At 67.0% G+C, this 205,143-nt stretch carries 208 protein-coding genes and 11 tRNA genes; 113 read left to right on the top strand and 106 right to left on the bottom strand.

What is annotated here, in order from left to right:
* The 8 genes from VXD91_RS09210 to VXD91_RS09175 form a co-directional block, all read left to right on the top strand.
* The coding region (locus VXD91_RS09210; protein WP_346415223.1) for a site-specific integrase at positions 1-1,030 on the top strand (1,030 nt) is incomplete at its 5' end.
* Positions 1,031-1,068: 38 nt separating this feature from the next.
* The gene (locus VXD91_RS09205) at positions 1,069-2,007 is read left to right on the top strand and encodes a hypothetical protein (protein WP_346415222.1); all 939 of its coding nucleotides are present in this window, start codon (positions 1,069-1,071) and stop codon (positions 2,005-2,007) included.
* A gap of 488 nt (positions 2,008-2,495) precedes the next feature.
* Entirely contained in the window at positions 2,496-3,311 is an 816-nt protein-coding gene (locus VXD91_RS09200) for a mycofactocin-coupled SDR family oxidoreductase (RefSeq protein WP_346415221.1), read from the top strand.
* Between the two features lie 66 nt (positions 3,312-3,377).
* Positions 3,378-3,791: a hypothetical protein gene (locus VXD91_RS09195; RefSeq protein ID WP_346415220.1), complete on the top strand. Its 414-nt coding sequence runs from the start codon at positions 3,378-3,380 to the stop codon at positions 3,789-3,791.
* A 52-nt stretch (positions 3,792-3,843) separates the two neighbouring features.
* Complete coding sequence (locus tag VXD91_RS09190) at positions 3,844-4,470, top strand: cutinase family protein (protein WP_346415219.1); 627 nt, start codon at positions 3,844-3,846, stop codon at positions 4,468-4,470.
* A gap of 15 nt (positions 4,471-4,485) precedes the next feature.
* On the top strand, positions 4,486-5,634 hold the full coding sequence (locus VXD91_RS09185; protein WP_346415218.1) for a zinc-binding dehydrogenase: 1,149 nt from the start codon (positions 4,486-4,488) through the stop codon (positions 5,632-5,634).
* Between the two features lie 68 nt (positions 5,635-5,702).
* Positions 5,703-6,542 carry a glycosyltransferase gene (locus VXD91_RS09180; RefSeq protein WP_346415217.1) on the top strand — a complete coding sequence of 280 codons (840 nt, stop codon included), beginning with the start codon at positions 5,703-5,705 and terminating at the stop codon, positions 6,540-6,542.
* Between the two features lie 238 nt (positions 6,543-6,780).
* Entirely contained in the window at positions 6,781-8,046 is a 1,266-nt protein-coding gene (locus VXD91_RS09175; protein ID WP_346415216.1) for an MCE family protein, read from the top strand.
* A gap of 149 nt (positions 8,047-8,195) precedes the next feature.
* Here the strand turns inward: VXD91_RS09175 and VXD91_RS09170 are convergent, their stop codons facing one another.
* Both VXD91_RS09170 and VXD91_RS09165 read right to left on the bottom strand, forming a co-directional pair.
* Positions 8,196-8,948, bottom strand: a complete 753-nt coding sequence (locus VXD91_RS09170) for an STAS domain-containing protein (protein ID WP_138248134.1) — start codon at positions 8,946-8,948, stop codon at positions 8,196-8,198.
* 95 nt (positions 8,949-9,043) lie between these two features.
* The gene (locus VXD91_RS09165; protein ID WP_138248169.1) at positions 9,044-9,514 is read right to left on the bottom strand and encodes a hypothetical protein; all 471 of its coding nucleotides are present in this window, start codon (positions 9,512-9,514) and stop codon (positions 9,044-9,046) included.
* A gap of 100 nt (positions 9,515-9,614) precedes the next feature.
* On the opposite strand from VXD91_RS09165, the gene VXD91_RS09160 reads away from it, so the two are divergent.
* A complete protein-coding gene (locus VXD91_RS09160) occupies positions 9,615-11,825 on the top strand; it encodes an AAA family ATPase (RefSeq protein WP_234789794.1) in 2,211 nt (736 codons plus the stop codon).
* A 4-nt stretch (positions 11,826-11,829) separates the two neighbouring features.
* Here the strand turns inward: VXD91_RS09160 and VXD91_RS09155 are convergent, their stop codons facing one another.
* The 7 genes from VXD91_RS09155 to VXD91_RS09125 all read right to left on the bottom strand — a co-directional run bounded on the left by VXD91_RS09155 (position 11,830) and on the right by VXD91_RS09125 (position 18,660).
* On the bottom strand, positions 11,830-12,672 hold the full coding sequence (locus VXD91_RS09155; protein WP_064861016.1) for a bile acid:sodium symporter: 843 nt from the start codon (positions 12,670-12,672) through the stop codon (positions 11,830-11,832).
* Positions 12,669-13,673, bottom strand: a complete 1,005-nt coding sequence (locus tag VXD91_RS09150; protein ID WP_064861017.1) for a hypothetical protein — start codon at positions 13,671-13,673, stop codon at positions 12,669-12,671. Before VXD91_RS09150 ends, VXD91_RS09155 begins: the two co-directional genes overlap by 4 nt.
* A complete protein-coding gene (locus VXD91_RS09145; RefSeq protein ID WP_346415234.1) occupies positions 13,670-14,971 on the bottom strand; it encodes a peroxidase in 1,302 nt (433 codons plus the stop codon). Before VXD91_RS09145 ends, VXD91_RS09150 begins: the two co-directional genes overlap by 4 nt.
* A 32-nt stretch (positions 14,972-15,003) precedes the next feature.
* Positions 15,004-15,573 (bottom strand): hypothetical protein, encoded by a 570-nt coding sequence (locus tag VXD91_RS09140; RefSeq protein WP_346415215.1) that lies wholly within the window; start codon positions 15,571-15,573, stop codon positions 15,004-15,006.
* An 81-nt stretch (positions 15,574-15,654) separates the two neighbouring features.
* Positions 15,655-16,380, bottom strand: coding sequence for a DUF3060 domain-containing protein (locus VXD91_RS09135; protein WP_346415214.1), 726 nt, complete (start codon positions 16,378-16,380; stop codon positions 15,655-15,657).
* A 31-nt stretch (positions 16,381-16,411) separates the two neighbouring features.
* Positions 16,412-17,101 carry a response regulator gene (locus tag VXD91_RS09130; RefSeq protein ID WP_226520802.1) on the bottom strand — a complete coding sequence of 230 codons (690 nt, stop codon included), beginning with the start codon at positions 17,099-17,101 and terminating at the stop codon, positions 16,412-16,414.
* Entirely contained in the window at positions 17,098-18,660 is a 1,563-nt protein-coding gene (locus VXD91_RS09125) for an ATP-binding protein (RefSeq protein WP_226520803.1), read from the bottom strand. The genes VXD91_RS09130 and VXD91_RS09125 overlap by 4 nt, the downstream gene beginning before the upstream one ends.
* A 144-nt stretch (positions 18,661-18,804) precedes the next feature.
* Between VXD91_RS09125 and VXD91_RS09120 the strand changes: the two genes are divergently transcribed.
* Together VXD91_RS09120 and VXD91_RS09115 are read left to right on the top strand one after the other, a co-directional pair.
* On the top strand, positions 18,805-20,154 hold the full coding sequence (locus VXD91_RS09120) for a cation:dicarboxylase symporter family transporter (RefSeq protein WP_212812784.1): 1,350 nt from the start codon (positions 18,805-18,807) through the stop codon (positions 20,152-20,154).
* Positions 20,155-20,691: 537 nt separating this feature from the next.
* Complete coding sequence (locus VXD91_RS09115) at positions 20,692-21,663, top strand: hypothetical protein (protein WP_205848780.1); 972 nt, start codon at positions 20,692-20,694, stop codon at positions 21,661-21,663.
* 56 nt (positions 21,664-21,719) lie between these two features.
* Here the strand turns inward: VXD91_RS09115 and VXD91_RS09110 are convergent, their stop codons facing one another.
* Positions 21,720-22,037, bottom strand: a complete 318-nt coding sequence (locus VXD91_RS09110) for a hypothetical protein (protein WP_166427956.1) — start codon at positions 22,035-22,037, stop codon at positions 21,720-21,722.
* Positions 22,038-22,137: 100 nt separating this feature from the next.
* Here VXD91_RS09110 and VXD91_RS09105 point away from each other — a divergent pair, with 100 nt between their 5' ends.
* Positions 22,138-23,766 (top strand): fatty acid--CoA ligase, encoded by a 1,629-nt coding sequence (locus tag VXD91_RS09105; RefSeq protein ID WP_346415213.1) that lies wholly within the window; start codon positions 22,138-22,140, stop codon positions 23,764-23,766.
* A 12-nt stretch (positions 23,767-23,778) separates the two neighbouring features.
* On the opposite strand, the gene VXD91_RS09100 is transcribed toward VXD91_RS09105, so the two are convergent.
* On the bottom strand, positions 23,779-24,609 hold the full coding sequence (locus tag VXD91_RS09100; RefSeq protein ID WP_346415212.1) for an alpha/beta hydrolase: 831 nt from the start codon (positions 24,607-24,609) through the stop codon (positions 23,779-23,781).
* Positions 24,610-24,671: 62 nt separating this feature from the next.
* Here VXD91_RS09100 and VXD91_RS09095 point away from each other — a divergent pair, with 62 nt between their 5' ends.
* Complete coding sequence (locus VXD91_RS09095) at positions 24,672-25,277, top strand: TetR/AcrR family transcriptional regulator (protein WP_133425493.1); 606 nt, start codon at positions 24,672-24,674, stop codon at positions 25,275-25,277.
* A 125-nt stretch (positions 25,278-25,402) separates the two neighbouring features.
* On the opposite strand, the gene VXD91_RS09090 is transcribed toward VXD91_RS09095, so the two are convergent.
* On the bottom strand, positions 25,403-26,596 hold the full coding sequence (locus VXD91_RS09090; RefSeq protein ID WP_212812779.1) for a lipid-transfer protein: 1,194 nt from the start codon (positions 26,594-26,596) through the stop codon (positions 25,403-25,405).
* Positions 26,597-26,735: 139 nt separating this feature from the next.
* On the opposite strand from VXD91_RS09090, the gene VXD91_RS09085 reads away from it, so the two are divergent.
* Entirely contained in the window at positions 26,736-27,785 is a 1,050-nt protein-coding gene (locus VXD91_RS09085; protein ID WP_133425496.1) for a dihydrodipicolinate reductase, read from the top strand.
* A gap of 62 nt (positions 27,786-27,847) precedes the next feature.
* Here the strand turns inward: VXD91_RS09085 and VXD91_RS09080 are convergent, their stop codons facing one another.
* Positions 27,848-28,891 carry a zinc-binding dehydrogenase gene (locus VXD91_RS09080; protein WP_346415233.1) on the bottom strand — a complete coding sequence of 348 codons (1,044 nt, stop codon included), beginning with the start codon at positions 28,889-28,891 and terminating at the stop codon, positions 27,848-27,850.
* Positions 28,892-28,931: 40 nt separating this feature from the next.
* On the opposite strand from VXD91_RS09080, the gene VXD91_RS09075 reads away from it, so the two are divergent.
* Together VXD91_RS09075 and VXD91_RS09070 are read left to right on the top strand one after the other, a co-directional pair.
* The gene (locus tag VXD91_RS09075; RefSeq protein WP_133425497.1) at positions 28,932-29,417 is read left to right on the top strand and encodes an SRPBCC family protein; all 486 of its coding nucleotides are present in this window, start codon (positions 28,932-28,934) and stop codon (positions 29,415-29,417) included.
* A 39-nt stretch (positions 29,418-29,456) separates the two neighbouring features.
* Positions 29,457-30,308 (top strand): patatin-like phospholipase family protein, encoded by an 852-nt coding sequence (locus VXD91_RS09070; RefSeq protein ID WP_346415211.1) that lies wholly within the window; start codon positions 29,457-29,459, stop codon positions 30,306-30,308.
* On the opposite strand, the gene VXD91_RS09065 is transcribed toward VXD91_RS09070, so the two are convergent.
* The 4 genes from VXD91_RS09065 to lpqV form a co-directional block, all read right to left on the bottom strand.
* On the bottom strand, positions 30,305-31,273 hold the full coding sequence (locus VXD91_RS09065) for a patatin-like phospholipase family protein (protein ID WP_133425499.1): 969 nt from the start codon (positions 31,271-31,273) through the stop codon (positions 30,305-30,307). The genes VXD91_RS09070 and VXD91_RS09065 overlap by 4 nt on opposite strands.
* A 47-nt stretch (positions 31,274-31,320) precedes the next feature.
* Positions 31,321-31,527 (bottom strand): hypothetical protein, encoded by a 207-nt coding sequence (locus tag VXD91_RS09060; protein WP_237162747.1) that lies wholly within the window; start codon positions 31,525-31,527, stop codon positions 31,321-31,323.
* A gap of 359 nt (positions 31,528-31,886) precedes the next feature.
* Positions 31,887-33,413, bottom strand: coding sequence for an LCP family protein (locus VXD91_RS09055; RefSeq protein WP_346415232.1), 1,527 nt, complete (start codon positions 33,411-33,413; stop codon positions 31,887-31,889).
* 295 nt (positions 33,414-33,708) lie between these two features.
* Positions 33,709-34,131, bottom strand: a complete 423-nt coding sequence (gene lpqV / locus VXD91_RS09050) for a lipoprotein LpqV (RefSeq protein ID WP_133425501.1) — start codon at positions 34,129-34,131, stop codon at positions 33,709-33,711.
* A gap of 188 nt (positions 34,132-34,319) precedes the next feature.
* On the opposite strand from lpqV, the gene VXD91_RS09045 reads away from it, so the two are divergent.
* Positions 34,320-34,874 (top strand): cysteine dioxygenase family protein, encoded by a 555-nt coding sequence (locus VXD91_RS09045; protein WP_133425502.1) that lies wholly within the window; start codon positions 34,320-34,322, stop codon positions 34,872-34,874.
* Positions 34,874-35,320 (top strand): rhodanese-like domain-containing protein, encoded by a 447-nt coding sequence (locus VXD91_RS09040; protein ID WP_133425503.1) that lies wholly within the window; start codon positions 34,874-34,876, stop codon positions 35,318-35,320. The genes VXD91_RS09045 and VXD91_RS09040 overlap by 1 nt, the downstream gene beginning before the upstream one ends.
* On the opposite strand, the gene VXD91_RS09035 is transcribed toward VXD91_RS09040, so the two are convergent.
* The 3 genes from VXD91_RS09035 to VXD91_RS09025 all read right to left on the bottom strand — a co-directional run bounded on the left by VXD91_RS09035 (position 35,297) and on the right by VXD91_RS09025 (position 38,871).
* Positions 35,297-36,991, bottom strand: coding sequence for an alpha/beta-hydrolase family protein (locus tag VXD91_RS09035; protein ID WP_237162756.1), 1,695 nt, complete (start codon positions 36,989-36,991; stop codon positions 35,297-35,299). The two genes, VXD91_RS09040 and VXD91_RS09035, sit on opposite strands and share 24 nt — an antisense overlap.
* A gap of 63 nt (positions 36,992-37,054) precedes the next feature.
* Complete coding sequence (locus VXD91_RS09030; RefSeq protein WP_135355226.1) at positions 37,055-37,828, bottom strand: enoyl-CoA hydratase; 774 nt, start codon at positions 37,826-37,828, stop codon at positions 37,055-37,057.
* 8 nt (positions 37,829-37,836) lie between these two features.
* Positions 37,837-38,871 (bottom strand): enoyl-CoA hydratase/isomerase family protein, encoded by a 1,035-nt coding sequence (locus VXD91_RS09025; protein WP_135355225.1) that lies wholly within the window; start codon positions 38,869-38,871, stop codon positions 37,837-37,839.
* A 162-nt stretch (positions 38,872-39,033) separates the two neighbouring features.
* Here VXD91_RS09025 and VXD91_RS09020 point away from each other — a divergent pair, with 162 nt between their 5' ends.
* Complete coding sequence (locus VXD91_RS09020) at positions 39,034-39,876, top strand: Bax inhibitor-1/YccA family protein (protein ID WP_135355224.1); 843 nt, start codon at positions 39,034-39,036, stop codon at positions 39,874-39,876.
* A gap of 67 nt (positions 39,877-39,943) precedes the next feature.
* Here VXD91_RS09020 and purT read toward each other — a convergent pair whose 3' ends face one another.
* Positions 39,944-41,146 carry a formate-dependent phosphoribosylglycinamide formyltransferase gene (gene purT, locus VXD91_RS09015; RefSeq protein ID WP_135355223.1) on the bottom strand — a complete coding sequence of 401 codons (1,203 nt, stop codon included), beginning with the start codon at positions 41,144-41,146 and terminating at the stop codon, positions 39,944-39,946.
* 272 nt (positions 41,147-41,418) lie between these two features.
* On the opposite strand from purT, the gene VXD91_RS09010 reads away from it, so the two are divergent.
* Entirely contained in the window at positions 41,419-42,312 is an 894-nt protein-coding gene (locus VXD91_RS09010) for a DUF559 domain-containing protein (RefSeq protein ID WP_135355222.1), read from the top strand.
* A 144-nt stretch (positions 42,313-42,456) separates the two neighbouring features.
* Here VXD91_RS09010 and VXD91_RS09005 read toward each other — a convergent pair whose 3' ends face one another.
* Positions 42,457-43,674 (bottom strand): acetyl-CoA C-acetyltransferase, encoded by a 1,218-nt coding sequence (locus VXD91_RS09005; RefSeq protein ID WP_135355221.1) that lies wholly within the window; start codon positions 43,672-43,674, stop codon positions 42,457-42,459.
* Between the two features lie 40 nt (positions 43,675-43,714).
* Entirely contained in the window at positions 43,715-44,683 is a 969-nt protein-coding gene (locus VXD91_RS09000) for an SGNH/GDSL hydrolase family protein (protein ID WP_135355220.1), read from the bottom strand.
* Between the two features lie 206 nt (positions 44,684-44,889).
* On the opposite strand from VXD91_RS09000, the gene VXD91_RS08995 reads away from it, so the two are divergent.
* The gene (locus tag VXD91_RS08995; RefSeq protein WP_135355219.1) at positions 44,890-45,942 is read left to right on the top strand and encodes an alpha/beta hydrolase; all 1,053 of its coding nucleotides are present in this window, start codon (positions 44,890-44,892) and stop codon (positions 45,940-45,942) included.
* A gap of 42 nt (positions 45,943-45,984) precedes the next feature.
* Positions 45,985-47,379: a cystathionine beta-synthase gene (locus VXD91_RS08990; protein WP_135355218.1), complete on the top strand. Its 1,395-nt coding sequence runs from the start codon at positions 45,985-45,987 to the stop codon at positions 47,377-47,379.
* A 37-nt stretch (positions 47,380-47,416) separates the two neighbouring features.
* On the opposite strand, the gene VXD91_RS08985 is transcribed toward VXD91_RS08990, so the two are convergent.
* Positions 47,417-48,484: an EspA/EspE family type VII secretion system effector gene (locus tag VXD91_RS08985; protein WP_167837875.1), complete on the bottom strand. Its 1,068-nt coding sequence runs from the start codon at positions 48,482-48,484 to the stop codon at positions 47,417-47,419.
* A 383-nt stretch (positions 48,485-48,867) separates the two neighbouring features.
* Here VXD91_RS08985 and VXD91_RS08980 point away from each other — a divergent pair, with 383 nt between their 5' ends.
* From VXD91_RS08980 to VXD91_RS08970, 3 genes are all read left to right on the top strand, one after another.
* A complete protein-coding gene (locus VXD91_RS08980; protein WP_346415210.1) occupies positions 48,868-49,953 on the top strand; it encodes a hypothetical protein in 1,086 nt (361 codons plus the stop codon).
* A 69-nt stretch (positions 49,954-50,022) separates the two neighbouring features.
* Positions 50,023-50,508: an RDD family protein gene (locus VXD91_RS08975; protein WP_318986900.1), complete on the top strand. Its 486-nt coding sequence runs from the start codon at positions 50,023-50,025 to the stop codon at positions 50,506-50,508.
* Positions 50,508-51,002, top strand: a complete 495-nt coding sequence (locus tag VXD91_RS08970) for an RDD family protein (RefSeq protein ID WP_346415209.1) — start codon at positions 50,508-50,510, stop codon at positions 51,000-51,002. The genes VXD91_RS08975 and VXD91_RS08970 overlap by 1 nt, the downstream gene beginning before the upstream one ends.
* On the opposite strand, the gene VXD91_RS08965 is transcribed toward VXD91_RS08970, so the two are convergent.
* Positions 50,986-52,152: an acyl-CoA dehydrogenase family protein gene (locus VXD91_RS08965; protein ID WP_318986898.1), complete on the bottom strand. Its 1,167-nt coding sequence runs from the start codon at positions 52,150-52,152 to the stop codon at positions 50,986-50,988. The two genes, VXD91_RS08970 and VXD91_RS08965, sit on opposite strands and share 17 nt — an antisense overlap.
* Positions 52,153-52,236: 84 nt before the next feature.
* Here VXD91_RS08965 and VXD91_RS08960 point away from each other — a divergent pair, with 84 nt between their 5' ends.
* Genes VXD91_RS08960 through VXD91_RS08950 form a run of 3 tightly spaced genes read left to right on the top strand, consistent with a single transcriptional unit; the run spans position 52,237 to position 54,457 of the window.
* Entirely contained in the window at positions 52,237-52,755 is a 519-nt protein-coding gene (locus VXD91_RS08960; RefSeq protein ID WP_346415208.1) for a DUF4190 domain-containing protein, read from the top strand.
* Positions 52,756-52,770: 15 nt separating this feature from the next.
* Complete coding sequence (locus VXD91_RS08955; RefSeq protein WP_346415207.1) at positions 52,771-53,274, top strand: TM2 domain-containing protein; 504 nt, start codon at positions 52,771-52,773, stop codon at positions 53,272-53,274.
* Between the two features lie 10 nt (positions 53,275-53,284).
* A complete protein-coding gene (locus VXD91_RS08950; protein WP_061001766.1) occupies positions 53,285-54,457 on the top strand; it encodes a cystathionine gamma-synthase in 1,173 nt (390 codons plus the stop codon).
* Here VXD91_RS08950 and VXD91_RS08945 read toward each other — a convergent pair.
* The 3 genes from VXD91_RS08945 to VXD91_RS08935 form a co-directional block, all read right to left on the bottom strand.
* Complete coding sequence (locus tag VXD91_RS08945) at positions 54,454-55,116, bottom strand: GPP34 family phosphoprotein (RefSeq protein WP_346415206.1); 663 nt, start codon at positions 55,114-55,116, stop codon at positions 54,454-54,456. The genes VXD91_RS08950 and VXD91_RS08945 overlap by 4 nt on opposite strands.
* A 45-nt stretch (positions 55,117-55,161) precedes the next feature.
* Positions 55,162-55,656, bottom strand: a complete 495-nt coding sequence (gene greA / locus VXD91_RS08940) for a transcription elongation factor GreA (protein ID WP_061001764.1) — start codon at positions 55,654-55,656, stop codon at positions 55,162-55,164.
* Positions 55,657-55,920: 264 nt separating this feature from the next.
* Positions 55,921-56,343, bottom strand: a complete 423-nt coding sequence (locus tag VXD91_RS08935; RefSeq protein WP_020099199.1) for a DUF4307 domain-containing protein — start codon at positions 56,341-56,343, stop codon at positions 55,921-55,923.
* A gap of 120 nt (positions 56,344-56,463) precedes the next feature.
* Between VXD91_RS08935 and mca the strand changes: the two genes are divergently transcribed.
* Genes mca through VXD91_RS08915 form a run of 4 tightly spaced genes read left to right on the top strand, consistent with a single transcriptional unit; the run spans position 56,464 to position 59,980 of the window.
* On the top strand, positions 56,464-57,330 hold the full coding sequence (gene mca / locus VXD91_RS08930) for a mycothiol conjugate amidase Mca (protein WP_061001763.1): 867 nt from the start codon (positions 56,464-56,466) through the stop codon (positions 57,328-57,330).
* Positions 57,327-57,617 carry a hypothetical protein gene (locus VXD91_RS08925; RefSeq protein ID WP_318986891.1) on the top strand — a complete coding sequence of 97 codons (291 nt, stop codon included), beginning with the start codon at positions 57,327-57,329 and terminating at the stop codon, positions 57,615-57,617. The genes mca and VXD91_RS08925 overlap by 4 nt, the downstream gene beginning before the upstream one ends.
* A 10-nt stretch (positions 57,618-57,627) precedes the next feature.
* Positions 57,628-59,607, top strand: coding sequence for a thioredoxin domain-containing protein (locus tag VXD91_RS08920; RefSeq protein ID WP_346415205.1), 1,980 nt, complete (start codon positions 57,628-57,630; stop codon positions 59,605-59,607).
* 10 nt (positions 59,608-59,617) lie between these two features.
* Entirely contained in the window at positions 59,618-59,980 is a 363-nt protein-coding gene (locus tag VXD91_RS08915) for a nuclear transport factor 2 family protein (protein ID WP_133425511.1), read from the top strand.
* Positions 59,981-60,032: 52 nt separating this feature from the next.
* On the opposite strand, the gene VXD91_RS08910 is transcribed toward VXD91_RS08915, so the two are convergent.
* The gene (locus tag VXD91_RS08910; protein WP_020099204.1) at positions 60,033-60,755 is read right to left on the bottom strand and encodes a hemolysin III family protein; all 723 of its coding nucleotides are present in this window, start codon (positions 60,753-60,755) and stop codon (positions 60,033-60,035) included.
* A 116-nt stretch (positions 60,756-60,871) separates the two neighbouring features.
* Here VXD91_RS08910 and VXD91_RS08905 point away from each other — a divergent pair, with 116 nt between their 5' ends.
* From VXD91_RS08905 to VXD91_RS08890, 4 genes are all read left to right on the top strand, one after another.
* A complete protein-coding gene (locus VXD91_RS08905) occupies positions 60,872-61,669 on the top strand; it encodes a (2Z,6E)-farnesyl diphosphate synthase (RefSeq protein WP_346415204.1) in 798 nt (265 codons plus the stop codon).
* 21 nt (positions 61,670-61,690) lie between these two features.
* Positions 61,691-63,055, top strand: coding sequence for a hypothetical protein (locus VXD91_RS08900; protein ID WP_346415203.1), 1,365 nt, complete (start codon positions 61,691-61,693; stop codon positions 63,053-63,055).
* A 128-nt stretch (positions 63,056-63,183) separates the two neighbouring features.
* The gene (locus tag VXD91_RS08895; protein ID WP_020099207.1) at positions 63,184-63,603 is read left to right on the top strand and encodes a hypothetical protein; all 420 of its coding nucleotides are present in this window, start codon (positions 63,184-63,186) and stop codon (positions 63,601-63,603) included.
* Positions 63,604-63,694: 91 nt separating this feature from the next.
* Positions 63,695-64,096, top strand: coding sequence for a hypothetical protein (locus VXD91_RS08890; protein ID WP_346415202.1), 402 nt, complete (start codon positions 63,695-63,697; stop codon positions 64,094-64,096).
* A 62-nt stretch (positions 64,097-64,158) separates the two neighbouring features.
* Here the strand turns inward: VXD91_RS08890 and coaA are convergent, their stop codons facing one another.
* Entirely contained in the window at positions 64,159-65,097 is a 939-nt protein-coding gene (gene coaA / locus VXD91_RS08885) for a type I pantothenate kinase (RefSeq protein WP_133425516.1), read from the bottom strand.
* Between the two features lie 63 nt (positions 65,098-65,160).
* Between coaA and VXD91_RS08880 the strand changes: the two genes are divergently transcribed.
* The 8 genes from VXD91_RS08880 to VXD91_RS08845 all read left to right on the top strand — a co-directional run bounded on the left by VXD91_RS08880 (position 65,161) and on the right by VXD91_RS08845 (position 75,778).
* Positions 65,161-66,393 (top strand): DUF885 domain-containing protein, encoded by a 1,233-nt coding sequence (locus VXD91_RS08880; RefSeq protein ID WP_346415201.1) that lies wholly within the window; start codon positions 65,161-65,163, stop codon positions 66,391-66,393.
* Between the two features lie 9 nt (positions 66,394-66,402).
* Complete coding sequence (locus tag VXD91_RS08875) at positions 66,403-66,903, top strand: hypothetical protein (RefSeq protein WP_346415200.1); 501 nt, start codon at positions 66,403-66,405, stop codon at positions 66,901-66,903.
* A gap of 9 nt (positions 66,904-66,912) precedes the next feature.
* Positions 66,913-68,397, top strand: coding sequence for a glycine hydroxymethyltransferase (locus tag VXD91_RS08870; RefSeq protein WP_346415199.1), 1,485 nt, complete (start codon positions 66,913-66,915; stop codon positions 68,395-68,397).
* Positions 68,398-68,541: 144 nt separating this feature from the next.
* Positions 68,542-69,750: a helix-turn-helix domain-containing protein gene (locus VXD91_RS08865; protein WP_346415198.1), complete on the top strand. Its 1,209-nt coding sequence runs from the start codon at positions 68,542-68,544 to the stop codon at positions 69,748-69,750.
* A gap of 191 nt (positions 69,751-69,941) precedes the next feature.
* Positions 69,942-72,404, top strand: a complete 2,463-nt coding sequence (locus tag VXD91_RS08860) for a hypothetical protein (protein ID WP_346415197.1) — start codon at positions 69,942-69,944, stop codon at positions 72,402-72,404.
* 93 nt (positions 72,405-72,497) lie between these two features.
* Positions 72,498-73,319 carry an acyl-ACP desaturase gene (locus VXD91_RS08855; RefSeq protein WP_346415196.1) on the top strand — a complete coding sequence of 274 codons (822 nt, stop codon included), beginning with the start codon at positions 72,498-72,500 and terminating at the stop codon, positions 73,317-73,319.
* 189 nt (positions 73,320-73,508) lie between these two features.
* A complete protein-coding gene (locus tag VXD91_RS08850; RefSeq protein WP_346415195.1) occupies positions 73,509-74,822 on the top strand; it encodes a PhoH family protein in 1,314 nt (437 codons plus the stop codon).
* Between the two features lie 86 nt (positions 74,823-74,908).
* Entirely contained in the window at positions 74,909-75,778 is an 870-nt protein-coding gene (locus tag VXD91_RS08845; RefSeq protein WP_293013364.1) for a polysaccharide deacetylase family protein, read from the top strand.
* Between the two features lie 225 nt (positions 75,779-76,003).
* Here VXD91_RS08845 and VXD91_RS08840 read toward each other — a convergent pair whose 3' ends face one another.
* From VXD91_RS08840 to glpX, 3 genes are all read right to left on the bottom strand, one after another.
* Complete coding sequence (locus VXD91_RS08840; RefSeq protein WP_346415194.1) at positions 76,004-76,363, bottom strand: hypothetical protein; 360 nt, start codon at positions 76,361-76,363, stop codon at positions 76,004-76,006.
* A gap of 164 nt (positions 76,364-76,527) precedes the next feature.
* Positions 76,528-77,934, bottom strand: a complete 1,407-nt coding sequence (locus VXD91_RS08835; RefSeq protein WP_346415193.1) for a class II fumarate hydratase — start codon at positions 77,932-77,934, stop codon at positions 76,528-76,530.
* A 28-nt stretch (positions 77,935-77,962) separates the two neighbouring features.
* The gene (gene glpX, locus VXD91_RS08830; RefSeq protein WP_061001746.1) at positions 77,963-78,991 is read right to left on the bottom strand and encodes a class II fructose-bisphosphatase; all 1,029 of its coding nucleotides are present in this window, start codon (positions 78,989-78,991) and stop codon (positions 77,963-77,965) included.
* 127 nt (positions 78,992-79,118) lie between these two features.
* Between glpX and VXD91_RS08825 the strand changes: the two genes are divergently transcribed.
* Positions 79,119-79,775, top strand: coding sequence for a DUF4245 domain-containing protein (locus VXD91_RS08825; protein WP_293013400.1), 657 nt, complete (start codon positions 79,119-79,121; stop codon positions 79,773-79,775).
* Here the strand turns inward: VXD91_RS08825 and VXD91_RS08820 are convergent.
* The 5 genes from VXD91_RS08820 to VXD91_RS08800 all read right to left on the bottom strand — a co-directional run bounded on the left by VXD91_RS08820 (position 79,702) and on the right by VXD91_RS08800 (position 84,306).
* The gene (locus tag VXD91_RS08820; protein WP_073696240.1) at positions 79,702-80,919 is read right to left on the bottom strand and encodes an AI-2E family transporter; all 1,218 of its coding nucleotides are present in this window, start codon (positions 80,917-80,919) and stop codon (positions 79,702-79,704) included. The genes VXD91_RS08825 and VXD91_RS08820 overlap by 74 nt on opposite strands.
* Before the next feature lie 32 nt (positions 80,920-80,951).
* A complete protein-coding gene (locus VXD91_RS08815) occupies positions 80,952-81,716 on the bottom strand; it encodes an SDR family NAD(P)-dependent oxidoreductase (RefSeq protein WP_212812748.1) in 765 nt (254 codons plus the stop codon).
* A gap of 112 nt (positions 81,717-81,828) precedes the next feature.
* Complete coding sequence (locus tag VXD91_RS08810) at positions 81,829-82,605, bottom strand: haloacid dehalogenase type II (RefSeq protein ID WP_073696238.1); 777 nt, start codon at positions 82,603-82,605, stop codon at positions 81,829-81,831.
* The gene (locus tag VXD91_RS08805) at positions 82,602-83,630 is read right to left on the bottom strand and encodes a HAMP domain-containing sensor histidine kinase (RefSeq protein WP_073696237.1); all 1,029 of its coding nucleotides are present in this window, start codon (positions 83,628-83,630) and stop codon (positions 82,602-82,604) included. Before VXD91_RS08805 ends, VXD91_RS08810 begins: the two co-directional genes overlap by 4 nt.
* The gene (locus tag VXD91_RS08800; protein ID WP_073696236.1) at positions 83,617-84,306 is read right to left on the bottom strand and encodes a response regulator transcription factor; all 690 of its coding nucleotides are present in this window, start codon (positions 84,304-84,306) and stop codon (positions 83,617-83,619) included. The genes VXD91_RS08805 and VXD91_RS08800 overlap by 14 nt, the downstream gene beginning before the upstream one ends.
* A 116-nt stretch (positions 84,307-84,422) precedes the next feature.
* Here VXD91_RS08800 and VXD91_RS08795 point away from each other — a divergent pair, with 116 nt between their 5' ends.
* From VXD91_RS08795 to VXD91_RS08775, 5 genes are read left to right on the top strand one after another with little or no spacing between them, the layout of a single operon-like run.
* A complete protein-coding gene (locus tag VXD91_RS08795) occupies positions 84,423-85,079 on the top strand; it encodes a glycosyltransferase family 2 protein (RefSeq protein WP_083612319.1) in 657 nt (218 codons plus the stop codon).
* Entirely contained in the window at positions 85,076-85,738 is a 663-nt protein-coding gene (locus VXD91_RS08790; protein ID WP_073696234.1) for a DUF2064 domain-containing protein, read from the top strand. Before VXD91_RS08795 ends, VXD91_RS08790 begins: the two co-directional genes overlap by 4 nt.
* A 1-nt stretch (position 85,739) precedes the next feature.
* A complete protein-coding gene (locus tag VXD91_RS08785; RefSeq protein WP_133425525.1) occupies positions 85,740-86,369 on the top strand; it encodes a methyltransferase domain-containing protein in 630 nt (209 codons plus the stop codon).
* Positions 86,366-87,472: a molybdopterin-dependent oxidoreductase gene (locus VXD91_RS08780; protein ID WP_133425526.1), complete on the top strand. Its 1,107-nt coding sequence runs from the start codon at positions 86,366-86,368 to the stop codon at positions 87,470-87,472. The genes VXD91_RS08785 and VXD91_RS08780 overlap by 4 nt, the downstream gene beginning before the upstream one ends.
* Positions 87,469-87,936 (top strand): hypothetical protein, encoded by a 468-nt coding sequence (locus VXD91_RS08775; protein WP_133425527.1) that lies wholly within the window; start codon positions 87,469-87,471, stop codon positions 87,934-87,936. Before VXD91_RS08780 ends, VXD91_RS08775 begins: the two co-directional genes overlap by 4 nt.
* Here the strand turns inward: VXD91_RS08775 and VXD91_RS08770 are convergent.
* Positions 87,862-89,211, bottom strand: a complete 1,350-nt coding sequence (locus VXD91_RS08770) for a hypothetical protein (RefSeq protein ID WP_133425528.1) — start codon at positions 89,209-89,211, stop codon at positions 87,862-87,864. The genes VXD91_RS08775 and VXD91_RS08770 overlap by 75 nt on opposite strands.
* Before the next feature lie 232 nt (positions 89,212-89,443).
* Between VXD91_RS08770 and VXD91_RS08765 the strand changes: the two genes are divergently transcribed.
* Together VXD91_RS08765 and VXD91_RS08760 are read left to right on the top strand one after the other, a co-directional pair.
* Positions 89,444-89,938, top strand: coding sequence for a DUF417 family protein (locus VXD91_RS08765; RefSeq protein WP_286150207.1), 495 nt, complete (start codon positions 89,444-89,446; stop codon positions 89,936-89,938).
* 173 nt (positions 89,939-90,111) lie between these two features.
* Positions 90,112-91,359: a GNAT family N-acetyltransferase gene (locus VXD91_RS08760; RefSeq protein ID WP_336470597.1), complete on the top strand. Its 1,248-nt coding sequence runs from the start codon at positions 90,112-90,114 to the stop codon at positions 91,357-91,359.
* Positions 91,360-91,399: 40 nt separating this feature from the next.
* Here VXD91_RS08760 and VXD91_RS08755 read toward each other — a convergent pair whose 3' ends face one another.
* Entirely contained in the window at positions 91,400-91,744 is a 345-nt protein-coding gene (locus VXD91_RS08755) for a hypothetical protein (protein WP_073696230.1), read from the bottom strand.
* A gap of 284 nt (positions 91,745-92,028) precedes the next feature.
* Between VXD91_RS08755 and VXD91_RS08750 the strand changes: the two genes are divergently transcribed.
* From VXD91_RS08750 to VXD91_RS08735, 4 genes are read left to right on the top strand one after another with little or no spacing between them, the layout of a single operon-like run.
* The gene (locus VXD91_RS08750) at positions 92,029-92,532 is read left to right on the top strand and encodes a DUF417 family protein (RefSeq protein ID WP_133425529.1); all 504 of its coding nucleotides are present in this window, start codon (positions 92,029-92,031) and stop codon (positions 92,530-92,532) included.
* The gene (locus VXD91_RS08745) at positions 92,525-93,241 is read left to right on the top strand and encodes a flavodoxin family protein (protein WP_234790325.1); all 717 of its coding nucleotides are present in this window, start codon (positions 92,525-92,527) and stop codon (positions 93,239-93,241) included. Before VXD91_RS08750 ends, VXD91_RS08745 begins: the two co-directional genes overlap by 8 nt.
* Before the next feature lie 21 nt (positions 93,242-93,262).
* On the top strand, positions 93,263-93,898 hold the full coding sequence (locus tag VXD91_RS08740; protein WP_237162749.1) for a sigma-70 family RNA polymerase sigma factor: 636 nt from the start codon (positions 93,263-93,265) through the stop codon (positions 93,896-93,898).
* Positions 93,895-94,134, top strand: coding sequence for a zf-HC2 domain-containing protein (locus tag VXD91_RS08735; protein WP_346415192.1), 240 nt, complete (start codon positions 93,895-93,897; stop codon positions 94,132-94,134). Before VXD91_RS08740 ends, VXD91_RS08735 begins: the two co-directional genes overlap by 4 nt.
* A gap of 16 nt (positions 94,135-94,150) precedes the next feature.
* On the opposite strand, the gene VXD91_RS08730 is transcribed toward VXD91_RS08735, so the two are convergent.
* On the bottom strand, positions 94,151-94,777 hold the full coding sequence (locus tag VXD91_RS08730; protein ID WP_346415191.1) for a TetR/AcrR family transcriptional regulator: 627 nt from the start codon (positions 94,775-94,777) through the stop codon (positions 94,151-94,153).
* Between the two features lie 55 nt (positions 94,778-94,832).
* Between VXD91_RS08730 and VXD91_RS08725 the strand changes: the two genes are divergently transcribed.
* From VXD91_RS08725 to VXD91_RS08715, 3 genes are all read left to right on the top strand, one after another.
* Positions 94,833-95,429: a redoxin domain-containing protein gene (locus VXD91_RS08725; RefSeq protein WP_234785598.1), complete on the top strand. Its 597-nt coding sequence runs from the start codon at positions 94,833-94,835 to the stop codon at positions 95,427-95,429.
* A 176-nt stretch (positions 95,430-95,605) separates the two neighbouring features.
* A complete protein-coding gene (locus tag VXD91_RS08720) occupies positions 95,606-95,854 on the top strand; it encodes a hypothetical protein (protein ID WP_346415190.1) in 249 nt (82 codons plus the stop codon).
* Between the two features lie 7 nt (positions 95,855-95,861).
* Positions 95,862-96,893 carry an NAD-dependent epimerase/dehydratase family protein gene (locus tag VXD91_RS08715; RefSeq protein WP_135355670.1) on the top strand — a complete coding sequence of 344 codons (1,032 nt, stop codon included), beginning with the start codon at positions 95,862-95,864 and terminating at the stop codon, positions 96,891-96,893.
* 108 nt (positions 96,894-97,001) lie between these two features.
* On the opposite strand, the gene VXD91_RS08710 is transcribed toward VXD91_RS08715, so the two are convergent.
* Positions 97,002-97,592: an ABATE domain-containing protein gene (locus VXD91_RS08710; RefSeq protein WP_082762317.1), complete on the bottom strand. Its 591-nt coding sequence runs from the start codon at positions 97,590-97,592 to the stop codon at positions 97,002-97,004.
* A gap of 93 nt (positions 97,593-97,685) precedes the next feature.
* Here VXD91_RS08710 and VXD91_RS08705 point away from each other — a divergent pair, with 93 nt between their 5' ends.
* Positions 97,686-98,255, top strand: a complete 570-nt coding sequence (locus VXD91_RS08705) for a TIGR03086 family metal-binding protein (RefSeq protein ID WP_061003291.1) — start codon at positions 97,686-97,688, stop codon at positions 98,253-98,255.
* Positions 98,256-98,265: 10 nt separating this feature from the next.
* Here the strand turns inward: VXD91_RS08705 and VXD91_RS08700 are convergent, their stop codons facing one another.
* From VXD91_RS08700 to VXD91_RS08690, 3 genes are all read right to left on the bottom strand, one after another.
* The gene (locus VXD91_RS08700; RefSeq protein WP_346415189.1) at positions 98,266-99,141 is read right to left on the bottom strand and encodes a formylglycine-generating enzyme family protein; all 876 of its coding nucleotides are present in this window, start codon (positions 99,139-99,141) and stop codon (positions 98,266-98,268) included.
* Between the two features lie 151 nt (positions 99,142-99,292).
* Positions 99,293-100,186 carry an HAD family hydrolase gene (locus VXD91_RS08695; RefSeq protein ID WP_073696225.1) on the bottom strand — a complete coding sequence of 298 codons (894 nt, stop codon included), beginning with the start codon at positions 100,184-100,186 and terminating at the stop codon, positions 99,293-99,295.
* Positions 100,187-101,737 (bottom strand): arylsulfatase, encoded by a 1,551-nt coding sequence (locus VXD91_RS08690; protein ID WP_073696224.1) that lies wholly within the window; start codon positions 101,735-101,737, stop codon positions 100,187-100,189.
* A 151-nt stretch (positions 101,738-101,888) separates the two neighbouring features.
* Between VXD91_RS08690 and VXD91_RS08685 the strand changes: the two genes are divergently transcribed.
* Complete coding sequence (locus tag VXD91_RS08685) at positions 101,889-102,164, top strand: dsRBD fold-containing protein (RefSeq protein ID WP_029104721.1); 276 nt, start codon at positions 101,889-101,891, stop codon at positions 102,162-102,164.
* 27 nt (positions 102,165-102,191) lie between these two features.
* Here the strand turns inward: VXD91_RS08685 and VXD91_RS08680 are convergent, their stop codons facing one another.
* From VXD91_RS08680 to VXD91_RS08665, 4 genes are all read right to left on the bottom strand, one after another.
* Positions 102,192-103,268 carry an NAD-dependent epimerase/dehydratase family protein gene (locus VXD91_RS08680; RefSeq protein ID WP_346415188.1) on the bottom strand — a complete coding sequence of 359 codons (1,077 nt, stop codon included), beginning with the start codon at positions 103,266-103,268 and terminating at the stop codon, positions 102,192-102,194.
* A 63-nt stretch (positions 103,269-103,331) separates the two neighbouring features.
* On the bottom strand, positions 103,332-103,544 hold the full coding sequence (locus VXD91_RS08675) for an exodeoxyribonuclease VII small subunit (protein WP_061003281.1): 213 nt from the start codon (positions 103,542-103,544) through the stop codon (positions 103,332-103,334).
* Entirely contained in the window at positions 103,531-104,775 is a 1,245-nt protein-coding gene (gene xseA / locus VXD91_RS08670; protein ID WP_346415187.1) for an exodeoxyribonuclease VII large subunit, read from the bottom strand. The genes VXD91_RS08675 and xseA overlap by 14 nt, the downstream gene beginning before the upstream one ends.
* 4 nt (positions 104,776-104,779) lie before the next feature.
* Positions 104,780-105,364 carry a lipid droplet-associated protein gene (locus tag VXD91_RS08665; RefSeq protein WP_138248188.1) on the bottom strand — a complete coding sequence of 195 codons (585 nt, stop codon included), beginning with the start codon at positions 105,362-105,364 and terminating at the stop codon, positions 104,780-104,782.
* Positions 105,365-105,417: 53 nt separating this feature from the next.
* Between VXD91_RS08665 and VXD91_RS08660 the strand changes: the two genes are divergently transcribed.
* Positions 105,418-106,428, top strand: coding sequence for a 4-hydroxy-3-methylbut-2-enyl diphosphate reductase (locus VXD91_RS08660; RefSeq protein ID WP_135355663.1), 1,011 nt, complete (start codon positions 105,418-105,420; stop codon positions 106,426-106,428).
* Positions 106,429-106,453: 25 nt separating this feature from the next.
* Here VXD91_RS08660 and VXD91_RS08655 read toward each other — a convergent pair whose 3' ends face one another.
* Positions 106,454-107,572 carry a DUF6542 domain-containing protein gene (locus VXD91_RS08655; protein ID WP_135355662.1) on the bottom strand — a complete coding sequence of 373 codons (1,119 nt, stop codon included), beginning with the start codon at positions 107,570-107,572 and terminating at the stop codon, positions 106,454-106,456.
* Positions 107,573-107,655: 83 nt separating this feature from the next.
* On the opposite strand from VXD91_RS08655, the gene ychF reads away from it, so the two are divergent.
* Positions 107,656-108,747 carry a redox-regulated ATPase YchF gene (ychF, locus tag VXD91_RS08650; protein ID WP_346415186.1) on the top strand — a complete coding sequence of 364 codons (1,092 nt, stop codon included), beginning with the start codon at positions 107,656-107,658 and terminating at the stop codon, positions 108,745-108,747.
* Positions 108,748-108,759: 12 nt separating this feature from the next.
* Here ychF and VXD91_RS08645 read toward each other — a convergent pair whose 3' ends face one another.
* The 5 genes from VXD91_RS08645 to VXD91_RS08625 all read right to left on the bottom strand — a co-directional run bounded on the left by VXD91_RS08645 (position 108,760) and on the right by VXD91_RS08625 (position 115,320).
* Complete coding sequence (locus VXD91_RS08645) at positions 108,760-111,585, bottom strand: DNA methyltransferase (protein WP_064860383.1); 2,826 nt, start codon at positions 111,583-111,585, stop codon at positions 108,760-108,762.
* Between the two features lie 112 nt (positions 111,586-111,697).
* Positions 111,698-112,819 (bottom strand): XRE family transcriptional regulator, encoded by a 1,122-nt coding sequence (locus tag VXD91_RS08640; protein ID WP_073697082.1) that lies wholly within the window; start codon positions 112,817-112,819, stop codon positions 111,698-111,700.
* Positions 112,812-113,375 carry a hypothetical protein gene (locus VXD91_RS08635; RefSeq protein WP_346415185.1) on the bottom strand — a complete coding sequence of 188 codons (564 nt, stop codon included), beginning with the start codon at positions 113,373-113,375 and terminating at the stop codon, positions 112,812-112,814. Before VXD91_RS08635 ends, VXD91_RS08640 begins: the two co-directional genes overlap by 8 nt.
* 293 nt (positions 113,376-113,668) lie before the next feature.
* Positions 113,669-113,806, bottom strand: a complete 138-nt coding sequence (locus VXD91_RS08630) for a hypothetical protein (protein WP_163692738.1) — start codon at positions 113,804-113,806, stop codon at positions 113,669-113,671.
* A gap of 254 nt (positions 113,807-114,060) precedes the next feature.
* Positions 114,061-115,320, bottom strand: coding sequence for a transposase (locus VXD91_RS08625; RefSeq protein ID WP_346415184.1), 1,260 nt, complete (start codon positions 115,318-115,320; stop codon positions 114,061-114,063).
* A 227-nt stretch (positions 115,321-115,547) separates the two neighbouring features.
* Here VXD91_RS08625 and VXD91_RS08620 point away from each other — a divergent pair, with 227 nt between their 5' ends.
* Together VXD91_RS08620 and VXD91_RS08615 are read left to right on the top strand one after the other, a co-directional pair.
* Positions 115,548-115,979 carry a VOC family protein gene (locus tag VXD91_RS08620; protein ID WP_346415231.1) on the top strand — a complete coding sequence of 144 codons (432 nt, stop codon included), beginning with the start codon at positions 115,548-115,550 and terminating at the stop codon, positions 115,977-115,979.
* The gene (locus VXD91_RS08615; protein ID WP_064858224.1) at positions 115,976-116,722 is read left to right on the top strand and encodes a class I SAM-dependent methyltransferase; all 747 of its coding nucleotides are present in this window, start codon (positions 115,976-115,978) and stop codon (positions 116,720-116,722) included. The genes VXD91_RS08620 and VXD91_RS08615 overlap by 4 nt, the downstream gene beginning before the upstream one ends.
* 5 nt (positions 116,723-116,727) lie before the next feature.
* Here VXD91_RS08615 and VXD91_RS08610 read toward each other — a convergent pair whose 3' ends face one another.
* Positions 116,728-117,306 carry a TetR/AcrR family transcriptional regulator gene (locus tag VXD91_RS08610; RefSeq protein ID WP_346415183.1) on the bottom strand — a complete coding sequence of 193 codons (579 nt, stop codon included), beginning with the start codon at positions 117,304-117,306 and terminating at the stop codon, positions 116,728-116,730.
* Between the two features lie 48 nt (positions 117,307-117,354).
* Between VXD91_RS08610 and VXD91_RS08605 the strand changes: the two genes are divergently transcribed.
* Positions 117,355-118,260 (top strand): phytanoyl-CoA dioxygenase family protein, encoded by a 906-nt coding sequence (locus tag VXD91_RS08605; protein ID WP_346415182.1) that lies wholly within the window; start codon positions 117,355-117,357, stop codon positions 118,258-118,260.
* On the opposite strand, the gene VXD91_RS08600 is transcribed toward VXD91_RS08605, so the two are convergent.
* Positions 118,212-118,439: a hypothetical protein gene (locus tag VXD91_RS08600; RefSeq protein WP_346415181.1), complete on the bottom strand. Its 228-nt coding sequence runs from the start codon at positions 118,437-118,439 to the stop codon at positions 118,212-118,214. The genes VXD91_RS08605 and VXD91_RS08600 overlap by 49 nt on opposite strands.
* Positions 118,440-118,547: 108 nt before the next feature.
* Positions 118,548-119,240: a guanylate cyclase gene (locus VXD91_RS08595; protein WP_318986265.1), complete on the bottom strand. Its 693-nt coding sequence runs from the start codon at positions 119,238-119,240 to the stop codon at positions 118,548-118,550.
* 49 nt (positions 119,241-119,289) lie between these two features.
* Here VXD91_RS08595 and VXD91_RS08590 point away from each other — a divergent pair, with 49 nt between their 5' ends.
* Positions 119,290-119,460 carry a hypothetical protein gene (locus tag VXD91_RS08590; protein ID WP_090562611.1) on the top strand — a complete coding sequence of 57 codons (171 nt, stop codon included), beginning with the start codon at positions 119,290-119,292 and terminating at the stop codon, positions 119,458-119,460.
* Here VXD91_RS08590 and VXD91_RS08585 read toward each other — a convergent pair.
* Together VXD91_RS08585 and VXD91_RS08580 are read right to left on the bottom strand one after the other, a co-directional pair.
* Complete coding sequence (locus tag VXD91_RS08585; protein WP_318986264.1) at positions 119,418-120,248, bottom strand: adenylate/guanylate cyclase domain-containing protein; 831 nt, start codon at positions 120,246-120,248, stop codon at positions 119,418-119,420. The genes VXD91_RS08590 and VXD91_RS08585 overlap by 43 nt on opposite strands.
* 34 nt (positions 120,249-120,282) lie before the next feature.
* Complete coding sequence (locus tag VXD91_RS08580; RefSeq protein ID WP_346415180.1) at positions 120,283-121,170, bottom strand: alpha/beta hydrolase; 888 nt, start codon at positions 121,168-121,170, stop codon at positions 120,283-120,285.
* 136 nt (positions 121,171-121,306) lie between these two features.
* On the opposite strand from VXD91_RS08580, the gene VXD91_RS08575 reads away from it, so the two are divergent.
* From VXD91_RS08575 to VXD91_RS08555, 5 genes are all read left to right on the top strand, one after another.
* Complete coding sequence (locus VXD91_RS08575; protein WP_346415179.1) at positions 121,307-121,939, top strand: Mce protein; 633 nt, start codon at positions 121,307-121,309, stop codon at positions 121,937-121,939.
* Entirely contained in the window at positions 121,936-122,562 is a 627-nt protein-coding gene (locus tag VXD91_RS08570) for a hypothetical protein (protein WP_346415178.1), read from the top strand. The genes VXD91_RS08575 and VXD91_RS08570 overlap by 4 nt, the downstream gene beginning before the upstream one ends.
* Positions 122,563-122,626: 64 nt before the next feature.
* Positions 122,627-123,880, top strand: a complete 1,254-nt coding sequence (locus VXD91_RS08565) for a WS/DGAT domain-containing protein (protein ID WP_346415230.1) — start codon at positions 122,627-122,629, stop codon at positions 123,878-123,880.
* 9 nt (positions 123,881-123,889) lie between these two features.
* The gene (locus VXD91_RS08560) at positions 123,890-124,405 is read left to right on the top strand and encodes a DoxX family protein (protein ID WP_346415177.1); all 516 of its coding nucleotides are present in this window, start codon (positions 123,890-123,892) and stop codon (positions 124,403-124,405) included.
* A 108-nt stretch (positions 124,406-124,513) separates the two neighbouring features.
* Positions 124,514-126,241 carry a DUF3556 domain-containing protein gene (locus tag VXD91_RS08555; protein ID WP_346415176.1) on the top strand — a complete coding sequence of 576 codons (1,728 nt, stop codon included), beginning with the start codon at positions 124,514-124,516 and terminating at the stop codon, positions 126,239-126,241.
* On the opposite strand, the gene VXD91_RS08550 is transcribed toward VXD91_RS08555, so the two are convergent.
* Complete coding sequence (locus VXD91_RS08550) at positions 126,231-127,028, bottom strand: GntR family transcriptional regulator (protein WP_346415175.1); 798 nt, start codon at positions 127,026-127,028, stop codon at positions 126,231-126,233. The genes VXD91_RS08555 and VXD91_RS08550 overlap by 11 nt on opposite strands.
* A gap of 219 nt (positions 127,029-127,247) precedes the next feature.
* On the opposite strand from VXD91_RS08550, the gene VXD91_RS08545 reads away from it, so the two are divergent.
* From VXD91_RS08545 to VXD91_RS08535, 3 genes are read left to right on the top strand one after another with little or no spacing between them, the layout of a single operon-like run.
* The gene (locus VXD91_RS08545; RefSeq protein WP_346415174.1) at positions 127,248-128,396 is read left to right on the top strand and encodes an acetyl-CoA C-acyltransferase; all 1,149 of its coding nucleotides are present in this window, start codon (positions 127,248-127,250) and stop codon (positions 128,394-128,396) included.
* Positions 128,393-129,193 carry a crotonase/enoyl-CoA hydratase family protein gene (locus tag VXD91_RS08540; RefSeq protein ID WP_346415173.1) on the top strand — a complete coding sequence of 267 codons (801 nt, stop codon included), beginning with the start codon at positions 128,393-128,395 and terminating at the stop codon, positions 129,191-129,193. Before VXD91_RS08545 ends, VXD91_RS08540 begins: the two co-directional genes overlap by 4 nt.
* Before the next feature lie 13 nt (positions 129,194-129,206).
* On the top strand, positions 129,207-130,349 hold the full coding sequence (locus tag VXD91_RS08535) for an acyl-CoA dehydrogenase family protein (RefSeq protein ID WP_346415172.1): 1,143 nt from the start codon (positions 129,207-129,209) through the stop codon (positions 130,347-130,349).
* A 95-nt stretch (positions 130,350-130,444) separates the two neighbouring features.
* On the opposite strand, the gene VXD91_RS08530 is transcribed toward VXD91_RS08535, so the two are convergent.
* The gene (locus tag VXD91_RS08530) at positions 130,445-131,188 is read right to left on the bottom strand and encodes a fasciclin domain-containing protein (RefSeq protein WP_346415171.1); all 744 of its coding nucleotides are present in this window, start codon (positions 131,186-131,188) and stop codon (positions 130,445-130,447) included.
* 133 nt (positions 131,189-131,321) lie between these two features.
* Positions 131,322-132,542, bottom strand: a complete 1,221-nt coding sequence (locus tag VXD91_RS08525) for an MFS transporter (RefSeq protein WP_346415229.1) — start codon at positions 132,540-132,542, stop codon at positions 131,322-131,324.
* A 111-nt stretch (positions 132,543-132,653) separates the two neighbouring features.
* Between VXD91_RS08525 and VXD91_RS08520 the strand changes: the two genes are divergently transcribed.
* Positions 132,654-133,169: a gamma carbonic anhydrase family protein gene (locus tag VXD91_RS08520; protein ID WP_155902415.1), complete on the top strand. Its 516-nt coding sequence runs from the start codon at positions 132,654-132,656 to the stop codon at positions 133,167-133,169.
* Between the two features lie 57 nt (positions 133,170-133,226).
* On the opposite strand, the gene tet(V) is transcribed toward VXD91_RS08520, so the two are convergent.
* The gene (tet(V), locus tag VXD91_RS08515; protein ID WP_346415170.1) at positions 133,227-134,510 is read right to left on the bottom strand and encodes a tetracycline efflux MFS transporter Tet(V); all 1,284 of its coding nucleotides are present in this window, start codon (positions 134,508-134,510) and stop codon (positions 133,227-133,229) included.
* 216 nt (positions 134,511-134,726) lie between these two features.
* Positions 134,727-135,518, bottom strand: a complete 792-nt coding sequence (locus VXD91_RS08510) for an enoyl-CoA hydratase (RefSeq protein ID WP_346415169.1) — start codon at positions 135,516-135,518, stop codon at positions 134,727-134,729.
* A gap of 122 nt (positions 135,519-135,640) precedes the next feature.
* On the opposite strand from VXD91_RS08510, the gene VXD91_RS08505 reads away from it, so the two are divergent.
* From VXD91_RS08505 to VXD91_RS08490, 4 genes are all read left to right on the top strand, one after another.
* Complete coding sequence (locus VXD91_RS08505) at positions 135,641-136,735, top strand: CaiB/BaiF CoA-transferase family protein (RefSeq protein ID WP_346415168.1); 1,095 nt, start codon at positions 135,641-135,643, stop codon at positions 136,733-136,735.
* Between the two features lie 41 nt (positions 136,736-136,776).
* On the top strand, positions 136,777-137,529 hold the full coding sequence (locus VXD91_RS08500; protein ID WP_346415167.1) for a 3-hydroxyacyl-CoA dehydrogenase: 753 nt from the start codon (positions 136,777-136,779) through the stop codon (positions 137,527-137,529).
* Positions 137,529-138,530, top strand: coding sequence for a nitronate monooxygenase family protein (locus VXD91_RS08495; protein ID WP_346415166.1), 1,002 nt, complete (start codon positions 137,529-137,531; stop codon positions 138,528-138,530). The genes VXD91_RS08500 and VXD91_RS08495 overlap by 1 nt, the downstream gene beginning before the upstream one ends.
* A 115-nt stretch (positions 138,531-138,645) precedes the next feature.
* On the top strand, positions 138,646-139,791 hold the full coding sequence (locus VXD91_RS08490) for an acyl-CoA dehydrogenase family protein (RefSeq protein WP_346415165.1): 1,146 nt from the start codon (positions 138,646-138,648) through the stop codon (positions 139,789-139,791).
* A 173-nt stretch (positions 139,792-139,964) separates the two neighbouring features.
* Here VXD91_RS08490 and VXD91_RS08485 read toward each other — a convergent pair whose 3' ends face one another.
* Positions 139,965-140,087, bottom strand: coding sequence for a hypothetical protein (locus VXD91_RS08485; RefSeq protein WP_020099274.1), 123 nt, complete (start codon positions 140,085-140,087; stop codon positions 139,965-139,967).
* Between the two features lie 337 nt (positions 140,088-140,424).
* Between VXD91_RS08485 and VXD91_RS08480 the strand changes: the two genes are divergently transcribed.
* The 3 genes from VXD91_RS08480 to VXD91_RS08470 are packed head-to-tail and all read left to right on the top strand — an operon-like array spanning position 140,425 to position 143,938.
* Complete coding sequence (locus VXD91_RS08480; protein ID WP_346415164.1) at positions 140,425-142,641, top strand: MMPL family transporter; 2,217 nt, start codon at positions 140,425-140,427, stop codon at positions 142,639-142,641.
* On the top strand, positions 142,638-143,306 hold the full coding sequence (locus VXD91_RS08475) for a TetR/AcrR family transcriptional regulator (protein WP_346415163.1): 669 nt from the start codon (positions 142,638-142,640) through the stop codon (positions 143,304-143,306). The genes VXD91_RS08480 and VXD91_RS08475 overlap by 4 nt, the downstream gene beginning before the upstream one ends.
* A gap of 2 nt (positions 143,307-143,308) precedes the next feature.
* Positions 143,309-143,938: a class I SAM-dependent methyltransferase gene (locus VXD91_RS08470; RefSeq protein ID WP_346415162.1), complete on the top strand. Its 630-nt coding sequence runs from the start codon at positions 143,309-143,311 to the stop codon at positions 143,936-143,938.
* On the opposite strand, the gene VXD91_RS08465 is transcribed toward VXD91_RS08470, so the two are convergent.
* The gene (locus VXD91_RS08465; protein WP_346415161.1) at positions 143,925-144,653 is read right to left on the bottom strand and encodes an NAD-dependent deacylase; all 729 of its coding nucleotides are present in this window, start codon (positions 144,651-144,653) and stop codon (positions 143,925-143,927) included. The genes VXD91_RS08470 and VXD91_RS08465 overlap by 14 nt on opposite strands.
* 61 nt (positions 144,654-144,714) lie before the next feature.
* On the opposite strand from VXD91_RS08465, the gene VXD91_RS08460 reads away from it, so the two are divergent.
* Positions 144,715-145,077, top strand: a complete 363-nt coding sequence (locus VXD91_RS08460; protein ID WP_029104729.1) for a GntR family transcriptional regulator — start codon at positions 144,715-144,717, stop codon at positions 145,075-145,077.
* Between the two features lie 128 nt (positions 145,078-145,205).
* Here the strand turns inward: VXD91_RS08460 and VXD91_RS08455 are convergent.
* The 14 genes from VXD91_RS08455 to VXD91_RS08390 form a co-directional block, all read right to left on the bottom strand.
* A tRNA-Arg gene (locus tag VXD91_RS08455) sits at positions 145,206-145,277 on the bottom strand.
* Positions 145,278-145,280: 3 nt separating this feature from the next.
* A tRNA-Ser gene (locus VXD91_RS08450) sits at positions 145,281-145,368 on the bottom strand.
* Position 145,369: 1 nt separating this feature from the next.
* Positions 145,370-145,456: transfer RNA gene (locus VXD91_RS08445), tRNA-Ile, on the bottom strand.
* Positions 145,457-145,516: 60 nt separating this feature from the next.
* Positions 145,517-145,593, bottom strand: a tRNA-His gene (locus VXD91_RS08440).
* A 2-nt stretch (positions 145,594-145,595) separates the two neighbouring features.
* Positions 145,596-145,679: transfer RNA gene (locus VXD91_RS08435), tRNA-Ser, on the bottom strand.
* Positions 145,680-145,684: 5 nt separating this feature from the next.
* Positions 145,685-145,756 (bottom strand) — tRNA-Gln (locus VXD91_RS08430).
* Between the two features lie 4 nt (positions 145,757-145,760).
* A tRNA-Tyr gene (locus VXD91_RS08425) sits at positions 145,761-145,844 on the bottom strand.
* A 1-nt stretch (position 145,845) separates the two neighbouring features.
* Positions 145,846-145,921 (bottom strand) — tRNA-Asn (locus VXD91_RS08420).
* Positions 145,922-145,979: 58 nt separating this feature from the next.
* Complete coding sequence (locus VXD91_RS08415) at positions 145,980-146,474, bottom strand: HNH endonuclease (RefSeq protein ID WP_346415160.1); 495 nt, start codon at positions 146,472-146,474, stop codon at positions 145,980-145,982.
* 55 nt (positions 146,475-146,529) lie between these two features.
* A tRNA-Lys gene (locus VXD91_RS08410) sits at positions 146,530-146,601 on the bottom strand.
* A 3-nt stretch (positions 146,602-146,604) separates the two neighbouring features.
* Positions 146,605-146,678, bottom strand: a tRNA-Leu gene (locus VXD91_RS08405).
* 5 nt (positions 146,679-146,683) lie between these two features.
* Positions 146,684-146,773, bottom strand: a tRNA-Leu gene (locus tag VXD91_RS08400).
* Between the two features lie 182 nt (positions 146,774-146,955).
* On the bottom strand, positions 146,956-147,219 hold the full coding sequence (locus tag VXD91_RS08395) for a hypothetical protein (RefSeq protein ID WP_346415159.1): 264 nt from the start codon (positions 147,217-147,219) through the stop codon (positions 146,956-146,958).
* A gap of 59 nt (positions 147,220-147,278) precedes the next feature.
* Positions 147,279-148,475: a PucR family transcriptional regulator gene (locus VXD91_RS08390; protein WP_346415158.1), complete on the bottom strand. Its 1,197-nt coding sequence runs from the start codon at positions 148,473-148,475 to the stop codon at positions 147,279-147,281.
* Between the two features lie 132 nt (positions 148,476-148,607).
* Between VXD91_RS08390 and VXD91_RS08385 the strand changes: the two genes are divergently transcribed.
* Positions 148,608-150,113: an NAD(P)/FAD-dependent oxidoreductase gene (locus tag VXD91_RS08385; RefSeq protein ID WP_346415157.1), complete on the top strand. Its 1,506-nt coding sequence runs from the start codon at positions 148,608-148,610 to the stop codon at positions 150,111-150,113.
* Between the two features lie 34 nt (positions 150,114-150,147).
* Positions 150,148-153,291 (top strand): cytochrome P450, encoded by a 3,144-nt coding sequence (locus tag VXD91_RS08380; protein ID WP_346415156.1) that lies wholly within the window; start codon positions 150,148-150,150, stop codon positions 153,289-153,291.
* Here the strand turns inward: VXD91_RS08380 and VXD91_RS08375 are convergent.
* Together VXD91_RS08375 and VXD91_RS08370 are read right to left on the bottom strand one after the other, a co-directional pair.
* Positions 153,264-154,535, bottom strand: a complete 1,272-nt coding sequence (locus VXD91_RS08375) for a solute carrier family 23 protein (RefSeq protein ID WP_318986247.1) — start codon at positions 154,533-154,535, stop codon at positions 153,264-153,266. The two genes, VXD91_RS08380 and VXD91_RS08375, sit on opposite strands and share 28 nt — an antisense overlap.
* Positions 154,536-154,597: 62 nt before the next feature.
* Positions 154,598-155,122, bottom strand: coding sequence for a DUF1697 domain-containing protein (locus VXD91_RS08370; RefSeq protein WP_318986246.1), 525 nt, complete (start codon positions 155,120-155,122; stop codon positions 154,598-154,600).
* 54 nt (positions 155,123-155,176) lie between these two features.
* Here VXD91_RS08370 and VXD91_RS08365 point away from each other — a divergent pair, with 54 nt between their 5' ends.
* Together VXD91_RS08365 and VXD91_RS08360 are read left to right on the top strand one after the other, a co-directional pair.
* Positions 155,177-155,620 carry a PPOX class F420-dependent oxidoreductase gene (locus VXD91_RS08365; protein ID WP_318986245.1) on the top strand — a complete coding sequence of 148 codons (444 nt, stop codon included), beginning with the start codon at positions 155,177-155,179 and terminating at the stop codon, positions 155,618-155,620.
* 18 nt (positions 155,621-155,638) lie between these two features.
* Positions 155,639-155,827, top strand: coding sequence for a DUF5302 domain-containing protein (locus VXD91_RS08360; protein WP_226520921.1), 189 nt, complete (start codon positions 155,639-155,641; stop codon positions 155,825-155,827).
* On the opposite strand, the gene VXD91_RS08355 is transcribed toward VXD91_RS08360, so the two are convergent.
* The 3 genes from VXD91_RS08355 to VXD91_RS08345 form a co-directional block, all read right to left on the bottom strand.
* Positions 155,824-157,107, bottom strand: a complete 1,284-nt coding sequence (locus VXD91_RS08355; RefSeq protein WP_346415155.1) for an acyltransferase — start codon at positions 157,105-157,107, stop codon at positions 155,824-155,826. The genes VXD91_RS08360 and VXD91_RS08355 overlap by 4 nt on opposite strands.
* A 44-nt stretch (positions 157,108-157,151) precedes the next feature.
* Positions 157,152-158,270: an MFS transporter gene (locus tag VXD91_RS08350; protein WP_318986281.1), complete on the bottom strand. Its 1,119-nt coding sequence runs from the start codon at positions 158,268-158,270 to the stop codon at positions 157,152-157,154.
* A gap of 112 nt (positions 158,271-158,382) precedes the next feature.
* Positions 158,383-158,913, bottom strand: a complete 531-nt coding sequence (locus VXD91_RS08345) for an XRE family transcriptional regulator (protein WP_318986243.1) — start codon at positions 158,911-158,913, stop codon at positions 158,383-158,385.
* Positions 158,914-159,013: 100 nt separating this feature from the next.
* Here VXD91_RS08345 and VXD91_RS08340 point away from each other — a divergent pair, with 100 nt between their 5' ends.
* On the top strand, positions 159,014-159,799 hold the full coding sequence (locus VXD91_RS08340) for an aldolase (RefSeq protein WP_346415154.1): 786 nt from the start codon (positions 159,014-159,016) through the stop codon (positions 159,797-159,799).
* A 24-nt stretch (positions 159,800-159,823) separates the two neighbouring features.
* Positions 159,824-160,711, top strand: coding sequence for a dihydrodipicolinate synthase family protein (locus tag VXD91_RS08335; protein ID WP_346415153.1), 888 nt, complete (start codon positions 159,824-159,826; stop codon positions 160,709-160,711).
* A 6-nt stretch (positions 160,712-160,717) separates the two neighbouring features.
* Here VXD91_RS08335 and VXD91_RS08330 read toward each other — a convergent pair whose 3' ends face one another.
* Positions 160,718-161,014 (bottom strand): DUF732 domain-containing protein, encoded by a 297-nt coding sequence (locus VXD91_RS08330; RefSeq protein ID WP_346415152.1) that lies wholly within the window; start codon positions 161,012-161,014, stop codon positions 160,718-160,720.
* Positions 161,015-161,133: 119 nt separating this feature from the next.
* Between VXD91_RS08330 and VXD91_RS08325 the strand changes: the two genes are divergently transcribed.
* A complete protein-coding gene (locus VXD91_RS08325; RefSeq protein WP_346415151.1) occupies positions 161,134-161,712 on the top strand; it encodes an HhH-GPD-type base excision DNA repair protein in 579 nt (192 codons plus the stop codon).
* 73 nt (positions 161,713-161,785) lie between these two features.
* Here VXD91_RS08325 and VXD91_RS08320 read toward each other — a convergent pair whose 3' ends face one another.
* Entirely contained in the window at positions 161,786-162,448 is a 663-nt protein-coding gene (locus tag VXD91_RS08320; RefSeq protein WP_318986238.1) for a nitroreductase family protein, read from the bottom strand.
* Positions 162,449-162,481: 33 nt separating this feature from the next.
* Between VXD91_RS08320 and VXD91_RS08315 the strand changes: the two genes are divergently transcribed.
* The 5 genes from VXD91_RS08315 (at position 162,482) to VXD91_RS08295 (ending at position 165,940) form a co-directional block, all read left to right on the top strand.
* A complete protein-coding gene (locus tag VXD91_RS08315; RefSeq protein WP_064859942.1) occupies positions 162,482-162,631 on the top strand; it encodes a DUF1059 domain-containing protein in 150 nt (49 codons plus the stop codon).
* A gap of 190 nt (positions 162,632-162,821) precedes the next feature.
* Entirely contained in the window at positions 162,822-163,232 is a 411-nt protein-coding gene (locus VXD91_RS08310) for a MarR family winged helix-turn-helix transcriptional regulator (RefSeq protein WP_346415228.1), read from the top strand.
* A 32-nt stretch (positions 163,233-163,264) separates the two neighbouring features.
* Entirely contained in the window at positions 163,265-163,627 is a 363-nt protein-coding gene (locus VXD91_RS08305) for a nuclear transport factor 2 family protein (protein WP_346415150.1), read from the top strand.
* Positions 163,628-163,685: 58 nt separating this feature from the next.
* Positions 163,686-164,426 carry an SDR family oxidoreductase gene (locus VXD91_RS08300; protein WP_346415149.1) on the top strand — a complete coding sequence of 247 codons (741 nt, stop codon included), beginning with the start codon at positions 163,686-163,688 and terminating at the stop codon, positions 164,424-164,426.
* A gap of 98 nt (positions 164,427-164,524) precedes the next feature.
* Complete coding sequence (locus VXD91_RS08295) at positions 164,525-165,940, top strand: CYTH and CHAD domain-containing protein (protein ID WP_346415148.1); 1,416 nt, start codon at positions 164,525-164,527, stop codon at positions 165,938-165,940.
* Here the strand turns inward: VXD91_RS08295 and VXD91_RS08290 are convergent, their stop codons facing one another.
* Both VXD91_RS08290 and VXD91_RS08285 read right to left on the bottom strand, forming a co-directional pair.
* Complete coding sequence (locus VXD91_RS08290; protein ID WP_318986234.1) at positions 165,941-166,987, bottom strand: hypothetical protein; 1,047 nt, start codon at positions 166,985-166,987, stop codon at positions 165,941-165,943.
* 45 nt (positions 166,988-167,032) lie between these two features.
* Positions 167,033-167,806 (bottom strand): hypothetical protein, encoded by a 774-nt coding sequence (locus VXD91_RS08285; RefSeq protein WP_346415147.1) that lies wholly within the window; start codon positions 167,804-167,806, stop codon positions 167,033-167,035.
* Between the two features lie 183 nt (positions 167,807-167,989).
* On the opposite strand from VXD91_RS08285, the gene VXD91_RS08280 reads away from it, so the two are divergent.
* Positions 167,990-169,168 (top strand): mannosyltransferase, encoded by a 1,179-nt coding sequence (locus VXD91_RS08280; RefSeq protein ID WP_346415146.1) that lies wholly within the window; start codon positions 167,990-167,992, stop codon positions 169,166-169,168.
* Here VXD91_RS08280 and VXD91_RS08275 read toward each other — a convergent pair.
* Positions 169,149-169,424 carry a 4a-hydroxytetrahydrobiopterin dehydratase gene (locus VXD91_RS08275; RefSeq protein WP_064979105.1) on the bottom strand — a complete coding sequence of 92 codons (276 nt, stop codon included), beginning with the start codon at positions 169,422-169,424 and terminating at the stop codon, positions 169,149-169,151. The two genes, VXD91_RS08280 and VXD91_RS08275, sit on opposite strands and share 20 nt — an antisense overlap.
* On the opposite strand from VXD91_RS08275, the gene VXD91_RS08270 reads away from it, so the two are divergent.
* Entirely contained in the window at positions 169,401-170,423 is a 1,023-nt protein-coding gene (locus tag VXD91_RS08270) for a DUF559 domain-containing protein (protein WP_346415145.1), read from the top strand. The genes VXD91_RS08275 and VXD91_RS08270 overlap by 24 nt on opposite strands.
* 74 nt (positions 170,424-170,497) lie before the next feature.
* Positions 170,498-170,884: a (deoxy)nucleoside triphosphate pyrophosphohydrolase gene (locus VXD91_RS08265; protein WP_346415227.1), complete on the top strand. Its 387-nt coding sequence runs from the start codon at positions 170,498-170,500 to the stop codon at positions 170,882-170,884.
* Here VXD91_RS08265 and VXD91_RS08260 read toward each other — a convergent pair.
* On the bottom strand, positions 170,878-171,150 hold the full coding sequence (locus tag VXD91_RS08260; RefSeq protein WP_061001917.1) for a hypothetical protein: 273 nt from the start codon (positions 171,148-171,150) through the stop codon (positions 170,878-170,880). The genes VXD91_RS08265 and VXD91_RS08260 overlap by 7 nt on opposite strands.
* Before the next feature lie 93 nt (positions 171,151-171,243).
* Positions 171,244-171,411: a hypothetical protein gene (locus VXD91_RS08255; protein ID WP_110767632.1), complete on the bottom strand. Its 168-nt coding sequence runs from the start codon at positions 171,409-171,411 to the stop codon at positions 171,244-171,246.
* 68 nt (positions 171,412-171,479) lie between these two features.
* Between VXD91_RS08255 and typA the strand changes: the two genes are divergently transcribed.
* Positions 171,480-173,384, top strand: coding sequence for a translational GTPase TypA (typA, locus tag VXD91_RS08250; protein ID WP_061001920.1), 1,905 nt, complete (start codon positions 171,480-171,482; stop codon positions 173,382-173,384).
* Positions 173,385-173,432: 48 nt separating this feature from the next.
* Here typA and VXD91_RS08245 read toward each other — a convergent pair whose 3' ends face one another.
* Positions 173,433-174,305, bottom strand: a complete 873-nt coding sequence (locus VXD91_RS08245; protein WP_346415144.1) for a hypothetical protein — start codon at positions 174,303-174,305, stop codon at positions 173,433-173,435.
* Between the two features lie 64 nt (positions 174,306-174,369).
* On the opposite strand from VXD91_RS08245, the gene VXD91_RS08240 reads away from it, so the two are divergent.
* Positions 174,370-176,280: an ABC transporter family substrate-binding protein gene (locus tag VXD91_RS08240; protein WP_346415143.1), complete on the top strand. Its 1,911-nt coding sequence runs from the start codon at positions 174,370-174,372 to the stop codon at positions 176,278-176,280.
* A 49-nt stretch (positions 176,281-176,329) separates the two neighbouring features.
* Positions 176,330-177,982: a hypothetical protein gene (locus VXD91_RS08235; RefSeq protein ID WP_318986227.1), complete on the top strand. Its 1,653-nt coding sequence runs from the start codon at positions 176,330-176,332 to the stop codon at positions 177,980-177,982.
* A 15-nt stretch (positions 177,983-177,997) separates the two neighbouring features.
* On the opposite strand, the gene VXD91_RS08230 is transcribed toward VXD91_RS08235, so the two are convergent.
* Positions 177,998-179,293, bottom strand: coding sequence for a chloride channel protein (locus tag VXD91_RS08230; RefSeq protein WP_318986226.1), 1,296 nt, complete (start codon positions 179,291-179,293; stop codon positions 177,998-178,000).
* 28 nt (positions 179,294-179,321) lie between these two features.
* Between VXD91_RS08230 and mshB the strand changes: the two genes are divergently transcribed.
* Both mshB and VXD91_RS08220 read left to right on the top strand, forming a co-directional pair.
* Positions 179,322-180,200 (top strand): N-acetyl-1-D-myo-inositol-2-amino-2-deoxy-alpha-D-glucopyranoside deacetylase, encoded by an 879-nt coding sequence (gene mshB / locus VXD91_RS08225; protein ID WP_133425568.1) that lies wholly within the window; start codon positions 179,322-179,324, stop codon positions 180,198-180,200.
* A 183-nt stretch (positions 180,201-180,383) separates the two neighbouring features.
* Positions 180,384-180,743: a hypothetical protein gene (locus tag VXD91_RS08220; protein ID WP_346415226.1), complete on the top strand. Its 360-nt coding sequence runs from the start codon at positions 180,384-180,386 to the stop codon at positions 180,741-180,743.
* Positions 180,744-180,981: 238 nt separating this feature from the next.
* Here VXD91_RS08220 and VXD91_RS08215 read toward each other — a convergent pair whose 3' ends face one another.
* The gene (locus VXD91_RS08215) at positions 180,982-182,328 is read right to left on the bottom strand and encodes a hypothetical protein (protein WP_346415142.1); all 1,347 of its coding nucleotides are present in this window, start codon (positions 182,326-182,328) and stop codon (positions 180,982-180,984) included.
* Positions 182,329-182,541: 213 nt separating this feature from the next.
* Between VXD91_RS08215 and VXD91_RS08210 the strand changes: the two genes are divergently transcribed.
* A complete protein-coding gene (locus tag VXD91_RS08210) occupies positions 182,542-185,121 on the top strand; it encodes a bifunctional FO biosynthesis protein CofGH (protein ID WP_346415141.1) in 2,580 nt (859 codons plus the stop codon).
* Between the two features lie 152 nt (positions 185,122-185,273).
* Positions 185,274-185,735, top strand: a complete 462-nt coding sequence (locus tag VXD91_RS08205; protein ID WP_346415140.1) for a DUF2231 domain-containing protein — start codon at positions 185,274-185,276, stop codon at positions 185,733-185,735.
* Positions 185,736-185,854: 119 nt separating this feature from the next.
* Here the strand turns inward: VXD91_RS08205 and VXD91_RS08200 are convergent, their stop codons facing one another.
* Together VXD91_RS08200 and VXD91_RS08195 are read right to left on the bottom strand one after the other, a co-directional pair.
* Positions 185,855-187,870: an NADPH-dependent 2,4-dienoyl-CoA reductase gene (locus tag VXD91_RS08200; protein ID WP_346415139.1), complete on the bottom strand. Its 2,016-nt coding sequence runs from the start codon at positions 187,868-187,870 to the stop codon at positions 185,855-185,857.
* Positions 187,867-188,433 carry a PadR family transcriptional regulator gene (locus VXD91_RS08195; protein WP_346415138.1) on the bottom strand — a complete coding sequence of 189 codons (567 nt, stop codon included), beginning with the start codon at positions 188,431-188,433 and terminating at the stop codon, positions 187,867-187,869. Before VXD91_RS08195 ends, VXD91_RS08200 begins: the two co-directional genes overlap by 4 nt.
* A 257-nt stretch (positions 188,434-188,690) precedes the next feature.
* On the opposite strand from VXD91_RS08195, the gene fdxA reads away from it, so the two are divergent.
* Together fdxA and dapC are read left to right on the top strand one after the other, a co-directional pair.
* Positions 188,691-189,011 carry a ferredoxin gene (gene fdxA / locus VXD91_RS08190; RefSeq protein WP_029121628.1) on the top strand — a complete coding sequence of 107 codons (321 nt, stop codon included), beginning with the start codon at positions 188,691-188,693 and terminating at the stop codon, positions 189,009-189,011.
* A complete protein-coding gene (dapC, locus tag VXD91_RS08185; RefSeq protein ID WP_346415137.1) occupies positions 189,008-190,117 on the top strand; it encodes a succinyldiaminopimelate transaminase in 1,110 nt (369 codons plus the stop codon). The genes fdxA and dapC overlap by 4 nt, the downstream gene beginning before the upstream one ends.
* 70 nt (positions 190,118-190,187) lie before the next feature.
* Here the strand turns inward: dapC and VXD91_RS08180 are convergent, their stop codons facing one another.
* Positions 190,188-191,480 (bottom strand): DUF1214 domain-containing protein, encoded by a 1,293-nt coding sequence (locus VXD91_RS08180; RefSeq protein WP_346415136.1) that lies wholly within the window; start codon positions 191,478-191,480, stop codon positions 190,188-190,190.
* Positions 191,470-192,594, bottom strand: coding sequence for a sulfotransferase (locus tag VXD91_RS08175; RefSeq protein WP_346415225.1), 1,125 nt, complete (start codon positions 192,592-192,594; stop codon positions 191,470-191,472). The genes VXD91_RS08180 and VXD91_RS08175 overlap by 11 nt, the downstream gene beginning before the upstream one ends.
* A gap of 150 nt (positions 192,595-192,744) precedes the next feature.
* On the opposite strand from VXD91_RS08175, the gene VXD91_RS08170 reads away from it, so the two are divergent.
* Entirely contained in the window at positions 192,745-193,785 is a 1,041-nt protein-coding gene (locus tag VXD91_RS08170; protein ID WP_346415135.1) for a TIGR03617 family F420-dependent LLM class oxidoreductase, read from the top strand.
* Entirely contained in the window at positions 193,772-194,245 is a 474-nt protein-coding gene (locus VXD91_RS08165) for a MarR family winged helix-turn-helix transcriptional regulator (protein WP_346415134.1), read from the top strand. Before VXD91_RS08170 ends, VXD91_RS08165 begins: the two co-directional genes overlap by 14 nt.
* A 5-nt stretch (positions 194,246-194,250) precedes the next feature.
* On the opposite strand, the gene VXD91_RS08160 is transcribed toward VXD91_RS08165, so the two are convergent.
* A complete protein-coding gene (locus tag VXD91_RS08160; protein ID WP_346415133.1) occupies positions 194,251-195,177 on the bottom strand; it encodes a LysR family transcriptional regulator in 927 nt (308 codons plus the stop codon).
* Between the two features lie 69 nt (positions 195,178-195,246).
* On the opposite strand from VXD91_RS08160, the gene VXD91_RS08155 reads away from it, so the two are divergent.
* A complete protein-coding gene (locus tag VXD91_RS08155) occupies positions 195,247-198,702 on the top strand; it encodes a bifunctional proline dehydrogenase/L-glutamate gamma-semialdehyde dehydrogenase (protein WP_346415132.1) in 3,456 nt (1,151 codons plus the stop codon).
* Here the strand turns inward: VXD91_RS08155 and VXD91_RS08150 are convergent.
* From VXD91_RS08150 to VXD91_RS08135, 4 genes are all read right to left on the bottom strand, one after another.
* Entirely contained in the window at positions 198,690-199,709 is a 1,020-nt protein-coding gene (locus VXD91_RS08150) for a 2OG-Fe(II) oxygenase family protein (RefSeq protein WP_346415131.1), read from the bottom strand. The two genes, VXD91_RS08155 and VXD91_RS08150, sit on opposite strands and share 13 nt — an antisense overlap.
* An 83-nt stretch (positions 199,710-199,792) precedes the next feature.
* The gene (locus VXD91_RS08145; protein ID WP_318986215.1) at positions 199,793-200,029 is read right to left on the bottom strand and encodes a hypothetical protein; all 237 of its coding nucleotides are present in this window, start codon (positions 200,027-200,029) and stop codon (positions 199,793-199,795) included.
* Positions 200,030-200,143: 114 nt separating this feature from the next.
* Positions 200,144-200,641 carry an NUDIX hydrolase gene (locus tag VXD91_RS08140; RefSeq protein ID WP_346415224.1) on the bottom strand — a complete coding sequence of 166 codons (498 nt, stop codon included), beginning with the start codon at positions 200,639-200,641 and terminating at the stop codon, positions 200,144-200,146.
* Between the two features lie 68 nt (positions 200,642-200,709).
* The gene (locus VXD91_RS08135) at positions 200,710-201,693 is read right to left on the bottom strand and encodes an NAD(P)-dependent oxidoreductase (protein WP_346415130.1); all 984 of its coding nucleotides are present in this window, start codon (positions 201,691-201,693) and stop codon (positions 200,710-200,712) included.
* A 141-nt stretch (positions 201,694-201,834) separates the two neighbouring features.
* Here VXD91_RS08135 and VXD91_RS08130 point away from each other — a divergent pair, with 141 nt between their 5' ends.
* Positions 201,835-203,232, top strand: a complete 1,398-nt coding sequence (locus tag VXD91_RS08130) for an acyl-CoA synthetase (protein ID WP_346415129.1) — start codon at positions 201,835-201,837, stop codon at positions 203,230-203,232.
* Here the strand turns inward: VXD91_RS08130 and VXD91_RS08125 are convergent.
* On the bottom strand, positions 203,229-204,554 hold the full coding sequence (locus tag VXD91_RS08125; protein WP_346415128.1) for a hypothetical protein: 1,326 nt from the start codon (positions 204,552-204,554) through the stop codon (positions 203,229-203,231). The two genes, VXD91_RS08130 and VXD91_RS08125, sit on opposite strands and share 4 nt — an antisense overlap.
* Before the next feature lie 143 nt (positions 204,555-204,697).
* On the opposite strand from VXD91_RS08125, the gene VXD91_RS08120 reads away from it, so the two are divergent.
* Complete coding sequence (locus tag VXD91_RS08120) at positions 204,698-205,111, top strand: PPOX class F420-dependent oxidoreductase (RefSeq protein ID WP_318986211.1); 414 nt, start codon at positions 204,698-204,700, stop codon at positions 205,109-205,111.
* Positions 205,112-205,143 lie beyond the last annotated feature (32 nt).

The following is a 205,143-nucleotide window of genomic DNA, read 5'->3' as shown; positions in this document are numbered from 1 at the left end:
CGGCAAGCCGATGCACGCCAAGACGGTTAAGCACGCCTGGCACGTGCTCTCCCGAGTGTTTGAGTACGCAGCGCGCAAGGATGCGCTAGAGGTCAATCCCATACTGAAAACCGACTACGCCGACAACCACAAGCGCGGCAAGAAATCGGCGACGGCGACCAAGCGTTTCGATCACCACCCGCTGAGCATTGACCAGCTCGGAGACGTCAGCGCTGCATTGCGTGGGGAACTGCCCGCCAGCGCAGCGCAGGGCCAGGGCGACACCGACAGCCAGCCATTGCCCGAGTACCCGATATACGCGCTCATGGTCGAATTCCTGGCCAGCACCGGCCTGCGCTCTGCCGAGAACGCCGGCCTAGAAGTGCGAGACATTCTCTTCCGCCCGGCCCTGGCGGGTCACGGTGTCAAAGGCAGCGTTCGCGTGGAGCGCGTGAAGAACCGGACCACGGGAGGGATTGACCCCGAGACCAAGAAACGGCGGCCAGGCATTTGGGTATCCGAACCGCCCAAGAGTGAGCGCAGTACCCGAACGGTGCCGTTGCCTGACTGGCTCGCTGCCAAGATGGCTGACTACCTGGCCAACGATCACCCACGGGCCAATGAGCCGACTGCCCCGCTGTGGCCGTCACGCAAAAACGGGGGAGGGTACCGCGCCAAGGGTGTGCGCTATTCGGTACCGCTCGACTGGTCGGCACCGGTCTACATGGAGACGTTCGCCGAGACGATTTTCAAACCGGCGCTGCGGGCCGCAGGTCTGCCGGTTTCCGAGACGGTAATCACCGACGGCCACCGAACCGAGGTAGAGGGTGTTCGCATCCACGATTTGCGGCACACGGCGGCACACACGTGGCTGTCTGCCCCGAACGCCGATATCCGCGTGGTGTCGGAATGGTTGGGCCACGCTGATTACACGGTGACGCTGACCGTGTATTCGGACCTAATCAGGGGCGAATCGTCGGCAGTGGAGAACACCGCACCGGAACCGAAATCGGTCCCGAAAGTGGTGCCCATCGCGGGCCGCACCGGGTAGGCAATCGCGACAGGGCAAGTGTCTGGCACCATGTCGGCATGACATGGTTTTTCCGGAACCGGATTGCGCTTAACGACAAATTGCTGCAATCAGAAACCGATGACGCACGTGTCTTGGAATCTGGCGATGTAACAGTGAAGCTTGAGATTGCGGGCCGGGGCGAGCACGGCAATGTGAACGTATTTACCTTGCAGGGTGGCGAGTACGCGACGCCGGAGGACGCTTTGAACGCGGGCCGCTCATGGCGTCAGCGGCTTTCGGTAACGTTTGCACGCAAGGGCGTTGCGGCTGAGTTTGATAGCAATCCGCTCCCGCAGCGCGATAGCGAGGATTTTCCAGTCGATCCCCATATGCCGGGATTGCTAGTGAGGTCAACGAAGCCGGTAGCGCGTGCGGAGGGCCACTTTGGCCTATCTGCGTTGAGGCCGTTGGACCTAGTGCTGGGAACTGATCTTTCGGAGTCAACCGAACTAGTGGGGGATGGGATCGATCGTCAGCTCGAATTGGCATTTGACCTTGTGCACCTTGCCCTTTCGGCGAAAAACGCAGACGTTCAATTCATTCTGTGGGTATCTGCGATAGAGGCGCTGATACCAAACGATTTGCCCCTGATCGAAAACGAAGACGCGATTGCCTATTTTGATGAACTTAAACTTCTGGTCAAAGATGGCGGAAAATACAACAGCAGCATTCGGAAAAAAGCTATCAATGCCCTAGAGCGGGGAAAATTTCAAACCATCACGGATGTGGGTGCGTCGCTGACGCTACTTCTGGAAAATGAATACGATGGGCTCTCGCCTGAGAAGTTCTTTCGCGAGAATTACGCGGTGCGCAGTACGCTCGTTCACGGTAATGCCGACGAAGGTAAACGGATTGGCCGAGAGGAAGTTCAGCGCCGATCCTTTATTCTCCGCGTGTTCGTGAGGGACTTGCTCGATGCCGTCCTCAAAGAACGGCAGGCTATTACTGAGGCGTAGGTCGGGTTTCTGTGGCCAAATCGCCAGCTAATCCGGTCTGATTTCGTTTGCCGACTTACCCCAGCGTTTGCCATATTTGCTGGGAATTGCGCCCGATGTGCGTCTACCTGCGGTGTTCGCTGTGGCCAGGGTTGCCACCCCAGCGCTACCCCAGCGACCAGCGCATTTACGGGCCAGATCACTACCGATGAGCAAGCGCACGACGCAGCTCGCAACCGCGCGTAGTCACTCGAATAGCACAGGGCCACATGGTGATTCGAGATATACGCAACGTTGCCACCTGCGGATACGGGGTTTGCTGAAATCTCGCCGCCAGCGGGTCGGCAAAACTTAAAATCCGCCAAGTGTCGGTTCGAGTCCGACTGGGGGCACTCACCTATGGCGCTGCGGCTGCAGGACCGCCCCGTTGCTCTAGCAAATCCCCACCACCGCGCGTTTACTGATCCCACGGGTGTTTCGGTGGCATCAGCAAGAACCGGAGGGTTGCCATGGGCCTTCTCGACGGCAGGGTCGCATTCGTGACCGGAACTGCGCGCGGCATGGGGCGTAATCACGCGGTGCGGCTCGCTCGCGAAGGGGCGTCGGTCATCGGGATCGACATCGCTGCCGATGTCACGCCGCACAGCGGATGTCCGGGCCCCAGCGAGGAGGACCTGCACGAGACGGTGCGCCTCGTCGAGGCCGCGGGCGGCAAGTGTTTGATGGCAGTCACCGACGTCCGTGACTCCGCGGCGATGGACGCAGTACTCCAAGACGGCGTCGACAGATTCGGCGGACGACTCGACGTCGTCGTCGCCAACGCGGGCATCAGCACGTGGGCGCGCTTCTGGGAGATGCCGGACGACGAGTGGCAGACGATACTCGACGTCAACCTGACCGGCGTCTGGCGCACGATGAAAGCGGCGGTCCCGCACATGATTTCGGCGGGTAACGGTGGTTCGATCATCAACATCAGCTCAGTGGCCGATATCAAGTCGTTGCCGGGCCAGGCGCACTACAGCGCCGCCAAGCACGGTGTCGTCGGACTCACGAAGTCGGCAGCCATCGAACTCGCCGAGTACAAGATCCGCGTCAATTCCATCCATCCGTGGGGTGTCGATACGGTGCTCGCCGCGGACCCCACCGTCGGCACCCTGCTCACCGGTCACCCGAGCTACCTGATGTCATTCGGCTGCATGCTCAGCGACCCGTTTCCGGCAAGCGTCGACGACATCTCCGACGCCGTGATCTACCTGGCGTCGGATCTATCGCGAGCCGTCACGGCCACCCAGTTGACGGTCGATATGGGTGCCACGAAGGTCTGACCACCCCGCTTTGGCGCAGGTCCGTCAGCCCCCGATCCATTCGGGCACAAAATTTGCTGTTCTGCCATGGTGCTGCGCAATCAGGCGGACGATCGTACAAAGCGTCGACCCATCACATTCTCAGCCGGCGAAGGCCGAGGCAGTGCCGCCCTGACGGCACGGAGAGAAGGCATCATCATGATGTACGCCGAGTACGAAATGGCGGCGGTGTTGGTGCTATTCGTTGGCGCCGGGTGCGAGGTGATGGCGACCCGTCTGCGCCGCGCCCACCCCGCTCGGATGCCGGATCGACAAGCGGCGCCGCCGCTGTCGAAAACTCATGGAACCCGTTCGGCACCAACGGATTATCGGACCGGCAGCTCGGCCCCGCCTAAGGGACTGCGACTGACCATGGCACGCTCGCATGCCCGACGGATGGAACGACGCCGTGTAAAGAAGGAATTCCAAGCCTGGCTGGAGATCACCTCGCAACCACTGTGATGACGGGCCAAACGCATTGCGCAGCCGTGTGACCGCCCTACGATCGGTGGGTATGACCCGCAACTTCGCGTTGATCTTCGCCTGCGCCGCCCTGGCCCCCGTCGTCCCGTCCATGGCACCAGCCGCAACCGCTGCACCGTGCCCCGATGTCCAGGTGGTGTTCGCCCGCGGCACCACCGAGGCGCCGGGCCTGGGCAGCGTCGGTCGGCCCTTCGTCGAGGATCTGCGAGCCCGGGTGGCGCCGCGGACTGTCGAGGCCACGCCGGTTGACTATCCGGCGAGCAACGACTTCGCCGTCAGCACCCCCGCTGGCATCGACGCCGCGCGCTCGGTCATCGAGTCCACCGCGGCCAACTGCCCGAAGACCAAGATGGTGCTCGGCGGTTACTCGCAGGGGGCGGCGGTCATCGAAGGGGCAACCAACGCGGCACCGCAGCTCGCCAGTCGTGTGGCCGCCACCGCACTCTTTGGTGCGCCGCGCACCGGGTTCTCGGCGATGCTCGCCGGAGGACCGCTGCCCGAGCTGGCGCCACAGTACGTTGCCAATTCCATCGATCAATGCGCCGAGGGCGACCCGATCTGCTGGGTGGGTGGCGGCTTCGACGTCGGTGCGCACGGTTCCTATGTGCAGTCCGGAAAGGTCACACAGGCAGCCGATTTCGCGGCGAGCAAGATCTAGAGCGGAGACACCCAGATGACCGAACAAGTACCCGAAACCGCTCTCGAACTACGCTCCCTCGTGACACCCGACGGCATGCTCGAACTCTCGCTGCAGGACGTCGACATTCCCACCCCGGCGGCAGACGAAGTCGTCGTCCGCGTGGAGGCGTCGCCGGTCAACCCGTCGGATCTGGGCCTGCTGATTCCGGCCGCCGCCGACATGTCGGCCGCGACGGTCACGGGCACCCCGGAACGTCCCGTCGTCACCGCGCCCCTGCCGCCCGCAGCGTTGGGACCTCTGTCCGTCCGCATCGGTCAATCACTTCCCGTCGGCAATGAAGGTGCGGGGACGGTCGTGGCGGCGGGGGAGTCGGATGCGGCGCAGGCGCTCCTCGGCAAGGTGGTGGGTATCGCCGGCGGCGCCATGTATTCGCAGTACCGCGTCGTCAAAGCCGTGGCCTGCCTCGTGCTACCCGACGGCGCGACGGCGAGGGACGGCGCCTCGTCGTTCGTGAACCCGCTGACGGCGCTCGGCATGGTGGAAACTATGCGCCGCGAAGGACATTCGGGCTTGGTGCACACGGCGGCGGCGTCGAACCTGGGCCAGATGCTGGTCAAGATCTGCCTTGCCGACGGCGTGCCGCTGGTCAACATCGTCCGCAAGGCCGAGCAGGAGGAGATCCTGCGCGGACTGGGTGCGACGTACGTATGCAATTCCGCCGCACCGACATTCGAGCAGGATCTGGTCGACGCGCTCATCGCCACCTCGGCGACGCTGGCCTTTGACGCCACCGGTGGCGGGACGCTTGCCAGCCAAATCCTGAACGGCATGGAGCAGGCGGCCAACGCGACCGCGACGCAGTACTCCCGCTACGGCTCGGCCGTCCACAAGCAGGTCTACATCTACGGCTCCTTGGACACGACCCCGACGGTCCTCACCCGAAACTTCGGGATGGCCTGGGGTATCGGTGGCTGGCTGCTCACGCCGTTCCTCGCCAGTGCGGGACCGGAGGTCATCGGGAGACTGCGGGCGCGCGTCGCCGCGGAACTGACCACGACCTTCGCGAGCACCTACACCCAAGAAGTGTCACTGGCCGGCCTGCTCACGCCGCAGGCGTTCAACAGCTACCTCAAGAAGGCGACGGGCGAGAAGTTCCTCGTCACTCCGCAAGCGGTCGCTTAGCTGCCAAATTCCTGTCAGCCACGGTGCAGGACAGGCGTACCAATTGAATCTCAGCTACCTTTCGGCTCATGATCTCCGTCGTCATCCCGTGCCGTGATGGTGCCGGCGTACTCGCGAAACAACTGGATGCCGTATTGGGACAGGAAACCAGTACCGAATTCGAGATCGTCGTAGCCGACAACGGGTCAACGGACGGCACCGCCGACCTGGTGCGCTCCTATCGCGATCCCCGGGTGCGCCTCGTGGATGCCGGTCGCGCGCCCGGCGCGAATGTCGCTCGCAACGTCGGCATCGCCGCGTCCAAGGGCGACTTCATTCTGCTCACCGACGCGGACGATGTTGTCCACAACGGGTGGATCGAGGCATACCACCGGGCTTTCATGGGGGGAGCCCAAGCCGTCGGCGGTGGACTCGACCGCATCCTCGGCGACGGCACCCTCTTGGCTCGGGAACGCCGGCTTTACCCGGCGCTGGCCCGCAAGGATGTCTTCGCGAACGGTACGAACTGCGGCTTCACGCGCGAGCTGTTCTCTCGCGTGCACGGCTTCGATGAATCGTTCAAGGGTGGTGCCGATAAGGTCGACTTCTTTTGGCGCGCAGCCGAAGCCGGGTTCATGTTGGAGTTCGTGCCCGATGCTGTGGTGAGCAAGGTGCAGCGTACGGATCTGAAGGCGGCGTTCAGGCAGTATCGGAATTTCGGCCGCGGTGAAGCACGCATGCTGGACAAGTTCCGTCCGTGGTGGCTGGGACTCGCCGCGGTGGGGGCCGCGTTTCAGTCGATCGTGTGGGGTCTTGCGTGGTTGTCCGGGGTGGCCCGGCGAAAGACGACGTGTGCCCTGGGGTGGAACCTGGGCGCGCTGCAGGAAGCGGTGCAGCTGCTGCGCATCCGTGCCGTCGGTCGCGTGTAGATCGGGGTCGGCTACCCAGCTGTCTGCGAATTTGCTGACGGTCGTCATCACATTGATGGCACCGACGTTGTGATGGGGCGCGACGGTGCCTTCCGGTAGCCGCCGCGTCAATTTACGCTTTGCTAGAGGTTTGTCATTTGCGTGCCGCCAGGTTGGTGGCAGTCGTACCCTGCATTTCAGTCTCGATCAAGGCCGGACAACGGCGCCCGGCCACACCTCGATCTGACGCTGGAGTGCCATGACGAAACCACGGCCGCCACTGCAGCCGTTGCCGCCCGTCGCTGCGGGCCAGGTCCATGCGCCGCTCAACCGGGATCGCACCCCGCCCTACAAGATCGCCGGCTTGATCGTGGCTCTTGTCACGATCGCGGGGATGACGCTCACCTGGCTCCAGTTCCGCGGCGCCTTCGAGACCAAGGCCCAGCTGTACGTGCTGGCCAGTCGTGCCGGGCTGTCGATGGACAACGGCTCGAAGGTCACCTACAACGGCGTGCCGATCGGGCGGCTCACGGGCAGCGAGGTCGTGGCCGCCCCTGGCGAGAAGGCCGAAGCCAAACTGATCCTCGCCGTCGACCCGCGATACCTCGACGTGCTGCCCCACAACGTGGACGTCAAGCTGCTCGCCACAACGGTATTCGGCAACAAGTACATCTCCATGACCTCGCCGCCGAACCCGACGCCGCAGCGCCTCAAGGCCGGCGACACCGTGAACGCCGTCAGCGTCACCACCGAATTCAACACGCTGTTCGAAACCATCACCGCGATCTCCGAGCAGGTCGACCCGATCAAGCTGAACGCGACGCTGTCGGCCGCGGCTCAGGCCCTCGACGGGTTGGGCGACAAGTTCGGTCAGTCGCTGGTCAACGGCAACGTCATCCTCGCCGATCTCAACCAGCGGATGCCGACCATCCGGCATGACAACCGCGCGCTGGCCGATTTCGCCGAGGTCTATGCCAACGCGTCCCCGGATCTGTGGGACGGCCTCAAGAACGCGGTGACCACCGAGCGCACCCTGAACGACCAGCGCGACAACATCGATCAGGCGTTGATGGCATCGGTCGGGTTCGGCAACACCGGCGGCGACATCTTCGAGCGCGGCGGGCCGTATCTGGTTCGTGGCGCTCAGGATCTGCTCCCGACGTCCCAGGTGCTCGACAAGTACAGCCCCGAAATCGATTGCGGCATAAGAGCCCTCCCGCGCGCGGTGCAGGCCACGTCCTTCGCTGTCGGCGGCAACGGCTACTCGCTGATATCGCACACCTCGCTCGTCGGCTCGGCGAACCAGTACGTCTACCCCGACAACCTGCCGCGGATCAACGCCAGGGGAGGGCCGATGGGCCGGCCCGGCTGCTGGACCGTCACCCGCGACATCTGGCCCATGCCGTACATGGTGATGGACACCGGGGCGTCGATCGCGCCGTACAACCATTTCGGTCTCGGTTCGCCGTTCGCGTCCGAGTACGTCTGGGGTCGTCAGGACGGGGAGAACACCATCAATCCGTGAGCGCCGGTGGGGATCGCTGCGGAGTACGCTGGGCGACGCCGATCCGCTCGGGCTGTCCCTCCGCCTGTTCATCACGGCACGGTGGGCTGTCCCAATGAGTGATCGACAAGGCCACGCAACTCTGATCGACCACCTCGCTGGGGGTATGGCTACAGGACATTCTCGGGACCCACGGCCGCCCAAACGATCTTGCCGGTCGGCGTCGGGAGGTTTCCCCATCCGCGGGTCAGCGCGGTCACCATGGCCAGCCCTGATAGCTGGCTGGTGCCGGAGCGCGCTTCTTCCCGGCGCTGCGCCAGTGCGGTACTGGCATCCTCGACAGCTACCGCGACCACGTGGCCGTCGTACTCAACCCGAAGCGTGGGCGCGGAGTCGGTGTGCCGCAGCACATTTTCGACGAAGGCCGTGGCGACCGTTGCCGCGATCGGGATCAGAGGGGTGCACGACCATCCGGACAACCAGCCGCCGACCAACCGCTGTGCGTCGACGATGCTGCTGACGTGCGGAGGAAGATCGGCACGTGCCCGGCGTTTCGGTTGGGGCCACTCGTCGCCCACCGCCTGCAGCGCGTCCTGCGTTGTGGCGAATGCAGGCACGTAACGCGTGATGCCGCATTGCCGGATGAGCCGGCGGGCGGCCTCGTCGGCGCACACCAGCACGATCGGCACGTCAGGCCAGACTCGAACGTGCCAACGGGCACTTGAGAACACCGACCACGCCGACGCGTCAGGGACGCGCAACTCATTGACATCGACGATCACCACGCGGGGTTCGTCCACCGCGGCTCTGACCACGCTGTCGCGCAACATGCGATATGAGACACCATCGAGTTCGCCGGTGCAGCGCAACGTGTATTCGCCGCACCTCCCGAAGACAGGTGCGCTGACTCGCAGCTGTGCCATGACTTTTCGGCCGTTCCGAGCTAGGGACTTTCCCCGCCCCAGAACTTCCTACCCAGTCGCGCTGGGGTGAAACGGTGAGCCGTGGTTTCTCGGAGTCAGCGTTTGCGGCTGCAGTTGGGCTGGGCCGGCTTGGCCGGCCAGGTGCACACGTTGAGGTACGTCTCGGCGCCGAACCCGCCGCCGTCGAACACGCCGTAGCTGTCGCCATGAGTGCCGGTATAGGTGGCGCCCCCGCCACCGCTCGGTCCGCCATCGGACGACACGATGGTGGTGACGGCCCAGCCCTTGCCTTCTAGTGCGGTCTTGTAGGCGGTCACGACGTCGGTCGGGGAGCCGGTGACCTTGAAGCTGAGGTGAATCCCGTTGTCCGCGATCGGGTCTGGGCCCCAGGTCTGGGCAGTGCCGGTGGGCGTCGGCACCAGCGCCTGCAACTGCGCGGGGGTTGCCGCTGCGGCCGGGGCGGTGCTCGACGATGCTGTGGTGCCGGAGTCGTTCTTACCGGCGCAGCCCGCCACGAGGCCGATCACGGCTGCGGCGACTGCCACCGAACGGATTGCGTTGCCCATGGTCGCTCCCATCGTCATGGGCACGGTATCAACGTATTCGACGGGGTGGTCAGAAATGGCGCGGTTGGGCGGCCACGGGAAACCCACCTACGATGCCAGGGTGGCAGGGGACGGCTGGGTAGCGCACATCCCGGCGGCCACCTACGGCCCGCCCCGGCTGGGCGGTGCCGTCATCGCGCGGCCGGCGGTCACCGGATTGTTGTCGGATTTGGATGCCGAGCTGGTGATGGTCGTCGCGCCCGCCGGCTACGGCAAGACGACGGCGGTGGCGCTCTGGGACGATGCCGACGCCCGGCTATTCGCCTGGGTGCGGCTCGACCATCTCGACAACGATCCCGCCCACCTGTTGCTGCACCTGGTGACGGCGGTGGACCAGGTCGCCCCGGTCGATCCCGCGACGCTTCAGTACCTCCGCGGCGCCGGCCGGGCCGTGGAAACCCAATTGGTTCCCGCGGCCATCGCGGCGCTGGAGTCGGCCGGGCCGATTGTCTTGGTGCTGGACGATATTCATGAGCTGACGCACGAAGCGGCGCTGTCGACCTTGCGTGCCCTGGTCCAATTGGCGCCGCGGTCCACGACGCTGACGCTGATCGGCCGCACCGCACCGCCACTCGATCTGGCGCGCCGCCGGCTGCAGGGCGGCGTGCTCGAGATCGGCACCGACGAGCTGAAACTTTCTGCGGCAGAGGCAGAATCGGCGCTCGACGCGGTCGGCGGACCGGTCGGCCCGACGGCGGCGCTGGTGGTCGACCGGTGCGAGGGCTGGGCTGCCGGTGTGGTGATGGCGGCCATGGCGTTGCGTGACGGTTCATCGGTGGAGGCGATCACCGGACGTCACCGCCTGGTGGCGGACTATCTGGTCGAAGAGGTACTGGGCCGGCTGGACCCGTCCGTCGAGGCATTCCTCGTGGAATCCGCGGTGCTCGACCACTTCACCGCCGACGATCTGAACAGCGTTCTGCAGCGGGATGATTCGGCGCACATGCTGAGCACGATCAGCGCCTCCGGTAACCTGTTCCTGGTCTCGCTCGACGCGCAGGGCATCGAATACCGGTACCACCGGCTGTTCGCCGACCTGCTCCGTGCGCGGCTGCGCAATCGCGATCCGGAACGGTTCCGCGCCCTCGCGTCCCGGGCGGCTGAGCATCTCGAGCGGACCGGCGACATCGATGGGGCCCTTGTGCAGGCGCTGGCGGCCGCTGACCCGGCACATGCCGCGGCGCTCGTGGAACGCGATGCCGTGCGTCTCGGATTCGACGGCCGCGCAGGCATCTTGGAGCGCCGCCTGAGCCTGCTCGACGAGCGCGTGTTCGCGGATCACCCGGACGCCGCGATCGCCCGGGCCTGGTTTGGGCTGACGCTGGGGGACGCCGACCTGGTCCAGCGCTCCCTGTTGCTGGCCGCTGCCGCGGACCGGGGTGCGGGCCTGGCGGACGGTGCTCCGTCGGTGAAAGTTGCGGCCGCTCTGGTCGGTTCGCTCGTCGGCATCGGCGGGGTGCTGGAGGTGGTCCGGCATGCCGACACGGTCTGCGCCGCCGGCGACCACCTCGTCAACCCGTGGTGGGGCGCGGCCGCCTCCGTCAAAGGCGGAGCGCTGTCGATGGCCGGCGACCCCGAAAATGCCAGGGCGACAATGGAATCGTCGCTCCCGGTCCTCGACGATCTGCCCGGGTTCCGGGCTGTGGCGCTGGCACATCTGGCCCTGCTGGACCTCGACGACGGCGCCGTTGCATCCGCGGCGCAGCGCAGCGCGCAGGCGCGCGGCATTGTGGACGCCCGCGACCTGTGCGATCTGGTGCCCGTGGTGTTGGTCTACGCGGTGGACGGATTGGTGCGCGGCCACCGTGGGGATGTGGCGGGGGCGCGAGAGGCAGTGCGGGGCGCTGAACGGCTGCTGGACCGGCTGGGGGACCTGGCGGCGCGCACCGCGGCGCTGGGACATGCGCTGGCCGCGGCCACCGCCCTCGAGATCGACGACCCGGAACTGTGCCGGCGCCACCTCGAAGCGGGTCTGCTGGCCGCGCGGCGGGAACCTGACGCGGCTGCGGTGCACCAGCGGCTGGCGCGAGTTCGGCAATTGCTTGCGGCACATGCGCAGCACGGGCCGCGGTCAGCACTGACCGCGGCCGAGCTGCGTCTGCTCCCGCATCTGGCGACGCACCTGTCCCTGCAGAAGATCGCCGCTGAACTGCACCTCGGGCGGGAGACCGTGAAGAGCCAAGCCAAGGCGATCTACCGCAAGTTGTCGGTGTCGTCGCGCGCCGAAGCTGTGGCCGAGGCGACGCGCCTCGGCCTGCTGGATCAGTCCTGACCCGTCAGGCCTTGCGGGCCAGGAACCGCGAGAACGGGATCAACATCGAGAACTCCGCGATGAGCACGACGGTGATCATCACCGTGACGCGCGGGTCGCTGAAGTTCTGGCCGGCCACCACGAAGGCGGCTGCCGCGTTGCGCTGCGCGGTGCCCAGCGCCAGGACAGGCCGGGCCACGGTACTGAAAAATACCAAACCCCAACCGATTCCGGCGCAGATGGCGGTGTAGACGACGGCGGCCAGCAGTCCCCGGGTGCCGTAGATCGACAGCACCTCCCGGAAGTTCGCGACGATGGTCAGCACGACCACCAGGACCATGCCGATGGTGCTTATCAGCCCGACCGCGGGCCGGATGCGCGCGGCTGTGTCCGCGGACCGCTGTCGCCAGAACAGCCCGATCGCCAAGGGGATCAGCATGAGGATCACAAGCGAAGACGCGATAGCGAGCGGATCGACCGACGATCCCTTGAGGAAGATCGGCAGGACGATCGGCACGTACACCACGGTGGTGATCATCAGCAGGACCATCAGGCCCACCGTCAAAGCCGTGTCGGCCTTGGCGAATTCGGCGAGCTTGATCAGGAACGGGGCGCCCGCGGCCAGCCCGCACAGCAGCAGACCCACTCCCAGGGCCTCGTCGAGATCGAAGAGGTGCCAGAGCCCGAGTGCAACCAACGGCGCGGCAACGAAATTGGCCACCAGGGTCAGGCTCACCACCCGAACGTCCTTGAGCGGAGCCAGGATCTGGGCCGGAGTCAGACTCAGTCCGACGCCCAGAGTGCTGGCCACCACGAAGATGACGACCGCGATGTTGGAACCGCGAACCGCCAGCTCGGTTACCGTCACATCGTCACCAGGTTGCGCCAGAACGACTTCAAGCTCTCGCTGGCGCCGAACAGCGTCGTGAAATGTGTCGAGTCGACCAGCACGATGTCGCCGGCACGGTCCCCGGTCGGCGGCATGTGGATCAGCGCGTTGAACTCGGTGTTGCCTGCCAGCGTGAAGGGGTGTGGCCGGGTCTGGTCGATCAGCTGCCGGCCCAGCACCCGCAACTCCGGGCTCTCGGGGGCGGTCAACTGGTAGTGCGGCAGGTGCGGGTGCAGGGCCAGCGTCGTGACGTCACGCAGCAGGCCGGCAGAGTCCAGGTCGCGGAAAGCGGTAAGGGGCACAATCTGTTTGGTGCCCTCGACCGTCGCGGGTCGCAGACCCCACGTGTTGTGCACCGGGATGTTCAGCCCCGTCAGCAGCGACCGCGCGAATCCGCTGAAGTTCTGTACGCGCGGCGTCAGCGGGTCGCCGTGGTGCAGGTACTCCATCTGCTGCTGCTCTTTGTCGTCGGTGAAGCCGACGTCGTGGTGCGGGGCCAGCATCAGGCAGGTGCCCTCGCGCTTCAGCCACTGCTGGATAGCGGCGACCTCCTCCGGCGTGGCTTCCTCGTCGCCGAGCAGGTGGTCCAACCCGAAGATCATCAGGGTATCGGTGTCGTTCAGGATGCGTTCGTCGATCGGCAGCCGGTAACCGGCCTGATCGACCCGCTGGAACACCGCCACCGGGTGCCCTGTCGCTTCACCGGCGACGTCCTGGAAGGACAACGAGGAGCGGTGGAACAGCTCCAGCGTGCCGTCGACGCCCTGCAGGAACTCCCGCGCGCTGTATTCGACACCTTCGTACGCCGGCCACGTCGCCGCGCGCACCTCGGTCATGGTGGAGAACCGGTTGTACAGCAGCGCCGGGTCGCGCTGGGCCTCCCACGGGTAGCTCCACGACCAGTAGATGCTGACACGCCGGTTGCCGTTGTGGGGACGGGTGATGTGGGCCTGGTTGTAGGTGCGGGCGTACGAACTCATGATGCTCCTTGGTGTCCGAGTGTGGAGAGGTAGCGCAGTGCGGTCAGGCCGGGTAGGAAGAAGTATGCCCCGCCGCGCAGCGTGGTGAATGCCGGTAACCCCTTGTGCACCTGGCGGATCGGCCGTTTGGGGATCGTGAAGTCCAGCGTGCCGTCCTGGGTGCCGCAGATGGGGTCGTGTTCGTTGCCGAGCTCCTGGAACGCGGTGTCGTTGATCCAGACGTTCTGGGCGAACTCGAACTGCCGCACCAGGCTGGCGCAGATCAGGAACATCCCGACGCCCCGTTCGACACCGTCGTCGCGGGCGCCCTCGGGAAGCGCCGGCCCGTAGGTGCCGCTGCGCCGGATCATCCTGCGCCGATTGGGATTCGGCTCGGTATCGCGCGGGTTGAGCCGACGTGCGTGCGAGCCGACCGGACACCTGTAGCCGTGCGGATCCATCGTGGCGTAGTCGAAGTCGTTGTTGCGCATCGGATCCGCGCCGAGCTCGGGATCGTCGTGTTCGGGCGCCAGCACCAAGGGTGCGCCGCTGCGCCACCGGCCCATGAACTTGGCAGCCAGCAGCTCCTCGCCCTCGGCGCCGTCGGCGTGCTGCTTCAGGTAGTCGCGGAAAGTTCCGACATGCTCCTCCAGCCTGCGGTACGCCATGAAGCTGCCATTGCGTGAAAGCACCTCGAGTGCAGGCTGATTCGAGAGCAGACCCTCCTCGTCCGGATAGCCGAGGAGGAATTCCCCCGGAGCCAGCGCCCCGCCGGCGCCGGGGATCAGCGTCTCGCCGGAACCGGCCATCTGCGGCTGCGACACCGGATCGCGGTATCCGAAGTGGTCGTGGTCGTACTCGAACGGTGCGGTTGCCGCCAGATCGAGATGCGACAGCGACCGCACGCCGGGGCAGCGGGCCAACAGTGCGTCGTGCTCGCCGACGCAGCGCACCCGTTCGTCGTCGTCCCTCGCGAACAGGATGACGATGGCATGTAGGTCGGCACCAGCGAGCCCACCTACCCAGTGCTCCGGTGCGGCCGCGCCCGTATCACCCAGGATGTCGGCGCGGGCCGCCATGCCTTCACGGAACTCGGCGGGGAAGGTGGCCAGCGCCTGCTCGTCAAGTCCCAACGCGCGCAAGCCGTTCCAGGTGAACGCCAAATTCACCCAGCGCTTGAAGATGTTGACGGTCTTGCGCACATCGGTCGCCGACTGCACGAGCGGGACCATCTCGGCCAACCAGGCCTGCCCCGCTTCGGGGCGGTCGAACGACAGGAACTCGTACCGACCGGTGAGGTGGGGCGTCCCGGTCAGCATGATGTGCTGGATATCGTCGAACTCGAGTGCTGTCACTGCATCTGGTCCAACATGTCGGAGAACGCGGCCTTGAGCCGCAGGGCCTTCTTGATCTCCGTAGCCGTCACATACGGGTACTCGCCGTACTCCAGGAAGCTCGGCACCTGGTGTTCACGGACGAACTCGATGAAGGCGTTCGGATTCGTCTTCCAGTCGTCCGGGAAGCCCTCGAGATGCGTGAATGCCGTCGTGATGCCCGACGAGCTGAAGATTTTGACGGCGTCCTCGGTGTACTTGTCGAAGTCGGTGTCGAAGATGCCCTGGTACTGGAAGTGCAAGCCGGATCCGACGTCGAACAGGTTCCACCGCAGGTAGTGCAGCTGGAGCGGGGCCAGGACATCGGGCTGCGCGGCGACGGCCGCCTCGATGATCTTTCCGTGTTCACGGATGGCCTGTTCGTGCTCCGGGCCTTCCTTCACCTTGGCGATGATGTTGAAGCCGTAGCACGCCGGGGTGCGCGGGAAGACCGGGCCGTACCGGCCTCGGGTCAGCTCGAAGTAGCCCTCCTTCGGGATGGCGAGAGCTGCGGGTTGGGTCCAATCGTCATTTCCGTTGTGCGCCATGGCAACGAGATTATGGACGCCGCGCACTCCCGTCGTCCCCCGATTCGGGGGAAATTGACGCGCGGACGGTCGCGTGGCCGTTCAGGCGCGGCTGACGGTGTTCGACCGGCCCGGATCGGGAATCTCCGGCGTTCCCGAGTGGTAGGTGATGTGGTTGTCCATGCCCGACGTGACGATCTTGTCGGCGGCGTCGACGGTCACGGTGTTCTCGATCCCGGAGACCTCGACGGTCGAGCAGTGCCCGGTGATGGTGACGCTGTTGGACACCCCGCTGATGTTGACCGGGCGGTCGTTGCACGCCAGGGTCCGGTGGCCGCGCACGCCGGCGATCCGGATGGGCGCGTTCGGATCGCCGGACTGCGGCGGCAATTCGACCAGGCCGGGACCGGACTGCACCGTGGTGCCGTTGACGACCACCGACGATTCGTCACCGGGCGCGGTCGGGACGGCGACCGAGACGCTGGGCCGGCCGTCAGGGGCGGGTGGGAGAAAAGTCACGTGCTTTTTCCCGGTCAAGTTGGTGACGAAGATGATCGCGGCGACCACCGGGCCGACGATGACGGCGAGGACAACAACTCCCAGGATCATTCGGCGGGCCGCGGTCGTCGGCACCCCGGGTGGCCACGGTTGTTGCGGCGTCGGACTCTGCCGTGGCCGGCTGTACTGGGCGGCGTACGGCCGACCGGCTGCTGGCGCGGGCGGGTGCCACTGCTGGCCGGGCTCCGTCAGCTCCGAGGCCCGGGCCTGATCGTTCATCGCGCGTTCGAGCTCGCGGATGCGGGCTTCTGGATCGTCGTCGCGACTCATGATCCGATGCTGTCACACCTGAAGTGCCGGCTCAACGCCAGAGATAGCGGGTCTTGGGCCGGCCGGTCCCGCCGTATTCGCTTCGGCGCGTGACGGTTCCGTCGTCGGCCAGGCGCTCCAGATAGCGCCACGCGGTCACCCGGGCGACCCCGACCGCCTTGGCGGCCTCGTCGGCGGTCAGCCCGTCGGGACTGTCCCGCACCGCACGAGCGATGTCGTCGTTGGTCAGCGTTGCCGCGCCTTTCGGAGCCGCGGATTTGTCTGCGCTGGTGCGTAATTCGGCGAGCGCACGGTCCACCTCGGCCTGGCTGGCCGCGTCCACCCCGGCCGGCAGCGCCGTCCGGTACCGCTGATAGCGGTCCAACCGGTCCCGGAAGGCCGCGAAGGTGAAAGGCTTCAACAGATACGCGAGCGCGCCGTGCGCGACGGCGGCGCGCACCATCTCCAGATCGCGCTCGGAGGTGATGGCGATGATGTCAGGCGCGGGCCGAAGCCCCGACAGCACCGATGCCAGACTGATGCCGCTGGCGTCGGGCAGCCCGAGGTCCAGCAGGACCAGGTCGATGGGCCGGTCAGTGGTGGTCGCCCGGGTCGCGGCCTGGATGGCCTCGCGCGCGGTGTGGACCACTGCCGCGACGGAAAAGCCTTCCAGCCGTTCGACGTACGTGCGGTGGGCCTCGGCGATCAGTGGATCGTCGTCGACGATCAGCACGGTGGTCATGCGGCTGCCGCCGGAATCGTCACCGACACCACCGAACCGTAACTCACATCGGACGACAGCGTGCCACCGTGCCGCTTGGCCACCTGCGCCACCAGGGCGAGGCCCAGCCCGTGCCCCGGCGCCGATTTCGTCGAATAGCCACGGCGCATGGCATTTTCGAACGTTTCCGGATCCATGCCGGTGCCGCTGTCGGCCACCCGCATCAGCAGTTCGCCGCCCGGCTCGCAGTGCACCGTGACCTCGATCCACGGCTCGTCGCGGTCGCACGCGTCCATGGCGTTGTCGATCAGGTTGCCCAGCACCGTCACCATCTCCGGCCCGCTCAGCGGTAGATGCGAAGTGTCCGAGGGCAATTGCGAGTCGACGGTGACGGTGAAGTCGATGCCACGTTCGTGGGCCTGGGCGCTCTTGCCCAGCAGCAACGCCACCAGGGCGGGTTCGCGGACCTCGCTGGACAGCCGGTCGACGAGCCGCTGGGACAGCTCCAGCTCGTCGGTGGCGAAGGCGACGGCGTCCGACGGGCGGCCCATCTCGACCATGGTGATCACCGTGTGCAACTTGTTCGCCGCTTCGTGCGCCTGCGCCCGCAACGAGTCGGTGAGGACCTTCAACGAGCTGAGTTCGCCCAGGGTGCTTTGCAATTCGGTACGGTCCCGGATCGTCACGACCTCTGACCCGGCGGCGCCCGAAACAGGTGACCGGCTGACCACCAGCACGCGGTCGTCGGTGACGTGAACCTCGTCGCGCACGCCGGGATCGGCCGCCCGCAGGAACTCCGGCAGATCGGACAGGGCCACCGTGCCGGGCGGCAGGGCCAGCAGGCGTCGCGCCTCGTCGTTGGCCAGCGCCACGCGCCCCTTCTCGAGCACCAGCAGGCCTTCGGACACCGAATGCAGGACGGCGTCGTGGTGCTCGTACATCACGCGCAGTTCCTCCGGCCGCAGCCCGTGCGTCTGGCGGAGCAGCCGGCGCCGGATGAGCCAGGTGCCGGCCAGTGAAAGGGCAAGGGCCGCAAGGCTGATCGCCGCGATCACCGGGATCTGGTGGCGCCACTGCGCCGTCAGCGTGGTCTCGGTGATGCCCGCGGCGACCAGGCCCACAACCCGTCCGGCACCATCCCGCACCGGGGCGATGGTGCGCACCGAGCGGCCCAGCGTCCCGGTGTAGAACTCGGTGTGCGTCTGGCCTGTCAAGGCCTGCGCCGTGGTGCCCAGGTAGTGGCCGCCGATCTGACGTGGGTCGGTGTGGGTGAACCGGGTGCCGTCGGGCGCCATGACGGTGATGAAGGCGATGCCGGTCTGGGCCCGAACGGTTTCGGTCACCGGCTGCAGAACTTCCGTGGCGCTGCCCGCCTGGATGGCGGCCGCCGTCGACGGCGCGTCGGCGAGTGCCGTGACGATGCCGGTGAGCAGCTGTTTGGCCGCGGCGTCGTTGGTGCGGCGGGACTGCACCACCGCCAGCGCGCTGCCGGCCGCCACCACGACGATGATGATCGCGATCTGCAGGGCGACGATCTGGCCGGCCAGGGACCAGCGCGGCGCGGCCGGCCAACTGCGCATCACTGCGTCCTTCTCTAATCCGCCTGCTCGTGGCGTGCGCGGTGAACTTCCGTGAACGAAATGAACATATGCGTGACGTGCCTCACGTTCTGGACAAACATCCTTGCAGAAGTTTTCGACAACGAGGCCGGAGGACTGCCCGACATGACTGATCAAGCGCCCCGTCGCGACCGCACCCATTGGCTGTACATCGCCGTGCTCGTCGCCGTCGTCGGCGGTGTGGCCGTCGGCCTGATCGCACCCGGGGTGGGCAAGGACATCGCGGTCCTCGGCACCCTGTTCGTCAACCTGATCAAGATGATGATCACCCCGGTCATCTTCTGCACGATCGTGCTGGGCATCGGGTCGGTGCGCAAAGCCGCGACGGTCGGCAAGATCGGCGGCCTCTCGCTCGGCTACTTCCTCGCCATGTCGACGGTGGCGCTGGCGATCGGCCTGGTCGTCGGCAACCTGCTGAGCCCGGGATCGGGCCTGCACCTGTCGGCACAGGCGACCGGTCAGGGCGCGAAACTGGCCCAGAAGGCGCACGAGGCCGGCGGTCTCATGGACTTCGTCTCGCACATCATCCCGGAGACCCTGCTGTCGGCACTGACCAGCGGAAACGTGTTGCAGGCCCTGTTCATCGCCCTGCTCGTCGGCTTCGCGGTCCAGGCCATGGGTACGGCCGGCGAACCCATCCTGCGGGGCGTCCAGCACCTGCAGAAGCTGGTGTTCCGCGTGCTGATCATGATCCTGTGGCTGGCGCCGATCGGCGCGTTCGGTGCCATGGCCGGCGTCGTGGGCCAGACCGGGTGGCGCGCCGTCACCCAGCTGCTGACCCTGATGCTCGGGTTCTACGTGACCTGCGTCGTCTTCGTCTTCGGTGTGCTCGGGGTGCTGCTGTGGTCGGTGACCCGGATGTCGATCTTCCGGCTGGTCCGCTACCTGGCCCGCGAGTACCTGCTGATCTTCTCGACCTCGTCGTCGGAGTCGGCGCTGCCTCGGCTGATCGCCAAGATGGAGCACCTGGGCGTGGATCGCAGCACCGTCGGCGTCGTGGTGCCGACCGGCTACTCGTTCAATCTCGACGGGACCGCGATCTACCTGACCATGGCGGCGCTGTTCATCGCCGACGCCATGGGGCGGCCGATGGCGATCGGGGAGCAGTTGGCGCTGCTGGCCTTCATGATCGTCGCCTCCAAGGGTGCTGCCGGCGTCACGGGCGCGGGTCTGGCGACGCTGGCGGGCGGCCTGCAGAGCCACCGGCCGGACCTGCTGGACGGTGTCGGGCTGATCGTCGGCATCGACCGGTTCATGTCGGAGGCGCGGGCCGTCACCAACTTCTCGGGTAACGCCGTCGCCACGGTGCTGATCGGATCGTGGACCGGGACACTCGACCGGGCAAAGGCCGCGGCCGTGTTGCACGGCGCCGATCCGTTCGACGAACTGACGATGCTCGACTCGAGTGTCGAGCACCCGTCCGGCAACGCGGGTGTGACCGCCCTCACATCATGAACAAAATGTGAATTCGTCGATAACAGCGAATCTCGAGGCCCGCTCAGGCGGGCCTCGACGCTGTTGCGATCTCGATGAACAGAAGTGGAACCTGGGTTCTATCGTGCGGGTGAGGCGGATGAGATTCTATGCGTTCGTGTCGCGGTGTGATGTTTCGCTCACTTTGCCAGGGAATGCCGGGAAACCCTGCTTGGAAACCCTCAGGAATGAGGCGGACCTATGTTTGCTCAATTTGAATTCAGGCGTTGTTTACGCAGGTCGGAGCATCGATCGCCATTGATAACAAGTGCATAACAATTCACAACATAAGTAACTCCTAAGAGCTTCTGATCAATTCGTGACGAGGCGTCGCTGAAGCCGTCCGGAATGTCGGTGGGGATCACTACACTTCTTGACAGCAGCGCTCATCCGGGCGCACCCGGACGGGCAATCGACTACCGGCGCGTTGCCGCGCTGGCGGAGGTACCGAAGATCGTGGCAAATAATAACGCTCGTGCAAAAGCGAAGCGGGCTGGCGCTCAGGCGCTGCGCGGAACCATGGACATCGCGCAGGTTGGCCGCGGCACCATCGCCGACATCGCCGAGAGCGCGGGGCAGTTGGTCGCTACCAGCTACGCCGACAACATGGTGTCGCTGATCGAGCCGCGCACCCGCAGCATCCGCGACATCGCCGTCGACGGTGAGCCGTTCGCGGTCGTCGCCACCGCTGACCGGGCGTACGTCGCCGTGTCCGGTGCCGAGTTCGACGGCGTCGCCGTCATCGACGTCGCCACCGGCGCCGAGCTGGCCGCCTACCCGCTGGCCTCGGGCGTGAGCGCCCTCGCCGTCAGCCCCGACGGCAAGCGCGTGTTCGCGGGCCGCGCCGGCGACACCTACATCGACGTCGCCGTCATCGACATCACCGCCGACCGCGTCGGCACCATCGAGATCGCCACCGGCGCCGCCATCAGCATCGACGCCCTCGCGGTCGACCACACCGGTCGCCGGCTGTACGTCGCCACCACCGACGAGATGGGCAGCCAGCTGGTCGTCGTCGACACCGAGACCGCGCGCATCCGGAACACCATCGTCATCGGTGCCCCGATCCGCAGCCTGGCGCTCGGCCCCGACAACACCGCCTACGTGCTGACCTCGGACCTGACCGCGCGCGGTGAGGTGCACGTAGTCGACCTGGCCGCCGGCCGCGTGACCGGTCGCTTCCCCGTCGGCGACGCCCCGACCCAGCTGGTGCTCGGCGCCGACGGCACCCGCGCTTACGTCGTCGACTACGATCGCGTCTCGGTGTTCTGCACCCAGACCAACGCGGTGGTCGACACCATCGCGGCCGATGTCCAGCCGTCCTGCGTCACCGTCAGCCGTGACGGCTCGCGCCTGTACGTGGCGGATGTCGTCGGTGACGTCACCGCGGTCGCCGTCGAGGCCCCCAAGCCGCTGCTCTACTCGCAGTTCATGGCGACCAAGTCCGTCACGATGAACGAGGTGCGCGCGCTGGAGCCCGCGACCGTCTAGTCAGTCCAAAGAAAACGCCCCCGCCGGCCGGCGGGGGCGTTTTGGCATCCGGGGACCTAGTGCGTACCCGTGCAGTCGAGCGATACCGAAATGGTCCGGCTGGTTTGTGGCAGCAGGATGGAATTGCTGTTGCGGCCCAGGCCGGGGCCGACCCACGGCACCAACTGCGTCGTCTGCTGCGGGTTGCGCACACTGGTCACCGTGCACTCGGACACCGGCGCCGTCCCGAGCTTGTCGATCGTCACCACATAGCCCTCGGATTGCAGCCGGTTGATCGTGTCTTGCGCCGATTCGGCCGCGGCCAATCCGGCCGGCGCCAGCATCGTGGCCACCCCGCCGACTGTCGCCGCGGCGAGCGTCCAATTCCTGCGCATGATTTTCTCCTGTCGTACCAACGCTAATCATCCTCCTACCTCGCAGGGTCGGCTAGCATCTCGACATCCCAGCGGCAGCAACCCAGAGGCGAAATTCACGATGCTCAGTACGATGCAGGACGCCCCGCTCACCATCGCCACGATCATGCGGCACGCGACTGGCCAGAATTATCGCCGAACCGTCACCACGGCGCTCGGCGGCGGCCAGTACCGCACCATGACCTATGGCGAAGTCGGCCGGCAATCCGCGCAGCTGGCCAATGCGCTGCGCGGGCTCGGCATCACCGGAGACCAGCGGGTGGCCACGTTCATGTGGAACAACGCCGAACACACGGTGGCCTACCTGGCCATTCCGTCCATGGGCGCGGTGCTGCACACCCTCAACATCCGGTTGTCCCCGGAGCAGATCGCCTACATCGCCAATGAGGCCGAGGACTCCGTCGTCATCGCGGATCTCTCGTTGACCGCACAATTGGCTCCGGTGCTGCCGCAGATGAAGACGGTGCACACGGTGATCGCAATCGGTGCAGGCGATTTGGCGCCGCTGGAGGGCGCCGGCAAAACCGTACTGCGGTACGACGAGCTGCTGGCCGCCCAGCCCGACGCCTTCGACTGGCCGGAGATCGATGAGCGGTCCGCGGCCGCGATGTGTTACACGAGCGGCACCACCGGAAATCCGAAAGGTGTTGTCTACAGCCACCGTTCGAGCTTCCTGCACGCCATGGCGACGTGCACCAGCAATGCGCTGGACGTCGGCAGCGAGGACGTGACGCTGCCCATCGTGCCGATGTTCCACGCCAACGCCTGGGGGCTGCCGTACGCCGCGCTGATGGCCGGTGCCGACCTGGTGATGCCGGACCGGTTCCTCGATGGTGCATCGCTGATCGACCTCATCGAGACGCATCGCCCGACCATCGCAGGCGCGGTTCCGACCATCTGGAACGACGTGATGAACTGCCTGGAAAAGAATCCGGGACACGACATTTCGTCGTTGCGGATCGTGGGCTGCGGCGGCTCGGCCGTGCCGTTGTCGATGATGCGCATCTTCCAGGAGCGGTACGGCGTCCACATCCGCCAGGCCTGGGGGATGACCGAAACCTCGCCGCTGGCCACGACCGCCAAGCCATTCCCGGGCGCGTCCGAGGATGAGTACTGGAAGAGTCGGGCGACCGCCGGGCGGGCGTTGTGCGGTGTCGAGATCCGGATCGTCGACGACGCCGGCGCCCCGCTGCCTCACGACGGGGAAGCGGTGGGGGAGATCGAGATTCGCGGACCGTGGATCACCGGCAGCTACTACCTGGGCTATGACTCAAGCAAGTTCGACAGCGGCTGGCTGCGCACGGGCGACGTCGGGCGCATCGACGACTGCGGGTTCGTCACCCTCACCGACCGGGCCAAGGACGTCATCAAGTCCGGTGGTGAATGGATTTCGTCGGTCGAGTTGGAGAACCACCTGATCGCGCACCCCGCGGTGCTGGAAGCCGCCGTCGTCGCGGTGCCCGACGAGCGCTGGCAGGAACGCCCGCTGGTCGCCGTCGTGCTGCACGAGGGCGCTTCGGCGACACCTGATGAACTTCGAGAGTTCCTGTCGGACAAGGTGGTTCGCTGGTGGCTGCCGGAGCGGTGGACGTTCGTCGACCAGGTGCCCCGCACCAGCGTCGGCAAGTACGACAAGAAGACCATCCGCGCCCGGTACGCCGACGGCGCCTACGACGTCGTCACCATCTAGTTCTCTCGCGAGCTAGGCGCGCACCGCGACGGTCGACATCAGGTCGGCGAGGCGGTCCGGGCGGTCGAGCATCGAGAATGTCTTTGCACCGTCGATGATTTCGAGGCGGGCGTTCGGGATGATCTGCGCCAGCTTCTCGCCGTCGCCGATCTCGAACAACTCGTCGTCAGCCGACCAGGCGACGAGCGTCGGCTTGTCGAATTCGTGCAGCCGCGCTGCGACTCCGGTGGTGACCGCGGTGCGCAGGGAGCTGGTGAACACGCGGAGATCCTCGGCGACAGCGGGTTTGGACTGCGTGTTGTGTACCCACTCCCGGGTCAGGGCGTCGAAGTCCGCGTATGCGAGCCCGGCGTACGCGCGCTTGCGGACCAACGGGACCCGGAACACCTGCGAGCCCGCGCGGAACAGCGCCTTGGAACGCGACGCCAGGATCAGCGGCTCGAGGATCGGTGGCGGAAAGTGTTCGAACGCATCGCAACTCGTCAGCACCATGGCACCGATGCGTTCCGGGTGGTGGACCGCGACCAGCTGCGTGACCACACCGCCGGTGTCGTTGCCGACGATGACGACGTCGTCGAGGTCCAATGCGGCCAGGGTATCGGCGACGATGCGCGCGACGCCGTGGATGCTCCGGTCGGCGCCTGGGCGCAGCGCTTCGGGATGCGCGCCGAGCGGCCAGGTGGGTGCTATGCACCGCAGGCCGCGTTCGGCCAGGCGCGCGGCGACCCCGCGCCACAATTGGCCACCCATCATGTATCCGTGCACGAAGACGACGGGCCTGCCGTCCTTCGGCCCGAATTCCTCGAAATGGATGGTTCCGGCGTTAATCTCGATGATCGACATGGATGACTCCTAGCTCGATACTCATTTACAAACAGGCTGTCCGCAACTTACCAACAGGGTGTATGGAAAACAAGAGGCGTACTCAGGAGGAGCGCTCCGCGGCTACCCGCGAAGCGTTGATCGTTGCCGCGCGGCGACTGTGGGGCGAGCGTGGTTATGCCGAGGTGGGCACGCCGGAGATCGCGACGACCGCGGGCGTGACCCGGGGCGCGATGTATCACCAATTCGCCGACAAGGCAGCGCTTTTCCTCGCTGTGGTGGAGGTGGTGGAACAGGACGTGATGGCCCGGATGGGGGCGATGGTGGCGGCATCGGGGGCGACGTCACCGGCCGATGCCGTTCGCGCCGCGGTCGATGCCTGGCTGGAAGTCTCCGGCGACCCGGAGGTGCGCCAGCTGGTGTTGCTCGACGCCCCGAGTGTCCTGGGTTGGGCGGGCTTCCGTGACGTCGCCCAGCGCTACAGCCTGGGCATGACGGAGCAGTTGCTCAGTGAGGCCATGAAAGCCGGCCAGCTGGCCCGTCAGCCGGTGCGGGCGCTGGCGCATGTGCTGATCGGTGCCCTCGACGAGGCGGCCATGCTCATCGCCACCGCGGACGACCCGAAGAAGACGCGTCGTGAGACCCGTCAGGTACTGCGCCGCCTCGTCGACGCCATGTTCGACGGCTAGCTGGTTCGGCGAGCAGACGTAAAACTGTCGTTTTCGAAGCGAAAACGACAGTTTTACGTCTGCTCGCAAGTTGGAGGTACCCCCGGCTCGGCAGAAGGGGTACCCCCAGCTCGCGGGGGAGGTGACTAGCGCTCGGCGCGCTGGTAGGCCGTCACGACGGCGGCGCCGCCGAGGCCGATGTTGTGCTGCAAGGCCGCGGTGACACCGTCGACCTGACGCTTGTCGGCGGTGCCGCGCAGCTGCCACGTCAGCTCGGAGCACTGGGCCAGGCCCGTCGCACCCAGCGGGTGACCCTTGGAGATCAGGCCGCCCGACGGGTTGACCACCCAGCGGCCGCCGTACGTGGTGTCGTTGTTGTCGATCAGGCGCGGCGCCTCACCCTCGCCGCAGAGGCCCAGGGCTTCGTACAACAGCAGCTCGTTGGCGGAGAAGCAGTCGTGCAGCTCGATGACCTGGAAGTCCTCGGGGCCCAGGCCCGCCTGGTCGTAAACCTTCTGGGCGGCTTGGACATTCATGTCGTAGCCGATGATGTTGGCGGCGCTGCCGTCGAACGTCGAGGCGAAGTCGGTGGTCATGGCCTGGCCGACGATCTCGACGGCCTGCGACGCCAGCCCGTGCTTGTCGACGAACGCCTCGCTGGCGAGAATCGCCGCGCCCGACCCGTCGGAGGTGGGCGAGCACTGCAGCTTGGTCAGCGGGTCGGAGATCATCTTGGCGGCCAGGATGTCGTCGAGCGTGTACTCGTCCTGGAACTGCGCATACGGGTTGTTGACCGAATGCTTGTGGTTCTTGTAGCCGATTTTTGCAAAATGTTCTGCAGTGCTTCCATATTTCTTCATGTGCTCACGGCCGGCCGCGCCGAACATCCACGGCGCCACGGGGAAGGCGAACTCGTCGATCTCGGCCAGGGCCTTGACGTGCCGCCCCAGCGGCGATTCGCGGTCCTGCGCACCTGCCTGAAGCGAACCCGGCTGCATCTTCTCGAAGCCCAGCGCGATGGTGCAGTCGGCGAGGCCGCCGCGGATCGCCTGTGCGGCAAGGTAAAGCGCCGTCGAACCCGTCGAACAGTTGTTGTTGACGTTGACGATCGGGATGCCTGTCATGCCCAGCTCGTACAGGGCGCGCTGGCCCGAGGTCGAGTCGCCGGAGCAGTAGCCGACGTAACCCTGCTCCACCTGGTCATACGAGATGCCGGCGTCGGCCAGGGCCTTGTTGCCGGACTCGTTGGCCATCTGCGGGTAGTCCCAGCCCTCGCGGCTGCCGGGCTTCTCGAATTTGGTCATGCCGACACCGACGACGAACACGCGATTCTTGGCCATGGGTTTCCTTTCGTTACTACCTGTAGTTCAGTCACGCCCGGCGGTTTTAGTCAAGACCCCAAAGGTCTGGTCTCCGGCGCCGGGCCGGTGGTATACAACCTAGAACGTGTTCTAGTTCGGGCGGTGCTCGGGAGGTTTCATGGCGTTGCGGGTCGTGCAGTGGGCAACCGGCGGAGTCGGCGTCGCCGCGATCAAGGGCGTGCTGGAACACCCGGACCTGGAACTGGTCGGTTGTTGGGTGCATTCGGAAGCCAAGAACGGCAAGGATGTTGGCGAGATCATCGGCGCCGAGCCGCTGGGTGTCACTGCGACCAACAACATCGACGACATCCTGGCGCTCGAGGCCGACGCCGTCATCTACGCCCCGCTGATGGCCAACCCCGACGAGGTGGCGGCCCTGCTGCGGTCCGGCAAGAACGTGGTGACGCCCGTCGGGTGGGTGTATCCGAGCGAGAAGCAGGGCGCGCCGATGCGGGAAGCCGCGCTGGCAGGTGGGGCCACGCTGCACGGCACCGGCATCGCACCCGGCGGCATCAGTGAGAAGTTCCCGCTGCTGTTCTCGGTGATGTCCACTGGCGTGACTTTCGTTCGGGCCGAGGAATTTTCGGATCTGCGCACCTATGAGGCGCCCGACGTGCTGCGGCACGTCATGGGGTTCGGTGAGACCCCGGACAAGGCGCTGACCGGTCCGATGCAGAAGCTGCTCGACAGTGGCTTCATCCAGGCCGTGCGGATGTGCGTCGACGAGTTCGGCTTCAATGCCGATCCGAAGATCGTTGCGCGCCAAGAGGTTGCGGTGGCGACCGCGCCGATCGACTCACCGCTGGGGCCCATCCAGCCCGGCCAGGTGGCCGCCCGCAAGTTCCACTGGGAGGCGGTCGTCGGCGACGAGGTTGTCGTGCGCGTCACCGTCAACTGGTTCATGGGTGAGGAAAACCTCGACCCGGCATGGGATTTCGGCCCCGAAGGTCAACGCTATGAGATGGAGGTCAAGGGAAATCCGGACTTCACCGTGTCGATCAAGGGCTTTCAGGGACTGGTCGGAGAGGACGGCCCCGAACCCGGCGTCGTCGGCACCGCCGCCCACTGCGTCAACTCCGTGCCGGCGGTGTGTGCCGCGGAACCGGGCATCGCCACCTATCTGGACCTGCCGCTCTTCAGTGCGAAAGCGGCACCTCGGCTGAGGTGAGCGCGACGTTTTTGCACGCCTGCGGCAGCGTGTCGGCGTACAAACACGGCCGCTCGCGGTAATTAGGGTTGCACGAGTATCCGGATCGGATTGCCTTCGGCCCGATCGAGTTTCGCGATGCCTTCGGCGACGTCCTCGAGCGGGACGATCTCGCTGATCGAACGGGTGAGGTCCAGACGGCCGCGGGACACCAGCGTGGCCAGCGTGCCGATGTCGGCGTTCTGGTAGCCCAGGTGCCCGCGCACCTGCTTCTTGGTCAGGTTGAAGAACGACGTCGGGCCGATCGACGGGGCATCGGCGCTCATCCCGACGCCGACGAACCGTCCGCCCACGGTCAGCGCCGCCAGCGCCTGATCGAACGTCGACCCCTTGCCGACCGCGTCGAACGCGACGTCGAGCATCCGGCCGCCGGTGGCTGCACCGATCTGGGCCAACAACTCCGGGTCGCGGGCGTCGAAGGCGTAGTCCGCGCCGACCTCCAGCGCGCGCTCCAGCACTGCCGGGTTGACGTCGACCGCGACGATCGGCGCCGCCCCGACCAATCGGGCCAACTGCACGATGTGCGTGCCGAGCCCACCCATGCCCCATACGCCGACGGACTCGCCGATACCCACCTGGCCGGTCCGCACGACGGCGCCGAACGGCGTCGACACCGCGTCGGCGAGGATCGCGGCCTGCTCCAGCGGCACGTTGTCGGGGACGCGCGTCAGCCCGAACGCCTGCGCGACGGTGTATTCGGCCCAGCCCCCGTCGTACGCGAACGCCATGAGCCGGATTCGCAGACAGTTCGACATGTCGCCGCGACGACAGTTAACGCAGTCCATGCACGGCTTGCCGGCGGCGACGACGACGCGGTCGCCCTCGGCCCAGCCGGTGACGCCCGGCCCCAGCTTGGCGATGGTGCCCGACGTTTCGTGGCCCTGCGTCACGACGGGGAGCTGCGACGGGAACGTGCCGTTGATCAGGCTGAGGTCGGAGTGGCAGATGCCGCAGTAGGCGACCTTGACCAGTACCTCGCCCGGGCCCGGCTCCGGAATCGGAACATCTTCCACCACAACCTTTTTGGTGTCGGCGTAGAACCGTTGGGCCCGCATCGTCGAGGTCATGGCACTCCAGTGGTCAGCATCGATGGTTACGATCGCCATCATGGCGCAGGCATTGGTGGTCGAGCAATCACGAATAGTCCCCGTCGCGGTGGCCGACGCGTTCAGCGGCACCGCACCGATCCCGCTCAATGAGCTGTTCTGTCGCTGGTACGGACCGATCCCGCCGATCAAGGCCGTGCGGAACCAGACCGGCATCTGGGATGCGGTGGGGCAGACCCGCACCATCCTGCTGACCGGTGGCGGCAGCATGGCCGAGACCCTGACCTCGTACGACGAGCCGCACTCGTTCGGCTACACGCTGTCCGACATCAACGGACCACTGGCGCCGCTGGTGGGTGGCGTGCAAGGGATGTGGCTGTTCCAGGATGTCTCCGCTGGGCAGAGCCCCCGCACCAAGATCACCTGGCGGTGGACCCTGCACCCGCGCAGCTCGCTGACCGCTCCGCTGCTGCCGGTGTTCGGCAAGCTGTGGAAGGGCTACGCCGGCCGGTCGCTGGAGCATCTTTCTGACCTCCTGGTGGGATGACGGTCCCACGGCGCACGCCGAATCCGGTTAGATGAACTAATGACTAAGCGTGCACTCGTTCTGGCTGGTGGCGGCATCGCCGGCATCGCGTGGGAGACCGGCATCCTGCAGGGCATCGCCGACGAGGCCCCGGAGGTCGCCGCGGCGGTGCGGAATTCCGATGTGGTGTTGGGCACGTCGGCGGGGTCGGCGGTCGGTGCACAGCTGGGCAGCGCCCTGAGCATCGGAGAGTTGTTCGAGCGCCAGGTGGCCGCCGAATCGGCAGAGATCAGCCCGGGCATCGACATCGAGGCCGTCCTGACCACGTTCATCGACGCGATGTCGGCGGACCACGGCAGCCGGGCCGAGCAGTTGCAGCGCCTGGGCAAGGCGGCGGCGGCCGCCGACACCGTCAGTCCGGCCGTGCGCCGCAACGTCATCGAACGCCGGTTGCCGTCGCACGAGTGGCCCGACCATGACCTGCGCATCACCGGCGTCGACATCGACACCGGCGAGTTGGTGGTGTTCACCCGCGAATCGGGGGTGTCCCTCGTCGACGCCGTCGAGGCCAGCTGCGCGGTGCCGGCCGCCTGGCCGGTGGTGACCATCGGCGGCCGCCGCTACATGGACGGCGGCATGGGCAGCAGCGTCAACATGATCGCGGTCAAGGACTGTGACGCCGCCGTCGTGCTGGTTCCGGCGCCGTCGGACTCGCCGTCGCCGTTCGGGGCGGGCCCCGGCGCGGACGTCAGGAGCTTTGCGGGCCGCGCCTGCGGCATCTTCGCCGACGCTGAGTCCCTCGCCGCCTTCGGCGTCGACCCGCTCGATCCGGCCTGTCGTATCCCGTCGGCGCAGGCCGGCCGGGTGCAGGGCAGAAAGGTCGCGGCAGAGGTCGCCGCGTTCCTGTCCTAGTCGGCGTGGTCGAGAGAATCGAGTGCGGCGCAAGCCAATTCGTGCCCGATCTCGATGACCTCGGAGGCTCGGTAGAACTCGAGGCTGCGGCACACCGTGCGCGGCACCTCGATCAACAGGTCGGGCGGATAGGCCGCCAGGGTGTGTCGCATCAACGCGGCCTGCGAGATTTCGATGGTGCGGTTCATGACCTCGAATCCGCCGAGCCGCGGCACGTGCGTGTCTTCTTCGGTCTCGACCTCGGACTCGGGGACGGCGTCGATGCCGTCGACCGCGTTGCTGAAGCGGCTCAGGACCGATCGTGCGGTGGGGCCGTCGAGCAGGGTGCTCGCCGCGGCCCGGTCGATCAGTGACGTCGTGCTGCGCCGCATGCGGTTCAACAGCTCGGCGGTGGGGCGCGGGGATTCCGGGGCGGGATTGGGGTCGCTGGCGTTGAGGCTGACCGCGATGGTCAGGTCGGCGTTGACGGCGGCGAGCGGTGCCATCGGCAGGGGGTCGAGGATGCCGCCGTCGGCCAGGAGCCGGCCGTCGAGCAGATAGGGCGCGATGACGCCGGGGATGGCGATGGAGGCGCGGATGGCCGCATCGATCGGGCCGCGCTGCAGCCAGACCGATTTTCCGGCGATCAGGTCGGTCGAGACGGCGGTGTAGGGGATCGGCAGGCTCTCGATGGTCCGCGGGCCGATGATCTCGCGGACGGCGGCCAGGATTTTCTCGGCGCGAAGCACACCGGCGGCGGTGAGGGATGGATCGAGCAGGCGAAGCACCGCGCTCTGCGTGAGAGCACTGGCCCAGGAGGAGAATTCGTCGAGTTTGTCGGCGGCCTGCAGTGCACCGACGAGTGCGCCCATGGATGAACCGGAGATGCCGACGACATCGAAGCCGCGCTCGCGGAGCGCGTCGATGACGCCGATGTGTGCGTAACCCCGGGCGCCACCGCTGCCAAGGACCAGTGCGACCCGCATGGCCCTATTTTGGCGTGCGGATCAGGCGGCGGCGAGACGAGGCCGCGTCAGCAGCGGATGCGCGAGAAGAACGCCGCCGAGACGAGCCCGATGATGAGGGCCACCTGCGGCTGTCCGCTGCTCATGGCGAAGAGGATGCCGCTGACCGCGGCGACCGCGATGAGCAGCAGGAGGATGCCCATGAAGAGCACCCGGCGCCCGTTGACCGCGCCACTGTGGGCCCGAGCGACCGGTACGTGCTGAGGAGCAACCATTGAGCTCATCCCTTCGACAATGAGTGAGACACCCCATAGTGTGCACCATTGTGTGAGTCAAAGCACAATTACTGACCAGTAGTTGGGAAATTCGTCGTATTCGTTAGCTGATCTCATTGCTTTCGCGACGTTTTGCCTGGTCGGCGGGCAAATTTGTTAGATGTGCTTTGTGTTCTGGGAATGGCGTCGCGGCTCATTTTTCGCGCTTCGATGGGCGGCGAATTTAATTCGTTGAACTAATCTAATTAATTTGCGCCGGCAGCTGGTGGCGTCTGCATCGCGAGTGTGCGTGCAGATCGCGGAACCGGCCGGATCGACGGTCTGTGCGCACACTGGCGGCACGGAAAAGCGGGCGCGCGTCAGTTGACGCAGGGGAGCCCGTCGTTGGCACGCACCGGCGGCCCGGCTTCCGGGGTCGGCAACGTGGTGTCGTAATTGGACGACTTGGCCGCGGCCAGGGAGACGCTGTCGAGCGTGTCGGGCACCTGATAACCCGGCCCCAGCGTCACGTGGATGCGGCCGGCGGGCACCGACGGGTCGGCGCGGACCGCGTCGATGCCCAACAGCTCTGCCAGGTGCTTGGCTTCGGCGTCGGTACCGGCGCCGAAGTCGACGGCCGTCGAACTGAGCTCGCCGTCCTGCGAGCTCCGGGTCTGGCCCATGGAGTATTCGAGATCGCCCAGGATCTCGGACATCTGCCGGCCCAGGCCCATCACGTCGGAACCGTTGATGACGTCGATGACGGCGGTCTTGGCGTTCTTCGACGTCGTACCGGTGCTGTCGGCGGCCTTGTCCAGCGTCGACGGCTCGGTCGATGTGGTGGGCGTGGTCGTCGGTGCGCCGGCCGGGGGCTTGAGGCCGAAGGCCTTGGCGACCTCGACCTTGATGGCCATGGGGTCGACGATGTTGACGTCCTGGCCGTCGATGTTGTCGTAGCGCACGACGGGCAATGTCCGGTACTGGACGTTTGCGCCGCCGGCGATCTCGCCCATGCGCTTGAACTGTTCCTGGCCCCAGCCCGCCGACAGCACGACGTCCTTCTGTGCGACGCCGATCAGCTGATTGAGCTTGCCGAGGTCGCTGAACGAGCCGTCCTTCTGCAGCTGGTGCATCACCGAGATCAGGAACGCCTGCTGGCGGTGGGTCCGGTCGAGGTCACCGTTGTCCAGGCCGTGCCGTTGCCGGACGAAGGCGACGACCTGCGAGGCGTCGAGCATCTGGCGGCCGGCCGGGAAATCGGCGCCCGAGTAGTCGTCGTACACGGGGTGGTTCAGGCAGATTTCGACGCCACCGAGGCTCTCGGCGATGTCGTAGAAACCGGCGAGGTTGACCTCGGCGAAGTAGTCGATGGGCGCACCGGTCAGATTGCGGACCGCGGCCAGGGTGGCGGCGCGGCCGGCCTCGCGGCTCTTGCGTTCCAGCTCGGCCTGGTCGGTGACGCCCTTGTCCATGAGGTGCTGCATGGCGTTGGCCTTGGTCAGGCCGTACGCCTCTTTGATCTTGATGTGGTCGTATCCGGGGATGCCGGTGACCCGCACATAGTCGTCGCGCGGGATCGAGAACGCGACCACATGGTTGTCGGCGGAGATGTGCGCCAGGATCAGCGTGTTGGTGTTGTAGCCGCCGTTGTCCGAATCCCCGGCGTGCAGCTTGTCGAGCAGCGCCTGCGGCAGGTCATTGCCCTGCTGGTCTTTCCGCGAGTCCAGGCCGATCAGCAGGATGTTCATCGCCCCGCCGGTGGACTTGGGCGCGTCGGCCCCGAGCGCATCGCTGACCGTGATGCCGTGCAGCGCGCCGCGCACCGTCCACCAGCCCAGGCCGGTCGTCGCCACCGCCACCGTGGTGACCAGGGCGAGCGCCACCCGCCCGACGGTGTCCCAGCCCACCCGGGCGCTGAGCAGGCTTTGCAGCCGGCTCCGGCGGTGCCGGGCTGGAAGACGGTGGCGGGCGGTATCGCTGCGCTGGAGATCGGAGGTGCTCAGCTGCGACCTCGAGGGGATGCGGTCATGGCGGTCATCTCGGCGGGCCTCGCGGGTACGTGAGGACCGCCGGTCGGATCCGGCGGTCGGAAAGTTCGCTGTCACCGCGGCCCGCGTGTATGCGTCAGAGCGATCGGACGGCAGTGCGACCGATTTTAGGGCAACGCCGCAGACTCAGCGAATCCTCAGTGAACGGCGGGTATCAGCCGCATTCACCTTTGGAGGCGCTGGTCGCGGCCATGATCACGCCGGCCTGCTGGCCTGCGGTGAGCTCGGTCCACGGGGTGTTGAAGTTACCGGGATCACGTGTTTCCGCCCGCTGCATGAGGCTCAGGTACGGCTCGACGAGCGTCGCCGGGTCGGCATGCTGAGCGTCCATCCACACCTTCGCGGCGTGGCACGCCTGGCCGAACTCGGACTCGGTCGCCGCCGGCGGGGCGTCGACGGCAGTTGTCACGCCGCCCGGGGAGACGGCGCCGCCGGCGGGTGCGGGGTGTTCGTGCGACTGCGTGGGCAGCTCGGCGGGAGTGTGGGCGGGAGCGGCTTGCTTGTCCGGCCCGCAGGCTGTCAGGAACGTCAGTGCGGTGGTCGTGAGCAGCGCTGCCCGGATGACGTTGATCTGCATGCTTGCCAATCTAGAGGTGTAGGCATTCAGGATCACCCTGACGCTAACCCTTTCCCGGCGGCCGCGGCGCCGACACCATGGGGAACATGGCAGTGCAGAACGTGCAGAACGCGACATGTTGTCGGGCTTGAGCCCGGCCTTGTGAGGGCGCCAAGCCCACCCGTTCGTTTCTGCATTGGAGTTCCGTCATGTCCGTCCTGACAGAGTTTTCTGTTTCTGGCCCCACTTCCCTGGCCCCGACCCGATTGCGGCTGCCCGACCTGCTGCACGCCACTGATCGGTGCGCCGACGACGTCCTGAGCGGCCGTTACGACCGGCTGCTGCCGGCCGACGGCCTGCCCCTTCACGAACGCTGGTTCCGCCGGTTGTACGGCGACGACGAACTCGATCTCTGGCTGATCAGCTGGGTCCCCGAGCGCAGCACCGAGCTGCACGACCATGGCGGATCGCTCGGTGCGTTGACCGTGGTGTCCGGGGCGCTCGAGGAAACCCGCTGGGACGGCCGCGGGCTGCGGCAGCGCACTCTGGAGGCCGGTGACCAGGCCGCGTTCCCGTTGGGCTGGGTCCACGACGTGGTGCGGGCGGGCAGCAACGATGCCGCAGGAGTATCGCCCGCTCCGCCCACTCTGAGTGTGCACGCCTACTCGCCGCCGCTGACCGCCATGTCGTACTACGACGTGACCGAAAGCCAGAAGCTGCGGCGCGTCTACACCGAACTCACTGACAAGCCCGAGGGGGACTGATGACCACGGCGAGTGAAGCGACGGGGAACGCGGTCAGCCGAGTCGACGCCATGCTGAACGCGGCGCGCGAGCGGCTGGTCCGGCTGTCCGCCGCCGAAATCCCCGCCGCGCTGGCCCGGGGCGCCGTGCTGGTGGACATCAGGCCGGCCGCGCAGCGCGCCATCGAGGGCGAGTTTCCCGGCGCGCTCGTCGTGGAACGCAACGTCCTGGAATGGCGCTGCGACCCGACCAGTGACGCCCGTCTGCCGCAGGCCACCGGAGTCGACGTCGAGTGGGTGGTGCTGTGCTCGCAGGGCTACACCTCGAGCCTGGCCGCCGCCGCGCTGCAGGACCTGGGGCTGTACCGCGCCACCGACGTCATCGGCGGATACCGGGCGCTGGTCGATGAAGGACTGCTGGGCGGGACGGCCGCGTCGGTGCTGCTACGTGCCGGCGCTTGGGTGTAGCAGCGGGCGCAACCGCTCCGTCTTCTCCTTGGTCCACTCCGGCGGCTGCAGCACGTCGGCCCACGCATCGGCGACGTCCCTGACGTAGACGTGTCCGTGCCCGTCCGGGACGTCGACCGCGACGGCCATGTCGGCCGACACCTGCAGGAACGTCACGACGGGAATCCACTCCATCCGCGGCGAGACGTCACGGCCGCGCGGTTCTTCCAGCCAGTCGGGCCGGGCGAACAGCAGGTCGGGATTCCACCAGGCGATCGGGTCGGACGCGTGCTGCAGATACACCACCCGCGGGTGGCCCCAGGTGGCGTCGGCAGGGCGGTCCAAATCCTCAGGGCGAGAAGCGAACCGGGCGTTGAGGCCGTGGTCGTAGATCGGCAGTTTCTCCAGTGACCCGGCGTCGCGGTAGCGGGTCAGCTCGGTCCAGATGACGTTGTTGAACGTCGGTCCGGAGAACAGCGCGCCGTCGGTGCGGGCCACCAGGTTGTTCAGCGACTGGAACGGAGCCTCGCCGCCGAACGAGCCGAGGCTCTCCCCGAACACCACGAGCTTGGGGCGCTTGCCCTCGGGCATCTGCCGCACGAGGGCGTCGACCTCTTCGAACAGTTCCTGGCCGGCTTCCTGCGCGTTGTCCTTGTCCACCAGGAACGAGATCCAGCTGGGCAGGAACGAATACTGCATCGACACGATCGCGGTGTTGCCGTTGTACATGTACTCCAGCGACGCGGCTTCGGCCTCGTTGATCCAGCCGGTGCCCGTCGTGGTGGCGACGGCGACGACCGCGCGCTCGAGTCCGCCGGTGCGCTTGAGTTCCTGCGCGGCGAGCCTGGCCGTTGCCCGGATGCCGTCCGCGGAGTGCAGACCGGCGTAGGCGCGAATCGGTTCGATTGCCTTGCGGCCGTTGAATTTCTCGAGCTCTTCGACGCTCGGTCCGTTGCCGACGAAGATGCGGCCCTGCCGGCCCAGCGACGACCAGCTGGCAAGTGAGCCGGGCCCGCCCGACCGCAATGGCGATGTGGGAGGCGGGTTGTCGGGATCATCCTCGTCATTGGCCGAGGCGAAGGTGTTGTTGATCCACGACATCGCATAGTTGCCGACCACACCGTTGAACACCTCGACGAACACGGCGATGACCAGGAGCACTGCCACCACGCCGGACACCCGAGGGGGAGCCACCCGCTCCAGCTGACGCATCAGGAAACGCACCAATTTGCGGATCAGCTGGCCGATTTCGACGAAGCCGAACAGGAAGACGATCGAGTACACCGCCGTCAGCGGGTGGTCCCAGAACTTCATCCGGGGCACGCCCATCATGTCGCGGACCTCGTCCTGCCAGACGTGGAACCAGATGACCGCGAGCACCTGGCCGATGACGCCGACCCCGATCAGGACGAGCCACGCCCAGCGGGGCGCCTTGGGACTGCTGTCCTTTGAGCGCATGTAGCGCACCAGAAAGACACTGAGCACCCCGAGGCCGTAGCCGCACGCGCCGGCAGCCCCGCTGACGATGCCCTGGAAGAGCGGTCCGCGCGGCAACAGCGACGGCGTCATCGAGAGCCAGATGAAGGTCAGGCCGACCGCGGTGCCGAAAAACGTGTAGCGGCGAACCCACCAATCCGAGGGTGGCTCTTCCAGTTTCGCGACGAATGACTCCTCGTCCGACGGCTCGGCCACCGTGACAGCGGCGCCGTCGTCGGCAGGATCAGGCAGTTGCGCGGTGTCGGCCACCGATCGACTTTACCGATGCGTGAAGTTCGGCGCGCGCTTCTCGGTGAACGCCGCCATGCCCTCGGTCTGGTCGTCGGTGGCGAAGGCCGAGTGGAACAGCCGGCGCTCGTACAACAGGCCCTCGGCGAGGGTGCTCTCGAAGGCGCGGTTGACCGCTTCCTTCGCCATCCGCGACGCCGAAAGCGACATGCCGGCAATGGTTTTGGCGACGGCGTTGGCCTCTTCGAGCAGCTTGTCGGCCGGGACCACACGCGACACCAGACCGCAGCGTTCGGCTTCCTCGGCGTCCATGTTGCGGCCGGTGAGGATCAGATCCATGGCCTTGGCCTTGCCCACGGCACGCGTCAGACGCTGGCTGCCACCCATGCCAGGGAGCACGCCCAGCTTGATCTCGGGCTGGCCGAATTTCGCGGTGTCGGCGGCGATCAGCAGGTCGCACATCATGGCGAGCTCACAACCGCCACCGAGCGCGTAGCCGGCGACGGCGGCGATGGTGGGGGTGCGGGTCGCGGCGAACTTGTTCCACAGCGCGAAGAAGTCCTGCGAGAACACGTCGGCGAACGTCAGGCTCGCCATCTCCTTGATGTCGGCGCCCGCGGCGAAGGCCTTCTCGCTACCGGTGATGATGATGGCGCCGATGCCCGGGTCCGCGTCGAGTTCGGCTGCGGCCGTGGTGACTTCGGTCATCACCTGGCTGTTGAGGGCGTTGAGGGCCTTCGGCCGGTTCAGGGTGATGGTGGCGACGCGGTCGTCGCGGGTGACCAGGATGGTTTCGAAAGTCATCGGTTCTCCTAGAAGGTGAGATCAGGGTCGGCGGAGACGAAGTAGGCGTCGACGTCGGCGGCGGTGCAGTCCGAAAGACTAGCCGGGGACCACTGCGGGTTGCGGTCCTTGTCGACGAGCTGGGCGCGGATGCCCTCCACGAAATCGTGAGACTTGTGCGATGCCATCGAGACTCGGAATTCCTGCACGAGGGTGTCCTCGAGGGTGGGCAGCTTCGCGGCGCGGCGCACGGCCTCCAGGGTGACTGTCAGCGCGATGGGCGACCGGGTGGCGATCAGGTCGGCTGCCGCGTTGGCGGGCGCGGCGTCGCTGTTCCGCAGGTTCTCCAGGATCTCGGCGACCGTGTCGGCCGCGTAGCACTCGTCGATCCAATGCTGTTGTGCCAGAAGCTCGCTGGCGGGCGGCTCGACGGCGTACTTCTTGAGCGCGGCGTCGGGGCCGTCGCTGATCACCAGGTCGCGGAAGGCTGGGAGGTCGGCCTGTGGGACGAAATGGTCGGCGAAGCCCAGAGCGATGGCATCCGCGCCGGAGAACGGGGCACCGGTGAGCGCGGCATGGAGGCCGATCAGGCCCGGCGCGCGGGACAGCAGGTAGGTACCGCCGACGTCGGGGATGAAGCCGATGCCGACCTCGGGCATGCCGAGCTTGGTCTTCTCGGTGACGACGCGGGTGTTGCCGTGCGCGCCGACCCCGACGCCGCCGCCCATCACGATGCCGTCCATCAGCGAGACGTACGGCTTGGGGTAGCGGCCGATGTGCGCGTTGAGCAGATATTCGTCGTGCCAGAACGTCCTGGCCTTGTCGTCCTGCGCCTTGGCGGAGTGATACAGCGCGACGACGTCGCCGCCTGCGCACAGGCCGCGCTCGCCGGCGCCGGTCAGCAGGACCGCGCGCACGCTGTCGTCGTGCTCCCACGCCCTGAGCGCCTCGGCCAGGCCCGTGACCATGACTTGATTGAGCGAATTGATGGCCTTCGGACGGTTCAGCGTGACGACGCCGACGCCGTTCTCGACATTTACTAGGATATCCTCGTTTTCCGCCACGGTAAGCAATCTAGATCGTCGCGCAACCGCTGCGCCGACCAGGTACCGTTTCACAGTAAGTTCCCAGTTTCTCCGTCTCGCCGGGAACCAACACCCGAAGCCGTACGTTGAGTGGGTGTTCGTCAGCAGACGGACCACAGCTTCACGAGAGGAACCCAGACGGTGCGCGAGAGCAGCAACCCGATATTTCGTTCCCTGCCCAAATCGCAGGGCGGATACGCGCAATTCGGTAGTGGCGCCGCCGCATATGGTGCCCAGCAGACCATGGCCCAGCCATACACCCAGTACCCGCAGCAGCAGGCCGGTTTCTCGCGCCCGCTGACCATCGACGACGTCGTCACCAAGACCGGCATCACGCTGGCGGTGCTGACGGTCAGTGCGGTCGTTTCGTACTTCGTGATCATGTCGAACCTGGCGCTGGCCGGGCCCATCGCCATGATCGGTGCCCTCGGCGGCCTGGTGATGGTCCTCATCGCCACGTTCGGCCGTAAGCAGGACAACCCGGGCATCGTCCTCACCTACGCGGTGCTCGAGGGCATGTTCCTCGGTGCCTTCTCGTTCGTGATGGCCAACTTCGCGGTCTCCGGCGCCAATGCCGGTGCCCTGATCGGCCAGGCCATTCTCGGCACCTTCGGTGTGTTCTTCGGCATGCTCGTCGTCTACAAGACCGGCGCCATCCGCGTCACCCCGAAGTTCACCCGCATGATCGTCGCCGGCATGTTCGGTGTTCTGGCGCTCATGCTCGGCAACTTCATCATCGGCCTGTTCAACGGCGGCGCGGGCATGGGCCTGCGCAGCGGCGGCACCATCGCGATCATCTTCTCGCTGGTCTGCATCGCGCTGGCGGCGTTCAGCTTCCTGCTCGACTTCGACGCTGCCGACCAGATGATCCGCGCCGGCGCGCCGGAGAAGGCGGCATGGGGCGTCGCGCTCGGCCTGACCGTCACCCTGGTCTGGCTGTACGTGGAAATCCTGCGACTGCTGAGTTACTTCAACAACGACTAGCTCCGTTGACAGAGAAGGGGCGTCCGCTTCGGCGGGCGCCCCTTCTTCGTGTCGTGCAGTGTCCGGCTCAGACCGCGCGCGGCTTGACGCGGCCGGCCGCTTCGGCGGCGTTGCGGCGTGCGGTGTCGATGTCCGCGGCCCGCGCCAGGGCCACACCCATCCGGCGGGTGCGGAAGCTCTCGGGCTTGCCGAACAGGCGAATGTCGGTGCCCGGCACCTGCAGGGCCTCATCGATGCCGTCGAAGACGATGCCCTCGGCCTCCACGCCGCCGTAGATCACCGCGCTGGCGCCCGGGCTCTTGAGAGACGTGTCCACCGGCAGCCCGAGGATCGCACGGGCATGCAGCTCGAACTCGTTCTGCCACTGCGTGATCATCGTCGTCATGCCGGTGTCGTGTGGGCGCGGGCTCACTTCGCTGAACCACACCTGGTCGCCCTTGACGAACAACTCGACGCCGAAAACGCCCTGCCCGCCGAGGTTTTCGGTGACCTTGTGCGCGATGTCCTGGGCGTTGGCCAGAGCCGCGGCCGACATCGGGTGCGGCTGCCAGCTCTCCACGTAATCGCCGGAGACCTGACGGTGCCCGATCGGTTCGCAGAACTGGGTCTCGACCTCGCCGTCGGCGCCTCGTGCCCGGACCGTCAACAGCGTGATCTCGTAGTCGAAGTCGACGAAGCCCTCGACGATGATGCGGGTGTTGGTCACGCGCGCCCCGCCCATGGCGTACTCCCAGGCCTTCGCGACGTCGTCCGGGCCGTCGAGCTTGCTCTGGCCCTTGCCCGAACTGCTCATCACGGGCTTCACGACGCACGGGTACCCGATGCCGCCATCGATGGCGGCTTGGAGTTCCTCGAGCGAATCGCAGAACTTGTAGGGGCTCGTCGGCACGCCGAGTTCTTCGGCGGCCAGGCGCCGGATGCCCTCGCGGTCCATGGTGAGGCGGGCGGCCCGCGCGGTCGGGATCACCCGCACCACACCGGCCTCCTCGAGTTCCTGCAGCGCCGGCGTGGCGATGGCCTCGATCTCCGGCACCACGAGGTCCGGCTTCTCCGCCGCGATCAGCGCCTTGAGCTGGTCGGGGTCGGTCATCGAGATGGTCCGCGCGTGGTGGGCCACCTGCTGGCCCGGCGCGTTCTCGTAGCGGTCGACGGCAATGGTCTCGACGCCCAGGCGCTGCAACGCGATCAGCACTTCGCGACCGAGTTCGCCGGAGCCGAGCAGCATGACCTTGGTCGCGTTCGGCGACAGTGGGGTTCCGATGGTGATCATTGGGCGGAAAGTCTATGGGGTGGGGTTCTATGTGGGTTGATCCTGTACTGAGGGCGTGGGTTTCTCGCACTCTTGCGCCATGGATTCAGGCTCAGAGTCCTGATCGCCCATCGGCGCATTGGCCCTGTACTAGTGGCGCGGGCTACTCGTACGAATGCGCCGCGGATACAGGCTCAACGTGAGTTATCCACACTTCGCAGTTGATCCACACTCCACGGCTGTGTCGGCGCGATCGAGACCTTTCTGTCAGCGGGGCGGCAGACGGTTGCGTCATGATCACCGAATCGGACCCGTTCATCGGCAGCGAGGCTGTCGCAAGTCGATCGCTCACCCGCTACGAGCTGCGCCGCCACTACCGGGCGATGCTGCCGAACATCTACGTGGACAAGCGAATTGACCCATCGCTCTACCAGCGGACGCAGGCCGCGTGGCTGTGGTCTGGACGCGAGGCCACCATTGCCGGGCATGCCGCGGCAGCCCTTCACAGGGCGAAGTGGGTGCCTGATGACGCGCCGATTGAACTCATCTACGCCAATACCAGGCCGCCCAGGAACGTCATCGCCCGTGATGACCTGCTCTTCGACGACGAGAGCCAGTTGCTCGGCGGATTGCCTGTGACGACGTCGCACCGTACGGCGTTCGACCTCGGACGACGCGGGTCGCTCGTCGACGCGGTTGCCCGACTCGACGCTCTCGGTGCCGCCACCGGATTCAACGTCGACGCAGTGCGTGAGGTGGCAGGCCGCCACCGGCACGCGCGAGGGTTGCGCCAATTGGAGCAGGCTCTGGCTCTCTACGACCCGGGCGCCCAATCCCCGCAAGAATCCTGGCTTCGACAATTGCTGATCGCCGAAGGCTTTCCACGACCGAAGACTCAGATCCCGGTGACTGGCCCCGATGGCCGCGCCAAGTACTTCCTCGACATGGGATGGGAAGACATGCGGCTCGCTGTCGAGTACGACGGCGAGCAACATGCGGGCCAGATCGGCTACGACATCGTGCGCAGCGAGTACATCGCCGGCGTCGGGTGGACGGTGGTCAGAGTGGCCGCCGGACATCGCCGGGCGGAGATCATCGCGTGGGTGAATCGGGCCTGGGCGCGGGCACTCTATCGACGAAATCCTGCAGTGTTTCTGCCCTCGCGCGACGCCGGACGCGCGAGTTAGGCCAAGGGTTCAGGGTCAACGCCAGATGCCCCCAGAAACACGTTGACCCTGTACCTGGGGCGCATGTCACTCGAACAAATGCGCCCTGAGTACAGGGTCAACGCTGAGGCGGCGGGACGCCGCTTCAGAGACTGCTTAAGGGACTTACGAAAGCCGCTCGATGATCATGGCCATACCCTGGCCACCACCGACACACATGGTCTCGATGCCGAACTGCTTGTCGTGGGTCTGCAGGTTGTTGATCAGCGTCGCGGTGATGCGGGCGCCGGTCATACCGAACGGGTGGCCGAGGGCGATGGCGCCACCGGACACGTTCAGGCGGTCCTCGTCCATGCCCAGGGCGCGGGCCGAGCCCAGCACCTGCACGGCGAAGGCCTCGTTGATCTCGTAGAGGTCGACGTCACCGATGGCCATGTTGGCGCGGCCGAGGGCCTGCTTGACGGCCTCGATCGGGCCCAGGCCCATGATCTCCGGCGACAGACCCGAGACACCGGTCGAGACGATGCGCGCCAGCGGGGTCAGGCCGAGGGCCTTGGCCTTCTCGTCGCTCATGATCACGAGGGCGGCGGCGCCGTCGTTCAGCGGGCAGGCGTTACCGGCGGTGATGGTGCCGTTCGGGCGGAACACCGGCTGCAGCTGGCTGATCTTCTCGTAGGTGGTGCCGGCGCGCGGGCCGTCGTCCTTGGAGACGATGGTGCCGTCGGGCAGCGTGACCGGGACGATCTCGCGCTCGAAGAAGCCGGCGTTGATGGCTTCCTCGGCCTTGTTCTGCGAGCGGACGCCCCAGTGGTCCTGGTCCTCACGGCTGATGCCGGTGTGCAGGACGACGTTCTCGGCGGTCTGGCCCATGGCGATGTAGACGTCGGGCAGGACGCCGTCTTCGCGCGGGTCGTGCCACTCGGTGGCGCCTTCGGCCTGCTTGGCGGTGCGGGCCTGAGCCTCGTCGAACAGCGAGTTCTTGCTGTTCGGGGCGCCGTCGGCAGCGCCGATGCCGAAGCGGGACACGGTCTCGACACCGGCCGAGATGAACACGTCGCCCTCGCCGGCCTTGATGGCGTGGAACGCCATGCGGGTGGTCTGCAGCGACGACGAGCAGTAGCGGTTGACGGTGGTGCCCGGCATGAAGTCGTAGCCGAGCTCGACGGCCACGGCGCGACCGATGTTGTAGGCGGCCTCACCACCGGGCTGTCCGCAGCCGATCATCAGGTCGGCGACATCGCGCGGGTCGAGCGCGGGCACCTTGTCCAGCGCGGCGCGCACCATCTGGGCGGCGAGGTCGTCGGGCCGCATGGTGGCCAGCGAGCCCTTGACGGCACGGCCGATGGGGGAGCGGGCGGTGGAGACGATGACGGCTTCGGGCATGACGGGCTCCTAAGGATCCAAAAATTGCTTCCCGGCGAATTTATCCCGTGACAGGAGCGACGATCGGCGCGGGTACGCCTGTCGTGCGCCGCCACAGGCGCGCGATGCCGGCCAGGCGGGCCAGCAGGCTCGTCACGTCCGCGGTCCGGGAGACCAGCGCGGATGCCGGCGGCGACTCAGTTGTCCACTCGCCCAACGCTTCACACAGGGCCGGCAGCAACTGCTGGGCCGCCAGCGAGTAACCGGCGGCCGACGGGTGGAACATGTCCGGGGAGAACAGCACCTCGGGCGCCTTGAGGAAATCGGGCGCCAGCAGGTCCGAGAACGGCACCGGCACGCCGCCGTTCGACCGCACCTGCCCGGCCTGGGCCCGGGCCAGCCGCAGGCCCCGATTGCGGGCCACCCAGCGCAGCGGCTGCGGGATGGCGGCGATGGCGCCGAAGTCGGGACACGTGCCGACGATGACGACTGCGCCGCTGGCGCACAGGCGCTGCACCGCGTTGCCCAGCCGGCGCGCCGACTGCCAGATGCCGTTGACGGCGGTGATGTCGTTGGCGCCGATCATGATGACCGCCGCGTCCGGTGGCGGGCCGGCCACGAACATGGCGTCGATCTGGCCGGACAGGCCTTTCGAGGTCGCGCCCACGATGGCCTTGGTGGACAACCGGATTCGCTTACCGGATTGCTGCGCCAGCCCACGGGCGAGCAGGACGCCGGGCACTTCGTCGGCGCTGCGGCAGCCGTATCCCGTGGCGGTGGAGTCGCCGAAGATCATCAGGTGCAGGTCGAACGGCACGCCACGCTGCCACTTTTCGACGGGTCCGCCCCCGGGGCTGTAGACGCCGTCGGCCCGTGGCGGGACTTCCCATGACTTGGGGATGACCCGGCGCGCAGTGGCTGCCTGGCCGCTCAGGAGGTTGCGGACCCCGACGTAGAACGACCCCGTCGAGGCGATGGTGGCTGCGGTCGCCAGAGCGATGGTCGTCCGGCGCGGTGCACGTATGCCCACGGCGTTCAGTCTAGGTCGGTTGCCCAGATTCGCAGGTCGATGAACCGCGGGCGACCCGGTCACGTAGTCATATCGACTGGGGCATCAATTCGGCGACTTTGATTGTTGATCTATGTAGCAGTGGCAAGCTAAGTTACGCGGGTTGTCTATTAAGTGACGTAAATAACGAAGTGCACCGGAACTACAAAGGCGTAGGAGTGGTGGCGATGACCGCACCGAGCAGGGTTGTCAGAACCCATAGTGTTGCTATAAGTCCTGTTAAGGGGCGGAAACCACGCCGCTATCCGGTCAGTGACGGCGCACCGGTAGAGATCGTCGAGGACGGTCCCAGCCTCGCCGGTCGCTTGATGTCGGTAGCCGCGACACTCGCCATCAAGTCAACTCTGACCATCGGCAGCTACGCCCCGAAGGCCCCCTGGCCGTGGGGAATGGTGGACTTCGTCGCCCGGATCATGAGGCCCGAGCCGGGCACCGTCCGCGCCACGATCGGTTTGCCGAACTGTACGGCGCACCTGGTCCGCGCCAAGGGCGTGCTGCCGGCCGACGGCCGTCGCAGCGTCATCCTCTACATGCACGGCGGGGCATTCCTGACCTGTGGCGTGCACACCCACGGCCGCGTGGTCGGCGCGTTGTCCAAGTACGCCGACGCGCCCGTCCTGGTCGTCGACTACCGGATGATTCCGAAGCACTCGATCGGCGAGGCCCTCGAGGACTGCCACGACGCCTACCGGTGGCTGCGCCTGAAGGGCTACGAGCCGGACCAGATCGTGCTCGCCGGCGACTCCGCGGGCGGCTACCTGTCGCTGGCACTGGCCGAGAAGCTCCAGGAGGAGGGTGAGCTGCCGGCCGCGGTGACGACGATGTCGCCGTTGTTCGAGATCGACAACGAGAGCCGGGCCCAGCACCCGAACATGAAGTCCGACGCGATGTTCCCGGCACACGCCTTCGACGCGCTGATCGAACTCATCGAGCACGCCGCCTCGCGCCACCTCGTCGACGGAAAGCCCGAAGAGATCTACGAGCCGCTCGACCACATCGAGCCCGGCCTGCCGCGCACCCTGATCCACGTGTCCGGCTCCGAGGTGCTCCTCAACGACGCCCGCAAGGCCGCGCACATGCTGGCCGCCAGCGGCGTGCCGGTCGAGGTGCACGTCTGGCCCGGCCAGATGCACGTGTTCCAACTCGCTGCCCCGCTGGTCAAGGAGGCCGACCGCTCGCTGAAGCAGATCGGCGAGTACATCCGCGAGGCAACCTGGTAATCCGGTATGCGCAACCCGGGGGCGGCCTGACAACATGTACCCATGCGCATCGCCCGGCACATCAGTGAGCTCATCGGCAATACGCCTCTGGTCCAACTGAACTCGGTTGTTCCAGCGGGTTCGGGGGTGGTGGCCGCCAAGATCGAGTACCTCAACCCCGGCGGCAGCGCCAAGGACCGCATCGCGGTCAAGATGATCGACGCCGCCGAAGAGGCCGGTCTGCTCAAGCCGGGCGGGACCATCGTCGAACCCACGTCCGGTAACACCGGCGTCGGGCTCGCCATCGTCGCGCAGCAGCGCGGCTACAAGTGCATCTTCGTCTGCCCCGACAAGGTCAGCGAGGACAAGCAGAACGTGTTGCGCGCGTATGGCGCCGACGTCGTCGTCTGCCCGACGGCCGTGGCCCCCGACCATCCGGACAGCTACTACAGCGTTTCCAACCGACTGGTCACCGAGATCGACGGCGCCTGGAAGCCGGACCAGTACTCCAACCCGAACGGCCCGGCCAGCCACTACGAGACCACCGGCCCGGAGATCTGGGCCGACACCGACGGCAAGATCACGCATTTCGTGGCGGGCGTCGGCACCGGCGGCACGATCACCGGCACCGGCCGCTACCTCAAGGAGGTCTCGGGCGGCCGGGTCAAGGTCGTCGGCGTCGACCCGGAGGGCTCGGTGTACTCCGGCGGCACCGGCCGGCCGTACCTGGTCGAAGGCGTCGGTGAGGACTTCTGGCCGTCGGCCTACGACCCCAGCGTCCCCGACGAGATCATCGCCGTGTCCGACGCCGATTCGTTCGAGATGACCCGGCGCCTGGCGCGCGAAGAAGCCCTGCTGGTCGGCGGCTCGTGCGGCATGGCCGCGGTCGCGGCGATCAAGGTCGCCGAGCGCGAAGGGCCCGACGCCGTCGTCGTCGTGCTGCTGCCCGACGGCGGAAGAGGTTATCTGTCAAAGGTTTTCAACGACGAGTGGATGTCGTCGTACGGCTTCCTGCGCACCCGCCTGGACGGCACGCCGGAGGAACACACCGTCGGCGACGTACTGCGCGGCAAGTCCGGCGCGCTGCCGGACCTGGTGCACACGCACCCGTCGGAGACGGTGCGCGACGCCATCAACATCCTGCGCGAGTACGGCGTCTCGCAGATGCCGGTCGTCGGGGCCGAGCCGCCGGTGATGGCCGGCGAGGTCGCGGGCAGCGTGTCCGAACGTGAGCTGCTCTCAGCGGTTTTCGAGGGCCGGGCGAAACTGGCCGACGCGGTGGCGCAGCACATGAGCCCGCCGCTGCCGCTCATCGGTGCCGGCGAGCTGGCCTCCGCGGCGGCCAAGGAACTGCGCGAGGTCGACGCCGTGATGGTCGTCGACGACGGCAAGCCCGTCGGCGTACTGACGCGGCACGATCTGCTGGGATTCCTGTCACAGGGCGGCTCGCGCAAATAGCCGATTGCACCTAAGTGCCGTCCGTTGCCGGATCGGCCTACTCGAGATTCATTTGTGCTGCCAGGTTTGCCGCTCCGGTCGCGTCTGTGCGGTCGTACCAATCCGCCGCTGCACTGAGACCGGCGGCCAACCCATCGGCTCGCATGGTGATTGCTTGCGCTGAGTTCGCGCGGTCGATGCAGGCTTGCATGACTGCTTCACTTGTCGGCGCGCAAGCAGACCCGTGCGTGGTGAATACGTTGCGGCCTGTGTCAGCTGTGAGGGCGCCAGCTTGCTTCGACATGACGGCGACAACGTGCTGACTGTCTGAAAGCCGCCGCAGGGCATTCGGCTCGACAGTGAGTCGCTGAGCTGGATCGAGCGACGGTGTACCAGTTGTTGCATCAGCTTGGGCGTACGAAGTCGCGGCGGCCTTTACGGACGCGGCGTAGCGGGTCACTGCGGTGGTGAGGCGATGAAAGTCCGCGATGGGCAAGGGCATCGTGTACATCACGGTCTGAACTTGAAAGCCGTACGAGATGACGTCTCCGTGCGGCAGGGCGCCGAGAAGGATTGCGACTGGCACCGCGCCGTTCAGTGTGTGCGAAGCGCTCTCGATGCTCTTCCGCGTGGCGGCTACATGCAGCGCTTCGGCACCGAGCGCGGCAGCTACTGTGTCGTCCGCCTTCGCTAGTGCTTCGGCTTTATGTTTCTGGACTTCATTGGCATCTGAATAGGCGGTCGATGCGGATCCGGTCCAACTATCCGGCGGTGATGCGGCGCCCATTTGCTCAGCTGTGGCTGCGAAGGCTTGTGCGCCGGACTTGAAATCAGCACCTGAATCCGGAACTCCGGCGCCGCATTGCTGGAGCATGTCTTTCAGTACAGCGAGCGCGGCCGCAAGGATGGGTGTGTTTCCGGAACCCGACGCGTTGGGCTTGTCGCCGAGTGCAGCAACTGCTGAAGATGCCACATTGAGTGACGGCGCGAGTATGCCTGCGAGATTGGTGGCTGATCCAAACGGGTCTTTCTTGAAGTTGCGTATGTTGTCGTAGATCCCAATGGGAATTACGTTCGCGGAGCCGACACTGCGCACGATGTCGGCGACGATCTGTTCATAATCCACCATTGGTCCCCAATTCCGCGTCCCCGTTTACCGGCGCTCGACTCCATTATCTGACAGATAAATCGAGTGCTCGACGGAAACTGCACGCTTGCGCTACTACGAAGAAGCGTCAGCTGGGCGCGAGCGAGGGTTGGCCTCGCGGCACCCTCGGTTCGAACCTCGCGAGAAGCCCCGGCCGTGACGTGCGGTGTCTCGTGTTCCGCCTCGTTCAGGGCGACGCTCGTGGAACTACCGCGAAACGCCTGGCAGTTGTGCAGTCCGCGTGTTTTTCGTCTACAGCGTGTCGTTCGTGCCGCGGTATTCGTATATTCGTGTAGTTCGATGTTGATCTCGTGCCGTGGCGACCGAAGTCACGCCAAATCCTCTCGGAGAGGGACTGAACTATGACGGACCAACCGACGGACGGCACTCCGCCGGACGCCAATAAGCCGACGGAGTACATTCCGCAGCCACCGCCGGGTGGATTCCCCCCGCCCCCGGGAGGTGCTCCGACGGAATACATTCCGCAGGCGCCGCAGGGTGGCTATCCGCCGCCTCCGCAGGGTGGTTACCCGCCGCCGCCTCCGCCGCCCGGCGGATTCCCGCCTCCGCCGCAGGGTGGCTACCCGCCGCCGCCGGGGCAAGGTGGATACGCCCCGCCGCCTCCGCCTCCCGGTGGTGCCTACCCGCCGCCTCCGCCGTCGCAGGGCGGGTTCGCGCCGCCGCCTCCGGGCGGATACCCGCCGGCCGGGTACCAGTACGGTGCGCCGGGTGGTGCCGCTCCGTTCAGCGTCGGCGACGCGCTGTCGTGGGCATGGAACAAGTTCACCAAGAACCCGGCGCCGCTGATCGTGTCGACCTTGGTGTACGGCCTCATCGTGGGCGTGATCGTGGCCATCGTTGAGTTCAGCGTCCTGGGATTGGCTGACACTTCGGTGTCCAGCTACTCATCGGACGACACCGGCTTCAGCTACTCGTACAACGTCACGTCGCTCGGGCCGGCCAGTATCGCCGTATTGGTGCTCGGCTACCTCGTGCTGCTGGTGGTCGCCGCGGCAATCTCGTCGGCGCAGTACGTCGGCTTGCTGGGCATCGCGGACGGGCAGCCGACCACCATCGGGTCCTTCTTCAAGCCGCGCTACATCGGCCCGATGATCCTGCTGACGCTCATCGTCGGCGTGCTCGTGGCTATCGGTTACGTGTTGTGCGTGATCCCCGGTTTGATCGTCGCGCTGTTCGCGATATTCGCGCACGCGGTCCTGGTCGACCGCGGCCTGTCGCCGATCGATTCGCTCAAGGCCAGCATCGAGATCGTGAAAGCCAATGTCGGACAGGTGATCCTGGTCTGGCTGGTGGCCGGCCTGATCGGAATCGCCGGTGCGCTCGCGTGCGGCGTCGGTGTGCTGGTCTCGGCGCCGTTGGCCTCGCTGATGCTGGTGTACACGTACCGTCGCCTCAGCGGTGGTCAGGTCGCCCCGCTGACGCCGTAACGTCGTGGCCTGTTCGGGGGACGGGGCCGCTCGGTCGCGGCCCCCGAACAGGCATGACGACAGCACCACATGAGACAGGACGACTTGAACTACACACCATGGTGGGCCCGCGTGGTGGCCAGCCTGATCGACCGGTTCCCGCCGCTGTTCGTCATCGTCGTCGGCGGTCTGGTCGAGCGCTCCCAGCGCGTGACGAAATGCCTTGCCGACCAAGCGGACTACAGCATCGGCCCCTACTGCGCCACCGGGAACTCCGTCGCCGGCGTGCTGATCTGGCTGGCGGGGCTCGTCATCGCGGTGCTGTTCATGGTGTGGAATCACGGTTACCTGCAGGGCACCACGGGATCCAGCCTGGGTAAGCGGGTGTTGCATTTCCAGGTGATCGACGAAAACACGGGGCTGCCCGTCGGTTTCGGTCGCTCGGTGCTGCGGCAGCTGGCCCACGTCGCCGACGCCATCCCGGTATTCGCCGGGTACCTGTTCCCGGTGTGGGACGCCAAGCGGCAGACCCTGGCCGACAAGATCATGTCGACCGTCTGCGTGCCGACCCGATGATGACGTACGCCCCGTGGTGGCGACGAGCTGCCGCCGCCGTCATCGACCTGCTGCCCCTGGCGGTACTCACCGCAGCCGGTGCGGCGCTGGTGTGGTTCACCCGAGATCGGCTGTGCGACACCGATACCTCCGCGTTCGACGGCGGCGCCCAATGCGGTGACGGCTACTCGACGCTGGGCTACGTCAGCCTGGTCGTCACCTGGGCACTCATGGTCGGCTATCTGGTCTGGAACTTCGGCTACCGCCAGGGTCGCACCGGCGCCAGCCTGGGAAAGACCGCCACGCACTGCCGGGTGGTCGGCCAGACCTCAGGGGCGCCAATAGGTTTCGCGCGATCGCTGCTGCGGCAGGCGGTGCACCTGACCGATCTGTCGATCGTCGGCTACCTGTGGCCGCTGTGGGATGCCAAGCGGCAGACGTTCGCTGACATGGTCATGGAGACCGTCTGCGTGACGCCGCCGCGCACGCGCACCCCCGTCAGCGGAACGCACTGACTCCCGTCAGCGCCTGCCCGATCACCAGTTGGTGCACCTCGGACGTGCCCTCGTAGGTCAGCACCGACTCCAGGTTGTTGGCGTGCCGGATCACCGGGTACTCCAGGGTTATGCCGTTGGCGCCCAACAGGGTTCGGCACTGCCGCGCGATCTTGATGGCCTCGCGGACGTTGTTCAGCTTCCCGACGCTGACCTGCTCGGGCTGGATTTTCCCGGCGTCCTTGAGCCGGCCCAGCTGCAGGGCCAGCAACTGCGCCTTGCCGAGTTCGACGGCCATGTCGGCGATCTTGGCCTGCGTCAGTTGGTATTCCGCGAGCGTCTTGTCGAAAACCGTACGGGTGCCGACGTAGTCCAGCGTCGCCTGCAGGCAGTCGCGGGCCGCGCCCACCGCACCGAACACGATGCCGAACCGCGCCTCCGACAGGCAGCTCAGCGGGCCGGACAGACCACGCGCGCCGGGCAGCCGGGCGGACTCGGGCAGCCGGACGTCGTCGAGGCTGAATTCAGAGGTCACCGAGGCCCGCAGTGACATCTTGCGCGTCATCTCGCGGGCGCTGAAACCCGGTGTGTCCGTGGGCACGGCGAAGCCCAGCACGCCTTCTTCGGCGCGGGCCCACACCACCGCGACATCGGCGACCGAGGCGTTGGTGATCCACATCTTGGACCCGTTGAGGATCCAGTCGTCGCCGTCGCGGCGCGCGGTGGTGCGCATGCCACCGGGGTTGGATCCGAAGTCCGGCTCGGTGAGACCGAAACAGCCGATCAGGTCGCCCGCCGCCATGCCGGGCAGCCACTGCTCGCGCTGCTCCTCGCTGCCCCAGTGGTGGATCGCGAACATCGCCAGCGAGCCCTGCACCGACACCAGGGACCGGATGCCGCTGTCGACGGCCTCCAGCTCCTGGCACACCAGCCCGTAGGCCGTCGCCGTCGAACCGCTGCAGCCGTACCCGGTGAGGTGCATGCCGAGCAGACCCAGCTTGCCCACCTCGGCGGCGATCTCGCGCACCGGAACCGAACCGTTCTCGAACCACTCGGCGATGTAGGGACGCAGCCGTTGCTCGCCGAACTGGCGCACCATGGTGCGCAATTCGATGTCCTCGGCGCTCAGCAGGTCGTCGGTGCCGAGCAGATTGTCGATCGAGGCTGTCATGGTGCAGTTCTACACCGGGAGTTCGGCGTAAAGCGAGAGCAGGCCCCGGCTACGCTGGTCGCTCAGGGACAGACGGGGTGGACGATGACTGAGCAGGAACACAACCAGGGCGCGGACGAGCCGGAGGCGTCGACCCCGGCTTACGGTATGCCGCCGCTCCCGGCCTACGGCGCGGAGCCCTACCCGTCCATGCCTGCGCCCGAGCCGTTCCCGCCGCCGGCCGCGGGTTTCCCGGCCCCCGGTTACCCGCCGCCGGTCGGGCCGTATCCGCCTGCGGCCCAGGGATATCCGGGTATGCCGCCGATGCCGGGCATGATGCCGTTCGGTTACGCGCCGGTGCCGAAGACCAACGGGCTGGCCATCGCGTCGTTGGTCTGCTCGCTGCTGGGGCTGGTGACGTGTGCGGGCACCTCGATCCTCGGCGTGATCTTCGGGCACCTCGCCAAGTCGCAGATCAAGCAGAGCGGTGAGGAAGGCGAGGGCATGGCTCTCGCGGGCTTGATCGTCGGCTACATCGGGTTGGCCGTCTTCGCGCTGATTGCCATCTTCTATTTCGGCCTGATCGCGCTCATCGTGGGCAGCAGCGGTACGAGTACGTACTAGACGGGGACACCACCAATGACGAATCCATACGAGCCGGCGTCGAACGCATACGAACCCGGCGACAGTTCCGCCCAGCAACAGCCGGGTGAACCGCAGTTCGGGCAGCCGGACTACTCGCAGCAATCGGGCTATCCGCAGCAGCCCGGTTACCCGCCGCCGGGTTACCCGCAGCAGCCCGGTTACCAACAGCCCGGTTACCCACCGCCGGGGTACCCGCAGCAGCCGGGCTACGGCTATGTGCCGCAGTACGCGGCCGATCCGTCCGCGCCGTGGGGCCGCGACCCCCTGACGGGGCTGCCGTTGTCGGACAAGTCGAAGGTGACGGCCGGCCTGCTGCAGATCCTGTTGGGCACCTTCGGCGTCGGGCGATTTTATCTGGGCTACACGACCATCGGCGTGCTCCAGCTCGTCGTCTCGCTGGTGACCTGCGGCATCGGCGCCATCTGGCCGCTGATCGACGGCATCATGATTCTGATGGGGAACGTTCCCGACCCCCAAGGGCGCAAGCTCCGCGACTAGGCTGGCGCCTGTGAGTGAGCAGCGCAGCCAGGCAGACCACTACCGCGCCTACGGACCGTCGACCCGGGCCATTCATGCCGGGTTCCGGCCGGACCCGCAGACCGGCGCCGTCAACACCCCCATCTACGCCAGTTCGACGTTCGCGCAGGACGGCGTGGGCGGGTTGCGCGGCGGATTCGAGTACGCCCGCACGGGCAACCCGACCCGGGCGGCGCTGGAGACACTCCTGGCCGCGGTCGAGGGCGGGCACTACGGCCGCGCGTTCAGTTCGGGCATGGCAGCCACCGACTGCGCGCTGCGCGCCGTGCTTCGTCCGGGCGACCACATCGTCATCCCCGACGATGCCTACGGCGGCACCTTCCGGCTGATCGACAAGGTCTTCACGCAGTGGGGCATCACGCACACGCCGGCACAGCTGTCGAACCTCGACGAGGTGCGCGCGGCGATCACCTCGAAGACCCGGTTGATCTGGGTGGAGACGCCGACCAACCCGCTGCTGTCCATCGCCGACATTGCGGCGATCGTGCAGATCGGCGCCACATCGGGCGTGAAGGTGTTGGTGGACAACACCTTTGCCTCACCGGCGCTGCAGCAGCCGCTGGCCCTCGGAGCGGACATCGTGCTGCACTCGACCACCAAGTACATCGGCGGGCACTCGGACGTCGTCGGCGGCGCGCTGGTGACCAACGACGAAGAGCTCGACGCGAAATTCGCGTTCCTGCAGAACGGCGCCGGTGCGGTGCCGGGTCCTTTCGATGCCTATCTGACCTACCGCGGCCTCAAGACGCTGCCGCTGCGCATGCAGCGGCACTGCGAAAACGCCTTGCGGGTGGCCGAATTCCTCAACGACCACAAGGCTGTCGCGACGGTGCTGTACCCGGGTCTGTCGAGTCATCCGGGCTACGAGGTGGCGGCCAAGCAGATGAGCGGCTTCGGCGGCATGGTGTCGGTGCGGCTGCGCGGCGGCGAGCAGGCCGCACGCGAATTGTGCTCGCGCACAGAGATTTTCATTCTCGCCGAGTCGCTCGGTGGCGTGGAGTCGCTGATCGAGCATCCCGGCGCCATGACGCACGCGTCGACCGCCGGCTCGCAGCTGGAGGTGCCGAACGACCTGGTCCGGCTGTCGGTCGGCATCGAGGATGTGGCCGACCTGATCGGGGACCTGGAGCAGGCGCTGGGTTAAACCAGCGCGCCCCGCACCGCGGCGGCCGTGACGGCGAGGTTCACCTCGGCGACGCCGGTCTCGTATTCGTTGACCCAGTGGCCGCTGGCGATGTCGCCGGCGCGGGCATGCACCCACCGCCAACCGCGGTCGTTGAGGCTCATCAGGGAACCCAGGCCGTCGACGGTGTGCAGCAGCGTGACGATGGCTGCCGTCGCCGGCGCGGGCGGTCGGCGGTCGAACAATGCCGACAGCAGCGCCGCGCGCGCCTGCCCGACGCGCGCCCGGTCCCTCAACGGCAGGGCGTAGTGCGGCCGGAACCTGTTGCCGCCCAACGGTTGCCGACGCAGCTGCCCGGCGCGCTGCAGCTGGTCGATGAGACTGTCCTCGGTGCCTTTGCGCAGTTTCGACATCACGGCAGCAGGCCGCCGCGGTCGCTGGCGAAGCAGGTCCAGTGCCGGCGCGGACACCGCGTCGACGGTGCCGTCGCCGGAGAGGGCCACCAGGTGGCCGTCGGGTGCGCCGTCACCTGGCGCGGCGGGCCGAATACGGCACGCCAGCGCCAGGTCCAGCAGGACGGCACCGGACAACACCCGGTGCCGACGTGGTTGATCCAGACCCGGCTGTGCGGACGAATTGTCCAGGAGCAGCAGATACAGGTCTTCGGCGATCTGAGCCATGAATGTCAGCTGGTGGCCGGACAAGTAGGGCCGGCCGTCGCAGGTCTAGGCGTGATAGGGCTCGGCCTTGACCAGCGTGACCTTGACGGTGGCGCCGCTGGGCACCGTGTAGCTGCGCTCCTCGCCGACCTTCGCGTCGATCAGCGCGTGGCCGAGCGGCGAGTTGGGGGAGTACACCTCGAGCTTGCCGTCGGTGACGCCTTCCTGACGGGTGGCGATGAGGAACGTCTCGGTGTCGTTCTGGTCGTCGTCGTAGTAGACGGTCACGACCGAGCCGGGCAGCGCCACACCGGACTTCTTCGGTGCCTCGCCGACCTTGGCGTTGTTGAGCAGTTCCTGCAGCTGACGGATGCGGGCTTCCTGCTGGCCCTGCTCTTCGCGGGCCGCGTGGTAGCCGCCGTTCTCGCGGAGGTCGCCCTCTTCGCGGCGGTCGTTGATCTCGGCAGCGATGACCGGGCGGTTGGCGATCAGCTGATCGAGCTCAGCCTTCAGGCGCTCGAATGCTTCTTCGGTGAGCCAGGTGACCTGGGTATCGGTCATGTCTGCTGCTCTCCTGTCGTTGTAAGCGTGCGTGTATGCCCGGGCGGTGTGTCCGGGGTTGCCCCGTTGCTTGGGGCCGGCGGTGCTGCGATCGCGACGGCAGGTCCAGGTCCCCCCAGAAGGTGCCAGCAGGTGCCCGCTAATGCAGCAATACACGGCCCCAGTCGGAACCGTGTACTGAGCAAGCGTACCACTTGGGCGTCTCCAAACGGTCATGATTTCGCAGTTCGGAGTTCGCCGGACGGTTGGTCACCCGGCCGGTGTTCAGGGCGCGACGAGGTACGACGGCACGTCGGTGCCACAGCCGTAGACGTCGCCGACGACCGGCGGTTTTGTGGACTTCACGACGGCCGTCACCTGGACCGTCTTGGCCTCTGCCGGCACGACGAGAATCTCGCGCCGCCCGGTTTCGCTGCCGTCGAGCGCCCTCGCCCGCACGATGCACACCGCCGGTTGGGCCGGGTCCTCGCGCGTGACCGAGATGGTCACCGCAACGGTTTCGTTGTCGATGAGTTTGTACGTGCTCAACTCACCCTTGACGGGGGACGTCCCCAGACGCTGGAAACCGACGAACGCGAGCGCCACACCAGCGACGACGATGAGGAGCGTGAGGCCGATCGCGATGCGGCGACGGGTCAGCCTGGACATGCGCTGGCGCCCGTAGCGGGCGGTCGGACGCTCGATCATGGCTACTTTGGGTGCCCCATCGGTCGGTTCGGAATGCTTGGACTGGAACTATAGGACCCAGCGACATGGTTGGACTGCAGCGAGTTGTCCCACCGAGTAGAGACAGTAGGTAAGGCACACGTGAGCGAACTGCGGTTGATGGCGGTGCACGCGCACCCCGACGACGAGTCGAGCAAGGGTGCGGCCACCATGGCCAAGTACGCGGCCAACGGCGCCCGGGTCATGGTCGTGACCCTGACCGGCGGCGAGCGCGGCGACATCCTGAATCCGGCGATGGACCTGCCCGAGGTGCACGGCCGCATCCATGAGGTCCGCCGTGACGAGATGGCCAGGGCCGCCGAGATCCTCGGCGTCGAGCACCACTGGCTGGGGTTCGTCGACTCCGGGCTGCCCGAGGGTGACCCGCTGCCGCCGCTGCCCGACGGCTGCTTCGCGGTGGTGCCGATCGAAGAGCCCGTCCGCCGGCTGGTGCGGGTGATCCGCGAGTTCCGGCCGCACGTGATCACCACGTACGACGAGAACGGCGGCTACCCGCACCCCGACCACATCCGCACTCACCAGGTGTCGATGGCGGCCTACGAAGCGGCCGCCGACCATGTGCAGTTCCCCGAAGAGGGCGAGCCCTGGAGCATCGCGAAGCTGTACTACGGCCACGGTTTCCTGCGCCGGCGCATGCAGCTGCTGCAGGACGAGTTCGCCAAGCACGGCGAGGTCGGGCCGTTCGAGAAGTGGCTGCAGCACTGGGACCCCGAGCACGATCCCTTCGCCAACCGGGTGACGACCCGCATCGAGTGTGCCGACTTCTTCGAGCAGCGGGACCGCGCGCTGCTGGCGCATGCCACGCAGATCGACCCGAACGGTGACTTCTTCCGCGCGCCCATCGAATGGCAGCAGCGGCTGTGGCCGACCGAGGAGTACGAATTGGCCCGATCCAGGGTTCCGGTGACGTTGCCCGAGACCGATCTGTTCACGGGAGTATCGCTGTGATTTCTGTTCCGCTCACCATCCTGCTGGCCGAAGGTCCGCGCCAGACGGGTCCCGACTTCGGCAAGGCCAGCCCGGCCGGGCTGGTGATCACGCTGATCCTGCTGATCGCCGTGGTGGCGCTGGTCTGGTCGATGAACCGGCACCTACGCAGGCTGCCCGAATCCTTCGATCCCGCACATCCCGAGCCAGATCAGGCGGTCGACGACGGCACCGTCGGCGGTGTTCCGCACGATGCGCCGACGGGCGACACTGGGCCTGACAGCACTACAAAGCCAGAAGCTGGGTAAGACTCCAGGTATGGCTAATACCCTCGGCTCGGCCACCAGCCCCTACCTGCGCCAGCACGCCGACAACCCGGTGCACTGGCAGCAGTGGACACCGGAGGCACTGGCCGAAGCCGCGGCCCGCGACGTGCCGATCCTGCTGTCCATCGGCTACGCGGCCTGCCACTGGTGCCATGTGATGGCGCACGAGTCGTTCGAGGACTCGGACGTCGCTGCGGTGGCGAACGAGAACTTCGTCTGCATCAAGGTCGACCGGGAGGAACGTCCCGACCTCGACGCCATCTACATGAGCGCCACCGTCGCGATGACGGGACAGGGCGGCTGGCCCATGACGTGCTTCCTGACACCCGACGGCCGGCCCTTCTTCTGCGGCACCTACTACCCGAAAGACAACTTCCTGCAGCTGCTTTCGGCCGTCACCAATACGTGGCAGAACCGGCGGGACGAAGTTGAGCAGGCCTCAGACCAGATCGCTGCCGAGCTGCGCAAGATGTCGTCCGGGCTGCCCTCGGGTGGGCCGGCACCGTCGCCGGAACTGTGCGACCACGCTGTCGCCGCGGTGCTGCGCGACGAAGACCATGCACGCGGCGGTTTCGGTCGGGCGCCCAAGTTCCCGCCGTCGGCGTTGCTGGAAGCGCTGCTGCGACACCACGAACGCACCGCGTCCGCGCTCGACGCGGTGGAGCGCACCGGCACCGCGATGGCGCGTGGCGGCATCTACGACCAACTGGCGGGTGGCTTCGCCCGATACAGCGTGGACGCCTCGTGGGTGGTGCCGCACTTCGAAAAGATGTTGTACGACAACGCTTTGCTGCTCCGGGTATATGCACACTGGGCGCGACTGACCGGAAATCCGCTGGCGCGCAAGGTGGCGGACGAGACCGCGCGATTCATCATCGACGACCTCGGTGACGGTGGCATGTTCGTCTCGTCGCTCGACGCCGACACGGCGGGACATGAGGGCCTGACGTATGTGTGGACGCCGGCGGAGTTGGTGTCGGTGCTCGGCGGCGACGACGGCCGTTGGGCCGCAGCGCTTTTCGAAGTCACCGAGGCCGGAACGTTCGAACATGGCAGCTCGGTGCTGCAACTGCTGAACGACCCCGACGATGCCGAACGCTTCGAGCAGGTTCGCGCGAAGTTGCTGGCGGCAAGGGCGTTGCGGCCGCAGCCCGGGCGCGACGACAAGGTCGTCACAGCCTGGAACGGCTTCGCCATCACGGCGCTGGCGGAAGCCTCGATCGCGCTCGGCAAACCCGAATTCCTCGACGCCGCAACGGGTTGCGCCCGCCGGCTGCTGGATCTGCATCTGGTCGACGGCCGGCTGCGCCGAGCCAGCCTCGGCGGCGTCGTCGGCGACAGCGCCGGAATCCTGGAGGACTACGCGGCGCTGGCGACGGGGCTGCTGACGCTGCATCAGGTGACGGGCGACCCGTCCTGGCTGACTGCCGCGCACTCCCTCCTCGACACCGCGCTCACGCACTTCACCGATCCCGACCGTGGCGGCCGCTGGTTCGACACCGCCGACGATGCTGAGGCCTTGCTGGTGCGCCCCGCCGACCCGGTCGACGGGGCGACGCCGTCGGGCGCGTCGTTGGTCGCCGAGGCGCTGCTGACGTTCGCGCACCTCGCCGCCGAACCCGAGCGGTACGTCAACGCGGCCGCTGCCACGTTGGCGGCGGCGACCCCGATCCTGGCCCGTTCGCCGCGCGGCGGTGGCCACTGGCTGGCGGTCACGGAAGCGGCCGTCCGCGGCCCCATCCAGATCGCGGTGGCGAGCACCGGGCCGGATTCGGAATTGCTCCGTGCGGCACGCAGATTCGCACCAGGTGGCGCCATCGTCGTCGGCGGTGCCGAAGGGTCGTCGGTGCTGCTCGACGGGCGTGGCCGTGTGAACGGCCAGGACGCCGCATACGTCTGCCGCGGCCAGGTGTGCGACCTGCCGGTGACGACGGCGGGGGATCTCGCCGCTGCCCTCGGGGCGGCCGTGTAGCGTGCGGCGCATGCCCAGCGCTGAGCAGATCACCGAAAACGTCAACCGCTACCTGGACCTCGTCGACGTCGCCGACGCCGACGGGATCGCGGAGCTGTACGCCGTCGATGCCGCCATCGAGGACCCGGTCGGCGGTGAGGTGCACGTCGGCCGTCAGACGATTCACGGCTTCTACTCGAACATCGCCGGCACGAAGAACTCCCACGAACTGCACACCCTGCGTGTCTGCGGCCACGAGGCCGCGTTCTACTGGAGCCTGACCGTCAACAGTGCCATGCGCATCGACATCATCAGCACCATGAACTTCGACGCCGACGCCAAGATCACGTCGATGAAGGCGTACTGGGGCCCCGCGAACGTCACTCAGCTCTAGCGATTTGTGCACGATTTTCCGCGCCTACCGCGGAAAATCGTGCACAAATCCCTCAGGAGAAGACCGCGAACCACATCGCGATGTAGTGGCAGATGGCCGCCACCGCGGTGCAGGCGTGGAAGAACTCGTGGTGCCCGAACGTCCGGGGCCAGGGGTTGGGCCACTTGAGCGCGTAGAGCACGCCGCCGATCGAGTACAACGCGCCACCGACGATCAGCAGCACGACGGCCGTGACGCCCGCGCCGTCGAGGATCGGGCCGATGAACCACGCCGCCACCCAGCCCAACAGGATGTACAGCGGCACACCGAGCCAGCGCGGTGCCGTCGGCCAAAGCATCTTCAGGGCCACGCCGGCCAGCGCGCCGCTCCACACGATCCAGAACAACAGCCAGCCGTCGGTGCGGACCGCGAGGAGCGCGAACGGCGTGTAGCTGCCGGCGATGAAGATGAAGATCATCGAGTGGTCGAGGCGCTTCATCCAGATGCGGGCGTTCTGCGACTTCCAGTTCACCCGGTGATAGGTGCCGCTGACGGTGAACATCGCCACGATGGTGAAGGTGTACAGCAACGTCGCCAATCCGGCGCGCGTGCCCTGCATGGCCCACGACACGGAAACCAGTGCAGCGCCGGCAAAGAACGCAACGACCGCCGAGTAGACGTGGATCCAACCGCGGGCGCGTGGCTTGCCGAAAAACTCGACGACGCTTTCCACGACCACGTCGGGAAGCGTTTCCGAATGGCGGAGCACCGCGGCGGCACGGTACGGCTTGGTCATGTTCGACGGTGCCTCAGCCCGCTCGGAGGCAGCCGGATCTGTATTGCTCGGAGCGGTCAACGTTCCTCCACTAACAGCCATGGGATACCCAGAAGTCCACAGTAGTCTGGTTTCTCGTGGACATCATTCCCCCGCGCCTCAAGGAACCGGCATACCGGCTCTACGAGCTGCGGCTGCGTCAGGAGCTTGCGCACTCGAAAGCGCAACTGCCACGCCATATTGCGGTGCTGTGCGACGGCAATCGGCGCTGGGCCCGTGAGGCAGGTCACGACGACGTCAGCTACGGCTACCGCATGGGTGCCGCCAAGATCGCCGAGGTGCTGCGCTGGTGCCAGCAGGCCGGCATCGAGATGGCGACGATCTACCTGCTCTCCACCGAGAACCTGCAGCGCGACCCGCAGGAGCTGGCGCCGCTGATCGAGATCATCACCGACGTCGTCGAGGAGATCTGCGCGCCCGACAAGAACTGGACCGTGCGGACCGTCGGCGACCTCGAGCTGCTCGGTGAGGAACCGGCCAAGCGGCTGCGCGACGCCGTCGAGTCGACCGCCGAGCACACCGGTGACGGTTCGTTCCACGTCAACGTCGCCGTCGGTTACGGCGGCCGCCAGGAGATCGCCGATGCGGTCCGCACCCTGCTGAGCAAGGAGCTCGCCAACGGTGCGACGGCCGAGGAACTCATCGAGGCGGTGACCGTCGACGGCATCTCCGAGAACCTCTACACCTCGGGCCAGCCCGACCCCGACCTCGTCATCCGCACGTCGGGGGAGCAGCGGCTCAGCGGATTCCTGTTGTGGCAGAGCGCGTATTCGGAGATGTGGTTCACCGATGCGCACTGGCCGGCCTTCCGGCGGGTGGACTTCCTGCGCGCCCTGCGTGACTACACGCTGCGGAACCGCCGCTACGGGAAATAGCGTTCGTGCCAGACTGAAGCCATGGCTGCGCTGTCGGCAGTGGTCTTCGCCCTGAGCTGGTGGCTGGGGCTGTATCTCCTGGCGCGCGATCCCCGCAAGCCCATCCTGGCGTGGTCCGCGGTCGGGTTGTGCAGCTTCGCCGTGGTGGTCGCGGTCGACGCCGTCCGGCTGGCGGGCGACGCACCGACCGGCCCGCTCAGTCACATCGAGGCGTATCTGGCCGTGCTGCCCGGTATCGCCTGGCTCACCGTGCTGCTCGAATTGTCCCGGCCCGTCGACTCGGCGCGGAGCCGGTGGGGCTTCGTCGCGGTGGCGACGGTGGCAGCCATCGCATTGGTGGGCGCCGGGATCTCCGGTGGCGTGCACCCGCCGCTGCGCCCCGGGCACTGGGTCATGGTCGGGGCCATCGCCCTGTCGGCGTTCGGTGCGCTCGTGCTGGCGGTACGACGGCTGCGCCGTGGTGCGTCGTCGCGCAAGATCGTCCCGCCGGTGGTGGCGGCGACGTTGTTCTTCGGGCTCGGCAACGCGATTCTGCTGATTCCGCTGGGGCTGTTGCCGAGCTGGTTGGTGCTGGCGTCGGCGGCCTTCGACGTGCTGCTGCTCGGTATCGCGGTGGCCTGGTGGGACGCCTTCGACGAGGGGCAGGCGCTGCGCGCGGGGATGCGTCGCTCGCTGGTCGGCAGCATGGCGGTGGCGGTGCTGTTCGGTGGCCAGGTGCTGATCGGCCTGGCGGTCACCGGCGAGCACCTGGCGCTGATGGTGTTGTTGTTCACCAGCCTCGCTGTGGCGATCGCCATCAACGTGCTGGCCGATCCGCTGTCCGGGCTGCTGGACCGGCTGGCCTTCGCCCGCGAGCCCGATCTGCGGGCCGACCGCGCCGCGCTGCGCCGTACCGAGGCGGCACTGCCGCTGCGCGCCACCAACCCGCTCGACCACGTCGACGACGAGACCTTCGTCCGCCTGACCCGGCGGGCACTCGGCCACTACGCCGACCTCTCCAAGCTCGTCGCGTCACCGTTGACGACCCTCCCCGTGATCGACGAAAGACTGGCCCGCCGTGGCGCACCCGACCAGCCGCTGGAGCGCGCCAACGAACTCAAGGATTTGCTGGCCGACCGCATCGCGGCCCTCAAGCCGCGGGATGGCGGCGAGTTCGGCACCACCGAGCAGTGGCGCTACTACAACTCGCTGTACTTCCCGTACGTCGTCGGGGTGCGGGCCTACGCGCAGAACGCCACCGCGGCCGGGCTCGACCCGGTGGCGCGCCAGGCCTGGCAGTGGTTCGTCACCGAAGTGCCGCAGCGGTCGCTGCACAACTGGCAGAACGCGGCGGCGCGGGTCATCGCCGCCGACTTGCGCGGTACCCCGGTGTCGACGCTGACCTAGGCACTTCACCTCGCTGACCTGCGGTTGGCAGTGCCTGGCAGTAATCGGCAGCGTTTGGTGCAGACCGGGCGGCCCGGTTCGAGCAGTGTCGTGGGTGTCCCCAACCGGCACCGCAAGGAGCGACCGCCATGACCGCAATCAACCCCGGGCTCCACACCCGCCCACTGTCCGACAGTTCCGATTCCCTGCTCCGTTTCGCCCTCCGCGTCGACGGCACGCTGTGCTCGCTCACCGGCCTGCTGATGGCGTTCACCGCTGACCCGCTGTCCCGCTTGTCGGGGCTCTCGGCGACATCCGAATGGATCATCGGCGCGGTGTTGGTCGTTTGGGGGTTTGCTCTGTACGTCATGGCCGCCGTGCCCAGGATTCGGCGCGTCGGGACCGGCGTGCTGATCGGCAATCTCATCGGCACCGTCGCGGTGCTCGGCGTGCTGGCTTCCGGGGTGCTGCCGCTGACCGCGGCCGGCAACGTCCTGGTGCTGGCCGTCATGGCCGTGGGCCTCGGCTGCGCCTGGCTGCAATACCTCGGAGTGCGCCGTCTGGCGTGACTCCCTTCCCGCCGGGCGGGGGCGTCGCTGAAAGAGGTTGCAGTTGACGTCCCCGCGCCGGCCTTCCACCCCCTCCACCGAAAGGAAACTCATGACCACCACCACCGCACCCGCCCGCGTCCGCTCCGACCGTCTGTTGCGTCTGGCCCTGCGTGCCGACGCCCTCATCAGCGGCACCGGCGGCGTCATCTTGGCGGCCGCGGCCGGCGCCATCGCAGCGGAATCCGGCATCCCGCGGCCCGCCGTCTACGTGCTGGCCGCCGTCCTCGTCGGCTACGGCGTCGGCGTCTACGGGCTGTCGACCCTGGCCGCGGTGCGTCGTCCCGGCATCGCGGTGGCGATCGCCAACGTGGTGTTCACCATCGCCGCGGTGCTGGCCGTCATCGATGATGTCTGGCCGCTGACGACGACGGGCGTGGCGATGATGATCGTCAGCGCCGTCTACACGCTGGCCATGGCGGAGCTGCAGTACCAGGGCGTCCGTCGCGCCTGACCCTGAGGGATTTGTGCACGATTTTCCGCGCCGACCGCGGAAAATCGTGCACAAATCCCTGTTCAGAGCTTGCGGAGGCGCAGCCGGTTGATGGAGTGGTCGGCGTCTTTGCGCAGCACCAGCGTCGCCCGGGGCCGGGTCGGCAGGATGTTGTGGATCAGGTTGGGCAGGTTGATGGACTGCCAGATGTCGCGGGCGGCGAAGATGGCCTGTTCGTCGGTCAGCGTCGAGTAGTGGTGGAAGTGCGACTGCGGATTGGCGAACGCGCCCGCCCGCATCGCCAGGAACCGCGACACGTACCACTGCTCGATGTCCTCGATGCGGGCGTCGACGTACACCGAGAAGTCGAACAGGTCCGAGATCATCAGGGCCGGTCCGGTCTGCAGGACGTTGAGGCCCTCGATGATCAGGATGTCGGGGTGCCGGACGACGACCTTCTCGCCGGGCACGATGTCGTAGATCAGGTGCGAGTACACCGGGGCGGACGCCTGATCGGCGCCGGACTTGACCGCGGTGACGAACCGCATCAGCGCGCGACGGTCGTAGCTCTCGGGAAAGCCCTTGCGGTGCATGATCTTTCGCCGCTGGAGCTCGGCGTTCGGGTACAGGAAGCCGTCGGTGGTCACTAGGTCGACACGCGGGTGGTGGCCGAACCGGGCGAGCAGCGCCTGCAGCACGCGGGCGGTCGTCGACTTGCCGACGGCGACGCTGCCGGCCACGCCGATGATGAACGGCACCGGGCGGTCCGGATTCTGCTGCGGCTCGCCGAGGAACTCCGCTGTCGCGGCGAAGAGGCGCTGCCGGGCGGCGACCTGCAGATGGATCAGACGGGCCAGGGGCAGGTAGACCTCTTCGACTTCCAGCAGGTCGAGCTGCTCGCCCATACCGCGCAGGCCCAGCAGCTCATGAGCAGTGAGTTTCAGGGGAGTCGCCATACGCAGCGCGCGCCATTGGCGCCTGTCGAACTCGACGTAGGGACTCGGCTCGCTCGGCCGCGGCATGTGCTCAGTCTTGCAGTCATTGCCGGGCGATGAACGCGGGGGTACCGGCTAACGTGGGCGGGTATGAGCGCTGGGCATATCTCGCTGCCGGTTCCCGACACCGTCGCCGACGGCTTGATCCGCGAATACCTGCTGCTCGGTCTGCGGTTCGACCGCATCGAGGAGGGCTACGTCGACTCGTTCACCGGCGACCCGGCATTGCGGCAGCAGGTCGCCGACGAACCCGCGCCGGACCCCGCGGCGGTGGCCCGCCAGGCCCGCCGGCTGCACGGCGAGGTCGATGCTTCCGGGCTGGACCCGCAGCGTGCGGATTACCTGAAGGCGCATCTGCGGGCCCTGGACTGCGCGGGGCGCAAGTTCGCCGGCGAGGACGTCGGCTTCGTCGACGAGGTCCGCGACTACTTCGACGTGTCCATCGCCAAGGGCGACGAGGACCGCTACCGCGAGGCGCATCGACTGCTCGACGAGGCGCTGGGCGGCAGCGGCCCGCTGGTCGAGCGCATGCAGGCGCACCGGTCCGGCGAGGAGATTCCGCCCGAACGGCTCGAGGAGTGCATCCACGCGTTCTCGTCCGCGCTGCGCGACCGGGTCCGGGTCGACTTCCCGCTGCCCGATTCCGAGACCATCAACTACGAGATCGTCACCGACAAGCCGTGGTCGGGCTTCAACTACTACGAGGGCAACTACCGGTCGACGGTGGCGGTCAACGCCGACCTCAAGCAGCAGATGTCGAACCTGCCGCGGCTGGTGGCGCACGAGTCGTACCCGGGCCACCACACCGAGCACTGCCGCAAAGAGTTCGGGTTGGTAGCCGGTCAACATCAGGCCGAGCAGACGATCTTCCTGGTCAACACCCCGCAGTGCCTGATGGCCGAGGGCCTGGCGGACCTGGCGCTGTACGCCGCGGTGCCCGAGAACTGGGGCGCCTGGGCCGCCGAGATCTACCAGGACCTGGGCCTGCGCTTCGATGGCGAACGCGCAGAAGCGATTTCACAGGCCAGCGCGGCCCTCGCCGACGTCCGCCAGGACGCCGCGCTGATGCTGCACGACGAGCACCGCGACGCCGACGACGTGGTCGCCTTCCTGCAGCGCTGGCTGCTGACGAGCCCGGAGCGGGCCCGGCAGTCCATGCGGTTCCTGTCGTCGCCGCTGTGGCGCGCCTACACGTCGACATATGTCGAGGGCTACCGGCTGCTGCGCGGCTGGCTCGATGCCCGGCCCGCCGATGTCAGCCTCACCGCGCGGTTCGGCCGCCTGCTCGACGAGCCACTGATCCCGTCGTCCCTGCGGAATTAGGCGCCGACGGTGTGGACCCTGCCGCGGGACAGCGCGGGCAAGGCCATGCCACTCAACGTCCTGTTGGTGGTGTGGATGGCGGTCGGGCGGGGACTGTTCGTCCAGCTGGGCTGGATGACGGTATTCGTCGTCCTCGTCTCGCCGGTGCTGCTGATCTGCCTGACGATGACGACCAGGATGATCCGGCAGCTACCCGGGCGGGAGCTGACCCCTGCCCAGACCCGCGCGCAGGTGGCCGTGTGGTCGGCGATGTTCGGCTTCGGCGTGTTCTGCGCAGACGGCGGCGACAGCGGCACCACGTCGTCGATCCTGATGAAACTCCTCGGCGAGCCGTCCTGGTCGGAAACGGTGAGCGAGCTGCTCTGGTCGGCCTGCGTCATTGCCGGACCCGTCGCGTGGTGCGTGCTGTTCTCCAAGCTCACCAAAGGCCTCGCGCCCGTCCAGCCGCCTCACCCACCCACGGGATATCCAGGCCCGGGTCAGGTGAACGGCCACGACCGGCCCTATTAGGCTGAACGCATGACCTTGGATTCGACTGTATCGGGCGCTTCTGCCTCGTCCGGCCTGGGTGCCGGGTACGCCGCCACCGCCAGCGAGGCCTACCAGGCGGCGCTGCGGGTCATCGAGCAGGTTGAGCCCCGCGTCGCCGACGCGACGCGCAAAGAGCTTGCCGACCAACGCAGTTCGCTGAAGCTGATTGCGAGCGAGAACTACGCGTCGCCGGCCGTGCTGCTGACCATGGGCACCTGGTTCTCCGACAAGTACGCCGAGGGCACCGTCGGGCACCGGTTCTACGCCGCCTGCCAGAACGTCGACACCGTCGAGGCCCTCGCCGCCGAGCACGCCCGCGAGCTGTTCGGCGCCCCCTACGCCTACGCGCAGCCGCACTCGGGCATCGATGCCAACCTGGTTGCCTTCTGGGCCATCCTGGCCACCCGTATCGAGGCCCCCGGCCTGGCCGAGCTCGGCGCCAAGCACGTCAACGACCTGTCCGAAGAGGACTGGGAGAAGCTGCGCAACAAGCTGGGCAACCAGCGCCTGCTCGGTATGTCGCTGGACACCGGCGGTCACCTGACGCACGGCTTCCGCCCCAACATCTCGGGCAAGATGTTCCACCAGCGCAGCTACGGGACGGACCCGCAGACCGGCCTCATCGACTACGACGCCGTCGCCGCTGCCGCCCGCGAGTTCAAGCCGCTGGTGCTGGTCGCCGGCTACTCGGCCTACCCGCGCCGCGTGAACTTCGCCAAGATGCGCGAGATCGCCGACGAGGTCGGCGCCACCCTGATGGTCGACATGGCCCACTTCGCGGGTCTGGTGGCCGGCAAGGTGTTCACCGGCGACGAGGACCCGGTGCCGCACGCCCACGTCACCACCACGACGACGCACAAGTCGCTGCGCGGCCCGCGCGGTGGCCTGGTGCTGGCCACCGAGGAATACGCCCCGGCCGTCGACAAGGGCTGCCCGATGGTGCTCGGCGGACCGCTGTCGCATGTGATGGCCGCCAAGGCCGTGGCGCTGGCCGAGGCCCGTCAGCCCGAGTTCCGGAGCTACGCGCAGAACGTCGCCGACAACGCCAAGGCGCTCGCCGAGGGCTTCCTCAAGCGCGGCGCGACGCTGGTCACCGGCGGCACCGACAACCACCTGGTGCTGCTGGACGTGCAGTCGTTCGGCCTGACCGGCCGCCAGGCTGAGTCGGCGCTGCTGGACGCGGGCGTTGTCACCAACCGCAACGCCATCCCGAACGACCCGAACGGCGCCTGGTATACCAGCGGCATCCGCTTCGGCACCCCCGCGCTGACCACGCGCGGCTTCGGCGCCGACGAGTTCGACAAGGTCGCCGAGCTGGTGGTCGACGTGCTGAACAACGCCTCGGCAGACGCCGGCCCGAACGGCCCGTCGAAGGCCAAGTACACGCTGGCCGACGGCACCGCCGACCGCGTCCGCGCGGCCTCGGCCGAGATGCTCGACGCCAACCCGCTGTACCCGGGTCTGACGCTCTGATTTGACGCCGAAAGTGGGGCCTGTGGCCGGAGGATCGCGAGATTCTCGGTCATAGGCCCCACTTTCGTGTGTGCCGCTTGGCGAGAAAGCCGATGTGCACGGCGCACACCTCGGTAGCCTGAGCTGCGGCCGAGGAGGTGGCAGATGGGCAGTGAGGTGCTGGCCGCGATCATCGACTATTTCGCCCAGAACAAATATGCCTTCGTCAAGGGCGTGATCGCCGAGATCCTGGACGCAGTGCCCGAACTCAGCGACCCGTCGTTCCATGAGATCGTCGCTGTCAATGCCACCGAGAGCCTGGACCTCTTCCTCGACGTGCTTGCGAACGGCCTTGACCCACAAAGCATCTCGCCGTCCAGCCTCGCCATCGCCAACGTCGAGCGGGCGGTGACCGACGGTGTGCCGCTGACTGCGATCCTGCGGGCATACCGCGTCGGGCATGGCCGCATGCTCAGCACCTGTCTGGCCGAGATGCCGGCCGATGCACCCGGGGCGGCCGAGGCCATGATCGAGGTGGTGAATCTCAGCGGGTCGCACAACGGTCGGGTCACCGAGCAGATCACCGCGCTGTACGAGGACCGGTTGACACAACGTGTCCGCACTGACGAAGCGATCCGGCGGCAGTGGATCACCCGCCTGCTAAATGACTCTGAACCCGATGTGGCGCAAGCGGAATCGGCGCTCGGATACCGGCTGTCTGGCAGTCACCTCGCCGTCGAGGCATGGGCGGACGACACCGCGGACGCCGACGCGTTGCCCAAAGTAGTGACGGTCCTGCGTCAGGTGCTGCCAGGAGTCGATGACGTCCTTGTCTTAGGCGGGGAATCGCAACAGCGCATCTGGTTGCGTCTGCCGGCGGCCGTCCGGGTGGACCACGACGAACTCGCAAGACGATTGTGTATCAACGGATTGCGCGTCGCCGTCGGCCGGCGCGGTGAGGGGCTCGACGGTTTCCGCTCGGCGGCGCGGACAGCAGCGCGGGTCAAGGAATTGGCCCGGTCCGCACCCCATGAACCGCAGGTCGTGCTGTTCGACGACGTTGCTTCAGTCGCGTTGCTGGCAGACGAGCCGGCCGACCTCGCGGCGTTCGTTGCCGCCGTCCTCGGCTCGCTGGCGGACGACGACGCGCGGTGCGAGCAGCTACGCGAGACCATCCGGGCCTTCCTGGCCGCCAACTGCAGCTACACCGAGACCGCGAAGCGCACGATGTTCCACCGCAACACCGTCTACCTCAGGGTCCAACAGTCCGTCGACCAATACGGCCTGCGCCTGGACGCCGACACCCTGACGGTCGCGCTGGCCCTGGAGATTTGCCGCTGGTACGGCGGACGGGTGCTTGCGCCGGTTTCCTGAGCTTGCGGCTGGGTGATGTGCATTTTGCACATGCCGGCCCGAAAACGCTGGTCTGAGCACCCATTGGTTCAGCACAGCGATCGCTCATATCGTGACGTGGACGACAATTTCGTCGAGCTGTTCACCACATCACACCCCGGCGTTCCGCTGAGTCAGCCAACCCGGGCAGACCCATCACGAAGGGGCGAAGCATGTCTGAGTTGGGCCACTCTTGGCGGTCGCATACGGCAGGGGACGATCAGCCGGTAGCAACCGGTAACCGTGCGGCGCGGCGCCGCTCCCGGACCAAGCGGGGGATCGCCACGACCGCCGTCGCCGGCGCCATGGTCGCGGCGCTGACCGCCCCGCAGGCGTTCGCCGCGGACAGCAACCAGGCCGTGACAGATCAGATCCTCGCCCAACAGCAGCAGATCATCGCCACCAACAGCAACTATCCGTTCATCAAACCGTCCGACGTGAGTTCGTTGCCGCAATACACCCAGGCCCTGGCGATGGGCGTGCTCTTCGGTGCGCTCAATGAACAGAACCGGATCAACGGCTACGACCGCAACGGTGAATTTCTCACCGCCCCCTGGAACGCGCCGTCTGCCGAGCCTCTGCCGTTCTCGAACGACCCGACGGCGGACAACAAGTACACGCTGCTGGCCGTGCGGGGCGAGTCGTACACGGTGACCATCACCCCTCGCCCTGGCACGAAGGTGGTGACCTTCGTTCCGATGTCGGGGAACATCATGGACGGGAAGTTCATCTCGACCGGTGTCAGCTATGACCTGACGCAATTCACACCGAATGCGGACGGCACGTACACCGTGGTGATCAGTCCGGACCAGCAACCGGGCAACTGGGTGAACAGCACCGGCGCCCAGACGATCCTCATGCGCGATACCACCACCGACTGGGGCATTCCGCACGACACGATCCTCATCAAGCAGCAGAGTTCATCGTCGCAGTTCAAGCTGCCGGTGCTGTCAGAAAGCCAGGTGGCGGCGGTGTTGGCCGGCGTCGCGGACAATGTCTCCGGGTTCAATTCCAGCGTCACGAATAAGGGAATTCAGGCGGTCTGGGCCGCAGTACCGGAAAACACCTTCACCGTGATCAAGCCGACGACTTCGGCGGTCGGCGGCCCGATTCTGCCGGGGCAATTGACCAGCATCGGACACTTCAACCTGCAGCCGGACCAGGCACTCGTGGTCAAGGTGCCCACCGTTTCGGCCGGCTACGTGGCTGCCCAGCTGACCAATATCTGGCAGCTGGATCTGCCGTATGTGACCGCGCAGAGCAGCCTCAACGGCAGCAACATTTTTCAGGCAGACGACGGTTACACCTATTACGTCGTCAGCGCCACGAACCCCGGCGTCGCGAACTGGCTGGACAACGGAGGCGTCGTCAACGGCTCCGTCACGCTCCGGTTCCAGGACGTCAACGGCACGCTCGACAACAATGCGGTGACGGCCCAAGTAGTCCCGATCTCTGATGTCCGTCTGCACTTGCCGGCCGATACCCCGACCGTCACCCCGCAGCAGTACGCGGCCAGCCTCAAACGGCGGATGTTCGAGTTCAATTACGTGCACAACCAGAACAACGTGCCCACTGGCTGGGCGACGGCGAATTTGGAGCTCGATCAGATCAGGGCAGCGGTCGGCACCGACAAGTTCAACGAGATATTCGGTAGCCAGAGCAACGTCCCGTCCGTCCTGGACCGGATCACGCAATCTGCCCTCAACCCGGACTACGTCGACCTCGCCCGCGGCATCTTCGCCAACCCCGTCGGCAGCTTGTCCGCTCTCGTGCAGAACATTCCGTTGGCGGCCCAGGACATCGTGAATCCCATGGTCCTGTCCGCTCTGCGGTGCGACCTACTCATCAACCAGACCCTCACCCAAATCCGGGCCGGCCTCGCTTCCGGGAACATCACCGCCGTGGTCGCGGCGCTGGGCAGTGGCATCCAAGGTTTGGGCACAATCATCAACCGGACCTTGACCGACCCGAGCACCAGCGTCACTGCAGGCTTCCTGAACGCGCGTGACGACCTGTCGGTGGCGCTGAACCGCGCCGACAGCTACTCGCCGTTGACGATGGGCAACATCAAGACGGTCGTCAAGGAGCTCGGAGACCTCGGCCGCACCACAGGGCACATGCTGGTCGGTGGGCTGCGCGGCGCGATCCCCGCGGCCAACCCCACGTCACAAACCCCGACCGGGACGCCGGCGCCGACCGCGGCAACATTCGGCGCGGACGTGACTCCGACAGCGAAGACCACACATGAGGCGGACACAACACCGACGGCACAGCCCGCTAGCCCGGCAGCACCGACAGCTGCAGACCCGGCGGGCACTCCGGCGAGCAGGCCTGCGAAACCGTCTGACACCCCGGCAGCCGAGGGGTCGGCCAAGCCGGCGGCGGCTGATGGTAAGAACCAGCAGACCGACGGCACGCCGCACGTCAAGCAGCCCAAGGACGGGAAGCAATCGAAACCTGCCAATGGAAAGCCGTCCAAGGTTGCCAAGGGTTCCAGCACTTCTGGCGCCACGCAGACGAGTGGCCCGGAGGACTCCAAACACACACGAGGCAAGCAGCGCACTGAAAGAAAGAATTCAGCTTCCGCTGGTGGCAGCGAGAAGACCGCAGGCGCAGGTTCGGGCACAACGAAGTAACCGTCTGCGGGCGAACGGGGACCGGGTGACGCCGGTCCCCGTTTGTGCGTGGTTGATTTCAAAAACATGTGAATTCGGGTTACAGTTACTTTCATGGCTGAGAAACCGGTTGCCAACGCACTGACCCTCGAGCTCGAGCCCGTGGTGGACACCGAGCTGTCCCGGCACCTCGCGACTGAGGAAGCCTGGTACGCCCACGACTACGTGCCGTTCGAGCAGGGCGAGAACTTCGCCTTCCTCGGCGGCACCGACTGGGATGCCTCCAGTGTCACCCTGCCCAAGCCGGTCACCGATGCGCTGGAAATCCTGCTCATCACCAAGGACAACCTCGCGGGCTACCACCGCGAGCTGGTCGAGCACTTCATCCTCGAGGATAAGTGGGGCCGCTGGCTGGGCCGCTGGACCGCCGAGGAGCACCTGCACGCCATCGCGCTGCGCAACTACCTGGTGGTCACCCGCCAGATCGACCCGACCGCCAACGAGGACGTGCGCGTCGAGCACGTCATGAAGGGCTACCGGGCCGACAAGTACAGCCAGATCGAGACGCTGGTCTTCATGGCGTTCTTCGAGCGCGCGCACGCCGTCTTCACCCGCAACCTGCAGGCCCAGATCGAGGAGCCCGTGCTCGCCGCCATGGCCGGCCGCATCGCCCGCGACGAAGAACGCCACGAGGAGTTCTTTGCCAACCTCGTCACGCACCTGCTGGAGACGCACCGCGACGAGACCATCGCCGCCATCGCGGCCCGGGCCGCCGGCCTCGAGGTCATCGGTGCGGATATCGACGCCTACCAGGACAAGGTCCAGGTTGTTGCCGATGCCGGCATCTTCGATGCCGCCGCGCTGCGCACCGTCATCTCCGACCGCATCAAGGCGTGGGACCTGAGCGACGAACCGTCGCTCGCCCAGTTCATCTAGACGTCACAAAACAGTCACGGCGCGCCGTCAGCGTGGGGCGGCCGCCGGGAGTAGCGTCGCCGGTGATGGCTAGCGAATTGCTCTGCTATCCGGGCGGTACCCGATTAGAGATTGGGACCGGCCCCGGTCCAGGTACCGCTGCGTCCACCGAAGTACTCGTGTGGGGCCGCACGGGCCGAGGAGCGCCACGTGTCTGATTCGCAGGTCCGTACCTACGTGCTCGATACCTCCGTGCTGCTGTCCGATCCTTGGGCATGCACGCGTTTCGCCGAGCACGAAGTGGTTGTCCCCCTGGTGGTCATCAGTGAGCTGGAGGGTAAACGCCACCACCACGAACTGGGCTGGTTCGCCCGGCAGGCACTGCGCATGTTCGACGACTTGCGATTGGAACACGGGCGGCTGGACCAGCCGATTCCCGTTGGGACACAGGGTGGTTCGCTGCAGGTTGAGCTGAATCACGTCGACCAGTCGGTGCTGCCCACGGGCTTCCGCACCGACACCAACGACCATCGGATCCTGGCCTGCGCCGCCAACCTAGCGGCCGAGGGCAAGCGAGTCACGTTGGTCAGCAAGGACATTCCGCTGCGCGTCAAGGCCGGTGCCGTCGGCCTGTTGGCTGACGAATACCACGCGCAGGACGTCATCACGTCCGGCTGGACCGGCATGACCGAGATGGACGCCACTCCGGAGGACATCGACACGCTGTTCGCCGACGGCGAGGTCGACCTGCTGGAAGCGCGGGACTTGCCGTGCCACACCGGCATTCGGCTCCTCGGCGGCACGTCACACGCGCTGGGCCGCGTCAATGCCGAGAAGCGGGTGCAGCTGGTCCGCGGTGATCGCGAAGTGTTCGGCCTCCGGGGAAGGTCAGCCGAACAACGCGTCGCCCTCGATCTGCTGCTCGACGAGTCCGTCGGCATCGTCTCTCTCGGCGGCAAGGCCGGTACCGGCAAGTCTGCGCTGGCGCTGTGCGCCGGCCTGGAGGCGGTGCTCGAGCGCCGCACCCAGCGCAAGGTGGTCGTGTTCCGGCCGCTGTATGCCGTTGGTGGACAAGACCTCGGCTACCTGCCGGGCAGCGAGAGCGAGAAGATGGGCCCGTGGGCGCAGGCCGTCTTCGACACCCTCGAAGGCCTGGCCAGCCCGGCCGTGCTGGAGGAGGTGCTCTCCCGCGGAATGCTGGAAGTGTTGCCGCTCACGCACATTCGCGGCCGCTCGCTGCACGACTCCTTCGTCATCGTCGACGAGGCCCAGTCGCTCGAGCGCAACGTGCTGCTGACGGTGCTCTCGCGACTCGGTTCCGGTTCCCGCGTGGTGCTCACGCACGACGTCGCCCAGCGCGACAACCTGCGCGTCGGCCGGCATGACGGTGTCGCGGCGGTGATCGAGAAGCTCAAGGGCCACCCGCTGTTCGCGCACATCACCCTGATGCGCAGCGAACGCTCGCCGATCGCCGCGCTGGTCACCGAGATGCTCGAGGAGATCAGCCCCGGCACCCTGCCGTGACCTGAGCCGGGCCGCGATTTGTGCACGGTTTTCCGCGCTGAGCACGGGTTTTCGTGCACAAATCGCGGCGTCGGTAAGGTGATTGGGTGCGACGTGAGAGCAAGGCCTGGCCCTACTGGCGAACCGTCCTCGGCGTGTGTGCCGGTGTGACGATCGTCGTGGTCGGGTGCCAAACCGGCAATGTCGCCAAGGCCGACGAAGTCGACTGCAGCAAGTACAAGTGCGTCGCGCTCACCTTCGATGACGGCCCCAGCCCGTACACCGACCGGCTGCTGAAAATCTTGCAGGACAACGACGCCAAGGCGACGTTCTTCGAGATCGGCAACAAGGTCGCCGCCAACCCGGACGGTGCCAAGCGCGTCGTCGACGCCGGGATGGAACTGGGCAGCCACACCTGGGAACACCCCAATATGACGACGATCCCGCCGGAGTTCATCGCAGGCCAGTTCAGCAAGGCCAGCGATGCCATCGAGAAGGCCACCGGACAGCGGCCGAAACTGGTGCGCACCGCAGGCGGACTGATCAACGACCAGGTGCTCGCCGAGGCCAAGAAGCAGGGCCTGGCCGACATCAACTGGGACGTCATCCCCTTCGACTGGGCCAACGACTCCAATACCGCGGCCACCCGCTACATGCTGATGACGCAGATCAAGCCGAATTCAGTGGTCCTGTTCCACGACACCTACTCGTCGACGGTCGACCTGGTGCAGCAGTTCATCCCGGTGCTCAAGGCCAACGGCTATCACCTGGTGACGGTCAGCCACATGATCGGACATCGCGAGCCGGGCACCAGCTACGGCAGCCGGGAGAACGGCCCGCCGGTCAACGATCTGACCGATATCCCGCCGGCGGAGATTCCGACGCTGCCCAACACGCCGTCGCCGCCGCCGATGCCGAACATCCCGATCACCGACATCCCGGGCGCCAATTCCGGCGGCTCCAACAACGGCCAGTAGCGACATCGGGCGGTCTCCTTAGCCGACGTGCTCGCGACGGAGCCGTGTGTGCATCACGGACTAAGCGCGCATCGGATGTGCGTGGCTTCAATTACGACGCAGTGTGGCTGCGGTGGATGAAGACAGGTACCTTTTCCGGCCGCTGGACGTCCCTGAGTTCACTCAGCATCGGCGTCTTCCGTCGCGATTGAACTCACGGACTTTCTCCGCAACTCGCGGGGACAGCTACGCAGTGGGGAAGCGGTCGGCGATCGCGTCGACCATCGCCAGCAGTTCGGCGATGCGCCCGCGCAGTACCTCGAGATGCTTGTCGGCGCCCTGCTTGGCCGCGCGGCGCTCGGTCACCGCCAGTTGCAGGTGCAGCTCGGCCAGTTCGTCCTCGAGCAGTTCGATGAACAGCCGGGCCTGCAGGACATCCGCATTGCGTTGGCCCGGTGATGTCGTCACGAGTTTGAGGACCTCGGCCTGGGGTTTGAGCAGCCGCTCGCCGGCGTGCGTGTGCGGCATGTGGAAGCGGCCGTGCGTCATGCACGGGACGGCATCCGGCCGGGCGCCTCGGTGCGAATCGGTGAGGTCGGCCGTCATTGCAACACGATCGCAAACGCACGGGTCGGATCCCGTTTCCCGGCAGTATCTGTCCAGTAAGGACCTGTTCACATTCGCTTCACCTGCGATGTGAGAAGAGGCCTCGGGAGGACAACAAAAAAGTGCCCCCTTCCGAAGAAGAGGGCACTTTCTGCGGCTGAGAACTACTCGCCGTCCTTGACCTTCGCCATGGCCAGCACGTCGAGACGCTTGTCCAGTTCGGCCTCGGAGAGCTTGTCGCCGATCAGGCCGCGGTCGATGACCGTCTGCCGGATGGTCTTCTTCTCCTTGAGGGCTTCCTTGGCGACCTTGGCGGCCTCCTCGTAGCCGATGGCCGAGTTCAGCGGCGTCACGATCGACGGCGACGACTCCGCCAGCGTGCGCAGGTGGTCCTCGTTGGCGACGAGGCCGTCGATGCACTTGGAGGCGAACAGCCGCGACACGTTGGACAGCAGCGTGAAGGACTCCAGCACGTTGCGGGCCATCATCGGGATGTAGACGTTCAGCTCGAAGGCACCGGACAGGCCGCCGACGGTGACGGCCGCGTCGTTGCCGATGACCTGCGCGGCCACCTGGGTAACCGCTTCGGGCAGAACAGGATTCACCTTGCCCGGCATGATCGAGCTACCCGGCTGCAGGTCCGGCAGCTGGATTTCGCCGAGGCCGGTCAGCGGGCCCGAGCCCATCCACCGCACGTCGTTGGCGATCTTGGTCAGCGACACCGCGATGGTCTTCAGCGCGCCGGACGCCTCGACGAGTCCGTCGCGGGCGGCCTGGGCTTCGAAAGAGTCTGCGGCGGTACGCAGTTCGGCGATGCCGGTCTGGTTCACCAGCACGTCGACGACCTTGGCGCCGAAGCCGTCAGGGGCGTTCAGGCCGGTGCCGACGGCGGTGCCGCCGATGGCCAGCTCACCCAGGCGGGGCAATGTCGCCTTGACGCGTTCGATGCCGGCCTCGATCTGGCGGGCGTAGCCGCCGAACTCCTGGCCCAGGGTGACGGGCACCGCGTCCATGAGGTGGGTACGGCCGGACTTGACGACGGTGCGCCACGCGCGGGCCTTGTTGGCCAGCGACTCGTGCAGCACCTCGAGGGCCGGAATCAGGTGGCGCACAGCGGCTTCCGTTGCCGCGATGTGTGTGGCGGTGGGGAAGGTGTCGTTGGAGCTCTGCGACATGTTGACGTGGTCGTTGGGGTGGACCTCGACGCCGTTGCGCGCCGCGATGGAGGCGATGACCTCGTTGGCGTTCATGTTCGAGCTGGTGCCCGAGCCGGTCTGGAACACGTCGATGGGGAACTGGTCATCGTGCAGACCGTCGGCGATCTCACCGGCGGCGGCGATGATGGCGTCGGCCTTGTCGGGGTCCAGCAGGCCCAGGTCCTTGTTGACCTGTGCGCAGGCGCCCTTCAGCAGACCCAGCGCGCGGATCTGGGTGCGCTCCAGGCCGCGGAACGAGATGGGGAAGTTCTCCACGGCGCGTTGTGTCTGCGCGCGCCACAGGGCGTTGACCGGAACCCGGACCTCGCCCATGGTGTCGTGCTCGATCCGGTACTCGACATCGTTGTCGGACATGTGCTCCCTTTGGTTGAGGTGAAACGAATTACGGCAGGGGGTGTGCGGCGGAAATATCCCCGGTGAAGTCCACCGCGGAGTATTCGTTGAGCTTGGACAGCCGGTGGTAGGCCTCGATCATCCGGACGGTGCCGGACTTCGAGCGCATCACGATCGACTGCGTGGTGCAACCGCCGGCGAAGTACCGCACACCGTTGAGCAGGTCACCATCGGTGACGCCCGTGGCGCAGAAGAAGACGTTGTCGCCGGCGACCAGGTCTTCGGTGGTCAGCACGCGCTCCAGGTCGTAGCCACGGTCCAGGGCCCGCTGCCGCTCGGCGTCGTCGGTCGGCGCGAGGACGGCCTGGATGGCGCCGCCCATGCAGCGGATGGCGGCCGCGGCGATGATGCCTTCGGGCGTGCCACCGATACCGGCCAGGATGTCGGTGCCGGACTCGGGGCGGCAGGCCGAGATGGCGCCGGCGACGTCGCCGTCGGAGATCAGGCGGATGCGGGCACCGGCCTCGCGAACCTCGCTGATCAGCTGGGCGTGCCGGGGCCGGTCCAGGATGCACACCGTGACATCGGCCACCGACTCGTTGAGGCGCTTGGCGACGCGGCGGATGTTCTCGCCGATGGGTGCGGTGATGTCGATGACGTCGGCGGCGTCCGGTCCGACGGCGATCTTGTTCATGTAGAACACGGCCGACGGGTCGAACATGGTGCCGCGCTCGGAGACCGCGAGCACCGAGATGGCGTTGGGCATGCCCTTGCTCATCAGGGTGGTGCCGTCGACCGGGTCGACGGCGAAGTCGCAGTCCGGACCGTCGCCGTTGCCGACCTCTTCGCCGTTGTAGAGCATCGGGGCGTGGTCCTTCTCGCCCTCGCCGATGACCACTACGCCGCGCATCGAGACCGAATTGACCAGCTCACGCATGGCATCGACGGCCGCACCGTCGCCGCCTTCCTTGTCACCGCGGCCGACCCAGCGGCCGGCGGCCATGGCCCCGGCTTCGGTCACGCGGACCAGTTCGAGGGCGAGGTTGCGGTCTGGGGCTTCTCGGCGCGAAGGCGTCATGCGCCGATTGTCCCATTAGCCATTTGTTGGTGTGCGGTCGGGAGTTGGGATACTGAGCCCTGTGACGTCTCAATCGCCGGAACCCGACGACCAGTCTGTCGCCGCATCTGATGGGCGGCCCGCCGCCGTGCCCAACGCGGTCGCCGAGGGGCAGTCGGTGCCGGTGCCGCGCCCGGCGAAGGACCGGCTGCTGCAGGACGGCCGCGACATGTTCTGGTCCATCGCCCCGCTGGTGGTGGCCTGTGTTGCGCTGGCCGGAATGCTCGGCATGTGTTCGTTCGCGCCGCAGGGGCCGGGTAAGGGCCCGGCGCCGCAGTACGACGCCCCGGCCGCGCTCAAGGCCGACGCCGCCGCGCTGCACATCCCGATCCGGATCCCGGAACTGCCGTCCGGCTGGCACGCCAATTCGGGGTCGCGCGGCGCCATCGAGGCGGGCCGCACCGATCCCGTCACCAAGCAACCCACGCGGGCGCTGATGTCCAGGGTCGGCTATCTGACCGCCTCCGGCATGTTCGTCGCGCTGACTCAGAGCAACGCTGACGAGGAGAAGCTGGTGTCCTCGATCCACAGCGGCATGTATCCGACGGGGGCGCAGGACCTGGGTGGCGTGCACTGGGTGGTGTACGAGGGGGCCGGCGAGGACCAGCAAGGTACCGAGCCGATCTGGACCGCCAAGCTCGACGGGCCGACGGGGCCGGCGCAGGTCGCGGTCAGCGGGTCGGCGAGTCCGGGGGACTATCGGACTCTGGCAGAGGCGACGCAGAAGGCGCAGCCACTGCCGTAGCGGGCTGCTTTCGGCGCATCACAGCGATCAGGCGGGCGAGGCGCCCCGGTGCGCGGGGCTCATCGGGCTCGGGTTCACTCAACGGAACACCTTTGTACACAGCGAGGTACACGCTGATGGTGGTGACGACGACGATCATCAGCACCGGGCCGATCACCAGGCCCAGGAAACCGAACATCGCGATGCCGGAGAACACCGACAGCAGCATCAGCGCGGAGTCCAACCGCGCCGCCTTGGGGACCAGGATCGGCCGGAGCACGTTGTCGATGTTGGTGACCACCAGGATGTGGAACAGGATCACGAACAGGCCGCCGCCGATGTTGCCGAACAGTGCCATGCCGATGCCGAACGGGATGCTGACGATGCCACCACCGAGCGGAATCACCGACAGGGCGCTCAGCAGGATCGCAAAGATGAAGAAGCCGTCGTGGAAGCCGGCGATGTAGATCGAGATCGCGCCGGACACACCCTGCGCCAGTGCGATGACGAACTGGCCGAGGACCGTGCCGCGCACCATGGCGCCCATCTTGGCCAGGTACAGGTCGGTGACGTCCTCGCCGAGTGGGTTGAGCCGCCGGATCAGTAGGACCACGTCATCGCCGTTGACCAGCAGCGAGATGAACACATAGATGAAGATGACGGCACCGGCGAGCGCGCCGAAAAGTCCGCCCGCGGCGGTCTGCAGCACGTTCAGGCCCCACTCGCCCGCGCGCTGCGCAAACGTGATGATCCACTTCTGGACCGACTCCGGCGTCAGGGTCACGTGGTGCAGGTAGGGGATTTGTGACAGCAGGTCGTTGGCGGCTTGCAGCGCCCGAGTGCCCAGCGCGCCCATGTCGTTACGACTCACCCACTGCGACACGTTGCGGATCATGGCGGTGATCTGGACGACGCCGATGGCGACGGCCCCGCTGATCGGCACGACCACGACCAGCAGCGCGGCCAGCAGGGTCAGGGTGGCCGACAGGCCGGTGCTCAGCCGCTTCGACAGCCGACGGAACAACGGGGTGAAAAGGTAGGCCACCACCCCGGCAACGACGACCAGCATGAACTGCCCGCGCAGGAAGTACGCGCCGAATCCGACCGCCAGGACCGTCGCGACGGCGAGGGCCCGTTTCTGGGTGACCGTGAATTCGGTGTCCATGACGGTGATTCTGACGGATTTGCCGCCGGTTGCTACCCCGACGCGAGCTTGAGGAGGTGGCTCATGATGTCGGGGTAGCGCTTGAGATGCGCGCCGCCGTTGAGGTCGAGAACCTCGCCCGTCATCCAGGACGACTGCTCCGAGCACAGGAACAGCACGGCGTTGGCGATGTCCTCGGGGGTGCCGGCGCGGCCCAGCGCGGTGTTCTCGACGTACTCGTCGACGACGCCGGGGATCATCGCGGCGCCTTCGGTCAGGGGAGTGGTCACGAAACCGGGGGCGACGGCGTTGACGCGAATGCCCTTGGGGCCCAACTCCAATGCGGCCACCTCGGTCAGCATCGACAGGCCGGCCTTGGCGGCGCTGTAGGCGCTCATGCCGATGGCGGGCTGGCGGCCGTTGAGCGACGAGATGCACACCAGCGACCCACCCTCACGCAACTTCTGGCCGGCGTATTTGGTGACGATGAACGACCCCGTCAGGCAGCAGTCGACGACGGCGCGGAAGTCCTCGACCGGCATGTCGACGATGAGCCCGAAGGTCGAGAACCCGGCGCAGCTGACGACGGCGTCCAGCTCCCCGGTCTGCTCGAAGACGGCAGCGACGGACGCTTCGTCGGTGACCTCGACGGCGACGGCGGTGTGCGGTGCGCCGAGTTCGGCGGAGCGGGCCTCGGCGAGTTCGGCGTTCCGGTCGGCGATGGTGACGCGGTAGCCCTGCGCGGCCAGTCCTTGGGCGGTGGCCCAGCCGATACCGGATGCCCCACCGACGACGAGGGCGCTGCGCTGTGTGCTCACTGGTTTCTCCTGGCGTGATCGACGGTGGACCCGGCCCAGACGCCGCGGTGTGAACAGATTACATAATCTGTTCACATCTGTGACCGATGCGCGTACTCGCTTCGCGTTCCCGTCAGGAGCGTTCGTCGACGAACTCGACCAACTGAGTGAGGTCGACGCCGGTGGCTTCGGGGGTTGCCGACAGTCGTTCGGCCGGCGCGTCGCTGCGATTGACCCAAAAGGTGCGGTAGCCGAATGCTGCGGCGCCGGCCGCGTCCCAGCCGCCGTGCGCGCTGAATGCGATTTGTGTGCGCGGGATGCCGAATGCATCTTCGCCCAGCTGGTATGCGCGGGGGTCGGGTTTGAACGCTTTGACGCGGTCGGTGCTCAAGTGTGGGCGAAAGACATCGTCCAGCCCTGCGTTCGTGACCCAGGAGTCAAGCATCGTCACGGTGGCGTCGGATAGAAAAGCGAGGTGTAGCCCGCGGTCCTTGAACGTGCGGACCGCAGCCGGGGCATCTGGCCATGGTGTCAATCTGAGCCAAGCGCCCATCAATTGTTCGCGACCGGCGGGATTGAGCCGCAGTTTGCACTGCTGTACCGCGAATTCGAGCGCATCCTCGGTGACGGTCCAGAAGTCGGTGTACGTACCCGACAAGGTGCGCAACCAGGTGTATTCGAATTGCCGGACTCGCCATGCTTCGATCAATGTCGTTCCGGCGCCTGGAAATATGTCCTCGGCGGCATTGTCGATTGGCCTGCGATCAAACACGGTAAACGCGTCGAAGGCGACGGCCCGAATGGGGCCAGGTCGGCCCGGAGCGGCCGACGCTGACGGTGACCGGCCGGCGCTCAGGCCGGCCGCGGCCGTGAGGCCGATGAAGCCTCGGCGCGATAAATCTGCCTTCATATGCCGTCGGCGAGTGGTAGCCGAACCTCGAAGCGTGCGCCCGTTTCGAGGTTGTGAGCCGACAACGTGCCGCGGTGGGCCTGCACCAGACCCGCTGCGATGGCCAGTCCCAAACCGGACCCACTCGGCAGTGACGAATCGGCGCGCGGCACGCGGCCGTTGGACCCCCTATAGGCGACGTCGAACACCCTGGCCAGATCAGCCTCGTCGATACCCACTCCCGTGTCGTCGACGCGGGCCCAGGCGCCGTCGGCGTCGCGGCCCAGCGTCAGCTCGACGCGGCCCCCTTCCGGGGTATGGGCGATGGCGTTGGCCACCAGATTGGACAGCACCCGCACCAACGCCCGGTCACTGCCGATCACTCGGACGGGTTCGGCCGGCAGTTGAGCAGCCAGTTGCACCCCGGCTCGCTCCGCGGCGATCCGGTGGGTAGCCAAGACGTCGTCGACGACTTCATCGAGCGCGACGGTGTCGTGCGCCGGTTGGACCGCGCCGGCATTGATCTTCGACATCTCGAACAGGTCGTCGACCATCTCGGAAAGCCGAATCGATTCCTGCTCAATGTGTTTGGCGTGCGACCGCACCTCGGTACTGTCCACGAGGCCATCGGAGATCGCCTCGGACACCGCTCGGATACCGGCCAGTGGGGTACGCAGGTCGTGGCTGACGAACGCCACCAGGCGGCGCCGGGATTGTTCGGCGGCCCGCTCGGAAGCTCGGATTTCTTGCTCCCACACCGTTCTTCGCGCTTGGTAGCGGGCCAGCATCACCGCCGCGGGGATGGTCACCACCGCGACGATCACCAGCACCACCGCGATGCGCTCGAAGGTCTCGGTGATCATGAAGCCGCTGGCGCCGAGCACGCCGGTGAAGGTCGCGAGGGTTGGAATCAGAACCAGGGCAACCATGCTGACCGCCAGCGACCAGGAGCGAGCCAGGTGGATCAACACGCCGCCGGCTACCACGACGGGAACCGAACAGGCCAGTGCCCAACCGATGATCTCCCACAGGTCAGTTGCCGGCATGATCGTCGTCTCCCCACAGATAGCCGCGCCCCCATACCGTCTGAATCCGATGTGCCGCACCGAGTTTGGCGCGCAGCCGTTTGATGTGCACCGTCACCGTCGATTGGTCGCCAAAATCCCACTGCCACACCAGTTTCAGCAGCTGGTCGCGGGAGTACACAGTGCCGGGATGGGTGAGTAGGAACACCAACAAGTCGAATTCACGGTTGGTTAGACTCACTGCGACGCCGTCGATGCTCACCGAATGTGCGGAAGTCGACACCTGCAGCGCACCGTTCGTGATCTCCAAGGGCCCAGCCAGATCCCGAGCCGGCACCCGTCGTAGCACCGAACGCACCCGCAAGGCGAGCTCGCGGGGGCTGAATGGTTTGGTGAGGTAGTCATCAGCGCCGGCCTCCAAACCGGCGATCCGGTCGTCCTCCTCGCCGAGCGCGGTCAAGAGCATCACCGGCAGTCCGTAGCCGTCGCCGCGGCGCATGCTGCGGCACAATGTCAGCCCGTCGGGTCCGGGCATCATCACGTCGAGCACCGCCATGTCGACACGCTCCGTGTTCAACAGCGCCAGCGCCTCATTGCCGTCACGCGCGATCGAGACATTGTGCCCGTCTCGCTCCAGATACCGACGCACCACATCACGCACGACGGGGTCGTCATCTGCGATCAATACCCTCGTCACACTCGACAGCCTAGCCCGCCAGTAACTCTGGTCATGGCTTCTACCAGCACCTATGTCACAGTTTCGTCATCATTTGACCCTTGGCTGCGGCGCACGGCCCGCTTTACCGTCGGATGATGTCCAGCTCTGCGATCACGGTGATCCTGCCGTGTCTGAACGAGGCCGAGTCGCTGCCCGCGATTCTGGCCGTCCTCCCAAACGGATACCGGGCTCTGGTGGTCGACAACAACAGCACCGACGGGACGGCGACCGTGGCGCGGGCCCACGGCGCCGACGTGATCACCGAACTGGAGCCCGGATACGGTGCGGCGGTCCATGCCGGCGTGCTGGCAGCGCAGACGTCGACGGTTGCGGTGCTCGACGCCGACGGGTCGCTGGACCCGCGGGCGTTGCCGTATCTGGTTGCGATGCTCGACCGCGGTGCCGACCTGGTCATCGGGCGGCGCCGCGCGGTTCCCGGGCTACGTTGGCACTGGCATGCCCGCCTGGGCACCGCCGTGGTGTGTTGGCGATTGCGGACCCGATACAGGTTGCCGGTGCACGACATTGCGCCCATGCGGGTGGCCCGGCGCGAGGCGCTGCTGGGTCTCGGTATCGCGGATCGTCGATTCGGCTATCCGCTGGAACTGTTGGTGCGCGCGGGGCAGGCGGGCTGGCAGGTAGTTGAAACCGATGTCAGCTATGGCCCGCGCACCGGCGGCGAGTCGAAAGTGAGCGGTTCGTTGCGTGGCAGTTTTCTTGCCGCACTGGACTTCTGGCGGGTGATCTCATGACCGTTCCCGTGACTGTGCTGGTGGTGGCGAAGGCTCCGGTACCTGGTCTGGCCAAAACCCGGTTGGCCCACACATTGGGTGCGGAGGGAGCGGCGGATCTCGCCGCCGCCGCGCTGTTGGACACTCTGGACGCGGTGGCCGCGACGCCGACCGTCGCGCGCATGGTGGCGTTGACCGGCGATCTTGCGTCCGCGCGGGGGGCCGCCGCGATCCGGGAACGGCTGGCAGAATTCACCGTTGTTCCCCAGCGTGGCAATGATTTTGGTGAGCGCTTGGCCAATGCGCACCACGATGCGGCGTGCCTCGGATACCCGGTGCTGCAGATCGGCATGGACACCCCGCAGGTGACTGCCAAGTTGCTGACGGCGTGCGCACTTCGGTTGCTTCGCGCCGACTCGGTGCTGGGGCCGGCCAGCGATGGTGGTTGGTGGCTGCTCGGGCTGCACAACGGCGTCGGCGCCGACAGCCTGCGTACGGTTCCGATGTCGCAAGCCGATACCGGGGCCCGGACACAGCGCGCTTTGGCGCACGCCGGCCTGACCGTGGATTTGGTGACCGAACTGTCGGATGTCGACGTCATCGACGACATCGCCGTAGTGCGGGCGCGCTGTCCGCAGGGCAGTCGGTTCCGGAGCCTTACTGCGGCGATCGGGGTGTGACGTGTTCGGAAACCTGTATGAGCGCGCACTGGTCGGGGAGCGGTGCTGGGTCCGCCAGGACGACGGCAGTCGGCAACGTCTGCCCGTGCACAACTGGCTGGGCGGTCGCCGGGCGGATCGGAGGTTTGATCGGGCAGTTCTGGCATTGTGCGACGGGCCGACCATCGACCTCGGGTGCGGACCAGGTCGGCTGGTGGCCGATCTGATTCGGCGCGGCGTGCCGGCGCTCGGCGTCGACCAGTCCGCCACCGCCGTCGAACTTGCACGGCGCAGCGGCGCTCCGGCGTTGCGCCGCGATGTCTTCGACCCGCTCCCAGGCATGGGCCGCTGGCAGACAGTGCTGCTGGCGGACGGTAACGTCGGGCTGGGCGGTGACCCGACGCGCGTGCTTCGCCGGGCTGCCGATCTGCTTCGGCGCGGAGGCCTGTGTATCGCCGAATTCGACTCGGCCCCAAGCGGAGTGATAACTCGATGGGTGCGGCTGGAATCGGCGCGGACGGTTGGTCCGTGGTTTCGGTGGGCGACGGTCGGAGTCGACAGCGCGCCCAGGATCGCCGGCGACGCCGGCCTGAAGGTCGTCGATATGCACCCGGTCGGGGACCGGATGCTCGCGAGTCTGGCGTTGCGATGAGCGGCACGGAACTACGCAGCACCGCCGTCACCGCGCGGGTCGGCATGATGCTCGGCATCGCGGTCACGCTGTGTTTCGTCACCGGGTTGATCAGCCACTTCATCCAGCATCCGCAACCGTGGTTCTACTGGCCCGCGCATCCGGTCTGGCTGTACCGGCTGACGCAGGGCACGCACGTCGCCTCTGGTATCGCGGCGATTCCGCTGACCGTCGTCAAGCTGTGGTCGGTGTGGCCCAAGCTGTTCGAACGTCCCATCATTGGCGGCGTCGCCAAACAGCTCGAGCGCGCCTCCATCCTGGTCCTGGTGGGGGCGATGCTGTTCGAGCTCTCCACCGGTCTGCTGAACATCGCGCAGTGGTACGTCTTCAAGTTCTTTTTCACCACGTCGCATTACGCGGTGGCCTACCTCGCGGCGGGTGCGGTCCTGGTGCACATTGCGGTGAAGCTGCCGGTGATCCGGCGGGCTCTTGGCGAACCGCTCGGCGATGTCGCGACCGGCGGTGCGGTTGGGCCGACGCGGCGCAGCGTGTTGTTGGGTACCGGGGCGGCGGTCGCGGTCGCGACGGTGGCGACGGTCGGGCAGAGTGTCGGATGGCTACGTGGGGTGTCGTTGCTGTCGCCACGCTCCGGTAAAGGGCCGCAAGGTATTCCGGTGAATCGGACAGCGGTCGCGGCCGGCGTGCTGCAAGCTGCTGGGTCGCCGAATTATCGGCTCACCGTCGTCAACGGCGCCCGTAGTCGAGCGTTCTCGGTGGCTGAACTCAATGCCATGCCGCAGAGGACATTCCACCTGCCGATCGCCTGTGTCGAAGGCTGGAGTGCCGACGCCGAGTGGACCGGCGTGGTGCTCGCGGACCTGATCGCCATGGTGGGCGGGTCGCCGCAGGCCGACGTGCGGATGGATTCGCTGGAGCCGCCCGGCCCGTATTCGCGCACCGTGCTGCCCGCGCGTCATGCCCGGGATGGTCAGACGTTGGTCGCGCTCAAACTGAATGGGGAGACGCTGCATCCGGACCACGGATACCCATGTCGGCTCATCGCTCCGTCGAGACCTGGTGTGTTGCAGACCAAATGGCTGTCCCGGATCGAGGTGATGCAATGAGGGCCACTCGGGTGCTTCTGATGATCTCAGGGCTGGCGCTGGCCGGGTACGGCGTGACCCTGGTGTTCGAGAATCCGCCGGTGATCATGATGCGCATGGCGGTGTGGGCGTTGGTCGCGGTCGCCGTGCACGACGTGGTGTTCGCTCCGCTGTGCGTGGCGCTGGGCTTCGCGGCGCGCCGGATACTTCCGGTCAGGTGGCAGGCGCCGGTCGCGGTGGCCGCGTTGTGTTCAGCGGTGCTTGGCCTGCTTGCGATCCCGGTCTTCGACAAGCCAGGCATGCACCTGGACAACATGACTGTGCTGGATCGTGATTACCATGCCGGACTGTGGATTTCACTGGCCCTGGTGTGGGCGTGCGTGCCCGGCTATCTGGTGGCCAGGCGGCTGCTACCAGTTCGTCAGAATCAGGTGGTTGAGGGCCAGTGCGCCGATGACGTTGGCGGCCAGCCACCAGCGCCGTGACGGCGCCGGCAGTAGCGCGCCGGCGGCGGTCAGCCAGACGGTGAACGGCAGCCAGATCCGTTCGGTTTCAGCCTTGCTCAGCATGCTCAGGTCGGCACACGTGATGGCCAACAGTGCGGCGAGCGTCAATAGGTGGATGCCGCTTCGGCGGTGAAGCGCGACGCGGTCGAATGCCAGGCTCAGCCCGGCGACGCTGCCCAGGCCGATGGCGCACACCACAGAAGCCAGGTTCGCCCACGACCAGTACTGAAATGGGCGGTTCATGGCGATGCCCTGCCAATACCGTTGCTGCACCAGGGTATAACCGTCGAACCACCAGAAGCCCGTCGCGGCGAACGCGCCGACCACGGCCAGCGCCGCCACCGTCGCGGGCGCGAGGACTCGGACCGCTGTGCGGCGGTCCGGCGCCGTGATCAGCACCGCGACAGCCGGTATCGCCATCAGACCGAGACCGTAGTTCAGGAAGATGCCCCAGCCCAGCAGCAGGCCCGCGCCGGCGCCGGTAAGGATCGGGTGTCGGTCACGCGTCGCGAGCGCCAGCAGAGCGATTCCCCAGGCGGCGATACCGGCGTAGTAACCGTCGGCGGACACGGCAATCCAGATGGCAGTCGGGGCGACTGCGACGAAGGGTGCGGCGGCTCGGGCCGTCGCCTCACCGGACAGAACGCGCAGCGTCACGACGATGGCTGCCGCGGCACTGGATCCGACCAGTAGGCACCAGAGGCCGGCCCAGGCGCCGCCGCCCAGCCCGATGCGATCCAGCCATACAAATGTCAGCAATGCGCCGGGCGGGTGGCCCGAAACGTGGGTGATCCACGAATGTGGTTGGTAATCGAGGATTCTGGACGAGAAGGTGCGCAAAGCCTCAGGGATGTCGGTGATGCTCGGCACTTGTCGGAGGTATTCGTGCTGCGCCGTCAGGCGCCCTGCGAAACCCCGCTGCCAGCCGTCGACCATGGCCAACGAGAATGCCCAGGAGCAGGAGACAGCCCATGCGGTCAGTGGTACTGCGCGCCACGGTAATCGCGCGGCGACTGGCTGTCCCCACAGCACCGCGGCCATTGCGATCAGCGCTGCAGGTGCCGTACCCCAGCCGATGTGCGCGTTCCACCAGCCGAAGATGGGTGCAGTCTGTGCGAAACTTCGGATCTGGGCTGGGGTGCTGTTGATCAGCGGGGTGACGATCCCCAGATGCAGCGGCGGCACCGCGAACGCGACGACCACGAGCGTCAGCCCCACGACGGCGGCCGTTGCTGTCCTTCGGCGAATGTTCACGGCTGCCAGCCTAAGAGTGGGCTGCCGGTGAAACGGTGACGATTCGATGACCCTTGCGGGGTGTAGCACGGGAGATCTGCTTCTGCGCGGTTGCATGTTGCGGTCGTGGCATCGATCGATGACACGGTTGCCGACCAGTACTGTACTCTCCCGTACGATAAATGTACTAGAAAGTACACTACTGGCTTATTGCCCGGAGTGGGCTTTCATCGCATCGTGGAAGGACGAGCCGTTGTCTGTTCAACCCGCGGCCATATCGAGCCGTATCAGCAGGTTGGGGCAGGCAGTGGCCCGGTATGGATTGGTCGTCGTGCTGGCGTGGATCGGTGTGGGCAAGTTCGTCAAGATGGAAGCCCATGTGCTGATTGAGCACAACCCGCTGATGTCCTGGATCTACCTGGTGCTCAGTCACAGCGCTGTGGCCACGGCCCTAGGTACTGCCGAGATCCTCGCCGCGGTCCTGATCGCACTGCATCGGGTGTGGCCACTGCTGTCTGCCGTGGGTAGTGCCATGGCGGTGGTGCTGTTCGTCGGAACGCTGAGCTTCCTGTTCACCACGCCGGGTCTGGTGGTTGGACATGCGGGCCCGATCCCGATTTTGGGTGCTCTGCCCGGCCAGTTTCTGTTGAAGGATCTGGTGCTCATCGGAGTGGCCATCTGGACCTTGGGTGATGCGCTCGACGGTCGTCGTATGCCGCCCGCTGCGAAGCAGAACTCGGGTGGCTGACCATGGACAGCAACACATCATTGTTCTGCAGTACGTCTCTGGCCGGCCGCATCGAACACGCTGAGGCGCAGCTCATTGCACTCGCGAGTGCACCCGCCCGGCAGCGCAACAGGTCGGGATTCGCCACTCCGCTGGGTGGCGGAGTGGCATGTTTCGCTGAACCTGGATCACCGATGAACAAAGTGGTCGGGCTGGGTTTCGATGGCGCGCTTGACCCGGTAGCTCTCGGCGCTATCGAGCTGGAATATGCGATACGCGAAACGCCCACGCAGATAGAACTTTCCAGTCTCGCCGACCGCGAGGTCGCGGTACTGCTGTCGCGCCGCGGTTATCGGCTCGTCGCGCACGAGTGCGTCCTCGGTCGGCGCCTTGACTGTGCGCTACCGGTGGCGACCTCACCGGGAATCGACGTACGGGTATGCGGCCCAGAAGAATTCGACGCCTGGTTGGACGTAGTGGTGGCAGGTACGGCCCATCCTGACGATGAGGGTGTGGGTTTCCACGAGCAATTCTCCGACGAAGCCATCGAGCGGGACGAACGCGACTTCTACGATGCCGGCGCCACGATGTACGTCGGTCGATGTGATGGCGTGATTGCCGGTGGTGCGAGCCTGATGATCACAGGGGGCATTGCTCAATTCACCGGTGCCGCAACCGCTCCGGCGTATCGTCGTCGCGGGATACAGAACGCACTGCTGGCACGGCGCCTGACAGACGCAGCGGAAGCCGGCTGCGATATTGCGGTGATCACCACGGCGCCCGGCTCCAAGTCGCAAGAGAACGCCCAACGTCGCGGCTTCCAACTGTTGTACACCCGCGCCATGTTGATAAAGCCGGTTGACGGCCCGATCCAGGCGTCAGGCTCGGGTGAGAACGGGAGCGGTACTTGGAAGTTGGTGTCTGCGCAGGGAATGTGCGTCAGCAGTGAAACTGCGGGCACGGATTTTGCGGAGCCGGTGAGGATCGTGCCGTTCGACGGAGACCGGCGGGCTCTCATCGATCTGTTCCGGCTGGCCGAGGATTCCGAGCGCAAACTTGACGGCTACATCGGTGCAGGGCGCGTTTGGGTCGCCATGCGCGGATCGGCCGAAGTCGTCGGACACATCCAAGTCACCGTGAGTGATCACGGCGAAACATGGGAGGTGGCCAACATGGCCGTCGCTGTGCCGCACCGCGGTGCCGGCGTCGGGCGCCGCCTGCTCGAGCAGGTGATCGATGACGCTCGCGCCGGCGGTGCCCGACGAGTCCAATTGGCCACTGCGACAGCAGATATTGGCAATCTGCGTTTCTACCAGCGCTGCGGATTCCGGCTCGGTCGCGTAGTGCATGACGCCTTCGGCCCGCACTCGGGCTACCCGGCCGGCACGGCATCAGACGGGATTGCCGTGCGCGACCAGGTGTGGTTCGAGCGCGTGTTGTAGCGGCGCAGCATGCCGGCCGGCATGCTGCGCCGAGTGAGACCTATTTTGCGTTCGGGCAGGTGATATCGACGTAGGCGGTGTCGAACCGCGCGGGTTCCATGAGTGTCATGCCGTCTGCCTGCATCGTTACGCGCAGGCCGGAGATGCTGGTGACCTTGCATTCGGACAACGGGACGTTGGGGTGCCCTTCGAGCCAGTTGAACGAGACGTTGTAGCCCGCGGATTGCAGCTCCTGGACAGCGGTGCTGGCGGGTCCGTCGCCGGGTGTGGGCAGGATCGGTGGGTTGGCCGAGGCGTTCGGCACGCCCGCGAAGGCTACGGCGGCGCCGGCGATGACGGTCCAGCGGGCGGCTTTGCCCAAGCTCGCTGTGACGGTGTTGCTCATGATGTGCGCTCCTCGTTTGGTCGTTGGGGCCGTGGCCCATTCGCCGATTGAGTGTTGGCGAAGGCCCACTCCGTTACGGATCGCCGCGCGACGGGACTATCTGACGATTCTGTGACGCGCGGTCGCCGGCGGACTTTCCCCGTAACGACCGGGCCGTCGGCCCACACGTCCGTGGTGCGCGCGGCCAGAGGCCGGGGGCCGTAACGTTCGGGCGCCGGCGACCCACTCAGTTCTGTGATCGTCGGCGGGCAGGCCGCCGCGAGACAGCCGAAAGAGGTAAACCAATGACCGCGACGAACATTCGGGCCCGAGTCGAATCATTGACAACAGAGGCCATAGTGAGTCGAATCGCCGGCCATCTCGCTCGCTACGGACTTGTCATCGTGATCGGGTGGATTGGCTTACTGAAATTCACTTCGTATGAGGCGCAAGGTATTCAGCCGCTCGTCGCGCACAGCCCGTTCATGAGCTGGCTGTACGACATCTTCTCCGTGACGACGTTCTCGTCGCTGCTCGGTGTGCTCGAGGTTGGCACTGCGGTGTTGCTCGCTGTCAAGCCGTGGTGGCCGAAAGTGTCGGCGGTCGGCAGCCTGATCGCGGTCGGGCTGTTCGTTGCGACCATCAGTTTCCTGTTCACCACGCCCGGGATCGGTGAGTCGGCCGCCGGCGGCTTCCCGGCGCTGTCGATGACGGGCCAGTTCCTGATCAAAGACGTTGCACTGCTTGGCCTTGCGGCCTGGACATTGGCTGATGCGCTGGGTGCCGGGCGGGAGGGTGATCGTGTCTGATCGGCCTGCTGACTTCGACGGCCTGCGTGCGCTGTTCATCAACTGCACGCTCAAGAGATCGCCCGAGGTGAGCAATACCGAAGGTCTGATCGACATCAGCAGTCGCATCATGGCCGCCAATGGTGTTGCCGTCGAGGTGGTGCGCGCCGTCGACCACGACATCGCCACCGGCGTGTGGCCCGACATGCGCGAGCACGGGTGGGCGACCGACGACTGGCCGGCGATCTTCGACAAGGTGCTGGCCGCTGACATTCTGGTGCTCGCCGGCCCGATCTGGTTGGGCGACAACAGTTCTGTGATGAAGCAAGTACACGAACGGCTCTATGGCGGCTCGCATCTGCTCAACGACGCCGGGCAGTACCTCTACTACGGACGGGTCGGCGGTTGCCTGATCACCGGCAACGAGGACGGTGTCAAGCACTGCGCGCAGAACGTGCTCTACACCTTGCAACACATCGGGTACACCATTCCGCCGCAGGCCGACGCCGGCTGGATCGGTGAAGCAGGTCCGGGCCCGTCCTATCTGGACCCCGGCTCGGGCGGGCCGGAGAACGACTTCACCAACCGCAACACCACGTTCATGACGTGGAACCTGATGCACCTGGCACGGATGCTGCGCGCCGGCGGCGGCATCCCCGCCTACGGCAATGTGCGATCAGGATGGGACGCCGGTTGCCGGTACGACTTCACCAATCCGGAGTACCGCTGAGCGACTATGCTCCCGGTCATCATGACCAGGATCGCAGGTGACGAAGGTGCGCTCGTCGCCGCGTTGCAACGCGGCGACGAGTCGGCTTTCGCCGAACTGGTGGACCGGCATACGCCGGCGCTGCTACGGGTCGCACAGGGTTACGTACCGACCCGTGAGATCGCCGAAGACGTCGTGCAGGACACCTGGATCGCGTTGCTCAAGGGGATCGGTTCGTTCGAGGGCAGGTCGTCGTTGCGTACTTGGCTTTTCGCGATTCTGATCAATATCGCCAAGAACCGGGGTATCCGTGAGCGGCGGGATGCCGATCTTGCGGTGGCGGCGTTCACTGGTGGCACCGTCGACCCGGCGCGCTTTCGCGGCACCGACGACCCGCATCCCGGCCATTGGCTGCCGACCGCAGTGCCGGCGCCGTTTCCGGACACCCCTGAGAGTTCGGTCCTCGGCAAGGAATTGATCATGGTGGCGCGACGGGGACTCGACAATCTTCCCGAACGCCAGCGCGTCGTGGTGACGATGCGTGACATGCTGGGATTGGACTCCGACGAAGTCTGCGAACTGCTCGAGATCAGCGCTGCCAATCAGCGCGTCTTGCTCCACCGAGGCCGAGCCGCCGTCCGGCAGGTGCTCGAGGACTATCTGAGGGATACCGCATGACCACCAACCCGATGGACTGCAACGAACTCGTCGAGTTGGTGACGGCCTACCTCGACGGCAGCCTCGACCTGGAGGACCGGGCGCGCTTTGACATGCATCTGCTCGAATGCGACGGCTGCGAAAACTACCTCCAACAGTTCCGCAGCACCATTGCGACCGTCGGCAAGATCGACACGGACCAACTAGACCCGGCATTCCGTCATCGCCTCATCGACGCCTTCCGCAACTGGCGCTGAGGGTGTAGGACCGGTGCTACCGGGATCGCCTTCGTTTTGGAGGCGGCCCCAGGGCGGCTGCCAACGCCGTATCCAATGCGTTTTGCAGTGGTGCGACATCGCCGCTCACGTCCGCCAGCAGCATGCCGCCCTGGTAGGCGGCGAGTAGACCGGCAGCCAGGACAGCGGGATCGGTGCCGGGCAGCAACCCGCCGTCGGCGGCGACCCGCTGGAAGGCGTCGCCGATCACCTGTTCCCAGCGGCCGAACCCGGCCCTGAGCGCTGCACGGGCCGGGCCATCGGCGGAGCGGTCGAGTTCGTAGACCAGCGATCCGATGGGGCAGCGGATGGGATCGTCAGAAGATGCGTGCGCGCGGAGTGCGTCGGCGCACCAGGCGCGGAGATCGGCGGCCGTGTTGACGTTGTCGAATGACGGCTCGACCGCCGACAGCACCCGGTCGACCTGGAACCGGACCACGTCGGAAACCAAGTCTGCCTTGTCGGCGAAAAAGTGGTACAGCTGGCTGCGCCCCGCACCGGCGGCGCCGCCGATCTCATCGAGGGTCGTCGCCCGCACTCCCTGACGGGCGAACAAGATACATGCCGCCTCCAAGATTCGGGCCACCGTCGCGCGGCCACGGTCGGTCGTCGGCTCGGTGATCACTCGATGACGCTATCAAGCGATCAACTTTGTACTGTAGAGTACAGAAATCTTGAGTGTGGCTGTCGCCGGTCATTCACTTGACATTCGTTTGGAGGGCGCGGTGAGTCTTTTTGTTGGAGAACGCTTTCCGGTCGATGTCGCCGTGACATCGGCGGACGGGGACGTCACGGTCGCGCAGTTGATTGCGACAGGACCTGCTGTGGTGGCGTTTCACCGGTTGTGGTGCCCGTTCTGTCAGCAGGCTGCCCGCGACCTCGAGCAGGCCGGCGATCAACTCGCGGCGGCAGGCGCCCGCGTGGCCATCGTCTATCGCGATGACATCGACACGGTATGTGCGTCCTGTGCGCAGCGCGGCATCACCGCCGACTGCCTCAGTGACCCGCAACAGGAGCTTGAGCGTGCCACGGAAGTCGAGCGCTTTTCGCTCGGGCGGTATGCCATGTTCTCTCCGATGCGCCTGATCCGCGTGCTGCGCTCGGGTAGCCGCGCAGGCAAGGTTACGTCGGATGTCCTGCAGGGCCGCGGCACCTTCGTCGTGGACCGTGACGGACGCATTGTTTACGCCCATCACGCCGTCACTGCGGCCGACATCCCGCTGATCGATGACATTGTCGCTGCGGTGAGGGCGGTTGCCGGCGGCGCGGGCGCTTGATCGACAGAGTGATCGCAGCCAGGCCGGGAACTCGTCGGGATGGTCACCAATCGGTAAGAATCTCACGAAAGTTACTGCATTACAGTGGTATTGCCGCCTTCGGCGGGTGGTTCTCGCCGGTGAGAACCGCGTTGATGCACACGAATTCTATTGGAAGACAACGAAAGAGTGCTGTGATGAAGTCAGTGATCATGGGCATGGGTGCAGCCGCTCTTGCGATGGTGGCGTTCGCTCCGGTCGCGTCGGCGGCGCCGGCGGCGCCGGCGGATGCGGTGATCAACGATCTGCGAGCGGAAGGCTATCTCGTGCAGATCAACCAGACGCCGACGGCTCCGCTCACCGCGTGCTCGGTGAGCAATGTTCGAAAGCTGGACGGCGGAGCCGCGTCTGCCCTCGTTGATGTCGTCTGCCCGGACGGCTGCTGACAGCACCGTGCGGGTACTCCTGACCGGCGCCGCCGGATTCATCGGTTCGCGCATCTGGGCGGTGTTGACCGCCGCAGGGCACGAGGTTGTCGCCATTGACGCCATGCTCAGCGCTGCGCATGGCGACGGTGCCCTGCCGCCCGATGGCTGCCGGATACAGGACGTACGTGATGCCGAGGCATTGGCCGGGCTGCTCAAGGGCATCGACATGGTCTGCCACCAGGCTGCCGTTGTCGGCGCGGGCGTCAATGCCGCCGACGCACCGTCCTACGGCAGTCACAACGACTTCGGCACGACGGTGCTCCTGGCCCAGATGTACGCCGCGGGGTGCCGGCGTCTGGTGCTGGCGTCGTCGATGGTGGTCTACGGCCAGGGGAGCTACGAATGTGCGCGACACGGGCTGGTTGAGCCGTTGCCGCGCCGCCAGTCGGACCTGGACGCGGGCGTATTCGAGCACCGCTGTCCGTTAGGTGGCGAAGAGTTGCATTGGCGCACGGTGGGGGAGGATGCCCCGCTGCGGCCGCGCAGCCTCTACGCGGCAAGTAAGGCGGCGCAGGAGCACTACGCGCTGGCCTGGGCCGACGCGGTGGGTGGGTCGGTCGTCGCACTGCGCTACCACAATGTTTACGGCCCGGGTATGCCCCGGGATACGCCGTACTCCGGGGTGGCGGCCATCTTCCGCTCAGCCTTGGAAAATGGTTCCGTCCCAGACGTTTACGAAGACGGCGGGCAGATGCGCGACTTCGTCCATGTTGACGACGTGGCCGCGGCCAACGTCGCCGCGACGACATACGACCACGGCGGCTTCACGGCCTTCAACGTGTGTTCCGGACACCCGATCACGATTCGTGAAGTGGCTGAGCAGTTATGCGCTGCCCGCAATGCCCCGCAGCCCAAGGTCACTGGTCAGTACCGCAGCGGCGACGTCCGCCATATCGTTGCCGATCCCGTATGCGCCACCCAGGAACTCGGTTTCACCGCCGCGATTCACCCACGAGACGGGCTGCGCGACTTCGCCTTTGCGCCACTGCGGGACTGACCTTCTCTCTCGCGGTCGGCATCGTCGTGCAACATCAGCAGCCGAAAACCCTTGGTGCTTGCAGCATTCAAATGTGGCCGCAGTCTCCGCAGGGTGGCATGGTAGCCGTCAGTGGTGGCGCTGGTAGTGCCGCGCCGCACGCATCCGATTGGCGCAGATGTTTTGCGTGCAGAATTTTCGGCGCGCGTCCTGCGCCACGAAAAGCATACTGCAAGCAGGGTTTTGGCAACGGCGAAGTCGCTGTGACGTCGGTCCGACCAGAAAGTCGATGAGGCTGTCTGCTACGAGCGCCACAGCAAGCTGGTGCGACTGGTCGGTGGTCGGGTGGTATTCGGTTTCCGATGCCCATCCAGCGGGGACGCGCACCAGCCTCCTCGTGCGGAGGACGCCGGCGGCGGATTGGTTCACGTGACTTACTGCGGCACGGCTCGGCGGTGTGCCGGCAATCTGGGCGTCGAGGATCTCGCGAATGGCCTCGCGTAGCTCGATGGTCTGTCGCAGCGGCGGAGCCGACGCGGTGTCTGGCAGGCGGTCGCGCTGGAGGTCCCACCAGAGTCGGCAGGCCGCTTCGTCGGCGAGCAGGTCGGTGGCCGGAGTGGTCACCGTGATGATCGTGTCGGCCAAATCCACGGCCAGTGGCTCTCCTGCCACGGGAAAACCGGCGCGCTGCGCGCGCTCCAGTCTCGATGTGGCTGCCACCGAATTAACGGTAGCACTCCGTTGACAACGTTAGCCGCTGTCGCGTATAACCATAACGGTAAATAGCAACTACTAACGTTAGGCGGCCTTGTGATGGGACCTGTTGAATTGCTCTCGGGGGCCGATGCCCGACTGGTCGGTCTCGTGTCGACGTTGACGGCGTCGGACCTCGACCTGTCGAGTCCGTGCGCGGGATGGGCGGTGCGGTCGCTGCTGAGCCACACCATCTCCTCGATCGATGCTTTTGCGGCCGCCGTCGATGGCGGCAGCGGGCCGACGGAAGCGGAATTGTTCAGTGGCGCTGATATTTTGGGGTCGGACCCGTTGGCGGTTGCTGAGCAGTCGATCGGCCGTTCCCAACGTGCGTGGGCCACCATCGGTGACTGGCAGCATCCGGTCACCACGGTGCTCGGATCGATGCCGGCGGCCGAGGCGATCAGCATCATCACCTACTCGACGCTCATCCACAGCTGGGATCTTGCGGTCGCCGTGGGACGAACGGTCGAATTCGATGACGCTGAGGCTGCGCTGGCAGAGGGCGTAGGTGCAGCACTTGTGCCCGCTCTACAACCTCAGGGCTTGTTCGGTCCGGGGGTTGAATTGGGTGGCGACGCCAGTCCGACGCAGCGGGTCATCGCCTTCGCCGGCCGCAATCCACTTTGATTCGGCTACCTCACCCGTTCCGCACACATCGGAAGCCGATGTGGCTCATCCCCGTATCGACCGCTTGGGGACGACGGGCCGCCGGTCGGTAGCGCAGGCAGTAACTGTCGGCGCAGAGGAACGACCCGCCCTTGATCACCCGGCGGGCTACCGGCGTCCCCGGTTGGTCAGGGTCGTAACTGTCTGCGGCGCAACAGGGCCGGGTGTCTCGGGTGTCCCCGTAGAAGTCGGTGGTCCATTCCCAGACGTTGCCGGCCATGTCGAACAGGCCGTAGGCGTTCGGCGGGAAGCTGCCCACCGGTGTGGTCTGGCCGTAACCGGTGTCGGGCAGATACGGGAATTCGCCGTGCCAGAAGTTGGCCAGTTGTTGCCCGGGCTGCTCGGCTTCGTCGCCCCAGGTGTAGATGGCGCGGTCCAGGCCTCCGCGGGCCGCGACCTCCCACTGCGCCTCGGTGGGCAGGGCCAACCCGGCCCAGTCGGCGTACGCGGCGGCGTCCTCGAACGCCACGTGCACGACGGGGTGCTTCTCGCGGTTCCGCAGCGACGACTTGGGGCCGCGTGGATGGTTCCAGCACGCGCCCGGCGTCCACGTCCACCACTGGCTGAGGTGACGCAGGTCGACGGGGCCCGGGGTGCGGCGGAACACCATGGAGCCGGGTTGCAGGTTCTCCGCCGGAGCGCCCGGATAGTCGGCGGCGTTGAGCGGCCGTTCGGCGACGGTGACGTAGCCGGTGGCTTCGACGAATGCCGCGAAGTCCGCGTTGGTCACCTGATGGGGCTGGATCCAGAAGCCGACGACGGTGACCTCGCGAGCGGGCGCCTCCTCGGGGTAGTGCTCGTCGGAACCCAGCACTGCCGTCTGCCCGGGGATCCAGACCAGACTCACGCGTTCACCCTGCGCTGAGGGTGTGGGCCACTCGCAACTTTGCGCCGTGGGCGCAGAGTCAACTCCGGCCCCTGGTTGACTCTGCGCTCAGGGTGCGTCGCTCTCGCACTTTTACGCCGTTGCCGCAGGGTCAACGCCAGTGGGTGCGGGATCAACGAGGAAACACCTCGGCCCAGTCGGACTGCATGCTGGCGACGGTCCAGCTTTCGGACTCCGCCAACTTCAGTGCCTTCTCGGCGCCAGCGTCGTAGGCGAACTCGCGTTCGGTGTCGTCGTGCCGCACCAGCAGCCGAAAGCCCTTGGTGTACTGCAGCATTTCGATGTCACCGTTGGAATTCCCGGCTGCGAAGATCGGCCGTCGTCCGGTACGGCTCCAGATTCGCACCGGCTTGACCGGACCGTCGTTGAGGAACTCGGGCTGCGCCGTCGTTACCAGATCGCCGTCGGCGAACGTGACGCCCACTGAGCTGCCCACGACGCGCTCGGGCGGGATCCCGTACATGCCGTCGGTGACGGGTCGCATGAAGTCGCGCCCGCCGCCGGAGACGATGTAGCAGGTGAACGCGTTCGACTCCAGGTACCGCAGCAGCTCGATCATCGGCACGTAGCCGCACTGCGTGTACGGGCGGTCCAGGGTCGGATGGTGGGCCTCGGCGAAGAACGCTGACACCCGCGCAGCGTGTTCCTCGACGGTGATCCCGGAGTGCGCCGAAAGGACGCCCGTAGCAAGCACCGTCAGATCACTGTCATCACCCTGGTAGTGCTTGGTGACGGCGTCGCCGAACCAGGCCAGGTCGCCGGACACGGCCGCGGTGTACGGCTGACGTGCGGCCAGCGACGGATCGGCAGCGGCCTGAACCGCCAGCCGGCGCACCAGGAAATCCAGCTGGGCGTACGCCGGCTTCTCGCACCACAGTGTGCCGTCGTTGTCGAAGACCGCGATCCGGTCTTGCGGCACAACGAAATCCGGACCTTCGGTGATGACCCGCCCGACGAAGTCGACGATCGCCGACTTGGTCGGGCCGTTGTTCCAGGACTCCAACACCTAGTCGGCCGCCAGGAACTGGTGCAGCTTCTCGACGATCTGGTCGATGCTGAAGCTGGCCGGTGGGTGCCGCGGCGGGAACTCCTTGAAGGTGTCGAGGAATGCCGCGGCCATCGCCGTCGCGTAGAAGGCGAAGAAGTCGCGCCGCAGGAACCACTCGTAGTACGTGTTCGACGTGATGTCGGCGTACTCGTAGGGGTCGGTGCGCAGGTTGAACAGCTTGGGCACCCGCAGCGGCGTGAACGGCTCGGCCCAAATCCGCAGGGTGCCTTGGCAGCGCTGCTCGGCGAAGACGATCTTCCAGTTCTCGAAACGCATCGCGACCAGCTCCGCGTCGTCGTTGAAGTAGAAGAAGCCCCGGCGCGGGCTGTGCTCGACCTCGCCCATCAGATACGGCAGCAGATTGAACCCATCGATGTGGACCTTGTACTCGGTCTCGCCGTCGGCACCGGCCTTGTGGCCCTTCTTGAGCTTCTCGGCGATATCGGGGTCGCCCGCGGCGGCCAGCAGCGTCGGCAGCCAGTCGTGGTGCTGGATGATGTCGTTGGAGACGGTGCCCGCCTTGATCTTTCCGGGCCAGCGGATCATCTCCGGCACCCGGAAGGCGCCCTCCCAGTTGGTGTTCTTCTCGCTGCGGAACGGCGTGGTGCCGGCGTCGGGCCACGTGTTGCGGTGCGGGCCGTTGTCGGTGGAGTAGATGACGATGGTGTCGTCGGCGATGCCCAGCTCGTCCAGGACGTCCAGCACCGTGCCGACGTTCTTGTCGTGGTCGATCATCGCGTCGTGGTACTCGGACTGCCAGATGCCGGCTTGCCCGCGGCTCTCGGGCTTCACGTGTGTGTACAGATGCATGTGCGTGAAGTTGCACCACACGAAGAACGGGTTGCCCGCCTCGTGCTGGCGCTTGATGTAGTCGACGGTGCGGTCGGCGATGTCGTCGTCGATGGTTTCCATCCGCTTGGCGGTGAGCGGGCCGGTGTCCTCGATGGTCTGCTTGCCGACGGGTCCGAACTTCGGGTCGTCGGGCTCGGTCGAGACCTCGGTGGTGGCCTTGCAGTTCATCACGCCGCGTGGCAGCGCCTTCTCGTACAGCAGCGGGAACTGATCCTTGTGCGGATAGTCGAACTGCTCGGGCTCCTCCTCGGCGTTGAGGTGGTACAGGTTGCCGTAGAACTCGTCGAACCCGTGCACGGTCGGCAGGTACTTGTTCAAGTCGCCGAAGTGGTTTTTGCCGAACTGCCCGGTGGCGTAGCCCATCGGCTTGAGCAGCTCGGCGATTGTCGGATCCTCTGCGGCCCAACCGATGTCGACGCCCGGCACGCCGACTTTGCTCATCCCGGTGCGATACACGCTCTGCCCGCTGATGAACGCCGCCCGGCCCGCGGTGCAGCTTTGCTCGCCGTAGGAGTCGGTGAAGCGCATGCCCTCGGCGGCGATGCGGTCGATGTTCGGGGTGCGGTAGCCCATGAGGCCGTCGCTGTAACAACTCAGGTTGCTGATGCCGATGTCGTCGCCCCAGATCACCAGGATGTTGGGTTTGCCGTCGGGCATGACAGAGCTCCTCGTTCGAAACGGAATTTCCTGTGCCCGTTCGACTTTACGGGTGGGTCTGCGATTCCGGCGCCCGTTCGGCCAGCAAGGGAAATCGGTACTGGTCAACGGGCGGCGGGAGGCGCACGCTTACTTAGGGAAGGTGATCGACATGTACGACAAGGATCTGACCAACAAGTGGCACGTCGAGATCGAGTTCTTCGAGGACGATGTCCACACCCACGCCTCCGCACACGCCCGGCTGCGGGACGACACCCTCACCACGACGGGGGATGCCTACCGCAATCCCAAAGACCCGAGTGCGCCGCTCGTCGGCGAGGAGATCGCGGCCGCCCGCGCGCTCATCGCGCTCGGCACCGATCTGCTCATGGCCGCGTCGGCGAACATCGAGAAATCAACGCAGCACCCGGTGCACCTCTACCGCTGAAATCGGTAGAGGCACACGGGCGTACAGCTACTTCTTGGCTTCGGCCGCTTCCATCTGGCGGAAGAGGTCGACGTAGTACGGCATGCATTCCTTCATGGCCTGCTCGGTGTTGAACAGCGGCTCGTAGCCGAGGTCGCGCTTGGCCTTGGCGATCGAGAAGTAGTTGTTCAGGTAGAGGCGCTCGACCGCCAGCGGCTCGATCAGCGGCTCGGGCAGGGCGAACCGGAAATGCAGCCACTGCCAGGCCATCATCACGCGGTGCACGAGCTTGCCGGAGACGTAGAAGGTGGGCAGCTTGCGGCCGCACGCGACGATGACGGGCCGGGCGAACTCGAACATGTTGAGCGGTTCGCCGTCGTTGATGAAGTAGGCCTGCCCGGGTGCGGTACCGCCGGGCACCAGGTGCTCGCCCGCCAGGATGAAACCGTGGATCAGGTTGTGCACGTAGGAATTGTCCAGCTTGATGTTCTTGTTGCCCACCAGCACCTTGACGTGGCCGGCGAGGATGTTCTCGAACACCTTGCGGAACATGGTCTGGTCGCCGCGGCCCCAGATACCGCTGGGCCGGATGGAACAGGTGAGCATGCCGTCGACGCCGTTCTGCGACAGCACGAACTTCTCGGCGGCGACCTTGGTCTCGGTGTACAGGTCGTTGAAGCGGGCGGTGTACGGCATGGTCTCGTCGCCGTTCTGGATGTCCTGCCCACCCATGACCACGCTGTTCGACGCGGTGTAGACGAAGCGCTTGACGCCCGCGGCCCGGCCCAGCTTCACCAGGTTCTCGGTGCCGCCGACGTTCACGCCGAAGCTGCGGTTGCGGTATTCGTCGGTGACGGATGCGCCGCCCATCAGGTCGATGATCGCCGCGGTGTGGATGATCGTGTCGATGCCCTGGACTGCGGCGTCGACGTCGTCAACGTTGGTGATGTCGCCGACCAGCGTCTCCAGGTTCGGGTTGGCCGGCAGCGGCGACGGCGCCCGGTCGAACGACCGGACGTGGTGGCCACGGCCGAGCAGTTCGGTCACCAGGTTGGCGCCGACGAAGCCAGACCCGCCTGTTACCAACACGCGGCCGAGGTCTGTGGTCAGGGAAGCATCACGCATGGTGCAGGAGCATAACTGAAACGTGTTCCAGTTAACAGAGTGCGGGAGAAATTACCGCACTGATCAATTTTCGTCGTCGGCGCCCGAGGCGAGCGCGTCTTCGACTTTCTTGCGGGCGCCGGCCAGGTGCTCTTCGCACCGTTTTGCCAGTTGTTCGCCCCTTTCCCAGAGCTGGAGCGAGGTGTCGAGGTCGAGTCCGCCTGCTTCCAGTTTGCGGACGACCTCGATCAGTTCGTCGCGGGCAGCCTCGTAGCCAAGCTGACTAATGTTCGTCATATATTCCTTCGCTCACGGTCGTGACGGCGCCGTCGGCCATCCGGATTCGGAGTCTGGTTCCCGCCGGGGCATCCTGCGCCGACCGCAGGACCGCACCGCCGGCTGACAGGTTCTGCACCACGGCATACCCGCGGGCCAGGGTCGCGGCCGGCCCGAGCGTGGCCAGCCGGGCCGACAGATGCCCGACGTGGTCGGTTTCGGTGGCGATGAGCCGCCGGATGTCGCGGCGCGCGGCCGCCACTGCCCGGGTGATCTCCGCGGCGTGGGCGTCCAGCGCCTGCAGCGGCTGCGCCAGCACCGGGCGGCCGCGCAGCTGACCGATGAAGCGCTCCTCGCGGTGCACCCAGTTGCGCAGGGCCTGCGCGCTGCGCCGCCGCAGGTCGGTCACCAGCGCCTGCTCGGCGGCGGCATCGGGGACGACGCGTTTGGCCGCATCGGTCGGCGTGGCCGCCCGCAGGTCGGCGACCAGGTCGCACAGCGGGTTGTCCGGTTCGTGCCCGACGGCGCTCACCACCGGCGTGGTGCACGCCGCGATCTCGCGGCACAGCGTCTCGTCGGAGAACGGCAGCAGATCCTCGACGCTGCCGCCGCCGCGCGCGATCACGATGACGTCGACGTGCGGCGCGGCGTCCAGCGCGCGCAGGGCCTCGACGATCTGCGGTACCGCATTGGCGCCCTGCACCGCCGTGTTGCGGATATCGAAGTGGACGGCGGGCCAACGACTTTGGGCGACGGTGACGACGTCATGCTCGGCCGCCGAGGCGCGGCCGGTGATCAGGCCAATGGTGTTGGGCAGGAACGGAATCGGGCGCTTGAGTCGCGGGTCGAACAGGCCCTCGGCATCCAGCAGGCGGCGCAGCCGATCGATGCGGGCAAGCAGCTCACCGATACCGACGGCGCGAATCTGGCTGATACGCAACGAGAATGAGCCGTTGCGGGTATAGAACTGCGGCTTGCCCAGCATGATCACCTGGGTGCCCTCTGACAGGGCGACCGGCGCGTCGTCGACCAGGGCACGCGGGCAGCTGACCGACAGCGACATGTCCGCGGCCGGGTCGCGCAGCACCATCCACGCCGTCGACTGACGCAGCTTGAGCTCGGTGAGCTGACCTTCGATCCAGATGGTGCCGAGCCGGTCGATGTACTTGGCCACCCGGGTGGACACCGCCCGGACCGGCCAGGGATTTTCGGCCGAGTTCTCGTTTCCGGCCGCTGCGGCAGCCGACGTCACCGCATCACTTCGCGGTCGCGCGGGTGATCCTGTTGGCCAGCAGCGTCTGGAACGGCGCGCGGGACTTCGTGTTGTTCTCGTAGGTCAGCAGCGCCTCGAGGTCGTCCACCTTGAGCTGGGGGAGCCGGGCGCGCAGCTGGGCCAGGGTCAGCTCGGCGTAGTCCAGGGCCTCGACGATCGCGGGGGTCGCGACGCTCGCGCCGTTGGCGGCCGCACCGTTCGTCGCCGGCTTCGGGGTCTCGGCGGCGCCCGTGCTGTACAGCGCGAACCGGCCTTCCGTCAGGCGGGCGCCGTCGGGCTGCTCGGTGGCGGGGCCGGCGGGATCGTCAGCACCCGGCTCGAGCAGATCTTCGTCGAATGTGGCCCATTCCGGCTGCTCGTCCTTGGGCGGGAACCACTGCTCCAGGGTCTCGTCGCCCTTGTTGACCAGTTCGGCCAGGTCCTGCTGCATTTTCATGACCAGCTGGGCGAGCTGACTGGCCAGCGTCATCGGGTAGGTCAGGATGGTGTGGGGGAGCCGAATGGTCTCCTCGAGCGCGGTCGCCGCCGCGCCGACCAGCAGCCGGACTCCGTAGGGCGCAGTAGACATGCCTGCCAGAGTACGGCTGGCTGTGGCCCTGCGGTGATCAGTACCCTTGTGCTATGCCACCGACCATCAATATGGGCATTCCCGGCGCCACCGTTTCGGTCGCCGGAGAAGCTATGAGCAAAACCGGCAAGCGCGTGCTGCTCGCCGAGCCGCGTGGCTACTGCGCCGGCGTGGACCGCGCCGTCGAGACCGTGGAGCGCGCGCTGGAGAAGCACGGCGCTCCCGTATACGTGCGCCACGAGATCGTGCACAACCGGTACGTGGTGGACACGCTGGCCAAGGCCGGTGCGGTGTTCGTCGAACAGACCGAAGAGGTGCCCGAGGGCGCCATCGTGGTGTTCTCCGCCCACGGCGTCGCGCCGACGGTGCACGAGGAGGCCGCGGCCCGCAATCTGCGGACCATCGACGCCACCTGCCCGCTGGTCACCAAGGTGCACAACGAGGCCAAGCGCTTCGCCCGCGACGACTACGACATCCTGCTGGTCGGCCACGAGGGCCACGAAGAAGTCGTCGGCACCGCCGGTGAGGCCCCGGACCACGTGCAGGTCGTCGACAACCCGGACGCCGTCGACAAGGTGACCGTCCGCGACCCGAACAAGGTCATCTGGCTGTCCCAGACCACGCTGAGCGTCGACGAGACCATGGAGACCGTCCGACGCCTGCGGGAGAAGTTCCCGACGCTGCAGGACCCGCCCAGCGACGACATCTGCTACGCCACCCAGAACCGCCAGGTAGCGGTCAAGGCGATGGCTCCCGAGTGCGAACTCGTGATCGTCGTCGGCTCACGGAACTCGTCCAACTCGGTTCGTCTGGTCGAGGTGGCCCTGAACGCCGGTTCCAACGCCGCCAAGCTGGTCGACTACGCCGAGGACATCGACCCGGGCTGGCTCGAGGGTGTCACGACCGTCGGCGTCACCTCAGGCGCGTCGGTACCGGAAATCCTGGTGCGCGGCGTGCTCGAGCGCCTTGCGGAGTTCGGCTACGACACCGTCCAGCCGGTCACCACTGCCAACGAGACGCTGGTGTTCGCGCTGCCGCGCGAGATTCGTCCCGCCCGGCACTAGGTTCTTCGAACGCAGACGCGGTCGGTCAGTCCCAGTTGTGGGGCTGACGCGGCCGGCGCTCTGCGCGCTGTTCTGCTGCGTCGTCATCCGCACCGCGGTACCGCACCCGGGAGACGGGGTGGTGGGCGCCGCTGGGCGGTGCGTTGCGCGACGGGCGGGCCGGGGACTGGTAGCGGTCGCCGGGCTCGTACGGATCGTCGGCGTAGCGACGCCGCCGCGGCTCGGCTGCGGACGGACGCTGCGGTCGCTCGTAGCGGTCCCGCTCGCGCGGCTCCCGGTAGTCGTAGCGCTCCTGCGGGGCGCGGCGCGGCTCGCCGGCCGGACGGGGACGGCGCCGCGGCTCGTCGGGCACCGCGTACGAGTCGGTGGCGGCCGGGCGGGGACGTGCGGGCCGCGGCCGGCGCATCTGGCCGGGCACCGGTTCGATCAGCTCGGTGTCGCCGGCCTGTGCCCGGGCGCGGGACGGACGCGGTGCGCGCTGCGGGTCGGCAGCGCTGCGGCGCGGCGACTCCGCCGCCGAACGACGCGACGAGGTGGCACGGGTACGGGAGCTGCGGGGCGTCTGGCCTGTCGTCAGCTTGGTGAGCTTGGCCGACAGCGTCGCGGCGAGACCGGCGGGCGCGACGTCTTCGTCGTCGGCCTGACGGCGGCTGCGGCGCGGCTTGGGCTCGGCGACGGCCTCTTCCGTGTCGTCTTCCTCGTAGGTCAGGAACTGCGGCAGGACGAACCAGCGGATCAAACCGAGGATCAGAACCGTCGCCGCGGTGAAGAACATCGTCGGGAAACGCTCGATCAGCGGATAACCGCAATTGATCAACAGGTCCTTGATGCCGGCGATCTTGTCGCTGTGGAACATGAAATACGCGCCCGGCACGGCGACGAAAAGGATCAGCGGGGGCTGGATGACCGCGGTGAAAATCCCGGACCGCCGCACGCCGAGCACAGCGAGTACACAGCCGGCCACGTAGCAGAAAGTGAAGAAAGCGCTGAGTTCTTTGTCACCGGTGCCGGCGTCGTAGGCGAAGCCGATCGCGGTGGCTGTGACGGCCAGCACAATGGCTCCCCACCAGGGGATTCCCGGGATGCTGGGCAGCGCCGAGCGGCGATCGAGGGCGGCTTCGGGCCCATGATGCTCTGCTGACACTCCTAGACCGTACCGGCAATCTGGGCCACTGTGCCTGCAGGTGGGCGTTGGGACGGTGTGGCGTCTCCTAAACTAACGAACTCGTGGGTCTGAACCTGGGAATCGTCGGTCTGCCGAACGTCGGGAAGTCGACGTTGTTCAACGCGTTGACACGTAATGACGTGCTCGCGGCTAATTATCCGTTCGCAACGATCGAACCCAACGAGGGTGTCGTCCCGCTGCCCGACCCGCGGCTCGACAAGCTCGCCGAGATCTTCGGTTCCGAGAAGACCGTCCCGGCGCCCGTGACGTTCGTGGACATCGCCGGCATCGTCAAGGGCGCGTCCGAGGGCGCGGGCCTGGGCAACAAGTTCCTGGCCAACATCCGCGAGGCCGACGCCATCTGTCAGGTGGTGCGCGCCTTCGCCGACGACGACGTCGTCCACGTCGACGGCCGCGTCGACCCCAAGTCCGACATCGAGGTCATCGAGACCGAGCTGATCCTCGCCGACATGCAGACGCTCGAGAAGGCGCTGCCGCGGCTCGAGAAGGAAGCCCGGACCAACAAGGACCGCAAGCCGATCGTCGAGGCCGTGGCGGCGGCCCAGGCGGTGTTCGACGAGGGCAAGACCCTGTTCTCCACCGGCAAGGACTGGTCTGCCCTGCGTGAGCTCAACCTGATGACCGTCAAGCCGTTCCTGTACGTCTTCAACGCCGACGAGTCGGTGCTGACCGACGAGGCCCGCAAGGCCGAGCTGACTGCGATGGTCGCCCCGGCCGAGGCCGTGTTCCTGGACGCCAAGATCGAGGCCGAGCTGCTGGAGCTCGACGACGAGTCCGCCGCCGAGCTGCTGGAGTCCATCGGCCAGACCGAGCGCGGCCTGGATGCGTTGGCGCGCGCCGGTTTCCGGACGCTGAAGCTGCAGACCTACCTGACCGCGGGACCCAAGGAATCGCGGGCGTGGACCATCCACCAGGGCGACACCGCACCCAAGGCGGCGGGCGTCATCCACACCGACTTCGAGAAGGGCTTCATCAAGGCCGAGGTCGTGGCGTTCGACGACCTGGTCGAAGCCGGCTCCATGGCCGCCGCCAAAGCCGCCGGAAAGGTGCGGATGGAAGGCAAGGACTACGTCATGGTCGACGGTGACGTGGTCGAATTTCGCCACGGACAACCATCTAAGTCAAAGTCGTGACCGGTCGGTCCTTCACGGCGCGGCTGCCGTGAGTCGGTAGGTGGTGGTGTAGGCCTCGGGCCGCCCGCCGCCACCCGGTGCGATGGCGGCCTCGGGATCAGACGCGGCGGCCAGGTTCAGGGCCAGCAGTTGCGCCAGCAGGTCTTCCTCTGGATTGAACCCGTACGCGCGGACAACGGCGGCATCGAGAACGTCGTGTAGCGCCCGCAGTTCCGACTTCCCAGGGGTACGCAGCGCGTCGTACTGCTCTCCCAGCGTGATGCCCTTGGCGAGCTTCGCTTCGCGGTAGTCGATGATGGCGGCCATCGCTTGCGCGACCTCAGCCACGGCCTCTCCTGGTGAGGTCGGCCACGGAAACGAATCCCATACCGTGGTCGACGTGTAGCGAAGGTCGGACTTCAATTTGGAGCACCGCTCCTCGAACCACGCTCTATGAAGCGCCGACGACACGACGCCGAGGGTGTAGTCGTCATCGAAGGCAATGACGGTCATCGAATCGTCGGGTCGGATCGACGTGTCCACGAATTGGAAGACGGAGACCCGCTGCTCTGCCGCCACCCGAGACGTCGCGATGTAGCGCTGCAACGGAGCGAACGCCTCGATCATGTCGTCGCGCCGATACGAATGCTGCCACCACTTGTTCAGGAAGTTCTTGTTGTGCCAACGCACCTGTGCTTTCGAATTGCGTTTGAGGATCGCGGCATTCGCGGTGGCCTCCTTCTCGGCAGCCGCTTCCCGGTCTGGCAGCACCAGCTTGCGCAGCCTCGCCAGGGCACCTGGAGCAGCGACCTTGACGTCCAGCGCGTCGTCGTGGGGGAGGTCGATGATGAAGTTCTGGGGTCCGAGGGAGTGGAGCAGCACCTTCCCACCGAGGACTGGGTGAATGAACGCCGCCGAACCGGGGTCTGTCTTGCCAAGGTCGGCGGCCTCGCCTCCGGTCAAACGGAAGGCATCGATTTTTCCCGTCGTCTGGCCTTGGAAGATCCGCTTCGGGGCCTTGTTTTGGGGCAGCGAGGCGGCAGTCCCGACGTCGGTGACCGGCCTCAGGCTGGCGGCGATGTCTTCGACTTCGAGTCGGAGTTGCCCATTGTTCAGCCAAAGGACCTTCTTCGCGGGTGCGTGGTTCGCGCCCTTCACCCAGTTGACGATGGACACGTGAACCACGGCGTCACCCGACCACGGGGTGACCGAGACGGCTTCGAAGATCACCCCATCGTTCTTGACGACGTAATCGAGTGACGCCTTCCGCGAGTCGCCGTCGCGTACCGCCTGCGTAGCGACAAACCCCGCTCGGCCGCCCTGGGGTAGTGCCTTGTGCGCCAGGGGAAACCAGTAGGTGACGAAGTCACTCACGCCGGGGTTCGGATACTTCCCGTCAAGGTCTGATACGTAATCGGCACCGAGTTCGGCTGCCATCTTCCGCCGACCCAGATAGGGCGGGTTGCCGATGAGCACGTCCGCGCTGGGCCACTCCGAGAAGAGAGCGTCGCGGCAGCGAATCGACTCGTCGAGGTTGTCCAGGGGGAGTGCGTCGACGTACTCCTCCAGCTCGTCGGCAGCCAGCTTCTTTGCCATCATCATGGTCACCTTTGCCACCTCGACGGCGAAGGCGTTGGTGTCGATTCCCATGAAGTGATCGGGCGTCACGTAGGAGATCGTCGCCTGGCCGGACTTGGTGCGGCGGCGAGCAGCGATGCGATTCTTGACCTCGACCTCAAGGCGGCGCATCTCCCGATAGGCCACGTACAAGAAGTTGCCCGACCCGCACGCCGGATCGAGCACTCGGTAGCTGGCCATTGCTAGCTGAATCTGCTCCAGGTCGCCGATCGTCTTGGCGGCTTCGATTCGCTCCATCCAGGGGTCCACGATGCAGGGGATCACCACTCGGGCGATGTCGGCCTGAGACGTGAAATGAGCGCCGTAGGCGTGACGTTCGTCCTTGTCCATCGAGGTCTCGAACAGAGTGCCGAAGATCTCGGGGCGGACGGCAGCCCAGTTCGTTGTGCACGCCCACCGAATGGCATTTAGCTCGTCTCGGTTCATCTCAATCGGCGTGATGTTCTCGAAGATGCCGCCGTTGAAGTAAGGCGTCCCGACGAACTGGCCACCCTTCGTCCGACCGGGCGTGTTCATCTCTCGGAACAGTGAGCCGAGCAAGTCGTAGGCGTCGCGGCCAGATTTGGCCTCTTCGACAACGCGGGTGAAGAACTTCTCGGGCAGCAGGCCGATGTCTTCGGCGAACATCGCCACGACCGACTGGAGAACGAAGTGCTGAGCATCCAGCCGAGGGACCCCGCGATCCTTCATCGAGCGAAACACGCTGGAGACTTGCGCCGCCGCCTCGCGCGTGACCTGAACGAGGTCGTTGCCGAATAGCGGTGTCTCGGGCTCCGGCAAGAGGAACGCGAGCACTTCTCTCCGGTTGACCAGATCATCGAGCTTCAGTACGTCCATTGGAGCGTCGAGTTGGAGGTCGAAATCGTAGACCCAGAACTCGTCAAAGTTGCAGAGCACCACGTAGTTCGGGCGGTGGGGCACCACCTGGATCCAATACTGGAAGGCCTGTCGGAAGTGCTTCGAGAGGTCGGTCCCGGCCTTCTTCATCTCGATGATGCAGCGCGACTCCCAGAGCAGATCGGCGAATGAGGTGCCCTTGGTCTCGGCCTTCCGAACGCGTGCCTCCAGGGTTGCCCCGGCCTCTCGGACGCCGCCGTTTCCGAACGCTTTGAACAGTCGGTCGAGGAAGACCTGAGCCTCGCCCTTCTCGTCACCCTTGAGGAGGTTATGCCGGTACGCGATGAACTCGGCGAGATCCTGCTGGAGCGTCTCAGGCTGCACGGCCCGGCCCCTGAGTCGGCGCGAACGCTTTCGATGGTGTCGAGGCCATGACAGGCACTGTAAAGCCGTCCACTGACGTCACCCGAGGGGACACGGCGACCGCTCCCGAGCGTCACTCGTCTTTGACGAGGCGCAGAACCGGGCGCTGATCTTCCTCTCCCAGGAGGTCGCGCAGCTGCCCAGGGCTGATCTTGAGGACATCCGCGAGAACGGGTACGCCCGCGCCGTGCTGACCAGCCAGCTCGACGCCCTTCCGCAGAAGCGTTGCTACCTCACCGGGGTACGCGCTGGTGGGGTCCGCCGACGGGTCGTACGTCATGGCCAATCGTTGGTAGGCCCGCCGTGCGGACGAATCAGTCGTGCGATGCCGCTCCACCATCCGACGGACCAACGACTTTGGCGAAACACCCCACGTTCGACCCAGTCGATGCAGGGCCGGTAGATCGAGCCTCTCGGGCAGTACCGCGTCCATAGACGCGGCAGGGGTTAGAAATGCCGCAGCAAACTCGTCTGCCTCACGCTCCACCGCCTGGCTCGACTCGCCGGAGTCTCCGTGAAGGAGCAAGTGGCCGACCTCGTGAGCGATCGAAAATCGATGTCCGAAGACGTTCTCGCTGCGCCGGGGCGTTGTGATGATGATAGGACGGTCCACGATCACTACCGAGAAGGCGTCGACCGCATCGATCTCGCCTAGCGGACGCACTGCTACCACGATGCCGTGAGATTCCACGGTGGCTACCAAGTGCTTCACCGGCCCATCGGGGAGGTTCCAGTGCCTGCGCAGCATCGCAGCGGCGTCCGCAGGCGCGGTGCCAGGCTCAATTTGCGGTAGGTCCGGTACCGGCAGCTTGACGTACCTCTCAAGCGCGAAGGTCAGTTCCCACATCAGTGTTGCCGTCGCGACTGCTCGTTGACGGTCGCTCGCGCGAGCGGATCTCAAGCTCCGAAAATGCGCATGGACGGTATCCATACGGGCGAGAGGGCGGCCCACCCCGAAGAACCCCGGTCGCACCCTCAAGGCCTTCGCCATTCGATCGATAACGTCAGGACGCGGCGAGTTAACGCCCGCCTCGTACTGGCCGATCGCGGCAGGCGAAACGCCCACTTCTGCGGCGAGGTCCGTCTTGCTTATCGCAAGGCGCACACGGGCCTGGGTCAGCCGCGCTGGGTCGAATCGACCATGCGTTTGACCGGCCTCGGGCCAGTCGAACAAGCTTGGCGGATCATCAGTCATCCGTGCTCGGGCGCTCCTGCGGCCGCGGCTCGACCGAGGGACCCTCGGGCGTGCCGCTGTCGAACGAGTCCGCACTCGACGTATCGCGATCGGTGTCGGAGGTGGGCTCCCAGATCGACTCGAGCCCACGAACTTCGACCTTGCCGGTGGCTTCGTCCAGAACGGCGACGCCCCAACTTATCGACTGCAACTGCCACGGCGACGATTCAACCATCACCAGCACCACCGGCATCTTGTCGCCTGCTGCCCGCAACGTGTGACCGAGTTCGCCGCCCGGAGGATCGTCGTCGTCAGCCCGGCCCTCGTCCACCAGGACGGGATCGAACAACATCGGCGGCGGGGGAGAAGCGGAGAAGCCATTCTTCCGCGTCGGACTCGAAGCGAAGAAGCTGACCGCATCCGCAGAGCCGGGGACCCGCCACACGTACACCAGGCAATCGTTGACCACCGGGATCTTGTAGCCAGCCGGAGTGACCTTCTGCGACTGGAAGCCGCGCCCCGTCAGCGCATCATTGGTGTCGTCCAGCAGGTCACGCCACTGACTTCCGAAGGCCATCGAGTATCGAGTGCCCGCGACTTGATGAGCGTCTGCGAAGCGATTATGTCGAGACCGTATGACCTCGACCAGCGCGTCACGGACTGTTTTCGCGTGCGGGCCGAGAGCATTGGTGGGGGAACTCGGAACCATGAAGGCGTCTCCTGTATCCGCGTCCGGGAGCGTGGATCGAACTGGACGCGACTTTAGTATTGCACACGTTTCGCGCGTAGCTGCTATATCTGCAATGTGAAAACGCGCATCGGCGAGCCGGGCTGGCGACCGCCGGGACGGTGAGCGGCCGAACAGGTTTTCTAACCGCCGATACGGCGGCGCATCCAGGTTGGCGGCGGCGGCATGGTGCCCTCGCGGACGCGGCGAGCGATGTCGAGCGGCGACGCGAAGCCCCAACCCTGGCCCATCGAGTGGACCAGCACGTCGTGGGAGACCACCAGGGCGCCCAGCCCGGGTCGTCGCCGTGCTCGTATGAGGGCTCGATGCCGAGAAGGTGTCCCCAGAACGTCGACATCCGGACCGGGTCGACACAGTCGATCGTCACTCCCGACCATTGGTTCGGCACCGCGGCACTCCCCTCCCTCTGTGGATCAATCATGCGCTTGGCGGGCGACCGCGGGAAGCGCTCGACGAGGCGAGCTTGATGCTCCTATTTCTGTTAATAGTCAAGCGGCGTGGTTGAGCTGGGTGTTTAACCATTGGCGGTAGGTAGCGGCGAGGGTGTCGTCGCGTTTGAGGCCGCGTTCGAGGCGGGAGATGTCGTTGGGCCATACGCCGAAGTGGTCGGCGACGGCGGTGAGAGTGATGTTTGTGGCTCGACGAGCCGGGCGGAGGTCGCTGTAGTCGTCGATCGGGCTGGGTGCGGTGAGGTGTTTGAACATCTCGCGGGCGATAGCGCGTTTGAGCATCCGCAGGATCTCTTTTTTGGACCGGCCGGCGGCGGTCTGGCGGGTGACGTAGTCGCGGGTGCGTTGGTCGTGGGCCATGCGGACCAGGGCGATGCGGTACAGGGCGTTGTTGGCGGCGCGGTCGCCGCCGCGGGAGAGTCGGTGGCGGCTGGTTTCCCGGACGAGGCCGGGATGGGAGCGACACCGGTGAGCATCGCAAAGGAGGCTTCGCTGCGGAGCCGTTGGGGGTTGGTGCCGGCGGTGATGATCAGTTGAGCGGCGGTGTCCGGGCCGACGCCGTAGGCGGCCCGGAGTGCAGGATTGAATGCAGCAGTGAGGGTGTCGAGCTCAGCAGTGATTTCGTCGGCCTGATCTTGCAGGAAGGTGACGCGGCGGGCCAGTGTTTTGCAGGCCGTCAGTACTGAGACCGTGACGGGATCGTTGTGTGTAGCGGGTCGGCATCTGGACAGCGCGGCCACGAGCGTCAGCGTGGTGGTGTAGCCGCGGTAGCGCTCGCGTATCTCGGCGGGAGCGGTGACGAGGAGGTCCTTGATCTGCTGGATGGCTGCGGTGCGGGCTTTGACGGCGCCGCGACGGGCGGTCAGCAGGGCTTTGAGTGCATTGGTGTGGGGGTCTTTGGGGACGGCTGGGCTGTTGCTGGCCAGCGCGGCGCGGGCGGCACTGTAGGCATCGAGCGGGTCGGATTTTCCTTGCCTGCGCCTGGCTGCCCGGTCGGGTCGGTTGACTTCAACGACGTGAATAGCGTTGGCCTGCAATGCTTGTGTGAGTCCGGCGCCGTAGCTGCTGGTGCCCTCGACTCCTGCGGTCACGATGTCACCAAAGCTGCGGGCCCAGCAGATCGCGGCCCAGTAGCCGGTGGGGTTGGTGCGGAATTCGGCGTCGCCGAGCGGTTGGCCGGTGTCGGTGATGGCGGCGACGTGGATGGTGTCCAGATGGGTGTCGGCGCCGATGACGACTCGGCGTGGGGATGTCACGATGGTGGTGTCCTCTCCGTAGTAATGAACCGTGCGGGTGGGTGACAACCCTGCGGGGCGGGCAGACAAGACATTGATGAGGAACGGCCAGGCTCCTGATTAGGTCATGTCCGCCCCGCTGGGCTCTCGGGGCAACGCTTGCTCGCGCGTCGCTGGTGAGACAGATCAAGTCGAAGACAACCCAGCAGGGCGTCAGTCGGTGGGAGGGTCATCACCAGCGGCGAACGAGCAAGGTCATCCTCGCCCGAACGGGTTGAACACAATCAATGTCGGTGGTCGCCGATATCGTGCGCAGCATGAAGCTTGTTTCCACCCGCATCATCACCGCCGACGTCCCGAGCCTGGTCGGCTTCTATGAATTGGTGACCGGGGCCGAGGCGGTCTGGGCCAATGAACTGTTCGCGGAGATCCCCACGCCGGTGGGCACTTTGGCGATCGGCAGCGACAAGACCGTGCCCTTGTTCGGGGCGGGTTCCGCCGAGCCGGCGGCCAACCGGAGCACCATCATCGAGTTCATCGTGGATGACGTCGACGCGGAGTACGAACGGCTGCGAAGCCGGTTGGACGAGGTCGTCACCGAGCCCACCACGATGCCGTGGGGTAACCGGTCGCTGTTGTTCCGCGATCCCGACGGCAACCTCGTCAACCTCTTCACGCCCGGTGAGAGACGATGCCAAGGCCAAATTCGGGGCGTAGTAGCTGATATGCGGCATAGCATCTGCTGGTGAGCTTCGTCGTCTCGCCGGACGCGTACGGCCGCTACATGGGCCGATACGCCGAGCCGCTCGCGGACGTCTTCGCCGCCTTCGCCGGGATCACGGCCGGAGCGAAGGTGCTCGACGTCGGCAGCGGACCCGGCGCGCTGACAGCGCGGCTGCTGGCGACGGGCGCCGAGGTTGCGGCCATCGATCCGTCGCCGCCGTTCGTCGATGCGATCCAGGCGCGGTTCCCCGGGCTCGACGCCCGCCTCGGGACCGCTGAGGAACTGCCTTACGACACTGCGACTTTCGACGCCGCGCTCGCCCAACTGGTGGTGCATTTCATGACCGATCCCGTCGCCGGCATCGGGCAGATGGCGCGGATGACCCGGCCCGGGGGCGTCGTCGCGGCGTGCGCGTGGGACGGCCCGACGGGTGCGCTGGCACCGTTCTGGGACGCCGTCCACGTGATCGACCCCGACGCACAGGACGAGGCGTTGCTATCTGGCGCGCACAGAGGCCACCTCACCGAGATCTTCGACGCCGCCGGGCTACGCAACGTGACAGAGGATGCCATCGCCATCGACGTGCTGCACCCGAGCTTCGAGGAGTGGTGGGAGCCGTACACGTTCGGTGTCGGACCGGCCGGGGACTACGTCCAGCGCCTCGATGACGAGAGGCGCGGCATGCTGAAAACCGTTGCGCGCGAACGTCTTGGCGACGGACCGTTCACCGTGACGGCCACGGCGTGGGCGGCGCGCGGCACCGTCTGATCCCGTCACGAAATGCCGAGTGTCGCGGCGACCAGATGCCAGAGCCGTTCGGCGGCAAGATCGGGATCGGCACGCGGTGTGGCCCGGAGCTGTTGGGCGATGCTGTGCCGCAGTCCGCCGATGACGAACGCCCCGGCGCTGTCCGCGTCGATGTCGTCGGGCAAGTCACCGTCGTGCTGCCCGCGGCGGATGTTGTCGGCCGCTGCCTCGCTCATCGTCTGCAGATGAACCGCTTCGAGTTCGGCGAGTTCGGGGTCCAGCGTCGCGCGGCCGAGCAGGATCGGCGCCAGCTCATCGTCGAAGTGGTAGACGACGAAACGGCGGGTGCGCTCGCGCTCCCGGACTCCCCAGTCGGCGTCGACGGGTAGGTGCACGTCGGCGATGGCATGGCGCAGCCCGTGATAGAAGTCGTCGTAAACCGCTGCGAGAAGCCCACTTTTGGAACCGAAGTGGTGATAGAGGGCGCCGGTGCTGAGCTGCGCCCGGCGGGTCAGTGCGCTCAGTTCGAGCACGCCGTTGCCGCGCACCAGTTCGTCGCGCGCGGCGGTCAGAAGTTGTTGACGTCCGATCGGGGCACGTGCCATAGTCCAAAACATAACAGAACTTGGTTATGTTTCGGCGGGAGTGGAGCAATGAGCACTGAAGTGTCATCGCTGGCGGACTTGAGCGGCGACCTGGCCGGCACCTATCGCCGGACCGAAAGCAGCGGCGCGACCGTCGACCCCGCGATCGTCGATGCCGATCTCGCCACGATGACGCGCGACGGCTACGTGATCCTGCCCGATCTGCTCAGTGCGACCCAGCTGGACGAGATCCGCGCCGCCGTGACGCCGATGCTGGATCGACACGGCCGCAACGGTTTTGAGGGACGGTCGACCCAGCGCATCTACAGCGTCCTGAACAAGACAAGCGCCTGCGACGTCATCGCCGACCACCCGCGCGTGCTGGCCCTGCTGGACCGGATGTTCCTGCCGAACTACCTGCTGTCGATGCTCCAGGTGATCAACATCCTGCCGGGCGAGCAGGCGCAGATGCTGCACACCGACGACGGCTTCTACCCGCTGCCGCGGCCCCGCGCCCCGTTGGGCGCGGCGACCATCTGGGCCATCGACGATTTCACCGCCGACAATGGCGCCACCGACGTCGTGCCCGGCAGCCAGCTCTGGGGTGACCGGTTGCCCGGCGACGACGTCGAGCGCAAGCCCGTCGTGATGAGCGCCGGGTCGTGTGTGTTCTTCCCCGGCACGCTGTGGCACGGCGGCGGCGCCAACCGCACCGACCGTCCGCGGCTGGCCGTCACCGCCCAATACTGCGAGCCGTGGCTGCGGCCGCAGGAGGCCTTCACGCTGTCGATGACCCGCGACACCGTCCGCCGGGTGTCAGAAGACATTCGCCGCATGCTCGGCTACAGCATCCACCCGCCGTTCATTGGTCAGGTCGAAGGCATGCACCCGAAGCGGCTGCTGGAGATCGTCGACGATCAGGCGGATCAGTACGGCACGTCGGTAGCGCCGGCGGACGTGTCCTTCTCGTCGTGATTCGACTCGTGGAACCCGAAGTCGTACGGGTTCGGGCCCTGCTGCGGCAGGTCGAATTCGTCGCCGCCGTAAGGCACATCGGGGTCCGGGTCGGCGCCGGCTGTCGGGGCAAGGCTTATCGCGCCGCCGATCGCGGCAGCGGCAATCCACGGTGCTACGAGCGCAATTTTCATTCGCATGACGTCTCCTGCCGGCCTGCCGGTTACTGGGAATTTGCGCACAAATGCTAGTCCGGCCTTGACTGCGCTGACGGCGATTGAAATTATTCGCGGTTTTCGGGCCGCAGGTCAGGCGAGGATTTCGATCTCGGCGCCCAGGTGATATCCCGGCGTCAACGACAACGAATCGCCGCTCCAGAACGAGCCCGGGTCGAAATAGTTCTCGCGTTTCTCGGTGACCAGCAGCCCCATTTCCTCGTAGGTGATCGCCACCGTCTCGGCGCAGTACGCGGTCTCGAGCCCGGCTGTCCGCCGGCGGTTCTTGTCCCGCTCGGCGGATTCGCGAACCTTGCGATGTACCAACGGAATTCCGCGCGTGTAGTCGCTGATCACCGGCGCCCGCCCGCGGAACCACCGGCCCGTCAGCCGCGCCGTGGTCGGGAACGCGGTGCCGTCCATGCGGGCCACCACTTTCAGCGCCAGGTCCTCCTGCTCGCGGGTGGCGAACGGCGTCAGTTGCCGCAGCCAGCACCGCTGCCCGTACACGTACACCCACCGTTCGACGGCGGCGCGCAGATCGTTGAGCTGCACGCCGCGGTGATGGCTGCCGCTCCATAGGCATTCGAGTTTGTCGCCGAGTTCGGCGTGCCAGATCAGCGGCGGCAGGTCGTCGATGGCGACCGTCATGCCGACGTGGTTCACAGGGGCGTTGGTGAGCGTCTGGATGGCGCGGTCGGGCTTGGAAGCCCCACGGAACAACCAGATGTCGCCGGTCCGGGTTTCGGCCAGCGCCCGCTCCAAAGTCACCGCGTTACCAGTCATCTGGGCAGCTTAGACATTCCCCGGCGCTTCGCCCGGTCATAATCACTGCATGCGTGGCGTGTGGAAGTGGGTTGGCCTGGCCGGTGTCGCGGGCGTGGTCGCCGGTGGCGTGTTGGTCGCGCGTGATCAGCGCAAGCGCGAGTCATACACGGCCGACGATATTCGCGCCCGGCTGCATCAGCGGCTGGCCGAATCCGGCGGGAGCCAGCCCACGGCATAGAGCCGGTGGTCGCCGGCGAAGCCCTTCAGCTCCGCCACCCGGCCGCCGTCGAACGTGATGTCGGCGCAGGAAGCCGAGGCGGACAAGGCATCTCGCACGGCCTTGCTCACGAGCACCTCGCCGCCGTCGGCCTGGCTCGCCACCCGCGCGGCCATGGCGACGTTGCGGCCGAACAGATCGTCGCCGCGTCGCACCGACTTTCCGGTGTGAATCCCGATGCGGACCCGGACGCCGCCCGGCGCCTTCGCCAATTGCTGCTGCATGTCGATGCTGCAGCGCACGGCCTGCTCGGGCTCGGCGAAGGCGATCATGAAACCGTCGCCCTGACTCTTCACGACGAGCCCCGACTGCTTCTTGACGCACCGGCCGACCAACTTGTCGTGATGGTCGATCAGCCGTACCCAGGCCCGGTCACCCATGCGCTCGTTGAGGGCCGTCGATCCTTCGATGTCGGAGAACATGATCGCCACGCGGCCGGTCGGTGCGAGCTTGGCCAGGTCCGGTCGCTCCACCTCGGCCCAGCCGGCGAGCTCCTCGATGGACGACCACATCGCACCGCCGAAGCCCTCTTTGTTGATGAGGTTGGCGGTCTGCCACATCGTCTTCACCGCGGCGCGGCCGCCGGCCAGCAGCAGATTGGTGCGGGGTTCGGACGGCGCGCGCAGTTCCTCGATCTCCCGCCGCGCGGCCCGCAGCCGGGACCGCGTCACCCGCAACACGATGGTCTCGACGACAACCACCACGGCGAGTACACAGATGGCGACCAGCGAGATCGTCGAAACCGTCACCGCTCAAGTATCGAGGCGGCGGGCCGCGATCGGGTCATTGACGGACGAACTGCACCACAGCGTCGGTGAACGCGTCGTTGTCGTCGCCGGCTGCGGTGTGCCCGGCGTCGGACAGCTCGACGAACTGCGCGCCCGGCACCTTCTGCAGGAAGTCCTGCACGCCTTCGGTGCTCACCACGTCGGACAGCTTGCCGCGGATCAGCAGGATCGGGATCTCGAGGCTGATCGCCGCATGCTCGAGCATCTCGGCGCGCTCGAACGGGTCGTCGCCGGGCGCGGTGAGGAAGGCCGGGTCCCAGTGCCAGAACCACTTGCCGTCGCGCAGGCGCAGGTTCTTCTTGAGGCCTTCCACGCTGCGTGGCCGCGTGCGGTGCGGCAGGTAGGCGGCGACGGCGTCGGCGGCCTCTTCGAGTGAGGCGAACCCGTCGATGCCGCTGAACATGAAGTCGCGGATTCGGGCGCTGCCGCTCTTCTCGAAGCGCGGCACGACGTCGACCAGGACCAGTTTGGTGACCAGTTCCGGTCCGGCTTCATGCGCGACCGGCAGGCTGGTCAGCCCGCCCATGCTGGCGCCGATCAGCGCCACCGGCCGGCCGATCTGATAGATCACCTGCAGGGTGTCGCCGGTCAGGGTCTCGAGTGAGTAGTTCGCAGTGGGCGAGCGGTCGCTGTCGCCGTGCCCGCGGCTGTCGAGCGCGATGACGTGGAAGCCGGCGTTCGCGAGGATCTGGCCGGTGTTCTTCCAGGAGTGCCGGTTCTGCCCGCCACCGTGCAGCATCAGGATCGTGGGCTTGTCCGCGGCGGCTTCCGCGTCGCGGTTCCACTCGTCGGCGACCAGGGTCAGTTCGTCGATACCGCGGAATCGCACCGTTTGTGGATTGCTGCCGCCATCGGCCGGGGAAGTGCGTTCGTCGGTGCTCACTGGAATCCTCTCGTCACTTCTCCTGCACGTTACCGAGCTGTGCTAACTGAACCGAACATGACCCTGGTCACCCGGCGGTCTCTAGACTCGGCCGAGGTGTCGCCGTCCGGCCGGGCGTGCGGCGAGAGGAAGGCATATGGCTGACGAGCACGGGCGGCACAGGAATCCCGACGAGGTCGACGACGATGCGAGCGCCCCGGACGAGACCCCGGATGCCGACGACGACAAACCGGCCATCTCCGACGAGGAAGCCCTCGCGTTCCTGAAACACCCTGCGCCCCAACGGGTTAAGCAGGTGATTGCGGCTCTGGTCGTGGGCGTGCTGGTGGTGGGTGCACTGGGCGCGCTGGTGGCCTGGCTCGGTCAGCGTGAGCTGCAGCTGCGTCGCGACGACGCCCTGCACGAGATGTACCTGACCGCCAGCAAGCAGGTCGCGGTGAACCTCACGACCATCGACTACCGGCACGTCGACGACGACATCAAGCGGGCGTTGGACACCTCGACCGGCGCCTATTTCGACGACTTCAAGCAACGTTCGACGGCAGTCGTGGACTCGGTGAAACAGCAGCAGTCGGCATCGGTCGGCACCGTCACCGAGGCCGGCGTGGAGTCGGCGAACGACACCAGTGGCGTGGTCCTGGTGGCGGTGAAGGTGCACACCGAGGTCGGCAACGGGCCACCGCAACGCGACCGCTACTGGCGCGTGCGGCTGACGATGCAGAAGGTGGGCGACAGCGCCAAGGTCTCGAAGGTGGAGCCGATCCAATGAGCAAGCACGGGATGGATGAACCCGACGAGCCGGACGCTGCTGAACTCGAGGCGACCGAGCCGGAGCAGGATGCGGCCGAGTCGGTCGAGGTCGAGCCGGCGCCCAATGATCTTGTGCCACAGGTGAAGCCGCGCAAGACCGGCGGCATCGAGTGGGCACGGGTGACGGCGTACCGGGTCCTGCCGGCGCTGGCAGTGTTGCTCGCGGCCGCCGCGGGCGGGCTGTGGTACCTGACGGCGCGGCACGGCAATGAGGCCGACCAGGCCGCCGTGATCAAGGTGGCCACCGATGGCACCGTCGCCCTGCTGTCGTACGAGCCGGACACGGTCCGTCAACAACTGACCGACGCGCGCAAGCTGCTCACGACACCGTTCCTCGATGAGTACACGACGCTGACCAAGTCGGTGATCCCCGGTGCCGAGCAGCGGCGCATCTCGGCGGCGACGTCGGTGCCGGCCGCGGCCGCGGTGTCGGTCGAGGAGAACCACGCCGTGGTGCTGGTGTTCGTCAACCAGGTAGTCCGGGTCGGTGATCAACCGCCGACCAGCACCCCGACCAGCGCGCGGGTGACCCTGGAACGACTGGGGGGCCAGTGGCTGATCGCCAAGTTCGAACCGGTGTGACCGTCGTGATTTGTGCACGATTTTCCGCGGCCGGCGCGGATTTTCGTGCACAAATCCCGGGGTGGTGGACGTGAAGCGGATGGCGGCCGCCGACGCCCAGAGTTTCTGGATGTCGGCGAAAATCCCGAACGACATGTTCCTGGTGTGCGGGTTCGACGGCGTGCCCGCCGACCTGGACGCCGCGCTGGCAGCGGTGCGGCGCAATGTGTCGGCGTGCCCAGAGTTGTTGGTACGCATCGACGATTCGCATTCCTGGCGCTATCCGTCCTGGGTGCGGTGTGATGCCATGCCGATCGTCGTGCACGAACCCGGGGACCCCACCTGGTCCGGGTGCCTGAACGCCGTGTGTGCCCTGGCCGCGAGTGACCAGCTCGACGCGACCGTGCAGGCGTGGCGACTGCACGTCTTCGCCGGCGTCACCGGGATACCGACGACGACGGGCCCCGGCACCGTCGTCGTGGTGCAGATGTCGCACGCCCTCGCCGACGGCCAGCGCGCGACGGCCCTCATGGGGCGCATCTTCGGCCGGGATCAGCCGGTGCCGGCGGTGGTCGAGTCGCGGCTGGGGACGTGGGCGCTGCCGTACCTGGCGTGGCGCGCCAGTGCCGCGCACCGGCAACTCGTGCGGGACACCGAGTCGGGTGCTGTTGCGCCACCGGCGGATTCGTGGCCGGTGCAGCCGACCAACAACGCGCCGGTGGGCCCCGACGCCATGCGGACGGTGGTGCGTCACCGTACTGATCTGCCCGGGCCGACGGTGACGGTCGGGGTGCTGGCGGCCATCTCCGAGGCGCTGGCGGCCGAGCTGGGCGGGGTGACCGCGCTCGGGGCCGAGGTGCCGATGGCCAAGACGGGGGTCCGCCGGGCGTACAACCACTACGGCAACGTCGGCGTGGCCCTGCACCCGGATTTGCCTTTCCACGAGCGGGCGGCCCGGATCGAGTCGGAACTCGCCATGCGGCGGCAGCGGTTCGAGCATCCCGCGGCCGCGGCGAGCGGTGCCGCCACCGCGGCGGTGCCGGCCCGGCTGCTGCGGTGGGGCACTGAGCAATTCGATCCGCACGCGCGGTCGACGACGGCCACCGGCAACACCGTGGTCTCGAGCGTCAACCGCGGCGCGGCCGATCTGACGTTCGGCGAGTGCCCGGTGGTGTTGACCACCGCGTGCCCGGCGTTGTCGCCGATGATGGGCTTGACGCACGGCGTGCACGGCATCGGGGACACCGTCACGATCAGCGTGCACGCGTCCCCGTCGGCCTTACCGGATGTCGATTCGTATGTGGAACGGTTGTCTGCGGTGCTGGACGCCGGGGGCTAAATTCATCGCGTGACTGCTTACGCGTTCTCGATCCTGCTGCTGCGGGTGGTGCTCGGTCTGACGATGGCTGCGCACGGGTACAACAAGTTCTTCGGTGGCGGCCGCATCCCCGGTACTGCCGCCTGGTTCGACAGCATCGGCATGAAGCCCGGCATGCTGCACGCCCGGCTGGCTGCCGGCACCGAAATCCTGGCCGGCCTGGGCCTGGCTGCCGGCTTCCTGACGCCGATCCCCGCCGCGGGGTTCGTGGCGCTGATGGTGGTGGCCGCATGGACCGTGCACCGCGAAAACGGCTTCTTCATCGTGAAATCCGGCTGGGAGTACAACCTGGTGCTGGGCGTCGCGGCCGTGGCGATCGCGGGCACCGGTGCGGGCCGCTACAGCCTGGACTGCCTGCTGTTCCACAACAGCGGCTTCTACCACCTGCTGCACGGCTGGTGTGGATTGCTGATCGCCGTCGGGCTCGGCCTCGCCGGTGGTATCGGGCAGCTGCTGATCTTCTTCCGGCCGCCCGCGAAGGCCTGAACCCGTCGGTGTCCGGGGTACTGGTTCTGGAACGTCCGCGCCCTGGCCACGGAATCAACTATGGGGATCTGATTCCGTCAGACTAGAACACGTTCTAGTCTGACGGGTATGGGCTTTCTCACGCAGGACACTCCTGTCATCGACTTCGAGGAGTGGAACAAGGGCACCCGCGCGCAGAAGATCGTCCCCATGGCCCGGCACTGGGCCGAGACGGGCTTCGGCACCCCGGTGGCACTGCACCTGTTCTACGTCGTCAAGATCTGCCTGTACATCCTGGGTGGCTGGCTGATCGCGTTGTCCACCAAGGGGATCGACGGATTCACGAACGTCGCGGCGTGGTGGACCGAGCCGATCGTGTTCGAGAAGGTCGTGCTCTACACGATGCTGTTCGAGGTGATCGGCCTCGGCTGCGGGTTCGGCCCACTGAACAACCGCTTCTTCCCGCCGATGGGCTCGATCCTGTACTGGCTGCGGCCGAAGACCATTCGTCTGCCGCCGTGGCCCGGCCGCATCCCGCTGACGCGTGGCGATGCCCGGACCCCCGTTGATGTGCTGCTCTACGCCGCGCTGCTGGTCCTGCTCGTCGTCGCCCTGTGTTCCGACGGCACCGGCCCGGTCTTGCCCGGCGCGACCGTCGGCGTGCTCCCGATGTGGCAGATCTGGGCGATCCTGGGCGTCCTCGCCCTGGCCGGTCTGCGCGACAAGGTGATCTTCCTGGCCGCCCGCGGCGAGGTCTACGGCTCGTTCACCGTCGCCTTCCTGTTCGCCGGCTACGGCGTCGACCTGATCATCGCCGCCAAGCTCGTGTGCATGGTGATCTGGCTGGGCGCCGCGACGTCGAAGCTCAACCACCACTTCCCGTTCGTCATCTCCACGATGATGAGCAACAACCCCGTGCTGCGGCCGAAGTTCATCAAGCGCGCGTTCTTCGAACACTTCCCGGACGACCTGCGCCCCGGCCGCCCGTCGCGCTTCATGGCGCACTTCAGCACCTTCATCGAGGGCGCGGTGCCGCTCGTGCTCTTCTTCAGTCACGGCGGCTGGCCGACGTACATCGCCGCGTTCGTCATGCTGTGCTTCCACTTCGGGATCCTGTCGGCGATCCCGATGGGCGTGCCGCTGGAGTGGAACGTCTTCATGATGTTCTGCGTCGTGACCCTGTTTGTCGGGCACGCCGACATCGGCATCACCGACCTGACGTCGCCGTGGCCGCTGGTGCTGTTCGCGGTCGTCGCGGGCACCGTCGTCATCGGAAACCTGTTCCCGCGCAAGGTGTCTTTCCTGCCCGGCATGCGGTACTACGCCGGCAACTGGGACACGTCGCTGTGGTGCATCAAGCCGTCGGCTTCGGAGAAGATCGAGAAGAACATCGTCGCGATCGCGAGCATGCCCGCGACCCAGATGGAGCGGTACTACGGCAGCCCGGAGAACGCGCAGATGTACCTGTACATGGGCTACGCGTTCCGCGCCTTCAACACGCACGGCCGCGCGCTGTTCACGCTCGCGCACCGCGCGATGGCCGGGCACAACGAGGCCGACTACACGCTGACCGACGGTGAACGGATCGTCTCGACCGCCATCGGCTGGAACTTCGGCGACGGCCACATGTCGAACGAACAACTCGTCGCGGCCTTGCAGAAGCGTTGCCACTTCGAGCCCGGTGAGGTGCGGATCGTCATGCTCGACGCGCAGCCGATCCACCGGCAGACACAGCAGTACCGCCTGGTCGACGCTGCCACCGGCGAGTTCGAGCGCGGTTACGTGAAGGTGCGCGACATGGTGACCCGCCAGCCGTGGGCCGACGATGTCCCCGTGTACGGCGTCACTAACGCATGACGTCGCGGACCTTGACGTCCTCCATGCCCGCGAACAGCAGGCCGTTGGCGACGTCGAGGTGCTTGCGCCAATGCGCTTCGGCCGCAGCGGCGTTGCCGGAGCGCATGAGCGTCATCAGCCGCCGGTAGGACCGCATCAGGATGTCGTAGTCCGACTTCGACATCGGCCGGTTCTCCCGCATCGCGAAAGCGATGTGGCGGACGGTGATCTCGTGCAGCATGCCGGCGACGATGGCCAGCGTCGCGTTGCCGGACAGCTCGACCATGCGCTGGTGGAAGTCGCCGGTGGTCTCGGCCATGCGGCCGGTCTCGTAGCCGGACGGGACGTACTCGGCCAGCATGGTGTCGAGCTCGTCGAACGCCTCGGTGTTGCCCTGCTCGGTCAGCAGCCGTACGACGGTGGGTTCGATGCCGGCGCGGGCGGTGGTCACGTCGGAGATGGTCGCGCCAGAGAGCTCCAGCAGCAGGCCCGCCGGGCGCGCGACGATCTCGGGTCCGGGCACGCGGACGCGGGCGCCGGTGCGCGACCCACGTCGCACCTCGACCAGGCGCTCGGATTCCAGCACGCGCACGGCCTCGCGCAGGGTCGGGCGGCTGACTCCGAAGTGGGCCATCAGCTCGGCCTCGTTGGGCAGGAAGTCGCCTTCTTTGAGCTGGCCGTCGACGACCATGCGGCGCAGGGTGCCGGCCACCAGTTCCGCGGTTTTGGGGGAGCGGATGGGGCCGCTGGCCGAGGATGGCACAGTACGTGGGTCGATCATCGGCGACAACGGCGGAGTCTGCGCCATCTGGGCCCTCCTTGAACCGATTGTCTTGGCCTCCTGTTAGGCAACTCAGTAAACCATGTGAACGGGCGGCGGCCTGGCATTCAGCCGGCATTCGCGGAAATGGCGTCTGCCTACCAACTAGTAGGTTGACCTAGTAAACCTTCTGTTCTATGTTCGCAGATGTGGGCGCCTTTACAGGTGTCAATCCCGGGTCGATATTCAACGTTGAAGGAGAAGTCCGTGGCTGAAGCAGTCATCGTCGAGGCGGTCCGCTCGCCCATCGGGAAGCGCAACGGCGCCCTGTCGGGTGTCCATCCGGCGGAGCTCTCGGCTCAGGTGCTGAACGCCCTGGTGCAGCGCGCCGGCGTCGACCCGGCGCTGGTCGACGACGTGATCTGGGGCTGCGTCATGCAGGCCGGAGAGCAGGCGCTCGACATCGCCCGCACCGCGGTCCTGACCGCCGGCTGGCCCGAGACCGTTCCCGGTGTCACCGTCGACCGCCAGTGCGGCTCCAGCCAGCAGTCGGTGCACTTCGCCGCCGCCGGTGTGGTCGCCGGCCACTACGACGTCGTCGTCGCCGGCGGTGTCGAATCGATGTCGCGCACGCCGATGGGCTCGTCGCTTGCCAACGGCGGACACCCGTACCCGGAGGCGTTCCGCGCCCGCTACGACGGCCAGTCACCCAACCAGGGCACGGGCGCCGAGATGATGGCCGCGAAGTGGGGCCTGTCGCGCACCCAGCTCGACGAGTTCTCGCTGCGGTCGCACGAAAAGGCCGCTGCCGCACAGGATGCCGGCGCCTTCAAGGACCAGATCGTGGCGATCAAGGACCAGGATGGCAACATCGTCACCGAAGACGGCGGCATCCGCCGCGGCGGCACCGTCGAGTCCATGGCCGCCATCAAGCCGGCGTTCAAGGAAGACGGTGTCATCCACGCCGGCAACTCCTCTCAGATCTCCGACGGCTCGGCCGCGCTGCTGATCATGTCGGCCGAGAAGGCAAAAGAGCTGGGGCTCAAGCCTCTTGCCCGTCTGCACACCGGTGTCCTGGCCGGTGCCGACCCGGTGATGATGCTGAGCGCCCCGATCCCCGCCACGCAGAAGGCGTTGGCGAAGTCCGGCCTGAGCGTCAACGACATCGGGGTTTTCGAGGTCAACGAGGCCTTCGCCCCCGTTCCGATGGCCTGGCTCAAGGACATCGGCGCCGACGAGAACCGCCTGAACCCGAACGGTGGCGCCATCGCCCTCGGCCACCCGCTCGGCGGTTCCGGCGCCCGCATCATGACGACCCTGCTGCACCACATGCGGGACAACGGAATTCAGTACGGTTTCCAGACCATGTGTGAAGGTGGCGGCCAGGCCAACGCGACCATCCTGGAACTGCTGTGACCGCGGTGTCCGCCGAACCCGGAGCCCTCTCCGAACGGCGGGGCAACGTTCTGCTGATCACCATCAACCGGCCCGACGCCCGCAACGCGGTGAACCAGGCCGTGAGCATCGGTGTCGGCGACGCCCTGCAGGCCGCGCAGGACGATCCCGAGATCCGGGCCGTCGTCATCACCGGCTCCGGCGACAAATCCTTCTGTGCCGGTGCGGATCTCAAGGCACTCTCGCGCGGCGAGAACCTCTTCCACCCCGACCACACGGACTGGGGCTTCGCCGGCTACGTCAGCCACTTCATCGACAAACCCACCATCGCGGCCGTCAACGGCACCGCGCTGGGCGGCGGCTCGGAACTGGCGCTGGCGAGCGACCTCGTGGTCGCCGAGGAGAGCGCGAAATTCGGCCTGCCGGAAGTGAAGCGGGGACTGATCGCCGGTGCCGGCGGCGTGTTCCGGATCGTCGACCAGCTGCCGCGCAAGGTGGCACTGGAGCTGCTGTTCACCGGTGAGCCCATGACATCGGCCGATGCCCTGCGCTGGGGCCTGATCAACCAGGTGGTCCCGGACGGCACCGTCGTCGACGCGGCTTTGGCTCTGGCGGAACGGATCACGTCCAACGCACCATTGGCGGTGCGGGCGAGCAAGCGCGTGGCGTACGGCGCCGACGACGGCGTCGTGACCGCGGAGAAGGACGGCTGGCGGCGCACCAACCGGGAGTTCGTGACCCTGCTGCAGTCCGAGGACGCGAAGGAAGGCCCGCTGGCGTTCGCGCAGAAACGTCAGCCTGTATGGAAAGCCAAGTGACGGAGAAGAAATCGTGAAGCGGACAGTATTCGAAGAGGAGCACGAGGCGCTCCGGGAATCCACCAGGCAGTACATCGAGCGTGAGCTCGTCCCCAATGCCGAGAAGTGGGAACAGGAACGCATGGTCGACCGGTCGGCGTACGTCGCCGCCGGCAAGTACGGCCTGATCGGGTTCAACATGCCCGAGGAGTTCGGCGGCGGCGGGTCGGACGACTTCCGGTTCAACGCCGTGATCGACGAGGAGATCGCCCGCTACGGTGGCCCCGCGCCGGCGCTGAGTCTCCAGAACGACGTCGTCGCACCGTATTTCAAGCACCTCGCCAACGACGAACAGAAGGCGCGGTGGATGCCGGGCATCGCCAGCGGTGAGCTGATCCTCGCCGTCGCGATGACCGAGCCCGGTGCCGGCAGCGACCTGGCGGGCATTCGCACGTCCGCCGTCCGCGACGGCGACGACTGGATCATCAACGGCTCCAAGACCTTCATCTCGGCGGGCATCAACAGCGATCTCGTCGTGACGGTGTGTCGCACCGATCCCGAGGCCGGGCACAAGGGCTTCACGTTGTTCGTCGTCGAACGCGGGATGGAGGGCTTCACCCGCGGCCGCAAACTGGACAAGATGGGCCTGCACTCGCAGGACACCTCGGAACTGCATTTCGAGAACGTGCGGGTCCCGTCGGCCAACATCCTCGGTCAGGAAGGCCGCGGCTTCTACCACCTGATGCAGAACCTGCCGTCGGAGCGGCTCGGCATCGCGATCTCCGCGATTGCCGGTGCGCGCGAATCCTGGCGCCAGACACTGCAATACGCCAAGGACCGCAAGGCCTTCGGTCAGCCGATCGGCAGCTTCCAGCACAACCGTTTCCTGCTGGCGGAGATGGACACCGAACTCGACGTCTGCGAGCGCTACATCGACCGGTGCCTGGAGGGCGTGCTCGACGGCGACCTGTCCGCGGTCGAGGCGGCCAAGGCAAAGTGGTTCTGCACCGAGACCGCCAAGAAGGTCATCGACGGCTGCGTGCAGCTGCACGGTGGCTACGGCTACATGATGGAGTACCGCGTCGCCCGCGACTACTGCGATGCGCGCATCCAGACGATCTTCGGTGGCACCACCGAGATCATGAAGGACATCATCGGCCGCGACCTGGGTCTGTAGTCGGCTCGGCCGACGTGGCCTGTAAGCCCCGCAAAGCCAATCGGCGCCCCTGCACAACGTGGTGCAGGGGCGCCGATTTCGTTTGAATCTGTTGGCTACCGCGCGGCCGACGTGGTGGTCGGGGTCGCCGAGGTCGACTCGGCGGCGCTCGGCGCTGCGGAGGTCGACGTCGCGGTGGTGGCCGAGGTCGAGGTGGAGGTCTCGCTACCCGCGGCGGTCACCGGGGCCGGGGCCTCAGCCAGGTCCAGCACGGTGTCGATCACGTAGATGCGGGCGTTGCTCGCCTCGATCGCGCCACACACCAGCTTGGCGGTGTCGTTGACCTTGATGTCGCCGCCGTCGCCGGTCACCTTGATCTGGGTGCCCTGCTGCGTCGGACGCTGGCCCTTGACGGTGTCATTGCCCAGCACGCCCAGGAACACGTGGTAGTAGTCCAGGCTCGTCAGCGCGGCCGGGTCGGCCTTCAGGGCCTCCAGCTTGGCCGGGTCCAGCGCCGCGAAGGCTTCGTTGGTCGGCGCGAACACGACGTACGGGCCGTTGTCCAGCACGCTGGTGATGTTCACGGCGGGGTTCAGGCCGCCGGAGATCGCCGAGTTGAAGGTGCTGATCGCCGGAATGGCGGCCAGCGCCTGGCTCACGGGCTTGTTGACCAACGTCTTCAGGTCGGGCATGCCCGTCTTGACCTTGTCGCAGCCGGGGCCCTGGGGGTCCACCGTCTTGTTGGTCGGCGGCGGCAGCGGCGGCGGGTCCGCGTAGGCGGACACTGCCAGCGGCAGCGATGCGGTCAGGGCGGCGACGGCCGCGGTTACGCCCAGAAATCTGCTGGTGCGAGTCTTCATGGTTCGGCTCCTCAGCTGTTCATGACGCGCACCCCGCCCGACCGGGGAGACCCCATCCGGGGCGTGGCGCCCGTCGAATGGTAATGGCTGGCTCTGGGAAACAGCAAAATCAGCTACCGGCGGTCCGGTTTCGTCAGGCGGGGCTGACCTGCACTTTTCGAACGCTGAAGCACAGCAGCGCGGCGACCGCACACAAGCCTGCCGCGAGTTGAAAGGCCAGGTCATAGTTACCTTGCAGATCGCGGAGCCAGCCGGCCGCGGCCGCGGCGATCGCGGCGCCGACCTGATGCGCGGCAAACACCCAGCCGAACACCACCGGGGACCGATCACCGAAGTAGTCGCGGCACAGCGCGATCGTGGGCGGCACCGTGGCAACCCAGTCCAGGCCGTAGAAGACGATGAACACCCAGGTGCCCGGGTCGGCGTGCGCGGAAAGCAGCGAAGGCAGCAGCATCAGCGAAATCCCGCGTCCGACGTAATACACAGTGAGCAGCAGCCGCGGATCGACCCGATCGGTGAGCCAGCCCGAACAGACCGTGCCCGCCACGTCGAGAACGCCGATCGTGGCCAGCAGCCCCGCGGCGACGGTCGTCGGCATGCCGTGGTCACCCGCGGCGGGGATGAAGTGGGTGCCGATCAGTCCGTTGGTGGTCATGCCACAGATGGCGAAGCTGCCCGCGAGGAGCCAGAACACGGGCACCCGCGCGCCGATGACGAGCCCGTCGAGCGCGGACCGGAAGCCGTTGGTCGGCGCCGCCGTCGGCGCAGGAGGATGGTGGCGCATGACGATGAGGACGGGCGCGACGACCGCGAACGCGGCCGCGGCGACGATGAGGCAGGCCCAGCGCCAGCCGTGACGGGTCGCGACTTCAGCGACCAGGGGCAGGAAGATGAGTTGCCCGGTGGCGCTGGCTGCGGTCAGCACGCCGGTCACCAGGCCGCGGCGTTCGTCGAACCAGCGGGTGGCGACGGTCGCCACGAAGCCCATCGAGATGCAGCCGGTACCGATACCGACCAATACGCCCCAGCACGCCACCAGCTGCCAACCGGACGTCATCCGGACCGACAGTGCCGAACCGGCGGTGATCAGCCCCAGCGCCACCGACAGCACCGGCCGGACGCCGAATCGGTCCATCAGCGCGGCCGCGAACGGAGCGGTGACCCCGAACAGCGTCATGTTGACCGACATCGCGACGCCGACCGTGGCGTGCGACCAACCGAACTCGTGGTGCAGCGGAGTCATCAGCACGCCGGGCACCGCCCGGAAGCCGGCAGCGGCCAGGATCGCCAGGAAACTGACGGCGGCCACCGCCCATGCGGCGCGAGTCGGCGCAGTCGTCGAGGTGAGCGTCACCGCACCACTCTGGCCGGTGCGCCACGGCCAGGCCAGTGGCAGAACCGACACGAATCGCACAGATTGCGCCACGCTCCCGGCCGCGGTGGCGCGCGACCTAAACTCTGCCGCATGTCAGGACCGTTGATTCTTCCCATCCAGGGCCATGCCCCGCAGCTGCACGACGAGTCGTGGGTCGCGCCGACCGCATCGGTGCTCGGCCAGGTGACGCTCGCCGCGCGCGCCAGCATCTGGTACGGCACCACGCTGCGTGCCGAGTTCGAGCCCATCGAGATCGGCGAAGGCTCCAACATCCAGGATGGCTGCACGGTGCACGTCGACCCGGGTTTCCCGGTGAAGGTGGGCGCCGGCGTCAGCGTCGGGCACAACGCGGTCCTGCACGGCTGCACGGTGGAGGACGGCGCCCTGGTGGGCATGGGGGCCATCGTCCTCAACGGCGCGGTGATCGGCGCCGGCTCCCTGGTCGCGGCCGGAACCGTTGTGCCGCAAGGTTTCGTGGTGCCGCCGGGGACCATGATCGCCGGTGTGCCGGGCAAGATCCGCCGCGAGCTCACCGAAGACGAGATCAATCACAACCGCATCAACGGCCAGGTTTACGAGCACCTGCTCACGCTGCACCGCGGCTAGTTCGACCAGGGATTTGTGCACGATTTTCCGAGCCGGGCGCGGAAAATCGTGCACAAATCACAGGGGGTGGGCCAGTTCGTCGGCGCGCATCCTGGCCACGCCCCACGCGATGGCCGTCAGCACCAACGGCACCACGCCGGACACCACGAAAATCCATTGCATCGGAACGATTTTCGACAGCGGGCCGACGATCGCGTAGGACACCGGCAGGAACACCAGCGAGACGAAGAAGTCCAGGCTCGAGACCCGGCCCAGCATCTCGGTCGGTACCCGCATCTGCAGCAGCGTTCCCCAGATCACCATGCTGGCGCCCTCGCCGATGCCGACGAGGAACGTCGCGGCGAGCATGACCGGGAACGACCACGTGCTGCCGACGACGACGAGTGGCAGCGCGCCGAGGCCCCAGATCACCATCATCGCGGTCAGGTAGTGCCGCGGCATCCGCGCGGCGGAAACCGCAAGTGCGCCAACGGCGCTGCCGATACCGAACCCGGCCATGATGAACCCGTAGGCGCGCGGGCCGTCTTCGAAGCGTCGTTCGGCGATGAACGGCACCAGCACCTCGATGGGTCCCAGCACCACCAGCACGTAGACGCTCGCGACCAGCAGGGTCCACAACAACCACGGGGTGCGGGTCATGAACCGGAAACCGTCACGCAGATCGTGCAGCACGTGCTTGTGCTCGACCGGTTCCTCGTCGGCCCGGACGGTGCTCGGCCGGGTGGCCACCAGCAGCACCAGGCCCACCGCGAACAACACCGCGACCGTGGTCGCACCGATACTCGGGAACGTCAGCCCGACCAGGACGCCGGCGGCGGCCGGGCCGATCGCCTGCTGTAGCACCGGGCGCACCACGCCCTCAATACCGTTGGCCGCCAACAACTGTTCGGCGGGCAAGATGCGGGGGAGCAACGCGCTGTATGCCGGGAAGAAGAAGGCCGCGGCGATGCCGAGGCAGGTCGCCGCCACCGCCATGTGCCAAATGCGCAGCGCCCCAGTTGAACTGAGGACAGCGACGGCCGTCACCGCGGCGAGGTTGACGGTCTCGACGGTGATGATGATGTTTCGTCGGTTCAGCCGGTCGGCCGCGATGCCACCGACCAACACGAAGCACACCAGGCCGGTACCCAGGCAGGTCGCCACCAGAGACAGCGCGGCCGGATCGTTGTCCAGCGCGATGACCTGCAGCGCGGCCACGACCGTCCACATGCCCTCGGCGAAGATGGACAGCGAGACGGCCGCGATGAGCAGGCGGTACTCGCGGAAACGTAAGGGCGCGAACACCCGCCAGCGGTCAGTGGTCCGCGGTTCTGGCGTTTCGACGTCGAACTGGGAACTCACCAGTCCATCGTCCCGCGCCCGTCAAGCGATTTTGGCCGTACGTCGGTATGACCCATTGCCGCGAATGTGCAACCAGATCACCGGATCCGCGAAATCGACGCCCTGGTTGCACACTCGCGCACCCGCCGAAACGCATGACTCCGCGACTGTGCAGCCAGAGCGCGTCAACCGCGGATCTGGTGATCTGTGCGCACGCTCGTGGTGTGGACCCGTTCGCTACACGTCGGAGTAGACCGGCAGCCGGCGCTCCTGGAAGGACGCCACGCCCTCGCGGAAGTCGGCGGCGTTCAAAAGCTGGATCTGCCCGGCGGTTTCGCGGGCGAACGTGTTGTTCAGCTCGGTCAGGCTGGCGTCGTTGATGGCCTGCTTGGTCTTGCGCAGGGCCACGGCCGGGCCGGACTTGAGCGCCTTGAGAACCCGGTCGACCTCGGCGTCGAGCTCGTCGGCCGCGTGCACCGAGCTCACCAGCCCGGCGGCGAGCGCCTCGGACGCGGGCAGCTTCTCGGCCAGCAGCGCCATCCGCATGGCCCGGGCCCGGCCGATCGACGCGGCGACCAGAGCCGAGGCGCCGCCGTCGGGCATCAGGCCGATCTTGGTGAACGCCAACAGGAACGACGACTTCTCCGATGCCAGGACGATGTCGCACCCGAGGGCCAGGGACACCCCGACACCGGCGGCGACGCCGTGCACCACCGCGACCGCCGGCTTGGGCAGGTTCACCAGCGCCGCGACGGCCCGGTTGGCCGCGTTCAGCACCGCGGCGGCATCGAATTTCTTGGCCTCCTGGTCCTCGGGGCTCAGGCCCGCGCCCGAGCAGAAGCCCCGGCCTGCGCCACCCAGCCGGACCACCTTGACCGCCGGATCGGTCGCGGCCTGGAGCACCGCATCGCCGAGGAGTTCGAGCATTTCCAGCGACAGCGAGTTCAGCGTGTCCGGCCGGTTGAGCGTCACGGACAACACGCCGTCTTCCAGTGAGACCGTCAGATCGTCGGATCCGGTGTAAGTCATTCAGTACCCCAGTTTCATGGGCGGGCCAGATGCCCGCACTAGACAGACTTCGTTATACAAGTAAGCTATGTCGCGGTCAATAGAACTGGGGCTCAAACCGATCGACCAAGAGGTGCATTTAGATGGCTGGACCATTGCAGGGACTGCGCGTTGTCGAGTTGGCCGGCATCGGCCCCGGACCGCACGCGGCGATGATCCTCGGTGACCTGGGCGCCGACGTGGTGCGCGTGGAACGCCCGAGCAAGTCCGGCAAGCCCAGCGGCGACTCCATGCTGCGCAACCGCCGCTCCGTCACCGCCGACCTGAAGAGCGACGAAGGCCGCGAACTGGTCCTGAGCCTGATCAAGAAGGCTGACGTCCTCATCGAAGGCTTCCGCCCGGGTGTCACCGAGCGGCTGGGCCTGGGCCCCGAGGACTGCGCCAAGCTCAACGAGCGCCTGATCTACGGCCGCATGACGGGGTGGGGCCAGACCGGCCCGCGCGCCCTGCAGGCCGGCCACGACATCAACTACATCTCGCTCAACGGCCTGCTGCACGCCGTCGGCCGCAAGGGCGAGCGCCCGGTGCCGCCGCTGAATCTGGCCGGCGACTTCGGTGGCGGCTCGATGTTCCTGGTGGTCGGCATCCTCTCGGCGCTGTTCGAGCGGCAGACCTCCGGCAAGGGCCAGGTGATCGACGCCGCGATGGTCGACGGCTCCAGCGTGCTCATGCAGATGATGTGGGGCTTCCGCCGCCAGGGCATGTGGAGCGACGAGCGCGGCACCAACATGCTCGACACCGGCGCCCCGTACTACGACACCTATGAGACCGCCGACGGTAAGTACATGGCCGTCGGGTCCATCGAGCCGCAGTTCTACGCCGAGCTCCTGGCCAAGCTGGAACTGGACCCGGCCACCCTGCCCGGCCAGAACGACGTCGCCCGCTGGCCCGAGCTGCGCGAGATCTTCACCAATGCCTTCAAGGCGCAGACCCGCGATCACTGGGCCAAGGTGTTCACCGGCTCGGACGCCTGCGTCAGCCCCGTCCTGAGCTTCGCCGAGGTCGAGACCGAGCCGCACATCACCGAGCGCGACACCTTCTTCCGGTTCTCGCCCGAGGACGGCGACAACCTCGAGCCGATGCCCGCGCCGCGGTTCTCCCGCAGCGTGCCCAGCATCCCGACGCCACCTCGCGTGCCCGGTGCCGACACCGAGTCGGTCCTGCGCGACTGGGCCTGAGGCGCCCCACAGATTTCCGTAACAAGAAGGGAATTGCATCAATGCAGATCAAAGATTCCGTAGCCGTCGTGACGGGTGGTGCGTCGGGCCTGGGCCTGGCGACCACCAAGCGCCTGCTCGATGCCGGCGGCAGCGTCGTCGTCATCGACCTCAAGGGTGAGGACGTCGTCGCCGAGCTGGGGCCGCGCGCCAAGTTCGTCGCCACCGATGTCACCGACGAGGCCGGCGTCGCGGCGGCGCTCGACGCGGCCGAGGAGATGGGCCCGGTCCGCATCAACGTCAACTGTGCCGGCATCGGCAACGCCATCAAGACCCTGAGCAAGAACGGCGCGTTCCCGCTCGACGGCTTCCGCAAGGTGGTCGAGGTCAACCTGATCGGCACCTTCAACGTGATTCGCCTCGCCGCCGAGCGCATCGCCAAGACCGAGCCGGTCGGCGAGGAGCGCGGCGTCATCATCAACACCGCCTCGGTCGCGGCGTTCGACGGCCAGATCGGTCAGGCCGCGTACTCGGCGTCCAAGGGTGGCGTTGTCGGCATGACCCTGCCGATCGCCCGCGACCTGTCGCGTGAGCTGATTCGCGTCTGCACCATCGCCCCGGGTCTGTTCAAGACCCCGCTGCTGGGCTCGCTGCCGGAAGAGGCGCAGAAGTCCCTCGGCCAGCAGGTGCCGCACCCCGCGCGCCTCGGTGACCCCGATGAGTACGGCGCCCTGGCGCAGCACATCATCGAGAACCCGATGCTCAATGGTGAGGTCATCCGTCTGGATGGCGCGATCCGGATGGCGCCGCGCTGATGGGAATCCGGACGAAGTTCACCGAGGCCTTCGGTGTCGAGCACCCGATCGCCCAGGGCGGTATGCAGTGGGTCGGTCGCGCGGAACTGGTTGCCGCCGTTGCCAATGCGGGCGGCCTGGGTTTCATCACTGCGCTGACACAGCCGACGCCGGCGGATCTGGCCAACGAGATCGCCAAGACCCGCGACCTGACGGACAAGCCGTTCGGCGTGAACCTGACGATCCTGCCGTCGATCAACCCGCCGCCGTACGACGAGTACCGCAAGGTGATCGTCGACGCCGGCATCAAGATCGTCGAGACGGCCGGTTCCAACCCGGGACCGCACCTGCCGATGTTCCATGACGCGGGCATCAAGGTGCTGCACAAGTGCACCTCGGTGCGCCACGCCGTCAAGGCCCAGAGCCTCGGCGTCGACGGCATCAGCATCGACGGTTTCGAGTGCGCCGGTCACCCCGGTGAGGACGACGTGCCGGGCCTGGTGCTCATCCCGGCCGCGGCCAAGGAGATCGAGATTCCGATGATCGCCTCGGGTGGTTTCGGTGACGCCCGCGGCCTGGTGGCCGCACTGGCACTCGGCGCCGACGGCATCAACATGGGCACGCGCTTCATGTGCACCGTCGAGTCGTGCATCCACCAGAACGTCAAGGAAGCCATCGTGGCGACTGACGAGCGTGGCACCGAGCTGATCTTCCGCAGCCTGCGCAACACCGCGCGCGTGGCGTCCAACGCCGTCTCGCGTGAGGTGGTGGAAATCCTCAAGGGCGGCGGCCAGTTCGAGGACGTCAAGGATCTGGTGGCCGGTGTGCGGGGCCGCAAGGTGTTCGAGAACGGCGACCTGGACGCCGGCATCTGGACCGCGGGCACCGTCATGGGCCTGATCCACGACATCCCGACGTGCGACGAGCTGATCAGCCGCATCGTCGGGGAAGCCGAGGAGATCATCACCGGGCGGCTGGCCCGGATGGTCGGCGCGGGCGAAGCCGAACTCGCCGGCGTCTAGCCGCAATTCATGCGCTGAGGGCCGTGACTCCCACCGGGTCACGGCCCTCACTGCGTTCGGTGGCGGCAGGCGGGGTAGCTTTTGGCCAACGGCGACCCGCGTTAAGGACTTTGATATGCAGCGCAGCTTGTTCGAGGTAGATCACGACGACTTCCGTGCCTCGGTGCGCGAATTCGTCTCTCGACACATCGAGCCAAATGAAGACAAGTTCATCGAGCAGCGCTACATCGACCGTGAGGTGTGGCTGGAGGCCGGCCGCAACGGGTATCTGGGGCTGGAGGTGCCCGAAGAGTACGGCGGTAGCGCCGCGGGCGATTACCGGTTCAACACCGTTCTGTGCGAAGAGCTTTCGCGGTCCAGTGCCGCCGCGGCGTCGGCGTTCACCATCCATTACGACTGCGCCGCACCATATCTGGTCACGCTGACCACCGAGGAACAGAAGCGGCGGTGGCTGCCGAAGTTCTGCACCGGCGAGATGATCACCGCTATCGGGATGACCGAGCCCTCCGGTGGATCGGACCTGGCCGCGTTGAAGACCACCGCGGTCAAGGACGGGTCCAGTTACATCATCAACGGCTCGAAGACGTTCATCACCAACGGGACCCAGGCCGACATGGTGATCGTCGCCTCGAGAACCGCACCCGAAAAGGGCTCCAAGGGCATCACGCTGTTCGCCGTCGAAACGGGCATGCCGGGGTTCACGCGCGGGCGCAAGCTGGACAAGGTGGGCCAGCCCGAAGCGGACACCGCGGAGCTGTTCTTCGAAGACGTCCGGGTCGACGAGTCGGCGATCATCGGTGAGGTCGACCGGGGCTTCATCCACATGATGACGTTGCTGCCCCAGGAGCGGATCAGCGTCGCGGTGGCCAACCTCGCCCACGTCCGGCGGATTCTGGAAGACACCGTCGAATACGCCAAGGAGCGCAAGGCGTTCGGTCAGGCCATCGGCTCCCTGCAGTGGAACAAGTTCCTGCTCGCTGACATGGTCACCAAACTCGATGTGGCGCAGGCCTATGTCGACAACTGTGTGATGGCGCACCTGAGCGGCCAGTTGACCGCCGTCGACGCGGCGAAAGCCAAGTACTGGAGTTCGGTGGTGCAGAACGAAATCCTGGACAACTGCGTCCAGATCCACGGCGGCTACGGCTTCATGAACGAGTACCGGGTCGCGCGGGCTTGGAAGGACGCCCGCGTCACCAAGATCTGGGCGGGCTCGAACGAGATCATGCGCGAGGTCATCGGTCGCGACCTGGGGCTGTAGATGGCTGTCGGGTGAGCCGGGACCCGAGCCCGGACACACAAAAAGCCACCGACCGTATTGGTCGGTGGCTTTGACGCTGGTGATCACCCCAGCGAGTCCCTGCGTGCACGCGATTTCAGTGCACGGGCGTCGCGCCTCGGCGCGGCGTCAGACTCGCGGGTGAACCCGCGGAATCAGACAGCCTCGGCGAGGTCGGGGAACTGCTCGGACGTGTCACCCTCGATCAGGACGTCCCCGTGGTACAGGGCATCGAAATCTACTTTGATGACATCTGCGTTGGTGTCGTCGATCCACATGTCTATGAGGCTATGGGTCGCTATTAAGAAATCATTGAGTCACGATTCGGAAAACGTTGGCAATTCTTACCGCTGGGTAGGTTGGCCTACTCCGACCCCCAAGTGACCCGTGGGTAGCTCACATTCCGCAAGGTCGCAGGTGATCTTGATGTGCGGACAGCGGTCCTGGTCGCGGCTTAGTTCACTGGCCAGTAGCAAACATGATGACGGTCACCGCGGTAACGCCTGGTGGGCGGTGTGAACCAGACGTCAATAAATCTCGTGACCAGGGGTGAGTGAGCATTGACAGGTCTGAGTTATCGACGATAACTTAGCGGTGTTAGCAGAAGGGGACTGCATGCTGAACCGCATCGCGCTGCTGGCCATCGCCGCGCCGAAGAGAATTCTGGCCGTCGCGGGGCTGGTCCTGATCGCCGCGGCGATCTTCGGTGTCCCGGTCGTCAAGACCCTGCCCGCGGGCGGCTTCCAAGATCCGAAGTCCGAGTCGGCACAAGCCAGCCGGCTGCTGGCCACCAAGTTCCACCAGGGCGACATGCCGATGCTGGTTACCGTCACGGCGCCTGACGGGGTCCACGGCCCGGCGGCTTCCGCGGCCGCCCGCGAGATCGTCGACCATCTGAAGGCTTCGCCGCACGTCGCCTACGTGTCTTCGGCCTGGACGGTGCCGCCGGCCGCGGCCGGGGAATTGATCAGCAAGGACGGCAAGTCCGGGCTGATCGTGGCCGGCATGAACGGCGGCGAGAACAACGCGCAGAAGTACGCCCAGGAACTCGCCGACCAGGTCGTCCACGACCGGCCCGGCGTCACCGTCAAGGCCGGTGGCGGGGCGATCATCTACTCCCAGATCAACACCCAGACAGAACATGATCTGCTGCTGATGGAGTCCATCGCGATACCGCTCAGCTTCCTGGTGCTGGTGTGGGTGTTCGGGGGACTGGTCGCTGCAGCGTTGCCGATCCTGGTGGGCGGATTGGCGATGACCGGCACCCTGGCGGTGCTGCGGACCATCACGTTCTTCACCGACGTGTCCGTCTTCGCGCTGAACGTCGCCACCGCGCTCGGGCTCGCCCTCGCCATCGACTACACATTGCTGATCATCAGTCGCTACCGCGACGAGGTGGCCGAGGGCCAGCCGCGGGACCAGGCGCTGATCCGCACCATGGTCACCGCGGGCCGCACCGTGTTGTTCTCGGCGACGACGGTCGGCCTGTCGATGGCCGCGATGCTGATGTTCCCGATGTACTTCCTCACCTCCATCGCGTACGCCGGCATCGCGACGGTCGCATTCGCCGCCGCGGCCGCGGTGATCGTCACGCCGGCCGCCATCTGGCTCCTCGGCGACCGGCTCGATTCCCTCAGCCTGCCGCACCTGTTCCGGCGCGACACCACGCCCAAACCCGTGCAGGAATTGTTCTGGTACCGCGCCGCCAAGGCCGTGATGCGCCGCTCGGTCTCGGCGAGCCTCGCCGTCGTCGCACTGCTGTTGGTCCTGGGCGCGCCCTTCCTCGGCGCGAAGTGGGGATTCCCCGACGAGCGGGTACTACCGACCACGGCGTCGGCACACCAGTTGGGGGACCAGCTGCGCAACGACTTCGCCAACAACTCCGCCACCGACATCACGGCCGTCATTCCCGACGCCGCTGGGCTGAGCCCGGCCGCTTTCGATACGTACGCCGCCGATGTCTCGCGCGTCGCCGCGGTCACCGAAGTCTCCTCGCCCACTGGCACTTTCGTCGGCGGCCGGAAAGTGGGGCCGGCCGGTCCCGGCGCGGCGATCGTCGACGGCAGCGCCTTCCTGACGGTCGGCAGCAGCGCGCCGCTGTTCTCGGACGCGTCTCAGGCGCAGCTCGATGCGGTGCACGCCGTTCGCGGACCGGACGGGCGGCTGGTGCAGTTGGCGGGCGTCGCTCAGATCAGTCACGACAGCGTGCAGGCCGTCACCGACCGGCTGCCGTGGGTGCTGGCCGTCATCGCTGTCATCACACTCGGGCTGCTTTTCCTGCTCACCGGCAGCGTGGTCCTTCCGGTGAAAGCCGTTGTCCTCAATGTCCTTTCACTCACCGCGGCATTCGGTGCGCTGGTCTGGATCTTCCAGGACGGTCACCTCGGCGCGCTCGGTACCACGGCGACGGGGACGCTGGCATCCAACATGCCGGTGCTGCTGTTCTGCATCGCGTTCGGGCTGTCGATGGACTACGAGGTGTTCCTGGTCGCCCGCATCCGGGAGTTCTGGCTCGTCGAACAGGACAATGACGAGAGCGTCGCGCTCGGCCTGGCCCACACCGGACGGGTCATCACCGCGGCGGCGCTCGTGATGTCGATTTCGTTCGGCGCGCTGATCGCCGCGGAAGTGTCGTTCATGCGGATGTTCGGGCTCGGCCTGACCATCGCCGTCCTCGTGGATGCCACCCTGGTACGAACGGTGCTGGTGCCGGCGTTCATGCACCTGATGGGACGGTGGAACTGGTGGGCGCCGGCGCCGCTGGCGCGGCTGCACAAGCGCATCGGTATCAGTGAATCGGCGCCCCAGCTGTCGGAGTGCGGCGCGCGATGACAGCGGCCAAACGGCGTCGTGCCCCGCGCGGGTCCGGAGACCAGCTGCGCGACGAAATCCTGGACGCGGCAACCGAAATTCTCCTGGAATCGAACCAGGAGAAGGCGGTGTCCATCCGGTCCGTCGCACAGCGGGTGGGCGTCACCCCGCCATCGATCTACCTGCATTTCGCTGACAAGGACGCCTTGTTGGACGCGGTGTGTGGCCGGTACTTCGAGCAACTGGACGACGTGATGCAGCACGTGGCCGCCGAACAGCCGACGACGATCGACCGATTGCGGGCACAAGGGCTGGCATACGTCCGCTTTGCCCGCCAGAACCCCGAGCTCTACCGGATCGCCATGATGTCCGAGGGACATCCCGACAGCGACGTGGACCAGGCATTGAACACCGCGGCATTCGTGCACATGCGGGATTCGGTGCAGGCCCTGATGGACGAGGGCGGCTATCCGCTCGGCGACGTCACGGTGGCGGCGCTCGGGTTGTGGACAGTGGCGCACGGTCTTGCGGCGTTGTTCATCTCGCGACCGTATCTGCCGTTCGGCGATCCCGAGGAGTTCGCCGACCGGGTGCTCAGCGCCGCGTGCCTCGGTGGCATGGTGAGAGGACTGGGCGGAACGGATAGGACGCCGCAACAGCTGGTCGAGCGACTGAAAGGTTCCTGACGATGACCGATACCTCGGTGGACAATCCGTTCTTCGCCCGCATGTGGATCGCGATGTCGTCACGCGAGCGCAAGTTCATAACCAGGCTGCGGCAGGAGAATCTGGCGGGGCTCGGCGGCCGCGTACTGGAAATTGGTGCCGGAACCGGCACCAACTTCGCGTTCTACCCGGACACCGTGACCGAGGTGGTGGCCGTCGAGCCGGAGGTCCGGCTGGCGCCCCTGGCCCGGAAGGCGGCGCTGACCGCGCCGGTGCCGGTGACCGTCCGCACCGAGACCGTCGAGAACTTCGACGGCGACGACCTTTTCGACGCCGTGGTGTGCTCCCTGGTGCTGTGTTCGGTCGACGAACCGGAAAGTGTGCTGCGGCAGATGTATTCACGGCTCAAGCCGGGTGGCGAGCTGCGCTACTTCGAGCACGTCGCCAGTGGTGGGGTGCGTGGCCGGGTGCAGCGATTCCTGGATTCGACGTTCTGGCCGAAGATTTCGGGCAACTGCCACGCGCATCGGGAGACCGAGCGGAGCATCGTCGGCGCAGGTTTCGAGGTTTCGGATGCCCGTCGTGTGCTGATGCTGCCGGGCTGGGTGCCGCTGGCGGAAGTGGCGTTGGGTCGGGCCGTCAGGCCTGCTTGATCGTCGACAGCAGTTCCGGCAGGCGCTGTAACAGGGTCGGCAGCGCGTTGGCCGCCGTCTCGCGCAGGGACACTGTGGCCAGATCGGAGAACGGTGTCGGCTTCGGATTCACCTCGATCACCGGGATGCCCTGCTGCACAGCGGCTTCCGGTAGGGACGCCGCCGGGTATACCACCGACGACGTGCCGACGGTGATCACCAGGTCGGCCCCGCTGACCGCTGCGACCGAGTTGTTCCAGGCGTCGGAGGGCAGGTTCTCGCCGAACCACACGACATTGGGCCGCACGAGGCCGCCGCAGTAGCACTCCGGCGGTTCTATGGCGATTTCGGGCTCAGGCATCGGCGGCAGCGTGCCTTCGAAGTTGGCTTTGCAACTGTCGCAATGGAACTGGAACAGGCTGCCGTGCAGGTGGTGCACCCGAGTGCTGCCGGCGCGCTCATGCAGGTTGTCGATGTTCTGGGTGACGATGTCGACCTCGGTGTAGTCCTGCCACGCGGCCACGGCCCGGTGCCCGTCGTTCGGGGCCACGTTGCCCATCATGTGGTGGCGCCACAGATACCAGGCGAACACCCGCTCGGGGTGGCGGCGCCAGGCGTCCGAACTCGAGATCTCGTAGGGGTCGGTGTTGGCCCACAGTCCGGTCTCGGCGTCCCGGAAGGTCGGCACGCCACTGTCGGCGGACATCCCCGCACCGCTGAACACCGTCACCCGCATTGGACCACGTTATCGGGTCTTGGGTGATCTGGGCCACCTCGTCATCGGTCATACTCGGCTGGTGACCGATTTCGGTGAGTGGGTCCGCCTCGACCCGCACGCGGGGCCGTTGTTCGACCAGCTGCGGCTGCAGATCATCGACGCCATTCGCGATGGCCGGCTGCCTGCCGGGACCCGGCTGCCCACCGTCCGTGACCTGGCCGGCACGCTGGGAATGGCGGCCAATACCGTCGCCCGGGCCTACCGTGAGCTCGAGACCGCCGGCGTTCTCGAAACCCGGGGGAGGTCTGGGACTTTCGTGGCTGCTGCCGACCCGGCTGCCGCAGCGATGGTGGACGCGGCCAATGCCTTCGCCGACACCGCCCGGGCATTGGGCGTGCTGAAAGCCGACGCGCTGCGGTACCTGGACGCGGCGTTCGAGTAGGGCGGGGTGCTTCGCGAGTGTGCGAGCAGAGCGCCCGTTTCGCGGATCCGGCGAGCTGTGTGCACATTCGCGCGCCAGTTCCTAGCCGCTGCGGGGCTTCCCGTGGGTGCGCGCTACCTGCGCATCCGCGCCCCTGGAGAGATTCGAACTCCCAGCCATCTGCGTCGAAAGCAGGTGCTCTTCCGTTGAGCTACAGGGGCATTTGGCGGAGGCGGCGGGAGTCGAACCCACAACCGCTGGACAGCGGCCACGGCTCAGCAAGCCGCTGCATTACCGTTCTGCCACGCCTCCGTGGTTGTCCGGGATGGGCTTGAACCGGCTTGAACCACCTGCCTCCGCCGTATCAGGGCGACGCTCTCACCAGATGAGCTACCGGACATTGAGTTAGTGCCGCGGATTGCAGTCAGTGGGTGACTGCAATCCGCGGCGTTGTCGAAGTTGGGGTGTGCGACGGGACTCGAACCCGCTTCGCCCATGCTCACAACCTGGGGCCTCGACCGCTTCGGCATCGCACACAGCGGAAGACAGAGGAGTCGAACCCCAGGGCTTCACCCCGCGCCCGTTTTCGAAACGGGATGCGCCACCACGGCGCGCTGTCTTCCTGCAGTTGACCCGCCAGGATTCGAACCTGAACCGGCTGAACCAAAATCAGCAGTGCTACCGGTTACACCACGGGTCATCGGTGCGTGCGGAGGGATTCGAACCCCCTGTGCCTGAATGCCGCTGGTTTACAGCCAGGTGCGACACTCCCGCGTCGCCGCGCACGCTTGGCTACCCCGGCAGGAGTCGAACCTGCAACCTACTCCGTAACAGGGAGCTGCTCTGCCAGTTGAGCTACGGGGCAACATGTTTCGTCGTGGCGAGGCGAGAGGTGACGGACCTCCCGCCCCGCCCGACGGGTTTCAAACCAATTCGGGGACCCGGTAGCGATCCCGATCGCGGGGTTCATAGGGCTCCCAGAGCAGCCGCATACCGGCTTCCTCCGGTGTGCGGTCACTCTTGCGGCCGTTGCACGGCGCGCACGCCGTAATGAGGTTCAGCCAGGTGTCTTGCCCGCCTCGCGACACCGGCTCGATGTGATCCAGCGTGTCGCCATGGCCACCGCAATAGCCGCAGGTGTAGCCGTCGCGAGCCAGGACCCCGTCACGGGTGACCCGGTTGTGCGGCCGGTACGGCACGTGGACGTACTGATGCAGCGCGACGGATGCGGGCAGCTCGATGACAGTCGACGGGCTGTGTATGTGCACGGCCGGACTGTGGTGTTCGATCACGTAGACCGAACCCCGCAGCAGCAGCCGGACCGCCTCCTGCCAGCTCACGTGGGTCAGCACGCGGTAGTCGGCGTTGTACACCGCCACGGCCCGGTGACCGGCCTTGTGTTGTCGGAAATGCGTCATACCGCGTGCCTCCCTTCTGATCAGTTACACCTCACCGGCAGTGATGAATGTGCTGTGCGCCGTGAGGGTTTCGATCCCCCGTCTCCAGATTAAGAGTCTGGTGCTATCCCAGCTCAGCTAACGGCGCCTGTGCCCCGCGAGGGAGTCGAACCCCCAACACCTGGAACCTAAATCCAGTGCCTCTTCCAGTTGGGCCAGCGGGGCATGCGTGCGCTCGGCAGGATTTGAACCTGCACGCCGGGGCTACCGGCACCCGGGTTTGAGCCGGGCGCGTCTGCCGTAGTTTTCGCCACGAGCGCAGATGCCAACACTATGGAGTTCTCAAAGGTCTTACCGCGCAGTCTGATTCGTACCGCACTGCATGTCCGGATCGATCCGGCGTGTGATCAATGATGCGCATCGACGCGGGGGTTGTCGAGCGAATATGTACACGAAATTTGTTGCTGTGCAACGCAATTGGGTGCACTGAACTACAGGAACGTCAGGCGACGTTCCTGCCAGGGAAAACTGCAATGCTGTGGAATTTGTGAGAGTTGTCTTCTGGCCCGAGCTTCCAGCCGGGGCGCACGCCGGCATACGCGGCGGAAGTACGGCGGAGTGACGGGAAGCGCATGGGCTGCCAGAAGAGGCGGCTCTGCTCAGTCGATTCGCGCCGGGCTATGGAGCGGGCGGTGCCTGCGCACGACAAAGCCGCCGTCGGCGTCGAAGACACCTCGGCGAGCTGGTCGTCATGCAGAAAAGTCACGGGTCAACGCTAACAGCGCCGGGCGACAAAACCGAGTGGATATTTCCGGCGGTGAAACCTCAACCGCGCCAGTGCAACACGTCGAGCGCGACGCCGATTTCGACGCTGTTGTCGGCCAGCGGGCGCGGCAGCAGTTCGTCGGCGCGGGCGAGCCGGCGCAGCAAGGTGTTGCGATGCGTGAAGAGCTTGGCCGCGGCACGGGACACGTTGCACTGCTCATGGACGAACGCGCGCACCGCGGACCGCAATTCCGGGCTCGCGGCTTCCAGTTCGCCGAGAACCCGTTTGACGAATACCGCCGCACGGTCGGCGTCCGCGGTGAGCAGCGCCACGAGTTCGATATCGGTGTATTCGGCGATCTGCTGCGGTGAATGCAGGCGCGCCATCATCTGCTGGGTGGTGATGGCGTCGAAGTGGCTGCGCCGGAACCCGTCTACCCCGGTGCCGGTGGAACCGATCGCGACGCGCACTTCGGCTCCGGCGGCTGAGGCCACCGCGTCGATGTCGACGGCGCCGGGTGCCCACACCCACCGGGTGGCGCTACTGGCCAGCACCGTGAGCGGGCGGCCACCAGCGGCACGCCCGAAAGTTTCAGCGGCACGGTCCAATTGCGACAGGTCGCCATCCGGGTTGTCGGTCCAGATGACGGCCGCGGTATGGGTGCCGCCGAGGCCGTATCCGAGGCGGCTTTCGGCGCGCGGACGGGGGATCGGGGCGCCCTCCAGGAGCAGTGCGACGGTGGCGCGCCGCTCGGCGTGGCTGCCGCGCGTGAGTTCGTCGCGCTCGAGTTCGATCTGGGCGGCGATGGCTGCCAGGGTGGCCTCGATGAAGTCGCTGATCGACTGTGAGCAGACGTCGAGCAGCGCGTGCAGGTCCGCCGGGTCGGAGGTCAGTTCGAAGGCGATGTCCATCAAGCGCCGCCACGCCACGCCTTCACCGACCCGGTAGGCGTCCAAGGTGTACGAGTCGACGCCGCGCCGGACCATTTCCCGGGCGACGCTCATGGGTTCGGTGCCGGCGTTGGCTGGTACCGGTGCGCCGGGATCGCGCACGTTGGCCGCACCCCAGAACAACAGGTTCGAACGGTTGCTCCGGCTGACGGCGTTGGCCAGTTCGGGATCGGAGGCGATGGCCGGGTTGGCGCCCAGTACAGCGCGGTCGAGTTCGTCGAGCCATTCCGCGGGGGCGTTGACGACGACCTGCGCGCACTGCCGGATCAGGTCGCGTACCTGCGGTGATGGCTGCGCGCCGTCCATGGGGTGAGCGTATCGCGTGTGGTGCATTTTGCACCGCAAGCAGCCAAAGTTGAGACGTTTTGACCTTCAGCCGGGGGCTCGTCGCGCGCCACCATTATTGCCAACCCCATCACCGCCAACAGGGAGTTCGCAATGGAACACACCGCCAACACAACCCAGGTCGACGTCCTGATCGTCGGCGCCGGAATCTCCGGCATCGGTGCCGCCTACTACCTGCAACAGGAGCACCCCGGACGGTCGTACACGATCCTGGAATCCCGCGGCGCGACCGGCGGCACCTGGGATTTGTTCCGGTACCCCGGCATTCGATCCGACTCCGACCTGCACACCTTCGGATACGAGTTCAAGCCGTGGCGCGACGAAGACGCCATCGCCTCCGCCGACAAGATTCTCGCCTACCTGCGAGAGACGTTGCGCGAGAACAACATCGACCGCAACATCCGGTTCCACCACAAGGTGCTCGGGGCTGCGTGGGACAGCGACGCCGCGCGGTGGCTGGTCGACGTCGAGCGGACCGACACCAACGAACTGGTGCAGATCTCCGCGAACTGGCTGTTCTGTGCCGGCGGCTACTACCGCTACGACCAGGGCTTCACACCGCAGTTCCCGGGCCGTGACCGGTTCGCCGGTCAGGTCGTGCACCCGCAGCACTGGCCCGAGGACCTCGACTACACCGGCAAAAAGGTCGTCATCATCGGCAGCGGCGCGACCGCGGTGACACTGGTGCCTTCGATGGCGGCCAAGGCCGCGCACGTCACCATGCTGCAGCGCTCGCCGACCTACATCCTTCCCGTGCCGTCCAAGGACGCGTTCGCCAACGTGGCCGGCCGCGTGCTCGGCGCCGACCGGGGCTACGCACTGGCCCGGCGCAAGAACGTCATCCGGCAGCGCGCGGTGTACACCCTGTGCCAGAAGTACCCCGCCGCCGCCCGGCGGGTGATCCGCTGGACCAACGCCCGCGAGCTGCCCGAGGGCTACCCCGTCGACACCCACTTCAGCCCCGACTACAAGCCGTGGGATCAGCGCCTGTGCACGGTGCCCGACGCCGACCTGTTCAAGGCGATCGGCAGCGGCAAGGCCACCGTGGTCACCGACCGGATCGCGACATTCACCGAGACCGGCATCGAGCTGGAGTCCGGACAGCACCTGGACGCCGACATCATCGTCACCGCAACGGGTTTGAACGTCCAGCTGTTCGGCGGGATGACGCTGACCGTCGACGGGCAGGCGGTGAACCTCTCGGAAACCGTCGCCTACAAGGGCATCATGCTGTCGGGCGTGCCGAACTTCGCCTTCGCCTTCGGCTACACCAACTCGTCGTGGACACTCAAGGTCGGCCTGCTGTGCGAGCACTTCTGCCGACTGCTGCGCCACATGGACGAAAGCGGATTCGACAGCGTCCGGCCGGAGTTCGACGATGCGGGCATGGCGACCAAGCCCCTGCTGGACTTCGCGGCGGGATACGTGCAGCGGGTGGCGGACACCCTGCCTCGGCAGGGCGTGGCAGGTCCCTGGGTGATGTCGATGAACTACAACTTCGACCGCGAGGTGCTGCGGCACGGCGCAGTGACGGACCCGAACCTGCGGTTCTCGGCCGTCGCGCCCACGGAAGCCCGGGAGGTCGTGCCGGTTTCTTGATCGGCGCTCAGGGCGGCCGTTTACGCTGGCGTGAATGGAGAGCTTCTCGCCAGCTGTGCCGCCCGAGATTCCCGGTGTCCCTTCAGCTGTCGGTGTCGAGTTGCCGCCCGGGCCGGTGCCCGGGCGGCCCTATTCGCTGCCGCTGGATCTGCTCACCGAGCAGTACGGCCCGCTGTTCTACGCCGACCTCGGGCCCGGCAAGCGGCTCTACGCGTGCTCGCTGGCCCTGGTCGACGAGCTCTGCGACGAGACCCGGTTCACCAAAGCGCTGACGGGCCGGTTGGCCCGGTTCCGTCCCGTGGTCGGCAACGGACTCTTCACCGCCTACCCCGGTGAGGAGGGCTGGCAGGAAGCCCACGACGTCCTGATCCCCGGCTTCAGCTTCAGCGGCCTGCGCAGCTATCACCCCGCGATGCTCGACATCAACCGGCAGCTCCTCGCGCAGTGGGACGCGGCCGTCGGCACCCGCGCAGTGGACGTGGCTGGGGACCTGGCGAAACTGGCCATGGACACCGTCGGCCTGGCCGGCTTCGGGGCCCGTTTCGACTCCTACCAGCACGACGGGCTCGCCGACATCCCAGCGAGTTTCGCGGCCACGCTGAACCAGGTCCTGCTCGGCCCCAACGCCGACCAGGCGGTGTTCGAGACCGAGCGCGGCAAGCTGTTCAGCTTCATCACCGACCTCATCGGCCGGCACCGTGCGGGGGACGTGGACCTCGACGATCTCCTGGCCCTGATGCTGCAGCCCGGTCCCGACGGGGTGCCGCTGCTGGACGACGACAGCATCCGCAACCAGATCGCCACGTTCCTGGTTGCCGGCCAGGACACGACGTCGATACTGATGCCGACGGCCTTGTACAGCATCGTCAAGAACCCGGCGGTGCTGCACCGCGCGCAGGCCGAGGCGGACGCGGTGTTCGGCCCCGACGACGACCACGTGCCGGCGTTCGACGAGATCGGCAAGCTCACCTACATCCGCCAGATCATCGACGAGGCGCTGCGCCTGTCCCCGCCGGTGCGGGAATTCGATCGAATGGCCTTGTCGGACACCGTCATCGGTGGCAAGTACCCGGTGCGCCAGGGTGAAGCCGTGACGGTGCTAACGTCGTCACTGCATCGGCAACCGGAGTGGGGCGACAACGTCGAGATCTTCGATCCGGACCGGTTCGCGCCAGACCGGGCGGGGCAGCGGCCGGTCAACCTGTTCAAGCCGTTCGGCACCGGTGCGCGGTCGTGCATCGGCCGCCAGTTCGCGCTGCACGAAGCGACCATGGCGATCGCCACTCTGGTGCACCGCTACCGGTTCGTCGACGTCGGGCACTACACGCTGCGTACCCACAGTGATGTGTTGCGCAAGCCGGAGGGGTTCTACGTCGAACTCATCCGCCGCACCCCGGAGGAGCGCCGCCAAGCTCCGGCGGCCGTCGCTGCCGCGCCGGTGACACAATCCCGCGCGACCGTGCCGCCGGGCACGAAACTGCTTGTGCTGCATGGTTCGAACCTCGGAAACTGCCGGTCGTTGGCGCAGCAACTCGGTGACGAGGCCGTCGACCTCGGCTACGAAACGACCGTCGCCGCACTGGATTCCGCAACCGCGGCACTGCCGGACCAGGGGGCGGTGGTGATCGTCGCCGCGTCGTACAACGGGATGCCGACCGACGATGCCCGGACGTTCGTGGACTGGCTGGACGGGTCGGCGGATCAAGTACCGGCAGTGCCGTACGCGGTACTCGGTGTCGGAGACCGGAACTGGGCCGAGACATACCTGGCGATACCGCGGCGCATCGACGCCCGGCTCGTGGAACTCGGTGCCACACAACTGCTTCCGATGGCCGAAGCCGACACCTCGGGCGACTTCGCTGGTGTGGTCGAGGATTTCTCGGTGGCACTGTGGAATGCGCTCGGCGGTGTCTTCGGCGCCGTCGCCGCCGATGAGCCCGTGGCCGATGAGCCGCTCTACGATCTGCGCGCCATCGACGGGCCGGTTACCGCCGCGATCGATGCCCGCCATCAAGTGCAACCGGCGACGGTGTTGGACAACATTCCGTTGGTGGACACGGGCTCCGAGTTCGGGCAGGACAAGCGGCTCATCCGGATCGCGCTGCCCGACGGCGTCGACTATCAGACCGGCGACCACCTGACCGTATTGCCGGACAACAGCCCCGCCCTGGTCGACGAGGTCGGTGAACTGCTGGACCTGCGCCTCGACCGTCGCATCTCGATCAATCCACGGCGCAGTACCCGGCGGGCCATCCCGATCGACCGGGAAGTCACTGTGCGCGAACTGCTTACGCACTTCCTGGAACTGCGCAAGCCGGCGACCCGCAGTCAGCTGCTACGGCTCGCGGCCGCCAACCCGTGTCCGCCGGAACGGGCCGCGCTGACCGCCCTGGCCGACGACCCCGAGGCCCGCGCACTGAGCATCACCGACTGCCTGGCGGAGTTCCCGGCCACCAAGCTGAGCCGCCAAGAGTTGTTGGAGCTCTTCGAACCGATGTCCCCGCGGCACTATTCGATCGCCACCTCGTCGCGCCGCCGCGTCCGGGAAGTCGAACTGGTCGTGGGGGTGCTGGAAGGGCCGGCCCGGTCCGGCTCCGGTGTCTTCCGCGGCGTCTCATCCAGCTACCTCGCGGATGCTGTGCCGGGACAGCAGATTCGGATGCGGGTCGACCCGGCTCGGCAGGCCTTCCGGGCGGGCGCCGATCCGACCCGCAACGTCATCCTGGTCAGCGCCGGGACGGGTGTGGCCCCGTTCCGGGGCTTCATCGGAGACCGGCTGGGCGCATTGGAAGCAGGGGAGCCGTTCACCGCCGCGCTGTGTTTCTTCGGCGTGCGGCACCCCGACGTGGACTACCTGTTCCGCCACGAGGCCGAGGACGCCGAACGTCTCGGCGTCGTGCGGATGCGTCCGGCGTTCTCGCGGGCCGGTGATGAGGTCAAGTACGTGCAGGACCGGATCGCCGCGGACGCCGACGAAGTCTGGGACATGCTCGGAAACCCGGACAACGACACCCACGTCTACGTGTGCGGCGACGGTGCCCGGATGGCGCCCGCCGTGCGCGCCGCGTTCCAGGACATCTACCGCAGCAAGACCGGCACCGACGACGAGGCAGCCCGCGCCTGGCTCGCCGGACTGGTCAGCACCGACCGCTACGTCGAGGACGTCTGGGCCGGCTGACTGGTCGTGCCGCGCAGGGCGGTCAGCCCGCGCATGCCGTGGTAGATCACCAGCGCCGCAACGGAACCGAGCGCGATGCCGGTGAACGTCAACGGTCCGGCCTGCCAGGTGAAGTCGGCGATGCCGATGATCAGCGGGATGGCGGCGGTCATCTGGTTGATCGGCTGCGAGAAATCCACGTGGTTGGTCAGCCAGATCCGCACCCCGAGGATGCCGACCAGACCGTAGAGCACGATCGTCGCCCCGCCCAGCACGCCCGGCGGAATGGCCGAGATGGCCGCACCGACCTTGGGACACAACGACAGTGCGACGGCCACGGCAGCAGCGACCCAATACGCGGCCGTCGAATAGATGCGGGTCGCCGCCATCACGCCGATGTTCTCGGCGTACGTGGTGGTGGCCGAACCGCCGCCCGCACCGGCCAGCACGGTGGCCACGCCGTCGGCCGCCAACGCCCGGCCCATCAGTGGATCCAGATCCTTCCCGGTCATCTGGCCCACTGATTTCACGTGCCCGATGTTCTCGGCGATCAGCGCGATCACCGCCGGCAAGAACATCGGCAGGACCGCCAGGCTGAACGACGGCCCGTGGAATTCGGGCAGCCCGATCCACGGGGCGGCGGCGATGGCCGCGGTGTTCACCTCGCCGAGAGCCAGTGCCAGCAGGTAGCCGACCACCACGGCCAGGAAGATCGCCAGCCGGCCGATGATGCCACGGAAGAACGCCAGGGTCGCGACCAACAGCACCAGCGTCACCAGCCCGACCAGCGGCCCCTTCTCAAAGTTGTTCTTCGCCGCCGGTGCCAGGTTGAAACCGATCAGGGCGACGATCGCACCGGTCACGACCGGCGGCAGCGTCACATCGAGCCAGTGCGTGCCGACCAGATGCACCACCCCGCCGACCAGGATCAGCAGCAGGCCCACGGCGATCAGGCCGCCCAGCGCGCTGCCGGTTCCGTGCGCGGCGACCGCGGCGGTGACCGGTGCGATTACCGAGAAGCTCGACCCGAGATAGCTCGGCAGCCGATTTCCGGTGATGAGCAGGAACGCGATCGTGCCGACGCCGGAGAACAACAGCGTCGTGGCCGGCGGGAAACCGGTCAGCACCGGCACCAGGAACGTGGCGCCGAACATCGCCACCACGTGCTGGGCACCGATACCGATGGTGCGGGGCCAGCTGAGCCGTTCATCGGGGCCGACGACGGCGGCGTCCGGTCCGACCGGCGTCCAGGAGAGCGGAATCATCCGGTCATAGTGCCGGACCCGGTTCACTTTCGCTGTCTGTCAGCACGTTTGGCCGGGTTGAGCTATTCGCCCGCAGCCAGGACCTTCTCGACCGTCCGCAGGTTTCGCGTGGTGGTCGACGACTTGTAGCGCTTCTTGCCCATGGTCTTGCTGATCGCGCTGCTCAGGGTGTCGCCGCGAGCCACCTGCCAGTACAGGACGCCGTGACCGCGGCTGATCGATTCGTCGCCCACCGGTTCGAGCGCCGCGAGTTCGTCGAGCACGTCCGGATCGCTGACGAACGTGATGTACGAATGGCGCCCTTCGACCTCACGCTCGAATGGGTAGTCCGCCGAGATGGTCCGGAGCTCCGTGATGGGGTACACCAGCACCCAGGCGTCGTACCCGAACGATTCCCGCAGCGCCGCTTCGGCTTTCGTACGTACCGTCGCAGCCTTGGCCGAGCTGGACAGCACCACGTTGCCACTGGCGAGCAGCGTCTTGACGTCATCGAAGCCGGCCTCGCGGAAGGCGGCGGCGACCTCGGCCATCTTCAGGTTCACGCCGCCCACGTTGACGCCGCGCAGAAACACCGCGTAGCGCGTCATCCCAACTCCGTCATGACACCCAATGGTAGGCAGTTGCCCCGTACGCTGGGAGCCATGACCCGTCAGGTCTTCGAAGACAAGCTGCTCGCGCTGATCAGTGACAATTCGCTGGGCGTGCTGGCCACCATCAAGCGCGACGGTCGCCCGCAGTTGTCCAACGTGTCCTATTACTTCGATCCACGGGCCGTCACCATCGGGGTGTCGGTCACCGAGCCCCGGGCCAAGACGCGCAATCTGCGGCGCGACGCCCGGGCCTCGATCTACGTCCGCTCCGACGACGGGTGGGCGTACGCGGTGGCCGAGGGGAACGCGGTGCTGAGTCCGCCTGCCGCGGCACCCGATGACGACACGGTAGAAGGTCTGATTGCCTTGTACCGCAACATCTCCGGCGAGCACCCGGACTGGGACGACTATCGCCGGGCGATGGTGGCCGACCGCCGGGTCCTGCTCACCATGCCCATCACTCACTTGTACGGGCTGCCTCCGGGCGTGCGCTGAACGCGCTAGTCTGCGTGCATGGCCGAGAACTCCGCCGAAGGTTCAGCATCGTCCGACGAGACCAAGCGCAAGTTCCGCGAGGCGCTCGAGCGTAAGAAGGCCGGCTCTGCCGGCGGCACTGCCCACCAGGACGGCGGGGCCAAGCAATCCAAGTCGCACGGCGCGGTCGGCGGTGGCCGCCGCGAATTCCGCCGCAAGAGCGGTTAATCCCGCGCCAACGCGCGGGCCCCGATGAGGGTCACGAGCATCACCGAAACACACTGCAGGCCGGTGTCTTTCAGGCCCCAGCCGACTGACGCCAGGGTGGCGGCGCCGGCGACGACCAACAGGGTGCCGACGATCGCGCTGCGCCAACCCGGTGCCGCGACCCGGCCGCCGTCCCACAGCGGCAACGGGTTGTTCTCCAGCGGGCGCAGGAGCAGGAACAGCCCGGCGACCAGCGCCGTCATGATCGTCATCTGGTAGACGCTCAGGACCAGGAAATGCGGCTGGCCGGGGTAGCGGGGCAGGCCCGCGAAGTCGAAGGCCAGGTGCATGCCGAGCAGGGCGGGCATGTGCCACAGGTACAGCGTCATGGCGCCGGTGTTGCCGATCACCGCGAGCCGCCACACCTGCGGCCGGGCAGCCCAGCGGCTGATGGCGGGGGCGGCCGCAATCGCGAACGCACACATCATGATTGCGTGACCGGCGAGCAGTAGCGACGGCGGCGTCATGTTCTTGATGTGCTGCGTCTCGATGCCGACGAGGCTCAGCTCATACGGGCCGATCCAGACCAGCGCCACGTTGACCGCGAGCATCCCGATGCCGACGCGCAGGGCGGCCGTGGTGGTCAGCAGCCCGCGGCGATACGCCACCCCGAGCATGCCGGGGATGAGCCACACCACGAAGTTCAGATAGCCCAACGCAGCCCAGGAGTGGTCGTTGATGCGGATGGTGTCGACGAGCGCGACGAGGGCGTAGGTGCCCGCCACGGAAGCGATGAGCCCGCCGGACGTCGTGATGCGCGCCAGCAGCGGCACCGCGGCCAGCACCAGCACATAGGCGCCCAGGAACCACAACAGCTGCGTGCTGATGCCGGCGACGGGTTCGTAGACGTGGATCGGCAGCAGTGGCTTGAGGATCAGCAACGCCGCGGCCCAGAAGGCCAGGTAGTAGAACACCGGTCGGTACAGCCGGGTGCAGCGCTTGAGCAGCCATCCACCCCAGCTCGTCCCGCTCCCGTACGAGCCGACCGAGGCCGCGACGCCGGCGAAGAAGAACAGCGGCATGATTTGGAACACCCAGGTCAGCGCCTGGAACACCACGGACGTGGTCAGCAGGTTGCCCCAGCGGAAGACCGCGTCGTCGATGATGCTGGTCGCCATGATCGTGTGCCCGGCGACGACGCCGACCAGCGACACGATGCGGATGACGTCGATGGCGCGGTCACGGTCGGCGGGGGTGCGCTGCGCGATCTCGGCAGCAGAAGGGAAGACGCGGGTGGTCATGCCTTCGAACGTAAGGGCGCGACCCCTAGGTATTGCTACTCAAATCAGGCTGACCTGCGGCGTTCCTGCCAGAGAACGGCAGCCAGACAGACAGCCGCCAGGACCGCGATGATGACGGCGAAGCTGACCCCGGCCGCCTGCAGACCCCACCGCTGCGCGGCGAAACCGAGGCTGACGACCGGCAACGAGATGGCCACATAGGCCACCACGAAGTACGTCGAGCTGACTTCGGCGCGACGCTCGGTCGCGGTGCCTTCCACGACGGCTGCCAAGCCGCGGCTGAAGCTGATGCCCTGCCCGATGCCGGCCACGACAGCGGCGACCAGCAGACCCGCCAGCGATGAAAATTGCAGGGCCACAGCCAGAATCGCCATCCCTGCCACGAGGATCGCGCAGCCCAGCGCGACGGCCCGCGGCGGATGCAGGCGGCGGCCGGCCAATTGCGCGGCGGCGGAGGCGGCGAAGATCGATGCCGCGACGGCACCGCCGACGGCGTGGTTGTCGATGCCGATGACGCTGCTGACGAACGACGGCGCCACCGCCGTGAACAGGCCCATCACGGCGAATCCGGCGAAGGCGGCGGTGGCAGCGAGGACGAACGTGGCGCGGACCTCGGCGGGGACCGACAGTCGCTGGAAACCGATCCGGCCGGCCCGGCTCGAGGTCTCGGGGACCAGCCACACCGCGGCGATGGCCAGAACGGCCAGCACGATGTGGACGACGAACGGCAGCTGCAACGGGTGCGGTGCGTACTGCACCAGCAGGCCGGCCACGACGGGTCCGGCGCCCAGTCCGCCGATGTTGGCGATGGTGGCGCCGGCCGCGGCCTGCTCGCGCCGCTCCTCCGGCACGGACTCGACGACGGCGGCCGTCGCGGTACCGGTGAAGATGCCCGCCGACAACCCCGACAGCAGGCGTCCCACCAGCAGCAACGGCACGCTGTCGGCATAGAGGAAGACGACGGCGCTCGCGATGGCGGCGACCGCACCCGCGATCAGCACCGGCCGCCGGCCGACGGCGTCGGACCAGCGGCCGAACAACAGCAGCGCCGCGAGCACGCCGATGGCGTAGGCCGAGAAGATGACCGTCGTCGTCAGGACCGCGAAGTGCAGTTCGTGGGCGTACAGCGCGTAGATCGGCGTCGGCAGCGTGGTGCCCAACATGATGGCGGCGAAGGCGTAGGCGAGCAGCGGGAAGCCGAGGCGCGAGGTCACGGTTCGAGTCTGGAGCACGGGTAGGGCAACACGCGCGGGACCCGCTGGCATTCCGCGGCGCTCATCGGACCGTGCGCGGCGGCGCGGGCGATGTCACGACGATCACCTCGGCGGTATCGTCGCCGACCTGACGGAGCTTGTGCTGCGTAGCGGCGTCGAAATAGGCACAGTCGCCCGCGGACAGTTCCACGAGGCGGCCGTCGTAGTTGAGTTCGATGGTTCCGGAGTGGACGAACACGAACTCCTGGCCGGGATGCGTCGGGTGGGCATGGGCGGCGAACTGGCGGCCCGGGCGCACGACGAACGGCGACATGGCCTTGCCGAGCATGCCCGCGGCGATCGCGTGATTGCGGGCGGTGCCGCGGTCGGCGGCGCGCTCGACGGCGAAGGTGCTGACTTCCGGGTCGTCGGAAAACAGTTGCGCCACATCGACATCGAGGGTCCGCGAGATTTTCAGTGCGGCGGCGATGGACGGCACGCTCTGGCCGCGCTCGACCTTGGACAGGTAGCTCTTGGTCAGCCCGGTACCGGCTGCCAGTTCCTCCAGCGTCATCCCGCGTTGCTGGCGCACCGCTCGCAACAAGCCACTCACGGCACCGAGGATACCGCATTGACTGCATGACACTTTGTGTCCTAAAGTCGGCAATGTGTCATCCAGGTGCGGCCACGCACCGAGGCTGAGGGAGGTTCCGATGACCGACACCATGCACGACTCCAAGAGCGAACTGATGCAGCGCGCCGAAGACGGGCTGAACCGTCATATCGCGGAGACCGACCTGACCGTCCGCGAGAAGCTGGCCCTGACCTGCCGGGCACTGTTCGACGCGGGGCACGATTCGGGCCTGGCCGGGCAGATCACCGCCCGCGCCGAGGAGCCCGGCACGTACTACACGCAGCGGCTCGGGCTCGGCTTCGACGAGATCACCGCCGGCAACCTGCTGCTCGTCGACGAAGACCTCAATGTCCTCGACGGCGGCGGAATGGCCAACCCCGCCAACCGCTTTCACTCCTGGATCTACCGCGCCCGGCCGGATGTGAACTGCATCGTGCACACGCACCCGTTCCACGTCGCGGCGCTGTCGATGCTCGAAGTCCCGCTGGCCGTGTCGCAGATGGACATCGCACCGCTGTACGACGACTGCGCCTTCCTGAAGGACTGGCCGGGCGTGCCCGTCGGAAACGAAGAAGGCGAGATCATCTCCGGCGCGCTGGGGGACAAGAAGGCGATCCTGCTGGCCCACCACGGCCAGGTCGTCGCCGGGGCCAGCGTCGAGGAAGCCTGCTCGCTGGCCATGCTCATCGAGCGCGGCGCCAAGCTCCAACTGGCCGCCATGGCTGCCGGCACCATTGCTCCGCTGCCCGACCGACTGGCCCGCGAGGCCCACGACTGGACGCTGACGCCCAAACGCAGTGTCGCCAACTTCGCCTACTACGCGCGGCGCGCCCTGGTGCGCCACCCCGACGCCCTCGACCACTGACCAACCCCGGAAAGGACCTGACCCATGAACGAGACGCCCAGGATTCACGGCATCATCGCCTACCCGATCACCCCGTTCACCGCTGACGGCGACAATGTCGACACCGAGACGCTGGCCGCCGTCGTCGAGCAACTCGTCGGCACCGGCGCACACGCCGTCGCTCCGCTGGGCAGCACCGGCGAATCGGCGTACCTCACCGAGGACGAGTTCGACGCCGTCGTCGACACCACGGTCGCCGCCGTCGCCGGCCGCGTCCCTGTCATCGTCGGCGCCTCAGATCTGACCACTGCCAACACCATTCGGCGCGCGCAGTACGCGCAGCAGGCCGGCGCCGATGCCGTCATGGTGCTGCCGATCTCGTACTGGAAGCTGAACGAGCGCGAGATTTTCCAGCACTACGCCAGTATTTCGGCCGCCGTCGACCTGCCGATCATGGTCTACAACAACCCCGCCACCAGTGGTATCGACATGGCTCCGGAACTGCTGGTGCGGATGTTCAACGACATCGAGAACGTGCGCATGGTCAAGGAATCCACCGGTGACCTCACGCGGATGCTGCGCATCAAGGAGCTCTCCGAAGGGGCGCTGCCGTTCTACAACGGAAGCAACCCACTGGTGCTCGACGCGCTACTGGCCGGCGCGTCCGGATGGTGCACGGCCGCACCGAATCTGCGCCCGCAGCCGTGCGTCGAGCTGTACGACGCGGTGCGACGTGGCGACCGGGACCGGGCGCAGGAAATCTACGACGACCTCGCGCCGCTGCTGCGCTTCATCGTCGCCGGTGGTCTGCCGACGACCGTCAAAGCCGGGCTGGATCTGCTGGGGCGCAATGCCGGTGACCCGCGCCCGCCGCTGTTGCCGCTCGACGAGGACGGCCGCGCCGAACTCAAGGGCCTGCTGGCCAACGTCTGAGTACGCCTACTGAACCGGGCAGGCGTACTTGCGGGCCACGTCCATCACGCGCTGCTGCGCACCGGGCCCGATGACGCCCTGTGCGGCCAGTTCCAGATTGATGTAGCCGGGGATGCCGCCGATGCACGCCTGGTGCGCCACGCGCCAGGCGGTATCGGGGTTCAGGTTGTAGCCGTTGCGCTCCAGGCCCTGCAGGTATTGGTCGAATTCCGGTGTGCCCTGGTCCGGTATGGCGCTGGCCGCGCCGGCCAGCGCCACTGCGGTCGCGATGGCCGCGAAAAGTGCCGCGACTGTACGTCTCATGTCCGTCCCCCTACAGGCATGTCCACCGGATATCGGCTTACACGTTCGCATATTGCGCGCAGGCAGAAACTAGAACCGTCGTAATCGAAGTCCGCGCGGGGGCGTCCTAAACTGACGTGATGTCGAAGCTGCAGCTGGTTCAGGAGCCGTCCGCCGACGCACTGCTCGAGTCCAACCCGTTCGCACTGCTGGTCGGGATGCTCTTGGATCAGCAGATTCCGATGGAAGTGGCGTTCGCCGGGCCGAAGAAGCTCGAGGACCGGATGGGCTCGCTCGACGCGCGCGAGATCGCCGAGTACAACCCCGACAAGTTCGCCGAGCTGTTCGCGCAAACCCCTGCGGTGCACCGCTTTCCGGGTTCCATGGCCAAGCGCGTGCAGGTCCTGTCGCAGGTGATCGTCGACGAGTACGACGGCAACGCCGCGGCCCTGTGGACCACCGGCAACCCCGACGGTAAAGAGGTGCTGCGCCGGCTCAAGGCGCTGCCCGGCTTCGGCGAGCAGAAGGCCAAGATCTTCCTGGCGCTGCTCGGCAAGCAGTACGGCGTCACACCCGAGGGCTGGCGCGCCGCGGCGGGCGACTACGGCAAGCAGGGCACGCACATGTCCGTCGCCGACGTCGTCGACAAGGGCTCACTGGACCAGGTTCGCGCCTACAAGAAGCAGATGAAAGCAGCGGCGAAGGCCGCCAAGGCCTGAGTGTTGATTCGAGCGTGGGGGATGACGAGGAGATTGTCGCGATTCCCCTCGTCAAGCCCCACGCTCGACGCGGTCAGAGCGGCGGACCGTCGAACCGCTCGCGGGTGGTGAACTCCGAAACCGGACGCCGGGTCAGCTTCGTCACCTGCTTGACGGGCTTGCCCAGGGGCAGCATGCACGCGACGGCGTAGTTGTCCGGGATGCCGAGCAGCTCGCGCACCTTGGGCTCCTGCGCGACCACCATGGTCGTCAGCACGCCGCCGTAGCCTTCGTTGCGGGCGGCCAGCAGGATGTTCCAGACGAACGGGTAGATCGACGCGCCGCTGATCACACCGATGCGATCCAGGTGCTGATCGAACGCCGCTGCCACGCCGAGGTCCAGGCACACCACGAGCACGACCTCGGCGCCCAGCAGGGTCCCGGTGACCATCCCATCAGGCACCGGGGTCGCCTCCACGACCGCCGGATCAACCCCGCAGGGCTGCAACGGATTCCACGGTCCTTCACCGGCGGCGATCTGAGCGATGTACTGCCGGGCCCCCGGCTTGGACAGTTCGCCCAGCTTCTTGCGGGTTTCGACGTCACGGACCGCGATCACCCGCGCGCCCTGCCGGTTGCCGCCACTGGGGGCGAAGCGCGCGTTGTCGAGGATGCGCTCGAGCACATCGTCGGGCAGGGGCTCGCCGCTGAACTTGCGGACAGCGCCGGTCGTGCGCATGACGTCGTAAATCTCCATACCGACCATCATGCGTATGGGAAGGTGATGTGTATGGCTAAGACACACTTGAATTGCCCCTGCGGCGAGGCGATTTCCGGCAGTGACGAGGACGATCTGGTCGAGAAGGCCCAGGCCCACCTCGCCGAGCAACACCCCGGTCGCGAGTACGACCGCGAGATGATTCTCTTCATGGCCTACTGAGCCATCAACAAGGCGAGCGTGGCTGCCGTTGGGGGGTGGCCACGCTCGCCGTTGCGTAGTCGGGTCGTGTCCGACCGTCATACTGGCGACCGTGACGCCGAGAAAGGCAGGGGAGCCGACTCCCGAGCGGGGCTGGCTGACGCCGAAGCAGCAGCGGGCCTGGGTCGCCTACATGCGGGTACAGCTTCGGATGAACTACGAGATGAACCGGCAGCTGCAAGCCGACTCGGGGCTCTCGCTCGCCGACTACGACGTGCTGGTCGCGCTCAGCGGCGACAACGGCGGCGGCCTGCGCGTCAGTGACCTGGCCGCGCAGATCGGCTGGGAACGCAGCCGGCTCTCGCACCAATTGCGTCGCATGGAAGAACGCGGCTTGACCGAGCGCCGACCGAGCGCCGAGGACGGCCGCACCACCAATGTCGTGCTGACCGCCGACGGCCGGCGGGCGATCGCCGAGGCCGCACCCGGACACGTCGACCTGGTACGCAGTCTGTTCTTCGACCCGCTGCCGGAGAACCTGCTCGGACCGTTCACCGCGGCACTGGAGCACATTCACGTCAACCTCGACCACCACAGCTCGCTACCGCCCGCGCCGGGCTAGAATTAGGTGATAAATCACCTATAGGGAGCGTCATGAGTGAAGTCATCACCCGCTTGATGGAAGCCAATCTGCTCGCCGTGTTCGATGAAAGCGACCCACGGCTCCGTGCCGCCGCGATCGCGGAGACCTACTCGGACGATGTCACGTGGATCGATGACGACGGCGTGACCGTCGGCCGCGACCAGTTGAATGTCAAGGCGGCTGAGCTGCAGGAAAAGCTGGCCGGCTTGCATTTCGTGAAGGCCGGCCCGGTGCGCCGGACCCGTGGCCTGGGCTTCCTGGCGTGGGAGGTACGTACTCCGGACGACGCCACGGTGGCGTCGGGTTTCGATGTTGCCGAGATCGTCGACGAGCGCATCGTTCGGCTGTGGACTGTGCTGAATGCCGCGGAATAGGTGACACATCACCTATGTTGTGACTGCCGAACAGCACACAACAGTGAGGACAACGATCATGGGACAGCTCGACGGCAAGACAGCACTGGTCACCGGGGGAACGTCGGGCATCGGCCTGGCGACCGCAAAGCGCCTCGCGGACGAGGGCGCGTACGTGTTCATCACCGGACGTGATCGCACGCGGCTCGATGAGGCGGCCGCAGCCATCGGCGCGCACGGTGTCCAGAGCGACATCAGCAAGCCCGAGGAACTCGACGTCCTCGCCGCCGCGATCGCCGACCACGGCGCGGGCCTCGACGTCGTCTTCGCCAATGCCGGCGGCGGCGACTTCGCCACCCTCGCCGATGTGACACCCCAGCACTACCGCGACAACTTCGACCGCAATGTGGCCGGCACGGTGTTCACCGTGCAGAAGACGCTGCCGCTGCTGAACGACGGCGCGTCGATCATCCTCGCCGGCTCCACCGCCGCGTCCGAAGGCGTTCCGGCGTTCGGGCTCTACGCCGCGTCCAAAGCTGCCATCCGATCGCTCGGTCGCACGTGGGCAGCGGAGCTCGCCGACCGCAAGATCCGGGTCAACACTGTCGTCCCGGGACCGATCGAAACCCCTGGACTGACCGGCTTGGCACCGGCCGAGCAGAAGCAGGATCTCCTCGACGGCATGGCGGCGCAGGTGCCGCTGAAGCGGTTGGGACGCCCCGAGGAGATCGCGGCCGCGGTGCTGTTCCTGGCCTCGGACCAGAGCAGCTTCATGACCGGTGCCGAATTGGCCGTCGACGGCGGCCAGATCCAGCTCTGACCGCCACGTCGAGACGAAGCCGTCGGCTGGTTGACCTCGGCATCGTCTCGACACCACGGCTGGTTTGATCGCCCGAGCCCGCGGCTATGCCCCTGGGTATGCACCAGGTTCTGGAACGCGAAGGCAAGTGGGACGTCGATGACCGGTTTCGATTGCCCGATCTGCGCGGCATCGTCGCCGACGCCGACATCGAGCACGACACCGTCGACCTCACCAGCGACTACTACGACACCAGCGACCGCGACCTGCTGGCGCACCGCGTCCAGCTGCGCCGTCGCTCCGGCGACGCTGACACGGGGTGGCAGCTGAAGGTGCCGGCGGCCGATGGGCGCGTCGAACTGCACTGGGCGCTGACGGAGAAGTTGCCCGATGCGGCCGCTGAGCTCCTCGGCGGCATCAGCCTCGGCAAGCAACTGGCGAGCGTCGCCACGATCCACACCGTCCGGGATCGGTACCGGCTCGCCGAGCCCGGGTCCGGCGAACTCTATGCCGAGATCGCCGACGATTCGGTACGGGCGTCGGCGAACGAGCGGCTGCTGGCCTGGCGTGAGGTCGAAGTCGAACTTGGGCCGCACACCCCGTCGATGCCCAAGCGCCTCGTCCGCCGTCTGAAAGCCGCGGGCGCCCGGCCGTCGCGCTTTCCGTCGAAGCTCGCCCACGTCCTGCCGCAGATTCGGTCCGTCGAGCGCGTGTCGCCCGCGGCGCGTGCGTTGCTCGGGTACGTCAACGCCCAGATCGACCAGATCGTATTGGGCGACATCGAATTACGGCGGGGACAGGACCCCATCCACGACACGCGGGTGGCGATCCGGCGGCTGCGGAGCACGCTGCGGGTGTTCGGCAAGCTGCTGGATCAGGCCGCTGTCGAAGAGCTCGATGAGGACCTGCGATGGTTCGCGGGGCTGCTCGGCGAGGTTCGTGATTGTCAGGTGCAGCAGTTCAGATTCACCGAAGCGCTCGAAGAGTTGCCGGAAGAATTGATCCTGGGTCCGGTCCGGGCCCGCATCCGCAATGACCTGCAGGCCGTCGAGCTGCCCGCGCGGGCGCGCATCACCGAGGCCATGGACTCGCCGCGTTACCGGGCGATGATGACGGTGCTGCGGTCATGGCGCACCGCGCCACCGGTCGATCTTGAGACGAGCACCGCCGCACTGATCAAGCGGGCACGTAAAGCCCAACGGAAAGCTGACCGACGGCTCGTCGCAGCGCTCGGTGGCGATGACGTCGACGCCGCGCTGTTGCACCGCGCCCGCAAGGCCGCCAAGCGCGCCCGGTACGCGGCGGAGCTATGCCGCGATGTCGAGGGCTCGAAGCGAACGGTCAAGCATTACAAGCGATTTCAGTCGATCCTGGGCGATCACCAGGACACCGTGGTCGCATCTGACATCTTGCGCCGCCTGGCGCTGGCGAGTGGCACGACGGCCGGTGAGAACGGCTTCACCTTCGGCCTGCTGTACGGCCGCGAACAGCGGATAGCTGACGCGTGCCGACAGCAGGCCCGAGCGATGTTGTGATTACGGCACCACCGACGAACCGATGGTGGGCATGAACTGGCACTGCTTCTCGGTCGTGGTCACCTGACCGAAGATGGTCGACATGATGCTGCCCGAGCCGGTGTCGACGATGGCGGTCAGCGTCGTCGGGCCCTGCGGGTTGATGTCGGCCTGCGGCTTGAGGGTCGCGCTGCCCGACTTGCCGGTCGTCAGGTTGACCCAGGTGACGTTCAGCGGCAGCTTCTGCTCGGCGGCCGGGCCGGGCGTGCCGACCGCGGTGAACACGTAGGCGGTCTGGCCGGGGCCGGGGCCCGGGGTCGGAATCTTCGCGGGGCCCGCCACGCTGATGGCCGTCGCCAGCACGTTGCCGCCGTCGGCACCGCAGCCGTTGCTGATCGACGGGTACATGAAGTCCTGCGTGATCGGCGTGCCCGGGCCGAACGCGCCGGCCGGCGCTGGGGCCGGCGCAGCGGCCGGCGCGGCATCGGGAGCCGGGACCGTCGCCGCGGCCTGAGCGACCGGGGCAGCGGCCGGGGCGGCCTCAGGAGCCGGCGCCGGCGCAGGTGCCGGGGCAGGGGCAGCTGCCGGAGCCGGAGCTGCGGCGGGTGCGGGTGCGGCCTCGGGGGCCGGAGCCGGGGCAGCCTCAGGGGCCGGTGCCGGAGCGGCCTCGGCCACCGGGCCGACGGCGTGCACCGGGTCGACGCCGGCCGGCAGGTGGGCCTCGGCACCAGGAACGGCGCCCGGGGCGGGCACGTGGTTCGCGGCCGGGTCGGCGGCGAACTGGTTCACGGCGTTGGCCAGATTCTTCGAATCCGACGGTGCCGCCTTGTTCCCGGCGAACGCCCGGGCTGCTGCCATGAGCAGCTCCGCGGCGCCCGCCGGGTCAGCGGCGGCCTGCTGGATCACCGGGGCGAGAGTCTGCATGGCCGGCAGACCAGGAGCCTGAAGGCCATCGATGGGCAGCGGCAACGGCAGTGGCGACGCCGGATCAGCGTGGGCGACGGTGGCCGCGCCGATCGTGAGTGCGACGGATGCGCCGAGTGCGACGAACAGCTTCCTCGATTGCATGACTCTCTCCCCGGTTTCGTATCGGTTATCTGGTTACGGCGCGGATCACGGCAAGCCGGAGGTGATGACCGGCGCGAGGCTGGTCAGGCTCATGATCCCCGGGACGACGCCCGGGATGGCCTGTGCAGCCGGCGCGGCAGCCGCCACGGCGGCGGGTGCGGTGGCCAGCGGCGACGCCGCCGCAGCCGGAGCGGCGAGCGGTGCCGTGGCGGCGGCCAGCGGGGCGGCAGCGGCCGGAGCAGCGGCAGCCAGCGGTGCGGTCGCGGCGGCGAGCGGGGCAGTCAGCGGCGAGGTCGCAGCGGTTGCGGCGGTCGCAGCCGGCGCGGCGGCAGCAGCGGGCTGCGGCAGCAGGTTCGCCAGCGGGGTGCCGGCCGGCAGCAGCGAGGTCAGGTCACCGGGGAAGGCGACCTGCTTCGGCAGCGGGACGGGCGAGCCCGGAATCTGCGGCAAGTTGATGTTGGCCGACGGGATCAGGCCCTGGGCCGGGGCCGGCGCAGCAGCGGCGGCGGGGGCAGCGGCCGCCGGAGCGGTGGCGCCGGGAACCAGGTTCTGCGGCAGGGTCACCGATGCGGTGGCGGCGGGAGCGGCCGGAGCGGCGGCCGGCGCGCCCGAGGTCAGGGCCTGGGTGACACCCGACAGCGCCTGGACCGGAGCCTGGGCGAGTTCGTTGACCAGCGGCGTGCCGGGCACGACGGGGGCCGGGGCCGCGGGGGCCGGGTCGGCGGCGGCAACCGCGCTCAGGGCGATCGCCACCGGGACTGCGCCGGCGGCGGCAATCATGCTGGTGGCCAACAATTTTCCAGTGGTGCGTGTGCGCATTTTGGGGGTCCTCCCGGTCCAGTCGTGGCGCGTCATCACCGAAGCTATTCAGTTACTGGTGTTACTCAAGTGACACGTGTGGCATTTATGGATCCGTTACTGATCGGAAGGCGAAGGGTGACCGACCGTTACAGTCATGCGATAAACACCGCCACGCGATCAGTTCTCCGGTGGGCGCCGCTGATGCTGGCGCTCAGCGTCGCCGCGCGCTTCGCGTGGACCTACCTGGTCCCCAACGGGGCCAACTTCGTCGACCTCCACGTCTACTTCGGCGGCGCGGCGACCCTCGGCAGTGGTCGCCCGCTGTACGACTACGTCTACGCCGACCAGACCCCGGACTTCCCGCTGCCGTTCACCTATCCGCCGTTCGCGGCAGTGCTCTTCTATCCGCTGCACTTCGTGCCGTTCGGTTTGCTGGCGTTCTGCTGGCAGGTCGGGATCATCGGTGCGCTCTACGGCGTGGTGTGGATCAGCTTGCGGCTCATCGGGTTTCGGGGCGAGCGAAGCGACGGGAAATGTCCGGTCGATCCCTCGCGCCGGCTGGCCATGGCCTGGACGGCCGTCGGCATCTGGACCGAGCCGCTGCGCAGCACGTTCGACTACGGGCAGATCAACGTCGTCCTCGTACTGGCCGTTCTCTACGCCGTCTACAGCACCCGCTGGTGGTGGTCCGGTCTGCTGGTGGGTCTGGCTGCCGGGGTGAAGCTGACGCCTGCGGTCACGGGGCTGTACTTCCTCGGCGTCCGCCGGTGGGGCGCTGCGGTGTTCGCGGCCGTCACGTTCGCCGGCACCGTGCTGGTGTCGTGGCTGGTGCTGCGCGGTCAGGCGCTCTACTACTTCACGGACCTGCTCGGCGACGCCCACCGGATCGGTCCCGTCGCGACGTCGTTCAACCAGTCCTGGCGCGGCGCGATCTCGCGGATCGTCGGCCACGACGCCGGTTTCGAGCCCGCGGTGCTGATCGCGGTGGTGCTGACGGCCGTGCTGGCGGTGTTCGCCTGGCGCGCCGTCTACGGTCCCGGCCGGCCGGATCGACTGGGCGCGCTGCTCGTCGTGCAGTTGTTCGGCCTGCTGTTCTCGCCGATCTCGTGGACCCACCACTGGGTGTGGCTGATCCCGCTGATGATGTGGTTGTGGCACGGGCCGTTCGCGGAGCTCGCTTCCGCGCGCGTCTTGCGTTGGATCTGGCTGGTGCTGCTGCTGGTCGGCGTGCCGTGGCTGCTGAGTTTCGCGCAGCCGACGATCTGGGTGATCAGCCGTCCGTGGTACCTGTCCTGGGCGGGGTTGATCTACCCGGTGATGACGGTGGTGACGCTGGCGTGGATGGCCCTGCGAACCAGGACTAGACGACCAGTCCGTTGATGTCCGTGGCCATCTCCACGTCCTTGTCGGTGATACCACCCTCGGAATGTGTGACCAGGGTGAAAGTAACTGTCCGCCAACGGATGTCGATGTCCGGATGATGATCCTTGGCTTCCGCGTGGATCGCCACTCGGCGGACGGCATCGATACCGTCGAGGAACGCCGGGAACTTCACGGACCTGCGTAGCGCGCCGTCGGCGCGTTCCCAGCCTTCGGGCAGTGCGGCGTCTACTTGTTCATCGGTGAGGACGGCCATGACCCCATTGTTGCGGCGAGAGTGGGGGATTACGAGGAATCGTTTGCGATTTTCCGCGTAAACCCCCACGCTCGACGGCCTGACCTGTGGATAACCGGGTCGCTGGGCGTCAGATTTGTCGCCCGTCCCGTCGAGGGTGACGTCATGGACCAACTCATCCTCGGGTCGCAGGCGCTGCGGACAGGACGCCTGACGGAGCATCAGTTGCGTACCCGGTATCGCATGGTTTATCGCAACGTGTACCTGGCCAAGGGCGTCGAGATGACGGCCGAGTTGAAGGCGCGCGCCGGTTGGCTGTTCGCAGGGCCGGATGCGGTGATTGCCGGGGTGTCTGCGGCTGCGGTGCACGGTACGAAGTGGCTCGACCCCGATGCGCCCGCGGTGGTGGTCCGGCCAGATCGCCATAGCCCACGAGGGCTGACGACTCATTCGTATGCCCTTGCTCCGCAAGACATTTGTGTGCGGCGCGGTATGCGTGTCACAACTGCCGCCCGCACGGCCTTCGACCTCGCGCGACTGCTGCCGCAGCACCGGGCCGTGCCGATAGTGGATGCGCTGATGAACGCAACCGATCTGAAACTCGTCGACATCGAACCGTTGATCGCGGCGAATCCAGGTGCCCGCGGTGTGCATCGGGCGCAGTCTGCTCTGACATTGGTCGACGGTGGTGCGGAATCGCCGCAGGAATCGCGGCTGCGGCTGGGGCTGGTCGCCGGCGGCCTTCCGTTTCCCGAGACGCAGATTCGCTTCTTCGACGATTACGGCGAGGCGTTCATCCGCGTCGACATGGGGTGGCGTCAGTGGAGGGTGGCAGTCGAGTACGACGGTGTCCAGCACTGGAACGACAGCCGGCAGCGGGCCTGGGATATCGAACGTCTCGCGATCCTGGAAGCCATGGGGTGGGTGGTCATCCGGGTCAGTGCGGCGATGTTGCGCGAGCCCGAAAAGCTGGTCGCGAGAGTGCGCGCGAAGCTGCGAGCCGCCGGATGCCCGGTCTGACGCCGAGCGTGGGGGTTTACGAGGTACTTCGGCCGAATATTCGCGTAAACCCCCACGTTCGACGAGCCAGTAGCCTGGCCGACGTGATCGTCGTCGCCGGAGCCCTCATCGCCGACGCCAGACTGCTGGTCGCTCAGCGCAATCGGCCGCCGGAACTCGCCGGCCTCTGGGAGCTGCCGGGTGGGAAGGTCGCGCCGGGGGAGACCGACGCGCAGGCGCTGGCCCGGGAACTCCACGAGGAACTGGGCGTCATCGTGACCGTCGGGGAAAAGGTGGGCGAGGACGTGCCGTTGTCCGACACCGTCACGTTGCGGGCGTACCGGGTGTCGACCGACGACGCGCCCCATGCCCATGACCACCACGCCGTCCGCTGGGTGGGGGCGGCCGAACTCGAAGACCTGCCCTGGGTGCCCGCCGACCGCGCGTGGCTGGCCGAGCTGACGGCCGCGCTGACTCAGTAGTGCAGCTTGTCGCCGACGACGCGCGCCGACGCCATCGCGGTGCCGTGCTGCGCGGTGTACAGCGGGTGCAGCAGCGCAGGGTACTTGCAATGCGGGCAGTCGGTCTTCGGTTTGTTCACCGTGGAGAACGCCAAATGGTGACACGCAGCACACCGCACCACGAAGAATCCGCCTGCCCAATTGGCCAATCCGGCGAATATCGCGGCCGTTGCGCCGAGCGCCAGCACGAACCCGACCAAGCCGGTCAACACTTCGTAGATTGTCATGACGACGACCTCCTCGCGCTGGTTCTCTGGAACTGACGAGACGCTTCCACGGTACTCGCGAAACCAGTAAAGAAGCAGGTCAATCGCTGTATATCAGGCCTTGCGGGCGCGCTTGTAAACCTTCTCGAGATCCTTGCCGTGGATCCCGTGGTGTGCCGCCTTCTGCACCTTGTGCAGCACCAGCGGACACCGCTTGCACCGGGGCTTGCTGCGGCAGCACTTCTTCTTCGGTTTAGCCCCGGCGAGCTTGCTGGCCTTCATCGATTAGCAGTTTTGCCAGGCCGTCCGCGGTTTCGCAAACCGGCCCCCTCGCTGCGACAATCTTTGGCGTGAGTGAGCAGGCCAGCGCCGGATTCAGAAATGTCGCCATCGTCGCACACGTCGACCACGGCAAGACGACCCTCGTCGATGCCATGCTGCGGCAGTCCGGAGCCCTGGACCGGGGTGACGACTCCACCGAACGCATCATGGACTCGGGTGACCTTGAAAAGGAAAAGGGCATCACGATCCTGGCCAAGAACACCGCGGTGCACCGGCACAACGCCGACGGCACCGTGACGGTCATCAACGTGATCGACACCCCCGGCCACGCCGACTTCGGTGGCGAGGTCGAGCGCGGCCTGTCCATGGTCGACGGTGTCGTGCTGCTGGTCGACGCCTCCGAGGGCCCGCTCCCGCAGACCCGCTTCGTGCTGCGCAAGGCCCTGGCCGCGCACCTGCCCGTCATCCTCGTGGTGAACAAGACCGACCGGCCCGACGCCCGCATCGCCGAGGTCGTCGAGGAGAGCCACGACCTGCTGCTCGACGTCGCCTCCGACCTGGACGAGGAAGCCCAGGCCGCGGCCGAGAAGGCCCTCGACCTGCCGACCCTGTACGCCTCGGGCCGCGCCGGTGTCGCCTCGACCGTCCAGCCCGCCAACGGCGAGGTGCCCGACAGCGAGAACCTGGACCCGCTGTTCGACGTGCTGCTCGAGCACATCCCGGCGCCCAAGGGCAACCCGGATGCCCCGCTGCAGGCGCTGGTGACCAACCTCGACGCGTCGGCCTTCCTCGGTCGTCTGGCGCTGGTGCGCGTCTACAACGGCAAGATCAAGAAGGGCCAGCAGGTGGCCTGGATGCGTGAGGTAGACGGCGCGCCCGTCATCACTACCGGCAAGATCACCGAGCTGCTCGTCACCGTCGGTGTCGAGCGCACCCCGACCACCGAGGCCGTCGCCGGCGACATCGTCGCCGTCGCCGGTATGTCCGAGATCATGATCGGTGACACCCTCGCCGACCTCGAGCACGCGCACGCCCTGCCGCGCATCACCGTCGACGAGCCGGCCATCTCGGTGACCGTCGGCACCAACAGCTCGCCGCTGGCGGGCAAGGTTTCCGGTCACAAGCTGACCGCGCGAATGGTCAAGTCCCGCTTGGATTCCGAGCTGGTCGGTAACGTCTCGATCCGCGTCGTCGACATCGGCCGGCCGGATGCCTGGGAAGTCCAGGGCCGTGGTGAGCTGGCGCTGGCCATCCTCGTCGAGCAGATGCGCCGCGAGGGCTTCGAGCTGACGGTCGGCAAGCCTCAGGTGGTCACCCGGCAGATCGACGGCAAGCTGCACGAGCCGTTCGAAGCCATGACCATCGACTGTCCCGAAGAGTTCGTCGGCGCCATCACCCAGCTGATGGCCGCCCGCAAGGGCCGCATGGAAGAGATGACGAACCACGCCGCCGGCTGGGTCCGCATGGACTTCATCGTGCCGTCGCGTGGCCTGATCGGCTTCCGCACCGACTTCCTCACCCTGACGCGCGGTACCGGCATCGCCAACGCCGTGTTCGACGGCTACCGCCCGTGGGCCGGCGAGATCCGTGCCCGCCACACCGGCTCGCTGGTCTCCGACCGCAGCGGCTCGGTGACCCCGTTCGCGATGATCCAGCTGGCCGACCGCGGTCAGTTCTTCGTCGAGCCGGGCCAGGACACCTACGAGGGCCAGGTCGTGGGCATCAACCCGCGCGCCGAGGACCTCGACATCAACGTCACCCGTGAGAAGAAGCTGACCAACATGCGCAGCTCGACCGCCGACGTCATGGAGACGCTGGCGCGGCCGCTGGAGCTCGGCCTGGAGCAGGCCATGGAGTTCTGCGCCGAGGACGAGTGCGTCGAGGTCACCCCCGAGGTCGTGCGCGTGCGCAAGGTCGAGCTGACCGCCAGCCTTCGCGCTCGCGCCAAGGCCCGCGAGAAGGCCCGCAACTAACTCTCACCGAACCGAAAGGTCGGCCGGCGCACGCGTTTTCGCGAAGCGCTAGCCGGCCTTCTGGTTTTGGTCCAGCCAGGCGACACCCTCGTCGGCCGCCTTGATCAGCGCACCGCGTTCTCCGAAGTACGTGGACACCGCGCCGACCCACGGCAGCGCGCTCAGGCGCTGCCACCACTTGGTCGGCTGCGGCCGCTTGGCGATCTCGTCGAACGTCGCGCGCAGGATGCCCGCCAGCTGCCAGATGCTCTTGACGACGACGACCGGCAGCGACGACGTGACGGCCTCCAGGGGCTTCCAGCCGTCCGGCGGGGTGTCGGGCAGCGTCCCCGGCTCCGGGGCCTGCGGCACGGCCAGGTCGTCTAGCAAGTCCGCCGGCAGCTGGCGTCGGCACAACACCGCGGCGAGCAGCCGCACCTGCTCGCCCCGATCGGTGACGCCGTATTCGCGGGCCACCGCACACAGCACGATGGCGTGGTTGATGAAACCGGCCAATTCGCTCACCGGCAGTACCCGGGCCAGCACACCGAACGCCCCTGGCGTGGCCACCAGCACGGTGTTCAACGCGCCGACGCGGTGCACCCACCAGTGGATGCGCTCGTCCCGGCTCAGCCGCTCCCCCGCGGCGGTACCCGGCAGGTCAGCGGCGTTCATCAGGTGGGCGCCCGCGTTCAGCGCCCGGTCCGCGGTGCTGGGGCTGCGGCCGGCCTCGGCACGCCGATGCCCCACCCGCAGCCGACGGACCAGGCCGACCAAACCGCGCGGCGGGGTCAGGAGCCGGTGGGTGCGCCTGCGGAGCCCGATCGGATCGGCTTGCGACAGCACGTTGAGCAATGGGTTGATGACGGCGACGGCACGGCTCAGTGCGTCGGCGACGTCGGCATCGGACAGTGGGGTGTACGGCTTCGGCAGTAGGCCCATACCGGAAATTGTGGACCACATCAGGGGCGAGCGGCGCGACGGGGATTTGCGGCGGGGGCCTCGGATGGTGGTTCGGGCTCACCCGGCGGATACCCTGAACGGCGTGCCGACCGCCCGCCGCCAGCTGATGACGACTGGCGCACTGGTGTCGGTCCTGGCGCTTGCGGGCTGCACCGTCAGTCCGCCGCCGGCGCCGCGCAGCACCGAGACGACCAAGACCGTCGTCCCGCCGCCGCCCAAGATGAGCCAGATCATCATGGCCATCGACTGGATCGGGCCCGGGTTCAACCCGCATCTGCAGTCCGACCAGTCGCCGGTCAATGCGGCCATCTCGGCGCTGGTCCTGCCGAGCTCGTTCCGGCCCATCGCAGATCCGGCGTCGCCCTCGGGGTCACGCTGGGAACTCGACCCGTCGCTGCTGCTGTCGGCCGACGTGACCAATCAGAACCCGTTCACCGTCACGTACAAGATTCGTCCCGAGGCGCAGTGGACCGACAACGCGCCCATCGCCGCCGACGACTACTGGTACCAGTGGCGCCAGATGGTCAGCCAGCCCGGCGTCGTCGACCCCGCCGGCTACGACCTGGTGACCGGTGTCCAGTCGGTCGACGGCGGCAAGACGGCCGTCGTCACCTTCGCCCGGCCGTACCCGGCCTGGCGCGAACTGTTCAACAACATCCTGCCGGCGCACATCGTCAAGGACGTGCCGGGCGGTTTCGGTGCCGGGCTGGCGCGGGCCATGCCGGTGACGGGCGGCCAGTTCCGCGTCGAGAGCATCGACCCGCAGCGCGACGAAATCCTGCTGGCGCGCAACGACCGCTACTGGAGTGTGCCGTCGGTGCCCGACCAGGTGCTGTTCCGGCGCGGGGGATCGCCTGCGGCCCTTGCTGATTCGATCCGCAACCGGGATACCCAGGTGGCCCAGGTGCACGGCGGGCAGGCGACGTTCGCGCAACTCGCGGCCATCCCGGGCGTGCGGACCGCGCGGATCGTCACCCCGCGGGTCATGCAGTTGACGCTGCGCGCGCAGCGGCCCGCACTGACCGACATCCAGGTGCGTAAGGCACTGCTGGGCCTGCTCGACGTCGGCCTGCTGGCCGCTGTCGGCGCGGGCAGCGACAACACCGTGACGCTGGCCCAGGCGCAGATCCGGACCCCGTCGGACCCGGGCTACGTGCCGACGGCGCCGCCGGCCCTCGACCGCAACGCCGCGATGGAACTGTTGGTGCGTGCCGGGTACAACATCGAGCCCGACGTCGCGCCGCCGTCGCCTCCCGGCATGCCACCGCCGCCCGGCCACGATCGGCTCGTCAAAGACGGCAAGCCGCTCGGGCTGGCCATCGGCGTCGCCGCCAACGACCCGACGTCGGTCGCGGTGGCGAACACGGCAGCCGACCAACTGCGCAGCGTCGGGATCGAGGCCACCGTGCTGGCCATGGATCCGGTGGCCCTGTACGCCGAGGGACTGGAGCGGGTAGACGCGATCGTCGGCTGGCGTCATGCCGGGGGCGACCTGGCGACGGTGCTGGCATCGCGCTACGGCTGCCCGGGATTGGATGCGACGGCGGTCTCCACCGCGACGCCCCCGGTGCCGCCCCAGCAGCCGACGTCGACGTCGACGTCGAAAACCGCTGTGCCGCAGCCATCGACGCCGACGGTGACGTCGACGGCGCCGACCCTCCCGCTGCCCAAGCCGCTCGGCGGGGACCAGCTGGTGCAGGCGCCCAGTAACTTGACCGGCATCTGCGACCACGCGATTCAGCCGAAGATCGATGCGGCGCTGGCCGGCACCGAGAAGATCGCCGACGTGCTCAACGAATTGGAGCCCAAGCTCTGGGCGATGGAGACGGTGCTGCCGATCCTGCAGGACACCACGATCGTCGCCGCGGGGCCGACGGTGCAGAACGTCAGCCTCACCGGCGCCGTCCCGGTCGGGATCGTCGGCGACGCCGGCAAGTGGGTCAAGGTTCCCTGAGCGGCGGCCAGGCGATACGCAAGCGCAAATAAAGTGAAAGCGCTGCAGAATGCGAATGCTGTTCTGCGGCTTACTCGGTACCTTCGCGCGGTCAGTTCAGGCTGACACCCCTCACCTGAATCCGAAGGAGAACGAGTTGATCCTCGCTCTACGTCCGTATCTGACGGCCGGTGTCGCGGTTGTCGGCGCCGGCGTCATCGCCGTGTCGCCCTCCGTGGCGCCACCGACATTCGTTCAACACCTGGACGTTCGACTCTCGGCCACCGCGCAGAACCTTTCGCCACGACCCGTCGTCGAGCAGTTCGTCCATACCGCAGCGGTGAGTGAAATGCCCAGCGGCGCAGTGGAAAATCCCTTGATGGCAGGGATGCCGGCAAGCTTGGCGGGCACTCCGGCTTTCCCGAATCTGCTCGGACAGTGGGCTGGGATCGTCAGCGATGCGGTATCCAATCTGGGCCTCCTGGGACAGCTGATCGCCGGCGATCCGGCGCCGATCCTGAAACAGCTGATTGCAAACCAGCTCGAGTACGGGAAGCTGTATCTCACGGCACTGGAAACCGTCGGCAGGAACGCGATCAACCTACTCAACCCCAGTACGCCTTACGGTTTCGTGGCCAGTTTGCAGAAGGTGGTGCAGCAGTTCACGGCCGGGAACATCCAGGGTGCGGTCGGCACTGTTCAGACCGCATTGACAATGGCGCTGGTCCAACTTGGCCTTCCCATGCTGTCGACTCTGCAGATACCCGTGCGGATGGCGGAGAACTTCTCGAACGTCGTTGCCCTACTGCCGGGTTTCGCAACGACGATGGGGTTCGGCGCGTTGAGCCTGGTCAACACGACGCTCGCGTCGATCGGAGAATCGGGGCAGGCCGTTGCCGACGCGGTCAAAGCGCGCGATCCGTTGGCGGCTCTCGGCGCGATCCTCAGCGCGCCGGGCAACGTCGTCGGGACGTTCGTCAATGGATGGCACGGATTCGGTGGTGGCATCATCGGCCCGAATGGGCTGCTGACAAAGTTACTGAATTTCCGGGACACCATCGCCAACGCGCTCAAAGCCGGCAGTGCCGCGTCGACACCTGCTGCAACACAGACCGCAGATGAAAATCGACCGTCGGCTGCGGTCTCCAGCGGTGCCGCGGGCCTGACTGCGGAATCGAATGCCGGCAAGGCGGCCGAACCGGACACGGCGATTTCGCCGGCCCGTGGCATCGCGACGACTTCGACGCTGACGAGGGGGTCGAACACCGGTGAAGCAGCAATGACCGCCGCCTCGAATGACGCGCCGGTGCCGACCACCAAGACCGCTGGCGTAGAACCGGCTTCGGCCACGTCACCCAGCGGCACAGATGCGCCGGGCTCGTCCGTCTCGTCGAGTGCGGCCAGCTCGTCGGGCGCTTCGACCAAGGAAACCGGCGAATCCACGGGTACCGACTCGACGAAGCCCGCTGGAACTTTGTCCGGTGCAAGCCAGTCCGGTACGGACCACGCCACGGACGGTTCGGCAAAGGGGGTTGAGAACTCGACCGGTGGCGCGAAGGTCGGCAAGGCGGGTTCGTCAAAGGCCGGAAACGCCAAGGCTGATGATTCGGGCGCTGCGGCGCCGTCGAAGCCGAAGGCAGTTGAAGCCGGCAAGTCCGGCAAGACCGCTCACTCGAAGACCGGTTCCAGGTCCAGCGGTGGTCACACACAACCAACCAATTGACCGAACTGTGGCCCTCTACCGAAAGGTGGAGGGCCACAGCCGTTTCGGTTGGCCGGCCGCCCGGGCCGCCGACTGCTCCCGCAGCAGCCGGATCCCGTGCGACGAGTACGCGGCCACCGCGAAAACCAGCAGCAGCCAGATCGGCGGATGTGCCAGCTCCCAGACGAACAATGCCGCGAATGCCGGCGCCCGCTGCGTGATGGCGAGGACGCCCGCCGCACATGTCAATGCCACCGCGGGTACGTGCAGGTGCGTACCGGCCAGACCGTTGAGGGTGAACGTCGCGACGGTGCCCGCGGCCGCGCCGGTGGCGAGCGCCGGCGTGATGAGGCCGCCGACCGCGCCGACCCGCAGATACAGCGCGGTGAGCAATGGCTTGAGTATCAGGAGAACCGCCGCGGCGGCGAGACTCAGTTGCGCGTCGACGCTGACGATCAGCACGCTGCGGCCGTTGCCGGGCAGCTCGGGCCGGTAGATCGAGCAGATGCCGGTCACCAGCCCGGCCAGCGCGACACCCGGGATGAGCACCCAGGACGTCAGCTGCGGCTTGGGTCCCGCGACCGCCATCAGCTTGTTGAAGACGAGGCCGATCACCACCGCGAGGGGTGCGATGGCCAACGCCAGCATCGTGAACTGGTACGACAGTGCCGGATCCGGCCAGATCAGATCGCGCTCGAAATGCGTGACCGGATGCGACACCGCGACCGCCAGGCTCGACGTGATGAGCGCCGTGCCGACGACCTTGGGATGCCAGGTGCCCATCATGACGCGGGCGGCGAAGAACGCCCCACCCAGCGGCACGCTGTACACCGCGCCCAGGCCGGCGCCCGCGGCGCAGGACAGCAGAATCTCGCGGTCGCGGGCCGTCAGCGTCCCGAGCGTCGATGACGTGAGCCGCCCGAGCCACGTCGTCCCGTAACTGCTGAGCACCGCGGCCAATTGGCGCGGCGCCGTCTCGCGGCCGAGCGACGCACCGCTGCCGACGGCCAGCGCCTGCAGCGCCGCGTCGGCGGCCATCGGCAGGTGCTGCATCGGCTTCTTCCCGGCGATGGTCGCCGACAGTGACGGAGTCCCACTGCGGCGGCGCAGAATCCACCAGCCGAGCCCCGCCAGCGCTCCGCCGATCGCCGGTGCGAGCGCGCGCCGAACCGGTGAACTGGCGCCGATGCCGTCGAGCAGCAGCCCGTACGAATAGTGGTAGGCGAGATGTTCGACGGCGTGCAACAGCGAGACCGTCAGTGCCCCGGCGACCCCGGCGAGCAGGCCGGTGAGCAGCACCGCACTGCCGAACTCCAGCGCACGTCGCGTCACCCGGTGAATGTATGCCAGCCTGGGGGATATGGAGACCCCACGGCTGCTGTTCGTCCATGCCCATCCGGATGACGAGACACTGACTACCGGAGCGACCATCGCGCACTACGCGGCCCGCGGCGCCGACGTGCGGGTACTCACCTGCACCCTGGGCGAAGAGGGCGAGGTCATCGGTTCGCAGTGGGCGCAGCTGGCGGTCGACGGAGCTGACCAGCTGGGCGGCTACCGCATCGGTGAATTGACCTCGGCGCTACGGGCATTGGGCGTCGACCGGCCGCGGTATCTGGGCGGGGCCGGGCATTGGCGGGACTCCGGTATGGAAGGCAGCCCGGCGCGGCACCGTCAGCGGTTCGCGGACGCCGACATGGACGAGGCCGTCGCCGAACTGGTGGCGGTGCTGCGGGACTTCCGCCCGCACGTCGTCGTCACCTACGACCCCAACGGCGGCTACGGGCACCCCGACCACATCCAGGCGCATCGGGTGACGACGGCTGCGGTCGCCGCGTCGGCGGGCGACGGCCATCCCGGTGAGCCGTGGCAGGTCCCGAAGTTCTACTGGACCGTGATGGACGGTGAGTCGATGGCCGAGGCCCTGGAGTCGATCAATGGGATCGAGCTGCCCGAGAGTTGGGTGCGGATCCCGGCCACGGCGCTGCCGTTCGATCTCGGCCACCGCATCGACGCCGTCATCGACGCGCAGGACAGCCTGCCGGCCAAGGTCGCCGCCATGCGGGCCCACCAGACGCAGGTGACGGTAGAGCCGAGCGGCCGGGTCTTTGCGCTGTCCAACAACATTGCACTGCCGATCAGTGCCGTCGAGCACTACGTGTTGGTCGACGGCACGGCCGGCGAACGTGACGCCCGTGGTGTGGAAACTGACCTACTCAGCGGGATAAACCTCGCGTGAGACCGGGAAGCGGGGGAGTAGGGTAGCCGCCATGGACTCGGATCTGGACCCCAACTTGCAGCACCTGCAGGGCCTCGGCGACAACTATCAGTGGGTCGTCGGCTCCCTCGTCGGTCTGCTCGACAGCATCCCGACCTGACGTCTGCCCCGGTGCGCGCCGACTCAGGTCGGGCGCGCGCATTGATGCTCGGTGTGCTGGCGTTCGATGGCGCCTTGTCGGCCATCGCCGGCGCACTGTTCCTGCCGCTCTATCTCGGCCCCGTGCCGTTCCCGATCAGTGGCCTGCTCAGTGGTCTCGTCAATGCGGCGCTGGTCTGGGCCGGCCTCCAGTGGACGTCCCATCCCCGCCTGGCCGCGCTGCCGATGTGGGCCTGGTTGACGACGGTCGTGCTCCTGCTGCTCGGTGGGCCCGGCGATGACATCGTGTTCGGCGGTGCCGGCATCATGCAGGCCTCGCCGTTGATCTTCTTGCTGCTCGGGGCGACGCCGCCCGGCGTGGTGCTATGGCGAAATGCCCAGCGGCGCGCGTCAGCGCCGAACTAGCGTCCGGCCTCCGGCATTTCCGCATCGACTCCGCACTGAGGGCGACAACTATCGAGTAGATGCCGCCGTGGCCGCAGGGTCGATCGCGGTGCCTGGCTGGTCCTGCGGTTGTGGCGGGAAAGGTCGAGTGCCTGACGCCGCTGACGCAGAGCCAACGACGGTGTCGGTGATTCTGCGGTCAGGGCGCGGCGATCGACGTGTGACAAGAGCAGGCGAACCTGGGCGCCTGGCGCCTGGCTCAGCTATTGGCTGTGTGACTTCCCGAACCGGCCTTCTGGCCGCCGGCGCCCTGCGACTGGCCGGCGCCCTTGTCGCCCTTGGCCTTGCCGCTTCCGGTCTTGTCGCCCTTGCCGGGCTTCGTCGCCCCGGTCGTGCCGGTGGGGTGATCCGTGCCGGCGTTGTTGTTGGTGGCCTCGGATTTTTCCCCGGCCTTCTTGCCGGGTTTCTTGACGGGCTTCGGTGCCTTGACCTCGTCCTGCTGCTTGGCGGGACCCTCGGCCTCGCCGGTCGCAGTGCCGGTCTTGGGTTCGGTCTTCGGGTCGGTGGCTTTGGGGTCCGTCTTGGGCTGCTCCGCCTTCGGGTCCGTCTTGGGCTGCTCTGCCTTGGGGTCCGCCTTGGGCTCGGCCTGCGGGTCGGCCGGCTGCTGGCCGGCCTCGGTGCCCGCGGGCTGCGTGCCCTTGTCGTCGGACTTGCCCTTGTCGTCCGCCTTCGTCGGCGTCACCGCCGGCGTCTCGGCAGGCTTCTCGGCGGTCTTGTCCGCCGGCTTGGCTGCCGGGGACTGCGCGGCGGTCGGCGCGAGCTTGCTCGCCGGGTCGGCGTCCGCGGCGGCGGCCTTCTCGGCGGCCTTGGCGGGGACCAGGCCGGCGGCCAGGCTGGTCAGCGTGGTCTGCACCGTCTTGGCGATCGATTCGAGGGTGGTCTGCGTGGCGGCCAACGACCCGATGGGCGGCAGCGGCGGAATCGGCGGGATGATCCAACCGAAGAAGTAGTTGAACTCCGCGATGCCGAAGTTGATGACGTCATTGACCGAATAGCGGATCGCATTGCCGATGCCGTTGACCCACACGCCCAGGTTGAGCGGATCGTTCACGATCGGGACGACCGCCTGGTAGAAGATGTCGTCCGAGACGGGCCGGATCAGCGTCCAGTAGAAGATGTCGGTCTGGGCAGCGATCGTGCCGGTGAATGGCACGAACCAGTTCAGCCAATACAGAACGTCGGTGGCGTAGTCGACGCCCCAGTCGACCCATGCCTGAATGCCGGTGTACGCGTTGGTGAGCCAGTCACTGGCCGCGTTCTGTGGGGTGACGACGGGCCCGGTCACCGTCGGTGCGGCCGCCAGCGGGTTCGGCCCGACCTTGGGGACGACGCCCGCGGCGGGCAGCTTGGGCGGCGCCGGCGGCGTCATGTTGCTTGCGGCGGCCAGCAGCTTGACCATGGCCTCGGTCAGGTGCGGTTGGGCTGTGGTCGAGTGCGCGGGGACCGCGACGTCGGCGGGAACCACCTGGATGGGGGTCAATGCGACAGCTGTGACGGTCGCAGCGGCGGCGCCCGCCATGACATACGAGCGGACTGAAACGGACACCGTGGCTCCTAGAAATGATCGCGTCCCGACCCTCTGAACTTACGCGGTCGTCACCAAATTCGGCGAATAGTCTGCGCGTTTGCTGTGTGTGTCCGGGTATGGGGCCCGCGCCGCGCCGGCGAGCTGGCGCTACTGTGGCCGTTATGCCAGGCGCAGTGGTTTCAGAATGTGAGACGCGTGGATGAACGTCGACTTCAGCGGGGTTACACGGAAGTGGCTCTGAACCCCCAGAACGGCGCAGACCTGCCTCTTCCCGTGGTCCCACCGCTCGCCGCCCCCGCATCGTCGTCCGCCTTACGTCGCGTGCTGCGCCGCGCCCGTGATGGTGTGGCGCTGAATGTGGATGAGGCCGCGATCGCGATGACGGCCCGCGGCGACGACCTGGCCGACCTTTGTGCGAGCGCTGCCCGGGTGCGCGACGCTGGGCTGGAGGCCGCGGGACGCCGGGGTGCGACCGGTCGGTTGCCGGTGTCGTATTCGCGCAAGGTGTTCATCCCGGTCACGCATCTGTGCCGCGACACGTGCCATTACTGCACGTTCGTGACGGTGCCGGGCAAGCTGCGCGCGCAGGGCATGGGCATGTACATGGAGCCCGACGAGATTCTCGACGTGGCTCGCCGCGGTGCCGAGTTGGGTTGCCAGGAGGCGCTTTTCACCCTGGGTGACCGCCCGGAGGACCGTTGGGACGAGGCCAAGCAGTGGCTCGACGAGCGGGGCTATGACTCCACCCTCGACTATGTGCGCGCGATGGCGATCCGGGTGCTGGAGGAGACCGGTCTGCTGCCGCACCTGAATCCGGGTGTGATGAGCTGGTCGGAGCTGTCGCGGCTCAAGCCGGTGGCGCCGTCGATGGGCATGATGCTGGAGACGACGTCGCGGCGGCTGTTCGAGACCAAGGGCCTGGCGCATTACGGCAGCCCCGACAAGGACCCGGCGGTGCGGTTGCGCACGCTGGATGACGCGGGCCGGTTGTCGATCCCGTTCACCACGGGCCTGTTGGTCGGTATCGGTGAGACGCTCACTGAGCGGGCCGAGACCATGCATGCCATCCGCAAGTCGCACAAGGAATTCGGGCACGTGCAGGAAGTCATCGTGCAGAATTTCCGGGCCAAGGACCACACGGCCATGGCCGCGACTCCCGATGCCGGGATCGACGATTTCCTGGCCACCATCGCGGTGACCCGCCTGGTGCTGGGCCCGAAGATGCGGATTCAGGCGCCGCCGAATCTGGTGTCCCGTGAGGAATGCCTGGCGCTGATCGGCGCCGGCGTGGACGACTGGGGCGGGGTGTCCCCGCTGACCCCCGACCACGTCAACCCGGAACGGCCGTGGCCGGCGCTCGATGATCTGGCTGCGGTGACGGCCGAGGCGGGTTATGACCTGGTGCAGCGGTTGACGGCGCAGCCGTCGTACGTGCAGGCCGGGGCGGCGTGGATCGACCCGCGCGTGCGTGGGCATGTGGATGCCCTCGCCGACCCGGAGACCGGGTGGGCACGCGAGGTCAACCCCGTCGGTCTGCCGTGGCAGGAACCCGATGAGGCGTCAGAGTCGTTGGGCCGTATCGATCTGCACACCGCGATCGACACCGAGGGCCGGCTGACCGAGACCCGCAGCGATCTGGGTAGTGCGTTCGGGGACTGGGAGTCCATCCGGGAGAAGGTGTCCGAGCTGGCGGCGCGGGCCCCCGAGCGCATCGACACCGACGTGCTGGCCGCGCTGCGGTCGGCCGAACGCAACCCGGGCGGCTGCTCCGACGACGAGTACCTGGCCCTGGCCACCGCTGACGGTCCGGCGCTGGATGCTGTTGCCGCGCTGGCCGATTCGCTACGGCGGGATGTCGTCGGTGATGACGTGACGTTCGTGGTGAACCGGAACATCAACTTCACCAACATCTGCTACACCGGTTGCCGGTTCTGCGCGTTCGCGCAGCGCAAGGGTGACGCGGATGCCTACTCGCTGTCGGTCGACGAGGTCGCCGACCGGGCCTGGGAGGCGCATGTCGCAGGGGCCACCGAGGTCTGCATGCAGGGCGGTATCGACCCCGAGCTGCCGGTGACGGGGTATGCCGATCTGGTGCGGGCGGTGAAGAATCGGGTGCCGTCGATGCACGTGCACGCCTTCTCGCCCATGGAGATCGCCAACGGTGTCACGCGCAGCGGGTTGTCGGTCCGCGAGTGGCTGACCTCGCTGCGGGAAGCTGGCCTGGACACGATCCCGGGGACGGCGGCCGAGATTCTCGATGACGAGGTCCGCTGGGTACTGACCAAGGGCAAGCTGCCCACCGCCGAGTGGATCAATGTGGTGACCACGGCGCACGAGGTGGGGCTGCGGTCGTCGTCGACGATGATGTACGGGCACGTGGACACCCCCAAGCACTGGGTGGGGCACCTGAACGTGCTGCGCGGAATCCAGGACCGCACAGGCGGTTTCACCGAGTTCGTGCCGTTGCCGTTCGTGCACCAGTCCTCGCCGCTGTATCTGGCCGGTGGGGCACGCCCGGGGCCGACGCACCGCGACAACCGCGCGGTGCACGCGCTGGCGCGGATCATGCTGCACGGCCGGATTCCGAGCATCCAGACCTCGTGGGTCAAGCTCGGCGTCGAGCGCACGCAGGTGATGCTGCAGGGCGGTGCCAACGATCTCGGTGGCACGTTGATGGAGGAGACCATCTCGCGCATGGCCGGTTCGGAGAACGGCTCGGCCAAGACCGTCGCCGAGCTGGTCGCCATCGCCGAAGGCATCGGCCGCCCCGCCCGCCAACGCAGCACCGACTACTCGCCCCTGGCCGCCTAGCCCCACCTCCCGCGAGCTGGGGCGCACCACCACCTCCCGCGAGCTGGGGCGCACCACCACCTCCCGCGAGCGGCCGTGTTTGTACGGGCTTTCGCGGTGTGTCGCGTGCATTTTGCGCGCGCTCGTGGGCGGCGAGTGTCACGCTGTGATGCGTGAACACCATTGGTGACCTGCCCGCCCACCCATTGCTGGTGCACGCGATCATCGTCCTGACGCCGCTGACGGCGGTCCTGACGATCATGTGCGCCGTATGGACGGCCGCCCGGGAGCGGCTCGTATGGCTGACGCTGGCGCTGTCCGTGGTGACGGTCATTCTGACACCGTTCGCCATCGAGGCCGGCGAGGCGCTGATCAAGCAGCTGCCCGACAACCCGGTGCTGCGTGAGCACGCCGAACTCGGCGATACCGCAGTCTTTTTCGTGATCGGGCTGCTCGTGGTGTCGCTGGCCGTGGCTTTCCTGCACCGCTGGGGTGCGCGACTGGGGGACAAGGAGACGCTGGCCCGCGTCGTAGTGGCGGTGCTGGCTGTGGTCGTCGGCGTGGCCACGATCTACCAGATCGTGCGGATCGGGCACACCGGGGCCCGGGCCGTCTGGGGCGGCTTCAGTCTGTAGCCCGGGCCCGACAAGGCGGCCGTCCTACGCCGAGCGTGGCGCTTGCTGGTGACGACACGCCGCACGGAGCGCGGCAACGCCCACTCTCGACGTAGGGCCGTGGCCGGGACAGCGGCCGACTAGAGCTTGGCCGCCAACTCGGTGCCCTGGCGGATGGCGCGCTTGGCGTCGAGCTCGGCAGCCACCGCTGCACCGCCGATGACGTGTGGGGTGATCCCGTTGCGCCGCAGGCCTTCTTCCAGGTCACGCACCGACTCCTGGCCGGCGCAGATCACCACGTTGTCGACCTCGAGGATGCGGGCATCGGATCGGTCCGGGCCGAAGCTGATGTGCAGGCCGGCGTCGTCGATCTTCTCGTAGTTCACGCCGGAAAGCTGCTGGACGCCTTTGGCTTTGACCGATGCCCGGTGCACCCAGCCCGTGGTCTTGCCGAGCCCGCGTCCCTGGGCGCCCTTGGTGCGCTGCAGCAGGTACACCTCGCGGGCCGGTGGCAGCGGGATCGGCGTGGCCAACCCGCCGCGGGAGTCGCCGCCGTCGGCGATGCCCCACTCGGCGCGCCATTCCTTGAGGTTCAAGGTGGGCGATTCGTCGACTGTGAGGAACTCGCTGACGTCGAAACCGATTCCGCCGGCGCCGATCACCGCCACTCGCTTGCCGACCGCAGCGCCCGTCAGGGCCTCGGCGTACGACAGCACCATCGGATGGTCGATGCCCGGGATCGCAGGCATGCGCGGCGCGACGCCGGTGGCGAGCACGACGTCGTCGTAGCCGGACAGTTCGTCGGCCGACGCCCGGGTGTTCAGCCGGACATCCACGCGGTGCTTGGCCAGCATCGTGGTGTAGTAGCGGAGGGTCTCGTTGAACTCCTCTTTGCCGGGAATCCTTCGGGCCAAATCGAATTGGCCGCCGATGTGGCCGCCGGCCTCGAACAGTGTCACGTCGTGGCCGCGCTCGGCGGCGGTGACGGCGGCGGCCAGGCCGGCGGGGCCGGCGCCGACGACTGCGACGCGCTTCGTCACCCGAGTCTTGCCCAGCACCAACGTGGTTTCGTGCCCGGCCCGCGGATTCAGTAGGCATGACACGGTCTTGTGCACGAACGCGTGGTCCAGGCAGGCCTGGTTGCAGGCGATGCAGGTGTTGATCTCGTCGGCGGCGTCGTGCTGCGCCTTGCGGACCCAATCCGGGTCGCTCAGCAGCGGTCGCGCCATCGAGATCAGTTGCACCGCACCGTCGGCCAGGATCTGTTCGGCGGACTGGGGCATGTTGATCCGGTTGGACGCCACCACCGGGATGGTGACGTGTTGCGCCACCGCGTTGCTGATGTCCGCGAACGCGCTGTTGGGGACCGACGTCACGATCGTGGGCACGCGCGCTTCGTGCCAACCGATGCCGGTGTTGATGATCGTCGCCCCAGCGGCTTCGATTTCCGTTGCCAGCGTGAGGATTTCCTCCCACGTCTGGCCGTCCTCGACGTAGTCGGCCATCGACAGCCGGTAGCAGATGATGAAGTCGTGGCCGACGGCCTCGCGGGTGCGGCGGACGATCTCGACCGGGAAGCGGCGGCGCTTCTCGGGTGTGCCACCCCAGGCGTCGGTGCGCTTGTTGGTGCGCGGCGCCAGGAACTGGTTCAGCAGATAACCTTCGCTGCCCATGATCTCGACGCCGTCGTACCCCGCTTCGCGGGCCAGCAGCGCGCACCGCACGAAGTCATTGATGGTGCCCTCGACATCGCGCAGGGCCCGCGGCCGGAATGGGTTGATGGGGGCCTTGATCGACGACGCGCTGACCGAAAGCGGATGGTACGCATAGCGTCCCGCGTGCAGTACCTGCAGCAGGATCTTTCCGCCTTCGGCGTGCACCGCGCCCGTGATCCGGCGGTGCCGGCGGGCGTCGCTCGACGACAGCATCTCGGCGGCGAACGGCAGCAGCCAGCCGGTGCGGTTGGGGGCGTAGCCGCCGGTGATGATCAGGCCGACACGGCCGCGGGCCCGCTCGGCGAAGTACTCGGCCAGTTTTCCGGTGTCGCGGGCACGGTCCTCGAGACCGGTGTGCATGGAGCCCATGATGACCCGGTTGCGCAGCGTGGTGAAGCCAAGGTCCAACGGCGACAACAGGTTCGGATAGGGGTTGGTCATGGTGTTCCTTCTAGGGCGAGCAGAATTTCGTCCAACCAGTCCACCGACCCCTGCTCGGCGCGGATACCGCCGCGCAGCACCAGATATTGGTGCAGCGCGCTGCCGGTCAGCGCGGAGGGATCGGGGAACTGACGTTTTTCGTAGCCGCGATAGGTGTCGAGCAGCGCGGCGCGTTCGGCGCGCAGCGCGCGAATCTGCTCGCGCAGGGCGGCGGTGCTGTTCGCGGAGCCGTACGTCGCGCCGCGCAGCTTCACCGCGAGTTCGCGGGTACGGGCGTCGGTCACGGAACTGCCGCGGCCGGTGAGCGGTTCGGCGATCCAGCGTTCGAGTTCGGCCCGGCCGGCGTCGGTCACCGAATAGACCTTCTTGTCCGGACGGCCGTGCTGCGCGACGACTTCGACACTGACCCAACCGTCGGCGCCCATGGTGCGCAGCGTCTTGTAGATCTGCTGGTGGGTGGCGGCCCAGAAGTAGCCGATCGATCGGTCGAACCGGCTGGCCAGTTCGTAACCGGAACCGGCTTGTTCGCACAACGCCACGAGGATGGCATGGGGGAGGGCCACGGCATGAGCGTAGGTGCTACCGACGGTCCTATGCAACAAATTGCAAAGATAAAAATGACACGCGTAAAAAGCTGTGGTGGGAACTAGTCGGACGGTATGTGCAACGTCTAGTATCAGTAACCACGCGCCACCCTTCCCGGGCGGCGCGTAAAGTTAGGTAACACTGAGCCAGACGCTTCGGTACGGGCGCACCATACTGACGTCTGCTCGTTGTAATCCTGACGAGCCAGCAGCCCACTGGAACAGGAGAACTACCGGTGACGTACGTCATTGCCGAACCCTGCGTCGACGTCAAAGACAAGGCATGTATCGAAGAATGCCCGGTCGATTGCATCTACGAGGGTGCACGCATGCTGTACATCCACCCCGATGAGTGCGTGGACTGCGGCGCGTGCGAGCCCGTCTGCCCCGTCGAGGCCATCTACTACGAGGACGACGTCCCCGATCAGTGGAGCGGGTACACCCAGAACAACGCCGACTTCTTCGCCGAGCTCGGCTCGCCGGGTGGTGCGTCGAAGGTCGGCCAGACCGACAACGACCCGCAGGCGGTCAAGGATCTCGCGCCGCAGGGCGAGTGACCCCGTCCGCTAGAGCCAAGGTCTCGGCCGCACTGCCGGTGTTCCCCTGGGACACCCTGGCGGAGGCGACCGCGACCGCTCGTGTCCACCCGGACGGCATCGTCGATCTGTCCGTCGGCACGCCGGTGGATCCGGTCGCCGATGTCATCCGGGAGGCGCTGGCCGCTGCCAGTGCCTCACCGGGTTACCCGACGACGGCCGGAACGCCGGCCGTGCGCGCGTCGGCGGTGGCTGCCCTGCAGCGCCGTTACGGCATCACCGGCCTGCCGGAGCAGGCGGTACTGCCCGTCATCGGCACCAAAGAAGTCATCGCCTGGCTGCCGACACTGCTCGGTTTGGGAGCCGCCGACACCGTCGTGGTGCCCGAGCTGGCCTACCCGACGTACGACGTCGGCGCGCGGCTGGCCGGCGCACAGGTGCTGCGGGCCGATTCGCTGACCCAGATCGGGCCCCAGGTGCCCGCGCTGGTGTACCTCAACTCGCCCAGCAACCCGACCGGCAGGGTGCTGGGTGTCGAACACCTGCGCAAGGTTGTCGGCTGGGCGCGTGAGCGCGGCGTCGTCATCGCGTCCGACGAGTGCTACCTCGGCCTGTCGTGGGACGCCCAGCCGTTGTCGGTACTGCATCCCGACGTCTGCGACGGCGACCACACCGGCCTCCTGGCCGTGCACTCGCTGTCCAAGACCTCCTCGCTGGCCGGCTACCGCGCCGGTTTCGTCGCCGGCGACCCGGAACTTGTCGCGGAACTGCTGGCGGTGCGCAAGCACGCCGGGATGATCGTCCCGACGCCCGTGCAGTCCGCGATGGTCGCGGCCCTCGACGACGACGAACACGAACGCGTCCAGCGCGACCGGTACGCCAAGCGCCGCGACGCGCTGCTGGCGGCGGTCCGGGGCGCCGGCTTCACCGTCGAGCACTCCGAGGCCGGCCTCTACCTGTGGGCCACCCGCGGTGAGTCCGGACGCGCGACGGTCGCATGGCTGGCCGAACGCGGCATCCTCGTCGCCCCCGGCGAGTTCTACGGCCCCGCGGGCGAGCAGTTCGTACGCATCGCACTCACCGCGACCGACGAGCGCATCGCCGCCGCGGTCGCGCGTCTCGCCTGATTTCGCGAGCAGACGTAAAACTGTCGTTTTCACCAGGAAAGCGACAGTTTTACGTCTGCTCGCGAAAGATTCAGTACTGGCGGTAGCGCCGCTGGACGTGCTCCTGCCGGATCCTGATCTGCTCGCGGCGTTCGTCGGCGCTGACGGTGCGGGTGGATTCGGGCAGATGCCTGCGCACCTCGTCGCGGCTGATCACCGTCACTGTCGCCGTCGGCAACTCCGCGGGCGGCGCGCTGTACGTCCACCGCACCGTGAGGAAGCCCTGCGAATGTCCCGCGGTGTCAAGCCAATTCGGCACCTGTGGATCGACATCGGTGATGACGTAGCGCAGCCGGCCGTCCAGGTCGGGTTCGGTCTGAAATCCGTTGAGGCTGCTGACGTGATTGGCGTAGTCGAGTGACTCACCCCAGAGGTTCGACAGGTGAAAACCCAGGTATGCCGGTGGCACAGGCACATTGAGCTCGACCAGCAGTGCATCGTCGGGACCCAGATCGTAGGTACCGCCGGAGTAGACGTTGGTGCACTGGCCGCCGCCCGTCGCGAGGTTGGCGGGCATGGGTGCGTTGAGTGCGTTGCGGGGCATGAAGGTGATGCCGTCGCCGTTCTTGTCGCCGTGTGCTTCGAGGACGACGTCGTAGAACTCATTCCAGAACTTCATCTGATTCTCGACGAGGTCACCGATGCGCCGTAGCCGGGCCGCCGTGGACGACGGTGTCAGCGCTGGCGGATGCGTGCCCTCGGCGCCGATCTGCGCGATGTGCAGATCGGGGCAGTTTTCGTGCTCCCAGTCGTGAAAGAGCATGCGCGCGATGACATATCCGGCGGTGTTCCCGTCGGACGCCGTGGCGATGAAATTGCCGGTGTGGCCGGCCGGCCGCTCCGGGGCCAGCAGGATTTCGAACCGGCCGTCGTCATCGGCGACAAGCGCTGCGGAGTCCAGCATCCCGGTGACGACGCGCCCACCCGGCCCCAGCTCGGCCAACGTGCCGGTATCGCCTGCGTACACCGTGTGCGTCTCAAAGATGAGGTAGTGCGGTGCATTTGGTCCCAACGATCCGCGGATCAGGTAATTGTGGGCGCCGTCGATCGCCGCCGACAGGTACAGCGCGTCGGCGTTGTCGATGGTGGCTTTGTCGACGGGCTGGATGGCGCGGCGGAAATAGGGGAACGCGGGGTCTTCGTGGAAGGCGCGTTCGATGGCGCTGAACGCGAAACCCATGAGGTACCGGTAGCCTTCGGCGACGCCGAGGGATGTCACGGGTGGTGCGTGCAGGTCGGGGGAGTCGACGGCATCGCGGGCGCGGTTCAGCGCGGCCATCATGTCGGTCCACGCCGCGCGCATCGATTCGAGTTCAGCTGACATGAGCGTTGCTTTCTCCTTTGTCCTCTACCAGGGTGGCCCACTGGTATTCGTCAAACAGGCCGGCCAGCCGCCGGTGGATGTCATTCGGATCGAGCCCGAACTCGGCCAGGCTGTACCGGTGCGTCGTCTCGTGACCGGGTCGGCGTTCGGCGGCAATGAAGGCCTGCTCGGCTTCTGCGCCGACGTCGAGGCCGAGGTCGGCATAGACGCGGCGCATGGTGGCGGACGGCGCGCCGACGAGTTCGCGGTAGTCGACGACGCTGGCACGCACCTCGGGATGGCGCGCCAGCACTTCGAGCGGATGCAGGTAGGTGTCGACGGATTGGTCGGCCAGCACGCGCAGTGAGCCGGCGACGAGCTGGTCATCGCGCCCGCGAAGCGACCATTCGGTCTGCATCAGTTTCAGCAGGCTCGGAATCGTCTCGTACGGATTGCGCATCGGCACAATGATTCTCGCGTCGGGGAAGGTCTCGATCAGGGTCTCCACGCGGCCGCAGAAGGTCGGGTTCTTGCTCAGGTGGGTGCCGCCGCCGTTCAGGGCGATCTGGCGCCGCACGCATTCCTTGTAGAACGCCATCATGCGGCGCCGCTTCGCCGCGGGCCAGCGGTCGACGTGATAGAAGTCCAACTCGCCCATGTAGGGGAACGCCACGATCCAGAATCCGGAACTCAGGGACCACGTCAGGAACGCGTCGTCCTCTTCGGGTACGAAGAAACCGGTCTTGTGGATGTCCTCGGTCGGCGCGAAAGCCCGCTCCTCGATCTCGTCGAGCCGGCGACGCAACCTCCCGCCGGTCGCCGCGTCGACACGAAACAACAAGCGCAGCAGCTTCTTTTCCAGCAGCGACGGGAAGAACAGCTCGTACATCAGGGCGTAGCTGAACTGCGGGTCCTGTGCCATCAAGCGGTGCAGGTACGTCGTGCCGCTGCGCGCGTGCCCGATACAGAACGTCGGGGCGCGAACCTCGGTGCGGCGCAATGACGGAAACAGGAGCGGGTCGAGTGCGAAGCACAGCGCATGCAGGCCGGCCATCAGTGGTACCCCGGCGGCGAATCGCACGAAGGGCGCCCACCGGCGCTGCGAACGGGCGTCACGGCGCAGCAGACGCAGCATCGTGAAGTAGTTGGACCAGTCGAAGTAGAAACGCGACACGGGTGTTCCTCGAGCGTGGAGTCGGAATGTGACCGGCCACAACGTAAGTAGCTTTAGTTGACTTTGTCAATTAATTGACAATGTCAACCAGGCTGGCTAGCGTGCTGGCGTATGCAGGTATTCGCCGCCATGTCGCCCGAGCTGCCGCTGACCCAGGTGCCGGCCTACGCACGCCGGATCGAGCGACTCGGCTTCGACGGCCTGCACATCGCCGAGACGACGCATGACTCACTGGCCGTGGCGCTACTGGCCGCCGAACACACCGAACGGCTGACCATCCGCACAGCCGTCACCCTGGCCTTCGTCCGCAGCCCCATGCTCACCGCCTACGCGGCCTGGGACCTGCAGACCTTCTCGGGCGGGCGCTTCGAATTGGGCCTGGGCACGCAGATTCGGCAGAACATCGAAGACCGCTTCGGCATGCCCTGGAGCGAACCGCGGGCCCGGATGGCCGAATACGTCAGTGCCCTCAAGGCGATCTTCGAAGCATTCCGGACCGGCGAGCCCGTCCGCCACGAGGGCGACGCCTACCGCATCACCCGGCTCCAGCCGTACTTCAACCCGGGGCCGAATGACCTCGCGCCACCACGCATCTGGCTGGGCGCAGTCAACGGACGGATGTGTGAACTGGCCGGCGGGGTGGCGGACGGCGTCGTCACCCATTCCACCAATTCCGACCCGGGCTACCTGAGAGACGTTGTCCGCCCGGCACTTCAGCGTGGCGCCGAGGCGGCGGGCCGCACCGAACTGCCGGCGCTCGTGGCTTCGACCGCGGTCGCCACCGGCAGCACCGACCTGCTGGTCGCGCAGGACCGCGAGCGCCAACGCCGGATGCTGGCCTTCCTGCTCTCGACCCCCGCCTACGCGGCGACACTGAAACGAAAAGGCTGGCACGACTTGGCCGACGACCTTCGTGCCCTCATCAAACAGCAACGGTGGGAAGACCTGCCCGCCGTCCTCGACGACGCCGTACTCGATCAGCTCGTGACAGCCGGGCGATACGATCAGCTGCCGAATCTGCTGCGTGCCAAGTACGACGGCATTGCGGACGGGGTGGTACTACCGCCGGTCGGTGCGGACGAGAACGAGGATCAACCCGTGCGGGCCTGCGTCCGGGACCTGCAGAACGGAGCGCGCCATGGCCTCGATTAGGGCGTCGAAACGCAAGATGGAATCGGTGGATTCGATCAGCGCCGCCCTCGCCCAGGTGGTGCGGTTGAGCTTGAGCCGTGCGGCCTTCAAGCGGCAGGCCGCCAGTGCCGACACCGAACTGTCCCAGCCGTCGTACGCGCTGCTGCGGGTCCTGATCGATGACGGGCCGCAGCCCGTCGGGCAGTTGGCGACCACCGCGCACATGGACGTCGGCATGACCACGCGGCGGGTGCAGGCCCTGGTCGACGCCGGGCACGTCACCCGGCACGCCGACGGCAATGACGGGCGCGTGTCCATCGTGCAGGTCACCACGGCGGGGCAGCGGGCGGCCGACGCGCTGCAGGAAGTGCGTCGCGAACACCTGGCGCGTGCGCTCGCGGACTGGAGCGCCGACGATCTGCGTCAGCTCGACGTGCTGCTGAACCGGTTCGTCAACGACACCAAGGAAACCCCGATTTAGGGCGTTCAGTCGACATCGAGCTGCGCGGGCACGGCCGAGGCCAGCGCGGCCCGGCAGGCCACGATGGCCGGCGTCTTGCTGATCGCGGTCCGCGTCGCCGTGAACACCACGCGCCGACGCGGATCGACGTCGATGACACGGACATCGGGACGGCGCCGGACGCGCATCAGGTCGGGCAGGATGGCGACGGCGTTGCCGTTCTCGATCAGGGCGATCTGGGCTTCGAGGTCGTCGGTCTCGAAGCGGACGTCGGGCTCGAAACCTGCTTTCCGGCAGAGCTGTTCGGCCCAGTGCCGGGAAGCGGTGCCTTCGGGCTCCATCGTCCACGGCAGGTCGGCGGCATCCTCGACCGAGGAGATGCGGTCCCACGGAGCTCCGGTCGGTGGGACGGCCAGCCGCAGCAGGTCGGTGGTCAGCGGTGCCCGGTGCAGATCGGGATACGCGCGCGCGGCGTGCCCCGGATACTCCTCGGCGATCACGAGATCGAACTCACGCAGCCAGGTCTCGTACAGCGCCTGCTCCGGCTCACGCTGCGACATGGTCACGCGCAGCCGCGGATGGCGGGTCGCCAGCTCCGTCAACATCTGCGGCATGAAGGCCGAGGCCGCCGATTGGAAGACGGCCAGCCGAACCGTGCCGGACGCCTCGTCGCTCTGCACCGCGACATCGGAGGCGGCCTGCTCGAGCCGCGCCAAGATGACCGCGGTGTGTTCGACGAGCACCTCGGCGGCGGGCGTGAGCCGCAGCCGGCGCCCGACCTTCTCGAGCAGCGGCACGCCGACTTCGCGTTCGAGCTGGCTCAGCGCCTGCGATATCGACGACGGGCTTTGGTGCAGTGCCTCGGCGACCTCGGACAACGTGCCACGCAGGCTCAGCTCGTGCAGCAGACGCAGCCGCCGGGTGTCGAGCAGATCAGCACGCTGATGTTTCATCTCTGCTTAATCTTTTCTGTCAGAAATCATCGCTTTATTTTAAGTGTCCGACGAGCCCATGATGGGCAGATGACCCAGCTAGGCAGTGACGAAGATCTGCTGACCGATGTCGTGAGCCAGGTCCGATCGTGGCTCGACGACGCCGCCCGCCTGCCTGTCGCCCCGGCCGGCCGACGGTTGGCCGGGGTCCTGCGCGATCCACACGGCCTGGATTTCACCGTCGGCTTCGTCGACCGGGTGATCCGGCCCGAAGACCATCGCGTCGCGGCGGCCAACCTCCGGGCCCTCGCGCGCAACGCGCCTGCCTTCCTGCCGCTGCACGAACGGCTGTTGATCAAGCTCGGCGCTTTGGTGTCGGTGATCGCGCCCGGCCTGGTCATCCCGGTCGCCCGGAAGGCGTTGCGCCAGATGGTCGGTCACCTTCTCGTCGACGCGACCGATGCCCGTCTCGGACGATCCATCGCACGGATCCGCAATCGTGGTGTCGGACTCAACATCAACCTGCTCGGTGAGGCCGTGCTCGGCCAGGCCGAGGCGGCCCGACGGCTGCAGGGCACCGAACGGCTGCTCGCCCGTCCCGACGTCGACTACGTGTCGATCAAGGTCTCGGCCACCGTGCCACCGCACTCGCCGTGGGCGTTCGACGAAGCCGTCGACCACATCGCGCAGAACCTGCTGCCGTTGTTCACGCAGGCGGCGACCGCGCCGACGAAGAAGTTCATCAACCTCGACATGGAGGAGTACCGCGATCTGGAGCTGACGATCGCGGTGTTCACCAAGCTGCTCGACCGGGCCGACCTGCTGGACCTCGAAGCCGGGATCGTGCTCCAGGCCTACCTGCCCGATGCGCTGAGCGCGATGATGCGCCTGCAGGACTGGGCTCGCGCGCGCCGCGAGCGGGGTGGCGCGGGCATCAAGGTCCGGTTGGTCAAGGGCGCCAACCTGCCCATGGAACACGTGGAGGCCTCGCTGCACGGCTGGCCCGTGGCGACCCTGCCGACGAAACGGGACACGGACACCAATTACAAACGGGTGCTGGATTACGCACTGCGGCCCGAACACACGGCGAACGTGCGGATCGGTGTCGCCGGGCACAACCTCTTCGACATCGCGTACGCGTGGACGCTCGCGGGGCGTCGCGGCGTCCGGGACCGGGTGGAGTTCGAGATGCTGCTGGGGATGGCGGAGGCGCAGGCCGAAGCTGTCCGGCGCACCGTCGGCGGTCTATTGCTGTACGTACCGGTGGTGCACCCCAAGGACTTTGACGTCGCGATCGCCTACCTCGTGCGGCGGTTGGAGGAAGGTGCCAGCCAGGACAACTTCATGTCGGCGGTGTTCGAGCTGCACGACGACCAGTCGCTGTTCCAGCGCGAGAAGGACCGGTTCATCGCGTCGCTCGCGGATCTCGTGGGGGAGACTGTCATTCCGGTGCCCAACCGTCGTCAGGATCGCCGTACCGACGATCCGCGCGCGGCAATGTGCCCGGCCGGCCGGTTCGCGAATGTCGCCGACACCGATCCGGCGCTGCCCGGAAATCGGTTGTGGGGGCGGGCGATCACCGAGCGGATCGCCGCGTCGTCGACCGGTGTGGAGCTGGTGGCCGAGCACACCGTGACGAGCGCGGACGCGCTCGACGGGATCATCGCCGACGCCGTCACCGCGGGTGCGGCGTGGGCGGCGCGGACCGGTGCCGAGCGGGCGGCGGTCCTGCGGCGCGCGGCGGCCACGTTGCAGGCAGCGCGAGCGGTGTTGCTGGAGGTGATGGCGTCCGAGTGCGGCAAGACGCTGGATCAAGGCGATCCGGAGGTCTCCGAGGCCATCGATTTCGCGAATTATTATGCGGCACAGGCGGAAAAATTCGATGCTGTCGACGGCGCCGTCGCGGTGCCTGCGGGATTGGTGGTGGTGACGCCGCCATGGAACTTCCCGGTGGCGATCCCCGCCGGATCGGTGCTGGCCGCGCTGGCCGCGGGCAGTCCCGTCATCATCAAACCCGCCACGCAGGCCAGGCGGTGTGGATCCGTCATGGTGCAAGCGCTTTGGGACGCCGGCGTGCCGCGCGACGTGCTGCGGTTGGTGCATCTCGACGAGGGCGATCTCGGCACCCGGTTGGTATCGGACCCGCGCGTCGCCCGGCTGATCCTCACCGGCGCGTTCGAGACCGCCGAACTGTTCCGCGGCTTCCGGCCCGACCTGCCGCTGCTGGCCGAGACCAGCGGCAAGAACTCCATCATCGTCACTCCGCATGCCGATCTCGATCTCGCGGTGAAAGACCTGGTGTACTCGGCCTTCGGGCATGCCGGACAGAAGTGTTCGGCAGCGTCGCTGGGCATTCTGGTCGGCTCGGTCGCGCGGTCCGCGCGGTTCCGCGACCAGCTGGTCGATGCCGTCACGTCGTTGAAGGTCGGCTACCCGTCGGACCCGACGGTTCAGGTGGGGCCCGTCATCGAACCCGCGCACGGCAAACTGCTGAAGGCGCTCACGCAGCTCGGACCGGGGGAGCAGTGGCTGGTGGAGCCCCGCCAACTCGATGACACCGGCCGGCTCTGGTCGCCGGGAGTGAAGACCGGGGTTCGGCGCGGCTCGGAGTTCCACCTCACCGAATACTTCGGACCGGTTCTGGGCCTCATCGCCGCCGCCGATCTCGATGAGGCGATCGCCATCCAGAATCAGGTCGACTATGGACTGACGGCAGGCCTCTTCAGTCTGGACCGCGAGGAGATCGAACACTGGCTCGACCGGGTCGAGGCGGGCAACGCCTATGTGAACCGCTCGACCGTCGGCGCGATCGTGCAGCGTCAGCCCTTCGGCGGGTGGAAGAAATCGGCGGTCGGTGCGGGCACGAAGGCGGGCGGCCCGAACTACCTTGTCGGGCTGAGTGACTGGCGTTCCGCGCCGGCGACCCAGACTGCTCCGGTTTCGCCGGCCGTACAAGCGATCCTCGACGCCGCACAGACTTTCGCGCTGGATTCCGCGGAAATCGATTTCCTCGAACGGTCCTTCGGAGCCGACGCACATGCCTGGGCGACGGAGTTCGGCGTCGCGCGCGATGTCTCCGGTCTGATGGCGGAGAAGAACGTCTTCCGGTACCTGCCCGTCCCGGTCACGGTGCGCGCCGAGAATGCCGATCCGGCAGCCTTGTTGCGCGTGGTCGGCGCGGGCATCCTGGCCGGCTCCCGCGTGACCGTCTCCACCCCGGTTCCGCTCGCTCCGGCGATCGCCGGCACGCTGGCCACCGCCGGCGTCGTCTACCGGGTGGAGGATGCCGTGTCGTGGCGGAACACCCTGCGCGGCAACGCACCTGGACGGGTTCGCCTGCTCGGCGGCAGCCGCGAACAGTTCGCGCGCGACAGTGCCGGCGCTGTCGGCACCGCGCTCTACGCGGGGCCGGTTGTCGAAGCCGGGCGCGTCGAGCTGCTGACATTCCTGCACGAGCAGGCGATCGCCGTGACGGCGCACCGATTCGGTTCTCCGACGCCGTTGTCCGAGAACCTGTTCGGTGACGCGGTAACTCAGAGCGCGTAGGCGAGCTTGAACTTGTCGAGCAGATAGGGCCCCGACACCACCGGTGCGTAGCGCGGCGGATTGTCGGCCGTCGTGCACGTGGGGATGCACTCGATGACGGCGTCGAAGTTGGGCTGGTGGAAGAACGGCAGGCTGAACCGCTCTCCGCCCGCGCCGTTGCTCACTACACGGTGCACGGTGCTGACCCAGCGGTCGTTGGTCCACCGGGCCAGCAGGTCGCCGATGTTGATGACGAATGATCCGGGGACGATGGGCACATCGATCCATTCGCCTTGGTCACCCCGAACCTGTAGCCCGCGCTGAGATTCGTCCTGCAACAGGATCGTGAGATTGCCCCAGTCGCTGTGCTGGCTCAGCCGGACTTCGCCGGCCGGCCGATTGTCGGCCGGGTAGTAGTTGGCCATCAGGTTGGAGTTGTGGCGGTCGATCGACGCGTCGAACCAGTCCTCGCGCAGGCCGAGGGCAAGCGCGAACAGCCGCGACAATTCGGTCGCCAGTAATTCCATTTCGGCGTAGTAGCGCTCGTAGGCCGCGCGGAATCCCGGGAGGTCGGGCCAGCGGTCGGCGACGGCCACCCGCTCGTCGGTCCAGCCGTCGCCGCCCAGACCCTCCGGGTTGCCCAGCGGGAAGTGGACGAACTTCTCGACCCGGTCCGGCGCTTGGTGTTCGGCCGCGACGTCCGCGCCATCGTTGGTGGCCGCGAGCTTGCCCGCGCTGCTGAATCCACGGGCCAGTGGGTCGCCCGGAAGTGCTCGGACGCGGTCCTTTTCGGCCTGCGGTAGCGAGAAGAATTCGCGCAGGGCGCGGTTGACGTCGTTGATGGCCTTGTACGGCACGCCGTGCCCGACCAGGATCAGGAAGCCGCTCGTCTCGCAGCACCGGCCGATCGCATCGGCCACCGCCTGGCAGTGCGTCGGGTCGCCGGTGCGGGCGCTGCTGATGTCTATCACTGGGACGAAGCCGTCCTGCAGGACGACACGGTCGACGATCACTTCTTGTTGGGTCATGCTGTCGACGCTAGAACCTCAACCTAAGTTGAGATCAAGTGTGAAAATTCTTCTCGCGCAACACCGTCGGTCTGTGACGCCGACTACTGGCTCTGGTGCACCGTGGTGTCGACCCGTGGCGCCTGCGCGTGCGGCTGGATGTCCTGGAGCCACTGCAGCTGATCGATGCCGTGGTTGTTGTGCGATGCCACAACGGTTTCCGGCAGCGCCTTCTGCGTGTCCTCGGCGAACGACCACACGATCGGGGACACCAGGACTCCGACTCCGAGTGCGCCTGCGAGAACATAGCGGCCCAGTGCCTGCCGTGTACTACTGCTCATCGTTTTCATGCCGTTGCCTCCTGCTGGGTGCCTGGGTGCGATGCCCAGATCAACAGGCGCCCGAAACGGCGTCATCCCAGGTGGCGCGATGTTTATCGGAGTTGGCAGGATCGCTTATCGGCCCGTATGTAACCGCAACAACGTCCACGCCGCCAACGATTGTGCATCGGTGATGTCACCGCGGCGGATCATGTCCTCGATCTGGTCGGCGGTGAACCACTCGCTGTGCATGTCCTGCTCTTCATGCTCACGTTCGTGTTCGCCCTCGGTGATGCCGGTCGCGAGGTAGGCCCAGCCGCGTTGGCTGCACATCCCGGGTGCGACGTCCAACTGGCCCAACACCTCCCACGTCTCGGCACGCAGCCCCGTCTCCTCGCGGAGTTCCTGCGCCGCCAGATCGCCGGGCGCGGGCTCGTTGCCGTCCAAGGTGCCCGGCGCGGTGCCCTGCACAAACTCCCAGCGCCGCAACCCGATCGGGTAGCGGAACTGCTCCACCATCCGGTAGCGGTCACCGTCGCGGGCGATCACCAGGGCATAGGTGGGCTTGTCCACCACGCCGTAGATGCCGGTGGTGCCGTCGGGACGGCGGATGTCGTCTTCGCGCACAGACATCCAGGCGTTGCGGTAGACCTCACGGGAGCCGACGCGTTCGATCACAGCTCCAGTATCGCGGAGTGCCGCTATTCGACCGGGTATGGGCCGTCGGTGAAGACCTGCGAGTGATATCCCTTCGAGCCGACCGACACCGCCAGGGAACTGCGGAACTCGCGATCCTGCGCGAGTCGTCCGATCAGCTCGGCGAAGGTGTGCCGCGGGTGCCAACCCAGTTCGTTCCTGGCGCGGTCGTTGACATAGACCCGGTCGATCGACGGGAACATGGTCCAACCACGGCGCCGGTATTCGTCCACGTACCCGGGCACGTAGCGTGCCACGACCGCCGGTGCGTCCAGCCGCAACTGCGGCAGATCCGCCACGGTGAACGGCGACGTCGCGCTGATGATGTAGCGCCCGAACCCGATATCAGGTGCGCGCTCGATGGCCCGCAGGTGGGCTTCGACGACGTCTTCGAGATCGACACGGCGGTAGAGGAACTCGTTGACCTTTGCGTTGGCGTCGTCGTAGCTGTCCCGAATGTCCTTGCTGTCATCGGATTCCGGGAAGAACCGCGAGGTCCGCAACACCACGCAGGGGAGTCCGCGCCGGCGCGCAAACAGTTCACACAGGTCTTCGGCGGCTGCTTTGGTCACGCCGTAGATGTTCTTGGGCCTGTCCGCGACGTCCTCGGTGATCCAGGAGGCGGGCTCGTGCGGGCCCGGAACCAGCGCGTCCCCGAACGCACTCGTCGTGCTGGTGTAGACGAATCGGGTCACCCCGGCCGCGACCGCGTGCTCGAGCAGGTTGAGCGTGCCGGTGATGTTCGTATCGACGAATTCCTGCCGGGTGTGGGTCGCGACGTGCGGCTTGTGCAGCGTCGCGGTATGCACAACGGCATCGACCCCGCGTATCGCTTCGGCGACGGCCACCGGGTCGGTGACCGATGCCTGGTGGCGGGTGAAGGCCGACGCCGTCGTATCGAGGCCGACGGGCTCGTGGTTCGTCTGCTGCAAGCGCAGCATCAGCGCTTCGCCCAGGTGACCCGAACTGCCGGTCACGAGAATCTTCATTGTCGCTGGTCCCCGGTTGCCCTGCTGAACGGACGATGTCCCGCCCTCACGGCATCGAACCTATTGGCGCCGACGGCCGAGCGCGAGTCATTTATGACGCGGGTCCTTCGCTGGAATCGGATAGGCGAGTAGCCTCGCGATGTGCTGCTGACCTCTCTGAACCCCGCCGTCGTCGCTGCCGGACACGACCTCGAAGACGCGGTACGGATCGACGGCGCGGTGCTGTCACGCAGCGATCTGGTCGGGGCTGCGACATCGGTCGCCGAGCGGGTCGCGGGTGCGTCGCTGGTCGCCGTCCTGGCGCGGCCTACCGCCAAGACGGTGCTGGCGATCGCCGGCTGCCTCATCGCGGGGGTGCCGGTGGTTCCGGTGCCGGCCGATGTCGGTGCGGCCGAACGCCGGCACATGATCACCGATTCCGGCGCGCAGGCGTGGCTGGGCGAGGTGCCTGACGAAAACGAAGGGCTGCCACACATTCCGGTGCGGCTGCACGCCCGGTCCTGGCACCGCTACGCCGAGCCCTCGCCGGATTCGACGGCGCTGATCATGTACACCTCGGGCACCACGGGTCTGCCGAAAGGCGTGCTGATCAGCCGTCGCGCCATCGCCGCCGACATCGATGCCCTGGCCAAGGCCTGGGCCTGGACCCCGGCCGACACCCTGGTGCACGGCCTGCCGTTGTTCCACGTGCACGGCCTGATCCTGGGCCTGCTGGGCTCGCTGCGCGTGGGAAATCGCTTCGTGCACACCGGAAAACCCACACCGGCCGCGTATGCGGCGGCGGCCGGCTCGCTGTACTTCGGGGTACCGACGGTGTGGTCGCGGGTGGTGGCCGACGCCGCGGCCGCTGAAGCGCTGCGGGGCGCCCGCCTGCTGGTGTCGGGCAGCGCGGCGCTGCCGGTGCCGGTGTTCGACGACCTGGTTCGGCTCACCGGGCACGCACCCGTCGAGCGCTACGGCAGCACCGAATCGCTGATCACGCTGTCGACCCGGGTCGACGGTGAACGCCGGCCCGGCTGGGTCGGCTTGCCGCTCGACGGCGTGCAGACCCGGCTGGTCGCCGAGGACGGGTCGCCGGTACCGCACGACGGGGAAACCATTGGCCGCCTGGAGGTTTCCACGCCGACGTTGTTCAGCGGGTACCTCAACCGGCCCGAGGCGACGGCGGAAGTGCTGGGTGACGACGGCTGGTACCGCACCGGCGACGTGGCCGTCGTCGACGCCGAGGGCATGCATCGCATCGTCGGCCGTGAGTCGGTGGACCTCATCAAGTCCGGTGGTTTCCGGGTTGGTGCCGGCGAGATCGAGACCGTCCTGCTGGGGCACCCGGGTGTATCGGAGGCCGCGGTGGTCGGCGTGCCCGACGACGACCTGGGCCAGCGCATCGTCGCGTTCGTGGTCGGCTCCGCATCGGCGCAGGAACTCATCGACTTTGTGGCGCAACAGCTTTCGGTGCACAAACGGCCGCGCGAGGTGCGCCTCGTCGACAGCCTGCCGCGTAACGCCATGGGCAAGGTGCAGAAGAAGCTCCTCGTCTAGGGCAGACGACTGGCCGGCCCACCCTCGATCTCCGGCTGGATCAACCGGAAGTGAGATTCGCTGCGCTGCATGTGCCGTCGCTGGTAGTCGCCTTCGATGTGCTTGCCGTCGACCGTGCCGGTCAACGTCAGCCGGTCGGGACCGTCGAGGCGAAAGTGCAGCACAGTGGGCGGATCCGCTTCGTGCCTCTTGATCTCGAGCCGGTCGCCGCGGATCTCGAACAGGTACACGGTCACGTAACCCGCCGGGACCTGAGTGACGAAGCTCGTGTAGTCGCCGGGCCGGTCCGCGATCGCGACATTCGTCCACGGCGCCGGCGAGGTCTGCTTCAGCGTCGCCTGTTCGCCTTCCACGGTGAATGACGTTGCGCGCCAGACTCCGTCGATGTCCGATTCCCGGTGCCGAATCTGCTGGTAGGTCACGACGCTGAACGTCGTGACCAGCACGACGACGACGCCTGCGATGGCGAACTTCGCCACGATGCCGGTCCGGCGCAACCACCGCCTGCCGGAACCCAGCGCCGGCCACAGCGCGACCGGTTCGGGAGCGCCAAGCTGGAATACCGTTTGAGCCAGGCTTTTCCAGTACGGCGTGGTGATCGCGACGGCAATGAACAACAGCTGGCCGGACACCAGCTTCACCGGGACGTCGTAGAAGAGGTTGAGCAGGAACACCTGGGCCATGGCCACGATCGCGATCAGCGCGCCCAGCAGCCACGTGCGCCGCCACAGCAATAGGGCACCGGCGGCGAATTCGACCAGACCGGTGGCCACCGAGTAGGGGTCCGAGGCGCCCATGAAACCCCACAGCGTGTTCATCATGCTGACGTCGCCGACCATCTGGATCTGGTAGCCGGGCAGCATCATGTAGGCCATCTGCGTGGGAATGAGCTTGGCCAGACCGTAGAGCAGCATCGAGACGGCCAGACCGAACCGCGCGAACACCAGCAGCAGCGCGGCAAGGCTGCGGTAGTTCGGCCGATGCCGGTCCAGGGCGGTCCACACCGCGGTGATCACCAGAGCCACCAGGATCCAGCCGAGGTGCAGGCACCACTCCGCCAGGGAATCAGCGCCGCCGTCGATGTTCAGGTACGCGCCCTCGCCGCGGGTCACGAAACTGCCCAGGTTTGCGAGCCCCTGCAGAAGCGGGGCCATCAAGACGCTCAGGCCCAGATTGCCGTAAACCGAAAGGATCAGGATTCCGCCGCCGATGGTGAAGAACAGCCGGAACGCCAGCTTCTGCGCGCCGGTCCACTCGGGCGCCGAAATCTTGTCGGGTTCGGTAGGTGTCAAGGTGTCCGCGTCGCCGGTCGTCGTGCTCACCGGATTGACGCTAGCGATGAATGTGCGCCGATGTCCCTGGGGGAAAACCTCCAACTTCCCGGCGGCGACGAGCTGGGCGTATCCACGCGCACAAGCTCTTTCCCGGCGGGAATGCCACACGCCGCCGCGGCCTTGTAGATCCCATGCAACTCACAGACGAAGCCCGCGCCCTGATCGGGGACGGGGCCAACGCAACGCTGGTGACTCTGAATGCCGATGGCAGCCCGCAGGTTTCGGTGGTGTGGGTCGAACTGCAGGGCGACGAACTGGTCAGCGCGCACCTCGGCGACTACAAGAAGCTGCGCAACATGCGCCGCGACCCGCGTGTCGCGGTCACCATCATCGGCACCGACCGGGGCGCCGCATCGGTGAATCCCTACCTCGCGATCAGCGGTACCGCCCGCATCGTCGAGGGTGGGGCGCCCGAAGTGCTGACCCGACTGACCAACGTGATGGCGCCCGAGTTCAACGGCCAGTTCCCACCGGCCGGCGCGCCGCCGGGATACCTCACCCGCATCACCATCGACAAGGTGACGGGCGTCGGCCCCTGGGCCTGAACGACGAAAGTGAGCTTGTGTGCGAGCTTTCG

Source organism: Mycobacterium sp. SM3041 (genome assembly GCF_039668335.1).
GTDB lineage: Bacteria > Actinomycetota > Actinomycetes > Mycobacteriales > Mycobacteriaceae > Mycobacterium.
This window is presented reverse-complemented; position numbering and strand designations above follow the sequence as displayed.

Excerpts from the sequence above, each read along its gene's own strand:
- VXD91_RS09045 (WP_133425502.1), top strand. The coding sequence starts at position 34,320 with ATGTCCGTCCTGACAGAGTTTTCTGTTTCTGGCCCCACTTCCCTGGCC.
- VXD91_RS08640 (WP_073697082.1), bottom strand. The coding sequence starts at position 112,819 with ATGACTGATGATCCGCCAAGCTTGTTCGACTGGCCCGAGGCCGGTCAA.
- VXD91_RS08720 (WP_346415190.1), top strand. The coding sequence starts at position 95,606 with ATGAAGTCAGTGATCATGGGCATGGGTGCAGCCGCTCTTGCGATGGTG.
- VXD91_RS09005 (WP_135355221.1), bottom strand. The coding sequence starts at position 43,674 with ATGCCCGAAGCCGTCATCGTCTCCACCGCCCGCTCCCCCATCGGCCGT.
- VXD91_RS09100 (WP_346415212.1), bottom strand. The coding sequence starts at position 24,609 with ATGTCGATCATCGAGATTAACGCCGGAACCATCCATTTCGAGGAATTC.
- VXD91_RS08160 (WP_346415133.1), bottom strand. The coding sequence starts at position 195,177 with ATGAAACATCAGCGTGCTGATCTGCTCGACACCCGGCGGCTGCGTCTG.
- VXD91_RS08690 (WP_073696224.1), bottom strand. The coding sequence starts at position 101,737 with ATGCCCGACGGCAAACCCAACATCCTGGTGATCTGGGGCGACGACATC.
- VXD91_RS08360 (WP_226520921.1), top strand. The coding sequence starts at position 155,639 with ATGGCCGAGAACTCCGCCGAAGGTTCAGCATCGTCCGACGAGACCAAG.
- VXD91_RS08325 (WP_346415151.1), top strand. The coding sequence starts at position 161,134 with ATGTCGAAGCTGCAGCTGGTTCAGGAGCCGTCCGCCGACGCACTGCTC.
- VXD91_RS08370 (WP_318986246.1), bottom strand. The coding sequence starts at position 155,122 with ATGACGCGCTACGCGGTGTTTCTGCGCGGCGTCAACGTGGGCGGCGTG.
- VXD91_RS08510 (WP_346415169.1), bottom strand. The coding sequence starts at position 135,518 with ATGACTTACACCGGATCCGACGATCTGACGGTCTCACTGGAAGACGGC.
- VXD91_RS08355 (WP_346415155.1), bottom strand. The coding sequence starts at position 157,107 with ATGACCACCCGCGTCTTCCCTTCTGCTGCCGAGATCGCGCAGCGCACC.
- VXD91_RS08330 (WP_346415152.1), bottom strand. The coding sequence starts at position 161,014 with ATGAGACGTACAGTCGCGGCACTTTTCGCGGCCATCGCGACCGCAGTG.
- VXD91_RS08475 (WP_346415163.1), top strand. The coding sequence starts at position 142,638 with ATGACAGCGGCCAAACGGCGTCGTGCCCCGCGCGGGTCCGGAGACCAG.
- VXD91_RS08945 (WP_346415206.1), bottom strand. The coding sequence starts at position 55,116 with ATGGCTCAGATCGCCGAAGACCTGTATCTGCTGCTCCTGGACAATTCG.
- VXD91_RS08775 (WP_133425527.1), top strand. The coding sequence starts at position 87,469 with ATGAGGGCCACTCGGGTGCTTCTGATGATCTCAGGGCTGGCGCTGGCC.
- VXD91_RS09205 (WP_346415222.1), top strand. The coding sequence starts at position 1,069 with ATGACATGGTTTTTCCGGAACCGGATTGCGCTTAACGACAAATTGCTG.
- VXD91_RS09165 (WP_138248169.1), bottom strand. The coding sequence starts at position 9,514 with ATGGGCAACGCAATCCGTTCGGTGGCAGTCGCCGCAGCCGTGATCGGC.
- VXD91_RS08880 (WP_346415201.1), top strand. The coding sequence starts at position 65,161 with ATGAGCGCTGGGCATATCTCGCTGCCGGTTCCCGACACCGTCGCCGAC.
- VXD91_RS09085 (WP_133425496.1), top strand. The coding sequence starts at position 26,736 with ATGGCGTTGCGGGTCGTGCAGTGGGCAACCGGCGGAGTCGGCGTCGCC.
- VXD91_RS09140 (WP_346415215.1), bottom strand. The coding sequence starts at position 15,573 with ATGGCGCACAACGGAAATGACGATTGGACCCAACCCGCAGCTCTCGCC.
- VXD91_RS08790 (WP_073696234.1), top strand. The coding sequence starts at position 85,076 with ATGACCGTTCCCGTGACTGTGCTGGTGGTGGCGAAGGCTCCGGTACCT.
- purT (WP_135355223.1), bottom strand. The coding sequence starts at position 41,146 with ATGATCACCATCGGAACCCCACTGTCGCCGAACGCGACCAAGGTCATG.
- VXD91_RS09150 (WP_064861017.1), bottom strand. The coding sequence starts at position 13,673 with ATGAGTTCGTACGCCCGCACCTACAACCAGGCCCACATCACCCGTCCC.
- VXD91_RS08465 (WP_346415161.1), bottom strand. The coding sequence starts at position 144,653 with ATGCGGGTGACGGTGTTCAGCGGTGCGGGGATGTCCGCCGACAGTGGC.
- VXD91_RS08995 (WP_135355219.1), top strand. The coding sequence starts at position 44,890 with ATGACCGCACCGAGCAGGGTTGTCAGAACCCATAGTGTTGCTATAAGT.
- VXD91_RS09145 (WP_346415234.1), bottom strand. The coding sequence starts at position 14,971 with ATGCTGACCGGGACGCCCCACCTCACCGGTCGGTACGAGTTCCTGTCG.
- VXD91_RS09125 (WP_226520803.1), bottom strand. The coding sequence starts at position 18,660 with ATGCGCAGTTGGCCGGCCGCGCCGCGCTGGTCCCTGGCCGGCCAGATC.
- VXD91_RS08260 (WP_061001917.1), bottom strand. The coding sequence starts at position 171,150 with ATGACAATCTACGAAGTGTTGACCGGCTTGGTCGGGTTCGTGCTGGCG.
- VXD91_RS08275 (WP_064979105.1), bottom strand. The coding sequence starts at position 169,424 with ATGGCCGTCCTCACCGATGAACAAGTAGACGCCGCACTGCCCGAAGGC.
- VXD91_RS08980 (WP_346415210.1), top strand. The coding sequence starts at position 48,868 with ATGACGGACCAACCGACGGACGGCACTCCGCCGGACGCCAATAAGCCG.
- VXD91_RS08365 (WP_318986245.1), top strand. The coding sequence starts at position 155,177 with ATGACCCGTCAGGTCTTCGAAGACAAGCTGCTCGCGCTGATCAGTGAC.
- VXD91_RS08385 (WP_346415157.1), top strand. The coding sequence starts at position 148,608 with ATGGAACACACCGCCAACACAACCCAGGTCGACGTCCTGATCGTCGGC.
- VXD91_RS09080 (WP_346415233.1), bottom strand. The coding sequence starts at position 28,891 with ATGACCTCGACGATGCGGGCCCAACGGTTCTACGCCGACACCAAAAAG.
- VXD91_RS08255 (WP_110767632.1), bottom strand. The coding sequence starts at position 171,411 with ATGAAGGCCAGCAAGCTCGCCGGGGCTAAACCGAAGAAGAAGTGCTGC.
- VXD91_RS08810 (WP_073696238.1), bottom strand. The coding sequence starts at position 82,605 with ATGAAGGCAGATTTATCGCGCCGAGGCTTCATCGGCCTCACGGCCGCG.
- VXD91_RS08135 (WP_346415130.1), bottom strand. The coding sequence starts at position 201,693 with ATGAAGATTCTCGTGACCGGCAGTTCGGGTCACCTGGGCGAAGCGCTG.
- VXD91_RS08680 (WP_346415188.1), bottom strand. The coding sequence starts at position 103,268 with ATGCGTGATGCTTCCCTGACCACAGACCTCGGCCGCGTGTTGGTAACA.
- VXD91_RS09115 (WP_205848780.1), top strand. The coding sequence starts at position 20,692 with ATGGACATCGCGCAGGTTGGCCGCGGCACCATCGCCGACATCGCCGAG.
- VXD91_RS08170 (WP_346415135.1), top strand. The coding sequence starts at position 192,745 with ATGCAGGTATTCGCCGCCATGTCGCCCGAGCTGCCGCTGACCCAGGTG.
- VXD91_RS09190 (WP_346415219.1), top strand. The coding sequence starts at position 3,844 with ATGACCCGCAACTTCGCGTTGATCTTCGCCTGCGCCGCCCTGGCCCCC.
- VXD91_RS08990 (WP_135355218.1), top strand. The coding sequence starts at position 45,985 with ATGCGCATCGCCCGGCACATCAGTGAGCTCATCGGCAATACGCCTCTG.
- VXD91_RS09070 (WP_346415211.1), top strand. The coding sequence starts at position 29,457 with ATGACTAAGCGTGCACTCGTTCTGGCTGGTGGCGGCATCGCCGGCATC.
- VXD91_RS09195 (WP_346415220.1), top strand. The coding sequence starts at position 3,378 with ATGGTGCTGCGCAATCAGGCGGACGATCGTACAAAGCGTCGACCCATC.
- VXD91_RS08470 (WP_346415162.1), top strand. The coding sequence starts at position 143,309 with ATGACCGATACCTCGGTGGACAATCCGTTCTTCGCCCGCATGTGGATC.
- VXD91_RS08605 (WP_346415182.1), top strand. The coding sequence starts at position 117,355 with ATGAGCACTGAAGTGTCATCGCTGGCGGACTTGAGCGGCGACCTGGCC.
- VXD91_RS08760 (WP_336470597.1), top strand. The coding sequence starts at position 90,112 with ATGAACAAAGTGGTCGGGCTGGGTTTCGATGGCGCGCTTGACCCGGTA.
- VXD91_RS08375 (WP_318986247.1), bottom strand. The coding sequence starts at position 154,535 with ATGATTCCGCTCTCCTGGACGCCGGTCGGACCGGACGCCGCCGTCGTC.
- VXD91_RS08145 (WP_318986215.1), bottom strand. The coding sequence starts at position 200,029 with ATGAGCAGTAGTACACGGCAGGCACTGGGCCGCTATGTTCTCGCAGGC.
- VXD91_RS08660 (WP_135355663.1), top strand. The coding sequence starts at position 105,418 with ATGCCACCGACCATCAATATGGGCATTCCCGGCGCCACCGTTTCGGTC.
- VXD91_RS08290 (WP_318986234.1), bottom strand. The coding sequence starts at position 166,987 with ATGCAATCGAGGAAGCTGTTCGTCGCACTCGGCGCATCCGTCGCACTC.
- VXD91_RS08175 (WP_346415225.1), bottom strand. The coding sequence starts at position 192,594 with ATGCTGCGTCTGCTGCGCCGTGACGCCCGTTCGCAGCGCCGGTGGGCG.
- VXD91_RS08975 (WP_318986900.1), top strand. The coding sequence starts at position 50,023 with ATGAGACAGGACGACTTGAACTACACACCATGGTGGGCCCGCGTGGTG.
- VXD91_RS09170 (WP_138248134.1), bottom strand. The coding sequence starts at position 8,948 with ATGGCACAGCTGCGAGTCAGCGCACCTGTCTTCGGGAGGTGCGGCGAA.
- VXD91_RS08295 (WP_346415148.1), top strand. The coding sequence starts at position 164,525 with ATGCACCAGGTTCTGGAACGCGAAGGCAAGTGGGACGTCGATGACCGG.
- VXD91_RS09135 (WP_346415214.1), bottom strand. The coding sequence starts at position 16,380 with ATGAGTCGCGACGACGATCCAGAAGCCCGCATCCGCGAGCTCGAACGC.
- VXD91_RS08220 (WP_346415226.1), top strand. The coding sequence starts at position 180,384 with ATGCTCGGTGTGCTGGCGTTCGATGGCGCCTTGTCGGCCATCGCCGGC.
- VXD91_RS08635 (WP_346415185.1), bottom strand. The coding sequence starts at position 113,375 with ATGGCCTTCGGAAGTCAGTGGCGTGACCTGCTGGACGACACCAATGAT.
- VXD91_RS08955 (WP_346415207.1), top strand. The coding sequence starts at position 52,771 with ATGACGAATCCATACGAGCCGGCGTCGAACGCATACGAACCCGGCGAC.
- VXD91_RS08970 (WP_346415209.1), top strand. The coding sequence starts at position 50,508 with ATGACGTACGCCCCGTGGTGGCGACGAGCTGCCGCCGCCGTCATCGAC.
- VXD91_RS08805 (WP_073696237.1), bottom strand. The coding sequence starts at position 83,630 with ATGCCGGCAACTGACCTGTGGGAGATCATCGGTTGGGCACTGGCCTGT.
- VXD91_RS08315 (WP_064859942.1), top strand. The coding sequence starts at position 162,482 with ATGGCTAAGACACACTTGAATTGCCCCTGCGGCGAGGCGATTTCCGGC.
- VXD91_RS08780 (WP_133425526.1), top strand. The coding sequence starts at position 86,366 with ATGAGCGGCACGGAACTACGCAGCACCGCCGTCACCGCGCGGGTCGGC.
- VXD91_RS08155 (WP_346415132.1), top strand. The coding sequence starts at position 195,247 with ATGACCCAGCTAGGCAGTGACGAAGATCTGCTGACCGATGTCGTGAGC.
- VXD91_RS08320 (WP_318986238.1), bottom strand. The coding sequence starts at position 162,448 with ATGGAGATTTACGACGTCATGCGCACGACCGGCGCTGTCCGCAAGTTC.
- VXD91_RS09110 (WP_166427956.1), bottom strand. The coding sequence starts at position 22,037 with ATGCGCAGGAATTGGACGCTCGCCGCGGCGACAGTCGGCGGGGTGGCC.
- VXD91_RS09200 (WP_346415221.1), top strand. The coding sequence starts at position 2,496 with ATGGGCCTTCTCGACGGCAGGGTCGCATTCGTGACCGGAACTGCGCGC.
- VXD91_RS08390 (WP_346415158.1), bottom strand. The coding sequence starts at position 148,475 with ATGGACGGCGCGCAGCCATCACCGCAGGTACGCGACCTGATCCGGCAG.
- VXD91_RS08895 (WP_020099207.1), top strand. The coding sequence starts at position 63,184 with ATGACCGCAATCAACCCCGGGCTCCACACCCGCCCACTGTCCGACAGT.
- VXD91_RS08335 (WP_346415153.1), top strand. The coding sequence starts at position 159,824 with ATGAACGAGACGCCCAGGATTCACGGCATCATCGCCTACCCGATCACC.
- VXD91_RS08890 (WP_346415202.1), top strand. The coding sequence starts at position 63,695 with ATGACCACCACCACCGCACCCGCCCGCGTCCGCTCCGACCGTCTGTTG.
- greA (WP_061001764.1), bottom strand. The coding sequence starts at position 55,656 with ATGACCGATACCCAGGTCACCTGGCTCACCGAAGAAGCATTCGAGCGC.
- VXD91_RS09185 (WP_346415218.1), top strand. The coding sequence starts at position 4,486 with ATGACCGAACAAGTACCCGAAACCGCTCTCGAACTACGCTCCCTCGTG.
- VXD91_RS08855 (WP_346415196.1), top strand. The coding sequence starts at position 72,498 with ATGGCTGAGAAACCGGTTGCCAACGCACTGACCCTCGAGCTCGAGCCC.
- VXD91_RS08840 (WP_346415194.1), bottom strand. The coding sequence starts at position 76,363 with ATGACGGCCGACCTCACCGATTCGCACCGAGGCGCCCGGCCGGATGCC.
- VXD91_RS09060 (WP_237162747.1), bottom strand. The coding sequence starts at position 31,527 with ATGGTTGCTCCTCAGCACGTACCGGTCGCTCGGGCCCACAGTGGCGCG.
- VXD91_RS08620 (WP_346415231.1), top strand. The coding sequence starts at position 115,548 with ATGAAGCTTGTTTCCACCCGCATCATCACCGCCGACGTCCCGAGCCTG.
- glpX (WP_061001746.1), bottom strand. The coding sequence starts at position 78,991 with ATGACGCCTTCGCGCCGAGAAGCCCCAGACCGCAACCTCGCCCTCGAA.
- VXD91_RS08285 (WP_346415147.1), bottom strand. The coding sequence starts at position 167,806 with ATGCGCACACGCACCACTGGAAAATTGTTGGCCACCAGCATGATTGCC.
- VXD91_RS08505 (WP_346415168.1), top strand. The coding sequence starts at position 135,641 with ATGGCTGGACCATTGCAGGGACTGCGCGTTGTCGAGTTGGCCGGCATC.
- VXD91_RS08675 (WP_061003281.1), bottom strand. The coding sequence starts at position 103,544 with ATGACGAACATTAGTCAGCTTGGCTACGAGGCTGCCCGCGACGAACTG.
- VXD91_RS08180 (WP_346415136.1), bottom strand. The coding sequence starts at position 191,480 with ATGTCAGCTGAACTCGAATCGATGCGCGCGGCGTGGACCGACATGATG.
- VXD91_RS08485 (WP_020099274.1), bottom strand. The coding sequence starts at position 140,087 with ATGTGGATCGACGACACCAACGCAGATGTCATCAAAGTAGATTTCGAT.
- VXD91_RS08870 (WP_346415199.1), top strand. The coding sequence starts at position 66,913 with ATGACCTTGGATTCGACTGTATCGGGCGCTTCTGCCTCGTCCGGCCTG.
- VXD91_RS08200 (WP_346415139.1), bottom strand. The coding sequence starts at position 187,870 with ATGACCAACCCCTATCCGAACCTGTTGTCGCCGTTGGACCTTGGCTTC.
- VXD91_RS08595 (WP_318986265.1), bottom strand. The coding sequence starts at position 119,240 with ATGACTGGTAACGCGGTGACTTTGGAGCGGGCGCTGGCCGAAACCCGG.
- VXD91_RS08920 (WP_346415205.1), top strand. The coding sequence starts at position 57,628 with ATGGCTAATACCCTCGGCTCGGCCACCAGCCCCTACCTGCGCCAGCAC.
- VXD91_RS08755 (WP_073696230.1), bottom strand. The coding sequence starts at position 91,744 with ATGAGCAACACCGTCACAGCGAGCTTGGGCAAAGCCGCCCGCTGGACC.
- VXD91_RS08590 (WP_090562611.1), top strand. The coding sequence starts at position 119,290 with ATGCGTGGCGTGTGGAAGTGGGTTGGCCTGGCCGGTGTCGCGGGCGTG.
- VXD91_RS08860 (WP_346415197.1), top strand. The coding sequence starts at position 69,942 with ATGTCTGAGTTGGGCCACTCTTGGCGGTCGCATACGGCAGGGGACGAT.
- VXD91_RS08340 (WP_346415154.1), top strand. The coding sequence starts at position 159,014 with ATGACCGACACCATGCACGACTCCAAGAGCGAACTGATGCAGCGCGCC.
- VXD91_RS08280 (WP_346415146.1), top strand. The coding sequence starts at position 167,990 with ATGCTGGCGCTCAGCGTCGCCGCGCGCTTCGCGTGGACCTACCTGGTC.
- VXD91_RS08600 (WP_346415181.1), bottom strand. The coding sequence starts at position 118,439 with ATGCGAATGAAAATTGCGCTCGTAGCACCGTGGATTGCCGCTGCCGCG.
- mshB (WP_133425568.1), top strand. The coding sequence starts at position 179,322 with ATGGAGACCCCACGGCTGCTGTTCGTCCATGCCCATCCGGATGACGAG.
- VXD91_RS08490 (WP_346415165.1), top strand. The coding sequence starts at position 138,646 with ATGCAGCGCAGCTTGTTCGAGGTAGATCACGACGACTTCCGTGCCTCG.
- VXD91_RS08165 (WP_346415134.1), top strand. The coding sequence starts at position 193,772 with ATGGCCTCGATTAGGGCGTCGAAACGCAAGATGGAATCGGTGGATTCG.
- lpqV (WP_133425501.1), bottom strand. The coding sequence starts at position 34,131 with ATGCAGATCAACGTCATCCGGGCAGCGCTGCTCACGACCACCGCACTG.
- VXD91_RS09105 (WP_346415213.1), top strand. The coding sequence starts at position 22,138 with ATGCTCAGTACGATGCAGGACGCCCCGCTCACCATCGCCACGATCATG.
- VXD91_RS08235 (WP_318986227.1), top strand. The coding sequence starts at position 176,330 with ATGCGAATGCTGTTCTGCGGCTTACTCGGTACCTTCGCGCGGTCAGTT.
- VXD91_RS08865 (WP_346415198.1), top strand. The coding sequence starts at position 68,542 with ATGGGCAGTGAGGTGCTGGCCGCGATCATCGACTATTTCGCCCAGAAC.
- VXD91_RS09175 (WP_346415216.1), top strand. The coding sequence starts at position 6,781 with ATGACGAAACCACGGCCGCCACTGCAGCCGTTGCCGCCCGTCGCTGCG.
- VXD91_RS08575 (WP_346415179.1), top strand. The coding sequence starts at position 121,307 with ATGGCTGACGAGCACGGGCGGCACAGGAATCCCGACGAGGTCGACGAC.
- VXD91_RS08735 (WP_346415192.1), top strand. The coding sequence starts at position 93,895 with ATGACCACCAACCCGATGGACTGCAACGAACTCGTCGAGTTGGTGACG.
- VXD91_RS09120 (WP_212812784.1), top strand. The coding sequence starts at position 18,805 with ATGACTGATCAAGCGCCCCGTCGCGACCGCACCCATTGGCTGTACATC.
- coaA (WP_133425516.1), bottom strand. The coding sequence starts at position 65,097 with ATGCCGCGGCCGAGCGAGCCGAGTCCCTACGTCGAGTTCGACAGGCGC.
- VXD91_RS08685 (WP_029104721.1), top strand. The coding sequence starts at position 101,889 with ATGTACGACAAGGATCTGACCAACAAGTGGCACGTCGAGATCGAGTTC.
- VXD91_RS08500 (WP_346415167.1), top strand. The coding sequence starts at position 136,777 with ATGCAGATCAAAGATTCCGTAGCCGTCGTGACGGGTGGTGCGTCGGGC.
- VXD91_RS09130 (WP_226520802.1), bottom strand. The coding sequence starts at position 17,101 with ATGACCACCGTGCTGATCGTCGACGACGATCCACTGATCGCCGAGGCC.
- VXD91_RS08300 (WP_346415149.1), top strand. The coding sequence starts at position 163,686 with ATGGGACAGCTCGACGGCAAGACAGCACTGGTCACCGGGGGAACGTCG.
- VXD91_RS08705 (WP_061003291.1), top strand. The coding sequence starts at position 97,686 with ATGGGACCTGTTGAATTGCTCTCGGGGGCCGATGCCCGACTGGTCGGT.
- VXD91_RS08305 (WP_346415150.1), top strand. The coding sequence starts at position 163,265 with ATGAGTGAAGTCATCACCCGCTTGATGGAAGCCAATCTGCTCGCCGTG.
- VXD91_RS08900 (WP_346415203.1), top strand. The coding sequence starts at position 61,691 with ATGGCTGCGCTGTCGGCAGTGGTCTTCGCCCTGAGCTGGTGGCTGGGG.
- VXD91_RS08240 (WP_346415143.1), top strand. The coding sequence starts at position 174,370 with ATGGTGGTTCGGGCTCACCCGGCGGATACCCTGAACGGCGTGCCGACC.
- VXD91_RS09040 (WP_133425503.1), top strand. The coding sequence starts at position 34,874 with ATGACCACGGCGAGTGAAGCGACGGGGAACGCGGTCAGCCGAGTCGAC.
- VXD91_RS09095 (WP_133425493.1), top strand. The coding sequence starts at position 24,672 with ATGGAAAACAAGAGGCGTACTCAGGAGGAGCGCTCCGCGGCTACCCGC.
- VXD91_RS08245 (WP_346415144.1), bottom strand. The coding sequence starts at position 174,305 with ATGGGCCTACTGCCGAAGCCGTACACCCCACTGTCCGATGCCGACGTC.
- VXD91_RS09180 (WP_346415217.1), top strand. The coding sequence starts at position 5,703 with ATGATCTCCGTCGTCATCCCGTGCCGTGATGGTGCCGGCGTACTCGCG.
- VXD91_RS08965 (WP_318986898.1), bottom strand. The coding sequence starts at position 52,152 with ATGACAGCCTCGATCGACAATCTGCTCGGCACCGACGACCTGCTGAGC.
- VXD91_RS09090 (WP_212812779.1), bottom strand. The coding sequence starts at position 26,596 with ATGGCCAAGAATCGCGTGTTCGTCGTCGGTGTCGGCATGACCAAATTC.
- VXD91_RS08795 (WP_083612319.1), top strand. The coding sequence starts at position 84,423 with ATGTCCAGCTCTGCGATCACGGTGATCCTGCCGTGTCTGAACGAGGCC.
- VXD91_RS09010 (WP_135355222.1), top strand. The coding sequence starts at position 41,419 with ATGATCACCGAATCGGACCCGTTCATCGGCAGCGAGGCTGTCGCAAGT.
- VXD91_RS08835 (WP_346415193.1), bottom strand. The coding sequence starts at position 77,934 with ATGTCCGACAACGATGTCGAGTACCGGATCGAGCACGACACCATGGGC.
- VXD91_RS08555 (WP_346415176.1), top strand. The coding sequence starts at position 124,514 with ATGGGCTTTCTCACGCAGGACACTCCTGTCATCGACTTCGAGGAGTGG.
- VXD91_RS08550 (WP_346415175.1), bottom strand. The coding sequence starts at position 127,028 with ATGGCGCAGACTCCGCCGTTGTCGCCGATGATCGACCCACGTACTGTG.
- VXD91_RS08915 (WP_133425511.1), top strand. The coding sequence starts at position 59,618 with ATGCCCAGCGCTGAGCAGATCACCGAAAACGTCAACCGCTACCTGGAC.
- VXD91_RS08150 (WP_346415131.1), bottom strand. The coding sequence starts at position 199,709 with ATGACCCAACAAGAAGTGATCGTCGACCGTGTCGTCCTGCAGGACGGC.
- VXD91_RS08415 (WP_346415160.1), bottom strand. The coding sequence starts at position 146,474 with ATGACGCATTTCCGACAACACAAGGCCGGTCACCGGGCCGTGGCGGTG.
- VXD91_RS09075 (WP_133425497.1), top strand. The coding sequence starts at position 28,932 with ATGGCGCAGGCATTGGTGGTCGAGCAATCACGAATAGTCCCCGTCGCG.
- VXD91_RS08570 (WP_346415178.1), top strand. The coding sequence starts at position 121,936 with ATGAGCAAGCACGGGATGGATGAACCCGACGAGCCGGACGCTGCTGAA.
- VXD91_RS08610 (WP_346415183.1), bottom strand. The coding sequence starts at position 117,306 with ATGGCACGTGCCCCGATCGGACGTCAACAACTTCTGACCGCCGCGCGC.
- VXD91_RS08960 (WP_346415208.1), top strand. The coding sequence starts at position 52,237 with ATGACTGAGCAGGAACACAACCAGGGCGCGGACGAGCCGGAGGCGTCG.
- VXD91_RS08310 (WP_346415228.1), top strand. The coding sequence starts at position 162,822 with ATGAACTACGAGATGAACCGGCAGCTGCAAGCCGACTCGGGGCTCTCG.
- VXD91_RS08140 (WP_346415224.1), bottom strand. The coding sequence starts at position 200,641 with ATGTCTGTGCGCGAAGACGACATCCGCCGTCCCGACGGCACCACCGGC.
- VXD91_RS09065 (WP_133425499.1), bottom strand. The coding sequence starts at position 31,273 with ATGCGGGTCGCACTGGTCCTTGGCAGCGGTGGCGCCCGGGGTTACGCA.
- VXD91_RS08820 (WP_073696240.1), bottom strand. The coding sequence starts at position 80,919 with ATGGACACCGAATTCACGGTCACCCAGAAACGGGCCCTCGCCGTCGCG.
- VXD91_RS08910 (WP_020099204.1), bottom strand. The coding sequence starts at position 60,755 with ATGACCAAGCCGTACCGTGCCGCCGCGGTGCTCCGCCATTCGGAAACG.
- VXD91_RS08120 (WP_318986211.1), top strand. The coding sequence starts at position 204,698 with ATGCAACTCACAGACGAAGCCCGCGCCCTGATCGGGGACGGGGCCAAC.
- VXD91_RS08520 (WP_155902415.1), top strand. The coding sequence starts at position 132,654 with ATGTCAGGACCGTTGATTCTTCCCATCCAGGGCCATGCCCCGCAGCTG.
- VXD91_RS09030 (WP_135355226.1), bottom strand. The coding sequence starts at position 37,828 with ATGACTTTCGAAACCATCCTGGTCACCCGCGACGACCGCGTCGCCACC.
- VXD91_RS08750 (WP_133425529.1), top strand. The coding sequence starts at position 92,029 with ATGACCGCGACGAACATTCGGGCCCGAGTCGAATCATTGACAACAGAG.
- VXD91_RS08495 (WP_346415166.1), top strand. The coding sequence starts at position 137,529 with ATGGGAATCCGGACGAAGTTCACCGAGGCCTTCGGTGTCGAGCACCCG.
- VXD91_RS08935 (WP_020099199.1), bottom strand. The coding sequence starts at position 56,343 with ATGATCGAGCGTCCGACCGCCCGCTACGGGCGCCAGCGCATGTCCAGG.
- VXD91_RS08530 (WP_346415171.1), bottom strand. The coding sequence starts at position 131,188 with ATGAAGACTCGCACCAGCAGATTTCTGGGCGTAACCGCGGCCGTCGCC.
- VXD91_RS08740 (WP_237162749.1), top strand. The coding sequence starts at position 93,263 with ATGACCAGGATCGCAGGTGACGAAGGTGCGCTCGTCGCCGCGTTGCAA.
- VXD91_RS08380 (WP_346415156.1), top strand. The coding sequence starts at position 150,148 with ATGGAGAGCTTCTCGCCAGCTGTGCCGCCCGAGATTCCCGGTGTCCCT.
- VXD91_RS08480 (WP_346415164.1), top strand. The coding sequence starts at position 140,425 with ATGCTGAACCGCATCGCGCTGCTGGCCATCGCCGCGCCGAAGAGAATT.
- VXD91_RS08665 (WP_138248188.1), bottom strand. The coding sequence starts at position 105,364 with ATGTCTACTGCGCCCTACGGAGTCCGGCTGCTGGTCGGCGCGGCGGCG.
- VXD91_RS08350 (WP_318986281.1), bottom strand. The coding sequence starts at position 158,270 with ATGTTGGGCACCACGCTGCCGACGCCGATCTACGCGCTGTACGCCCAC.